Below are 223,048 nucleotides of genomic sequence, written 5' to 3'. Positions count from 1 at the left end.
GACGGTGGGAACAACACGAACTCTGGAGGTACTCGCGAGGCTGGACCTGGTTCCCCAGATCCAGCCTCGCTAGCCTGCGACCGCAGGCGCCGGAGCGAGCACCGAAGGGCGCAGCGAGGACAAGCCAAGCCGGCGGATGCCGGCGCCCGGCGTTTGAGGGAACTACTTACAGACTCGGACGGGTGGCCGCCGCCTTCTCGACCATGGCGATCACGTCGGCGCGGGTCTGGCCTTCCAGGATGTAGCGCGGCGGGCGCACGCGCTCGGAACCACGGCCCATGACTTGCTCGGCCAACTTGATGCTCTGCACCAGGTCGTGGCGGGCGTCCAGGTGCAGCAGCGGCAGGAACCAGCGGTAGATGGCGCGGGCCTTGGCCAGATCGCCGGCGACGACGGCGTCGTACAGCGCCACCGATTCCTTGGGGAAGGCGTTGGTCAGGCCGGAGATCCAGCCCTTGGCGCCCAGCAGCAGGCCTTCCAGGGCGACGTCGTCCAATCCTGCCATCAGCATCATCTTCGTCTCATCGATGGCGTTGGCCAGGTCGGTGAAACGGCGGGTGTCGGGGGCCGATTCCTTCAGCGCCACGATGGTCGGGATCTCCGCCAGGCGCTGCAGCAGCGGGACGCTGATGTCCACGCGGTAGGCCGGCGGGTTGTTGTACAGCATGATGGGCAGGGCCGAGGCGCCGGCGACGGCGGCGAAGTGGCGGAACAGCTCTTCCTCGGTGGGCACGTAGACCATGGCCGGCAGCAGCATCAGGCCGTCGGCGCCGATCTTCTCCGCGTCCTTGGCATAGGCGACGGCGCGCGGCGTCGTCAGTTCCGACACGCCGGTGATCACGGGCACGCGGCCGGCGGTCACTTCCTTGGCGGCGGCCAGCACCTGGCGCTTCTCTTCCGGTTCCAGAGAGTTGTTTTCGCCCACGGTGCCCATGATGATCAGGCCGTGCACGCCGTCGCGGATCAGGCCGTCGATCACCCGCTGGGTTTCCGCCAGGTTGATGCTGAGGTCTTCGTTGAACTGCGTGGTCACCGCGGGGAACACACCGCGCCAGTTGGGCAGGGACATCTCTTAAAACCTTTCACGTTTCCGCCATACGCGCTTGTCGGGAAGCGCCGTGACAGATAGTATAATGGGATATTGTATCCAATCAAGGGACTCTGCACATGCCTGTCGCCGATGTCAGCAACCCACCCATGCCGTTCCGGCCAGGATCCGGCACCATCGCGGTGGTGGGTGCCGGCGTGGTGGGCACCGCCACGGCGCTGGCCTTGGTGCGCGATGGGCATGACGTCATCCTGATCGACCGGGATGAACCGGGGCGTGGATGTTCCTACGGTAACGCCGGCCACATCGCCACGGAACAGTTGTTGCCACTGGCCTCTTTCGCCACCTTGCGGCGCGTGCCGGGCCTGTTGCTGAAGTCTGGGGGCCCCCTGGGCATCCGAAAGGGGGCCCTGCCCATCCTGGCGCGCGGCTGGGCCAGGGATTTCCTGGGCGCCTGCCTGCCCCGGGCGCACGCCCACGGCACGGCGGTGTTGTCCGGCCTGATCGAAACCGTCATCCAGGACTGGCGCACCCTGCTGGTGGGCACCGGCGCGGAAGCGCGCCTGCAGACGCGGGGTCACCATAGCGTCTGGGAAAGTACCGCGCCCGAGGCCGCCATCGCCGCGTCCGTCGCCGCCGCCCGGGGCCTGGGCGTGCCCGTCACCCCCTGGGGTCCCAACCCGGGCGATTGGCCCGACCTGCCCCATGCCCTGCGGCAGCGTGTCACAGGGGGTATGACCTATACCGGCACCGGCCATGTCAACGACCCCTTCGGCCTGACCCAGGACTTGGCCGTCGCCTTCGTCGCGCGCGGCGGGCGCATCGAAAAGGCCGACATCCAGGGGCTGGAGAGCGGCCAGGGCGGGAATGGTGTCAGCTGGCGCCTGCGCCATGCCGGCGGCGTCATCCGCGCCGATGCCGTGCTGGTGGCGCTGGGTGTGGACTCCGGATCGCTGCTGGAACCGCTGGGCTATCGCGTGCCCATGATCGCGGAGCGGGGTTATCACGTGGTGGTACCGGGCGACTCGGGATCCAACACGCCCCTCTTGGACCGGCCGGTGGTGTTCGAGAACCGCACCATCATCGTGACGCCCATGACCATGGGCCTGCGCGCCACCAGCTTCACCGATTTCAGCGGGCCGGATGACGCGCCCGATCCCCGCCGCCCGGCGCTGCTGCGCCACCATCTGCGCGAGGTCGGCCTGATGACCCCGGGGGCGGAAAGTTCGGAGTGGACCGGCTGCCGCCCCAGCCTGCCCGACTACCTGCCCATGCTGGACGCCAGCCGCCGCCATCCCGGCCTCTACGCCGCCTGCGGCCACCAGCATCTGGGCTTGACCCTTGCGGCCGTCAGTGCGCGGCGCATGGCCGACATCGTCGCCGGCCGGGCGCTGCCCGATCCGGCCATGGCGCTGGACCGCTTTTCCTGAAGGCCGTCCCTTTGGCGGGACCTACTTCCGTCCTATGACCGGAGGCGTAGTTCTCTATGATGCAGTATCGTATACAGTATCCCAAAATAGCTTGGCAGTTGGGTCCCTTTGCTCCGCTGGCGTCCTCGCCGGTGATCCGGCGCGTCTGCGTGCGGACCCAAGACATAACAATCAAGAACACAGGGGCTTAAGGTATGGTGCGCGATCTGGGAGACAGTCCCATGGCAACCTTCAGCGCCCCCTCCGGGCAAACGGTGTCCCGGCGCACCATCCTGCGCGGTGCGGCCTCGGCCGCTGCACTGATGGCCGTGCCGGCGGTGGCCGCCCCCTTGGTGCCGGCGCTCGACACCGGCACCGCCGAACCCTTTCCCCTGTCGGCCGTGCGCCTGAAGCCATCGCCCTTCAAGGCGGCGGTGGACGCCAACCTGGCCTATCTGCACAGCCTGGAGGCCGACCGCCTGCTGCATAATTTCCGCAGCGGCACCGGCCTACAGCCCAAGGGCGCTGCCTATGGTGGCTGGGAAGGCGATACCATCGCCGGCCACACCTTGGGCCATTATTTGAGCGCGCTGTCCCTGATGCACGCCCAGACCGGCGATGCCGAGTGCAAGCGGCGGGTGGACTACATCGTGGCCGAGCTGGCGGACTGCCAGAAGGCCCAGGGCGACGGCTATGTCGCCGGCTTCACCCGCAAGCGCGGCGACATCGTCGAGGACGGCAAGGTCGTGTTCGATGAGCTGCGGCGCGGCGAGATCCGCTCCGCCGGCTTCGACCTCAACGGCTGCTGGGTGCCGCTGTACAACTGGCACAAGCTTTACACCGGCCTGTTCGACGCCCAGACCCTGTGCGGCAACACCCAGGCCCTGGATGTGGGCGTCAAGCTGGGTGGCTACATCGATGAGGTGTTCAGCCACCTGAATGACGAGCAGGTCCAGAAGGTGCTGGACTGCGAGCACGGCGGCATCAACGAGAGCTTCGCCGAGCTGTACGCCCGCACGGGCGACCGGCGCTGGCTGCTGCTGGCCGAGCGTCTCTACCATGCCAAGGTGCTGGTGCCCCTGTCGGAAGGCCGGGATGAGCTGGCCAACATCCACGCCAACACCCAGATCCCCAAGCTGATCGGCCTGGCCCGCCTGGCGGAGCTGACGGGGTCCGAGCGCCACGCCAAGGCCTCCGCCTTCTTCTGGCAGACGGTCACCACCAACCATTCCTATGTCATCGGCGGCAACGCGGACCGGGAGTATTTCCAGGCACCGCGCAGCATCTCCCGCCACATCACCGAACAGACCTGCGAGGGCTGCAACAGCTACAACATGCTGAAGCTGACCCGCCTGCTGTACGCCCGCCAGGCCGACGCGCACTACTTCGACTTCTACGAGCGCGCGCACCTGAATCACGTGCTGGCGCAGCAGAACCCGGCCACCGGCATGTTCACCTACATGACGCCACTGATGTCCGGCTCGGCGCGCGAATTCTCCACGCCCACGGAAGATTTCTGGTGCTGCGTCGGCACCGGCATGGAAAGCCACGCCAAGCATGGCGAGAGCGTCTATTGGAAGCGCGGTGCGGAGGATTTGGCCGTCAACCTCTACATCCCTTCCACCCTCACCTGGGCGGAGCGGGGGGCGGTGGTCGACCTCGACACCCGCTATCCGGAAGCTGAGACGGTGCTGCTGACGCTGAAGGCGCTGAAGCGTCCCGCCACCTTCGCGGTCAGCTTCCGCATCCCGGCCTGGTGCACCGGCGCCACCCTGGCGGTGAACGGCAAACCGCAGGACCTGCAGTTGCAGAACGGCTACGCCGTCGTGCGGCGGGAATGGAAGGCGGGCGACGCCGTCGCCCTGCGCCTGCCCATGGCCCTGCGCCTGGAATCCACCAACGACGACGCCGACACCGTGGCCTTCCTGCACGGCCCCCTGGTACTGGCCGCCGACCTGGGCGCCGCGCCCAAGAGCGAGGCGCCCACCGGCTCGCCCCAGCCCACGCCTGTCTCCGACGCCTTCCAGGGCCCGGCGCCGGCCCTGGTCTCGGCTTCCGTCCTGGACGGTTTCCAGCGGGCGACGCCCGACGCGCTGGTGTGGCGCACCACCGGCATCGGTCGCCCGGGCGACATGGAGTTCAAGCCCTTCTACCAGCAGTACACCCGGCGCACGGCCGTTTACTTCAAGCGCTACACCGAGGCGCAGTGGAAGACGGCAGAGGCGGCCCTGGCGCAGGAGGCGGCCCGCCAGCGCGACATCCAGGCGCGTTCCGTCGACGTCATGCACCTGGGTGAGATGCAGCCGGAACGCGATCATGGGCTGGAGGCCAAGATCTCCTACCCCGTGACCTATCGCGGCCGGAACGGACGCGACGCCCGCACCGGCGGCTTCTTCGAGTTCAAGGCCAAGGTCCGCGGCGGCGCCATGGTGCTGCAGGCGACATATTGGGGCGATGAGCGCAAGCGCCTGTTCCACATCCTGGTCGACGGCACCCGCATCGCCACGCAAAAGCTGGACGCGGAGCGGCCGGGTGAGTTCTTTGACGTGGAATACCCCATCCCCGCCAACCTGACGGCGGGCAAGTCCACCGTCGTCGTCCGTTTCGAGCCGGAAACCGGCTACTCCGCGGGGCCCGTCTTCGGGTGCCGCGTCGTCGCAGCATCAGCCTCTCAGGGAGCGCCTATCTGATGTACCGCTTGCCTTCAAGACGTTTGGCCGCCCGCCTGCTGGTCGGCACCGCCCTGTTCGCCGGTGTTCTGACCCTGGGTCAGGCCACCACAACCGCCCCCGTCTTCGGTGTGGCCCATGCCGCAACCGCCCCTGGTGCCGTGACGGGCAAGGCCGACGCCCAGTTCAAGGCGATCTACACCAAGGAATGGAAGTGGCGTCAGGAGGAGTTCAAGGGCGAGGATGACGAGGACAGCACGGACACCGTCGCCGGCCACCTGCCCAAGGTGGACGCCGCCACCCAGGAAAAGCGGCAGAAGGTCTGGGAAGGCGTCCTGAAGGACCTGGCGGCCATCCCCCAGGCCGACCTGTCGCCCGAGGCGCAAGTGGATTTCAGCATCTACCGTGACCAGGTGACGGTGCTGCTGAACAGCCAGAAGTTCAAGGACTATGAAAAGCCGCTGAACGCCGACAGCTCGTTCTGGTCCAACATGGCCGGCGGCGCGCGCAAGCCCTTCCACACGGTGGCGGAATACAAGGCCTTCATCGGCCAGCTGAACGACATGCCACGCTATTTCGGCGAGCAGATCGTGAACATGCGCGCCGGCCTGAAGCGTGGCTTCACCCCGCCCAAGGTGACGCTGACCGGCCGCGACAGCGGCATTGTGAACGTGGTCGAGGCCAAGACGCCGGAAGACAACGTCTACTACACGCCGTTCAAGACGATGCCGGACACCATCCCGGCCGCGACCCAGGCGGAACTGCGCGCCGCCGCCGTGGCCGCCATCACCAGGTCGGTGGTGCCGGCCCACCAGGCCCTGCTGAAGTTCATGCGCGAGGAGTACATCCCCGGCGCCCGCACCGAGCTGGCGGCGGAATCCCTGCCCGACGGCAAGGCCTACTACCAATCCAAGATCAAGGAGTTCGCCACCGTCGACCTGACGGCGGACCAGATCCACAAGATCGGCCTGGAAGAGGTGGCGAAGATCCACGCCCAGATGCTGGACGTGATGAAACAGGCCAACTTCCAGGGTGATTTCCCCGCCTTCCTGAAGTTCCTGCGCACCGATCCCCAGTTCTACGCCAAGACCCCGGAAGAGCTGCTGATGCGGGCGGCCTGGATCGCCAAGAAGTTCGACGGCAAGGCGGACCAGTACTTCGGCTACCTGCCGCGCTCGCGCTTCGCCATCATCCCGGTGCCGGCGGACATAGCACCCTTCTACACCTCCGGCCGGGGCGGCCCGGGCGTGTATCTGGTCAACACCTACGATCTGCCGTCGCGCGGCCTGTACGCCCTGCCGGCCCTGACGCTGCATGAATCGGCCCCGGGCCACGCCTTCCAGATGCCCATCGCGGCGGAACAGAAGGACCAGCCGGAGTTTCGGCAGAAGGTCTACATCTCCGCCTTCGGCGAAGGCTGGGCCCTGTACTGCGAGAAGCTGGGCGAGGAGATGGGCATGTACGAGACGCCCTATGAGCGCTTCGGCATGCTGAGCTATCAGATGTGGCGCGCCGCCCGCCTGGTGGTCGACACCGGCATCCATGCCAAGGGCTGGACGCGCGAGCAGGCGCAGCAGTACCTGCACGACAACACCGCCCTGGCCGATCACGAGATCGAGACCGAGGTCGACCGCTATATCGCGTGGCCTGGTCAGGCCTTGTCCTACTACCTGGGCGAGATGGCCATCCTGAAGGCCCGCGCCAAGGCGGAGAAGGCGCTGGGCCCGAAGTTCGACCTGCGCAACTTCCACGACACGGTGCTGAAACTGGGCGGCGTGCCGTTGCCGGTGCTGGAGGCCCGCATCGACCGCTTCATCGCCGAGGGCGGCAAGAGCCCCTACCCGGCGCAATAGGCAACCGCTGGGGCCTGAGTGACCACGGGCGGGCAGGCGACTGTCCGCCCTTTTCTTTTGTCCTTGTTTTGTTCCTTTTGGGGGCTTTCGTCCTAGGGGCTGTGGGTGTATCAAACCCATACCCCCATCTTCTTGAGCAGGACGCCGTCCCATGTCCCTTGATCTCGCCTCATTGGCCCTTGGTTTCGTCGCGGCGCTGGTCGTGGCCCTGGTCGCCGCCCGCGCGGCCGGGGCTGGCGCCCGCGCGGCGCAGGCCGAGCGGCTGGCGATGCTGGAGGCCGACCTGGCCGACCTGCGCGCAGCCAAGGCCGAGGCCGACCGCCGCCTGGCGGTGGAGGGCGAACGGGCCTCGCGCGTGCCCTTGCTGGAGCGCGACCTGGCCACGGTGCGGGAAGAGGGCGCCCGCCTCAGCCAGGCGCTGGCGGCGTCCAAGGAGGCGCTGGCGCGGGAGCTGCGGCAGGCGGAAGAGAAGATGGCCTTGCTGCTCCAGGCGCGCGAGACCATGGCCAAGGAGTTCAAGGTCCTGGCCGATGAGGTCATGACCCGGCATGGCGAGACCTTTGCCAAGCAGAACCGCGCCCAGCTGGACGGCCTGCTGGCGCCCATGCGCGACCGCATGGTGGAGTTCCAGCAGGGCCTGCAATTGGCCCATACGGAAAGCGCCAAGGACCGTGCGGCGCTGGCGCAGCAGATCCGCCAACTGACCGACACCAGCGCCCGCATGACCAGCGAGACGCACAACCTGACCCAGGCGCTGAAGGGCAAGGCTCAGACCCAGGGCGCCTGGGGCGAAATGATCCTGTCCACCATCCTGGAACGCTCCGGCCTGCGCGAGGGCGAGGAGTATGTGACGCAGGAAAGCCGCACGGACGCCGATGGCAGCCGCCTGCGCCCCGACGTGGTGGTGAACCTGCCGGGCGGCCAGCGGGTGGTGATCGACGCCAAGGTGTCGCTGACCGCGTTCGAGGCGCACGTGAACGCGGAGGACGAGGTGGCGCGCATGGCGGCGCTGGCGCGCCACGTCGTGTCCCTGCGCACCCACATCAAGACCTTGGGGTCCAAGGACTATACCGGCGCCGTGGGCAGCGGCCTGGATTATGTACTGATGTTCGTGCCCATCGAGGGGGCCCTGGCCGTGGCGGTGCAGGAGGATCCGGCGCTGACAGCCTACGCCGCCGACATGAACGTGGCCATCGCCACCCCCACGACCTTGATGGTGGCGCTGCGCACCGTGGCCAACGTCTGGCAGGTGGAACGCCGCAACCGCAACGCCGAGGCCATCGCCGACCGCGCCGGTAAGCTGTACGACAAGTTCGTCGGCTTCCTGGAGGACATGCGCAGCCTGGGCATCCAGCTGGACCGCGTGCAGAAAAGCTACAGCGGCGCCATGACCAAGCTCAGCACCGGCACCGGCAACCTAGTGCGCCAGGTGGAACAGCTGAAGGACATGGGCGCCAAAACCTCCAAGGCCATTCCCGTCGACCTGCGCGAGGATGGGCTGGAGGACAAGGCGGCGGCCTTGGAAGCCGCCGGCGCCCTGTCCCTGACCTGACAAAACCTGTCTCGCCGCTGTGACGCGGTGCCATCCGCAGCGTGCTGCACCAGGCTTGACAGCGTTGTCTCAATTAGTAATTATCAAGCTAATCGACCAGGGGTTGTGGCGTCGCGCCCGCCCCGGCGAAAAAGAAGCAGGGATTGGGATCGCGCCTATGGCATTGGGACGACACCACACGCTCCTATCCGGCCCCTGACAGGGTGGCAGTGTGGTCCCGGGCCCAAGGGAAGGGGGGCTCCCAGAGCCCCCGCAGGCGGCCGCGCTGGCCTTGGGGATTCAGTCTGGGCACCCCATGGCGGCGCGGCCGTCTTTTTTTCAGCGGTGCGTGGTTTTAAAGCGCAAGGTTGCGGCAAGTCGCCCGTATCAGCACTGCCGGAACCTTCTCCGGCATCGCCGGGGACCCGCCCATGACCAGCCTTATCACCAGCCTGAGGCGTCGTCTGAACGACCGGGGCCTTGACTTGGCGGTACTGGTGGTGGTGTCCGCCTTCCTGACCCTGGTGGTGCTGAGCGCGGCACCCGATGCGACGGTGGACGAGGCCCAGGCCGCGCCCGCCGGCCCCGCCCAGCTGGCCGATGGCCAGGCCGGGCACTGATCCCCTCCGCGAGAAAGGTCCGCTTTACCAAGCCGCGGTGGGCTTTTAAAGGTACGTCTTCCCGAAGAAATACAGCGTCATCGCCACGCCGGTGACGATGACGAAGCGGCGGACATGTTCGCCGGGCAGCTGGCGGGCCACGGCGGCACCCAGATAGCCGCCGGCGATGGCGGAGACCATCATGACCAGGGCCGGGGCCCAGACCACGCGGCCGCTGAGGGCGAAGGTCACCGTCGCGATGGCGTTCAGGCTGCCGCTCAGCAGGGTCTTCCACGCGTTCATCGCGTGCATGTCGCGCAGGCCGAACAGGGTCATGGCCGCCATGGACAGGATGCCGACGCCGCCGCCGTAATAGCCGCCATAAATGGCGATGACGAACTGGCAGCACAGCAGGGCCGTGGGCGTCAGGCGCACGCTGTGCTGCAACAGGCCGGCTAGGCGGCGGCCGAAGGCGAAGACCAAGGTGGCCATCAGCAGCAGCCAGGGCACCAGGGCCACGAACACGCTCTCGGGCGTCCACAGCAGCAGCAGGGCGCCGGCGACGCTGCCCACCAGGCTGACCATCACCATGGGCACCATGCCCACCCCCTGGATGGGCTGGAACTCCCGCCGGTAGGCGTAGACGCTGGCGAACGATCCGGGAAACAGGGCCACGGTGTTGGTGGCGTTGGCCGTCACCGGCGGCAGGCCGGCGAACACCAGGGCGGGGAAGCCCAGGAAACTGCCGCCGCCGGCGACGGCATTAAGGACGCCGGCCACGAAGGCGGCGCCGATCAGCAAGGCCCAGGTCCAGGGATCCATCGGATGTCCGGTGCGGTTGGTGGCGGCAACCCCGCGACCGCCGCCCCGTTCCCAGGCGGTCTCGTCAGGGGGCGGGGGCCGGCATCGCGTCGTGCAACACGCGGTAGAGCTGGAACCCCTTGCCCTCATGAACCAGGTCGGCCAGGCCCGTCAACTCCCGATGTCCGGCCTCGGTGTTCAGGACGATGACGTAGTCATAGTCCCGCTGCCAGTCCTGCCAGAAATAGGTGCCGGCGGGCAGGGGATTGGTCACGGCCTTCACCATCTCGCCCGTGCTGGGCGGGTCGCCGTCCTCGCGGTCCACGCGCTCGGTATAGGCGGGCTTCACGGTCAGGATCTGCTTGCCGGCCACGCTGAAGGCGGTGCTGACCAGGCTTTGGCGGTCGATGATGGCCAGGCAGGGCGCATGGCTGAAGGCGGCGTTGAAGTTGACGTCGCCCGTGGGCACCGTCGCCTCCGCCACCAGGATGGTGGACCCGGGCTCCACCGCCGCCATGGACGCGCGCATGTCCTTGTAGACCTGGCTCAGGGGCAGCCAGTCGCCGACCATGACCACGCTGCGGGCCACGATGATGGCCAGGATGGCGGCCAGGGCGGTCATGCGGCCCAGGCGGCTGCGGAAGTCGAACCGCACGAAGCCCAGGCCCAGGAACAGCAGCGCCACCGGCAGCCGCTCGTCGGCATAGGCCGAGCCGAACAGGATGGTGGGCATGGCGACGTAGGTCACGGCGCCGGTGGCCAGCAGCATCCAGCCGGCGGCGTGCAGGTGCATGCGCCGGGTGGCCAGCAGGGCGGCGACCACGCCCAGGCCCGCCAGGCCCAGCGGCACCTCCCAATTCTCATGGAAGGTGGTGACCAGGAAGCGCAGGCCCTCGCCCTTGCCCACCCAGCTCCACACCATCTGGTCGGCCAGGCCCATCGTCGGGCTGGCCGCCAGCAGCGGCAGGACCACCAGGAAGGGCAGGCCCATCAGGCCCAGATGGCGCAGCGCCTGCCGCCACGGCCGGCGCAGCAGGCCCGGCGCCTCCAGGCAGAAGATGGCCATGCCATAGAGGCCGACGGCGAACAGATGGCAGACGAACAGCACCAGCACCGTGGCGGTGGAGGCCGCCAGGCGCTGCAGGTGCGACCGGCGGCGCAGCGACAGCCGGATGGCCGTGCCCCACAGCGCCAGGCCGATGCCGAACAGGAAGTTGGTGAAGCCCAGCAGGAAGATGCCGTTGTACATGAAAGCCATGGCGAGCAGCGCGTTGGCGCCGCCGGGGCCATGCTCCGCCCGGTGCAGGGCGCGGTGCAGGGCCCAGGTGCCGGTGACGATGCTGACGATGATGGCGGCGATGAACAGCTTGCCGGCGATGAACACGCCCACGACCTTGACCATGGGCGGCGTCACCAGGTCCATGGCCAGGTTGGGAATGACCTGCCAGTCGATGGCGTAGAAGCGCTGCAGCAGGGGCTCCTGCCCCAGGTGCGCGATGATGTCCATGCGGGCCAGATGGTTGGCGTAGTCCGTCAGCGGCGGCACCAGCACGAAGAACAGGGGGGCCAGGACCACCGCCAAGGCGAGAAGGCCCAGCACCGTCGCCACGGGCAGGTCCAAGCTACGGTGGCGGGCATCGCTGCGCGCGTCGGCATCCAGGGCAACCATCATCCCCGCCAATTAACAGGGCGCTCTCGCACCGCACAAGACAATCAAAAGGCACACAGCCAGCGAAAGGGGAATATGGGATCCCCCGTTTATGCTGGCGCTACACTTTGCCTCAGTCCGCGCTGTCCTGGAACCGCGGCGGTGTCGCCCGCCATTGTTGGACGGCAAGGGCGGCGCGGGCTTGCCGGAGGGACGCCGGCTCGGGCGGCTCCCGCTTAAATTTTTTGATGCGCTGTCGTTTTGTGATTCCCGGCTTGTGTCGCGGGCGCGATTCCCCTAACGAAGCAGGCTAACAACGGCGCCGGCCCCGGGTGGGGTGCGGCGACCATGATGGACAACAGGTGGGCATATCCGCCGCGACGGCTTTGGGGGCCGACGGCGAAAGGGCAGCGCGGGCGTGAATGGGCAAGGCCGCCGCGTCCCGGTTGCAGGATGTCCGGGCGCACCCGTTCCGCAGGGGGCCGCGGGATAGGCACCAATTTTTCCAAGGATTTGGGCATGCAGGCACAGGTCACGGCACGCGTTCGGCATCCGGTGGGTTTCTGGTTCGTCTTCTGGGGTGAGTTGGCCGAGCGCGCCTGCTACTACGGCATGCGGACATTGCTGGCGCTCTACATCACCTCGCAGCTGGGCTTCTCGGACAGCGACGCGGCCACCGTCATCCAGATTTTCATGGCGTCCTGCTACGCCTTGCCCCTTGTCGGCGGCGTCATCGCCGATCGCTGGCTGGGTCGCTATCCCACCATCATCTTCTTCTCCTTCCCCTACATCTTCGGGCAGGTGGTGCTGGGCTTCGCCAGCAGCCCGTGGATGCTGTACGCCAGCCTGGCGATGCTGGCCATGGGTGCCGGCGCCATCAAACCCAACGTCAGCCCCATGATGGCCCGCATGTACCAGGAGCAGGGCAAGGAAGCCCTGATGGACAAGGCCTTCAGCTACTTCTACGTGGCCATCAACATTGGCGGCTTCGTCACCTCCTACGCGCTGCCCTGGGTGCGCGACAAGGCGGGCTACCAGGTGGCGCTGATGCTGCCGGCGGCCCTGATGACGGTGGCCCTGGTGGTGTTCGCCGCCGGCAAGCGCTTCTACCCGCAGGAAAACGCCGCCGACCGCGCTGCGGCCCGCGCCAAGGCCGGCCAGCCCGCCGGCGGCATGACGCCGGAGGAACGCACGCGCCTGGTGCGCATGCTGCTGGGCTTCCCCATGATCCTGGTGTTCTGGATGGCCTATGACCAGACGGCCACGACCTGGGTGTTCTTCGCCCGCGACTACATCGACCTGAACCTGTGGCCCTTCGGCTTCGACCTGACACCGGACCAGCTGCAGGCGGTCAACCCGCTGATGATCATCCTGCTGACCCCCATCTTCAACGCCTTCTGGGGGTGGGTGGACCGCCGCCGGGGCTCGCTGACCCCGGCGCGCACCAAGGTGTTCGTGGGCTTCGGCATCACCGGCCTGTCCATCGCCATCATGGCGCTGGCCGGGTTGCTGGCCACCAGGGACCACCCGGTCAGCATCTGGTTCATGCTGGTGTCCAACATCGTGCTGGGCTTCGGTGAGCTGTGCATCAGCATGATCGGCCTGCAGTGGGCCTATATGGAGGCGCCGGCCCGGCTGAAGTCGTCCATCACGGCCGTGTTCTATCTTACGGTCTTTGCCGGCGACATGGTGGGTGGGCTGTACGTCCAGCTCTATGACCGCCTGTCGCCCTTCGCCTATTTTGGCGGCCAGGTGGCGCTGCTGGTGCTGGCGGGGGCCGTATTCTACAGCGTCGCGTTGCGGCGCCAGCGGGTGCTGGCGGTGGCGTAAGCCGGGGCCGCAGCGTTCGAAAAGAAAAGGCCGCCGTCCCCTGCCTGGGACAGCGGCCTTTTTCTTGGTCCCGCCGACTGGTCCCGCTTGAAATCGCGCGGGCTTCAGGGGGGCCGGCGATGCGCCCCCGGATAGTTTCCAAGGTCTGATCGGATTCCAGCGGGCGTGTCACCCGTGGTCCGGTACTTCCTTTCAGGCCGCGCCCGCCGTGGGGGTCGCTTCCGTCAGACCATTGTTCAACGCCCAGATGGCGGCCTGGGTGCGGTTGTTGCAGTTGATCTTGCGCAACAGACTCTTCAGGTGGACCTTCACCGTCGCCTCGGTGATGTGCAGGCCGTTGGCGATCACCTTGTTGCTCTCACCCTTGACCAGGGCCCGCAGGATCTGCGTTTCCCGCATCGACAGGCCCTTGTGCGGGCTGCCGGCGCCGACGCTGCCGGTATGGTTCTGCTGGGTCAGCAGCAGGGCCAGGTCTGACGGGAACACCTTCTCGCCCAGCATCACCAAGTGCAGCGACTGGATCAGCGCGTTGGAGGAGCGGTCCTTGGTCAGGTAGCCGTCGATCCCGGCCTCCAGCGCCATGCGCAGGCGGGGGGCGTCGAACCCGTTGGTCAGGTAGACCAGGCGAGCCTCGGGGAACAGACTGTGCAGCTGGCTGGCAGCTGCCCGGAACTCCCCCGCGTCCGTCACGTCGAACAGGACCAGGGCGATGCCACGGCCGGACAGCTTGGCACCGGATATATCATTTGGTGTGGGGGCGGACAGCTCCGCCCGAGCCGCCTCGACGTCGCGTGCTTCGGAAACCACGCGAAAATCCTGCGGCAGCAGTTGTCTTAAGCCCTGACGGAACAGGGTACTCGGGTCTATCACCAGAACATCATGGGTGGCCATGATCCAAACCTCCGACGCAGATGCAACTAGATCGGAGTGTTTAATATTGGCTCTTTCGGACCATTAGACAACCCTCACTTGTGTCCGGTCGCTTTAGCCCTTTCGCGTATCCAACCCGCCTTAGCTAGCCAGGAATAGCCGGAACCCTGCTCAAAAGGGATAGGTGGGTCAGCGGCGGTAGCGCTTTTCCTGCATAATCTCAAGTTGCAGCTGCTGAATCTCGGTGAGCCGCTTCCATTGCCGCTGGATAAGATAATCAATTTTTTCGTGCAGGTGCCGGATTTCCAGCTCCGCCTTGAGGTTGACGCGGTAGTCGTTCTCGGACCGCAGGCGATCCTTGGCCTCCTGCCGCTTCTGGCTCATCATGATGATGGGCGCCTGGATGGCGGCCAGGCAGGAGAGGATGAGGTTAAGCAGGATGAAAGGGTAGGGATCGAAAGACTTATCCCCTTGGAAGCTGCTGATGATCATCCAGATGATCAAGAAGCCGCCGAAGGTGAGGATGAAGGTCCAACTGCCGCCGAAGCTGGCCAGATGGTCCGACATGCGCTCACCCAGGGTACGCTCCTCGGCGTAGCCTTCCTCGATGTTCTCGGCCAGGGTCTCGTGGGTGGCGATGCTTTCGGCGACCTGGCGATCCAGTTCCGTCAGTTCGCCCTTTTCCTGCTGCAGCAGTTCCTCGACATACAGGGAGCGATAGCGGGCGACGACGCCGCGGCTGACCAGGGCGTCGGGCGGCAGGCCGGGATGGTCGCGGCGGATGCGCACGGCCAGGCTGGGGCGCAGGGTGTCCAGGCTGATCAGATCGCGCTTGGGGCGCAGCTTGCCCGTGACGCCGCAGGCCACGCGCTTGCCGCTGGCGGGCGCCATGCCATCCGATGGCGGGGCGCCGTCCAGTCCGGGCTCTTCCTCCGGGCCATCGAGGCCGTCATCGTCGCCTTCGTCGCCGAGGTCGATGTCGGCCAGTTCCTCCGCCTCGGCCGCCAGCTCGGCGGCGATGGCGGCGTCCTGCTGCGCGTCCCGTGCCGGCTGCGCCGCGTTCTCGTCCTGCGGGTTCATGCCGCCACGCCCCTCATCCATTGCACTCGTCCTCTCGATCCGGCATCACGCCTCAGGCCGTTTTGGCCCAGCATCCGCCGGGGCGCAACCTAAACACTGACAGGTGTTTCTATAACCGAACTATGACAATTTTCCGCGATCGCCATAGGGGAAGATGTGTTCCGTCCGCCCGGCCCCCCATGTGCAAGTGTCGCAGGTAAAGAAAAACCCCGCCGGCGAACCGGCGGGGTTTCCCTGGAACGGATGTCTTCCCCGAAGGGAGGATACCCTTAGAACGTGAACTGAACGCGCCCGCCCAGGGACTGCCAGTTGTCGCCCACCTGGGTGTTGTTGGTGGCGGACGAGTACTTCTTCAGGTCGATGAACTGGTAGTCCAGCATGAAGCGGACGTTGGCGGTCATGTACCAGTTCAGGCCCAGGGTCCACACTTCCTGCTGGCCGCCGCGGACGCGGTTGGCGGTGTTGGTGGCCCAGGTATCGGAGTTCAGGTTCAGGAAGCTGTAGCGCGCCACGGCTTCCCAGGTGCCCCACTGACCGGCACCGGGGTTCAGGGGCTTGTCCACCGTCGGGGAACTGAAGGCGCCCTGGTTGGCGACGTAGTTGCGCTTCTGGCCGGTCAGGACCCAGCCGGCTTCGGCGTAGTAGCCGAAGAAGCTCGGGTCGTTGGTGGCCGCGGACAGATCCTTACGGCGCTTCACGTCGATCTGGTAGCCTTCGCCCTGCGCCCAGAAGCTGTCGTAGCGGGCGGCCAGTTCGCCGCCGTAGATGGCGACGCTGTCGGCGTTGATGTTGCCGGTGTTCAGGATGGAGCCCAGGCCGCCGTAGCGGTTTTCCGGACGCTCGGACAGGGCCAACACGTGCGAACCGGCGGCGTTCACACCGTTGGTCTGCGGCGGGGCGTACATGTAGCCGACGTCGCCGGCGATGTGGACGATGGTGTGCTCATCGTTGATGGGCCGGAAGGCGGCGCGGGCGAACGCGGCCTTCTGGTCGTCGGCCACGCCAGTGGCGGCGCTGGAGGTGACGGAGGCGGTCGAACCTGTCGTGCTGGTCAGGACCGTGGTGCTGCCGAACGGGCTGGTATTGACGCTGTTACCGGTCAGGTAGACGTCGGCGAAGTAGTTGTCGCCGAAGGTGCGCACGCCGGCCGACAGGCGGCCTTCGCTGGCGATCAGGCCGGTGACGACGTTGTTGATGCCGGGACGTTCTAGCAGGCCGATGTCGTTGGAGCTGATGCTGTCTTCGAAGGTGAAGGCCGGCTGCATGGCGCCGACATCGATCAGCCAGCCCTTGTAGCCGGTATAGGTCAGCTGCGCGGTCTGCAGGCGGCCGGACTGGTTGAAGCGGCCGGGGAAGTCGGCCGTCACGTTGTAGGTGAAGTCGTTGAAGGCCTTGCCGGCGAAGCCGAGGTAGGCGCGACGGAAGTTGAAGCCGTCGGTGATGTCCTTGTTGGCCCGGTTGTCGGGGTTCTTGGCATCCTGGAAGTTGTAGCCGTAATCCAGGTGGATACGGCCGACGGGCTGGAAGCTGAACGCCTTGTCCGCGGACGTGAAGGTCGGCACGCCGTTGGGGAAGGTGATGCTGGGCAGGTTCGCCGTGGCGGCGGTGGCCGAGGTGGCGGCCTTCTCGGCGGCGGCCTTGGACTCAGCAGCGGCCTTGTTGGCGGCGTCGGTCTGGGCCGAGATCGCCTGCAACTGCGCCTGCAGCGCCTGGATCTGCTTGTTCAGCGCGTCGATCTGCGCCTGGGTGGCCAGCGGGGTGGCGGCGGCGGCGGCAGTGGCGGAGGCGGCGTTCGACTTCTTGGTCTCTGCAGCGGAGGCGCCGGCGGCGGCGAAAGCCACGCCCAGCACCGTGCCAGCGAGCAACACGGTCTTCAGGTTCATTCCTAGATTCTCCCATCATCCGGTCTACGGCATGCCGCCCAATCCCGGGTTTCGGGGCCGACGTCACGCGTTTGGAGCGTTCGGGCTGCGGCCCTAACGAAGCGCTCGGTAGCAATATAGCATGACAGCGAGACTGCTAAAGGTTGACAGATTTATGAAAGGGGCTAGCTGTGGCGCCGCTGCAACAGTTTCGAGTCGGGCGTTTTAGGGGGCTTAAAGTAAGGCGGGGCAACAAATCCGGGACTACAGCAGTAGAGTTCGGACGGGTCCGGCGGGCTGAAAAAAGAGGGTGGGCGGATCGACTGCATCTATAGTGTTGTGAATAGGGCGCACCCCGGGGCCTGCTTACGGCGACCATGGGGATGCCGCTGCGGCGCAGAAAAAACGGCGGCGGGGTTGCGCATCCGCCGACACTTGAAAAGAAATTGAGAATCGGCGTTGACTCAGGGGAACCGCCGGGTTCTGGCTGGTGTTGCCGCGGCACGCCAGCGCTGCCGGCCGGTACGGGGCGTGAACGAGGGGTAGACCTGCGACAAAACGCCCACGGTTTCATAAAACTGTAACAGAGTCGTCACCAAAGGTTCAGGACCCGGAATCTAGGGTCCGCCCGTCGAGACGGGATCAGGAAGCGGTCGCGGGGGTCTACCCCTGGGCGGATCGGCCGGGGCCCCGAGATGGTCGACTAAGACGTTCCAACCCGTGGGGGAATCCCGTGAACTTTCAACCGAAGAACCTGCTGAAGGGCATGGTTGCCGCCGCGGCCGCGGTGGTGATGGTGGGCGCCGCCCAGGCTGCCGACATCAGCGGCGCCGGCGCCACCTTCCCGTACCCCATCTACGCCAAGTGGGCCGAGGCCTATAAGGCCAAGACCGGCGTGGGCCTGAACTACCAGTCCATCGGTTCCGGCGGCGGCATCAAGCAGATCAAGGCGAAGACGGTCACGTTCGGCGCCTCCGACATGCCCCTGAAGGCCGAAGAGCTGAAGGAAGCGGGCCTGCAGCAGTTCCCGATGATCATGGGCGGCGTCGTCCCGGTCGTGAACGTGAAGGGCATCGCCCCCGGCCAGATCCAGCTGGACGGCCCGACCATCGCCAAGATCTACCTGGGCCAGATCGCCTCGTGGGACGACCCGGCCATCAAGGCGCAGAACCCCGGCCTGAACCTGCCCAAGACCTCCATCGTCCCGGTGTACCGTTCCGACGGGTCGGGCACGAACTTCCTGTGGACCACCTACCTGTCCAAGGAAGACAAGGAATTCGCCGAGCGCGTCGGTGCCAACACCTCCGTGCAGTGGGCTGCCGGCCTGGGCGCCAAGGGTAATGAAGGCGTCGCCAACATGGTGAAGCTGACCGACGGCGCCATCGGCTACGTCGAGTACGCCTACGCCAAGCAGAACACCCTGACCTACACCAAGCTGAAGAACCACGACGGCAAGGTCGTCAGCCCGGAGATCAAGGCCTTCCAGGCCGCCGCCGCCGGTGCCGACTGGGCCAACGCCCCGGGCTTCTACCTGGTGCTGGTCGACCAGCCGGGTGCCGACAGCTGGCCGATCACCGGCGCCAGCTTCATCCTGGTCTACAGCCAGCCGCAGGACGGCGCCGCCGTCGCCGAGGCCCTGAAGTTCTTCGACTGGGCCTACAACAACGGCCAGGCAGCCGCCGAGCAGCTGGACTACGTCCCGATGCCGGCCGCCGTGGTCGCCCAGGTCGAGAAGTCCTGGAGCACGGTGAAGGCCGCCGACGGCAAGCCCGTCTGGTCGAAGTAAGAGTCCTCGGGTAAAAGGAAGCGCCCGCGGGGCTTCCGCCCCGGGGGACGAAGGTCGGGAGAGGGGTCGCCTACGGCTCCTCTCCCTCTTTGTCGGCTTCCTTGACAGACATCCGGGTTTTTTAGGTCATCGCGTTTCGAGTTATCGCAGGGCCTACGGCCGGAGGGGTGCTTTGGTGGACATGGCGGTAAAGGCATCGGACATCAGCGCGGAAAGTCCGCGGGCGCGCACGCAGCGCCGCAACGACCTTCTGTTTCGCGGCGCCACCCTATTTTTCGCCCTCCTGGTGCTGACGCTCCTGGGCGGTGTCATCATCTCGCTCATTCATGGCGCGCTGCCGGCCCTGAAGGCCTTCGGCTTCGGCTTCGTCACGACCGAGATCTGGAACCCGGTGACGGAGAAGTTCGGCGCTCTGGCGCCCATCTACGGCACGCTGGTCACCTCCGCCATCGCCATGCTGGTGGGCGTGCCCGTCAGTTTCGGCATCGCCATCTTCCTGACCGAGCTGTGCCCCGCCTGGGCCAAGCGGCCCATCGGCATCGCGGTCGAGTTGCTGGCCGGCATCCCCAGCATCATCTACGGCATCTGGGGCCTGTTCGTGTTCGCGCCCTTCCTGCAGCGGACCGTGCAGCCCTTCCTGATCAACACGCTGGGCACCATCCCGGGCATCGGCGCCTGGTTCAAGGGCCCGCCCTACGGCATCGGCGTGCTGACGGCCGGCCTGATCCTGGCCATCATGATCCTGCCCTTCATCACCTCCATTACCCGCGACGTGTTCGAGACCATGCCCGCCATGCTGCGCGAAAGCGCCTACGGCCTGGGCGCCACGACGTGGGAGGTGGTGCGCGACATCACCATTCCCTACACCCGCGTGGGCCTGGTGGGTGGCGTGATGCTGGGCCTGGGCCGCGCGCTGGGTGAAACCATGGCCGTGACCTTCGTCATCGGCAATTCGCACCGCATCGCCTCCTCGCTGCTGGCGCCGGGCACCACCATCTCGGCCGCCATCGCCAACGAGTTCACCGAGGCGGTAGGCGACACCTACACCTCCTCCCTGATCGCGCTGGGCCTGGTGCTCTTCGTGATCACCTTCATCGTGCTGTCGCTGGCCAAGCTGATGCTGGTGCGCATGAACCGCAAGGCGGGGACCTGATCCATGGCCATCACCGACACTTCCCCTCCCGGCACCAACTTCGCGATGGGCCGCTATAAGCGCCGCAAGGTTGGCAACACCATCACCATGGGCCTGGCCGTGGGCGCCGCCGTCTTCGGCCTGCTGTGGCTGGTCTGGATCCTGGCGGTCCTGCTGATCAACGGCCTCAGTGCCATCAGCCTGGGCCTGTTCACCCAGATGACCCCGCCGCCCGGCAGCGCCGGCGGCCTGCTGAACGCCATCTTCGGCAGCATCGTCATGACGGTGCTGGGCATGGTGATCGGCACGCCCATCGGCATCATGGCCGGCACCTACATGGCCGAATACGGCAAGGGCACGAAGCTGGCCGAGGTGACGCGCTTCATCAACGATATCCTGCTGTCCGCGCCCTCCATCATCGTCGGCCTGTTCATCTACACCATCGTCGTGGTCCCCATGGGCCACTTCTCAGCCTGGGCGGGCTCCATCTCGCTGGCCGTGCTGGTCATCCCGGTGGTGGTGCGCACGACCGAGGACATGCTGAACCTGGTCCCGGGTTCCCTGCGCGAGGCCGCCGCCGCCCTGGGCGCGCCGCGCTGGAAGGTCATCGTGCAGGTGACCTACCGCGCCGCCCGCAGCGGCATCATGACCGGCGTCCTGCTGGCCGTGGCCCGCATCAGCGGCGAGACGGCGCCCCTGCTGTTCACCGCCCTGAACAACCAGTTCTGGAGCGTCAACATGAACGCTCCCATGGCGAACCTGCCGGTCACCATCTTCCAGTTCGCGCTCAGCCCGTATGAGGACTGGCAGCGCCTGGCGTGGGGCGGTTCGCTCCTCATCACGGTCGCCATCCTCGCGCTCAACATCGGCGCGCGCATGCTCGCTTCCATCGGCACCAAGAAAGGCCAGTGATCCCCATGACCGCGCTTTCCATGACGGCGGAACAGTCCCAGGCGGCCCTCGCCACCGACGGCGACATGCGCGAGAAGATCAGCGTCCGCAACCTGAACTTCTATTACGGCGGCTTCCACGCCCTGCGTAACATCAACCTGCCGCTGTTCGACAAGCGGGTGACGGCCTTCATCGGCCCGTCCGGCTGCGGCAAGTCCACGCTGCTGCGCATCCTGAACCGCATCTACGACCTTTACCCCAACCAGCGGGCCGAGGGCGAGGTGCTGCTGGACGGCGAGAACCTGCTGTCGCCCAAGCAGGACCTGAACCTGCTGCGTGCCCGCGTCGGCATGGTGTTCCAGAAGCCGACGCCCTTTCCCATGTCGATCTACGACAACGTTGCCTACGGCATCCGGCTGTATGAGAAGCTGAGTCGCGCCGACATGGACGTGCGTGTGGAAGAGGCGCTGCGCAAGACCGCGCTGTGGACCGAGGTCAAGGACAAGCTGCGCCAGAGCGGCCTGTCGCTGTCCGGCGGCCAGCAGCAGCGCCTGTGCATCGCCCGCGCCGTGGCCGTGCGTCCGGCCGTCCTACTGCTGGACGAGCCGACCTCGGCGCTGGACCCCATCTCCACCTCCAAGATCGAGGAGCTGGTGGATGAGCTGAAGCCCGACTACTGCATCGCCATCGTCACGCACAACATGCAGCAGGCGGCCCGCGTCTCCGACTTCACCGCCTTCATGTACCTGGGCGAGCTGGTGGAATATGGCGCCACCGACACCATCTTCACCGCGCCCAAGGAAGAGAAGACCGAGCAGTACATCACCGGCCGCTTCGGCTGATCCGGCCGGCGGCCGCCGTGTTGCCAGCGGGACGGGATTTTGACTCGTGCCGCCATAGCCCGCGACTGCGGGCGCCGCAGCGAGCACCGCAGGGCGGAGCGTGGATAGCCAAGGCTGCGGATGCAGCCGCCCGGCGCGAGGTGCATTTGAGCGATCACGATCAAATGCCACGCGTGTGAACGTGAAGGGCGGCGTCCTCCGGGACGGCCGCCCTTTTCCATAGAAGCGCCGCTTTTATCGTCCATATCGGGCCGGTCCCCTGCTATCACCCTTGTCCTGACCGGACGCGGCCCCATTTCCCCGATACCATGGATACCTTCCCGCCTTCCCCGCAGACACCGGCCGCGTCCTCCGGCCCGGAGTCCGCGCCAGAGGCGGAGGCGGAGGGAACGGCAGCGGCCGCCATGGGCTCCACCCATGGACCGCAACAGGGTGGACCGCAACAGGGTGGCCCCCGCCGGCGCGCCAGCCGTCGCCTGCCGGTGGTCTGGCGGGCGCTGACCCACGCCCTGACACCCAAGGGCCTGCGCTCCTCCGAACTGTCCCTGGCCTTGCTCAGCGTGCCGGTGGGCATCGGCGTGGGCCTGGCGGTGGCGGGGCTGCACGCCCTGGTGCTGGCGCTGCACAGCCTGGCCTTCAAGGTGCCATTCGGCGACCACATCAGCAGCGCCCTGTTCATCCCGTCCAGCCTGGCGCTGGCAGCACCGGTGGTGGGCGGCGCCTTGCTGGCCGGCCTGGGCCTGCTGTTCCGCCGCGCCCGCGACACCGTCGACCCCATCGAAGCCAACGCCCTGTATGGCGGCCGCATGTCCTTGCGCGACAGCCTGCGCCTGACCCTGTCCATCGTCGTGTCGCATGGCGCCGGCGGCTCGGTGGGAATGGAGGCGGCCTTCACCCAGACGGGTGCGGGCATGGCGTCCAACTTCGGCCGGCGGCTGAACCTGCGGCGCAACGATCTGCGCACCCTGGTGGGATGCGGGGCGGCGGCGGCCATCTCCGCCGCCTTCACCGCCCCTTTGGCGGGCGCCTTCTACGCGTTCGAACTGGTCATCGGCACCTATACCATGGCGACGCTGGCGCCCGTCTGTGTGGCCGCCGTCGTCGCGAACCAGGTGGCGCAGATGGCGCTGAACCGCCCGGCCCTGTTCATCCTGGCCGAGCCGCCGGTCATCCGGGGCGGCGATTTCGCGACCTTCCTGCTGGTCGGCCTTGCCGCCGGGGCCCTGGCCATCCTCACCATGCAGGCCGTCACGCATGCGGAACGGTTGTTCCGCCAGCTGCCCATTCCCCGCGCGCTACACCCCGTCCTGGGCGGGCTGCTGCTGGGGCCCATGGCCCTGGTGCTTCCGGGTGTGCTGGGGGGTGGGCAGGGTGCCCTGCAGTACGGCTTCGACCATGGCTATGGCCTGGGCCTGGCCTTCGTGATGCTGGTGGCCAAGGTCGTGGCGTCCGCCCTGTGTCTGGGCGCCGGCTTCCGCGGCGGCCTGTTCAGCGCCTCGCTGCTGCTGGGCAGCCTGTTCGGCAGCATGGTGTCCGACATCGGGACCCTGCTGCCTTGGGACCTGGTGGCCCAGCGCTCCGCCGTCATGCTGGTGGGCATGGGCTCCTTCGCCGCCGCCGTGGTGGGCGCGCCGGTGACCATGGTGCTGCTGGTGCTGGAGCTGACGGGCGACCTACGCGCTTCGGCCGGTGTGCTCATGGGCGTCATCGCCTCCACCCTGCTGGTGCGCGAGACCTTCGGCTATTCCTTCGCCACCTGGCGCTTCCACCAGCGCGGCGTGCAGATCCGGGGCGGTCACGACATCGGCTGGGTCAAGGACATGACCGTGGGCCGGCTGATGCGCGGCGACCCCAAGACGGTGCCAGCCGACATTACCCTGGGCGCCCTGCGCGGCCACTACCCGCCCGGCAGCGCCAAGACGGTGTTCGCCCTGGATCCCAACGGCGCCTTCGCCGGCCGGGTGGACATGAACGCCGTGCACGACCCCCAGCACGAGCTGCCGGCCGACCAGCGGGCGGCGGAGCTGGCGCGCGACCGCGAGCATTTCCTGCTGCCCGACCAGTCGGTGCGCATGGCCCTGCAGCGCTTCGCCGACTGGGACGCCGACAGCCTGCCGGTGGTGGAGGGGGTCAGCAGCCGCCGCGTCGTCGGCTACCTGACCGAGGCCTACGCCCTGCGCCGCTATTCGCAGGAGCTGGAGCGGCGGCGCGGCGACGAACTGGGCGTGCGCGACCTGTTCGGCGGGGTTTGACGCCGCGAACTCTTCAACTAGCCAGGGCTATAGATCGCCTTAGGCGTTGCGCCCGGTGCGCCGATGTTGCATCACGGGGGCGACCCCATGTTCAGTGCGGCGTCCGCGCCCGGAACCCTCCGGGGTGCCGCCTGCCTTACTTCTCAGGGATAGTCCGCATTGTTCGATGATTTCGGCGTGTTGATCCGGGGTATCGTCCTGGGATTGGCCATCGCGGCGCCGGTCGGCCCCATCGGGCTGCTGTGCATCCGGCGGACGGTGGAGCGGGGCATCATCGCGGGGCTCGCCACCGGCTTCGGCTCCGCCCTGGCCGACGGCTTCTTCGGCGGCGTGGCGGCCTTCGGTGTCAACGCCATCCTTGAGGCCCTGCTGGGCCACGTTAAGGAACTGCGCCTCATCGGCGGCATCTTCCTGCTGGGCGCCGCCATCCATTCGCTGCTCAAGGAACCGCACGAGCGCAAGAACAGGCCGCCCGACGCCGGCAACCTCATCGGCTCCGTCGGCACCGGCCTGTTCCTGACGGTGACCAACCCCATCACCATCATGGGCATCATCACCGTCGTGGTGGGCTTCGGCGGCGCCCTGGACCATGCCAAGGCCGGCACCATGACCCTGGGCGTGTTCCTGGGTTCGCTGAGCTGGTGGTCCATCCTGTGCGGTGGCACCTTCCTCATCCGCCACCACTTCACCCCGCGCCTCGTCCTGTGGATCAACCGGGGCACCGGCGTGGTACTGGGCGTAGTGGGCCTGATGGCCCTGCTCAGCTTCTTCTCCCTGGTGCCGGAGAACCTGCAGGATCTGGTCGGGGCGTTTATCAGTAAATAGTTTTTGCGTTTTCCTCAGACGCCGGCGTGGCCATCCGGCCACTTGGCTATCCTCGTTGCGCCCTTCGGTGCTCACTCCGGCGGACGCGGTCGCGTCCTACGGGCCTGGCGGCCCGGTGGAACCCTCATTCGGGGCGTGTGAGCTCCTTTCTTAATAATCCCACTGGTACTTCAGGCCCACGGTGTCGTCCGTGCTGCCGACGGCGCCGTTCAGGCGCAGGCGGGAGGTCAGGGCGTATTCCAGGGTGACGTTGGTGCCGGTGCCGCCCACCGACTGGCTGACGCCGACATAGGTGCGGCTGTTGATGTAACGGCCGGCGGTGACCGTGCCGAAGGCGCTGGAGCCGACGGCGGCGCTGGAGAATTCCAGCCGGTCGATGCCCAGGTTGCGCTTCACGTTGTCCAGGATGCCCGGGCCGCTGCCCAGCACGCCTGACAGCTGGGCCACGCCCTGCGCCAGCTGCAAGGCCTCCAGCGCGCTGATCTGGCTGATGGGCCGGTCGAACAGCAGGCGGGACAGCACCTCGTCCTGCGGGCGGGGCGGGTCCGAGGTCAGGGCAACGGTGGGTTTGGACAGGCGGCCGGTGATGTTCAGGATGGCCGTGAAGTCCGCCTTGGTGGCGGAGGCGGAGATGTCCAGCAGGGGGTCGCTGTCCCCGGTGAAGGTGATGTCGCTCTTGGTCAGGGTGAAGGTCTGGCCCTGCGCGCTGAAATCACCCTTCACCAGATAGACCCGGCCGGTCAGCTGCGGGTCGGCGCTGGTGCCGCGTGCCTGCATGTCGGCGGCGAACTCCGCCGTCAGGCCCCGGCCCTGGACATAGATGCGGTTGCGCGCCTTGATGTCCACCTTCAGATGGACCAGCAGCCCGCCGCCGGCAGCCGACATCTGGCCCTGGGGCTGACGCGGCCGGCCGTTGACGTAGCGCACGGGCAGGTCGGCCACGTCGGCCGGCGGCTTGTCCGGCAGGCCCACCCAGGTTTCGCGCAGGCGCACGGTGCCGGCCAGGTCCGGCTTGTTCATCAGGCCCTTCAGCGTCAGGTCGCTGTCCACCCAGGCGGTGATGGGGTCGGTGCGCAGCAGGCGGGCGTTGGTGGTGGTGACGTGCAGGTCCAGCACGGGCGCCTTTTCCTGCGCGTTGGGGTCGCCCAGGTTGATGCGGCCGCTCAAATCCACAGCACCGCCATCGGCCGTGTCGCCGTGGAACTTCTCCACCGCCAGGCCGCGCGCGTCGCCCACCAGATGGGCGTTGAGGCCGAAGATCTGGGTGCCGGTGCCGCCGTTCTCATACTTCGCGTCGATCAGGTCGACCGAACCGGTGACCTTCGGATCCGCCACCGTGCCGGCCACCGCCAGGTCGACCGAGACCTTGCCGCCGATGCGCTGGGCCGAGGCCGCCAGGAAGTCGTTGTAGCGCGACAGCTCCGTCCGGCCGTTGATCTTGGCGCTGACCGGCCCCTGGATCACCGGCGACATCGTCTCCGGGTTCAGCGCCAGGGGCGTGTCGGCCTCGGCGTTCAGGTCCACGGCCCCGTCGGCGGTACGGGCCGCCAGGGTGCTGCGCAGCCGCCCGCCGCGCCAGGCAGCCGTCAGGGTGGCGTCGGCGTTCAGCCGTCGGTCGGCGCTGTTCTTGACCTCCAGCGTCTTTTTCTTGGTGGGGGTGGTGTCGGCGCCGGTGGCGTTGGCCGGGTTGTTGGCAACGGTCGCGCTGACGGCCGGCTTGCCGTCGGGCGTGGCCTCGGGTGGGGTGCCCGGCGCCTCCGTCGCCCCGCTGTCCAGGGTCACGGCCAGCTGCTGCATGGACAGGCCGTGGATGCTGACGGTGGCGTCGGCCGTGGGGTTGGCGGCGGTACCGCTGGCTGTGACCTTGGCGTCCAGGGTGCCGGCCAGGGTCAGCGCCGGGTCGGCCAGGGCGGCCAGTGCCAGCGGCAGCGCCGTCGCCTCCACCTGCGCCGTCACTTCCTTGCCGTTCAGCGCCACGTCGGCGCGGATGCGGCCCGTGCCCAGCGCCACGTCCAGGCCCTTCACCGCCACGCTGCCCTTGGCCACGGTGATGGTGGCGGGGGCCGCCAGCTTCAGGGTGGTCTGGTCCAGGCGGCCGTCCAGCTGGTCCAGCCGCGCCACGGTGGGCCCCCGCGCCTCCTTGGGCGACCTGGGCTCCGGCGCCTGGGTCAGGTGGCCGGCGCTCTCCACCTGGAAGGCGCGTCGGCGGCCCACGCTGCCCACGCCGGTGGTGCCGTCCAGGGCCAGGGTGATGTCGCCCTCGCCCAGCGTGCCGCGCCAGGCGGCGGTCACCTTGTTGACCAGCACCTGACCGGCCTCGATGCCATCGGCCGCCAGGGTGACGTTGGGGCGGGGGCTGCCCAGCACGTCATCGACATGGCCGCTCAAGGTGGCCTGGTGGATGCGCTGGTCCTCCACCACCAAATCGTCCAGCACCACCTTTAGGTCCACACCCTGGGTGGCGCCCCTGGCGGGCGCGGGCGACGGCGGGGCTGCCTGGCCTTTCTTCGTCTTGGGTTGCCGGACGGGGCGCGTGGGCGCCGGGGCGGCCGCGGCGGCACCCAGCACGATGTCGGCCTTGGCGCGGCCCGCCAGGCGCACGCCGGCCAGGGCGCCCAGACTGGACAGGTCGGGGAAGGTGGCGGCCAGCTTGCCGGTGGCCAGCTGCCGGTCCAGGTCGGCGTCCAGCCCGCCCTCCAGCCTGTTCGGGCCCAATGCCGCGGCCAGGTCGCGCACGGTCAGGCGGGGGCCCGTCTTGACCACGTGGGCGGCCACGCTGGCCGGGTTGCCCACCACCTGGCCGCTGCCCTTCAGGTCGGCCGTCAGGGTGTTGTCCTTCAGCGTGACGTTGCCCGCCAGGTCGACGGCGCCGGTGCGCACGGTCAGCGGGGTGACCGCCACGTCCTTGCCGTCCAGGGTGGCGCGGACCTTGCCGCTGATCTCCGCCCGGCCGGCCAGCAGCGCGTCCTCCGTCGGCTGGCCGGTGCGCAGGTCGGTCGCCTGCACCGACAGCGTGCCCTCGGCCACGCCGTCGGCCATCGTGCCCTCCACCGTCGCCGCCACGTGGCCGGTGATGATGTCCTCTGGCGCCGGCTTCGCGCTGGGTGGTTCCTTGCCGCCGGTGCCGCCCACATTGGCCAGGGCCATCAGTGTGGCCAGCTCGCCATCGGCCAGCTTCAGGCTGCCCTTGGCCTGGCGGCCCCAGGCCAGGGCGCTGCCGCTGCCGGTCAGATGCCCGATACCGCCCGTGAGGTCCAGCTTGTCCACCTGGATGTTGCCGCTGGCGCGGTCCAGCGCACCGGTCAGGGCCAGGTCGGCATGGTCGGTCAGGGCCGGGGGCAGCCCGGGCGCATCCAGGCCCTGCAGCTTGGACGTCAGGTCCAGCAGCAGGCGGGTGCCATCCTCCTGCAGCTTGGTGGTGGCGGTCAGGTGGCGCACATGGGCATCGTTGTAGCCCAGTTCCTCCACCGTCAGGTCGGCGGTTACGACACGTTGCTTCTTGGCGCCGGCCTTGCCCGCCGCCGGGTCGGTGGTGTGCAGCACGGCGTCCAGCTTGCCCAGCGCCAGGCCGGGCACGGCGGGGGACAGGGCCTCCGGTGCCGCCGGCACCAGCCGCAGGGTCAGGTCGCCGTCCTTGTCCTTCAGGCTGCCCTTGGCCGTGACGCGACCGAAGGCGGCGGCCAAATCCAGGCTTTCCAGGGTGATGGTGCCGTCATCGGCCAGGGTGGCGGCCGTCTGCAGGGTGGCGGCGTCGCCCGCCATCCAGGCCAGATTGTCGGGCAGCAGGCGGCCGGGGGCGGCCTTCAGGTCCAGGGTGACGCGCTTGGCCTTGCCCTTGGGCCGGGCCAGGCCCACGTCGGCCACCAGGGCCACGGTGCGCGGGGTGACGGTGGCGCCATCGGCGGCCTTGGCCGCCTGCGGCGTCTCCTTCAGGTCCAGGTGCGCCTGGAACTGGTCCAGCGGCCCGCTGCCCGTCAGGTCCAGGGTCAGCGGGCCCAGTTCAGGGTGGCCAGCCAGGCGGGCCACCAGGCCGCCCGCCTCCTCCTGCCCCCGCAGCTCCAGGGTCAGGCTGCCGTGGCTGGTCAGGCCGGGCGCGGTGAAGCGGGCGGTCAGCTCGCCATGGGCGGCCCCGCCGTCCAGCTGGGTCAGGGTCAGGCGGCTGTCGCCGTCCAGGTTGGGGCCCAGCCGCACCGTGCCGCTGGTGGACAGCGCCGCCCCCTGGCCGCCGGCCAGGCTGGGCGCCAGCTCGATGCGCGGCAGGTCCAGGCGGGCCACGGTGATGCTGAAGGGCAGGGTCAGGGGATTGGCGTCGTCCTTGACCGTGCCGTCCGGCGGCTCCAGCGACGGGGCCGGCTGGGCCACCCAGATGCGCCGGGCGCTGAGCGCATCCACGGCCAGTTCGCGGTGGGCCAGGGGCAGCAGCCGCCAGTCCAGCGCCGCGTCCTCCACCAGCAGCCAGGGCTTGCCCGTGATCAAATCCACCAGGGTGGCGCGTGCCACCCGGGGGTGGAAGGGCAGGCCCGACAGTCCCTCCACCTTCAGGCCCAGCACATTGGCCTCCGCCTGGCGGGTGGCGAAGGCGCGGCCGGAGCCCGTGTCCATCCACCACAGGCATATGCCCACCGCGGCGGCCAGGCCGGCGACGATGCCCAGGATGGCGAAAGCGGCGACATGGCCGGCCGCCAGCAGGCGCCGTCCCCAGGAACGGTGCGGGGGCGGCGGGGCGGGGGCGGGACCGGGCGGTGAGGGGGTGTTGGACATGCCGGGTTCCGTCAGAAGGACTGGCCGATGCTGACGTACAGCTGCCACATGCTGTCGCCGCTGCGGCGATCCAGCGGCACGCCCACGTCCAGGCGCAAGGGACCGAAAGAGGTGAAATAGCGCACGCCCAGGCCGGCGCCCCAGCGCATGCCCTGGCTCAGGTCCGGATAGGCGGATTCGAAGACGTTGCCGCCGTCGATGAAGGGCACCAGGCCGATGGTATCGGTCAGGCGGATGCGCAGCTCGGCGCTGGTTTCGATCAGCGACCGGCCGCCGGTGGGGTCGTTGTTGACGTCCAGCGGGCCGACCTTCTGGTAGGCGTAGCCGCGAACCGAGCCGCCGCCGCCGGCGAAGAAGCGCTTGTCGGCCGGCACCAGGGCCAGCGAGCCGCCGAAGACGGCGCCCAGGTTCACCCGCGCCGCGAAGACATAGGCCTTGGCGTCGTCCAGCGCCCAATAGCCGCTGCCGCCCGCCTTGCCGATGACGAAGGTGCCGCTGTCGCCGAAGGGGCTGAAATAGGGGATGAGGCCGGTGTTCCAGCGATAACCCTGCGTGGGGTTCAAAAGGTTGTCGGTGTTGTCGAAGTTCAGCGTCACCGGCACGCCCACCAGGGTGTTGTCGGTGGTGGTCAACACGCCGTTGCCCGTCAGGTCCTGCCGGATGGAGGATTGCTCCAGCGTCACGCCGGCGCCGGCCGTCAGATGAGGCGTCAGCGGGTGGGTGACGATGGCGCCCAGCGTCAGGGCGTCGCGCGAGTAGGCTTCCGGATGCTCCGACACCGCCAGAGCCGACAGGTTCAAGGTGGTGTCGGTTTCCAGGAAGTCGGGCTTCTTCAGGGTGGTGCCCAGGCTGTAGTCCAACCCGTCGGAATCGCGGAACTTCTTGCGGGCGATGCCGCCGACGGACCCGGTGACGGTCAGCGCCTCCGCGCCGCCCAAGAAGTTGCGGTCGCCCCAGGTGGCGGTGGCGGCCGCCCCATCGGTGGTGCCGTAGGTCAGGCCGGTGTTGACGAAGTGGCGGTCCCGCTCCTCCATCTGGCCCAGCATGGGAACCTCGCGCGACCCGTCCGGCTGCACCGTGCCCGGCACGTCGTCCAGAACCACCCGCACCTGGGAGAAGACGCCCAGGTCCGTCAGCTTGTTGCGGGCGGTATCGACCTTGGCCGGGTCGTACACGTCGCCCGGCTTCCACGGCAGGCGGCCATAGGCGACCTCGGGGTCCAGGCGGCCCAGCCCGGTGAAGGTGGTGGGGCCGAAGCGCACCAGCGGCCCCGGATCCAGGGTGAAGGCCACGGCCATGGTGTGGGCCTGCACGTCCACCGCCAGGTCGCGCTGTCCCACCTTGGCGCGGGCGTAGCCGCGCGTCGCCATCAGGGGCGTCACGGCCGCCTCCGCGTCGCGGATGGCCGGCCCCCGGGCGGGATCGCCCGGCTTCAGGTGCAGCTTGCCCAGGTCCAGCGGGCCGCCGGGGGGCGGGGAGCCATCGGTCTGGGTCAGGGTGATCTTGGAGATGGTGTAGCGCTGGCGCGGCGTCACCTCGATGACCACAGCCACCGGTTTGGCGTCGGCGTCCACCTTCACCATGACGCTGCCGTCGAAATAACCTTCGGAGCGCAACGCGGCCGCCAGCTTGTCGTAATCGTTGTCGATGCGCTTCTCCAGGCCCAGCAGCGACGACGGCGGGTCGTTCTGCAGGGTGATGAGGGAAGAGGCGCTGCGCAGCACGTCCATCAGGCCGTCATCGGCCTCAACGCCCGGGGCCGGATGGAAATCCACGGTGTAGGTCGCCGGCGGCGGCTCCGCGTCCGGCTGGCCGGCGGGGGCGGCGTCGGGCGCCTGCTCCGCCTTGCGCGCCAGCACGGCGCCGGGTGTGTCCGCATCATCGGACGAGTCCGCGGGCGTATCGGCGGTGGGCGTACCGGCGGTCTGGGTGGCGGCGCCTTTGGGACCGCCATCCTTGGGCGCGTCCTTGCCGGCCGCGTCGTCCGGCTTGGACGACGGCGCGGCGGGGGACGGCGCCGGCTGGGCCTGGGCCGCGGGCGCACCTTGGGCTAAGCCCTGCGCCGACCAGCACACCAGGGGCAGGGCCAGGGTCAGGGAGGGGAGCAGCGCCAAGGCGATCGGGCGGACCGGCGCTCGGTGCTGAAGGCGGGGGGCGGCGAAGGGCGACGCGGGCTCCAACGGCTGCGGGTGGTCGGGCGGGCTTTGGGGCCAGGCGGATGACGGGCCGGGGCGTGGCGCCCGGGCGGGGTTTTGCCTCCTTGTTTTTCGACCCATCCGCTGGCGGGCAGCGTTAAGTCTTTGTGACGGCACGGGGGCCGGCCCGGGTGCTCCCATTGAGGAAAAGGGCCGGCGGACATGAGCTTAACCAACAAGATCGTGGCGAATTTATAGTCTGCCTTGCGGTACTCGTAACCCCCTCTTGCGTCCAACCCCCTTCGGCGGGCCTTTCTCCCGACCCTGCCAATAGCTATATTCCGCTGCGTGAAACCCGGTCCCGGCGCCGATGCGTCAGGGGGCGGGCTTTTGTTTTTGGGCCATCGCCAGGCGCACGTCGCGTTTTTGGACCGGGCCCCAAGCTTCGCGGGATTAGCGTCCAATGGATATGCGTAACATCGCCATCATCGCGCACGTCGACCATGGCAAGACCACCTTGGTTGACGTGCTGCTGCGCCAGTCGGGCGCTTTCCGCGACAACCAGCAGGTCGCCGAGCGCGCCATGGACAGCAACGACCTGGAGCGTGAGCGCGGCATCACCATCCTGGCGAAGTGCACCAGCGTCCTGTGGGAAGGCACCCGCATCAACATCGTCGACACCCCCGGCCACGCCGACTTCGGCGGCGAGGTGGAGCGTATCCTGAGCATGGTCGACGGCGTCATCCTGCTGTGCGACGCCGCCGAGGGCCCGCTGCCGCAGACCAAGTTCGTGCTGGGCAAGTCGCTGAAGCTGGGCCTGAAGCCCATCGTCGTCATCAACAAGGTCGACCGTTCCGACGCCCGTCCGGACGAAGTGCACAGCGAGGTGTTCGACCTGTTCGCGGCGCTGGACGCCAGCGACGAGCAGCTGGACTTCCCGACCCTGTTCGCCTCGGGCCGCAACGGCTGGGCGGCGGAGAGCCTGGACGCCCCGCGTGAGGACATGCGCCCGCTGTTCGAGCTGGTGCTGCGCCACGTGCCGGCGCCCAAGGTGGACGTCGACGCTCCCTTCACCATGCTTGCCACCACGCTGGAAGCCAACCCCTACCTGGGCCGCCTGCTGACGGGCCGCATCCAGACCGGTGTCGCCCGCGCCAACATGGCCATCAAGGCCCTGACCGCTGACGGCAAGCTGATCGAGCAGGGCCGCATCTCCAAGCTGCTGGCTTTCCGCGGGCTGGAGCGCGTGGGCGTGGAAGAGGCGCAGGCGGGTGACATCGTCGCCATCGCCGGCCTGACCAAGACCACCGTGGCCGACACCATCTGCGAGCCGCTGGTGTCCGAGCCGCTGGCCGCCCAGCCCATCGACCCGCCGACCCTGGCCATGACCTTCAGCGTCAATGACAGCCCGCTGGCCGGCCGCGAAGGCGACAAGGTCACCAGCCGCATGATCCGCGACCGCCTGATGCGCGAGGCCGAGGGCAACGTCGCCCTGCGGGTGCGCGAGACCGAGAACGCCGACGCGTTCGAGGTGGCCGGCCGTGGCGAACTGCAGCTGGGCATCCTGATCGAGAACATGCGCCGCGAAGGCTATGAGCTGTCGATCTCCCGTCCCCGCGTGCTGCTGAAGACGGATGAGAACGGCCAGCGCATGGAGCCGATCGAGGAAGTCGTGGTCGATGTGGACGAGGAATTCTCGGGCGTCGTCGTGCAGAAAATCTCCGAGCGCAAGGGCGACATGCTGGAGATGCGTCCGTCCGGCGCCGGCAAGGTCCGCCTGGTGTTCCACGTGCCGTCGCGCGGCCTGATCGGTTACCAGAGCGAGTTCCTGACCGACACCCGCGGCACCGGCCTGATGAACCGCCTGTACCATGGTTACGCCCCGTACAAGGGCCCCATCCAGGGCCGCCGCAACGGCGTGCTGATCTCCAACGGTGAGGGTGAGGCCGTGGCCTACGCCCTGTGGAACCTGGAGGACCGCGGTCCCATGATGATCGAGCCGGGCGCCAAGGTGTACCAGGGCATGATCATCGGCGAGCACAGCCGTGGCAACGACCTGGAAGTGAACGTCTTGAAGGGCAAGCAGCTGACCAACATCCGCGCCGCCGGCAAGGACGAGGCCGTGCGCCTGACCACGCCGATGGACATGTCCCTGGAAAAGGCCCTGGCCTACATCGAGGACGAGGAACTGGTTGAAGTGACGCCGAAGTCCATCCGCCTGCGCAAGCGCCTGCTGGACCCGACTGACCGCAAGCGCGCCCAGAAGCAGGCCGAAGCCGGCTGATCGCTGGCCCTTCCGGTTTGATCAGTTCGAAGCCCCGTCCACCTACCGGTGGGCGGGGTTTTCATTTTGGCCTTCCTCGTTCGCGTCCACCGCGCACGAACGTCCAATACCGGCCGGTGGACGGGCCCGCATGGTGCGGGTCTTGCCAACCCGGAGACCGTCATGCCGCCCAGCCCCATCCGCTTCGCCGAAAAGTTCGCCCTGTTCACCGAGCAATGGCAGCCCAAGGTGGTGGCGGAAATGAACGACTATCAGTTCAAGCTGTCGCGCCTTGAGGGCGACTTCCTCTGGCATGCCCATGCCGACACGGATGAGACCTTCATCGTGCTGGAGGGAACGCTGCGCCTGGACTTTCGCGACGGCGCCATCACCCTGGGCCCTGGTGAGATGGCGGTGGTGCCCAAGGGCGTGGAGCACAAGCCCTCGGCCGAGGCGGAGGTGAAGCTGCTGCTGATCGAACCGCGCGGCGTGGTCAATACTGGCGACGCCGGCACGGGTGAGCGCACGGCGCTGAACGACGTGTGGATTTAAGCGACCACCCTGCGAATATCCGCCGTCTCCAGCACCGCCTGGGGTGCCCCTCGCTCGGCGGCGTTCAGCATGGCCTGGCCGATCTCCACCGTGGTCAGCACCTGATTGGGGAACAGGCGGCGGGCCAGGGGCAGCAGCGGCGCCGTCAGTGTGTAGAACAGGCGATAGACGCTGGTCTTGGACCGGGCGCCATGCAGGGGCGGGATCAGGCCGGGACGGAACAGGTACACCGCCTTGAAGGGCAGGCGCCGCAAATCGTTTTCCGTCCGGCCCTTGACCCTTGCCCACATGGTGCGCCCCCGCTCCGTCCCGTCCGTGCCGGAACCGGAGACGTAGATGAAGGTCATGCCCGGGTTCAGGCGGGCCAGGGTGCGCGCCACCTCCAGCGTCAGGCCGTGGGTGATGCGGGTGTAGGCGTCCTCGGTCATGCCGGATGAGGAGACGCCTAGGCAGAAGAAGCAGGCGTCATAGCCGGCCAGCAGCCCGTCCAGCGTTTCCCAGTCCGTCATACCCGGATCGGCCATGGCGGGAAGGGTCAATTCCGATAGTTTGGGATGGGTGAGGCCGGTGGCGGTGCGGCCCACGGCCAGGACTTGGGTGACCCGGGGGTCGTGCAGGCATTCCCGCATGACCCCCTGGCCCACCATGCCGGTCGCCCCGAACAGGATGACCTTCATGACGTGCGTCCTTACGAGCGGGTGGGCGGCGTGAGCACCGCCTGGGGTGCCGTCTCCGGCAGGGCGGGGACGGGGCGGTCATAGGCCACGTCGGTGGAGCGGCTGACAGCCTCCCACGCCGCCAGCTGGGCCGCGCGCTCGCCGTCGGCCAGGCCGAAATAGTGCAGGGCGTCGCTGCCCAGCAGCAGATGCGGGGGCAGGGTAGGATGGTCGGCGAGGCGCAGGATCAACTGGGCGATTTTGGCCGGGTCGCCGGCCTCATTGCCGATATAGGGTTTGAACATCTCCACCAGCGCGCCGACCGAGGCCTGGTAGTCCGGCATGACGGCCGGCGTGTCGCGCAGCGAGCGGGTGCCCCAGCCCGTGCGCATGCCGCCGGGCTCCAGGGCGCAGATCTGGATGCCCAATGGGTTGACTTCGCCCGCCAGCACCTCTGTCAGGCCCCCCACGGCCCATTTGGCCGCCTGGTAGGCGCTGAGCCCCGGCCGGCCCAGCCGCCCGCCGACGGAGGACACCTGCAGGATGTGGCCGGACCGCTGGGCCCGCATCACCGGCAGGGCAGCATGGGTGACGTTCGCCACGCCCATCAGGTTGGTGTCGATCTGGGCACGGAAGACCTCCAGGTCCATCTGCTCGAACGGGGCGACGTCGGCATAGCCGGCATTGTTCACCACCACGTCCAGGCGGCCGAAGGCCTCCACCGCCAGGGCCACGGCGGCGCGGGCGGCAGCCGCGTCGGTCACGTCCAGCGCCAGGGTGCGCACTTGGTCGCCATACCGGGCGTGCAGGTCGGCCAGCCGCTCCGGCTGGCGGGCGGTAGCCACCAGGCGGTGGCCGGCGGCCAGCACGGCCTCGGCGATATCGCGGCCCAGCCCGGCGGCGCTGCCGGTGACCAGCCAGACTTTGGAAGTGTTGCTCATGATGACGACTCCGTTGAGGGTAATGAATTGAGCGATCAATCACTCATTTATCAGGCGAAAAACGGGCGTAGGCCAGGTGACTGCGCCTCGGCCGTCAGCGGCTGAGGGCGTTCCAGAGGGCGTCGAAACCGGCGGCGCGGTAACGCTCGGCGCTGTCCGGCTGGCGCAGGATGAAATCCATGGTGGTTTCTGCCAGCGAGGTCAGGATGGCGGCCACGAAGTCGGGCGGCTGGTCCCGCATCAGGCCTTGGGCCACGCCCTCCCGCACCACGCCGTCGATGCGGGCGAACCCCTCGCTGCCCAGTGCTCGCGTCTCGGGCGTCAGGCGGTCCGACACGATCAGCTGGGCCATGGCGCGCCGCTTGGCCGGGTCGCGCACGCCCCAGTCGACATAGCGGTCCCAGATGTGGCGCACCCGGTCACGCAACGGGCCGCCGGCGGGATAGGCGGTCATCATGGCGTCGCGCAATTCCGCCTTCAGCGCCAGGTACAACTGGTTCAGCAGCAGATCCTTGGTGGCGAAATAGGTGAACAGCGTGCCCTCCGCCACGCCGGCCAGGCTGGCGATGCGGGCGGTGGGCGCGCCCAAGCCCTGGTCGGCGACAACCCGCACCGCCGCCGCCAGGATGGCGTCGCGCTTCTCTTCGCTTTTGGGCCGGGCCATGGGAACCACCGAGATGAGAATAAAGAGTGAGCGAGCACTCAATATAGCGGCTTCGTCCCGAATGCCGAGTGCGCGACGTCACAGGGGGCAGGACGTGTGCGGCGTTTGATCCGAATCAGGGCGGCGTCCGCAGGCGCAAGTTAAGTTTCGACGTAAGGGCGCAACCTTACGCAAGGGTGTTTCGCGCTTTGGTGGTGCGGCGGCTGGCGAGCATGCTTGCGCCCGGATTGGTAAATGGCCAAGAGTAGGGGCGGGGGATGGCGAAAGGCCGCCCCCACCGGAATTTCCACCGCCTTTCCCGCCGGCCCCGTTAACCTTGACAGGGGCGCCGGTGGGGCGGGCCGCCCTATGATAGACGGGGCATGAAATCGTTCGGGAAGAGAGGAACATCATGGTCGAAGTGGTCATCGCCGGCGCCGCGCGCACGCCCATCGGCAGCTTCAACGGTGCGCTCAGCAGCCTGTCGGCTGTCGCTCTTGGCACCGTGGCCGTCACCGAGGCCCTGCGCCGCGCCCATGTCGACGCCGCCGAGGTGTCCGAGGTCGTGCTGGGCCATGTGCTGAAGGCCGCCACCGGCCAGAACAGCGCCCGCCAAGTGTCCGTCGCCGCCGGCGTGCCGGTGGAGCGCACGGCCTACACCCTGGACCAGGTCTGCGGGTCCGGCCTGCGTGCCGTGGCCCAGGGTTTTCAGGCCATCCGCCTGGGCGAGGCCGAGGTGGTGGTGGCCGGCGGCATGGAAAGCATGAGCCAGGCCCCCCACGCCATCCACCTGCGCAACGGCACCAAGATGGGTGACGCCAGCATGGTGGACACCATGATCAAGGACGGCCTGTGGGACGCCTTCAACAACTACCACATGGGCACGACGGCCGAGAACGTGGCCAAGAAGTGGGAAATCTCCCGCGATGCCCAGGACGCCTTTGCCGCCGGCAGCCAGCAGAAGGCCGAGGCCGCGCAGAAGGCCGGCCGCTTCAAGGATGAGATCGTCCCCGTCACCGTGCCCGGCCGCAAGGGCGACGTGGTGGTCGAGGCTGACGAATACCCCAAGGCCGGCACCACGGCCGAGACGCTGGCCAAGCTGCGCCCAGCCTTCGCCAAGGACGGCACCGTTACCGCCGGCAACGCCTCGGGCATCAACGACGGCGCCGCGGCGCTGGTGCTGATGACGGCCGAAAACGCAGCCAAGCGCGGTTTGAAGCCGCTGGCCCGCATCGTTTCCTGGGCCACCGCCGGCGTCGACCCGTCCATCATGGGCACGGGCCCCATCCCGGCCAGCAAGCTGGCGCTGCAGCGCGCCGGCTGGACCGTGGCCGACCTGGACCTGGTGGAGGCCAACGAGGCCTTCGCCGCGCAGGCCTGCGCCGTGAACAAGGACATGGGCTGGCCCGACGACAAGGTGAACGTCAACGGCGGCGCCATCGCCCTTGGTCACCCCATCGGTGCCTCGGGCGCCCGTGTGCTGGTGACCTTGCTGCATGAGATGCAGAAGCGTGACGCCAAGAAGGGCCTGGTCACGCTCTGCATCGGCGGCGGCATGGGCATCGCCATGTGCGTGGCCCGCGACTGAATGATGTGGTTGCGCGGCCGGAAACGATCTTTCCGGCCGCGCAACCATCTAGGGTTTACCTGGGGTTGGCGTGGAATGATCGCGCCGGTCCGGGGTGGGGGGCCGGGATGCCGGGCGTATGCCGATCCTCCTGAAGCGTGACGCTCCATGGTCGTATTCTGACTCGTGATAAAGGGGAGGATTAGATGACAGCGCGTGTTGCATTGGTGACGGGTGGTACCCGCGGCATCGGTGAAGCCATCTCGGTGGCGCTGAGGGACGCCGGCTACAAGGTTGCGGCCAACTACGGCGGCAACGAGCAGAAGGCGCGCGAGTTCACGGAGCGGACGGGCATTCCCGCCTATCGCTTCGACGTGGCCAGCTTCGAGGATGTGCGGCACGGCATGACCAAGATCGAGCATGAGCTGGGCCCGATCGAGATCATCGTCAACAACGCCGGCATCACCCGCGACGGCGTGCTGCACCGCATGGATTTCGAGCAGTGGAACGAGGTCATCCAGACCAACCTCGCCTCCTGCTTCAACACCTGCCGCGTGGCCATCGACGGCATGCGGGCGCGCGGCTTCGGCCGTATCGTCAACATCGGCTCGATCAACGGCCAGGCCGGCCAGTACGGCCAGGTGAACTACGCCGCCGCCAAGTCCGGCATCCATGGCTTCACCAAGGCCATGGCGCAGGAAGGGGCGGGCAAGGGCGTGACGGTCAACGCCATCGCCCCGGGCTACATCGACACCGACATGGTTCGCGCCGTGCCGCCCAACGTGCTGGAGAAGATCGTCGCCAAGATTCCCGTCGGTCGCCTGGGCAAGGCGGAGGAGATCGCCCGCGGCGTGCTGTTCCTGGTGGCGGACGACGCCGGCTTCATTACTGGCTCCACGCTGTCCATCAACGGCGGACAGCACATGTATTAAGGGTCCTTCAGGCGCCGGGCGGCCACATCCGTGGCCTTTGCTGATCCGCGCGTTTCAGTCGCGGCACCCCCCAAAACGCTCCGGCAGCTGCAGTTGCAGCCTGGGGGGGCGAGTGGTGAGGCATTAGCCTGAGGCGCATGTCTTAAGGTATGACAGGGGCGGGTCCGGTGACGGGCCCGCCTTTTGTCATGGATGCCGCATGTCCGACCAGCCGTCCGCCTCACCGCATCTTTATCCCGACCAGCCCCGCGTGGGCGTTGGCGTGCTGGTGTGGAAGGGGGGCCAGTTGCTGCTGATCCGACGGGCCAAGGCGCCCCTGGCCGGGGAATGGTGCCTGCCGGGCGGCAGCCAGGAATTGGGCGAAACCCTGTTCCAGACGGCGGCGCGCGAGGTGCGGGAGGAAACCGCCATCGCCTGCCGGCCCTACACCGTGCTGACGGCGGTGGACGGCATCACCCGCGATCCGCGTCCCCAGGGTGCCGGGCCGGAGGTGGAGCCCCGCGTGCGCTTCCACTTCACCATCGTGGAAATCATGGCGGAATACGCGGGCGGGGAGCCCCAGGCAGGTGATGACGCGGCGGCGGCGCTGTGGGCCGACCGGGCGGCTTGCGAGCGGCTGGTGACCTGGCCCTCGATCAAGGCGGTGGTGGATCTGGGTTGGGCGGCGCGGGCCGCCGCCGGACCGGGGTAACAGGCATGGACAGCGCGGTTGGGAACGACAAGGCGGCGGTGGGCGGCATGACCGCCCGGCGGGCCACCCTCATCGGTGCCAGCGCCATCCTGCTGTGGTCCACCCTGGCGCTGCTGACCACGCTGACCGGCCCCATCCCGCCGTTCGAGATCGAGGCGGTGGCCTTCGCCGTGGCTGGCCTGGTCGGCATCGTGTGGATGGCGGCGCGCGGCCGGTCACCCTGGTCGGCGTTGCGCCAGCCCCCTGTCGCCTGGCTGCTGGGGGTGGGGGGACTGTTCGGCTATCACTTCCTGTACTTCCTGGCGCTGAAGTCGGCGCCGGCGGCGGAGGCCAACCTCATCAACTATCTGTGGCCCCTGTTGATCGTGCTGTTCGCCGGGCTGCTGCCGGGGGAGCGCCTGGGCCGCCGCCAGGTGCTGGGCGCCCTGGTCGGGCTGGCGGGCACCAGCCTGCTGGTGACCGGCGGCCGGGGCATCGCCATCGACCCCGCCTATCTGCCGGGCTTCCTGGCCGCCGCCGGCGCCGCCGTCACCTGGGGTGCCTATTCCACCCTGTCGCGCCTGCTGGGCGCCGTGCCCACCGACGCCGTGGCCTTCTTCTGCCTGGCCACCGCGGCGCTGTCGGCCCTCTGCCATTGGGGACTGGAGGCGACGGTGGCGCCCGACGCCGGGCAATGGACCTTGCTGACGCTGATGGGTCTGGGCCCCGTTGGGGCGGCCTTCTTCGTATGGGACATCGGCATGAAGAAGGGCGACATCCACACCCTGGGTGCGCTCAGCTACGCCACACCGCTTCTGTCCACCCTGCTGTTGATCCTGGCCGGCCGGGCCCAGCCCAGCGGCGTGGTGGCTGCCTCCTGCCTGCTCATCATCGCCGGCGCCGTCATTGCCAGCTGGAAGCCCCGCCGCGCCTGAAACTTTTCGCACATATAGCGCTTGCGCTGGCCATCCGCTTCCGCTACGTTCCGCGCCGCTTCGCCAGCCGGCCCCTTTCCCGTTCGACAGCAAAACGGGGGCCGGACACGGGAATGGATACGGAGAGGTGCCGGAGCGGTCGAACGGGGCGGTCTCGAAAACCGTTGAACCAGCGATGGTTCCGTGGGTTCGAATCCCACCCTCTCCGCCACCCCCCACGTCGCGCCACGTCGCGGCACACCGAGAAACTCAGGATTTCTGCCAAAAAGGCAGGGGCAGGCGCGCCGCTGCGCATCGCCGTTGACTGTCTCAATTCGGTGTCAGATGGTGGGCTGGTGAAGGTGGGCTGGCCTAGCCCACCTTCACCAGCCCACCACTTTGATGCCTAAGAGCATGAAATCTATGGCCAAACTGTCAGCCCGCACGGTCGCCAGCCTGAACACACCCGGCATGCATCCGGACGGGGACGGGCTGTACCTTCGCATCACCGAGACAGGCACGAAGTCCTGGATCTTTCGGTATCAGCTTCAGGGGCGCCGGCGGGAAATGGGACTGGGGCGCGTCGCGCGGTTGTGGGGCTGGCAGCAGCTCGCGCAAAGGCGGATGCCGCCCGCGAACTGCTAGCGGACAACATCGACCCACTGGACCACCGAGACGCCGAAACCCACACGACGAAATCGGAGCTGCCAGCCATAACGTTTAAACAAGTCGCAGATGACTACATTAGGTCCATGGCCCCGACCTGGAAGAACCCAGTTCACGTTGCGCAATGGCATTCCACCTTGGAGCGGTACGCCTTTCCGGTCATTGGGGAACTGCGACCGGCAGAAGTCACCACGGACCACATCCTGAAGATCCTGCGCCCCATCTGGTACGAGATAACGGAAACCGCCGCCCGACTCAGGGGCCGGCTGGAGCGGACGCTGGACGCGGCCCGCGTCCTGGGTCTTCGAGATGGGGAGAACCCTGCACGCTGGTCAGGTCATCTCGAGATGGTCTTACCGGCGTACAACCAGGTGCGGAAGAGGGGACATCACGCGGCTGTCCACTACGACAGCATGCCAGAATTCTTCCCTCGCTTGCAGGTACACGACGGCCTGGGCGCCCGGGCGCTGGAACTCGCCGTGCTCACCGCGACCCGGACTAGCGAAGTCCTGCACGCCACCTGGTCAGAGATCGACTTGACCGACCGCAGCTGGACAGTGCCGGCCGCACGAATGAAGGCAGGCGCGGAACACCGCGTACCCCTGACGGAGCCGGCGTTGGCGTTGCTACGCAAGCTGGCGAGCTTGCGGACCGGGGAGTTCATTTTTCCGGGACAGAAGGCGGGCCAACCGCTCAGCAACATGGCCATGCGCATGGTGCTGAAGCGAACGGCGGGATATGACGGGGCGACGCCACACGGCTTCAGGGCAACGTTCCGCACATGGGCAGCTGAGAAAACTACCCACGCCTTTGACGTTGCGGAAGCCGCCTTGGCCCATACACAGAAGGACAAGACCGTCGCGGCCTATCAGCGCGGCGATCTATTCGACAAACGACGCGCCCTCATGGAGGATTGGGCATCCTTCTGTCTCAGTCGCCCCGACTCAATTATTGATCAGACCAAATGCGCAGCAGAATGACAACGCCGCTATTGTAATCATGCCACTGGCGCAATGTCCGCGAGCAGGGCAATGTCTACGGCATTGGGTTTCGCAACGCCCTTTCCGGACGTTTACCTGAACATTAAGGCGTGATGTAGCGGGGGAGGGGTAGGTGGATACTGCTCAGTCATCTGACAATGGTGCGTTGCCTAAGAGAATTTTCACATCGTCAAATTTCGTTTTGGTGGCGACCATAGCTAGTGCAGTGTTTACTGGGTTTAGCGCTCTATTTGCGGGTGGCCAAATATATGTGGCACGGGAACAGGCGCGGGAGGCGACGAGGGCATATCTAGGACCTATATCAAAAAGCGGACCAAATGATATTTTTGATATTTATTGTGCTTCTTGCAAGTTTAGAAACTCAAAACCGGATAATTCTGCCGAAAGACAGAATAGGATAGAATTTTATGTCCACAATTACGGCCAGACGTTGGCCTCATCAGTAATTGTTAGCTATAATATACAATCGACTTATCCTGGTAACGTTCTTGATATTCCTGAGGTGGAATCATTCGTTGAATCTCAGGAAAAGCTGAATCAAAAACAGTATGTTGGTGAAATTTTCCAATCACAAGAAGAAATGACTCGCGGATTCATGGTGCCGTTTGAAATGCAGAAACTTGAAATGGCCTATAATTTAACGTCAACGGTGTATATTTATGGATTTATATACTATAAGGACATTTATGGGCAAAATCACCGCAACCATTTTTTATATAGAGTGTACAAGGATGGGGACTTTGTTAAATTTTTAACTATAGGTTCTCTGGAGATGGATAATAAGATGAAGGACTATTAGCGTAATTTTATATCGGACATCGTAAGAATGAAGGTAGGGCGTGGTGCTTACCTCCGGGCGATCACCGCCAAGTGCCCGAGTCGGGTCCATCTCTCTTTTTAGCCCCTGCCTCCCGAAGACTGTGCCCTGGGTTGTATTCCACGTTCGTTCATTCACTGTACCTGATTTGATCAGGCCTCACAGCAGTTCAGAACAGCCTATCCCCATTCAAACGGGGATATACGGGGATGCAATCTCCGGTCCCACCGGGGTCAACACCCCCTCTTGATCCGCCCCGAACATAGTTCCGGCCTAACCTGCCAGGCGCGAACGCGGTCCTGCGGGAACGGACGCACTAAATCGCGGACGGCGCCTTCATCGCTAGGCCCCTCCCCCCAAGCCAGCGCGCCCAATACGGGGAGGTTAGAATTACCGGCATGCGGCCGCAAAGCGACGCCAGTAAGCTGTTCGCCCTCATAGTCATGATGGCCACGGATTAGTCCAGTGTCCGGTGCGGCGGTCCTGCCAATCCTCCCATAGACCCGCTAAGGCCATGGGCTCGCTATCGGAAAGCGCGACCGCGTACGGCGTTGCTGTGCCCCCCAGGGCGCGCCTTCAGCACAGAATGGGCGGTCGCCGGGACCAAGCATCGCCGGCGGCGGATAGCCACACCGAATATTGGAGAACTGAATACGCCCTCATCCCGGGCCAGCGTGGGCTGGGGCGCCCAGTCGACCGACTCGGCACGGACCGGGACGACCCCCGGCGGGGCAAGTCCAGCGACCTCGCCCCACCTGGGCTGAGCCTCACCACCGGTATCATCGCCCCCGGCCTGAGATTGTAGCTTGGTCTACATCATTGAGTGGGAGCTGAAGGAACCCAAAACCTCTTTGCCAGGGCATCAGCCGCCATGCCCACCACATAGCCGAAGCACACATCGGTGGGATCCAACCCCGTGGCGGGCCCGCCATCCTGAGGCGCCCCCCTTTGGGAGCCTCGCCCGACGCGGCCAAATCCCTTGCTTGCCAGCTCATTGGCAACAGCACACGCGATGGCGCTCCCCACTACCCCGCCCTGGTCAATCATTTCCGTTTATAAGGTGATTTCTAATTTTTCTTGCTCCTTTAAAGAGAAAAATATACAACACTTGCCTTCGGCCTGCCATGTATCACGAATAAATTCTGACATATATTGGCCGTTAATTCGCAATATCTAAAAGGGGAAGCGAGATGGAAATTACAGGGTTGATTGTCATCAATAATACTACGAAAAATTCCACAATAACTGTTGATGAAACCGTTGCAGATCACACAAACGCAAGCGTTAGCGGAGATAAGCCTTGGAGTCTGGCGAAGAAAATAACAATACCACCTGTTTCTGGCGTCGGATCTATTCAATTTGAGGTTGATTCTGGCGTATGGACTGATGCGACCAAGGACAGAATAAGTATTCCTGTAACAGTTTCCCAAGATGGAAAGCAAGATGTGAATGGCATAATACTGATCAAAACGATTTGCGAGGATAATCTCCCAAAATTTGTCACCATTGATCTAAATGTCGGATCATTCCAATCAAGCCAAAGCTTAGAGACCGGCTCCGACAAATACATTGGAGGAGATATCGGTGAGGTGTATTTCTCAATATCTGACGAAGGCCTAGACAGCGCAGCGGGCGCGTCGGAAATTCCTTCTATTACTGGTGAAATAGAACAAACTGCCGACCTCTTGAAGTAAGCGCGTCAGAGCAAATACGGCACTTCTTCTGAAGCTGCGATACTCTTTGCAGATCCAAATTGCCTAGCAAGGGCCGGTGGTATTTCATCGGCCCATGCTAGGTATGAAGTGGCAATAGGTCGGCCCGACCCTGACCGAGGAAGCTGGAGTTACAAAGCTTCGGCAATCCTTAGGACGATCGGCTGAACGTGCATAGGAGGGCCCAATTGACGTCAAGGAGGGCGAGCCCCCCCCCTTTTTCGGGTCCACCCAAGGCCGTGGGTGAGTACGGAGGAGTAGTATCAACCCCGGTTCACCGTGGGGATGTTCGGGTTAGCCTGCATCACACCTCGATACCACGAAGCGACACCCAGAATAGGGAGCGCCGTGCCGTTCAGCGCCGACATGGCGCCAATCATCGCCGGGAGCTTGTCCAGAATGTCCGCCTTGCTCGCACCGAACATGACCGCCACGTAGGCGGCGAACACGGTGATTGAGATCAAGGCGAGGTTGCCCGCGAACACCAGGCCGATGGCCGGGCGCCAGGTATAGGTGGGCCAGTGTTCCGCCGCCGCCTCCGTCTGCATCGTCTTGTTGACGTCGCTCGCGTTCTGAACCCGCTGCTGGCCCAGGTCAACCTGGGCCTTGGACAGCTGGATTTTCAGGTCGGCGTCGGCGCGCTGCAAGGCGGCAATGGTGTCACCCGACAGGCCGGCGCTGACCGCAGCCTTGATGTCGTCTTCGGTACCGCCAGGATGGCCCAGGATGGCGGAGGACGTCGCCTCCAGCGCCTTGCCGGCCAAGGCCCCAACAGGACCGCCGACAGTGCCCAGGATAGCGGAGATGGTCGGGGCGATATCGCCCAAGATATCGGACAGTGTAGACATCAGGCGGCAGCCTTCAGCAGGTTGTTGGCGATTCGGTGGGCCCAGCCCCGGCCGAAGCTGGGCCAGGTGCCCAGGTCCGCCAGGTAGTTGAGGCGGTAGGCGTCGAAGCGGGCGACGATGGTGATGGGGGATAGGGCACGAACTGCGGCCAGGGTCACCGGGCCCAACACCCCATCAACCTTGACGCCGGCAGCCTGCTGCAACCACTCCACGGGATGGCCGCCATTGTAACAGGCGTCGAACACCTGGAACGCGATGGTCACGGGCAGTTCGTCCCCGCGCACGCGGTCCCAATACTCCACCTTGGCGATAGCCTTGGCCGTGTCTCGCGGCAGGTCTTTCATGGCGCCGGTGTAGCCATGCGCCCGCGCCACGCGGGCGGTGATGCCCCACATCGTTTCCCCACCAGGGTCGGCGGGGTTAAAGGAATACTTGCCTTCGTTGCCCATCAGGGCCTCGAACGCATCGTCAAACGAGGTCATCGATTATCGCTCCGGATGGTGGGTTTCGGTGGCCATCGTCATCATGTCGGTGGCCAGGCTGAGGAACGTGGCGTGGTCCATCTCCAGCGCCTTGCCGGTGATGGTGTCGGTGATCAGGAACGTGCCGCCCTTGCTCCGTTCCGGCCGCAGGCGGCATCCGGTGACGAGCGCGTACGCGCCGGTATCGACGGCGGTCATGCCGCACCCCGCTCCGCCACCAAGCGGTGGAGGTCATCGATACGTTCGTGGGCGCGGGTCAGGTTGGCACCGTGGCGGTCCAGCTTCCCGCCGACCGCCTCCACCTGGTTGGCCAGGTTGTCCAGCTGGACCCCAACGGCCTTCAGGTCGCCTTGGGTCGCGGCAAACGCCGCGCGCCCCTGTTTATCGTTGGCGATGTCCTGTTCAGCGCGATCCAGACGGGACGAGAGGACAGCGACCCGTTCCGACAGCCCGTCACGGACTTCGCCATCATCGTCTTCCCGCCGCCGGCGACGGCCGCGCGAGAGCGCGCGCACCGCCACACCAAGGGCCGCCGCCAAAATCGCGGCGATACCCAAGGGGGAAACCTCCCCCGAGTTAACTTCCATCAGAACTCCGTTTCGTTCAGGCACAAAAAAGCCCGCCGGATGGCGGGCGGATAAAGTCCAACGTGGTGCTGTTGCCGGTGTCAGGTGACGCGTTGCCCGGCCAGTACTGCCGCGACGCGCTCCGCCGACAGCAGGCCTGCTTGTTCAAACACCGTCAGCGCCGCCGCCGTGGCGGGGTTGTCCAGGTCCACGGAGTTGGCGCCCAAGGCGGCCTGCCGCGTGGCGCGCACCTCAGGGTCGGTGCTGGTGGAGATGGCCAGCCACTCGGCCGGGGTCAGCAGGGTCACGATGGCGTCGCGGGGCGTCATGACGCGAGGCCAGCGGATCAGCATCAGCGCCCGCCAGGTGGCGGCCTCCTCCGCCGTCAGAGGCCGGGCTTCGGACCAGGCGCCCGCAACCAGGTCGACCGTCTGGGTGGTGGGATCGAAGGCCGGGGGCGCCGGCGGCTCCAGCTCGAACGGCGCCTCGGACGGCAGGCCGGTGGCCGGCTCCCTCTCCAGGGCGTCATCCCGGGTACGGATCAGGTGCAGCAGCTCGGCCGGGGCGTTGGCCACCAGCGCGCCGGCGGCAACCCAGGCGGCATGGGCCGGGTTGGGCTGGTCGCCCGCCATGGCGCCGGCGTCATCGAACAGCGGCACGGTGGCGTCCGGCTCCGGCTGGCTGGCCAGCAGGACCGCGTCATCATAGGCGTCGACCTGCGCCTGCAAGGTACGGACAGCCCGGTTGATGGCCAGTTGGCCGGCGATGTCCGCCAGCGGCCCGGTGGCGACGTCCACCGGATGGTCGGCGCAGCGAGGCCGCCCCTGCGCCAGGCACCAACGGCGCACCAGGCCGCCGCCCTTGTAGGCATCGGTCATGTCAGTCGCACGGATCATGGATGGCCCCTCCTTCAGGCGGCATAGCGGGTGGCGCCGCAGCGGTTGACTTGCGCCAGGGTGGACCAGACCAGGCGCTTGGCGGCCACCCCGGTGGCCTGGACACAGACCGTCTGAGAGACGGTGTCGGCCACCACGGTCACGTCACAGGTGGTGGTGGCGCTCTCATAGTCGGTGCCCAGTGCCTGGACGGCCGCCACCGTAACGTTGCCGTTGGGCAGGCGGTAGACACGGGCCCGGCGCTGATATCCCATGCGCTCGGTCGGCGTGGCACCGTACTCAGTGGCCTCGACATCGACGAACAGCTGCAGCTCATCGCCCTCGGCCACCGGCAGGCGGGCGATCACCGTGGGCGTGGCGTCGGTGGTGGCGACGGCGGAGAAGGCCACGCGGTTGGGGTCGATGGGCGCCACCGGCACCCGGTCCGCCAGGATACGGTCGCGGAAGGTGATGGCCGGCTGGCTGGCCACAGCCTGGTTGGCCGTGGCGATGACGTAGCCGCCCTGGCGCGCGGCGACGGCAGTATGGTTGTCGCTGTTGCCGGTGGTGGCCAGGCCAGTCAGGTGTGCCGTGCGGACCAACCCCTGGAACACCGACGTGCCATCGCCCTTGGCGGCATAGAGCGCGCCGGTATCGGGATCATGCACCAGGCCCTGGACGGCGGCGGAGGTGCCGCCCAGCACACACTTGGCACCCGGCTGAAACAGGGGCCGTTCGTCCGCGTACATACGGGCGATCTGTTCAGGCGTGGGCGCCGTGGCGCTGATGCGCAGCAGGGCAACGCTGGCGCCACCCGATGTGTTACTACCGTCCGGGTTTGCCCCCACTGACAGCAGCGCCGAAGTGTTGGTGACTGTCTGGTTATTGACCGCTGTCGCGACCTTGACGCCGTTGACCCAGAGTTCAAGGGTGGCGCCCCGGCGCACTGCGATGACCTGTGTCCACGCAGCGGCCGGAATGGGATTGGACGCTGCTGCTGTCGGCCCCCCCGCGACATTGAAGGTGGGTGCACCGGAAGCGAACCCCACATTCCATCCCCCTGTCGTATACCCGCTGGCCGGCCAGCGGTTCAGCAAAGCGTACGATGGCGCACCGGTGAGTTGGCACCAGAACGCGACCATGAAATCACCGGTGCCGAAATCCAGCGCCGGGTTGTAGGGCTGTATCAGGTAATTGCCCGTGCCGAACCCACCGATGGCCGATAGGTCGGCCGTGGTCGCCACCAGCGCCTTGGTCAGCGTGCCCACCACCCGAAGGCCAATGGCCTTCGCGCTGCGGTCGGGTTCGGCAAGCTGCACGCTACAAACCTTGAACGAGACGGTGTGGCCCGAGACGTTGTCGCAGACCAGGTTGACATAGCTGGTGGTGGTCTTGGCGGTGAATTGCAGCGTAATCCCGGCGGCCAAGGAGGTGGCCACAACTTGCCCCAGGTCGTTGCTGTTGACGGCCGACCCCGCACTGACGATGGCCACGGTCGAGGTTCCCCCGACGCCGTCCACCGTCACCAGGTATGTCTGGCCGGCAACCGTGGCGATGACTTGGTATGCAATTCCATTCGATGCCGCGCCATTGGTGATGGTCAGGGTGTTGTTGGCCGCAGCCAACGTCGCGCCCTGATAGGCGGTCCAACCGGAAGTCGACGCGAAGGTGCCGTTGGTGACCAACTCGCCGCTCGCCACCACGCTGGCGGTGCTGGTCGACGACAGCGCCAGGCGGCAATCACCCACCATCCACCCCGTATTGAACGCGCCGCCGCCGGCGTAGGGGCCGCCGCTGGCGGTGATCATCGCCAGCATGCCAGCCGCTGGATTTACCGGGTCCTCGTGGTACCGCCAGAGCGCACCGAGGTTGCGCAGCCCACCGTCAATGACACCACCTATACCGGTCGTCTCCGGCCGTTGAATGGCTCCGCCGCCGGACGGCGTGCCCGCCGAGTACTGCAGCCAGGCGGACCGGGCGACGTTCGCATAGGGGATGGGACCATAGTCCACGATGGTGCTATTCGCCGCCAGGATGGCCGCCAGGCGCTGTCCGTCGATGATGGCGCAGGCAAGATATCCACTGCCCGCGGTGATATTGGCCACCTGGCCACTGGGGTGGATGACGCTGATGCCGGCCGTGGTGGCCACCACGACTGTAGGTTTCGGGAGGCCATTGGTGCGGTCGATGGGAGCGCCCGGCACCACGGTCACAGCAACGCTGTTGCATTGCGATGCTCCGATGGCGGGGCCGATTTGAGCGGCGGACGTAGCAGCCGAATTGCGGTCAACAATGCGGGGGTTGGACGGACGGAATTTATAGGCGCTATGTACACCCCAACTGTCATCACGGATGAAGTCGAGGGTGTAGACATCGCCATCCGTGCCGGTGTTGTCACTGCGGTAGACGCAGCCGTCCCGCGCGGTGACGCTGGTGACGGCGCCATAGCCGTGAAGATAGATACCGAGGTTGAACACCATCCACATGGCCGGCGTCGCCTGGTCGGCGTCATAGATCGTCATGGTGCTGCCCTGCACGACGATCAGCGCCTGGGCGGGAAAGCCCGCCCGGCTGCCCCGGGTGCTGCTGGCGGCCTCGGTCGCCCAACTCTGCCAGGTGCAGCGCTTGCGCCAGGCGCCGCCGTCGCTGTCACGCGTCGTGTCGTACCAGAACACGGCCTGGGGGGCGCCGGCCTGGATCTGGCCCAGGAAGCCGTTGAGGTTGCTGAGCCCGCTGACCGCCACGGCCGCCGCCTGGGCGGCCTGGGCGGTGGTGGCCGACGACGCGGCGGTGGTCACGGCCGCCTGGGCCGTGGTGGCGCTGGTGCTGGCGGCACTGACGGAGGCGTCCAGCGTGGCCTTGGCCACGTTCACAGCGCTGGTCAGCGCGTTGACCGACGTGGTGAGACCGGCGACTTGGGTGGCGAGATCGGTCATGTGGGCCCCTTACTTGAAGGCGATGGCGGTGACGTAGCGGGTCTGGCTGTCGGCGAAGGCGGTGGCCATGCTCACCAGCAACCCGTCGATGCTGTCGGCGGTGGATTGGGCAGCGGCGGCGCTGCCGGCGGCAGCCGTGGCCTGGGTCGCCGCGACACCGGCCTGAGTGGTCGCCGTGGCGGCGGCGGCCTGAGCCAACTGGACATTGACGTAGGCGTTCACCGCCGTGGCCGTCTGCTTGCCCAGCGCCAGGATGGCGCGGTTCACCACCACGTTGGTGTTGCGCAGGCCGTGCGACAGCAAGGGCGCCCCGGTGGAGGGGTCGAAGTCCCGCACGGCCTCATAGGCCGTGTCAGACTGCTGACAAACCCCGTCGATTTTCGGCGGGGTTTGGTTTTGTGCGGTTTTCAGATGGCAGCAGGGTGGAAGAGGCGGAAGGCGGCCAGGAGTTCGCTGATTAAGCAGTTGAGCGCGTGGATGAAGCGCTTGCGGTTAGGTCCGAGGCCGTCTGTCCCACGCCAGCGGGCCAGGATGGTTGCAATCTTCTTGATGTTCTGGGCAGCGGCGGCAAGCAGGCACTGTTCGGTGACCTTGGCGAGGCCACGCAGGCGGGCGTAGCGGTGGCCATGAAGCTGCTTGGCGTCGGCAAAGCTGCGCTCGACCGTCTCCTTGCGCCTGGCATAGACCTTCTTGCCCCAGGGTGTCTGGCGGTTCTCGTGGATGTGGTCCTTGGCGTCCTGCCAGACATGGCGGGTGACGACCTTGGTATGGTTGGCGCTGCTGGTGCAGGAGGCCAGCAAAGGGCATGTGCGGCAGAGGGCCGGGTCGCTCTTGTACTCGCGGTAGCCTTCCCGGTTGGTGGTGGCGTAGCGCAACTCCTGGCCTTCAGGGCAGCGGTAGACATCAACCTCCCGGTCGTACTTGAAGTCCCGCTTGCGTAGATACCCTTGGCGATGGGTGGGCCGGCTGTAGCCGATCACGCCCTCGATGCCCCTGTCCTCCAGGCCCTTGGCGATGCCGGCGGTGGAGTAACCCGCGTCCAGCCCGACGTACCGCACATCCAGATCGAAGCGTTGCCGCTGCCGGTCCAACCGGGCCAGGTAGGGAATGCTGTCATGCACGTTGCCAGGCGTCACGAAGCTGTCGGTGATGATGGCGTGGCGGCTGTCCACCGTCCGATGGTCCAGGTAGAAGAAGCCCTTGGGTTTGCCGTCCCGCACCATGTAGCCGGCATCCGGATCGGTACGGCTGATCTTGGTCTCCTTGACCTCCGGCTCCCGCTCCTTCGCCTTCAGCGGCCCCTTGCCGTGCGCCGCCCGATCCGCGTCGATCGCCTGGTCCAGCGCGTCCAGATAGTCTGCCCGCGACTTCGCCGCCATCGCCAGGTCGTACTTGTTCTTGTTGGCGTTGGCCTTCAGGTGCGTGCTGTCCGTGTACAGCACCATCCCGTCAACCAGCCCAGCCCGCACCGCCTGAAGCACGATCTCATCGAAGATGTCCTGATAGACCGTGCTGTCCCGGAACCGACGACGCCGGTTCTGGCTCAAGGTCGAGGCGTCCGCCACCTTGTCCGTCAGCCGAAGCCCCAGGAACCAGCGGTACGCAACGTTCACTTCAACTTCCCGCATCAGCTGACGCTCCGAGCGGATGCCGAACAGATAGCCGATGAACAGCGTCTTGAACAAAACCACCGGGTCCAGTGCTGGACGCCCGTTGTCTGGGCAATAAAGGTGCGCCACCCGATCCCGGATGAAGGTGAAGTCCAGCGCTGCGTCGATCTTCCGCAGCAGGTGGTCCGACGGAACCAGCGACGTGATCGTCACCATCTCCAGTTCCGTCTGTGAGGGCGTCGGCGGCTTCAGCATAAAGACATTGAATCAAAAGCCCCCGCCATAGGCGAGGGCTTTGTCAGCAGTCTGGCACGGCCTCATAGGCCGTGTTGGTGTAGGACGCGCCGGGCCAGGGCGTCTCCAGCGTCAGACTGCCGTCCGCCGTCACGGCGACGACGACGCCCACGGGATCGTCCTCGCTTACGGTCAGCAGCGCGCCGGGGGACAGGTTGGCCAGCCAGGCCGTGCCCGTGCCGGTGACCGTGGCGCTGCCGTTGGTGATCGTGATGGTGCCGTTGGTGTATTGGGTCATGGCGGCCTCAGCTAGGCGGCACCGGCCACGCCGGCGCGGTGGGGTCGGTGGTGTTGGCGGGCAGGTCGCGCAGCGCCTGGCGGTAGGCTGTCCAGGCGGCCCGCTGCGCGTCGCTCATGGCGGCCCATCGGTCGGGCAGCACAGCAACGTCACTGAAGCTCAAGCGCCTGAACCGCTCCTCCCGTAAGGTGCGAAAGGTAGTAGCCGCGGCGGCGGCGCGAAGACGGTCGGCATCTATCTCGACCAAGACGCCGTCGCGGACCTCGTGGACGGCCGCGTTGACGGCCACGTCTTGCGCCAAGGAAATAGCCGCCAAGCCGGCGTAAGACGGGTCATCCGGATCGAACAGAGGGTGTTCATCTCCGCCCTGCACCTCCCAACGGATGCGCCCGGTCGCGGCTTCATAAATCAGCAGTCTCTTCATCGATAATGCGGCCATACCGCTAGGCTGAAGTTGGATCCGGAAATCGCGGCGCCACCACCGGTCCAGTAAAGCGAGACGGTATGCGTGCCCGCCCCCAGGGTGGCGACGTACGAATAGGCGGGCGTGTCCAGAGTGACGGAGCCACCGCGGGCGATCAGATCCACGGTATCCAGGCGCAGCCGTGCGCCCCATGTCGTAGAGCCGCTGTAACCTTGCTGCCAATTGGCGGTGATCAGCACCGCAACGGTCGTAAGCAGCGTGAATTGGAACGACACGACCTGATATTCGTTGCCGTCACCGGTTATTGGGTTGGAGCTTATGCTGAAGGCGGCCGGATCGCCCGGCGCGCCGGCGATGATCTTCTGGTTGCCGGCAGCGTCCCACGTCCACAGGCCGTAATCGCCGCCCCGGTATCCGAGCTGCACGCGATCCGACTTGCCGTCGGCACTGATGTTGATGGACGGGCCGCCTAGATCGCCATGGATGTCAATGTAACCGCCATTCCCTTTTCCCCTCCAGACGCGGATGTCCTGGGAAACAATCTCGCCACCAGTGATCTGGTTGGCGCTGATGCTCCCGGCATAGACGATGCCGGCGCCGATGGTGCCGCTGGTCAGGACGTTGGCCGACAGGTTCTGGATGAAGGCGTTGTTGATCACCACCTGGCCGTTGGTGACGAAGAACGGAGACTGCGTCGTCTTGCTGTTGGGCGGCACCAGGGCCAGGGTGTCGGCGCGGATGACGAAAGTGCTGCTGTCGCCGCTGTTGGCCAGCCCGATCCCAGCCACATAGCCGTTGACGTCGGTCTTGAGCACCCATTGGGCACTCAGACCGTTGACACTGGACTGTAGGGTGGAGATTGACGCGGTGTTGCCGTTCACCGTCGTGGACAGGGTGGTGATGGAGGCCGACAGGGCGCTGTCCGCATTCGCCCGGGCCGTTTGCTCCGTCTGGATGGCGGCGGACGTGGCCAGCGCTTGGCCCTCTTGGGTGTAGACCGTGGCGACGGCGCCGCCTTCCACCTTCACCTGCCGGAAGGCGACGGCCGTGCAGTTGCTCAGGCCTTCGGCCACGAACCGGGCCACCATCTGGGTGGTGCCGCCGGGCGCCGTGGCGGTGACGGCATGGGCCGCACGCGTGCCGGGCGCGCCCAGGCCGTGACTGGTGCCGATGGGTTTTTGCGGACCGTCCAGCAGGACGTTACCGGCCGCGTCCTTGAAAACCAGGTCGAAGTAGACCTGCCCAGCCCCGCCCGCGTTCAGGATCATATGGCTGTCGCCGGTGATGGTGTAAGTCGCGCCAGGCGTGCTGGGCATGGGTGGGCTGCTGGCGGCCACCACCCCCGATGGGTTGGCCAAGTAGCCGATCAAGCCGGCAACGGCCTCCGTCACAGCCGCCATGGCGCCCAGCGTCCAACTCCCAATGTCGGGACACAGGTTGGGGTTGGGCCCGACATAGGCCGTCAGGCTGGTGAGCGACGTCGACAGGGCGCTATCGGCGTTGGCCCGGGTGGTCTGTTCGGCGACCAGGTCCGCCCGCGTCTTCGCCAAGCCGGTGCTGCTGTCGTTCACCTGGGCGGCCAGGGCGCTGGTGGCACTGGCGTTGGCGCTGTCGGCGGTGGCGCGGGTGCTGGCCTCGTTGCTGATGGCGGTGAAGGCTGCCGCCAGGCCGGTGGTCGGGCTGTGCACCTCGCTGGCCAGGGTGATTATGGCCGTCGCGTTGGCGCTGTCACCGCTGGCGCGGGCCGTCTGCTCCGCCTGAATGGCCGAGGCGTTACCGTTGATCGCCGCCGTCAGGGTGGTGGTGGTGGTCGCCAGGCTGTTGGAGGTGGTCTGCTGCGCCTGGCTGACGGTGTCGATGTGCGCCTGGAGTTGGTTGGCACTGTCCAGGATGGACTGCGCCCGCGTGGCCGCTTCCAGCTGGATGGCCTGGGCACGGGCCGCCGCCTCGGCCGCCACCTGGGCCGCGACGCTGCCGGCCACGTCGGTGCCGCCGGTGACCAGGCCCAGCGTGTTCACCAGGTCCGTCACCAGCTTGTCCTTGCCGATGGTGTTGGCGGCGATCTGGGCCGACGTCACATAGGGCACCAGGAACTGCAAGGGCGCGCTGATGGGGCAGCCGGCCGTGCCGAAGGTGTCGAAGGTTTGGCACACGGCGTAATAGGTCTGCCCCGCCGTCAGGCCGGCCACCACCAGGGGCGCGGTGCCGCCGCTGGCGGCAGGCTGGCCACTGGTGTCGACGGTCGCGCTGGCCCCTACCCAGACATTGACCCCGGCGAAGTCCAGCGCGTCCGCGCCCGTGGGGGCGATGAAGCCGAACAGGGTGCTGCCGGTGGTGGGGAGTGCCGTCAACTGCACCTGCGCCGGCACGGGGTTGTTGACCGTGAGGGTGGCGGCCTTGCTCTCGCCCCCCAGCTTGTCGCGGATGGTTATGCTGAAGGTCAGGCGGCGATGCGGACCGCCAGCGTCCTTCGCGTTCATCTCGAAGGAGTAATAGTACTCCTCGACGGTCACCAGGTCGGTGCGCAAAACCGCGCCGCTGTCGGGCTCTATGACCGTGACGGCGTAGGCCTGGAAATACGGGTTCACGTAACCGGAGCCGGCACCATAGGGCTGGTTGCCCAGGCTGGCGCTCGTAGCGGGGAAGTTGCCTTGCCACACCAGGTGGATGTCCCGCCCCACGAACTCGGTATCCAGGCCCTGGCCATACAGCTCCAAGTGCGTGATGCTGGCGCCGCCCAGCACACCGCCCACCTCGATGCTGACGGCGGGGCCCCAGGCGGAGCGCACGTCGGTGCCGATGGCACTGGCCGCCTGCACCGTGTAGGTCACCGCCTGCGTCACGGGCATCAGCAGGGTGTCGGTCGACCCGGCCGGTACCTTGACCTGCTGCCAGTCGGTGACCCCGCCGCTGCCCGCCACGCCCCAGCGCAAAACGGTGTCGGTCGCCATGCCAGCGTCGGCTGGTGTCCAGCGGGCGCGGATGCCCAGTTGCACCGTGCCGTCGGCCAGCACGGCGTTCTCCACCGCCAGGGTCAGGCCCGTGGGCGCCGGCAGCGCGCCCACCGCCCCAACCGAGCTGTAGAGGTAGGCCTCCACCTCCGCCAGGCTGCGTTCCGCCGCCTGGAAGATGTTGAAGCTGGTCAGCTTGATGTACAGCGTCTGCCCGATATAGGCGGCGGGCAGGTCGTACTTGAAGACGGCCTCGTCCAACCGCAGGAAGGGCGTGCCCGCCGGATGGTCGACAGCCCCGGTGCCATAAAGGCCACGGTTCAGGTCAGCGAGATGGTATGCGGCGCTGCCCGTCAGCGTGGCCGGGCCGTAGGCCAGCATCTCCGCCCCCACCAGGCTGAGCGTGCGCCCGGCAGCGGCATCGTCGGTACTGCCGCCAGCCAGCTTCAGGCGATTGGTGGCCAGGCTGATATAGGCGTCCGCCGCCCCCGCCGTCAGGGCCTGGCTCAGCGTCCCCAGCCGTGCCGGCGCCGTGATCTGGCCCACCCGTTGATAGGTCAGATCGTCGGCCGACACCCAGACGGAACAGCCACCCCAGTTGGGCGACAGGCCGCAGGCGCCGATCCACACCTGTTGCACGCCGCCGGAGAGGCCGGGTGATGGTTCGAAGATCACGGGGTCGGCCAGGTCACCCGGATCCACGCCGGTGTTCAGTGGCGTGTTGCTGGTTACCGGCGTGGGGTACAGCGTGGCCGTGCCGATGCCGGCCGGCAACTCCTCCGCCGTGAAGGTCAGCAAGCCCTCCTCATCCTCATCGATCTGAATGATGCGGACGGGGAACTTGGCCAGGCCGAGGGCGGCGTCGGTCAGGGTGACGATGTCGCCCGGCTCCAACAGGGCGAAGGTCCAGGCCAGTTTGAACTGGTAGGTGTTGCGGACGTAGAGCTGGCGCTGAAGGATCAGGGTGGCGATGGCCGACGCGGTGGTGGCGTTGCAGATCTCATGCGCCTGCACGGGATCACCGGTGCGCAGGCCGTAGGCGTCGATGGCCGCTAGGTCGCGCACCTCCGCCACGGCAGTTTGATAGGAGTTGTCGCGGTCCTTGAACTCCAGCTTGGCGGTGTTGGTGGCGTCGGCCGGGTCGGAGCGGCTGAGCGTCACCGGGTCATCGCCTGAACCGGCGATGAAGTCGTCATCGGTCAGGTCATAGACGGGCGTCAGGTCGGGCGTGAAGGTCACGCCGTTGCCGGTCAGCGGCTGGTCGCCCAGCGGCAGCGCCCGCACCTGGTCGCCGGACCAATAGATCAGGGTGTTGGTCAGCTGGGCCCAGCGGTTGACGATGTCGCTGGCAGCCTCCTGCTGCGCCAACAGGGGCGACATCAGAAATCCGGCGGCGGCGCAGTAGCTGCGCCACGCGGTGAGGTCACCGATGCTGTCGGCTGGCAGGCCCACGCCATAGCGCTCATTGGTCAGGAAATCGACCAGGATGTCGGCGGGGTTGGCGTCGAAGGCGCTGGGACCGGTGCGGGGCACGGCGTTCGACTGCACCTCGAAATTATGGTTGGGCAGGCTGGCGCTGCTGCCCAGGTCGTAGGACGGCGAGGCGACATAGGCGGTGTGGGGATAGGCCAGTGCCTGATCCGGCTTGGCGGCGTACAGCGCGGTAAAGGGCGTCTGGCCGTCGGCGCCGGTGAACAGGGTCAGGTTGAGCTTGGCCAGGCTGGTGTCGGTCTTGTCCGCCCACACGCGGCCGATGGTGTTGACCACGCCCTCACACAGGCCCATGGCCACGGCGCAGCTGTAGACCTGGGTGGTGGACTGCGCCCCGCCACCCTTGCCACCACCGGTGTCGCTGGCCACGGCCTTGGAGGTGAAGCCATCGTTCCAGAACAGGTTGGGGGCGGCGCGCTGGGTGCCCCACAGCAAGGGAATGGGAAGGCCGGCGGCGCTGGTCTGCACCTGAAGGCCGGTGTAACTGGGCTTGGTGTCGGCATTGGTCTTGCCGCCGCCGAATAGGCCGGACATGGCATCAACCCCACAGGCTGTAGAAGATCAAGGGACGGTCGAGAAAAGGCAGCTGGCGCAGGTCGCCCACCACGCAACGGCCGTCGCGGGCATAGGCGTGGACCAGCTCGAAGCGGCCGGTCATGACGGCGCCATGGCTGAAGCATCGCCCGAAGCGGGCCAGCACCACGTCACCCGCCTGGGGCGCCCGCTCCGCCGGGTCGAAGGGCCGGCCGAAGCGTTGGGTCCAAGCCACATAGCGCTCATCGGAGCGGTGCAAATGCCAGTCGGGCGGATAGGGGCGCGGGTCGAAGGGCGGCAGCACGCCGGTGTCCACGAACACGCGCACCAGCAGCATGGAGCAATCGACGCCGGCCCCCCTCACGTCGGCCAGCTGATGATAGGGCGTGCCCACCCAGGTCAGGGCCTCCGCCGCGACCGAGGCGCGCGCGGCCACCTCCGCAGCGACGCGGCTTGCGTCGTCGGTCATGGTCATCTCCGGGAAATGGGATCAGGCTGCGGTTTCGGCGGCCGGGATGTAGGGGAAGGCGCGGAGGTTGGCCAGGTTGTTGAACCGGGCCTTGCAGGTGGCGGCGGTATGGTCGCAGCCATAGGTGATGGTGAACGGGTCCCCCACGGCCGGCGCATGTGGCAGGGGATAGGCCAGCCCCATGTTGCCGCCGCTGACCACCTTAATAGCCCGCACCACCCCGGCGTTGACGCCGCCGGTGAAGCTGATGGCGCCCTGGACGAAGGCCTGGGGATCGACCGCGGCACCGGCCCCGTCGGGCGCCAGCGATGCCAGCGGCGTCGCCGGCACGATGGTGCCGACAATGGAGCCCGCCGCCACGCTGTTGCTCCAGCTATAGCGGGAGCGCAGCAGGGTGCAGCCGCTGTCGTACAGGGTGTGCAGACAGTTGGCCTGGTAGAGGTTGCGCGGCATCTGCTGATCCAGCAGCACCAGGTCGCCCTTGACCGTCAGCGTGGCCCGGGCCCGGCCGGCCTGGGCGGTGGACACGCGCCCCTCGAACAGCAGGATGGTGCCGAAGGCAGCGGTGCTGGCGCTGGGCATCAACGCCCGTTCCAGCCGGACGCGGGCGCCGTCGAAGCCGCCATTGTTGACGAAGGCGTTGACCGGCACGTCGCCCAGCAGCTCACTGGCGGCGCTGTCAATAGTGACTTCCATCTGCGGCACCTCCAGCTGGGCCTTAGCCGACCAGCTGGTGCGGGCGACGCGGGGGCCGGTGGCCAGCCAGGTGTCACCGCCGTAGCTGATGGGCCGGTCGGTGTTGGTCCAGCGCCAGACTGTGCCGGTGGGCGCGCTGGGGTTGCTGACCTGGGCCGTCAGGGTGACGGTGAACAAGTCCGCTGACCACAGGTTGGGCGTGGTCCGCAGCCATTGGACGAAGGCGGTGTCGGTGGAGCGCATCGCTATCCCCTGACGGTGATGAGGTTCACCTCCCCCACGGACCACATCTGACGGAGAAACCGCTCGGCGGTGATCGCGTCGTCCTTAAACCGGACAAGGAAGGCGTATTGGAAATCGGCGCTGATGACGGCGCCGCTGGCCGGCGGTCTGCTGAAGGTCAGGGCATTGCCGGCGACGCTGTAGCCAGAGGTCTGGCGGGCGCCGTTGACATAGATTGTCAACCCACCCACGACGGCGCCCACCGGCTCAACATAGCCGCCGAAGGTTCGCACCAGGGTGAAGCTGGCGGTGGTACCGTCCCCCACGGCGATGGTTTGGCCGGTGGCTTGGTTGTCGTCGGGGTCTATCAGCAGGAAAGAGCCAAAGGACCCCTGTTGTTGGTTGAAGAAGCCCAGGAGGATCTGGAGTTCGTTTTCCGTGGGCGTATCCCGCAGAACCTCGTATTTCAGCCTGAATTCCCACTTGGGGGCCGACCACATGGCCATCCGGGTTTCGCGCCCCGATGCAGCGGTGAGGATGCGGGTGGACCAAGTCGGCGTCTTCTGCACCTCATAGGCCCGCCCAGGGAGGTTGGGGTAAATCAGGGTCATAACGCTCCGAAATTCCGCCGCTTGTTCTGGACGTGGGCCACGATCTGGTCACCACCACCATTGCGCAGCCACGTTTGGGTGGACCTGCCGTCCAGGGCACTCAGGGACCAGTTGTGGGTTTCGTTGTGGTTCACCACGGTCTGACCGCCGCCCATGGCACTGGCGGCGGCGCTGACGTTGTCGTTGACCGACGTGGCGAACGAAGCCGGAAGGGCGAACCCGCCCCGGCCGGTGACAAGGTCGCGCAAAGGGCTGGCCAGGTAGGCGGGCAGGACCATTTCCCGCTTATGCAGGAAGGTCGGCGCTTCATCATGGGGGACATCACCCCAACCACCCGATGCGGAGAACACCGGCACCGTTGCGGCAAGGGACATGACCGCCCCTTCCGCCGCCGCCGCCGCGCCGGGCGCAAGCTCCGGACCCACGATGGGAATGGCAGCGGTCGCGGCGAATGCACCAGCCGCCGCGACGGGGGCCAGCTGGGCAATCTGGCCAACCGCCGCGATGTAGCCAGTGGTGGACCGGGCCACCTGGTCAGCCTCGTCAATGGTCGCCCGGGTCGCCGTCGCTGCCGTGGTCGCCGACGTCTTGGACGTCTCAATCCCCAGCCACGATGCCACCTGCCCAATCACGCGCCCCAGCCAGGTGCTGTTTTCAGCCGAAGCCGCCGCCGTCCGCGCTGACGTGCCAGCGGCGGTCGCCGCCGTCTTCTGCTGTTCGCCCAGCAACCAGGACAGGCTTCCCTTCTGGATATCCGCCTGCATGCCGCTGGCCATGCGGGTCCAGCCAAGCGCCTGGGCCACCTCGAAGGCCCCCAACTGTGCGGTCATGCGCAGCAGGGAGCCGATGTAGGACGACGCCATCGTGCCCGCTGCCGACAGCGCGCTTTGCCCGATGGTCTGGCCACCCCGGACCGCGTTCTGTACCCAGCTGTCGAGAGCCCGGGACGCCGGCTGGAAGGCGCCTTGCCACGCCTGGGCCGTCTGCTGCGCCGCCCGACGGTCAGCTTCGACGGCCTGGAGCGAGATGCGCTCCATCTCCACCTGCTGTTCCGCCACCAGCACCCGCCGGCGCTGTGTCGCCTCCTCCCACGCCTTCGTTCCCTGCTGGAGAGAGGAGATTTCGGAGTCGAGCCGTTGGAGGGCTGCAATCTGCGCCCCCTCCGTCAGGTCGCGCAGCTGGTCAGCCTTCTGGCCCTCGGAGATTTTCCCGGCCGCGACCTCCGCATCCAGCCGTGACCGTTCCGCCTGGAGGCCCAGGTCGTTGATCTTCTGGTCCGCGTCGGCGCGAATACGGCTGATCTCCTGCGCCTGCCGATCCCGCTCGCGGGCGGCCTCCGACATGCGCTGCATCGCGTCCCGGTACTGCGACGAAAGCTCACCCCAGGCGCCGCGGGCGAAGTCCACTTCCGCCTGGGCCGCCTGGATACGCTCTTGCGACCCCCGCACGGCGGCATTGGTGGCGATCTGCAATCCGCGCAAATGGGCGGAACTCTGTTCATCCGCCGCCCGTTCGGCGTCACGGGCATCCTGGTCAGCCTGCCGAGCGGAGGCATCGGCTTGGTTCTTAAGATACCGCGCCTGGGCGCGTTCCGCCTGATTTAGCCGGTCGTTCAGCAACCCCATCAGGGTGCTGTTTTCCTCCAGCCCGTCGGCCCGTTCGTCGGCAAGCCGCTGCTGCCAGAAGGACACTTCAAGGGCATGGTCCTCCCGAAGCCAATTCTCTTTCAGCAGCAGTTTGCGCTGTAGCTGTTGCTCCAGCTGGGACAGCACCTGTCCGTCATTGGTCGCAGGATCATCGTCGCCGTCGTCGGCGCCACCGGCGGCATCCTCATGGGGCGGTGCCGCTGGCCGGTTGTCCTGGGCCGCAGCGGGTACGGCGGGCTTCTGGATACCAACGAACTGCTGGAATTCCGGCAGCCCCTGCGTGAGCACCGCGAAGTAGTCGCCCAGCCCTTGGCCTACACGGCTGATGGCATCGCCTGTGCTGGTGACGTCGCCGCGCCATTCCCGCCAAGCGGTGGAGATTTCCGCCATCGCGGCCGTTTGCTCAGCCTTGAACTGTTCGCTCCGGGTGGACATCTCGCTGAAACGGTCGACAACCCCGCCGGCCCAATCCCCCAACTGCCCCAGCCAGCTGATGTGGGGCGCCGTGGCGATCTTGTTCTTGCTGGCCTCGATGCTGGCGGCCGTCGCGGCGCTGATGCGGTCCGCATCGGTCATGGCATGCGAGATTTGACCGGCGCCGTCGGCAACACCTTTCAACCAGGCGACGCCGTCGGACCCCAGCACGGCCATCACATCGTGCGTCTTGGCCGTGCCGTCCTGGGTTTCGCGCAGGCGCCGCGCGAACTCATCCAACGCGGCCGACGCTTCTGTGCTGGTGACGCCATAGTCCTTCAAGACCTGGCGGGCAGCTTCCGTGGACTTGTTGGCCGGGTCCAGCACCTCGATCATTCGCCGGATGGCGGCGGTCGCCTGGTCCTGCGTCACCTGGTAGTCCTGGGCGACCTGCTGGACCCGTGTGAAGCTGTCGGCCTCACCACCAAATTCGAGCGCCAAGGCACGGTGCGCCTCCGCCGCCCGCGTTCCCTCCTCCGAGAACAGCCGCGCCACCTCCGCAGCACCCGACATGTTAGACGCCCACTGGGCGATGCCGGACGCGGTGGAGATGACCAAGCGGGCGGCTTCATAGACGCCCACCAATGCCACACCCACGGCTGCGGCAGGGCCTGCAGCCTCCAGCGCGGCGGCGCCGACAGCGGCAACCGCCGACCGCACCGCCACTACGCCGCCGGCGGCAATCGCGGCGTCCTCGCCCATGTGAATGAGGGACTGGCCGGTATCGACCGTCCAGTCGGCCAGGCGCGACATGCTCTCGTCGTAGACTTGGCTGGAAAAGTCGCTGTGGATGACCTGGCCAGCGCTGATGGCCTGGTCGCCCAGGCGCCCGAAGTGAGCGCCCATCGTGTTCACATAGCCGCCGATATTGGCGGAAAGGCGCGAGACATCGCCGTCCATATCGGCGGAGGTGCCCTCGACCAGGCCCGCCGCCTCGTTCAGGTCGGGCCGCAAATCCGAGTAATCGGCCCTAATGTTAACGGTTAACGTGTTCCCCATGGCGCACCCTGGCAAGACACCGCCCCGCCCAGCCCCATGGGGACCGGGGCGAAGCGGTATGATCGGGAGAGTTAGCGGCCCCCAGCGCCCTGCCAGTGCCGCATGAAGGTGGCGAAGCCCGCTTCGTCCGTGACCCATACTTCATCGGGTTCACGCGCCTTGGCTGGGGCTTCCTCCTTAAGGCCGGCCTGTTTTCGCCAGGCGCGGCACAGCGCATCGACCCGCCGAACCGTCAGCCGGCCGACCTGATCCCAGGTCCAGCCAGTCCGAATGCAGATGGTCGCGTACAGGTCATCCCAGTTCAGGTCGCCGCCGTCGCGGCCGGCGGCTCCCCCACGGGCACCATGCCGCTGATGCGGGCCAGCGCCTCCACAGCAGCGCCGACCTCTGAATAGCTGGTCTTGGCGGCCTTGAACTGTTCCTCCGTCATCAGGCCGCCGTCGACCAAGGCGACGTGGAGGATGTCCGTGCTGGCGGCGGCGGCCAGGTCCCGCGCGGACTCCGGGCGGAGGCGCAGGAAGGCGGGACCCAGGGCCTTCAACTGGTCGAGGGTCAGCCCCTCGAACGCGAAGGTCTGGCCGCCGAAGGTGATGGAGTTGGCGGTATCGGGGGTGTCGGACATCGATCTTACCTATCAGCGAAAGGAGGTGCGTCTTATTCGGCGAAGCTCACGACGCCGACATTGCCGGCGGCATCGGCGTAGGCCGACACCCCGAATTCCGGGACCATGTAGTCGTCCTGCTTGGCCGCCATTTTCAGGTCGGGGGAGGAACAGACGTTCAGCTGAATGGTGCAGCGCTTCTGCACGCCCGCCACCACAGACGCGGTGGTGTAGACGCCCATGAACTGGACACCGGTGCCCATGGCCTGGCTGGTGATGGCGGCGGTGCTGCCGCCGGCGGCCACGGTATAGGTGTAGCTGACGACGACACCCGCCGACGCCTGAGCGTCGCCGGCGGCGAAGGTGTACACACCCGCCGCCGACACCGTGTACTGGCCCGCCGTGGGGTTGGCGGCGACACGCTGGAGCGGGATCGCGGTGCTGGCATAGGCCACACCCAAGTCCGTCTTGAAGGTGGTGCCGTTGGCAGCGGTATAGCTGTTCGCGGTCGGCTGGCCGCCTTCGTTCACGGCGGTCAGCAGCTGGCCGGGAGTGCTGGTGGTACCCAGGAACAGGGAATTCACCATGGCACCGGACACCAGGCTGTTCTTCACCTTGACGTCGATGCTGCCCTTGCCGCGCTGGACGGCAATGGGGAACTGATTCTGCCCGTACAGCTTCTTTTCTTCGAACTTGATGTCGATGGAAAAGTCACTCAGGGCGGAGAAGTGCACGGGGGTCGGGTTGGCCTGCCCCAGCGGCACGGCGAAGAAATCGCCAGCACCGAAATGGAATTCCAACGTTAAGCTCCTTCCACAGTCAAAAGGACGTCCTCCACCTGGCGCAGCAAGGCGGAAACGAGGTTGAGGGCGGGGGTGTCACGGGAGAGGGCGGAGTCGCGGCAGTAGCGCTCCCGCCAGGCGCGCAATGTGGCCACGGACTCGGGCGTAAGGTCGGTGGGGCCGGCTTCGGGCGGCGCAGCGCCACCCTCCACCGCGCCCACGTCCACGGCGTCGGCCGCGACATCGGGGTCGGACATGGATGCTCACCTCGTAGAGGGGCGGCTTAGGGCCGAATGGTGATGGGAAACCAGGCGACGCCATGCGCTTTGGTGGCCCCCTCATCCGTCAGGACAGGGCCCGAAAGCAGGCAGGCGGACACGCGGCTGGACAGCGTCTGGACCGCGCCGAAGGGCCCAGGCTTCAGCGCCTCGCCCAGCGCATCAACTACCTGGTCACGCAAGCGTTGGGCACTGCCGTCGGCAGCGTTCGTCTGCGTGTAGACGTACAGCATGAAACCCAGGTGCCAGACGACGGGCTTGCCCCAGTCGGTCTTAGGGGTACTGGTGGTGGCCACGGCGATGATCATGGGCTTCTGATCCGCCGGCACGTTGGTCCATAGCTGCAGCTTGTCGATGATGGATGTTGGCTTCACCAGCGCCAGCACGCCCGCATCTTGACGGAGGTAGCCCAGCAGGGCGTCTAGAGTTTCATTTCTCATCAGGTCAGCCCCTGCATCACGGCGGCGACAGCCGCCAGCATGGTGGCGGCACCATCGTTCGCCAGGGCGTCGACGTCGATGTGCCCGGGCCGCTGGACGGCACGCTGGTAGGCGCTGACATGTTCGATGATGGGCCTGACCGGCCGGCCGAACACTAAGCTTTCCTCACGAACGTAGGCCGCGACGTTGATAACTTCCTCGCCGCCGACGGCCCAAGCCTGGGCCTCACGCCCCGTCAGAAAGACGCCCGCGTGGACGCTGTCGGCAGAGATGTCGACGCGGACTTCCACGGCATCGCGGTAGCGTTCCGGCAAGCTAGCCTGCATGCGGACGGCCGTGACTTCCGCTGCCATGGTCAGGGCGGCGCCCAGCCGGCCGATGGCCAAGCCGGACAGGCCGCGAATTTCGGCGCCAATGACCTCGCCGCCGGTCACAGCCCCGGCCATCAGCCGAAATCCTCCACCAGTTCCGTCCGCCAGAAGCCGGCGATCAGGTCTTTTTCCGCCTGCTGGACGGTGAAGCGACGGGTGCCGACCGTCACCACAGCACCGTTCAGGGGCTGGGCGGGCACCTGGGCGACGGGCAGTTCAATCACCGGCCCCTTGTGCGGGGACCGCAAGTCGTCCAGCTGCCCGCCGGGCGTCTGTTCCGAAAATATACCGTCCACCGGGTCGGCCTGGGCGACACCGTCGGGGGAATAGGTGACGCCCTCGGGCGCCCGGAAGGTCACGGCGCAAGCGCGGTTCAGCAAGTCGAAGCGCATGGTATTTCCCGGGGATACCAGGCCCATAAAAGCCAAAGGCCCCGCGTCGCACGAGCGACCGGGGCCTTTGGCTAGGACCGGATGGTTGGGGGCGGTCAGCCCTTCTTCAGGCGCAGCAAGCTCTTGGGGCGCAGGCACGCCGGAAGGGGATTGGACTGCACTTCGAACACGCGGGCGCGGCTGGTCTGACGCTCCTCGTTCTGGAGCATGTAGACCGGCAGGCCCTCGGTGTTGACGAATTCCAGCGTATCGGCATAGCCGAAATAGCACTGAAACAGCCCCGGAACGCCGTGCATGAACACGCGGGCTTCATCCTGTGGGATGCTGACCTTGCCGTCGTCCGAACCACGGTAGTTGACCCACAGGATACCGCCGTAGTCGTAGGTGGAATACGCGCCCGCCGCTTCGGACAAGGCCGTTGGGGCCTTGGCGTTGCCCACGTTGCCGACTTGGCGGGACTTCACCACTTCCTGGTTGTCGACGGCAGCATCGAAGAAATCATCACCGCAAAGGGCGATGGGGTAGGCGCCGGCAAGGACGAAGCCATTCAGTTCCTTGATGATCTGCCGCTTCAGCTTGCGCATCGCGGTGCTGAACAGACCGCCGTCGCCGGTAAAGGTTCCGAACTGGATGGTCTGCGTGTCGGGCCGGGCGACGTTGTAGAAATCGAAGAAGTCATAGAGGACGGTGGCACCGTCGGCATCGATCACCTGGCCGTCGATGGCGCCCAGATACAGGTGTTCCATCGTGTAGGAAAGCTGGGCGCGCAGGCCCAACGGCCCCTCGACGCGCTTGTAGACGCGCCGTTCCACGGTCTCCAGCTGGTCGGTCGTACCCGGCACAAGGACGCCAGCCAGTTCATCGGCGGTGATCACCGCCTCCCGGGCCAGGCGCACGGTGGGAAGGCTGCGGCGCTTGGCCTTGGAGTTCTGGTCCTGGCTGGGCGGGCTGCCGCGCGGGCTGGCGGGGATCAGGGTCAGCTGGCCGCCTTCTTCATCGAACATGGCGTCGATGGTGTTGATCCCCTCGGCGGGGAATAGGCCCAAGCCGCCGAGGAAGCCGGGAACATAGGGGATATTTTCGTTGACGTGCTTCGTCATGGTCACGCCCTTGAAGGCGTCACCATTGAAGATGTCCATGGAAATGGCGCTCATTAAAGCTCCTACTTAATCTGGACGCGGTCAGCGGGCCTTGATGCCGTGCTGGCGCAGAGAAGAGAACGCGGCGGCCATGCCGGCCGAGGTAACGCCGGGCGCCCAGGCAAGGGCGGCCTTGTTGATCTCGGCATAGTTGGTGTGCGCCGTGGCGCGCACATCGCCGGCGGAGGCGTTGACGCGGGCGAAGTTGATGGCGGCGGCCACAGCGGCATCGCCCTGGGCCGCTTCGTCGTAGGCGACGTAGTGGTCGCTGGCCGCGACATAGGCCAGCACCTGGCCGGCGCTATAGGGGGCGGCGGATTGCGCGAGCGTGATGGTGTCGCGGGAAAGGTTCCCGTTGGCCTCAGACACCAGATACTCCCCGGTGTTCAGGCCCTCGGTGAAGACGGCGCCCATGTGGCTTTTCTCCTATCAGCGCTTGTTGTAGGCGCCGTAGACGGCGCGGGTGTCGATACCGCCCAGCGCGGCGCGCTTCTTCTCCGGCGCAACGCCACGAATGGCGGGCGCCTGGCCGGTGACGATGGCGTTGAACAGGGCGGATTTGGCCTCCGCCACGCTGGCGCCGGCCTCGATCAGGGCATCGGCGACGGTCGCCTTGATGTTCGGGTTGGCGAGCATGGCATCCGCCACCAGCTTCCGGATCGTGGCATGCGACCCCAGGCGCTTCTTGACGGTGGCGAGCGGCACGCCCTTGGAGATGAAGCCGGCGGCCAGCTGCGGCTTGCCAGCGGCGGCGCAGGCCTTGGCGATGGCCGCCGCTTCGCCGCGCGCGGCCTTCACGTCGTCGCCCTCGTTCTCATCTTCTTCGGCGGCGTCTTCATCATCGTCACCATCGCCGCCATCTTCGTCGGTGCCGGCTTCCTGGTCACCGCCTTCGGTTTCGTCCTCGCACTCATCCTTGTCGTCGTCGGCGGAGGCGTGCTGGCGCGTATCGGGCGTCTTGCCCATCGTCACTTCCTTTTGGCTGGTCGCGGCCGGGCCGCGTCGGGTTATGCCGGCGCTGCCGCCGGCGGACAGGCTGGCGGTCAGTGCCGCCAGGGCTTCGTCAAAGCTCTCCACCGCGTCGGCCAGCCCCAGGTTCACAGCCTCGTAATCCTGGAGGAGGGCCGCCTCGGTCTGCATGACGGTGTCGACTGCCAGGCCGCGATAGCCGGCAACCGCCGTGGCGAATTGCAGCCGGCTGGCGTCGAGGCGCGCCTGAAACCTGGCGCGCACATCATCGGGCAGCGGCGCATGCCCCCACCCGTCGATTTTCTGGGCACCCGAATAGAGGGCCGTGTAGCGCAGGCCGCGCTGTTCATCGGCGGCGGACTGGTCAACGTGCAAGCTCACCACACCGACGGAGCCGACGTTGCCCATGCGCGGCAGTGAAAGACGCGTCGGCGCCGTGCCGATGCCGCAGGCGGCGGACGCGGCCAGGGCGTTCGCGTGCGCCCATAGCGGCTTCACCTCAGACGCCGCGCGGATGCGGTCGGCACAGTCCAGCATGCCGGCGGCGATACCGCCCGGGCTGTCGATGTCCAGCATGATGCCGCGCACGCGCGGGTCATCAATGGCCGCACCGATGGTCGCGGTCAGGGCGTCATAGCTGGTCAGGCCGCACCAGGCCGCCAACCAGTCCCACCGCGCCACCAGCGTGCCCAGCACGGGCACGATGGCCACGCCGTCGACGGTGAGCGCGTATTCACCGACCCCTTCACCGACTTCGACGGCTTCGGTGGGGCCGATCATCGCCAGGCGCTGCCGATAGGCGGCCCGGGTCCGCTCCAGGATGGACGGCGACCGGCCTTCGCCATCATCGTGCCGGGCCTCAATACCCAGTCGCAGCCCGATGGCGTTGGCGGCGACGCGCAGGGCTTCGGGCTCCATCGCCAGCACCTGGCCGGAGATGGAGCCGGCCAGGCGCGCGCATAGCGTCGTGTTCACGCTGCCTCCTCTTGCGGCGGATCGACCGGCTGTTTGGCGCCCTTGTCGTCCACCTGTTTGGCGTTTGTGTCGTAGACCAGGCCCAAGCCCGTCGCCCGGTTCTGGTCGCGGGCGTTCTCCTCATCGATGTCTGCGGCGCTATGGCCGCTCTCGCCCGCCACGCGCGACCGGGTGTCGATGCCCGCGCGGATCGCCGCGACCTTGGCTGCCACGTCCTGAACGGGATTGATGTACGGCCACGCCTCCGGCACCCACGGCACCGCCGCAGCGTCGAACTCATCCGGGATCACGGATTTGAGCTTCGCCAGCAGGCTGAACCGCGCCAGGATTGGGCGGCACATCTGGAAAATGACCATGTGGTGCTGGATCTGGCGGATGTTCCGGCGGAACTCGTTAAAGGCCGCCCGATAGAGCCTGTCATTGCCGTTGGCGTAGTCGCCCGTGACCTGCTCGTAGAGCAACCCGACCGCCGCAGCGATGCTGCGGTACTGTTGCTTCATGAATTCGGCGTACTGACCGCCCAGGTCGGCCGGTTCGCTGAATTCCACCTCCTCACCGGGGTCCAGGAACCACATCGTTCCTGGTTCCAACTCACCTTCGGCCCCATCGTCGTCCGTCTTGACGGCCGCCAGCACGCGGGCCAGCTGTTCAGCATCCATCCCCTCGGGATAGGGCCGCTTCACGAAGACGGCATAGAGCGCGGCCACCTTCTTTCGGACCAGTTCCGCGTCTTTGTAGTCGGCCAAGTCCTTCAGCAGGTCCAGGATTGGGGTGATCCACGGAACGCCCCGTATCTGGCCCGGCCGCCTAGCCCGGTAGATGTGCAGGATTTCACCAGCCGGGACGCGGATGGGCGTGTTGTTGTATCCACCAGGCGTCACATCATCCGGGTGGCAGGGATACAGCCAGTAGGCGACACGGCGGCCCTCGGCATCGAATTCGATGCCGTGCCGGATGTAGCCGCCGCCGGCCGTTTCCTCGTTCTTGCTGGTGACCAGATATTCGGCCTCCAGCACCTGGAGGCGGAGCGGCACCGGCGACAGCCCGTCATCAATCACGCGGAACCGGACCAAGGCTTCCCCGGCCTCGACCACCGCCGCCACGGCCAGGGCCTGCGCACCGTACAGGCTCATGGTCCCATCGACCATGCACACCGCCGTCCAGGCGACCCAAACGGCACGCACCACGGGGTCGGCAAGCTCCGGAATGATGCCGACGCCGACTACGTTGGACACCAGGCGGCTTTGCACCACCACGGCGTCCGGGTTCTGCCGCATCAGTTCCCGAGACTGCCGAACTAGGCCCGGCAAGCTGTAGTCCAGCGCCGCGTTGGGGCCATAGCCGCCCGTGCGCCAGTTGCGTGAACGTGGTCCGTTGCCGGTGGTGCGATAGGGCGCGTTGACCGGCCGGCCTGCTGGGGAGACGAAAGGGTCATCGGACGCGGAGGCGAGCGCGCGGCCGACCCGCTGGGCCCATCCGCCGACCCGCCGGCGGACCCAGCCGCCCAGGCCTTCCCGTGTTGCGGCAGCCATTACCACCCCCGGCGGGACAGGACCAGCGCCGTCTTGAACCGGGGCCGGGGGTTAACCTCCGCCTCCATCTCCCGCTGGAGGGCCTTCATTTCGGCATCGGACCGGTAAATGACCTCGCGGCCTTCAAAGCGGACGCGTAGGACGCCCTGGGCACGGGCGGCCTTCAGCGCGTCCAGGTCGGCTTTCGTGAAAGCCATGGACGGTTCACCTTCTCTTGACGAAGGACGAGCGCACCACTCGGCGCTTCCGGGCCAGAAGCTCCGCCGTGACGGCAGCTTCGGGCGCGATGTCCGGGGCCTGGTGATCGTCCTGGGTTGGGGGCGGCGCCGACGGCGTGGTGGCCACCCGCACATTCATGAGCGGGATGGCCGACAACAGGTCGCCCTGCGGCGGGCCGGCGGGCTTTCGGGCGGCGGCTAGGGCCGCCCAGGTCGACTTGTCGGCGCCGGCTTCATTCAGCACATGCGACGCCAGGGCCCGGGCGCCGACGAAGGTGTCCAACCTGTCGTTCACGCCCGTCTTGATCCACTCACGGAAGGGCTTCCCGCCCCGCTCGCCAACCTTCAGGTATTCGGCCGTGACTTCCTTGAAGAAGGTCAGGTCGACGTCGCCGTTGAAGTGCGGCAGGCCGCGCCAGGGATTGCCGTCCGGGTCCATGGCGCTTTCCGAACTGCGTAACAGACGGTTCAGCGCACCGAACACCTCCAGCTTCATAGGCCAGGTGCCGATAGGCCATTTAAGGACGGTGCCTTCGCGCTTGCCCCGCCAGTTCACCAGCACCTTGGTGGGCATGCCGATAGGCGGTAGCGAGGGGCCGGGCATGCCATCGGTGGCGAACACCCGCTCGTAGCCCTGGCGCTTCATGTCGCGGGCGAACTTGTAGACCCTGGGCGAGAGATAGCCGCTGTCCACCCCGAAGGCGTCAATCTGCCACCACTGCCCATGGCAATCTTCGTATCGGCGGCGGACCCGCTCCGCGAGCAAGGCCCACACCCTGTCGTCGGCGGGGTCGCCTTCGATGGTCCACCCATCGATGCGCCAGCACTCCATACCCTCGCCCCAGGCGTAGACATCGCCCTTCAGGCCGTAGCCCTGGACGTCGGTATGGGCGGTGATGAACAGGGCACCGGGCGGCAGCTTCTGGCTGGGGAAGTCTTCCCGCAGGGCCAGCAGCTTTTCCGCCGGCGGGGCGTCGCCCTTTTCTTCCCAGGCTTCGCCCTTCACCTGTTGGCTGAACGCCTTCTCTTTTTCCGGGTTGCCCCGCGCGTCCAGCCATTCCTTGACCGTGGCCTCCCAGCTGACCCACATCGAGTAGGCCTGCCAGATGGCGAAGGATGGTTCCCGCCCGCGAGAGGGGCGGCGCCGGAACCGCTCGATTTGGTCGGGGAGGACGACGGGGCCGGGCGCTTCATCGCCGGTGTCATCGTCTTCGGCCACGGGATACGTCTTCAGCCAGACGCCACCCCACATCATTTCGTCTTTGTCGGCTTGCGTGATGACGCAGCCGTGCCCCGACGCGCACAGGAAGTACGCGCCGAAGGGGGCGGTTTCCTGGTCCCATCGCAAGTTCTCAAACTTTAGCACCTGCCAGGCACCGCAATGCGGGCACGCAACGTAGCGGCGCCGCATGTCGCCGCGTTCGTACTTCACCGTGATGCGGCAGGACCCGAGAACACCGGGCGTGGCGGGCCAATAGCACTTGGCGCCCCGCCGTTCCCGATACGCCTTGGTACGATGGATCGCCTGGTCCTGGGGGTCACCGCGGCCGCCGACGTCCAGCGGCCATTCGGTCACCTCCTCGCCCACGATGATCCGATAGGAGACCATCTGGAGGGCTTTGGAACTGGAGGCGGTCGCCACGAAGACGTAGCCGCCCCGGAACTTCTTCATGGATGAGGTGGAACCATCCTCATCCCGCGACTTCATCGACCGCACCTTGTCCCGAAGGGAGGGGGTCGCCTCAATCATCGGCTGGAGCTTCAGCCGGATGTACTTCTTCTGCTCATCCAGCGACGGCAGCAGGACCAGGATGGGGGACGGATCGTCATCGATCACGGACCCGATCAGATTGAGGCCGGCCTCGCTCTTGGCGATCTGGGCCGATCCCATCATGGTCACTTCGAACGACGGGTGCTGGAGGCTCAGGCACTCCATCACCTCCACCATGTGGGGCGCGTTCTCATGCAGGTACGGCACGTCCTTGCCGTCCGCGTAGGAACTGCCTGACTCCGCCGACACCATGCGTACCTTGGCGGCCCACTCGGGGACCGTCCGGCGGATCGGGGGCTTGGCGCCCAGGCCGAAACCAGCGAGGGCGGCGGCGACGCCGTTTGCCAGGTGAGGGAGGTGACTACGTAGCGGGGTCGTTAGGTGCATCGGGCTCGCCCTCATCGTGGGGCGCAGCCTCTTTCCCGGTGGCCAGGTTCTTGGCCATCTTGGCGGCGCGGCTCGCCAAGGCGGTCAAGAGGGCGTCGTCGGCGCTGCTGATCAGCAGCGCGATTTCTCGGGTGTCATTCTTGCCGGCGACGGCGGCGGCCAGCGTCGACACACGGGCCGCCAGGCTGTCGCGGACCAGAGCCCCCAGGGTGAAGGCCGCGTCGCTGAAGTCCCTGGTCGGCGCAAGACCGTGCTGGCGCTCCATCAGGTCCATTTCAGCCTGGGCCGCCTCCGCCTCCGCCTTGCGGAGCCTGGCCACACCCAACTTGCCTTCCGTGCTGGTCAGCCGTGGCGACGGCAAGAAATCGTCATCGTCATCAGCCGATGCGGCGGTGGGCGGCGGTAGAACCCCGCGTGCGATCAAGGCTGCCCGTTGCTTGTCGGGGTCCAGCAGGTTGGCCCGGGTGTTGATCACCTCGTCCAGGTCCAACAGCGGCTGAGCCGCCGTGCCGTGGTTCGTGAAATGCCGCCGGGCCAATCCCCGGCTTAAGGTGCTGGCCGAAACCGGCTGCCCCATCTCCTTCAGGGCAGCAGCCAGCGCGCGGACGCCCAGAAGGCGCCGCCCACTGCCCTGTTGCATGCTGTTTCACCGTTTCACTCTGTTGCAGGCCGTTGCACCACCACGGAAACGGTCGCACTAGAAAACCAACACGGCTGAATTCACCGTGCTAGAGCGCCTGGCCGCCAGGGTCCCCGGATATCCTGGGGACCTGGGCGGCATCTGTACTTGGCGGCTGACCGGGTGGAGGCCTTACGGATTATCGGGCGCCCGGGCCGGCACGCTGACCCCACACTGGATAGGGCCGGCCAAATGGAAACGGCCCGCACTGCGATTGCAGCGGGGCCGTGATGTCCAGATTTCGAGCGTTCGGGCACCAAAGCAAACGGCCCCCTAAAAGCGCAAGCACATTTTTTTTTGCGCCTCGCTTCTTTGCCACAGAGAGAGCATTTGGCTCGGCCAAACCGCCACGCAGCCTCTTATGGCTCACTTGCCCCGCAACAGCTAACGGCAGCAGGCAGACGGTCACTCCACCCGTGAACGATGCACAACCAATATAATCTATTGGATATAGTGTTGTTGCCAAAAAGTGGAGTCATAGTGCGAAAGAAATACCTTTACGATGGAGGCGGGAATGTGGGGCAAACGGATAGCCGCTGTAATTGTGTGCACCTTTTTGCTAAGCGGCTGCACAGCTTTCAACTTTGCATCATCCCAAGCAAAGCAGGCGACCCTAAGAAATGGCGCGGCAGGAGAACACAAGCCAGATGCTGTGGAGTCGGCTGTAAATGGCATCCTTAATGAGATGAGTGGGCAAAATCCATGGCCAACTACTGTTGCCGATAGGCAAGTAATATTGGTGGGAAGCATGAACCGTCTCGACGCGACGTGCAGAAATTATTTCGGTCTATTGATACGCTTAGACAAAGAACGAAAGGCAATGAAAAAAGAAACCACACTCGCCGGAACAACTGCCGTTGCTATTCTTACGGCCGCAGCCAGGGATGCAGTAAGAACAATAGGATATGTTGGTTTGGCATATGGTGTAATCAATAGTTACTTAGACATAGAAACTGATATTTATCTTTATGAACAAGCTCCGCAGCAGACCGCCCAAATGACATTCGACTTTATGGCAATAGCCCGTTCCGCAATTCAAAGCACTGAAAACCCAGACAATATTGAGCAGGCAAAATATATTCTCGGTCGTTACGCTGTCAACTGCTGGCCTCCGCAGATTGATTTAAACGTGCTCACTTCGATTTCTAAGGCCGGACAAGATGCGACAAAGGTAAACGTCGGGTCTGGTCTAGCAAATGTGAAATAGCATGTGGAACTGAGGCCCACCCGGGCCTCACCTTCCAAGGCACTTCAATACCCACCTCCTAGAGCACGCTCACCCACGGCTCGTCCGGCGCCGCCGGCCCTGTCACCCGGTGGCTGGCCAGCAGCTGGCGGGACACCAGTTCGTCGACCAGCCACGCCAAGGCGGCCCGCCATTCCGCGTAGACCCGGCGGCCCAACTCCAGCGCGGCCGGGGACCTGTCAAGCGTCACTTGACGCACCCGCCCATCGGGGCCGACTTCGTCGCGGACCAGGACCGTTCGCACCTTGGGCCCGACGATGCAGCCGTCATCGTCCACCACGAACACCACCTTGCCCCGGTGCAGGATGGCCTGTTCCTCGACCCGGGCGCCCGGCAGCCAATCCGGCCGCTCCCCCGTCCGTCCCACCTCGATCAGCAAGCCCGTCCACAGCGGACGCGGCGCCCGGCACACGGCGTCGTGGACGGCCTCCGCATCGGGGTGTAGGACGCCCGACGGGGTGCCGCTGTTGTCGACCCGGCAGCCCAGCACCGCGATGCTGCTGCCCGTACCGTCCGCCGTGCGGCGGGTCACCGGGATGCCCGCCGCCTCGCGCTCCAGCTCGTGGAGCCCAACCCCACGGTCAACCACCAGGTCCGCCCGTTGGCGCTGGTAGACCCAGACCAACAGTGCCTCGATATCGATTTCCGGCACTTCGGTCACCATCAGGCCCCCCTGCCAAGCCCAGCAACGGCCACCCCAGGCTGGCGGGGCGGCTTGGCCCATCGGCCCTGGTGGATGCTGGTCCGCTGCTGACCACGGCCACCGACGCACCGCTGCCCCTCCGCCACCCCACACGTCGGGCAGGGCTTCTGGGCGATGGCGTCGTCACGCCTCTGCCGGCGGCGATCCGCGCCGGTCGCGGGCTTCCTGGACTCAGCCATGGCCAGCAGCCCCCCTGCCAAGCCCAACCCCGCCAGCCACGGGCACCAGGGCCGCCGGCAGGTCGAACCCCAGCCGCAGCACCACGTCGGCGCCGACGAAACCAGCCTGGACCATCGCCACGATTTCGCCCGGCGGCCACAGCGCAGCCTGCGACTTTGCCGCCGCACTTCCGCTGGCCAATAGGTCGGCACGGCGCCGCAATTGGGCGATATCTGCCCCGCTAAACCCCTTTTGAATTTTTGGGGAATTAAAGGGGGGGTTATTAAGATCATAGGGGGGGAAATCGGACTTCCCTGCGGTTCCGTCCGCCAAATCGGCACTGTTTTGCCCCATCTTTTCCTTTCCTTCCAACGACTTATCCTCAAAAAACCGGCCACTTTTCTCTGAGATTTCCGGGGACTTTTCCGGGGTGTTTTCTGGTGGGTTTTCCGCCCACTTTTCCGGGACGTTTTCCGGCCTGTTTTCTCCGGCTTTTCCGCCCTGTTTTCCGGGGTGTTTTGGGCGCTGACGGGACGTCCCGCCCCGCCCCGGGGTGATGGCCAGCACACCGCCCGCCACCTCCACCAAGCCCTGTGCGATCAACTCCGCCTTGTGCCGCTTCCATCGGTTGCCCGCCTTGGTCTTCCGCGCTAGGGCGTCGTCGCGGTCCGGCACCTCGCCCCCCGCCGCCAGGCAATGGTGGACCAGGCGCAGGAAGGTCAATTCCAGGGCCGCGTCCATATCCTCGGCCTCCGCCAGCAGCAGGGCCGGACACATACTCACCACCAGCGGCTTCCCAGCCCTAGACATCCCGCACCTCGCCATGCCGCGCCGAAGCGTTCGAACGCTTCAGGCACCCCTTCCAATTCATCTCGCCACCGAAGCGTTCGAACGCTTCGGGCGCTGGGGCGAACACGGGGACGCTCCCCGGGTCGACCGGAAACGTTCGAACGCTTGCCGCCAGCCCCATCCACTCAGCCAAGGTCAGCAGCGCCCGCGTGCCGGACACCTCATGATCATCCGCCATCAGAACAACGCCCCCTGGCCCAGCGGCCCGTGCCCAGGGGCCGGCCCTTTGGCCTTCGCCACCTGGTGATCCCAATAGTCCGCAGGCAGATGCCGGCGGCACCACCAGCGGGCGACGCCGCCGCCGCGCAGGAATACGCCCTGCCCGAACGGACCCCATTCCCAGCAGCCCACCGCGTCACACGGGTGGAGGGTGGGTGGCGGCCTGCCGGTGGCCGCGCCCTTAGCCATCTGGCACCAGCCCCGGAGCGTTCGAACGCTTCGAACCCAGCAACAGACCGCACGTCATTACGCTGGCCAGGTGCCCCATGGTATCCAGGCCGGCGCGCGGCTGGACCGCCAGCACGGCGCACATCTCGGCGTAGGACAGCCCCTCCGCCACCCACACGGCCAGCGTCGAGCGGATGTCTAGGGCCAGGCCCTCCAGGCTCATATCCATCAGCGGCGGAGACATGGCCTGGCCTTCCTACCCGCTAAACTTCTCGAGGGGCGCGCTTGACCGGAGGCGTCAACCGGGGTTGACGTTCCGTCTTGACAATACTGTCCACTACAGTGTACAAGACTTACGTCATCAACTAGATGGGGAAGCCCACCATGGAAGAGGTAGAAGATGAAAACGAGCTGATCATGCATCCGGCCTTTGAAGACTGGCTTCGGACGCTTAAGGATAAGCAAGCTCGTCAACGGATTTCCATCAGGCTCATCCGAGCCCGTCTTGGAAATTTTGGCGACTGCGAACCCGTTGGCGACGGCGTCAGCGAGATGCGCATTATGTCCGGACCCGGCTACCGCGTGTACTATGGGCGGCAAGGAAAACGGACATACATCATTCTCGGTGGGGGCGAAAAATCGACCCAAAGTCGAGACATCACGGTGGCAAGAGCCCGCTTCAACGACATGCGTTGACCAATCTCGGAGGGCGCCCCTGTTCAGGCAAGGGCGCCCACCCCAGATACGGTGAGTAAAGCTTTTTGGATGACCAATGAACAAAGTCGATAGAGTAAAATGATAGTGGATATTAATTAAAGCAGTATGAAAAAAATGGGTATCCCCGCAGAACAAATGAGAGATGGAGTGTCCGTAATGAGCAACAACACGAGCGAATGGAGAAAATTTGACGCTGCTGATTTCCTGGAAACTGACGAAGATGTTGCTGAATTTCTGAATGCCGCAATAGAAGAAGGTGATCCGCAACTGTTTCGTGTCGCACTTCAGGATGTAGCACGCGCAAAAGGCATGACCGAATTGGCACAGATCGCGGATATGCCGCGAGGAACCCTGTACAAGGCGCTGTCGCCAGAGACCAAGACCGGGTTCGATACGATCCTGCGGATATTGCAGGCACTGAACCTGAGCTTCACAATTAGGCACGCCAAAGCATGAGGAAAGGGCGGGACCGGGTAACCGGCCCGCCCTTTTTGCTGTCCAATCCAGGCCGAAGCGTTCGAACGCTTTCTCAGGCCCTTGACCAACGGTTGAGCATGCCAACCAAGCCGCACCTGGGAAAAACCACAGGTAGGCAGCCTTAATGCCTACGTATTTAATCAGGGAGTACCGGACACCATCACGAGGGATCGCCCGCCCATGAGCACCGCGCCCTTTTCCCGCTGGATCAACTGCACCAACTGCCTGACCACATCCCGCTATGGCGTACGTTTCTGCCGAGGCTGCCGCGCCCCCGTCGAATATGGGCAGTCCGATGAGGAAGCGATGACGTGCTTCAAGGTCGGCTGGATAGGGGCTGCGGCCCTGACCTTCCTGCTGCACCAGACGTCCTGCATCAACCTCCACAATGAAATTGCATGCTACGTAGCGGCCGGCTTGGTGGCAGCCAGTGGCTTCGTCGTCGCAACCGCCCACCTCTACCTGACCATCGACCGCGTGCGCTTCATCCCTGTCAAATAGCGCCGCAACCTCGAAGCGTTCGAACGCTTCGGCTTCCCTGTCGCCGGCGGGATGACGTTTTCGTGCACGCGGCTGACGATAATGCGGCTGGCGGGAGGGCCGAACACGGTGCTTTGCTGTCCCCAGCAGCCACACAGCGCATAGGGACCAGCCGCCATGTTTATGGAACCAGCCTACCGGAAGCCGGGCTATGTTCGACCCGACAATATCCTGTGCCCCTGGTGCGGTGGGGTGTCGGCCTATGGCGCATCCGCCTGTGAACACTGCTCGGCCCAGGTCACCTATGGCCAGCCCCAACACGCCGCCATCCTGTTCGGCGTCCTGCCCACCTTGGTATACGCCACCCTTTTTCTGGACATCCCTAACGGGATGGGTATGGCCCTCTTTGCGCCGCTGGTTGGCTGGCTGACGTCGCTCGCGCACCACCACCTGGCTTGGAACCAGATATGGTTTTGGCTTCCTGCAGGCGCGCGGTGCGGCTGACGCGCCCCGGAAGCGTTCGAACACTTCCATGCCAGCGGCTCGGGCCATCACACGCCCGCCAAGTCGTCCGGGGATGAAGCGTTCGAACGCTTCACCGCCGGTGACGCGCCATACAGCTTCACCCCGACATTCACCAGGAACTGGCGCTCGAAGTCGTTCAGGCGCGCGTCATGCACCGAGACGGCCAGGGTGCCGGTTTCGCGCCAGCCGGCGCGCTTCACCTCATCCACGGGCCTGCGGCTGCTGGCGGCGAACGCCAGGTTGGAACGAGGGGGACGGGGACCACGCGACATCAACGCTTCCTCCGCTTGGCGGCCCCGGTGAAGTGCCGCAGCTTGTCTTTTCGGGCCTGGCGCCCGATGTCCCGCCGCCAGACCAGCACTTCCGACAGGGCATCCACCGTCTTGCGCAGGCGGGCGCGGGTTTCCCGCGTGTCGTCCGCCAGCACCGCCCGGGCCGCCGACAGGACGTCGTCCACCAGCGGCCCCAGGCCCTGGGGCACGGCATCAATGGCTTCCTGAAACCGCTGGGGCCGCCCGCCCGCCAGGTGCAGGCACGCGGCGGCGATCAACCGGTCTTCCGGCGCGGGCACCCTCACAGCAGTTTGTCCAGCGGCGGGGCCGGCACATAGCACCGGGCGTGATGGTCGGGGCAGTAGGGGCTATGCCCCTGACGGGGCTGGCCGCAGAACTCGCGGTCGCGCGGCTCGCCCAACAGGTACTGACACCCCAGGCTGGCCGGTAAGCGGGACGCCTCCACCCGGTGGCGCAGGATCGCGCGGCGGATGGAAGGCCGCGCCACAGTGCCGGTGTCCTCCACCCCCTCACCGGGCAGATAAAAGGTGCGGACCTGGCGCCTGTCGACCCAATCGTAATGGATGATCAGGAACCGGGCCTTGCGCAGCCGGCGCAGGGCCTCGGTGACCGTGGTTTCGGCGCAGAAAGCCGCCTGGGCCAACACAAGGTTCCGGGGCGACCGGTCACCGGCCGCGATAGAGGCGACGATAGCATCCAGCACCCGCTTGCGCAGGCCGTCCGGCTGCCGCAGCGCCGCCGGCATCAGGGCGTCCGGCATGGCGCGTCACTCCGCCGCCACGGCGAGCGCGGGAAGCTCATCCACCACCCCGGGCGCAACGCGCAGATAGCGGCGGCGCAGGTCGGCCAAGCTACACGCCAGGATGACGAACTTCGCCCCGTCGCCGTAGGGCCACCGGGGGTCCGTCACGGTCATGTACCCCAGGGCCGTCCGCATCCGGTACACGTCGTACCCCAGCATGACGGTGCGCTTGGGCGCCACGAAGCCAACCACCCAATCCGGGTGCCACCGGCCATACATCTCCGCCGCCAGGACGGTGTAGAGATGATAGGCCAAGTCGCGGTGCCGAACGTCCGGGTGCACGTACATCCCGCCGGGGATGGCCACGAAACCCGCGATCCCGCCCAGCCCATCAGCGTCAAGCATCACTTGACACTCCCGGGGTGGGCTGGCGCCAAACATGAACGTCCCGTCGGCCATGGCCACACCCAGCCCGTTGGGCACATGGCGCAGGCGGGCGGCGATGCAGGCCCGCGTCTCGCCCGTCGCATCCACCGCGCGCACCACCAGGGCGGTGCCCGGGTCCGGCGGATCAAGCTCGGGATCATACAGCGGGATGATGGGGTACCAGGACGGTGGCGCCGCCTTGTTGTAGGCCGCCAGCACGTCGAAGTCGCTGTCGACCACGACAGTCAGATTGGCAGCCGCGACAGCCGCCACGGCCGCACGCTGCACCGCCTGGGCGTCATAGTGATGCATGTTCAATGCTTTCCACGACGGTGATGCCCAGCCGCAGGGCCGAGCCGGGGAAGTCCAAGGCGAGGCGCCTGAAGACGGCGACGTTGCCATCCGCCACCACCCGCATGCGGTGGTGCTGCGGACCGCCCGCTGCATCGGTCAGGGCGTTGTGTGCCGCCGCCAGATAGTCGCGGGGTCCAGGCAGGGCCATCAGGGACTGACCCGCCACACCCTGGCGGCGCGATTGGTCCCAGAAGTCGATGCCGCCGCCGATGCTGACGACGCGGACGGACGGGTCATAGATGCTGGTCAGGCCGTTGACGCCCAGATCGTCCAGCATCCCGAACAGTTCGGGGCTGATGCGCCCGCCGGACTGGCGGTGGGCGTCCAGCACCAGGGCGTGCCGGGGGTCGAGCGCATCGCCCTCCAGCGGCAACGCTTCGTTCAGTTCAAGAGCCCGGCCGGCGGCGTGAGCGATGCTGAAGATGCCTGCCGCGCCCTGTCCGCCGCCGCGCGCATCTGCGCCAGCAGGTCCATGCCCCGCCTGATCTCCGCCGTCATCTGGGCAGACATCCGCGTCAAATTCATCTGGAAGGTATCCGCCTCGCGCTCCAGTTCCTCGGGAGTGCGCAGCGGGGTAGGGACGGTGGGCACGGGACATCTCCGACAATTCAGAAGCAAGCGCCTCCGCCTGGGCGGCAACGGCGTTCAAGGCGAAGTCCATGCCCGCGCGGTCAACACGACCGTCGGGGGCATAGACGAATTCAATGAAGGGCCAACCCCACGCGCTGATGGCGGCGACCAGCATGTCCTTGGACATCCGCCCGGCGATCATGCGGTTGGCGCCGGCCGAGCTAATGCCCAACTCGCGCTGGAGGTGCTTGGCGGTATCCCGGGGCCACAGACCGCGCACATATCGCGCGGCACGGTCACCCGCTTCGGCCAGTGATAGGCCGCCGGGGCTGGCCTGATAGTTCGGGCGCGTATGCATGGCGCACGCCTCTTAGTAGCGTTGGGGTGCGGCCATTCCCTGTTCCGCCAGGGTGCTGGCCGCTTCCGCACCCTGCCTGATGACGACGAACTGATGATTGACCAACTCGCTGACCTGGCGCGGCAGATGCCCGCCGACCCCATGGCCCAGCTGGTGTTGCGCGCGCAGGCGATAGCCGACGCGGCGCGCACGAGGCACGACAGCCACAGGCCGGACAGCGCAAGCGGCACGCCCGCAAATGGCGATCAGACCCGCCTCGACTCCCGCATCGCGCACATCTAGGATGCCGCCGGAAAAAGTGGGGGAAGATGGGGCGACGCCAATTGGCGGGGCGCCAGGGGAAGTCATCGGGGCGCGCATCGATATCGAAGAATGGTCCGACATCGTGCGCGCCCCACCATCGCCGCCGCCCAGGCGCGCACCGTCAGCGACAGTGAGCGTCAGGCGCGCCGTGAAAGCAGCGGAGATTTCAGCCGAGATATTCATGGCTGGAAAATCTCGTTAAATGGAATTTCTATGTCAAGACAATTCTTAAAATCGGAATTCAAGATCGTTGCCGATGGCGTCGACATGCATAAGATGGTCGCCATGACCCAGGACAATCTCGATGCTGCAAAGGCTGAGCCGGCGAGCAGGCTAAAGACCGCGCGCGCTAGGCTGTACAACACCGCGAAGCAATTCGCGCACGTCATTGGCATGCCTTACACAACATATGCGCACTATGAAGCTGGCCGCAGCACCATTGATACTGAGTTGGCGCAGCGATTCGCCCCGAAGTTAAATGTATCGGCAGCCTGGCTGTTACTTGGGGACGGTGAAGATACTGGCCAGGCCCCCGAGGGCGCCACGCAGGCCCATGTATTTGGCATGCCAGTTCTACCCGTCAGCGAAAGCACGGGCCTTCAAGAACTGCACCGGGAAATGGGGAACCTTATCCGCAAGGGCCATTATGCCATGGCGGCGATCTACGCAGATTTGCTTGCCGCCCGATTGCGACTTGCAGATATGGCCAAGGACGCCTGAGCCTTACTGCCCAACACAAGGGCGTAAGGGCACGCTTCCAGGAGGAGCGCCGACAGCACGTAACTGCACCCTCGGTACAAAATCTTAATAGTCCCACTTACAGCAATTGAAGCACCTATAGTACGCACGTCGCCATCAGGGAAAAACAGATGGGAGCATTCGGCTCCAACTATGGTTTCAGTGCAATTTGAGACGACCTGAGCGCAATAGAGCGCTTCGCCGATCTTTACTTGGACGGCGCCCAGAAGATTCGCGGCAATCTGCGTCTTCAACGACAAAACCTCAACGCTCATCACGGCTCCACTGCCCTACGGTCCAGCTACGGCGCATTCGTGGCACCGCGCAGACCGCGAACGGTATATGCCCAATCGGGAGGTCTGCTAGCGAAAAGACACCTCGAAAGGCTAGAAAACTACGTCCGTAGGCAACCGGGCGTATTCGTCAAACCACACTTGACGCGACCACTCGCCACACTGGCAATCCTATTAGGAAGGCTCGCCGTCGTTTAACTGGCGTTAACAGGAAGTTGATCATTGTGCTGCCGCCATGTGCGCAGACTCCGACTCGACGCGCAGCGAAACGGCACCTCGCCCTACTGGTCTGCCCCGGACAGCGCCGCCGCCAATTCGACTTCCAAGCCCTTCACAATTTCCAGAGCGGCGCGCAGTTCGCCATGTTCAAGCACAGTTGCGATGAGACGCGCCTTGTCGGCGTAGGGCCGCGCCACACGCACGGCGGTTGGCTCTTCTTCAGGGATTAGATCACGGGCGGTACAGCCCAGCGCGGCGGCAATCCGCTGCATCCAGATCAGCGTGAGCGGGATGCGACCGGCCTCCAGCTTCTGAATGGTCGAAGGCCCACAGCGCGTCAGGGCGGCCAAGGCCTCCTGCGTCAAGCCGCGCCGTTCCCGTTCGATTTTGATGTTGTTGCGACCATGCTGTGCCATGCGCGCGATGATGGCGACGGCGCCCAACACCGACCACGACCTGATGAGGATGTAACATCCTTATTGGGATTATTTCATTAAAAATCAAGCGACAAGGAGCCCAGCGGGAACCCCAAGGCACCCCGTGGGCACCGCCGCCTACCCGCGCTGGGCGATAAAAATTCCGGAAATTGAGCTTTTTTCGCTTGCGTCATAATTCCAGTTATTGGAATTGTGAGGGGCATCGCACTCGCATTTGGAGATCAGAATGAGCGCGAAGACAACCGATCTCAGCATGAAGCCCACACACCTGAGAGGCAGCTTAGGGACAAAGCGTTCGAACGCTTGGGACCTGGCCAGCGGATGGGCCGTCCTTCAGTCGCTGCTGTGCCTGGTGGTGGCCATCCTCGCCACCCTCACCAACGCCGGCGGCCAGCCATGACCCACCGCCTCCGCCGCCGGCTTCGGCGCCACACTGTCGCGCTGCGCTTCCTGTCCCCGATGGGTTGGGGCGCCATCGTGACGCTGATCGCTCCGGCCGCAATCATCCTGCTGGAGAAACTGCCGTGATCGCCCCAACCGCCCGCCCCGCCTTCGGCGGTGCCGTCAGCATCCTGACGCCCGTGCTTTCGGACGCGCCCGCCACGCTTCGGCACCTCGCCAACGCCCTGTCGCAGGTCAGCCGCCCGCCCTTCAACGGATGGTGCACGGCACAGCGGTCCGTCCTGCTATCGCGGATCGTGCCGCAGCGCTTGCGCCTTCCTGCGATGCTGGCCCATTGCGCAGACGCCTACCTGGGCTACACCCCGCCGGCGACGCGGGCGGCGGTGCTGCAACTGGCCTTCCGGTCGGGCGGAAGCGACCCGTTCGACGCTCTGGCCGCCCCCTTCCTCATCATCGTCAGCCGGCGCTTCGGCCTGGACTGGCCGCTTAGCCTTGATGACCAGCGCATCATGGCCGAAGCGCAGGGCGCCGCCCTGGCAACGGAATTCCGCGACCTGTACCACGGCGAACCGCCGAGCGACCTGGGGCCGCCCTCCACCCTGAAGTTGACGCCGGCTGTTCACCCCGCCGTGGCAGCTGAGGCCTTCGAACTGCGCTTCCGCCAGCTTCAGGAAATCGAAGCGACACGCGCGCGGGAGGCCGCCAGGGCGCGGGGCGCGGCATGACCCAGCGCGGCCACAACCGGGGCCCGGAGGCGCCGCCGGCGGAATGCCTGGAGTGCGGCGGCGATTATACCCGCGTCCGGCATGACCAGAACTTTTGTTCCGACTTCTGCCGCAAGTCGTGGAACGCCCGCCGGAAGGAACGCGGCCTAGCCATCTTCGACGCCGCCTATGACTGGATCGCCAACAGGCGCGGAAGCGCCCTCACGATGCTGTCGCGCCTGCTGCGCCAGATGGCACGCGAGGACAGGGAACGGCGGGCCGCCAACAAGGCCGCCGCCGACCGCGTGAAGGCCGCCAAGCTGGCCGGCGACTGACCCCAACACCACCGTCCGATTTCACCAGGCCGCCGAACACCGTTCGGCGCCAACGCCCCAACTCACCCTTTTTTCAACGTAGAGGACACCGTGACCCGTAAGACGAAACTGGCCAGCCTGGCCCTTGATCAGCACATCGGCAGCCGCATCCGCATCCGCCGGACCCTCATGGGCATGTCCCAGGAAAAGATGGGCGAGGCCATCGGCGTCGCCTTCCAACAGGTGCAGAAATACGAGAAGGGCGCCAACCGCGTTTCCGCGTCGATGCTGTGGCAGTTGTCCCGCGTCCTAGACGTCCCGGTGTCGTTTTTCATGGATGGCTTTGACACGGCGACGCCGCCCTCTGACGGCTTCGACCGGTTCCGCGGATCGCTGGAGATTGCCCGCGTCTACAACCAGCTGCCGCCCAACCTGCAAGACTACATGCTGGACGCCGGCAAGGCCCTGCTGCGTTCCGCCAACGCCGTGACCAGCACCGCCACCGACCTGGCCGCCTGATCCCATGGCCGCCGTCGCCCTTCTTCGCCTGATGGCCCAGCTGCGCGCCCGCCGCGAAGTGCTGGGCTTGTCGCAGGCCGAGGTGGCGCGACGCATCGGCATAACCCGGGCCGCCATGTCGCTAATCGAAGGCGGCCACACCTTCCCGGAACTACCCCGCTTCGTGAAGTGGGCGGAGGCGCTGGACATGGACCTCGTCTTGAAGCCCCGCCCCACCAAGCCCAAAAAGGAACCGCGCCCATGAGCGCCATGCCCCCCGCCGGCGTCGACGTCCGGTGGCTTCCCTCCGACTATCTGGACGAGACGATCCCCGACCCGCTTCGGCAACCGTCCGACTGGATCGTGCAACTGCCGGACGGCCGGTGCGCACTGATCCCCAACGATCTGGACGGCGACCTGGATACGCCCGAAGGCCTGCCCAGCGCCCTTCTGCGCCTGGCCGACGAAGACCCATCCGCCATCACCATCCTGACCGATGGCATGGTGGTGAAGTTCAGTTGGACCCACTCCTTCGGCGCGGACACCCTCCTGGTCGCCGGCGACGGCCGATGGACCCTCGCCAGCCATGGCGAACAGGTGCCGACTGTGCCGGGCGCCGTCACCCTGGTGTGCCTGACGAACGATCCCGACTCCCTCTGCGAGGACCCCACCACCTTGGTGCAGGAGTACCCGGAGGAATTCGAGCTTGCCGCCAACGGTGAGCGCGGTGCGGAGGTGGACCTGTGGTGCTGGTCCAACAAGAGCGTGCCCATGGTCTACAGCCGAGGGGAATTCCACCCCGCCGTCCAGCCCGCCGGGGGTGGGGCATGAAGGCCTTCATCGCGCTCGCCGCCATGGCCCTGCTGAGCGGATGTGAGCCCCAGGCCGCCGCCGACACCCCGGGCCCCGGACGCTGGGCCCGGGTGCTGACCGACGTCGAAACCGGCTGTCAGTACCTGGAAAGGGTCAGCGGCGGCGCCCTGGCGGTGACACCCCGCCTCGACGGCAACGGCCGGCCGATGGGCTGTCACAGCCCACAGCACCAGCACCCCGACGTCCCGGCCACCCCCGACACCCATTGGTGATCCATGAGCACCCACACCATCCTCACCCCCCGGTACATCCACATGCTGGCGCCGCTGCTGGCGGAGACAAACCCCCGGCCCGACTATGACCTGACCGCCTTCTACATCGAGCCGCATCCGGCGAAGGGTGCCCTTATCGTGGCGGGTAACGCGCACAGCATGGGCATGTTCCATGACGCGGACGCCATCTGCGCCGCGCCACTGTCGGTCCGCCTGCCGCGCTACATCATCGACAACTGCGCCACCATGCCCCTGCCGGAACTGTTCGACGAAGGCTCCGTCTACACGCCGTCGGCACCGGCGTGGATGGTTCCGGACAAGCTGATCATCACCGTCCGGGAGGGCAACCAGCCGCCCGCCATCGCCATGGTGACGCATTGCAGCGAGGATGAAGACCACCGGGGCGTCCTGGCGTGCGCCACAGAGGAAGAAGGCGTCGCCATCGTCACGGCGAAGAAGGCGCCCGACTGGCGCAAGCTATTCCCCACCCCGGACGCGGCCACGTCGCCCCAGCCGATCCAGCTGAACCCCGCGAAGCTGGCGGACTTCCGGCGCATCACCGACGCGCCCAACGCCTGGACCTCGGGCTTCGGCCTGATGATCCACCACTACCCCGCCACCACCCGAACGCCGCCGGACGCCAGCATCGCCATCCTGCGCGTGCCCTACTACCCCAACTTCATCGGCGCCCTCATGGGCATGCGCGGCACGCCCGACCAGAACGCCACGCCGGCTATCCCGGACTGGCTACCGGCCCCCGCCACCACGCCGGCGGATGAGGTGGCGGCATGACCGACACCACCATCGACCGTATCCGGCGCGGCCTGGCGACCCACTTCGGCATCGACGCCAGGGAGGTGAGGCCCACCACCGTCATCGCTGATGACCTTCATGCCGACAGCCTCGATGAGATCGAGATCACCATGCTGCTGGAGGACGAATTCAACCTTCCCATCCCGGATGGCGCCATCACCGGGACCAACTTCACCACCGTGCAGGACCTGGCCGACTACATCGCTCGCTGCCTGCCCGCCACGCAAGGAACCGCCGCATGAGCGCGCAACTCGCCCTGCCGGTCAGCGCCACCGCCCTGCCGGCCCTGATCCGCGACATCCACCGCGCGCTGCACGCCCGCACGGCGGAGGCCGCGCCCACGGCGCCCACGCCGCTGGCCGGGCCTGTGCCCGCCATCGCTATCCGCAAGTCAGTGACCCCGGAAGACATTGTGTGCCTGGAGTGCGGGCGCCGCATGCAGATGCTCAAAGGCCACCTGGCCGCCGCCCACGGCCTGACGCCGGATCAGTACCGAACCCGCTGGGGCCTGCCCGACAACTACCCCGTGACCGCCCCGGCCTACTCCGCTACCCGCTCCACCCTGGCCAGGCGCGCGGGCTTGGGCGCGCGCCCGGCGCGGCGGGGGAAATGACCATGACGTTCAGCCCCCAGGGCCAGCCCAACGCCGCGCCGGCGGCGGCATCAGCCGTGAAGACGCTCATCCTGTCGCTGGCCGATGCCAACCTGACCGAAGAAGACGCCGTGCTTCTGTCCCTCATTGCCCAGCTGCACCAGAAGCAAGCGCTGCTGTCCCGGCTGCTCAGTTCCAACGTCGTCGCAACGAACATTCGGCAGGGCAAAGTGGCCATACTCCAGCCCGGCACCACCTATCAGCCGAACCACTTGGCGATGCTGGCGGCGTGGCTGGACGATCTTGTCACCGTCGGCGAAACCCCCGGCGGCCGTCTTACCCACGACGACGCGATGCTGTCGCAAACCGGGCACGACATCAGCCGGTCCGTGGCCGGCGGCCACGGCACCGTCACCCGCGAATTCCGGGTGGCCGCCGCCTTGGTCCGGCACTTCATGAGCGAGTTGGCGAAGGCACCCGGGGGAGCCGCATGAGCCCGACCACATCACTCGCCATCGTGTCCGTGTCCGGCGGTAAGGACAGCACCGCGACCGCGCTGCTGGCCCTCGACCGGTATGGCCATGACCGTTGCCGCTTCGTGTTCGCGGACACGGGCAACGAACACGAACTAACCTTGGAGTACGTGCAGGACTACCTACCGCGCCGGTTGAATATCAGCATCGACACCGTGCGGGCGGACTTTAGCGCGGACATCGCCCGAAAGCGGGTCTACGTGGCGGAGCAATGGCCCAACAAGGGCGTCCCGGCCGAGGTGGTTGAGCGCGCCCTTTCCATTCTCCATCCCACGGGCATCCCCTTCTTGGACCTGTGCCTATGGAAAGGGAGGTTCCCGTCCCGCAAGGCACAGTTCTGCACTCAGGAACTAAAGCGCCGGCCGCTGGACAAGTATTTGCTCGACCTCTTGGCGGCGGGCCTGATCGTGGAAAGCTGGCAGGGCGTCCGCCGCGATGAAAGTGACGCCCGCAGGGACGCGGCAGAGAGGGAGCGCGCCGCCGAAGGCTGGTGGATTGAACGCCCCATCGTGGACTGGTCCGCACAACAGACGGTTGATTTCGTTCTCAGCCGGGGTGTCCAACTGAACCCGCTCTATAGTCAGGGGCATTCTCGGGTCGGCTGCTACCTCTGCATCAATGAGTGCAAGGACGGGATCAACAACGCCTCCCGCCGCCACCCACATCACATCGACAAAATCCGTGAGTGGGAACGGCTGGTTGGCATGGCGAGCAAACGGGGGTTTTCCACCCTGCTGCACCACGCTGACGGGGAAGGGCACGACGCTGAACACGCCTTCCGCCACTGCAACATCGACGCAATGGTGGCGTGGTCCCGCACGGCATTCGGCGGCCGTCAGTTCGACCTGCTGAAGTTCGCTGCGCCGCCGTCGTGCTCCAGCACATATGGGCTGTGCGAATGAGCGGCGCACCGGTCGCCACCGACCTTATCGGGGAGACGATTACCCACCAGCCACCAGGCGGCGGTGCCTGGGGGCGTAGCGCCAGGCGGGAAGTCAGGAACCCCGTTCTGGCGCTCCCCGCCGCCCGACAAATCCTGGACTTGTCCAGGTCAGAGCGCCGCGTACTCGGCGCCCTGTTGCGCGACCTGGCTGTCCAGGCGCGCACGAGGGCGGAAGAGGCCTGGAAGGCCCGAAAAGGAATCATAGCCGCCTACTGGCAGGCTAATGCCGTCTACGCCAAGCACTTGGCCCGCGTCATCGACCCAAGGCAGTAACGCAACGAGGACAATATGAGCACCAAGACCTCCGCCACCCCCACGAAACTGGCCTGGAGCATGCGCGAGTGGCGCGCGGCTGTCGGCCTCGGCGCTACCAAGACCCAGCAGCTCGTGAACGAAAATGCGGTAGCTTCAGTGAAGGTTGGCGCTAAGCGGTTAATCACGACACCGCCAGATACCTTCCTTAAGCGTTTGCACGAGAGCGTTTGAAGTAATTGTGGGTGCAGATACGTTAATGGATCTGCACCCACGCCGCATCATTGAGAGATGAACTAACGACGCGAAGTGCGTGTTAACGAAACAATCAGTCGGTCTACCATCGAGAATGCACCAACGAGTATACTATTCTCGCCTTTTCTCATTAACAGTTTTGATATCTTCCTCGCTTCTAAGCTCATGTCACTAATCGCCACCACAAAGACAGTAATTATTCCAAATATGACTATGCTGTTATGAGAATAAAATGATAAATTCTCAAGAAAGTCTGGTATAATTCTTGGAGTTATTGTTTCTATCATCTGCAATAAGATATTTAACAGCAAAATTACCCGTATAATTTTCATTTCAGCCACCCGCCAGGGCAAGTTCAATCTCAATCTTATAAGAGAGGAAGAGGGCCGCTGCCGCCCCAACCGCTATGATTAAAATCCAAATTGCCCGAACGTCAGAGTTGAGCATCGAAGCAATAACCGGCAGCATCATTATAAATAGCCAAAATTGCATGCCGTGTACCATAGTGATATTTACAGAATTTGGTCGCGATCTGAGGCTGAAATTCACCAACGTATTTCCACATACAGCGACGCATAGTAGTATTATCTGCAAAAACCAAAATGATAAATGGCAATATGCTTGATCTGATTTGGGAAATGAAGCGGGATCGGACCAAATTAGGCCGGCAGTTCCAATTTGAAGTCCAATCGGAATCCCAGCTATTACCACGCCTGAGAGAAATTTTTGGCGCGCCAGCGATAAAACAGTGTTGGATGAAGACTGAGCCATGCTCGACATAAGCCCACTCTGATGATCTGACGCAACCGAATATAGGCGTATGGAGGAGAGGCGTCTAGGTGCGATGCCGCGGATCGCCGCCACCGGACGCCTTCCTTCAGCGCCTACGTGAGAGCCTGTGAAGCGGGAAGGGCCAGCCCCAGGCGTCACACCCCTTTCTGCGCCCCGATCCGTTTAAACGGCACAGGCATCAATCATAAACCACGAAACTTGGCTGGAACAACTGGCCGTGCAATTGGCGCCCGCCTTCGAATAGCTCGCTTGCGGCTACACGGCTAGGGTTGCTCAGAAGTGGGTGTCGGCGACGGGGCCACCGAATTGTCCTGCACATGGCGCAATGGTGACTGCGGTGGATTGATGGTTTCTGTCTGACGCTCATTCGTTGTTGAGAAATGCGTCAATCAAGGCAATTATTATAGCTATTTCTTCTTCAATATATATGTGTTCATAAATAACCGGAGAGCTATTTTCCCATCCATCGACCGTTTCATTTATCAGTGGCGCGATCTCTTCGAGTAGAATGTATGCGCGTACAACATTTTTGGCATCAATTGGGTCCAGCAGCCCGATATTTCCGAGATTTTCTCTATATACGTTAAATTTTACATTAATCGACCTAGGAACCTTGGCTATTACTGCTTGATAGTTTATTACGCTGCTATGTGCCTCAATATAGCGCCGCGCAGTGACCAGTCGTCTTTTGTATTCGGTTAGCTCCGCTCCCAACGCAACCCGGATCGCTTCTCGCTGTGAAGCCTGGCGCGCCACCTCCAAGTCCAGCGCCGCTTTGGCCTGTGCTTCCGCTGCGGCAATGGCAGCGCTAGCTTGCATACGCGCACCCTCTACAGTCTTTTGGAATGTCCTCACCGCGATTGCGGCGGCGATAAGCGCCGCAAGAAACTGGAAGGTCCCCTGGTGGCCATCAATCCAGTTGAAGCCCGCCAAGGAAGCCAGAACCAGCAGCAACAACGCGAGCGCCAAAACCCAGCCGAGAGCTCCTTTCCACCTTTTCCTGATCGCAGGACCAGTCGCGTGCAGCAAATGGCGCGGGACATCAACGATCACCCCCAGCCTCATTACCCAGCCCCCTCAAAACCAACGCCCCAATGAGTCGCACATTGTAACGCGTCACCCCGCATCGCACCAATTCGGCGCGAAGTGATGGGCTGGGCAGAAAATATAGTCTAACCAATTAATCTATAATAAATAAAATAGGACACCCTCTCCGCCATTTCCCCTAAGCGTTTCAATGTCTTAAATGATGCCCTGTGCCCGGACCGGGGGCCTTGTCCCCTCGGCGTCGCCGGGGAGTCTGCCGGGCCGGTTTATTTCCGGCACTCGACGCACAGGCTTTCCATGATGCGCACCGGCTGCTGTGGCTCGATCTCGAAGATGTTCTCCACGTACTCGCTGCTGGCGTAGAGCGTCTTCTTGACGTGAGTGAAGCCCACGTGCTCCAGCACCCATTTCAGGGTGTCGAAGTCATAGCCGCACCTGTGGTCGTGATTGTGCAGCATGCCCATGAAGATGGCGGCGTTGGTCACGTATAGAGCGGGGTCGAGCGCTTCCTTCACGTATTCCTCAAGAAAGAAGCGATCGTTGTTGAGGTAGGCCTTGGCCCACTTCTCCAGGTCGGGGACCAGGATGCGCATCTTTCCGCCGTCGGCCAGCTTCGCATAGCATTCCTTCAGGAAAGTGATGCCGTCGGTATAGCTGATGTGCTCCAGAAAATGGCTGTGGTAAATCAGGTCAAGTGAACCATCGAGGGCAGGTATTCCTTCCCTCAGATCGTGGTTCATCATGAATGTACCATCGGTGTTGTTGAGATTTTGGTACACGCCGCCATTCTGTAAATTGGGCCAGTATCCTATATTAAGGAATCCGCGGTATAGCATGGTGCCGCAGCCAAGATTATATTTCTTGAACGTATTTGACAGCGTCATCCACTGCGGATCCATTATACGACTTCCCTTTGTTTGGCTTGCGGTGCGGAAAACTGAAAGAAGAAATGAGTTTATCGGGCGGCCAAAAGGGGGCTTCAGTCCCGCTATTTTTTAAAATCTATAGAGAGGCTCGTGGTTTAGCAACCGGCTGGTGGGTTATGGCCCGCCCCCGAGGGGACGGGCCATCCGGGCAGGAGTCGATCAGCAGAGGAGCGATTAACCGCCCCGGGCATCACGGCAGCAGCAGCAAGGCCCCCGTCGTGCGGCCGGCCTCCAGCGCAGCGTGGGCCTGTGCCGCCTCGGCCAACGGATAGTTGCCGCCGATGTCGGCGGTCAGGCCGCGCGCCAACTGGGCCAACACCTCGGTGGCAGCCACATGGTAGATGCCGATGTCGGCCAGGCGGGCCAGGATGCTGGGGCGGGTGAAGGTGACGCCACGGTCGCGGGCCAAACCATCCGCCACCTCCACCGGGACCGGGCCGCCGGCCTGGCCGATGCTGGCCACCGTGCCGCCTGCCCGCGTGGCGGCGATGAACCTGGGCAGCGCGTCGCCGCCCACGCCGTCTATGGCGTAATCCACGCCCCGGCCGCCGGTCAGCGACGCGACCTCCGCCGCCACATCGGCGTCGCGGCCGATGATGACGGCATCGGCGCCGTGGTGGCGGGCCAGCGCCGCCTTCTCCGCGGTGCTGGTGGTGCCGATGACCCGGGCGCCCAGTTGCCGGGCCCAGCGCGTGACCATGATGCCCAGGCCGCCGGCGGCGGCGGAGACCAGCAGCACGGTATCGGCCCCCACGGCATGGGTCGCGGTCAGCAGCATCTGCGTCGTCAATCCGCGCAGCAGCGACGCGGCGGCATCCCGGCTGGACACGGCGTCGGGCAGGGGCAGGGCGCGGTCGGCCGGCAGCAGACGGGTGCTGGCATAGCCGCCGGCGGTCCCGGCATAGGCCACGCGCTGGCCCACGGCCAGGCCGGCGACACCTTTGCCCAGCGCCTCAATGACGCCTACGCCCTCCACCCCCGGCACGCCGCCGGCCAGGGGGTAGAGGCCCCGGCGGTGATAGGTGTCGACGAAGTTGACGCCGATGGCCTGGTGGCGCAGGCGCACCTCGCCCGCCCCCGGCGCCTGGGGACCGCGCGGCGTCACGCGCAATTGGTCGATGCCGCCCGGGGCGGCCACGGTGATCACGATATCCCTGGGATCGGTGCCATGCTGGTCTGGAGAATGTGTATGGGGGCGGCTCATGTCTGGCCTCCTTCAAAGCCGGTGTGACGATGACCGCGATTGTCGCGCCCTATTCCTGGTGAGAAAATTCCCGAAGTTTTGCCAATATATGCGCGGAAATTAACGGAAGGTGGCGCCATGGACTGGGCCATGGACTGGGAGGATCTGCGCCATTTCGCGGCCTTGGCCACGGGCGGCACCCTGTCGGCAGCGGCCCGCGCGCTGGGGGTGGAGCATGCCACCGTGGCCCGGCGGGTGGCGGCCTTGGAACAGGCACTGGGCCTCAAGCTGGTGGACCGGCGCGGCCGCCGCCTGGCCCTCACGGCGGAGGGGGAGCGCATCGCCGCCGTGGCGGACCGCATGGCCCGTGATGCCCGGGCGGTGCGCCGCCTGGCCGACGGCGCCCGGTCCGACATCGCGGGCACCATCACCATCAGCGCCCCGCCGGCCCTGGCCGTGCTGGTGCTGGCGCCCGTGCTGGCCACCTTGCGCCGGCGCCACCCAGCTCTGACCCTGACCCTGCTGGGGGAGGTGCGCAGCGCCTCGCTGGAGCGGCGGGAGGCCGACATCGCCGTGCGCATGAGCCGGCCGATGGAGGGTGACCTCACGGCGCGCAAGTTGGCGCCCTTGCCCTTTCACTTTTACGCCACGCCCGCCTACCTGGCGGCCACAGCGCCCGCCGATTGGGTCTTCATCGGCAGCGCCGCGCCCTTGGACCAGTCCCCGCAGCAGCAGGTGCTGGAAGGGTTGGCGGCCGGCCGGCCCACGGTCTTCCACGGCAATACGGTGGAGATTCAGCAGGCGGCGGCCGCCAGCGGCATGGGTGTGGCGTTGCTGCCCGACTTCATGGCGGCGGACGACCCGCGCCTGGCCGTCGTGTCCGGCCCGCCCGTCCTGTCGCGCGACATGTGGCTGGTGGTGCACAGCGATATGACGGCATCCGCCCCGGTGCGCGCCGCGTTGCGCTGCATTGCGCAGGAGATGAGCGTTCCAATGTGAAAATGAGAGAAGGGTTTATATTATCTGACGACCGAACTTGCCTCGTCCCCGATTTCCAACGGTTTAACCGGCAGCCACCACCGTCTCGACCGGCCGCCTTGGCGCATAGGGCAGGGTCGGCCCATAGCCCAGGCGCAGGACCAGGTCGGGGCGCTTGTCCGGTTCGCCGATCAGCGCCGCCAGGAACGGACGCAGGGCGGTGACTTCGACCGGCTGGTTGACGAAGGCGTGCTTCAGGCCACGGGCCGTGGCCGTCAGCATCAGGCGCTGGCAGGCGCGGCCGACCTTCATCCAGTGCGCCCGGTCCGCGGTGTCACCCACGAAGACGGCCACCGCCGGGGTCGAGACCATCTGGCGGGCGTACCGGTCGCGTTCCCCTCTGGCGGTGGTCACGAGGGAGAAAGCCGGCGCGCCCAGGGCGGCCGGCAGGTTGGGGCTGCCGCTGGCGGCCGCGAACAGCCCGTCTCCGTAGCGCATGGCGTCCCGGGGGTTGAACCGGATCCAGTGCTGCAGCTCGGTCATGAAGGCCTGGTCGTCCCATTGCGCATTGTTGCCGGCCAGCACCAGGTCGCGCATCTGGCTGATGCGGTGCCGATCGGTCAGCAGGATCAGGCGCACACCGGGCTCCGCCGCCGCCTGTTCCAGGGCGGTGAGGTCGGCCGGCGGGATGGGGCGGCCGTCATAGACACTGCGGGTCGACTGCCGCCGGGGGATGGCCGCGAACAGGGGATCGGCCGCCGTCGGCCCATCCCCGAACCGGAAGGCGATGGCGTCGCCGTCGTCGATGGCGACTTCACCCGGCTGGCCTATCGCCCGGGCGGCAATGGCCAGGTTTTCCATGGCGCAGCCCAGGCTGACATAGAGGTGATGGTCGTCGGGGTCGACCACGGGCGTGCGCCGGCTTTCGTCAGGATACAGCCGGATCGTCCTTTCTTGCAGGACGAAGCACCAGGGCTGGGTGTTGTGGCCGTTGGCCGCCAGCGTGGCATAACGGATCAGCCCGGGAAGCGAAGGGCTTGTGTCCAACGGCGCGCGCAAGGCCGTTGCGTACCGGTCATAGTCGGCCATCGATCCCGTGGACCGGTGCCAGGCGACCGTGCCGGCACTAGCCAAAGCCAGGGCGCTGCCGCCAATAAGCAGGCCGCGTCTGTCCATGTCCCACTTCTCCTCCGCCAGATCGCTAGCGCGATCTTAGCGGGCAGGGGATGTCGGCGGCTTGATTCCCCTCAATCGGGCTGGCGTGTCCCCCGTTTTAAGGTCGTCGCCACTTTCCGCGCCGCGCTCCCGCCAGGGCGAGGGAAGGGTGATCGGCGGTGACGCCAAGGAGGCCGCAGCCGCCGGTCACCCTTCCCAAGGGCGGAGCGGCCCCATTTCCGCCGCTAGGCCGCTGCCGGATCGCGCCCGCAGTAGCGGCAAACGTTGGCATCGGCCTTGATGATCTCGGCACAATGCCGACATTTCTTCATACCCTCTTCCAATTGCCGTCTTTCGACTTCCGCCATATCGGGCTTGATCAGGAGTACGTGGATCAGCGCCACGATGAAGAGTAATGCGCCGTACAACCACCATGCAAAAAAGGAACGCCCCTTGCTGCGGGCAATGAAGGCTGGAATAAATCCAAGAAGAATCCATAAAATTATAAGACCAAGCATTCGTCACCTGTCGTATTTTTTACCATCGGTGGAAATTCCGTACAGCCATTCGCTGTAGGGCAGCCGGAGATAAATGGTTGAGTTTTTGACGATGGTGCCCAGCACCATGCCCCGGCACAGCAGGTTCACCCCGCCTTGAATCCGGGCGCACATGGCATCGGCACTGTCGACGAAATTCATTTTATTCAGCCTGGATATGACCAGGGTCCTACCCTCCGGAAGGGAGCCGATGGGCTGGACGACAAATATCGATATCCGGGTATATAGAATCGCGATGGCGATCACCACAAGCGCGGCCCCGCCGATGATCACCCCATTCCTTCTACTCATCCCCCGCCCCATTCCAGGTGTGTCCACGTCGATGGGAACATTACCGGAACGGAGAGTCAACTCCCGTATTAAGGGTATCGCTGGGGTCTAGGAGTCGTTTTCGGCGAAACTTACACCGGCTGGTCGAGGGAGGCCGCCAGCGGGGTGAACAGCTTCGGCCCCGTCTCCGTCATGTGCCAGCAATCCTCCAGCCGGATGCCGAATTCGCCGGGGATGTAAAGCCCGGGCTCGTCGGAGAAGCACATGCCGGGCTCCAGCGGGGTGGTGTCGCTCAGCACCAGGTAGGGGGACTCGTGGCCGTCCAGGCCGATGCCGTGGCCGGTGCGGTGCGACAGGCCGGGCAGGCGATAGCCGGGGCCCCAGCCTTCGCCCTCGTAATAGCGGCGCACCGCCTTGTCGATGTCACCCACGGGAATGCCCAGCTTGGCGGTTTCCAGCGCGATCTCCTGCCCGCGCTTCACCGTGTCCCACACCTTGCGCTGGCGGGCGCTGGGGGTGCCGAAGACCCAGGTGCGGGAGATGTCGGACTGATAGCCGTGCACGGCGCAGCCCACGTCCAGCAACACGGTGGAACCGTCCTTCACCACCTCCGGCTGGATCGAGCCGTGGGGGTAGGCGCTGGCCTCGTTCAGCAGCACCAGGGAGAATTCCGGCCGGCCGCCCAGGGCCGCCGTGGCGGTGTCCACCAGGGCGGCAATGTCGGCGGCGCGCATGCCCGGCCGCACATGGGCGTGGGCGTAGCGCAGGGCGGCCAGCGTCACCTCGTTGGCCACCTGCATCAGGGCCAGCTCGGCCGGTGACTTGTGCATGCGGCAGGCCCGCACCAGACCGTCGCCGGACACCAGGTCGTAATCCCTGGTCACCTGGCGGATGCCGTCGATGATGAAGAAGCGGGTGGTGGGTTCCACCGCCACCTTGCCCGCCGGGACGCCCCCCGGGGCCGCGCCGATATCCTTCAGGGCCTGGGACAGGCGCTGGAAGGGGCTTTCGTGCTCATCCCAGGCGCGGACGTCGCCGCCCACCTGCAGGGTCTCGCGCACCGAGGGCTCCTCGAACGCCGGCGTCACCACGATGACCTGGCCCTTGGCGGGAATCAGGGCGGCGGTGGTGCGTTCGGAGCGGTGCCAGCGGATACCGGTGAAATAGTCCAGGCTGCTACCCGATTCCACCAGGAAGGCGCCGATGCCCTGGCGGGCCATCAGGTCCTGCAACTTGGCGATGCGGGCCCGCCGTTCCTCCACCGTGATGGGCTGGGCGCCCATAGTCAGCGATGTCAGGGCGGCGAGGTCGTCGGTGCTGGACGGGGCGGCGGCCCGGGCCGTGAGGGGGGCGGCGGAGAGAGGAAGCGTGGACGCGGCGGCGAGGAAAAGGCGGCGGCTGACCATGGTGAAGCTGTCCCGGATGTTTTTGGCCGGCCACATCAAGGCCGGCGACCCAGCATCCGTCCTACCACAGCGTCACCGCCTTTTCCCCGTCTTTCCCGATGGATGCGATGGTTTGGATACCTTATGCAGTCGCCGCGCGCTGGCTCATGTATTGGCGCAACCCTTCCTCCATCTCATCCCACACCCGGGCCAGGGCCGGACTTTCGCGCAAGGACTGGGCGTAACCCGCGACCGCCGCGTGGCGGTCCAGCAGATGGGTGCGGCCGGAGAAGCGCATCAGGCCCTCCAGCGTATAGCGCACCGGAACCAGCCAGGCGTCGGCGGTGCTGACCCGGCCGCCAAAGGCGAAGGGGCCACGCGCCGCATCCTCGGCCAGCAAGCCGTTCAGCAGGCCGATGCCACTGTCCAGCTTCGCCAGCTGCGCCTGGATGGCGTCCTCGTCCGGCGTCTTGCTGTCGAACAGGGCGAACAGGGGAAAGGTCTCGCGCATCACGTAGTTGTCGGCCACCGCGGTCAGCAGGCGCACGCGGGCATGGTCCACCGGGTCGGCGGGGTGCAGGGGGACAGCGGGGAAGGCGTCCTCCAGATACTCCACGATCACTGCCGATTCCGGGATGGACCGGCCATCGTCCAGCACCAGCACGGGCACCCGCACCATGGGGTTCAATGCCCGGAAGGCGGGGGAGGTGCGCCAGTCCTCGGGCGGGGTTAGGATGTCGACGGCCAGGTCCTTGGCATAGATGGCGGCGCGGACGCGCGCGGCGAAGGGCGACAGGGCCAGGGAATAGAGTTTCATGGCGGCTCTCCACGGGAACGGGGGTCAGGCGGGACGATAGGCTTGGGGGATTTCGTGGGCTTGGAAAAACGCGACCAGGATAGGAAAAGCCCGTGCGCCCGGTGACGGCGGCGCCCAAGGGCGTGCTGGCGCCCGGGGCGGCGGCGCAGCGCTTCCGCCTGGGCCGCTATTTGCCGGCGGAGGATCTGGCGGCGGTGGTGGAGCATTACTGGGTGGTGGCCTGGGACCTGACGGGCCAGCCGCCCTATATCCAGCGCACCTTGCCCTATCCTGCCGTGAACCTGGTGTTCGAGCGGGGGCGCACCGCCATCTACGGCCCCATGCACGGCATCTTCGCCTACGAGCTGCAGGGCGCCGGCCGCGTGCTGGGCATCCGCTTCCGTCCCGCCGGTTTCCGCGCCCTGCTGGGCGCGCCGCTGACCACCCTGGTCGACCGCACCTTGGACCTGGCGGCCGTGTTCGGCACGGCGGCGGAGGGGGCGGAGGCGGCGGTGCTGGCCGCCGAGGATGACGCCGGCATGGTGGCGGTGGCCGAGCCGCTGGTGCGCCAGAGGTTGATGGATGTGCCGGCGACGGTGGTGGAGATCAACCGGCTGGTGGCGCTGGTGGAGGCCGATCGCGACATCCTGCGGGTGGACGACCTGGTCGCCCGCTGCGGCCTGGGCGTGCGCGCGCTGCAGCGGCTGTTCGCCGACCTGGTGGGTATGACGCCCAAATGGGTTATCCGCCGCGCCCGCCTGCATGAGGCGGCGCACCGCCTGGGCCAGGGCGAGGCGGTGGATTTGACCACGTTGGCCCAGGATCTGGGCTATTTCGACCACGCCCACTTCACCCAGGATTTCAAACAGGTCATCGGCCAGTCACCCTCCGCCTATCGCGAGGCCTGCGCCCGAAAGAACGACAGCGGGGATAGTCAAGAATGAGTGTTCAGGATCGATTGCGCTGGCTGGTGCCGTCGGCGCTCGCGTGGTTCGTGGCGGACCAGGCGACCAAGGCCTGGCTGAAGCAGGTGCTCACCCCGGGGGTGGATCTAACGGCGCTGAACGGCGCCATCCTGGTGACGCCGGTCAACAACCCCGGCGCCTTCCTGAGCATCGGCGCCGGGCTGGACGACCATGCCCGGGGCCTGGTCTTCACCGTGGGCGTGGCGCTGGTCCTGGCCGCCCTGCTGGCGTGGAGCCTGCGGGCGAAATCCCTCAGCCGCATGGAACTGCTGGGTGCCGGCAGCTTTCTGGGCGGGGGCCTGGGCAACCTGCTGGACCGGCTGGTCCAGGGCGGCACCGTGTTCGATTTCCTGAATCTCGGCATCGGATCCCTGCGTACCGGCATCTTCAACGTGGCCGATGTGGGCCTGATGGTGGGCGTGGGCCTGTTCGTGGTCGGCGGCCTGCTGGGCGGGCGGCGAATTTAGTTATTGTCAGCAACTTTTCTGGACATCCATCGTTCCCGCGCGCACCTTGTTCCCGACCGATAAGAATAAACGGGAGAGGAACGTGCTGAACCATGACGCGGTGGCCGCCCCGGCGAATGCCTCGATCGCGGCGCCACAGGCCCCGGCGGGCGGCCTGATCAACCGCACCACCCTGCTGTGTCTGCTGGTCGCCGTCCTGGAAGGCGTCGATCTGCAGGCCGCCGGCGTGGCGGCGCCCAAGCTGGCCCCCGCCCTGCACCTGGCGCCGAAGGAGCTGGGCGCCTTCTTCAGCGCCGGCACCATCGGCCTTTTCCTGGGCGCGCTGGTGGGCGGCCGGTTGGCCGACCGCTTCGGGCGCAAGGCGGTGCTGGTGGTCTCGGTCGCGCTGTTCGGCGTGTTCACGGCCGCGACCGCCCTGTCGTCGGACTTCACCACACTCTTCCTCATGCGCCTGGCCACCGGCCTGGGCCTGGGCGGCACCCTGCCCAACCTGGTGGCGCTGGCGGCGGAGAACAGCCCGTCGGGGCGCAGCGGAGGGGCGGTTTCCCTGATGTACGGCGGCATGCCCCTGGGTGGCGCCATCGTCAGCCTGATCGCCGTCTTCGCCGGGATGGGCGGTGGCTTCGACAGTTGGCGCACCATCTTCTATGTCGCCGGCGGCGCGCCGTTGCTGGTTCTGCCCCTGCTGATCCGGGCCCTGCCGGATTCGCAGGCCTTTCGCGCGGCGGCGGCGGACGGGGGTGCCCGGACCGGCATCCTCGCCATCCTGTTCGGTGGCGGCCGCGCGGTGGAGACGGTGCTGCTGTGGCTGGCCTTCTTCGCCACCCTGATGGTGCTGTACCTGCTGCTCAGCTGGCTGCCCATGCTCATGACCGAACGGGGGTTCACCAAGCCGCAGGCGGCGCTGATCCAGGTGATGCTGAACATCTCAGGCGCCATCGCCTGCGCCGTCACCGGGCCGCTGCTGGATGGTCCCCGGCGCTTCGGCTACGCCGTCACGGTTTTCGTCGGCCTGGCGGTCTTCCTGGTGCTGCTGGCCGTAATGCCGGCCAACCTGACGGTGGCCCTGTTGGTGGGCCTGGGCGCCGGCGCCATGGTCCTGACCACCCAGGCCACGCTCTATGCCGCAGCACCCGCCTGCTACCCCACCGCCATCCGGGGTACCGGCGTGGGCGGGGCGGTGGCTGCCGGGCGCCTGGGCTCCGTCGTGGGGCCGCTGCTGGGCGGCGGCCTGGTGCAGGCGGGGCTGTCGGCGCCGGATTTGCTCCTCAGCCTCGTGCCCCTGGTGGCGGTGGGCGGCCTGCTGGCGGTCCTGCTGATCCGGCGGCAGCTTCGACGCCAGCTCTGAAGGCCATCGCCGCACCCGCCGATCCTCTCGCCAGCCGTCCCGCGACGGTGTAACGCTGCGGTCCGGCATGGGATGCGGGGTTGGGAAGGGGATGGGGAAGAAGACGGATATGGTGCTGTCCGTGGCCGACATGGCCGGCACCGTGCTGTTCGCGGTCGAGGGCGCCATGGCCGCACTGCGCGGCGGGCTGGACCTGTTCGGCGTCATGGTCCTGTCCTTTGCCACGGCGTTGGGCGGCGGCGTGCTGCGCGACCTGCTGATCGGGGCGGCCCCGCCCACGGCCCTGCGCGACTGGCGCTATCCTGCCATGGCCTTCGCCGCCGGGGCGGCCACCTTCACCGGTCATGCCCTGGTGGGCCAGGTGCCGGTGGGGCTGATGACCACCCTGGACGCGGCCGGCCTGTCGCTGTTCGCCGTGGCGGGCACGGAAAAGGCGCTGAACCGCGACATCCCGCCCTTCAGCGCCGTGCTGATGGGCACCATCACCGGTGTGGGCGGCGGCACCCTGCGCGACATCATGCTGGCCCAGGTGCCGGCCATCCTGCGGGTGGACGTCTACGCCACGGCGGCACTGCTGGGCGCCGCCGTCATGACGGCCGCCATCCGCCTGGGCGTCGCCCCGCGTTACGCGGCACTGGCCGGCGGCGGGGCGTGCTTCGCCCTGCGCATGGTCAGCGTCTGGCGGCACTGGGCCCTGCCGACGGCGATGGGGCTACCGGGCTGACCCTCAGTCGCGGCCCTGGTCATCGGGCGCGGGTGTGGCCGCGCCCGCCGGGCTGCCAGCCGGGCCGCCAGTTGGGCCGTCGGTCTTCGGCTTGGCCTTCAGGGCATCGGCGGCGGCCTTGTCGATGGGGATCATGCTGTCGATCAGGCAGACGGGCGGCACCGGCATGCCCACCAGGGTCAGCGGGTCGGTGCGGCACAGCTCGTCATTATGGGAAACGTAGGCGAAGCCGTAGAAGCCCAGCCCGCTGCAGCGGCCGGCCAGATTGATGCGGATGAACTTGGTTCGGTCCTGCATCTCCACCAGGATGGTGCTTTCATCGATGACCTGGGTGCGGCGGATGGTACGGACCGGGATGCACATCTGGCCCCGATCCTGCGACTCGGCTTTGGCCGTCTGGGTCCCGGGGGCGCCCTTATCGGTGGCTGGGTCGGTGGCGCAGCCGGCCAGCAGGCCAGCGGCAACGGTTGCGGTGATCAAGGCGGGGGCGAAGCGGAGCATGGCGGGGGCCTCCCAAGGCGTTCACCCTGGAAGGTAAGCGCCGACTCGCCCTGCCACAAGCGGTGGCCGCGTCGCAGGGGGCGGCCTCGCCCCAAATGACAGGGTTCGGGGCGGCGGGTTTTAGGGCTCCAGGCCTAATAGGCGAGTCCGCGCCCGCCGTGCTAGCATCCGGCCGATGTATAACGATGTCGTCGACCTGCGCGAATTCTACGAAAGCAGCCTGGGCCAGGTGGTCCGGCGGCTGGTGCGCCGCCGCCTGCGCGAGCTGTGGCCCGACGTCAGCGGCCAGCGCGTGCTGGGCATAGGCTATGCCACCCCTTTCCTGCGTCCCTTCCTGACGGAGGCGGAGCGGGTGATGGCCGTCATGCCGGCCGCCCAGGGCGTGGTCTTCTGGCCGCCCGAGGGGCCGGGCCTGGTGACCCTGGGCGAGGAATCGGAGCTGCCGTTTCCCAACATGTCGGTCGACCGCGTGCTGCTGGTCCATGGGTTGGAGTTCACGGAGCACCTGAAGCCCATGATGCAGGAGATCTGGCGCGTCCTGGCCGGGGGCGGGCGCCTGATCGCCGTCGTGCCCAACCGGCGCGGCATCTGGGCCCGCACCGACCGCACCCCCTTCGGCCACGGCTCCCCGTTTTCCACGGGCCAGTTGCGCCGCGTGCTGCGCGCCAACCTGTTCGTGCCGGAGCGGGAGACATCGGCCCTGTTCATGCCGCCGGTGAAGTCCCGATTCTTCATGGCGTCGGCCGGGGCGGTGGAAAACCTGGGCGCCCGCTGGTTCAAGGCCTTCGCCGGTGTCCAGATCGTGGAGGCCAGCAAGCAGATCTACGCCACCACCGCCACCCGCGTGGTGGAGCCGCGGCGGCGCCTGGCCCCCTCCGTGGCGCAGCCGGCCTTCTCCGGCCTGGCGGCGGAACGGCGCCTGCTGCCCCGCCTTGCGGCCTCGTCGAGGATGATCGTGGATCCCGAGACGAAGCCCTGAGAATCCCGCAACGGTGCCGGGCGTCGGGATTCCGCGCGGACTCGTATTGGGGGTGCTTGACAGGGCCGAGGTCGCCTGTATAGTGCGCGCTCTCTTAGAAACGGGTCCTGTGCTAGGTCCCGTCGTTCCGTTTTGCGTGGGCGCTGGCCACTCTCGGCTGGGCCCGGCCAGATCAGTGGTGGGCTAGAATGTTCGCAGTCATCCGCACCGGCGGTAAGCAGTACAAGGTCGCGGCCGGCGACGTCATTAAGGTTGAGAAGCTGGCGGGTGACGCTGGCGCCTCCCTGAAGCTGGACGAGGTCCTGCTGGTCAGCGATGCCGGCAACACCACCGTCGGCACCCCGCTGGTGGCTGGCGCCGCCGTGACGGCCACCGTGGTGGCCCAGGCCCATGCGCCGCACATCATCATCTTCAAGAAGAAGCGCCGGCAGAACTACCGCCGCAAGAACGGCCATCGTCAGGACCTGACGATCCTGCGCATCACCGACATCCAGGCCGGCGCCTAATCGGCAGCCGACCTCCTCGATTTAAGGAGTTTTCGAGATGGCACATAAAAAGGCAGGCGGTAGCTCCCGCAACGGTCGTGACAGCGCCGGTCGTCGTCTGGGCGTGAAGGCCTTCGGCGGCGAAGCCGTCGTTTCCGGCAACATCATCGTCCGCCAGCGCGGCACGAAGTTCCACCCCGGCGCCAACGTGGGCCTGGGCAAGGACCACACCATTTTCGCGACCGCCGACGGCGCCGTGAAGTTCCACACCGGCCGTCAGGGCCGCACCTACGTGTCCGTCGAGCTGGCCCAGGAGCCGGTGGCCATCGCCGCCGAGTAACCTGCCGCTTCGGCACCAGGTGTTTTGACTCTGATCGGGGGGACGGGTGACCGTTCCCCCGATTTGCATTTGCCGCGCTCCGCGCGACCGCCATCGCTTTTTCCATAGGACGCGACTGCGTCCGCCGGAGCGAGCACCGAAGGGCGCAGCGAGGAAGCCAAGGCCACGGATGTGGCCGCCCGGCGTTTGAGGGGGCCTTTGATATTTCAAAGGCCATGATATAAGGCCCGCCCATCATGAAGTTCCTGGACCAGTGCAAAATCTACCTGAAGAGCGGTGACGGCGGCCCCGGCTGCGTCGGCTTCCGGCGGGAGAAGTTCATTGAGTTCGGCGGGCCGGACGGCGGCAACGGCGGGCGCGGCGGCGACATCGTGATCGAGGCCGTGGACGGCCTGAACACGCTGATCGACTACCGCTACAAGCAGCACTTCAAGGCCCAGCGCGGCGGCCACGGCATGGGCCGCGACCGCTCGGGTGCCGCCGGCGAGCCCATGGTGCTGAAGGTGCCGGTGGGCACCCAGGTCCTGGACGAGGACCAGGAGACGGTGCTGGCCGACATGATGGAGGTGGGCCAGCGCATCGTGCTGCTGAAGGGCGGCGACGGCGGCTTCGGCAACGCTCATTTCAAGACCTCCACCAACCGCGCGCCCACCAAGGCCGGCCCCGGCTGGCCGGGGGAGGAGCGCTGGGTGTGGCTGCGCCTGAAGCTGATCGCCGACGTCGGCCTGGTGGGCCTGCCCAACGCCGGCAAGTCCACCTTCCTGGCCGCCGTGTCCCGCGCCCGGCCCAAGATCGCCGACTATCCCTTCACCACGCTGGTGCCCAACCTGGGCGTCGTGCGCGCGGGTGAGGAGGAGTTCGTGGTGGCCGACATCCCCGGCCTGATCGAGGGCGCACACGAAGGCCACGGCCTGGGCGACCGCTTCCTGGGCCATGTGGAGCGCACCCGCGTGCTGCTGCACCTGGTGGACGGCACGCAGGAGGATGTGCAGAAGGCCTACCGCACCATCCGCCGCGAGCTGCGCGCCTATGGCGGCGGCCTGGCGGAAAAGCCGGAGATCGTGGCCCTGAACAAGGTCGACGCCCTGACCGAGGAAGAACTGGCGGAAAAGAAGCTGAAGCTGCGCCGCTCCGCCAAGAAGCCGGTCATGGTGCTGTCTGGCGCCACCGGCGAGCATGTGCCCGACGTGCTGTATGCGCTTCTGGAGCAGATCAAGGCTGCGCGCCTGATGGATGGTGAGGAAGCGCGCAGCAAGGCATACAAGGCGCGGTACAATCCCCTGGACGACATCTCCCAGGCCGACAAAGGGACACGTTAGAAAATGAACGACGCCGCCGCCCGCACGGAAATTTCCTCAACCGGTGCGGCGGCGGTGTTTGATGTCCCACCGGTCACACAGGCCAAGCGCCTGATCGTCAAGATCGGCTCCGCCCTGCTGGTGGACGGGGCGACGCACCGCATCCGCCGCGACTGGCTGGACAGCGTGTGCGACGACGTGGCCGCCCTGCGCCGCCGGGGCGTGGACGTGGTCATCGTTTCCTCCGGCGCCGTCGCCGTGGGGCGGGAACATCTGGGCCTGGTGGGCCGCCCGCTGAAGCTTGAGGAAAAGCAGGCCGCCGCCGCCACCGGCCAGATCCGCCTGGCCCACGCCTATCAGGAAACCCTCGCCCGGCACGACATCACCGTGGCCCAGGTGCTGCTGACGCTGGACGATACCGAGGACCGCCGCCGCCACCTGAACGGCCGCGCCACCATCGAGACCCTGTTGAAGCTGGGCGCCGTTCCCGTGATCAACGAGAACGACACCGTGGCCACCGCCGAGATCCGCTTCGGCGACAACGACCGCCTGGCCGCCCGCGTGGCGCAGATGATCAGCGCCGACACTCTGATCCTCATGTCCGACATCGACGGCCTCTACACCGCCGACCCGCGCAAGGACCCCAACGCCCGCCACCTGCCGGTGGTGACCGAGGTGACGCCGGAGATCGAGGCCATGGCGGGGGAACCGCCCGCTGGTTACAGCAGCGGCGGCATGGTGACCAAGATCGCCGCCGCCCGCATCGCCGTGGCCGCCGGCTGCCGCATGGCCATCGTTTCGGGCAAGCGCATGAACCCCCTGGCGGCGCTGGAAACGGCGGCGGAGCAGGGCGGTGCGCTGTGCACCTGGTTCCTGCCATCGGCCGGCCCCGGCACGGCGCGCAAGCGCTGGATCGCCGGCTCCCTGAAGCCGGCCGGTACCCTGGTGGTGGACGAGGGCGCGGCCCAGGCCCTGGCCCGGGGCGGCAGCCTGCTGCCCGCCGGCGTGCGCGGGGTCGAGGGTGATTTCCAGCGCGGCGACCTGGTGGCCGTCCGCACCCAGGCCGGCCGCGTCATCGCCCGCGGCCTGGTGGCCTATTCCGCCGAGGACGCCCGCCGCATCCAGGGCCGCCGCAGCGCCGAGATCGAAGCCAGCCTGGGCTGGCGCGGCCGGGACGAGATGATCCACCGGGACGACCTGGCGCTGGGGTGAGGGGCTTTGTGAGACATGCCCATGGCCAATGAAGAGCAAAGGGTTGATCGAGCCCGGATTGCGGAGGCAACGGGTGAGTTTCGCAGGATGCTGGAAACGCTCCATCTCTTGCGCAGCCCAGTCAATGCCGATCGTCTACGCAAATCCATCGCGGCGGCAGATGCGGGGCGGTTTATGGACTTCCCGCCGTTAGTTGCGCCCTGACTCGAAAATACCTCTTCCCCGAGTCGATTCCTTACCTGGACCCTAACGCGCTCGGCAATTCACGTAAGGATGATAGCTCGATATAGGGGTGGGGAATCGGGCCGGATACCATCTCATGGGCCCAGGTGGTGTGATAGGGCACGTGGAAACCCCGGCCGCCCAGGGCCGCCACGGGCAGGACGTCGGACTTCAGGGAGTTGCCGGCCATGGCGAAGTCGGCGGGTTCCACGCCGTGGCGGTCCAGCAGGCGGCGGTAGGTGGCGTCGTCCTTTTCCGACACGATCTCGATGCGGTGGAACAGGTCAGCCAGGCCGGAGCGGGCGATCTTGCTTTCCTGGTCGAACAGGTCGCCCTTGGTGATCAGCCACACCTCATGGTCCCGCTCCCGCAGGGTTTCGATGACCTCCACAGCACCATCGATCAGCTCCACCGGGTGGGCCAGCATGGCGCGGCCGCGCTGTACCAGCGTCTCGATGGCGATGCCGGGGATGCGCCCTTCCGTCAGTTCCAGGGCGGTCTCGATCATCGACAGGGTGAAGCCCTTGATGCCGTAGCCATAGGTCACCAGGTTGCGCCGCTCCACCAGCAGCAGACGCTCATCGATGGTGGCCTGGTCCAGGTCGCTGTGCCGCAGCAGCAGGTCGCGGAACTCGGCGTATGAGGTCGAGAACATGGCCTCGTTATGCCAGAGCGTGTCGTCGCCATCCAAAGCGATCACCCGGGGAGGAAGGGCAGGCATAGTCGGAACTCCAAGGGAACTCAGGCGGCCTGATCGGGGGCCGCGACGGAAGGGGACGATACCCCCGCCGCCCGCATCAAGGCCAGGCAGAGCAGGGATGCGGCCAGGCCGCAGGCGGCGGCGCTGGTCCAGCCCCAATGGCCGGCGAAGGCGGCGAACAGGGGCGGCCCGATGAGGGAGCCGCTGGCGCCGAACTGGGTCAGCAGGCCGTTGGCGGCGGGCAGGCCCCGGTCGGACCCGGCCACGGCGGGCAGCATGGCGAAGGCCAGGCCGGGATAGACGCCGGACAGGGCGTTGAGCGCGATGACGACGATGGCGGCGGTGGTGAGGTCCGGGGCCGGCCCGAACACCAGGAACAGCATAAGGGCCGGCAGGACGATGCTGAGCGCCATCAGGGCGAAGGAGGGGCCGCGCGCCAGATCCCGCCCGTGGTTGCGGTGGTTCCACCAGCCGGCCACCCCGCTGCCCACCACGGTGGCGAAGGAGGCGACGCCGGTGATGAATCCTGCGGCGTCGGCGCTGGCGCCGGCCTTGTCCACCAGGAAGGTCGGCAGCATCCCCAGCAAGCCGACCTCGAAGGTGGTGTAGCAGCCGAAGCCCACGGCCAGGGCCCAGGCCCGCCGGGTGGGGCCGGTGCCGCCGGCACCTGGCCCGCGCACCCGCGCCCCGACACCCGAGGTCATGGGCAGGGACAGGGCCAGGGCGCCGGCCGCCACCACGCCGCCGCCGAACAGGGCGCCGCGCCAGGACCACAGCTCCGCCGCCCAGCCGGACAGGATGGCGCCCAGGGCCAGGCCCACGGGCACGAAGCTGCTCCACAACGCCAGGGCCACGCCGCGCTGGCGCGGGGTCGCCGTCTCCAGGATCAGCATGGGGGCGGCGATGACGGTGGTCAGGTACCCGGCACTCTCCAGCACCCGCCAGGCGATCAGCGCCGCCGGGCCCTGCGCCAGGCTCTCGCCGATACCGCCCACGGCCAGGAACGCGGTGCCGGCCAGCAGCGCGGGGCGGCGGCCCGCCCGCTGGATCAGCCCGCCGGCGATGCGGCCGAAACCGGCGCCGCCGATTTCCAGCAGCGAGATGACCAGGGCCGCCAGGGTGAGGCTGAGGCCCAGGTCGCGGGAGATGAGGGGGATCAGGGCCGACATCTTGCCCAGCTGGGCGGCGGCGATGACGCCGACGCAATAGAACCAGACGATCTTGACCCAGCGGCTGTCCATGATGCCCTCGAACGCGTGATGCCCGCGGCAGGCGGGGGCGCTATTTTGGGCATGGCCGGCCTTGATGCGCCGTGAATAAGATATGCGTGGACAAGCGGCGGCGTTCTTGCCTGTGCCGCTCCCGCGGTCGGGGACAGAACCATCATGGCCAGCATCACCGCCGCTGTCGGCACCGCCATTGGTACCGCCGTTGACACCGCCGTTGACACTCTGCCGCGCATGGCTGGTCCCCATTTGGGGCAGTCGCTGCGGCTGTGGCGCACCCTGCGCCGGGTGAAGCAGAGCCATGCCGGCGAATTGCTGGGCGTTTCCCAGGCCACGGTCTCCCGCTGGGAATCCGGCACGCTTGTGCCCGATGGTGATGAACAGGCGGCCATCCGCCAACTGATGCAGGCCGGCCTGGACAGTGCCGCCGACCGCGAACTGGCGCGTTTGGTGAACAATTCGGCCGGATCGGTGCACCTGGTCTGTGACCTGACCCATCGCCTGCTGGCTTTGTCGGCGGGGCGGGAGCGGGACTTTGGGCGACCGCGCGCCGACGTGCTGGGCACGTCCCTCTGGCCCTATGCCAGCGACGAGATCCGCACGGCGGAGGCGACGCTCGCGGACCTCGGCTGGTTCGAGCCGTCGCCGCCGGCACTGGAACTGACCACCCGTGCCAACCGCTCATCCGAGGTGAGGATCTTCGCCAGCCGTTTCCGCTGGGTGCGCTTTCAGCTTTCGGACGGCAGCTTCGCCCGGCTGGTGGACACGATTGCTTATGAGAGGCCTGGGCCGGTCGCTTAGGCGCGGCCGCCTCTAGTCCCGCCGCAGCAGGAAGATCCCCTGCTCGCCCGACCAGTTGGCGCGCCAGGTGGTGGCGTCGCTGGTCAGCTGGCGGCCGGCGTGGTCCAGGATGGCGCTGCGTTCCACCGTCACCCCGCCCAGCTGGGCGCAGAGGGCCGTGAAGTCGGCGATGGTGCAGAAGTGGATGTTGGGCGTTTCCCACCACTGGAACCCCAGCCGGTCGGTCACCGGCATGCGCCCCGTCAGCAGCAGGGCCAGGCGCACCCGCCAATAGCCGAAATTGGGGAAGGAGACGATGACGCGGCGGCCGATGCGCAGCATCTGCAGCAGCACGCCGCGCGGGTCGCGCGTGGCCTGCAGCGTCTGCGACAGGATGACGTAGTCGAAGGCGTCGCTGGGATAGTCCTTCAGGTCGGTGTCGGCGTCGCCCTGGATGACGGACAGGCCGCGCGACACGCATTCGCGCACGCCGTCCATGCCCAGTTCCATGCCGCGCCCGTCGACACCCTTTTCCCGGGTCAGGAGATCCAGCAGGGCGCCGTCGCCGCAGCCCACGTCCAGCACGCGGGCCTGCGCGCTGACCATGTCGGCGATGCGGCGCAGGTCGCCGCGGATGTCGGTGCGGGGAGGGATGACCGTGGCGTCCATGGGATCAAGCCCGACGTTTCAGGCCGCGATGATCGGCGCAACCGTTGATGAAGCCGCGCATGACCTGGTGGAACTCCGGCTCATCCAGCAGGAAGGCGTCGTGGCCCTTGTCCGTCTCGATCTCCACGAAGCTGACGTTGGCGGCCACGGCGTTCAGCGCGTGCACCACCGCCCGCGACTCGGACGTGGGGAACAGCCAGTCGCTGGAGAAGCTGGCCAGGCAGAAGCGCACGGGCGTGCCCTTGCCGCCCACGCGGAAGGCCTGGGCCAACTGGCCGCCGTGCTCCGCCGCCAGGTCGAAATAATCCATGGCACGGGTGATATAGAGGTAGCTGTTGGCGTCGAAGCGGTCGACGAAGCTGGCACCCTGGTAACGCAGATAGCTTTCCACCTGGAAATCGGCGTCGAAGCCGAAGGTGATGGCCTGGCGGCTTTGCAGGTTGCGGCCGAACTTGCGGTGCAGGGCCGCTTCCGACAGGTAGGTGATGTGGGCGGCCATGCGGGCCACGGCCAGGCCGCGCGCCGGGTTGGTGCCGGCCTGCTGATAGGCGCCGTCGCGCCATTCCGGGTCGGCCATGATGGCCTGGCGCCCCACCTCGTGAAAGGCGATGTTCTGGGCCGAATGCCGGGCGGCGGTGGCGATAGGCACGGCGGCGAACACCCGCTCGGGGTAGGCCACCGCCCATTGCAGCACCTGCATACCGCCCATGGAGCCGCCGATGACGCAGAACAGCTGGTCGATGCCCAGCGCGTCGATCAGCAGCGCCTGGGCCCGCACCATGTCGCCGATGGTGATGACGGGGAAATCGATGGCATAGGGCTGGCCCGTGGCCGGGTTCACGTCGTGCGGACCGGTGGACCCCATGCAGCCGCCGATGACGTTGCTGCAGATAACGAAGAATCGGTCCGTGTCCACCGGCTTGCCCGGGCCCACCAGCATCTCCCACCAGCCGGGCTTGCCGGTGATGGGGTGGCGGTCGGCCACGTACTGGTCGCCGGTCAGGGCGTGGCAGACCAGCACGGCGTTCGACTTGTCGGCGTTGAGGGTGCCGTAGGTCTGGTAGGCCACGGTGAAGGGGCCCAGCTGCCCGCCGCCGTCCAGGGGCATGGGCCGATCGGCGCCCAGCACCATGCGTTGCCCGGGCAGGCCCCCGAGGGCGGGCGCGGCCGTGGCGCCGGAACTATCCGTGTAGGCAGGCGGGGTGATCATCGTCGGGCGGGCCTTGGAATGCAGCATGCATGACTAGGAAGCGGGGTACCCCAAGTCAACGTTTTCTTTGATTTTGCGGGGGGCAGGCTCTAAGACTCAGTCGTTTCAGGTCCTATAATCCGAACCCGTCCATGCCCCCTGCCAGCCCCTCCGTCGACGCCCTGCGCCGTGAAATCGATGAGATCGATGCGGCCATCCATGACCTCATCATGCGGCGCGCCCGGGTGGTGGAGCGTATCGCCCAGTCCAAGGCGGGCGCCAAGGTCTTCATCCGGCCAGGGCGTGAGGCGGGCATCCTGCGGCGCCTGGTGGCCCGGCACCAGGGCAGCGTGCCCGTGGCCGCCATCGTGCGCATCTGGCGCGAGATGATCGCCGCCATGACCCTGATCCAGGGGCCTTTCGCCGTCGCCGTCTATGCGCCCGACGACGACCGCCGCCTGTGGGACATCGCCCGCGACCATTACGGCACCGTCACCCCCCTCGCGCCCGCCAACACCGCCCAGGCTGTGTTGCGCGCCCTGGCCGAGGGCAGCGCCACCGTGGGCGTGGTGCCCGTGCCGGAGGAGGAGGAGACGGACCCCTGGTGGCGTTTCCTCATCAGCGACGACACCAAGACGCCCAAGATCATCGGCCGCCTGCCGTTCTGCAGCCGTCCCGGCCAGAAGGAGGGCGGCGACGCCCTGATCCTGGGGGCGGTACCGCTGGAGGCCACGGGCCAGGACCACACCCTGCTGGGGGTGGAACTGGCGCAGGACATGAGCCGCGGCCGCCTGAAGGACATGATGGAGGCCGTCAGCCTGCCCGTGGGCTGGTTCCGCATCTTCCACCTGCCGGGCGGCGGCGGGTCCGTCCACCTGATCGAGGTGGAGGATTTCGTGGATGGCGACGACGCCCGCCTGGGCGCCCTGGCGGAAAAACTGGGCGACGCCCTGGTGCGCGTGCTGCCCGTGGGCGCCTATGCCCTGCCCATCACGCTGGAAGCCAGGAAGTCCTGAGACGGGCTACCCCGAGTCGCCTCAGGAAGCCCGCCGAGTCGCGCCCCACCGGCGCAGGGCATGCGCCCCCGATTCGCATAAGGCTTTGATAAGACTCACAGCTATCCTTACCTGCGTGCGGGTTTGACCCCAGACCCGTTTGATGAAGAAGACCGCCACCGCCTGCCAGAAGGTTCCTCAGCATCATGTCCGCTCCCGTTCCCAACCCCGGCATTCTCGATATCCATGCCTATGTCGGGGGCGAGGCGCATGCGCCGGGGGCGTCGCGGCTGATCCGCCTGGCCTCCAACGAGGGGGCGTTGGGGCCCAGCCCCAAGGCGGTCGCCGCCTACGCCGCTGTGGCGGGGCAGATCCATCGCTATCCCGACGGCGGGTCCAAGGCGCTGCGCGCCGGCCTGGGCCGCCGTTTCGGCCTGGATGCCGAGCGCATCGTCTGCGGCAACGGCTCCGACGATGTGCTGCAGCTGCTGACCCGCGCCTACGCAGGCGCCGGTGACGAGGTGCTGCACACCGTCCATGGCTTCGCCATCTATCCCATCAGCGCGCGCTTCGCCGGCGCCACGCCGGTGGCGGCACCCGAGACCAACCTGAAGACCGACGTTGATGCCTTGCTGGCCCGCGTCACGCCCCGCACCCGGGTGGTTTTCATCGCCAACCCCAACAATCCCACCGGCAGCTATCTCAACAGGGACGAGCTGCGGCGCCTGCACGCCGGCCTGCCGGAGAATGTGCTGCTGGTCATCGACGCGGCCTATGCCGAATATGTCGACGCGTCGGACTACACCGACGGGTCCGACTTGGTCGACGAATTCAGCAACGTCGTCATGACCCGCACCTTCTCCAAGATTTTCGCGCTGGGCGGCCTGCGCCTGGGCTGGGCCTATTGCCCGGCCGCCGTGGCCGACGTGCTGAACCGCGTGCGCGGTCCCTTCAACGTGGCGTCCAGCGCCCAGGCCGCCGGCCTGGCGGCGTTGGAGGATGTGGAGTTCCTGGAAAAAAGCCGCCGGCATAACGCCCAGGTGCGCGAATGGTTCGTCGGCCAGGTTCGTGAGCTGGGCCTGGTGGTCCATCCCTCCGTCGCCAATTTCGTCCTGATTTCCTTTGCGGAGCAGAAGGGCGACCGCGCCAATGCCGAGGGTGCCCGGCTGCTGCTGAAGTCGCGCGGCATCCTGGTGCGCCAGGTCGGCTCCTACGGCCTGCCGCACTGCCTGCGCGTCACCATCGGGCTGGAGGATGAGATGCGGGAGGTTGTGGCCGGACTCGCGGATTGGGTGGCCGGCAAATGACCGATACGCCTCTCTACCATCGCGTCTGCATCATCGGCCTGGGCCTTATCGGCTCCTCCCTGCTGCGCTGCCTGATGGCCGACCGTTCCCTGGCGGCCGAGGTGGTGGCCTGCGACCGGTCCGACGCCGTCTGCGCCCGCGTGGCGGAGTTGGGCATCGCCGACCGGGTGGAAAGCGACGCCACCCTGGCCGTGGCCGGTGCCGACCTGGTCATCCTCTGCACGCCGGTGGGCGCCTATGCCGACGTGGCGGCCTTGATCGGCCCACACTTGGCGCCGGGCAGCACGCTCAGCGACGTGGGCTCCGTCAAGCAGGCGGTGGTGCGCGACGTGTCCCCCCACGTGCCGGACGGCGTGCACTTCGTGCCCGGCCATCCTCTGGCCGGGACCGAGCACTCCGGCCCCGACGCCGGCTTCAAGGAGCTGTTCCGCGGCCGCTGGCTGATCCTGACGCCGCCCCCCGGCACGGACACGGCGGCGGTCGACCGGCTGGGCCGGCTGTGGGCGGCCTGCGGCTCGCAGATCGAGGTCATGGACGCCAGCCACCATGACCAGGTGCTGGCCATCACCAGCCACCTGCCGCACCTGATCGCCTACACCATCGTCGGCACGGCCACGGATTTGGAGGAGACGACGAAGTCGGAGGTCATCCGCTTCTCGGCCACCGGTTTCCGCGACTTCACCCGCATCGCGGCGTCGGACCCCGTCATGTGGCGCGATATCTTCCTGAACAACCGCGAGGCGGTGCTGGAGATGATCCAGCGTTTCACCGAGGATCTGACGGCCCTGCAGCGCGCCATCCGCTGGGGGGAAGGGGACAAGCTGTTCGACCTGTTCACCCGCACCCGCGCCATTCGCCGCTCCATCATCGACGCCAAGCAGGCTTGATCGGTTCGTTTGCCTCAAGCGCCGGCGGGGCATCCGCCCCTTGCCTATCCTCGTTGCGCCCTTCGGTGCTCGCTGCGGCGGACGCCGTCGCGTCCTTGTCGCTTCGCTCCGTTTCAACCGGTGGGTAGCCGCGCTCAGGTTTGAAGCCGTTGCCCTTATTCGGCCATCTCAGCGCCAGGCGATGTCGGGGTAGTGGGCCACGGTCAGCGGCCCCACCTGCAGCTTATGGTCCTGCATCGTGATGGGTAGCTTCAGCGTGGGGGCGCCGCCGTTGGCCTTGGGCTTGGCCAGCAGGGCGACGCCCAGGTGCGCCCAGGTTGCGGCGTTGCCGCGCAGGCTGCCGCCATCGTGCAGCGCATCCACCAGGTTGTCCAGGCCCGACAGTTCCGCCGTGCCCGACCCTTGGGGCTGCAGGTTGGCGTCCAGCGCCAGGGTTGCGTTGGCCCCCATGTGCAGGTCGCCCCAATCCAGCTTCAGGCTGTCCACCTCCACCGTGCCGCCATCCTTGGACCAGGGGGTCACCGCGTCCACCGTGGGCGCGGCCGGCACGGGTCCCTGCACCCGTGCCGCCAGGATCAGGCGCTGCACCGTCGTGCCCAGGCTGCGCACCGGCGGCACGGTCATGTTGGTGACGTCCACATGCAGGGCCAGGCCCGTGCCGGTGTGGTCCGTCGGCGGCGTCAGCGGCCGTTCCACCGTGACGGACAAATTCTCGATGGGGTAGCTGCCGGCCGGCACCAGGCTTGCCGGTGGCGCGTCCGCCGGGGCACCCTCCGGCGCGGGCAGGGCGGCGGCGACCAGGGTGGCATGGTTCAGGTTCACCTGCACCGAGCGGGGGGTGCCGGTGGGCAGATCCAGGGTGACGCGGCCGCCGGCGATGGTGGCGGTGGCCTCCAGCGCCGGCCGCCCGCCCTCATGCGGCAGGGTGGCGTGGCCGCCCTTGGCCAGGGTCAGCACCACCTGGTCTAGGCGCCAGATGGGCGCGGAGGCCTTGACCGTCTCGGCCGACCAGCTCAGCCCGTCCGGCTTCGCGACCTTCACGTCGGTGGCGGTGATGGAAATGCCCAGGGGAAAGCCGCCCAGCGTGGGCGGCTGATAGGTGATGCTGGCGCCCGCCGCCCGCGCCAGCTCGGTATTGTGCTCCAGCAGGCCCAGCAGGCGGGTCGCCATGCGGTGCCACCACACGGCATAGCCAGTCACCAGCACCAGCACCAGGAACAAGACGAGGGTCAGGGGGCGGACACGCATGGGAAATTCCGAAAGGCGGCGGCCGGGCATGGACGCCGGGGCGATGAGGCCACGCCCGGATGGGCTTGGCAAGCGCGGTGCCGTCGCGCCGGACTTCAGTCTTAGATCGGGATCAGCCGCCCGGAATGCCAGCGCCAATCGGCTTACCGACGGTTGACGGCGGCGGGGAAGCCGTCCAGGGTCGGGGCATCATGGTCGTTCCCCTGCCTGGCATGCCGCGCTTGTCCCCATCCGCCCCTGAAATCGCCGCCCCCTACCGTGCCATCGGCGTCGCCGCCGGTGACGATGTCTGGGTCTTCGGTTACGGCTCCCTCATGTGGAATCCGGGTTTCCCCTTCGTGGAGCGGCGGCTGGCCACGGTGCGGGGCTGGCACCGGGGGTTCAGCGTCTATTCCTTCCGTCATCGCGGCACCCGCGCCTGTCCGGGCGCCGTCCTGGGACTGGACCGGGGGGGAGCCTGCCGGGGCGTTGCCTACCGCGTGGCGGCGGCCGAGGCGGCGGGGGTGCTGGACTATCTATGGGCGCGGGAGATGCAGAACGCGGTCTATGAGCCGCGCCTGCTGACCGCCACGCTGGACAATGGGATGAAGGTGCCCACCGTGGCTTTCACCGTGCTGCGCGGGCATGAGCAATATTGCGGGCGCCTGCCGCCGGAGGAACTGGCCGGCCTGATCCGCCAGGGCGTGGGGGAAAGCGGGCGCAACGTCGACTATCTGGTCAACACCGTCCAGCACCTGCACGAGCTGGGCATCCGCGACCGCAACCTGGAAGGGCTGGTGGAACGGGTGGCGGCCTCGTGAGGGCGGTTAAGCTCAGCCCCGTTTGAGGAACAGCACGCGCGTGTCGCCATAGCGGCGCTCATCCAAAGTCTCAAAGCCCGGCGGGGCCTCGAAAGGATCGTCGCCGCCGATCTCCACCACGCACAGGGCTTCCAGCGCCAGCCAGCCGCCAACCACCAGGCTTTCCAGCGCGCGCGGCGCCAACCCCTGGCCATAGGGCGGGTCCAGGAAGGCCAGGCCGGCGGCCTGCCTGGCGATTGGTGCCTTGGTCGCGTCGCCCTGGATGAAGTGGCAGCGGCCGGTTTCCTTCAGCGTGGCGGCATTGGTGCGGGCCAGGTCCAGCGAAGCGCGGCTGACGTCCAGGAACAGGGCGGCTTCCGCCCCGCGCGACAGCGCCTCCAGGCCCAGAGCGCCGGTGCCGCAGAAGGCGTCCAGCACCACCCGGCCCTCCAGCGTCGGACCTTCATCGGCGAAGAAATCGCCATGCTCCAGGATGTTGAATAGGGCCTGGCGCGTGCGGTCGCTGGTGGGCCGCACGTCCCGGCCGCCGGGGGCCGCCAGGGTCCGCCCGCGATGCCGTCCGCCGACGATGCGCATCAGGTCTTCTTGCCCTTGGGCGCCGGCTTGCCCGTTGGGCGTGCGGGCTTGGAGCCAGCAGATTTGGGGCTGGCGGATTTGGCGGAAGCCGCTTTAGGCGTTGGCTTACCTGCGCGCGGGGGCGCGGTCTTGGCCTCACCCCGCTTGGGCTCGCCGCGCTTGGCGCCATCCCGCTTCGGGGTCCGGCTGTCGACGCGCTCACCCAGGCTGGGGGCGTTGCGCGCCACCGCCGCCTTGCGCGGGCGGCGGGCGGGGGCATCGTCCTCATCGTCGGGCGTGCCGTCCAGCGCCCGGTCCAGGGCGAGGGCCAGCGCGCGTGCCTTGTCGGCCGCGCTGTCGCCGGTGGAAGGCGGGCGCTTGGCGCGGGTGGCGGCATCGGCCGGTGCTGACGGGCGTTCAGCGGATCGGGATGTGGCTCGGGCCGGTGTGCGGGCGGGGCGGGGGGCCTCCACCCCGTCTTCGCGGCGGGTGCGGGCCGGGGCGGTCTTTGCCGGTGCCGCCTTGGTAGCGGGTGCGGCCTTGGGCGCCTTGTCGAAGCGCAGCGCCGGCGCCTCGGCCGCCATCTTGCCGCGCGCCTCCTTGCGGTCCTGGGCGCTTTCCTTGGGGAAGAACTGGGGCAGCTGGTCGCGCAGCACGCGGCGCGGCACTTCCTCCACCTCCCCCTTTTCCAGCTTGCCCAGCTGGAACGGGCCGTAGGCGACGCGGATGAGCCGGTTCACTGTCAGGCCCAGGTGCTCCAGCACCTTGCGGATCTCACGGTTCTTGCCTTCGCGCAGGGTCATGGTCAGCCAGGCGTTGCTGCCTTGCTCCCGATCCAGCACGGCCTCGATGGGGCCGTACTCGATACCGTCGACGAAGATGCCCTCCGCCAGCTTGGCCAGCTTGGCGGTATCCGGCGTCCCGTGCACGCGCACGCGGTAGCGGCGGGGCCAGGCGGTGGATGGCAGCTCCAGGTGCCGGGCCAGTTCCCCATCGTTGGTCAGCAGCAGCAGGCCCTCGGTGTTCAGGTCCAGCCGGCCAACGGAGATGACGCGGGGCATGCCGTCGGGCAGGCGGTCGAACACCGTCGCGCGGGCCAGTTCGTCACGGGCCGTGGTCACCAGGCCGGCGGGCTTGTGATAGCGCCAGACGCGCGTCGGCTCCTGCTCGGGCAGCATCTGGCCGTCGACGACGATGCGATCGCCGGGCCGCACGTTCACGCCGGGCGAGGTCAGCACCTGGCCGTTCACGGCCACGCGGCCGTCAGCGATCCAGCGCTCGGCATCGCGGCGTGAGCACAGGCCGGCACGCGCCAGCCGCTTGGCGATACGCTCACCGTCTTTGGGGGCGCCGGACTTCTCGGGGGATTTGGTATCGGACATGGGGCGGACTGTATGCGCGCCCAGCCGCCTTGCCAAGCGCCAGACGGCGCCGGCCCAAGCCGATGGGGGCCTCGCCTGGGGCATGGCTGCGCTTGATTCGGAAATGATCGTTCCCTATTATGCCGCCATGACCGCCCCATCCTCTCCCCGCCGTCCTGGCCCCGGCCGCCCGCGCGAATTCGACACCGACCTGGCGTTGGACCGCGCCATCGCGGTGTTCAGTGAGCGCGGCTATCAGGGTGCTGCCATCAGTGACCTGACCCGAGCCTTGGGCCTGACCGCCGGCAGCCTGTACAAAGCCTTCACCGACAAGCGCGGCCTGTTCCTGGCCGCCTTCGACCGCTACGTGGCCTTGCGGACCGATCGGTTGCGCGCCGTGTTGGAGGGCGCTCCCACTGGGCGGGCCAAGATCAAGGCGGTATTGGATTTCTATGCCGGCAGCAGCTATGGGGCGGACGGCCGCCGGGGGTGCCTGGTGGTGGCCGGCGCCGTGGACCTCGCCACCGCCGATCCGGAAATCGCGGCCCGGGTGACCGGGGTGCTGCACCTGAACGAGGGGCGGCTGGCCGACCTTGTCGCCGAAGGACAGGCCGATGGCACCATCGCCCCGCATCTTGATCCCATGGTCACCGCCCGGCTGCTGCTGTGCGTGCTGCAGGGGATGCGCGTCGTCGGCAAGACGGGGCGGGACCGCGCGGAAATGGCACCCCTGGCGGACAACGCTCTGAGACTGCTGGATTGAAGGCGGCCCGCCATCGTTGCCGCATTGACGGCACCAAATTAGGAAACGATCATTCCCGAAAAAGGAAATACCCCCATGCAATCCTTCAACGCCGATCGCTTCTGGCAACGCTTCCGACACGGCCTGGTGACCGCCAACGGTGTGCGCCTGCACTACGTCGAGGGTGGGCCAGAGGGCGAGCAGCAGGGGCCGCCGGTGCTGCTGATCCCGGGTTGGCCGCAAAGCTGGTACGCCTGGCGCCATGTCATGCCCTTGCTGGCCGATGCCGGGCGGCGGGTCATCGCCGTGGATCCCCGTGGCTTTGGCGAATCGGATCGGCCGGCGGGTGGATATGACCTGGGCACGGCGGCGGCCGACATGCACGGCTTGGTCGACGTCCTGGGCCTTCTGAAGGCGGGTCCCCTCGACGTGGTGGGCCATGATGTCGGCACCTGGATCGGCCAAGCCTATGCCGCCGATTGGCCCGGGGATGTGCGGCGCCTGGCGTTGGTGGATGCAGCCCTGCCGGGCATCACGCCCCCGCCACCGCCTGGCATACCGTCGGACGAGGCCAACGCCCGCACCTGGCACTTCGCCTTCAACCGCCTGGACGACCTGCCGGAACTGCTGATTCAGGGGCGGGAGCGCGCCTACCTCGGCCATCTGTTCAACGCCAAGGCCCTGCGGCGCTGGGCCATCGGGCCGGCCGACCTGGACGAGTACGTGCGGGTGCTGTCCCTGCCGGGCGCCCTGCGCTCTACCTTCGCCTATTATCGCGAGGTTTTCCGGCCGGCAGAACTGGCGCGGGCGAAGGCGCGGGCGGGGAAAGGGCTGATGCTGCCCATTCTGGCCGTGGGGGCCCGGACCGGCGTGGGAACCGTGCTGGCCGATACCCTGCGCGGCCACGCCGCCGACGTGCGGGCCCAGGTGCTGGACTGCGGCCATTATGTGCCGGAGGAGGCGCCCGACGAATTGGCGGCCGTGCTGGTCGATTTTCTCGCCGGATGACAGATGCGCCGCCCGCCCGCTTGACGCCGTGCGCGGCGCTGCCCCACGCTGGGGACATGCTGTCGTCCCCGCTTGAGACCGAGCCCGATCCGTCCCCCATGGAGCGCGCCTTCGCCGAGGCCGCGTCCGCCGCCGCGCGGGGGGAGGTGCCGGTGGGCGCCGTCATCGTCGACCCGGTCACCGGTGCCGTCCTGGCCGCCGCCTCCAACCGGACGGAGGAGCTGGCCGACCCCACGGCGCACGCCGAGGTGCTGGCCATCCGCGCCGCCTGCGCCGCCGTGGGCCAGCCGCGCCTGCCGGGCCTGGACCTCTATGTGACGCTGGAACCCTGCGCCCTGTGCGCCGCCGCCATCAGCTTCGCCCGCCTGCGACGGGTCTATTTCGGGGCCTACGATCCCAAGGGTGGGGCCGTGGAGCATGGCCCCCGTTTCTTCAGCCAGCCCACCTGCCACCATGCACCCGATACCTATGGCGGGCTGCAGGAACGGCGGGCGGGTGCGCTGTTGCAGGATTTCTTCAAGGAACGACGCTGACGCCGCCGCCACAGCAAGGAGATGGGAACCGCATGCCGCTCTACCGGGACGACTACGGCGCCTTCTACTGGTCCTTGCGCGGCGATGTGACGGGCGAGGTGGTGCGCGACACGCCTTTCCACAAGGACGCCGGCATGCGGGTGCTGCGGGTCCGCCCGGGGCAGGAGGGGCGCATCCTGTGGACGGTGCGGGGCGCGTTCGCCCTGTTGGGGCTGGAGGCGCTGGGGATCCTGGCGCTGGCCGCCGGTCTGGTCGTCGTCCCCGCCGGCTGGCAGACCGCTCTGGCGGTGAATGCTTTCCTTCCCACCACCATCCTGGCGGTGCTGGCCTTGTCCGTGCTGCTGCCGCTGTCGTGCGAGTGGACGACCGTGCGCCACCCTCTGCGCATCGTATATGGTCAGGCGCCCAGCCTGCTGCTGGCGCCGCTGCTACCCCTCCTGGGGCCGCTGTTTATCGTCCTGGCCACCGCCGTCATATTCTGGCGTCAGCCCGGGGTGTTCAGGGGCCTGCGGACCATCGTGCACGGGGCCGACCTGTGGGTCTGGGGCATCGTGGTGGCCGCCGTGCTGGGGCTGGCCGTGCTGGCCGGCTGGCTGGTCCGCCAGTGCTGGGTGGGCTGGAAAGAGGCCCACCGCCGTCCGCCGCCGCGCGCCCTCGGCCTGAGGGTGGCGGCATCGCGCGAGCGGCGGCGGGACCGGACCGGGTCTTAGAGACTTTCTGACTTAAATTGAATCGCCAGAAAGACTCTAAGCTTTGGTTTTGTCGTGTGATTCACGGTTCAGGTGGTGCCACCTGAACCGATCACACTTTAGGCTTCCGGCTTCTCTTCGGCGGCGGCTTCCTCAGCCTGGGCGGCTTCCCCACCCTTGGCTTCGGCGGCGGCCTTCTCGGCGCGGTAGGTGTCGAAGGCGATCTTCACCGACCGCGCGGCCTCGCTGTCCGGGTAGGCGGCGGCCCACTGGTCGGCGCGGTCGGCGGCGGCGTCGCCATTGCCCATCTGCGCCATCACCGTCAGGGCCCGGGCGTAGAACTGCTGCGGCACCGGATGCGCCGGCGTGGTCTGGATCAGCACCCAGATGATCTGGGCGGCTTCTTCGGCGCGGCCCATGGCGATCAGGGTGTCGGCCAGGGCCAGCCGGGCGTCGCCTTGGGAAGGGTCCAGGGTGGCGCAGGCATGGAACTCGGCGGCGGCCGCGTCCAGCCGGCCGGTGTTGCGCAGGATCAGGCCCAGGTTGAAGTGGGTCTCTGCCCGGTTGGGGTCCAGCTCCAGCGTGCGGCGCCAGGCGTCCTCGGCCCCGGCCAGATCGTTCTTCTGGCCCGAAGCCACGCCCAGGGCGTGCCAGGCCTCGGTGAACTGCGGGTTCAGCTCCACCGCGCGGCGGAAGCTTTCCAGCGCCTCATCCACCTTGCCCTGAGCCAGCAGGGCCATGCCCAGGTTCTGGTGGGGCGGCGGGTGGTTGGGGTTCAGCGACCGCGCCTTCTTCAGCGCCGTCACCGCCTCTTCCAGCTTGCCCAGGCCCTGCAGCACCGCGCCCAGGTTGGACCAGGCGACGCGGATCTCCGGGACGGCGGCGTAGATGCGGATGATGGCGCGGTAGGCGTTCTCCGCCTCCTTCAGCCGGCCCTGGCGATGCAGGTCGGCGGCCACGCGCATGTCGTTGACGAAGGGCGCGCCGGCATTGGCGTCCTTGGAGATTTCCGCGATGCGGCGGCGGCGGTCCTGGCGATTCATGATCTCTTGTCCCTAAAAGCGGCTGGGCCCCGGCTTGGGGCGCCCGCCTCATCCCTGCTTCTGTTCCCGTTAGGCCTTTTCACGCTCGGCCTTTTCGCGTTCAAGGGCGCGCCAGCCGATGTCCCGGCGGCAGAACCCCTCCGGCCAGCGGATGCGGTCCACCGCCTGGTAGGCCAAGGCCTGCGCCTCGGCCACCGTCTTACCCATGGCCGTGACACCCAGCACCCGGCCGCCGTTGGCCAGCACGCGGTCGCCATCAGCCTTCGTACCGGCGTGGAAGACGGTGACCCCATCGACCTTGCCAGCCTCCTCCAGACCCCCGATGGCGGTGTTCTTCACATAATCACCCGGATAGCCCTGGGCCGCCATCACCACGCACAGGGCGGGGTCGTCGTACCAGCGCACATCCACATGGTCCAACTGCCCGTCGCAGGTGGCCAGCAGCAGCGGCACGATGTCGGACTTCAGGCGGCGCATCAGTACCTGGCATTCCGGGTCGCCGAAGCGCGCGTTGAATTCGATCAGGCGTGGCTTCGGTCCTTCCGGGCTCGCAACGATCATCAGCCCGGCGAACAGCACACCGGTGAAGGGCTTGCCCTCCGCCGCCATGCCCTTGACCGTGGGCTCCACGATCTCGCGCATCACCCGATCCTGCAGCTCGGGCGTCAGGACGGGGGCGGGGGAATAGGCCCCCATGCCACCGGTGTTGGGCCCCTGGTCGTTGTCGAACACCCGCTTGTGATCCTGCGCCCCCACCAGGGGCAGGGCGTGGGTGCCGTCGCACAGGGCGAAGAAGCTGGCCTCCTCGCCATCCATGAACTCCTCGACCACAACCTCGGCGCCGGCGCTGCCGAAGCGGCCGTGCAGCATGGCGTCGTCGATGGCGGCGTGCGCCTCCTCCAGGGTCATGGCGATGACGACACCCTTGCCGGCGGCCAGGCCGTCGGCCTTGACCACGATAGGCGCGCCCTGTTCGGTGGCATAGGCCTTGGCGGCGGCGGCATCGGTGAAGCGCCGATAGGCGGCCGTGGGCACGCCGTACTTGGCGCAGATGTCCTTCATGAAGCCCTTGGAGCCTTCCAGGGCGGCTGCGGCCTGGCTGGGGCCGAAGGCCTTGATGCCGGCGGCCGTCAGGCGGTCCACCAGGCCCAGCACCAGCGGCTGCTCCGGCCCCACCACCACCAGGTCCACGGCATTGGACGTGGCGAAGGCCACCAGGCCGTCCACGTCGTCGGCCTTGATGTCCACGCAGCTCGCCACGTCGCGGATGCCGGCGTTGCCGGGCGCGCACCACAGCGTGCCGCACAGGGGGGAGGCTGAGATGGCCCAGCACAGCGCATGCTCCCGCCCGCCGGATCCGACCACCAGGATCTTCATCGCCTCTACCCCCGATCACGATTCCATCTGTTGAGCGGGTGCTTGTATCATGCCCGCGCCATGACTCAAGACTTCCCCGACTCCCCCCCGCCCCCCGCTGCCGATCTCGGCTATGCCGGCGCCACGCCCGTGGCCGGCGGCAACCTGCCCGAGCTCAGCGTTTCCGACCTGTCGCGCGCCCTGAAGCGCACGGTGGAGGAGACGTTCGGCTATGTCCGCGTGCGCGGCGAGGTCAGCCAGCCCAAGCGCGTCTCGTCCGGCCACCTCTACCTGCGCCTGAAGGACGACCAGGCGGTGATCGAGGCCGTGTGCTGGAAGGGCACGGTCATGCGCCTGGCCGTGAAGCCCGAAGACGGGATGGAGGTGGTGTGCACCGGCCGCCTGACGACCTACCCCGGCCGCTCGCAATACCAGCTGATCATCGAGACCATGGAGCTGGCGGGCGAGGGCGCGCTGCTCAAGATGCTGGAGGAGCGCAAGCGCCGGCTGGCGGCGGAGGGCCTGTTCGATGCCCAGCGCAAACGGCCGCTGCCCTTCCTGCCCCGCGTCATCGGCGTGGTGACCTCCCCCACCGGCGCCGTCATTCGCGACATCCTGCACCGCTTGGCCGACCGCTTCCCCCGCCACGTGTTGCTGTGGCCGGTGGCGGTGCAGGGCGAGCAGGCGGCGGCCCAGGTGGCCCGCGCCATCCAGGGCTTCAACGCCATCGCCCCGGGCGGCCCCGTGCCCCGGCCCGACCTGCTGATCGTGGCGCGCGGCGGCGGCAGCCTGGAAGACCTCATGCCCTTCAATGAGGAGGTCGTGGTGCGGGCGGCGGCGGCCAGCCAGATTCCGCTGATCTCCGCCGTGGGGCATGAGACCGATACGACGCTGATCGACTTCGCTTCCGACCGCCGGGCGCCCACGCCCACGGCCGCCGCCGAGATGGCGGTGCCGGTGCGGGCCGAGCTGATGGCCCAGGTCATGGAATGCGGCCGCCGGCTGGAGGGGACCGCCAACCGCCTGCTGGCCGAGCGCCGCAACCGCGTGGAAGGACTGGCGCGCGGCCTGGGCGATCCCCGCGCCCTGTTGGAGGGCTGCGCCCAGCGCCTGGACGACCGGGGGGAGCGTCTGGCCCTGTCCATGACCGGCCTGATCCGCCGCCACCGGACGGAGGTGGCCAAGCTGGGCGCCGGCCTGCGCCATCCGGCCCAGGTGCTGGGCCTGGCCTATGCCCGGCTGGACATCGCCCAGCGGGGGCTGTCCGGCGGCCTGACCCGCCTGCTGGCCGACCGCGCCACCCGCGCCCAGACCCTGGCCCAGCGCCTGACGCCCCAGCCGCTGGTGCGCCGGGCGGAGGAGGGCGGGGCGCGCCTCGACGACCTCGGCCGCCGCCTGGACGCCAGCTTCGGCCGCGCCGTGGCCGATGGCGCCCGCCGGCTGGAAGGCCAGGCCAAGCTGCTGGAGACGCTGTCCTACCGCGGCGTGCTGGCCCGCGGCTTCGCCCTGGTCACCACCGCCGACGGCCACCCCGTGACCAAGGTGGCGGATGCCCCTGCCGGCGGCCGCGTGCGGGTGGAATTCATCGACGGCGCCGTGGGCGCCACCCTGGACGGGGAAGGGGCGCCTGCGCCGGTTCCGACACCGGCCCCGCCCCGCGAGTCGACCCCCGCGCCCAAGCCGCGCGCGGCGGCCCGGCCCAGCGGCCAGGGCAGCCTGTTTTAACGATAAGGCCCCATGCCCGCAGGCGAACTTATTTCGGCCAGCGGCGGTGGGTCCACAGCCATTGGCCGGGGTTTTCCAGCACCCATCGTTCCAGCAGCTGGTTCACCGCCACGGTGATGGCGCGGATGTCGGCCGGGCGGTCGCCCGTGGGCGCCGGCAGGTCCATGGGCGGAAAGACCTCGATGCGGAAGCGGGCGCCCCTGGGCTTGCGCGTCACGCGCATGGGCACGACGACGGCGCCGTGGCGCACCACCACATCTCCGGCGATGGTGCCGGTCATGGCGTCATGGCCCAGGAAGGGCACGGCGATGCCCTCGTTCAGCTTCTGGTCGGCCAGGATGCCCAAGATGCCGCCCGCCCGCATGGCCGCCAGGATGCCCTTGGCGGAGGCGCGACCCTTGGGCACCAGGGTGGTGCCCAGTTCGCCCCGCGCCTCGGCCAGCAGCTTGTCGACGGAGGGGTTGTTGGGGGCGCGGTAGATGGCGGTCATGGTGGCGCCGCACTTGAACACGGTCATGGCCACCAGTTCCCAATTGCCGAAATGGCCGGTCAGGATGACGCCCGGCTTGCCATCGGTCATCAGGCCCCGCACGTGCTCCGCCCCGATCAGCTCCACCCGCTGCTCCCACTCGCGGGAGATGGTCTTCAGGTGCGGATATTCGGCCAGGGTGCGGCACAGGTTGTCCCAGGACTCCCGCGCCACGCGCCGGCGCCCCGCCGCGTCCAGCTGGGGCATGGCCCGTTCCAGGTTGCGCAGCACCTTGGCGTTGCCGCCGATGCGCGGCCCCAGGGTGCGCCCGATCCAGCCGCCGAAGTCCGATGCCATGTCGGCCGGCAGCAGGCCCAGCAGGCGGAACAGGGCGCGGATGCCCGCCGCCTCGATGGCGTAGCGCAGGGAGGAGGGCTGGGTACCGTGCTCGGCCATGGAAACTCCCGTGCCGGTCCCCATGGCGATGGGCCGGCCGTCCTGGAAGGGTTGGGGATAGCACCCTATCCGAACCCAGAAAGACGACCTCCAAGGCGGACAAAAGCGGGGGCCGCCGGGTCCCAACGCCGGTGGCGGCTAAAGCTATCGGGTGCTTTTTGTCACGGGTCAAGCGCGGCGGGCCGGGCGGATCGGTCCGGCCGGCGCTCGGCCCTAGTCGGGCCAGCGGTTGTGGCTCCACATCCATTGGCCGGGATGCGCCCGCACCCACCCCTCCAGCACGGCGTTCACGGCCTCCATGCCGGCGCGGGTGTCGGCGGCGCGGTCGCCGCTGCTCTTAAGGGCCAGGGGCGCCATGGCCTCGACGCGGAAACGCCGGTCCCCTCCCTTGTCCGCAGCCAGCCGCGTGACCCGGATGGGCACGATGGGGGCGCCGTAGCGCAGGGCCAGGTCGGCGGTGAAGGTGCCGGTCATGGCGTCGCGGCCGAAGAAGGGCACGGGGATGCCCTCGTTCAGTTTCTGGTCGGGCAGCACACCGATATGGCCGCCGCCGCGGAGGGCGGCCACCATGCCCCGGGCGGCGTCGCGACCCTTGGGCACCAGCAGGGCGTGCAGCGGGCGGCGCGCCCGCGCCAGCAGGCGGTCGACCCAGCGGTTGTTGGGCGCGCGGTAGACGATGGTGAGGGGCAGACCCAGTTTTTGGCAGGCCAACCCCGCCAGTTCCCAGTTGGCCAGATGCGCGGTGACGCAGATGCCCGGGCGGCCATCATCGCGCAGGGCCCGCAGATGCTCCGCCCCCACCATCTCCACCCGGCGGTCCCAATCGCGGGCGATGGTTTTGATGTGGGGGTATTCCGCCAGGGTGCGGCCCAGGTTCTCCCACGATTGGCGGGCGATGGTCCGGCGCCGCTCCTCCGGCAGTTCCGGCATGGCCCGTTGCAGGCGGCGCAGCACCTTGGCGTGAGTGCGAAGACGGGGCCCCACGATGCGGCCCGCCCAGGCGCCCACGGCGGAGGCTGCGTCCAGCGGCAGCAGGCCCAGGACGGCGTAGATCAGGTAGGCGGCGACCGCCTCCAGCCGGTGCCCCAGGATGCGGTCAAAGGCGCGACGCCGGGGGCTGTGCTTAGCCATGGCGCCCACTGGTGCAAAACAAGCTCATACGCGGATCAGCGGGCGCCAAGGTGCGCGCCCGTCCCTGGGAATCCGGGTCTCTAGGACACCGTTCCCAGAACACGCTCCAGCGCGCCGGGATCGTCGAAAGCCAGCACCACGGGCAGGGCTTTTATGGCGGTTTGGTGCGCGGCGGGTAGTCGCACCCAGTCCTTCTCGGTCGTCAGCGGCACGGCACCCAGGGCGGCGGCGCGCGCCAGCAGGCGGGTGACCTCAGCCTCGGCATAGGGGTGGTGGTCGGGGAAGGGCACCACCTCCGCCATCGCCAGGCCCAGCTCACGGCAGGTGTCGAAGAACTTGCCCGGCCGGCCGATGCCGGCGAAGGCCAGGACCGGCCGGCCGGCCAGCCCGGCGGCCACGGCTGCGTCCGGCACCAGTCGCGCGGTCAGGATGGGCAGGGCGGGGGCGAGTGCTGCCACGCTCGCTCTGGCCCCCGTACGGTCGGCACCCACGATCACTACGGCGTCCGCCCTTGCCAGGCCGTCACCCAGGACCTCGCGCAGGGGGCCGGCCGGGATGACGTGGCCGTTGCCGAAGCCCGCGCCGCCGTCCACCACCAGCAGCGACAGGTCCTTGGCCAGGGCCGGGTTCTGAAAGCCGTCGTCCATCACCACGGCCTCGGCGCCGCCATCGCGCGCGGCCCGGGCGCCGGCCAGGCGGTCCGCCGATATCCAGGCTGGGGCGGTGCGCGACAGCAGCAGCGGCTCATCCCCCACGTCGGCGGCGCCATGCCGGGCCGGATCGACCCGCAGGGGGCCCTTCAGCCGGCCGCCATAGCCGCGCGACAGGTAGTGGGCCTGGAGGCCCCGGGCGCGCAAGTGCCGCATCACCGCCTGTGACAGCGGCGTCTTGCCGGCACCGCCCGCCACCAAATTGCCGATGCAGATGACGGGGATGCCGACGTCCTGCGGCGTGGCTTTGGTTTGGCGCCGGCGGGCGCCGAGGGCGTAGAGGCACGCCAGGGGGCTCAACAGCGCCGCCAGCGGCCCGGCGGGGCGATACCAGAAGCCGGGGGCCTTCACCGGGCATCCCCGGTCAGATGCACGCCCGCTTCGGCCAGCAGGGGCGCCAGGGCCGCCATCACCCGGTCCACGGCGTGGCGGTTGTCGTCGGCCACGGCCTTGGCGGCGGCGGCCTGGGCCTCGCGCGCCTCCGGGTCGGTCAGCAGGGCGTGCACCGCCTCAGCCAGGCCTTCGACATCCGGCACGCGCCGGGCGCCACCGGCCGCCTCCAGCGTCGCGGCGATCTCCGCGAAGTTATGCATGTGCGGGCCGTAGATGACGGCGGCCCCCAACTGCGCGGGCTCGATGGGGTTGTGCCCGCCCACCGGCACGAAGGATCCGCCGATGGCGGCCACCGGCGCCAGGCGAAAGAACAGCCCCAGTTCCCCCAGTGTGTCGGCCACGTGCACGGCGTCGGTGGCGTCCGGCAGGGCGCCGGTGGCGCGGCGGCTGACGGTCAGGCCTTGGGCCTGGAAGGCGGCGGCGATCTCCGGCCCCCGCGCGGGGTGGCGGGGCACCACCAGGGTTAGCAGGCTCGGTATGCGGGGGGCCAGGCGCTGGTGCACCTGGACGGCCAAGTCATCCTCACCCGGGTGGGTACTGGCAAGGACCCAGGCGGGCCGGCCGGCCACGGCGGCCTGGAGGGCGGCCAGGGCCTGGGGCTCCGCCGGCAAGGGACTGGTGGAGTATTTCAGGTTGCCGACGCAGCGCACGTCGGCCAGGCCCAAATCGCGCAGGCGCCCGGCCTCCGTCGCCGTCTGCGCCAGCGCCAGGCGGAAGGTGGACAGCAGGCGATGGGCGGTGCGCGGCGCGCGGCGCCAGTTGCGGTGGCTGCCGGCCGACAGGCGGGCGTTCACCAGGGCGGCGGGTACCTGGGCCTTACGCAGAGCGCGCAGCAGGTTGGGCCAGAATTCCGATTCGATCCACAGCGCCGCGTCGGGCCGCCAGTGGTCCATGAAACGGGCCACGGCCGCTGGCAGGTCCACGGGCACGAACTGGTGGATGGCGCCCGGCGGCAGGCGCTGCGCCATCAGGGTGGCGGAGGTGACGGTGCCGGTGGTGACCAGGACGGTGGGCCGGGGCGACAGGGTCAGCAGCCGGTCGATCAGCGGCAGCACGGCCATGGATTCGCCCACGCTGGCGGCGTGCAGCCAGATCAGCCGGCCAGGGGGGCGGGGCAGGCCGGCATGGCCCAGGCGCTCGGGCAGACGGTGGGGGTCTTCCTTGCCGGCGGCCAGCCGCCGGTCCAGTAGGCGGCGGACGGCGGGGCCGGCCAGGGCGGTCAGCCCGCGATAAAGCGCTTCCAGCATGCCGATCGTGTCAGGGGAACGGATAGGGCGGCGGGGCGGCCCGCCACGGTCGCCGCCACCCTAGCACCGGGTCCGCGCCGTCTTCAATGAACGCGGGAACCCCTACGGTCAGCTGGCCTTCTTGGTCTCGTCGGCCTGCGGGGCCGGGTCCAGGACGGGCACCGGGTCCAGGGCCGGATGGCCGCGGAAGGGGCGCAGGTTGTTCAGGAACTGCGCAGCGGACGCGGACCAGGAGAAGGTCAGGGCGTGGCGGCGGCACTTGTCGCCTGGAATCTCCAGGGCGGCCAGGGCGGCCTTGCGCAAATCCTCGTCCAGCACGGCTACGTCCGACCCCGCCAGCACGTCCAGCGGCCCCGGCACCGGGTACGCCGCCACCGGCACGCCGGAGGCCAGTGCCTCCAGCAGCACCAGGCCGAAGGTGTCGGTGCGCGAGGGGAAGACGAAGACGTCGCCGGCGGCATAGTGCCTGGCCAGCTCTTCCCCATGCTTGGGGCCGACGAACTGGGCGGCCGGGTACTTGGCCTTCAGGTCGTCCAACTGCGGGCCGCCGCCCACCACCACCTTGGTGCCCGGCAGGTCCAGCGACAGGAAGGCCTCGATGTTCTTCTCCACCGCCACCCGGCCCACATACATGAAGATGGGGCGGGGGAAAGGCAGGAAGTCCTTCTCTCGCGGGCGGAACAGGTCGGTGTCGACGCCGCGCGACCAACGCTTGATGTTGCGGAAGCCCCTGTCCACCAGGTCGTTCTCGATGGACGGCGTCGCCACCATGACGGCCGAGGCGGGCGCATGGAAGCGGCGCACCAGGGCGTAGCTGAGGCGCAGCGGGATGGGGAAGCGGTCGCGGACGTATTCCGGGAAGCGCGTGTGGTAGGCGGTGGTGAAGGGGATGCGCCGGCGTAGGCAATAGCGCCGCGCGGCTAGGCCCAGGGGCCCTTCCGTCGCAATGTGGATGGCGTCGGGCGCGATCTCGTCGATCATGCGGCGCAGCCGGGCGCCGGGCTTCAGCGCCAGCCGGATTTCCGGATATGTCGGCATGGGCACGGTGCGGAAGCGGTCCGGGGCGATGACCTCGACCTCATGACCCAGCTGGCGCAATTCATCGCGCGTCGTGGTCAGGGTGCGGACCACGCCGTTCACCTGGGGGTGCCAGGCGTCCGTGACAATCAGGATTTTCACGCTGCAGCCTTCTGCGTCGTCCCGCCCGGCTGCCCAGGCTGGCGTGCCGCCGCGCGCTTGCGCACCTCGTCCGCCCAATGAAGGATCTCCAGCGTGCCGTCGGCGTGCTCGACCAATGCGGTACACGATTCCACCCAGTCCCCGTCGTTGCAGTAGAGGACACCACCCATGTCACGCATCTCGGCGTGGTGGATGTGGCCACAAATGATGCCGTCGACCTGCCGGCGCTTGGCCTCGTCCGCCAGCGCCTGCTCGTAATTGCCGATGAACTCCACCGCTTTCTTGGTGCGGTTCTTCAGGTAGGCGGACAGCGACCAGTACTGGAAGCCGAAGCGGCGGCGGGCGGCGTTCAGCCAGGTGTTCAGGGTCAGCAGCACCGTGTAGGCGCTGTCCCCGACATAGGCCAGCCACTTGGCGTACTTCACCACCGCGTCGAACAGGTCGCCGTGCAGCACCAGGAAGCGGCGGCCGTCGGCGGTGGTGTGGACCGCGTCCTCCAGGATGGTGACGCCGCCGAACTGCAGGCCGATGAAGTCGCGGAAGACTTCGTCATGGTTGCCGGGGATCAGGAAGACCTTGGTGCCCTTGCGCACCCGGCGCAGCACCTTCTGTACCACGTCGTTATGGGCCTGCGGCCAATACCAGCCCTTTTTCAGGCGCCACCCGTCGACGATGTCGCCGACCAGGTACAGGTATTCCGACTCGGTGTGCTTCAGGAAATCCAGCAGCATGTCGGCCTGGCAACCGCGGGTTCCCAGATGCAGATCGGAGAGCCATATGCTGCGGTACCGCCGCGGGGCCTCGTGTTCCGTCTCCATGTCCGTCTCCATGCTACGCCCCCGAGATGACCCACGCAGACAATCAATAGTAATGTTGACAGGGCTATACCGCAGCATGTAGGGCAAGACAAATGGTGATGAAGGAAAGTTCAAGGAATTCACCATATATTCACGGGGCATTCATAAATATGTCTTCCGCCCTTCACTTGGCTGTCACGGAACCTGTGTCCGCGCCCGCGCGCCGACTATTGATCATTCACAATCCTGTGGCGGGCCGTCGCCGGCGGGGCTTGATGGGGCGTGTGGTCGATGCCTTGCGCCAGGGCGGGGCCGACGTGGCGGTGGTGGAAACCACCGGTCCGCGCGACGCCGAGCGCCTAGCCGGCCTGGCCGCCTCCGGCGCGCTGACGGACGGGCGCATCCCCGACGCCATCGTGGCCTCGGGCGGCGACGGCACCATCAACGAGGTGGTGAATGGCCTTTTGGCGGCGGCGACCCGGTCGCCGCCGGGCCCGCGCCTGACCCCCCTGGGCCTGATCCCCCTGGGCACGGCCAATGTGCTGGCGGCGGAGCTGGACCTGCCGTCCGGCGTGGCCGAGCTCGCGCGCACCCTGGCGGGCGCGGTGCCGCGCACCATCCATGCCGGGCGCGCCAACGGCCGCCTGTTCACGATGATGGCCGGCGTGGGCCTGGACGCCCATGTGGTGGAGGGGGTGGATCCCGGGGTGAAGCGCCGGATCGGCAAGGGCGCCTATGTGCTGGAAAGCCTGGCGCAGATCGCGCGCTGGCCCAGCCCGCGCTATCGCGTGATCACGACGGACGCGGCCGGCCATGTCCGCGAGCACGAGGCGGCGTCCTGCATTGTGGCCAAGGGTCATTTCTATGGTGGCCGCTTCGTCTGCGCGCCCGACGCCCGGCTGGACGAAAGTGGCTTCCACGTCTGCCTGTTCGAGGCGGGCGGGCGGCTGGCGGCGCTGGGCTATGGCGCGGCGCTGGTGACGGGCCGGCTGGCCCGCTGGACGGAAGCGAAGGGGGGATCGGGGTACCGCGTGGTGCCGGCGGTGCGGGTGCGGATTGAGGGGCCGGTTGGCGATCCGGTGCAGGGGGATGGCGATACCATCGCCCGGCTGCCGGTGGATATGGAAACGGCGGCGCCTTTCCGTGTGCTGGCGCCGCCGCTCCGCCCCGTGTCCCGTCTGCCCTGAAGGGGGCGCTGGTCTGCCCCCTGGCGTCAAATCAGGCAACGCTACTGAAGCCGGTGTTCAGGCAACTCTGGTTCCAGGCAACGCTAGGCCACTCGACCGGTACGCGACTCCAAGACTTTATAAACCTCAGGCCACCTAAAATTGGGTTCTCATCAGGCAACTCAGGCTCCGATGGGGCCCAAGGCCCCCTCGTTCTTTAGTATAGCGGCGGACGCTCAGCGGCCCGCTTGCGCGCCGGCCTCGGCCGTGGCGCGCGGCACGCGGCCACGCCACACGGACAGGCATTCCTCGGCGCTCTCGCCGGTGCCGATGCAGTACCAGCCGCGGCGGTCGTTGAAGTAAAGGCGATAGGTGCCGCGGCGATCACGCTCGAACCGGAAGACCGGGCGGTCCAGGTTGGGGAAGCGCACGATCAGCTGATCATGGTCCGGCGCGGTGTGGCGGCTGACCGTTTCCCACAGGCCCCGCTCCAGCTTGGGCTGGGCGACGCTGTTCCACTCGGTCAGATCGAAGGGGGTGAAGCGGGCAGAGGAGAAGGGGACGACAGTCATGACTCACCAGCACTCTGCCACCCTGGATCGGAGGCGCCCGGAAGGTTCCGGACTTTTCGTCAGTGCGCCGGGTGGCTTTGGCGCGTTGAGGGGACTATGCGGCCCCAACTGTTAATGGCGCCTTAAAGCGGGCTGCTCACCCGTGGGATAGTATGCTTTGGATGGAGTGATGGAGTTGCGCCCTGCGACATCCTGTGTTAAGTGCACGACGCCCGACGCCGGGGTGGTTTTTGCCCGGTTCGGACCCACATTGCTAAGGCCCTGAAATCCTTCAGGTCTGCGGATTAACCGAGGTTTCCAGGTGGCATCCCAAGGCACAGTCGTATCCGGACTGGCGGCCCGCTACGCGGCGGCGCTGTTCGACCTTGCCGACGAGCAGAAGGCGCTGGACCAAACCGCGCAGGACCTGACGTCGCTCAAGCAGGTTCTCGCCGAAAGCGCAGACCTGCGTCGCGTTGTGCGCAGCCCCGTCCTGTCGCGTGCCGAGCAGGCCCGCGCCATGGAGGCGGTGCTGTCACAGGCGGGCACGTCCGAGCTTGTGCGCAAGTTTATTGGTCTGGTCGCCCAGAACCGCCGGCTTTTCGCCCTCGACGGCATGATCGTCGCCTTCCTTGCCGAGCTGGCCCAGCGCCGCGGCGAAGAGACGGCCACCGTCATCTCGGCCCGCCCGCTGACGGAAGAGCAGCTGTCGGCCGTGACCGACGCGCTCAAGAAGGCCCTGGGCTCCAAAGTCTCCGTCGCCGCCAGCGTCGACCCGACGCTGCTGGGCGGCATGATCGTTAAGGTCGGATCGCGCATGATCGACAGTTCCGTGCGCACCAAACTGACCAAGCTGAAAATCGCCATGAAAGGGGTGGGCTGATGGAAATCCGCGCCGCAGAGATTTCCGCGATCCTGAAACAGCAGATCGCGAATTTCGGCACCGAGGCCGATGTTGCTGAAGTGGGCCAGGTGCTCTCGGTCGGCGACGGTGTTGCCCGCATCCATGGCCTGGACAAGGTCCAGGCCGGTGAGATGGTCGAGTTCCCGGGCGGGATTCAGGGCCTGGCCCTGAACCTGGAAGCCGACAACGTCGGCGCCGTGATCTTCGGCGACGACCGCGCCATCAAGGAAGGCGACACGGTGAAGCGCACGGGCGCCATCGTCGAGGTTCCGGTGGGCCGCGGCCTGCTGGGCCGCGTCGTGGACGGCCTGGGCAACCCCATCGACGGCAAGGGCCCGCTGGTCGACGTCGTGCGCAAGCGCGTCGAGGTGAAGGCCCCCGGCATCATCCCGCGCAAGTCGGTGCACGAGCCCATGCAGACCGGCCTGAAGGCCGTGGACGCCCTGGTGCCCGTCGGCCGTGGCCAGCGTGAGCTGATCATCGGCGACCGTCAGACCGGCAAGACCGCCGTTGCCATCGATGCCTTCATCAACCAGAAGGGCATCAACGCCGGCGGCGATGAATCCAAGAAGCTCTACTGCATCTACGTGGCCGTCGGCCAGAAGCGCTCCACGGTCGCCCAGATCGTGAAGACGCTGGAGGAAGCCGGCGCGATGGAATACTCCATCGTCGTGGCCGCCACCGCGTCCGAGCCGGCGCCGCTGCAGTACCTGGCGCCCTACACCGGCTGCGCCATGGGCGAGTTCTTCCGCGACAACGGCATGCACGCCCTGATCGTGTACGACGACCTGTCCAAGCAGGCCGTCGCCTACCGTCAGATGTCCCTGCTGCTGCGCCGTCCGCCGGGCCGCGAAGCCTACCCCGGCGACGTGTTCTACCTGCACAGCCGCCTGCTGGAACGCGCCTGCAAGATGGCCGATGGCTACGGCGCCGGCTCGCTGACGGCCCTGCCCATCATCGAGACCCAGGCGGGTGACGTGTCGGCCTACATCCCGACGAACGTCATCTCCATCACCGACGGCCAGATCTTCCTGGAAACCGGCCTGTTCTACCGCGGTATCCGCCCGGCCATTAACGTCGGCCTGTCGGTCAGCCGCGTCGGCTCCGCCGCCCAGATCAAGGCGATGAAGCAGGTCGCCGGCACCATTAAGCTGGAACTGGCCCAGTACCGCGAAATGGCCGCCTTCGCCCAGTTCGCCTCGGACCTGGACGCCGCCACCCAGCGCCTGCTGAACCGCGGTGCCCGCCTGACCGAGCTGCTGAAGCAGCCGCAGTACAGCCCGCTGCCGGTGGAAGAGCAGGTGGTCTCCATCTTCGCCGGCGTGAAGGGCTTCCTGGACAAGGTGAAGGTCGAGGACGTGAACCGCTTCGAGGCGCGCTTCCTGGACGAGATCCGCAGCAAGGGCCAGGACATCCTGACCGCGATCCGCACCGACAAGCAGATCAGCAAGGACACCGAGGAAAAGCTGAAGGCCTTCCTGGAGAGCTTCTCCAAGGTCTTCGCCTGATCCCCGCAAACGGCGGGCGGCGCCGTCATGGCCGCCGCCCGCCCAAGTCTCCCTAGGAAGTGAAGGCACGGCATGCCCAGCCTTAAGGACCTCAAGATCCGGATCGACAGCGTCAAGTCGACGCAGAAGATCACCTCGGCCCTGAAGATGGTGGCGGCCAGCAAGCTGCGCCGCGCCCAGGAACAGGCCGAAGCCGGGCGTCCCTATGCCGAGCGCATGGGCCGCATGCTCTCCTCCCTCGCCGCCAACGTGCCGGCGGGCGCGCAGGGCCCGAAGCTGATGGCGGGCACCGGTTCCGACAAGACGCATCTGCTGATCGTCCTGACCGGCGACCGCGGCCTATGCGGCGGCTTCAACGCCACCATCGTCCGCGAGGCCAAGCGCCAGGTCACCCGTCTGACAGGCGAGGGCAAGACCGTGAAGCTGCTGACGGTGGGACGCAAGGGCCGCGACCTGCTGCGTCGCGAGTTCGGCTCGATGATCGTCCACAGCTACGAGAACCTGGGCGGCAAGCGCCTGGGCTTCGCCGACGCGGCCCAGGTCGCGGACAAGGTGCTGGAGCTGTTCGACGCCGGTGAATTCGACGTCGCCTCCATCATCTTCAACAAGTTCAAGTCGGCGATGACGCAGATCGTCACCGTTCAGCAGATCGTCCCGTTCGCCGTGGCGGCCACGACGGAAGAGGCCCCGACCTCCACCGAGCCCAAGGCCATCTACGAGTTCGAGCCGTCGGAGGAGGACATCCTCAACGACCTGCTGCCGCGCAACCTTTCCATCCAGGTGTACACCGCCCTGCTGGAAAGCTCGGCCTCGTTCTTCGGCGCGCAGATGACCGCCATGGACAACGCCACGCGCAACGCCGGCGACACGATCAAGAAGCTGACGCTTAACTACAACCGCACGCGCCAGGCCTTCATCACCAAGGAGCTGATCGAGATCATCTCCGGTGCTGAAGCGGTCTGACGGCGCCACGACAACATTCGCAAGGGTCCGAGGGAGCTTACCCCATGGCTACGACTAACCAGGCGACCAACGCCGTCGGCCGTATCACGCAGGTGCTGGGCGCCGTGGTGGACGTGCAGTTCGAGGCCGAACTGCCCGCCATTCTGAACGCCCTGCACACGCAGAACGAGGGCAAGACCCTTGTGCTCGAAGTCGCCCAGCATCTGGGTGAGAACACCGTCCGTTGCATCGCCATGGACAGCACGGACGGTCTGGTGCGTGGCGGCGCCGTCAGCGACACCGGCAGCCCCATCAACATGCCGGTCGGCCCGGCCACGCTGGGCCGCATCCTGAACGTCATCGGCGAGCCGATCGACGAGCGCGGTGCCGTCGCCTCCGAGAAGACCTACCCCATCCACCGTTCTGCGCCCGAGTTCGCCGAGCAGGCGACCGACGCGCAGATCCTGGTGACGGGCATTAAGGTCATCGACCTGCTGGCCCCGTACCTGAAGGGTGGCAAGATCGGCCTGTTCGGCGGCGCCGGCGTGGGCAAGACCGTCACCATCATGGAGCTGATCAACAACGTCGCCAAGGCGCACGGTGGTGTGTCGGTCTTCGCCGGCGTGGGCGAGCGTACCCGCGAGGGTAACGACCTGTACCATGAGATGATCGAGTCCGGCGTCATCAAGCTCGACGGCCCCGGCTCCAAGGTGGCGCTGGTGTACGGTCAGATGAACGAGCCGCCGGGGGCCCGCGCCCGCGTCGCCCTGTCCGGCCTGACCATCGCGGAATACTTCCGCGACGAGGAAGGCCAGGACGTGCTGCTGTTCATCGACAACATCTTCCGCTTCACCCAGGCGGGTGCCGAGGTGTCGGCGCTGCTGGGCCGCATCCCGTCGGCGGTGGGGTACCAGCCCACGCTGGCCACCGACATGGGCGCCCTGCAGGAACGCATCACCTCCACCAAGAAGGGCTCGATCACCTCGGTGCAGGCCGTGTACGTGCCCGCCGACGATCTGACCGACCCGGCCCCCGCCACCTCGTTCGCCCACCTGGACGCCACGACGGTGCTGAGCCGCGCCATCGCCGAACAGGCCATCTTCCCGGCCGTGGACCCGCTGGACAGCACCTCCCGTGCGCTGGATCCGCGCGTCGTGGGTGAAGAGCACTACCAGACGGCCCGTTCGGTGCAGAAGGTGCTGCAGACCTACAAGTCGTTGCAGGACATCATCGCCATCCTGGGCATGGACGAGCTGTCGGAAGAGGACAAGCTGACGGTCGCCCGCGCCCGCAAGATCCAGCGCTTCCTGTCCCAGCCCTTCCACGTGGCCGAAGTGTTCACCGGCACGCCCGGCGTGCTGGTCAGCCTGGAAGACACCATCCGCGCGTTCAAGGGCATCGTGGCCGGCCAGTACGACCACCTGCCGGAAGCGGCCTTCTACATGGTCGGCACCATCGAGGAAGCCGTCGAGAAGGCCCGCAAGATGGCCGCCGAGGCCGCCTGATCGCCTGAGTAGTACCGGGACGGAAGGGGGAATCCCTTTCCGTCCCTTATCGTAAGACGCTGAACGGAAGCCCCATCATGGCCGATAAGGTTGAATTCGAGCTGGTGTCGCCGGAGAAGCTGCTGGTTTCCCAGCCGGTCGACATGGTGGTCGTCCCGGGCACTGAAGGTTACCTGGGCGCCCTGCCGGGCCACGCCCCCCTGATCACCACGCTGAAGCCGGGCGTCATCGACATCTACCTCGATGGCATCACCACGATCAGCAACCGTATCTTCGTCGCCGGCGGTTTCGCCGAGGTGACCGAGACGCGCTGCACCGTGCTGGCGGAAGAGGCTGTCGAGGTTGCGGCCCTGGACCGCGCGGCGGTGGAACAGCAGGTGAAGGACTTGGCCGAGGACGTGGCCGACGCCGCCAACGACGTCGAGAAGCGCGCCGCGGAGGCCAAGCTGCTGGTCGCCCAGGCCAAGCTGGGAGCCCTCAGCACCGGCCCGGCCGCCCACTAAGGGCTGGCCCTGGGAAGTTGAGAGCGAATCGCAGAGGTCCGAAGGGGGCTAGGTCATCGTGCCTAGCCCCCTTCGCCCTTCGGCAGGGCCTCTAGGACGTAAGCTCAGTCCCTTGATTTAGCACAATAGTTCCCGCCTTTGGCGGGTGGGCATTTTGCCAATCGGCGGCATCGTGCTAGCTTGGCGCTGTGCCGAGCTTGGCGGGTGTTACGAATTTGTGGCATACCGGCCGGTGGGGCATCATGAAAAGCCCGCCGGCTTTCTTGTTTCCGGGCGGACCTTTTCGAATTGGGTGGGGCTCGATCGTCGCAGTGGGGGCACGGCGGCAGCATCGGGCCCGTATAATGGTCATCGGATGCCGGCACCCGGAAGCGAAGGCGCCGGCCCTGGGGCACGAAGAACGGAACGCGCATGGCAGACGTCAACGGCACGGAATCTCGGGCTACGGAAAGCCGCAACGGTCATTGGACGGTTGCCGGCCTGCCTTGGGACAAGCTGGACCGGTCCAAGGTCAACCCCGATATCCTGAAGCTCATCAAGGCCGCCGCCCTGGTGGAATACAACGGCGACAGCTACGCCGACTACCTGTGCAATGTCTTCGCCGACAACACGGAGTTCTGCCGGACGGCCCGCCAGTGGGCCGTTGAGGAAGTGCAGCATGGTGAGGCCCTAGGCGCCTGGGCTGAGCGCGTGGACCCCAGCTGGAACTTCCAGGCGGCGGTGACGCGTTTCCGCGAGGGCTACAAGATCGACATCGACGTCAGCCAGTCGGTGCGCGGTTCCCGCGCCGGTGAACTGGTGGCGCGCTGTATCGTCGAGACCGGCACCAGCAGCTATTACACCGCCCTGGCCGAGGCCACGGACGAGCCCGTGCTGAAGCAGATCTGCCGCCACATCGCGGCCGACGAATTCCGGCACTACAAGCTGTTCTACGATTACCTGGGCGATTACCTGACCCAGGAGCGCCTGGGCAAGTTCGGCCGCCTGCGCATCTCCCTCTCGCGCATCAACGAGACGGAGGATGACGAGCTGTCCTTCGCCTATCACGCCGCCAACGCCGACGAAGGTGCGCCCTATCACCGCGAGACGGCCTTCGCCAATTACGTGCGCCGGGCCTACAGCTATTACCGCCCGCACCACCTGGACCGCATGGTCGCCATGGTGTTCAAGGCCAGCGGCCTGAAGCCCCAAGGCTGGCTGCACGACGTCGCCTCGCGCTACGCTTACAAGCGCATGATGAAGAAGGCCGGCGTGCCCCCGCTGGCCGCCTGACGCCTCTTCCGCGCTGAGAACAAAAACGCCGCCCTGGGTGACCGGGGCGGCGTTTTTGTTTTGGAAGTTTCAGGCCAACGGCATGAGCCTTTCGTTCATGCCGTTGTAGGCTGCGACTGCAGCCGCCGGACCTTTTCGGGGAGCATTAGCGGACTGAAAAGGGAGGAAGCCCAGCGGGCGGACGCCCGCGTCCGGCGCCTGAGGGCAATTCAAATCAAGTGCCTGAAGGCGGCGACCACCTGCGTGTAGATTTCCCGCTTGAAGGGGACGATCAGGTCCACCGTGCGCTCCAGCGGCACCCATTGCCAGGCGTCGAACTCGGGATGGTCGGTTTCCAGGTTGATGTCGCTGTCCTGGCCGGTGTAGCGGCAGGCCAGCCATTTCTGCTTCTGGCCGCGGTACTTGCCCTTCCACGCCACGCCCACCAACTCGGGCGGCAGGTCATAGCGCAGCCACTCGGCCGTTTCCTCCAGGATCGTTGCCTGGTCGGTGCCGATCTCCTCCATCAACTCGCGCAGGCCGGCTTCCGCCGCCGTCTCGCCCTTGTCGATGCCGCCCTGGGGCATCTGCCAGGCGCCGGGGGTGTCGCGCCGCTGGCCGACGAACACCAGGCCTTGGGCGTTCAGCAGGCAGATGCCGACACAGGGGCGGTAGGGCAGGGTGCTGGGGTCGACCGGCTTCGTCATGGGGCGGGCTCTTCAGAAGGGAATCTGGCGGCAGACTACCGGGTGGGGGCGGGCCAGGCCAGCGTGGTGCCCGAGTCGCGGTGTGGAAAAACGGCTGTTCGATGCACTGAGGGGTGGCCAGCAGCAGGGTGCCGGCGGTGTGCGTAAGGATAGAACCCAAATGACGGTCAGCGGGAATGAGTCGGCGCGATTGCTGCAGTGCTTCCGACAGGAAATATGTCAGCATATATGACCTATTTTCGGAAGGATGCATCCCTGCTTAGATGCTGGGGTAAGCCGAGGGAACATCGGCGCCGGACTCTGCGGACCCCCAGGCCGCGAGGCACCGTCCCTTGTAAAGGCCACCGCCCGACCGCATCGGGTGATGGCCCGCAAGGCTAGGCAGGGGACCAGTTTCACCCGAGTGGGAGATGCGTTATGACGCTGGCCGCCGTTACCCTTGATGACAAGTACGTCCTGCGGGACGGCCGGGTCTATATGACCGGGACCCAGGCGCTGGTGCGCCTGCCCATGCTGATGCGCGACCGCGACCGCGCGGCTGGCCTGAACACCGCCGGCTTCATCTCGGGCTATCGCGGCTCCCCCCTGGGTGCCTACGACCAGGCGCTGTGGCAGGCGCGCAAGCACCTGGCCCGCCACAACATCCATTTCCAGCCGGGCGTGAATGAGGAACTGGGCGCCACCGCCGTCTGGGGCAGCCAGCAGGTCAACCTGTTCAAGGGCGCCAAGGTCGATGGCGTGTTCGGCATCTGGTACGGCAAGGGCCCCGGCGTGGACCGCTCGCTGGACGCGCTGAAGCATGCCAACTTCGCCGGCACCAGCCGCCATGGCGGCGTGCTGGCCATCGCCGGCGACGACCACGCCTCCAAATCCTCCACCCTGCCGCACCAGTCGGACCACGCCTTCATCCACGCCTTCATGCCGGTGATGAGCCCGGCCGGCGTGCAGGAGTTCCTGGACTACGGCCTGATCGGCTGGGAGATGTCGCGCTATTCCGGCTGCTGGGTGGGGTTCACCGCCCTGGCTGACACCATCGACACCTCCGCCATCGTGCGGGTGCCGGACATCACCAGCGGCGTGGTCCTGCCCGCCGATTTCGAGATGCCGCCCGGCCGGCTGAACATCCGCCTGCATGACACGCCGCTGATCCAGGAAGACCGCATGATCCAGTGGAAGCTGGACGCGGCGCGCGCCTTCGCCCGGGCCAACCGCCTGGACAAGGTCATCCTGGGCGCCGCCAAGCCGCGCCTGGGCATCGTCACCGTGGGCAAGTCCTATCTGGACGTGCGCCAGGCTTTGGATGAGCTGGGCATCACCGCCGAGATGGCGGCCGACTTGGGCATCGCCATCTTCAAGGTGGCCATGACCTGGCCGCTGGAACCCCACGGCATCCGCGACTTCGCCGAAAGCGCTGAAGAGCTGCTGGTGGTGGAGGAGAAGCGCGCCCTGATCGAGGCGCAGCTGAAGGAGCAGCTGTACAACTGGGACCGCCGCCCCCGCATCCTGGGCAAGACGGATGAGGACGGCCGGCCGCTGTTGTCGGAAAAGGCGGAACTGTCGCCCACCACCATCGCGCTCGCCCTGGCCGGCCGCATGGCCAAGCTGGGCCTGATGGTCGACCGGGTGGCGGAGCGGGTGCGGGCCTTGGAGGCGCAGCTGCGCCCCACCGCCTCGGCCAGCACCGTCGTGCGGGCACCCTTCTACTGCTCCGGCTGCCCGCACAACACCTCCACCCACCTGCCTGAGGGCAGCCGCGGCCTGGCCGGCATCGGCTGCCACTACATGGTGACGTGGATGGGCCGCAACACCGACGTCTTCAGCCAGATGGGCGGCGAGGGCGTGCACTGGATCGGCCAGGCGCCTTTCGCGGGGGAGGAGCATGTCTTCGCCAACCTGGGCGACGGCACCTATTTCCATTCCGGCATCCTGGCGGTGCGCGCCTCCGTCGCCGCCAAGGTCAACATCACTTACAAGATCCTCTACAACGACGCCGTCGCCATGACCGGCGGCCAGAAGGTGGACGGCAGCCTGTCCGTGCACCAGATCGCCCGCCAGCTGGAGGCCGAGGGCGTGGAGCGCATCGTCGTGGTCAGCGACGATCCGGAAAAGTACGGCCTGGGCCAGGGCCTGCCGGCCTTCACCACCATCGAGCACCGCGACGACCTGGACCGGGTGCAGCGCGAGATGCGCGAGATCAAGGGCGTCAGCGTCCTGATCTATGAACAAACCTGCGCCGCCGAGAAGCGCCGCCGCCGCAAGCGCGGCACCTTCCCCGACCCGGCCCGCCGCGTGGTGGTGAACGAGCTGGTGTGTGAGGGCTGCGGCGACTGCTCGGCCAAGTCCTCCTGCCTGTCCGTGGTGCCGGTGGAGACGGAGTTCGGCCGCAAGCGCCAGATCGACCAGTCCAGCTGCAACAAGGACTTCTCCTGCCTCAAGGGCTTCTGCCCCAGCTTCGTGACGGTGGAGGGCGGGTCCTTGCGCAAGCCCAAGCCGGCCGGTAGCAAAGCGGACAGCGTCGAGGCCCTGCCGGAGCCGATGCGGCGTACCCTGGACCGTCCCTGGAACATCCTGGTGACGGGCGTGGGCGGCACGGGCGTGGTCACCATCGGCGCCATCGTCGCCATGGCCGCGCACCTGGAAAGCCGGGGCTGCACCGTGCTGGACATGGCCGGCCTGGCGCAGAAGGGCGGGGCGGTCACCAGCCATTTGCGCATCGCCGAACGGCCGGAGGACATCCACGCCACCCGCATCGCCGCCGGCGGCGCCGACGTGGTACTGGGCTGCGACATCGTGGTGGCGGCCAACGCCGACGCCTTGACCAAGATGGCGAAGGGCCGTACCCACGCCATCCTGAACACCCATGAGGCCATCACCGCCGCCTTCGTCACCAACCCCGACTTCCAGATGAACGGCGGGTCCATGGTGGCGACGGTGGCCAAGGCCTGCGGTGCCGACGCCGTCAACGCCGTGGACGCCACCCGCATCGCCACCGGCCTGCTGGGCGACAGCATCGCCACCAACCTGTTCATGCTGGGCTACGCCTATCAGAAGGGCCTGGTGCCGGTCAGCGCCGAGGCGCTGGAGAAGGCGATCGAGATGAACGGGGCGGCGGTGAAGATGAACACCGACGCCTTCCGCTGGGGCCGCCGCGCCGCCCTGGACCAGGCGGCGGTCGAGAAGATCGCCACGCCCAAGGGTCCGGCGGCCGACCAGCCCCACCGCCGCCTGTCGCAGACGCTGGACGAGGCCATCGAGCGCCGCGCCGCCTTCCTGACCGACTACCAGGACGCGGCGTACGCCGACGCCTACCGCCAGCTGGTGGCCCAGGTGCGGTCGGTGGAGACGGCCAAGGTGACGGGCGCCGATCAGTTGACCGAGGCCGTGGCCCGCACGCTGTTCAAGCTGATGGCCTACAAGGACGAGTATGAGGTGGCGCGCCTCTACACCCAGACCAGCTTCGTGGACCAGGTGCGCCAGCAGTTCCAGGGCGATTACAAGCTGGTCTTCCATCTGGCGCCGCCCACCGCGTCCCACGCCGACCCGGCCACCGGCGAAATGCGCAAGCGCGCCTTCGGTCCCTGGATGCTGACGGCCTTCCGCCTGCTGGCGGCCTGCAAGGGCCTGCGCGGCACCGCGCTGGACATCTTCGGCCGCACTGCCGAGCGCCGCATGGAACGCCAGCTGATCGTCGACTTCCGCGCCACGGTGGCGGAACTGCTGGCCGGCCTGTCCGAGGACAACCATGCGCTGGCGGTGGAGATCGCGGAGCTGCCGCAGAAGATCCGCGGCTATGGCCACGTCAAGGAAAAGGCCTACGCCGAAGTGAAGGCCAAGGAAGAGGCGCTGCTGCGCGACTGGCGCACCGGCACGCCGGGCCAGTCCGCGCCCCTGGCGGCGGAGTAAGGGCGGCGGAGTAAGGATCGAGCGCAGCGACACGAGGCCGGACCCGCGACAATCCCCTGTCGCGGGCCGTTGCTTGAGGTCTATGGTTGGCGCCACTTTCGAGGACGCCTCTTTAAGGACGAACGGGATGGACAGCAACGCCAGCGTGGGCAGCACCGGTACGGACAAGGTCACCCTGGAGGATGTGCGGGCGGCGGCCCTGGCGCTGGGCGGCCAGGTCATCGACACGCCCTGTATCCCGTCGCGCACCCTGTCGCGCATCGCCGGCTGTGAAATCTGGGTGAAGTTCGAAAACCTGCAGTTCACCGCCAGCTTCAAGGAGCGTGGCGCCCTGAACCGCCTGCTCTCCCTGACGGAGGAGGAGCGCCGGCGCGGCGTCATCGCCATGTCGGCCGGCAACCATGCCCAGGGTGTCGCCTACCACGCCGGCCGCCTGGGCATCCCCGCCACCATCGTGATGCCCGAGGGCACCCCCTTCATCAAGGTGGAGCATACGGAGAACTTCGGCGCCAAGGTGGTGCTGAAAGGTGCGGTGCTGGCGGAGGCGGCGGCGGAGGCCGAGCGCCTGCAGAGGGAACATGGCTACGTCTTCGTTCACCCCTATGACGACCCGCTGGTCATCGCCGGCCAGGGCACGGTGGCGCTGGAGATGCTGAACGCCGCCCCCGACCTGGACGTGCTGCTGGTGCCCGTGGGTGGGGGCGGTCTCATCTCCGGCATGGCCATCGCCGCCAAGGCCCGCAAGCCTGACATCGAGGTTATCGGGGTGGAGGTCACGGCCTATCCGCCCATGTACCAGGCCCTGCACAACCTACCGGTCAGCGTGGGCGGCGACACCATCGCCGAAGGCATCGCCGTCAAGAACGTGGGCGCCACCACGCTGGAGATCGTCCGGCAGAAGGTTGACGACATCATCCTGGTGGAGGATTGGGAGGTGGAGCGGGCCGTGGCCCTGTTCCTGAACATCGAGAAGACGGTGTCCGAGGGGGCCGGCGCCGCCGGCCTGGCCGCCGCCCTGAAGCATCCGGAGCGCTTCGCCGGCCGCAAGGTGGGCCTGGTGCTGTCCGGCGGCAACATCGACAGCCGCGTCCTGGCCAGCGTCATCCTGCGCCAGCTGGTGCGCGAGGGCCGCATCGTCACCCTGCGCGTGGTCATCCCCGACCGGCCGGGCGCCCTGGGCCGCATCACCACCCTGATCGGCGAGGCCGGCGGCAACATCATCGAGGCCGTGCACCAGCGCCTGTTCAGCACCGCCAACGTCAAGGCCACCGACATCGACATCACGGTGGAATGCCGCTCCGCCAACCACGCCGGCCGCGTGGTCGAGGCGCTGCGCAGTAATGGTTTCCAAGTCAAAGCTTTGACTGGAGAATCGTGAACTGTAATAAATTCTCCGCGACAAAGTGCCGCACATTGGTACATACATAAGTAGCATATCGGCAAATGTTAACACGTTAACTTATTGCATATTTGCGCGTTCCGATAATACATAGGGCATACCGCAATAGATGGGTATGCGCCTATGTATAAGCCTGGGGGAGTAGTCGCTTCGGTAAACGCCGGGCGGCTTGTTTTTCTTGCGGCATTTGCCGCGTCTCTGGCGGGATGCGCCACCACTCCATCTGCGCCCAAGGCGGTTGCGCCCCCGGTGACGGCCGCGCCCGCGCCGGTCCCGGTGGCGGATGCCAAGGTGCTGAAGCGCAAGGTCGCCATCGGCCGCTTCACCAACGAGACGCGCTATGGCAAGGCGCTGCTGACCGCCGATCAGATCGATCCCTTGGGCCGGCAGACCAGCGATATGCTGAGCGCCCGCTTGGTGGAATCCGGCAAGTTCCTGATATTCGAACGCCCCGACTTGAACCTGCTGCAGAACGAGCAGCAGCTTCAGGGGAGCGTGGGCAACATCGTGGGCGTCGACGCCTTGATCGTGGGCTCCCTTACCGAATTCGGCCGCAGCACCGAGGGGGAGGCCGGCTTCCTCTCCAACACGAAGAAGCAAGTCGCCCACGCCAAGGTGGAAATTCGCTTGGTTGACGTGAAGACGGGCCATGTCTTCTTCTCCGCCTCCGGCACCGGGCAGGCCGATGTGGAAAACGGCACGGTGATGGGCTTCGGCAACCGCGCCGGCTATGACAGCACCTTGAACGACAAGGCCATCGGCGCCGCCATCTCTGATGTGCTGAGCCGCGTTGTGGGCAAGTTGGAGGAACGGCCCTGGCGCAGCGATCTGCTGAAGGTCGAAGGCACCACCGTCTATGTCAGCGGCGGCGCTCGTCAGGGCTTGAAGCCAGGTGATCGGCTGCAGGTGATGAAGGCCGGCGACAAGGTGCGCAGCGCCCAGACCGGCTTCGACATCGAGCTCCCGCCCACGGCCGTGGCCGACGTCGTTATCGACAGCACCTTTGGTGACAATGAAACCAACGAAGGCTCGGTCGCGCACGTTGTCGGTGGCGGCATTCCCGCTGGCAAGACCGCCGGCCTGTTCGTCGCCGCGCCGAAGTGAGCCCGGCTGCCATGGGGAACAACATGAAGCGCTTATTGCCGTTGGCCGGCTTGCTGGCCCTGGCCGCCTGCGCGGCCCCGGTCACCACCGTCAGGACGGTGGACAGCAGCCCGCACCTGGCGGTGCAGAACGCCTCGTCCACCGCCGTGCTGATCGTGGACGGGAAGTCCATGGGGGCGGCCTCTGCCTATGACGGCGCGAAGCAGGTCCTGACCCTGACCACCGGAACCCATCAGGTGGAAGTGCAGGACCAGGGCCAGCGCATCTACGCCGAGACCATCTATCTGGGCGACGCGATCACCAAAACCATAACGGTTCCTGGAACAGGAGGGGGACGATGAAGAAGGGCGGCATTCTCATGCTGGTCGTGGCGGGTGTGGCGCTGAGCGCTTGCGCCTCCGGGCCCAAGTACAATTGGGGTGAGTACTCGTCCGGGCTGCTGGACTATTACCAGGATCCTAAGACCGAGGCGGCCTATGTGAAGGACCTGGACACCATCATCGCGACGCCGGACCCCAAGGGCAAGAAGGTGCCGCCCGGCATCTATGCCGAGGCCGGTTACATGGCCGCGCTGAAGGGCGATACCCAAAAGGCCGTGGACCTGTTCAACCGCGAAAAGGCCGCCTGGCCGGAATCGTCGGCCTTCATGGACAAGGCCATCGCCAACGCCAAGGCTGGTGGCGCGAAGCCCCAGCAGCAACCGGCCCAGCCGCAGCAGCAGGTCTCCGCCGTTCCCGTCAGCTGACCCGACCGTGTCGCTGGAACTCCATTCCGAGGGATGTCCCCCTATGCTTAAAGTCGCTTTGCGCCGGACGGCCGTGGCCGTCCTGCTGGCGCTGACCGCGGCCTGCGCCCACAAGCCGCCGCCCAAGGACTACACCGCCTACCGTTCCGAGGACCCGCACTCCATCCTGGTCATTCCCGTGACCAACAAGAGCACGCAGGTGGATGCGCCGGACAATTTCCTGGCCACCTTGGCCGTGCCCTTGGCGGAGCGCGGCTACTACGTGTTCCCCGTCAACATGGTGAAGCGCACCATGGAGGACGACGGCCTGGGTGATGCCGACATGGTGCGCGCGGCCGATCCCCGCCGCCTGGCCAATCTGTTTGGTGCCGATGCCGTGTTGTACGCGGAAATCGAAAACTGGGACGCCAGCTACATCGTCGTCTCCGCGTCCACCACGGTGCGTGTCCACTACACGCTGAAGAGTGGCAAGACGGGGGAGACGTTATGGGATCAGACCACGACTGCCGCCTACAGCCAGGGCGCTGGTGGCATCGACCCCATCAGTCTGCTGGTGGGCGCGGTCAAGGCGGCCGTTGAGCGGGCACACCCCAGCTACATTCGGGTGGCTAATTTCGCCAATGCCCAGGCGGTCAACACCCCGGATCAGGGCCTGCTGCCCGGACCCTACGACAAGGGCTACAAGAAGAACTGATCCTCCGGGATCGGGCATACGCGAAGGGCGGCCGGAACCCGGCTGCCCTTTTCGTATTGTGTGCCTTGGATGGATGTCACCCCCGCTGCCGCGTGATCTCGATGCCGGCCGAGGCGGCGTCGGGGAAGACGTCCAGCTTTTCCACCCGCACCGTGACGCTGTGAACCCGGCCATCGGCCAGCAGGCGCTGGGCCACCGTCTCGGCGAAGGTTTCCACCAGGTGCAGATGGCCCTGGGCCGCCAGCTCGCGGACGATGGTGACGCCGTCCTCGTACGACACCACGTCGGCGATGTCGTCGCGCCGTAACCCCAACCGGTCCAGCACCATCATGTCCAGGTTCACGCGCAGGCGCTGGGCCTTCTGCTTCTCATGCTCATAGATGCCGATGACGGCCATCACCACCAGGTCGCGCACGAAGATGCGGGCCAGGGAGGAGCTCGCCACCGGCGGGTTGGCAACGGCGGGGGACCGGACCTGGGCGGGCGCGGCCTTCGCGGCCGTGCCCGTCACTTGGGCGAAGAGCTTATTCATAGGGCTCCTCTACCACCCTGGCCGGGTGGCGGGAAGGGCCGCTCAGTGCATCTCGGCGATGACGCGCTGGCGCAGCATGTCGATGGGGGCCAGCTGGCCGCCTTCGACATAGTGCCAGAAGGTCCAGCCGTTGCAGGCCGGCAGGCCCTGCATGGCGGCACCCACCTTGTGGATGGAGCCGTTGTGCTCACCCAGGTGGTTGGCGCCCACCAGGGTGCCGTCGGCCTTGATGCGGGCGCTGTGGCGGCGGCGGGTGTCGTACAGGGTGGTGCCGGGCTGCAGCAGGCCGCGCTCCACCAGCCAGCCGAAGGGTACCCGCGGCTGGGCGCGCTTGGACGGCGGCTCCAACAGCTCGGCCTCGGCCGCGGGCTCCACCGCCGCGATGCGCGACAGGGCGACCTCGGCGTAGGTCTTCTCCCGCTCGATGCCGATCCAGTTGCGGCGCAGGCGCTTGGCCACGGCACCGGTGGTGCCGGTGCCGAAGAACGGATCCAGCACAGTGTCGCCCACGCGGGTGGAGCTGGACAGCACCCGGTACAGCAGGGCCTCCGGCTTCTGGGTGGGGTGGGCCTTGTTGCCGTCGGCGTCGCGCAGCCGCTCCGACCCCGTGCACAGGGGGAACAGCCAGTCGCTGCGCATCTGCAGCTCCTCATTCAGGTTCTTCATCGCCTCATAGGCGAAGAAGTACTTGGCGTCCTGCGACTTGGCCGCCCAGATCATGGTCTCGTGGGCGTTGGTAAAGCGCTTGCCCCGGAAGTTGGGCATGGGGTTGGTCTTGCGCCAGATGATGTCGTTCAGGATCCAGTAGCCCAAATCCTGCAGGATGGCGCCCACGCGGAAGATGTTGTGGTAGCTGCCGATGACCCACAGGGTGCCGTCGTCCTTCAGGGCGTGGCGGGCGGCGGCCAGCCAGTCGCGGGTGAAGCGGTCGTAGGTCGCGAAGTCGGCGAAGCGGTCCCACTCCTCATCCACCCCGTCGACGCGGGTGTGGTTGGGGCGCATCAGGTCGCCCGACAGCTGGAGGTTATAGGGGGGGTCGGCGAACACCATGTCGACCGATCCGGCCGGCAGACCCTGCATCAGGGAAACGCAGTCGCCCACAAGTATCCGGTTGGCGGGCGCTGCCTCCCGCATCTTGGACTTGGTCTTGGAGTCAGTACGGATTTCCGGGGTCTTCAACATGGGGAGTATTCGCCGAATCGGGGGTTGATTTTTGCCGACAATGAGTCGGCCCCGAGTCGCCGTCAATGTAATTTTTTAGGCAAGAGTCAGTAGAGTCAAAGGTTTAGAGCCAACTGTTCTGAGATTGGAGCAAATGTACGGCGGTGAGCGGGCGTGACCCCCAATATCTTGATTGCGTCACGATGTTCGGCCGTGCCGTAACCGGCGTTGCGTTCCCACCCATAACCGGGGTGCGACAGGGCTAGATCCGCCATCAGACGGTCGCGGGTGACCTTGGCGATGATCGACGCGGCGGCGATGGACAGGCTCAGCGCGTCGCCGCTGACCAGGGTGGTGATGCGGGGGCAGGGCAGGCCCGGTGGACGCTGGTTGCCGTCCACCAGGGCCGTCAGGGGGGCGGGGCCGCCATCGGCCACCAGGGCCTCCACCGCCCGCCGCATGGCCAGGAAGGTCGCCTGCAGGATGTTGACGGTGTCGATCTCCTCCACGCTGCTGACGCCCACGCCCACGCGGGCGTTGGCCCGGATGGCGTCGAACAGGGTGTCGCGGGCGGCGGCCGTCAGCTTCTTGCTGTCGTTGATGCCGGCGCACCAGGGCGGGGCTTCCGTGCTGCCGGGGGAACAGATGGGCAGGATGACGGCGGCGGCGACCACCGGGCCGGCCAGGGGGCCGCGCCCCGCCTCGTCCACGCCGCAGACCAGACTGTCATGGGCGTGGCCGGCATCCAGCTCCGGCCGCAGGGTGGGCGGTCCCAACTGTATGATAATTTCGGAGGTGGGCTTGCGGGGGCGGGGCATCGTTCACAGCTTAAGCACGGGCGTGGCCGCCATGATGGCCGACCGCACCCCTCGCGGGCAAGCTTTGGACCTCCGGGAATAGGGAGAGGTTGAGGCAGATCATTTTGCCACCGACGCATCGGGCGCAGCATGCGTCCGTCCCACCATCGTCCCGCCAGGTCCGTCCCCATGCGCCCCGATCTCGTCGCCAAGTACCGCAACCAGCGCGTCCCCCGGTACACTAGCTATCCGCCCTCACCGCAGTTCAGCGCGGCGGTTACGGCCGACGACTACCGCCGCTGGTTGGGGCAGCTGACGGCGGCCGACACCCTGTCGCTCTACCTGCACGTCCCCTTCTGCCGCAGCATGTGCTGGTACTGCGGCTGTCACACCACGGTCGTCAACCACGAGGCGCCCATCCGCCGCTACCAGGCGGCGCTGGAGGCGGAGATCGACGCCGTGGCCGGCGCGCTGGTCCGCGACTCTACGCTGTCTGGGGGGGGCGGCTTGCCCCCCGTCACCCACATCCACTTTGGGGGCGGCACGCCCACCCTGCTGCCCCCCGACGCCTTCCAGTCGCTCATGGACCGGTTGGCCCAGCGCTTCGGCCGGCCGGCGGCCACGGCGGAGATCGCGGTGGAGATCGACCCCCGCACCCTGACCCCCGCCATGGCGGCGGCCCTGGGGCAGGGCGGCGTCACCCGGGCCAGCCTGGGCGTGCAAAGCTTTGACGACCGGGTGCAGCGGGCCATCAACCGCATCCAACCCTACGCCGCCACGGCGGAGGCGGTGGCCCGCCTGCGCCAGGCCGGCATCGGCGGGATCAACCTGGACCTGATCTATGGCCTGCCCCACCAGACGGTGGATAGCTGTGTCCAATCCGTGGCCCAGGCCCTGGAGCTGGCGCCGGACCGGCTGAGCGTCTTCGGCTACGCCCACATGCCGTCACTGAAGGCCCACCAAGGCCGCATCGAGACGGCCGCCCTGCCCGGCGCCACCCAGCGGACCGAGCAGGCGGCCGCCATGGCCGAGACGCTGGAGGCTGCGGGCTATGTCGCCATCGGCCTGGACCACTACGCCCGCAAGGACGACGTGATGGCCACGGCCTACGCTGCCGGCCGGCTGAAACGCAATTTCCAAGGCTATACCGTCGACACGGCCACGGCGCTGCTGGGCTTCGGCGCCTCTGCCATCGGGCGCACGCGCGGGGGATATATCCAGAACAAGGTGGAAGTGCCTGCCTACCTTAAGGCGTGGGAAGCCCATGAGGCGGGTGACGGCACGGGGTGGGCGGTGGCCAAGGGCTTGGCCCTTAGCGATGACGACAGACTGCGCGCCGACATCATCGAACAGTTGATGTGCCGCTTTTCGGTGGACTTAAGCGATACGTGCCGCCGCCACGGTGGTTCTTTGGAAGAGATCCTGACCCCAGCGACCCGCCGCGCCTTGGCCGCGCTTGCCGACGATGATATGATAATCTGTGATAAAACTAGGGTCGAGGTGAGGGAGGAGGCTCGACCCCTGGTCCGCAGCGTCGCGGTTCTGTTCGATGCTTACTTCGATCCGGAATCGGGACGGCACAGCTATGCCGTGTAGATTTTTTTCAGAATTTTTCAAGATGGGGCGGATCGCCGCGTCCGCGAAACCCATGGTGTTCCCGGCCCGCTTTCACAATGTGCCTTAGAAGACTGAAAAGAAACAGTCCCACAGGTTAACGGAGGAGAGTCCCCAAGCCCCTGCTGCAATGCAGCAAAATGGCGATCGTGCCCCGCGAAAGTTGCATGAAATTACGAAGCCCGGGTGGTTTAAGACAGGCAGTGACCGAGAGAGTCATTTCCTGCATACCTGCCGCTTGCGTGCGTCTTAGAAATCGGGCATACGAAAACGCAACAAGGCTCGACTGTGAAGGTCGACAACGATCGCAAGCGGTGTTCAGGTCCGTGAAAAGCGGGCCGTGGTGCTTGGGGCTGGTGTTTATCAGGTTATGAAATAACCGGATGTGCGCCACGGGTGCCGGATACTGCTTCGCAAATGAATTGGAGGCAGATGTGGGAAGGTCGGTGTTGGTCGACCCCAGGATTGCGTTTCGATGTCCAGGCGGACCCCAGGTCCCGGGCATCGTGGATTCTCCCCGTTCTGCCTCCCGTGAATCACTTCCGCTCGGATACGCCGCGGCGTTTTCCGATGCGGTGTCTTCCTTCGTGATGTGACCGCAGGAAAATGCCTTACACCGCAAAACAATCGTCAAGCAGCCGGTTGATCGGGCTGGTCGCCACAGTCCTCATCCAGGCCGGCATCGTCTACGCTCTCGTCACCGGCCTTGCGAGCAAGGTCGTCGAGGTGGTCAAGGGTCCTGTGGAGACCAAGATCATCGAAGAGATCAAGGACGAGACCCCGCCGCCGCCGCCGCCGCCGCCGCCGCCGCCGCAGACCGTCCAGCCGCCGCCGTTCGTGCCGCCGGTCGAGGTCAACATCGAGACCCCGCCGCCGCCGGTGGTGGCCTCGGTCTCGACGAACAAGCCGCCGGTGGTCGTGCCGCCGACGGCTCCGGTCGCGCCCACCGCCCCGCCTGCTCCGGCCTCGGTGCCGGTCAAGGTCGATCCGAACAGCTTCAGCCGCTACCAGCCGGAATACCCGTCCGCGTCCTCGCGTCTGGGTGAAGAAGGCCGTGTCGTGTTCGTTGTCTATTGCGACAGCAGCGGCAAGGTCACCGACGCCAAGATCGTGGAGTCCAGCACGCATGACCGCCTGGACGAGGCGGTGATCAAGCAGGCCCAGCGCGGTGTGTGGAAGTGCACGGCTGAGCAGCAGGAAGGCAAGGCCGTGGGAACCTGGTCCTCGACCAAGATCGCCTACCGCTTCCAGCTCAAGGACGCGCGTTAACAGTTCAAGAAAACCGGGGCCTCTTAGACGCGGATGCGCAAGGGTTCCTCATCCCCTCAACCCAAATGTGTTGGAATTGTCATGAGCATTAGGGAGCGTTTCAAGCTGACCGCCGGTTCCATGGTGCGTTTCGCCATGGTGGCCCTGGTCGTCGGTACCTTCACCTCGGTCGCGGTCGCCCAGACCACGACCCCGTCCACCGACAGCTCGGCCCCGGCCGCCGCCACTCCGGCTCCGGCTGCTGATCAGGCCGCTCCGGCCGCCGCGCCCGCCGCCGACACCGGTGCCAGCGACGTCGCCGCCCCGCCGGCCGCCACCACGACCGTCGAGAACCCCTACGGCCTCAACGCCCTGTGGAACGGTGGTGACTTCGTTTCCCGCGGCGTGCTGATGATCATGGTCATCATGATGACCGGCACCTGGTACATCATCGTCACCAAGCTGATCGAGCAGACCCTGCTGCTGCGCTCCGCCGCCCAGGCCGACAAGTCCTTCTGGACCGCCCCGTCCCTGGCGGATGGCGCTGCCAAGCTGAGCAAGAACAGCGTGTTCCGCATGCTGGTCGAAGACGGCCTGCGCGCCACCGAGCACCACGAAGGCACGCTGGTCGACCAGATCGACCTGCACACCTGGGTGACCATGCAGCTGCAGCGTTCGGTCGACAGCATCAGCAACCGCATGAAGGGCGGCCTGGCCTTCCTCGCCACCGTCGGCTCGACCGGTCCGTTCGTCGGTCTGTTCGGTACGGTGTGGGGCATCTATCACGCCCTGACCAACATCGGCATCGCCGGTCAGGCCTCGATCGACAAGGTCGCCGGCCCCGTCGGTGAAGCCCTGATCATGACCGCCATCGGTCTGGCCGTCGCCGTGCCCGCCGTGCTGGGTTACAACTGGCTGCTGAGCCGCAACAAGACCGCCATGGACCGCGTCCGCAACTTCTCCGCCGACCTGCACGCCCTGCTGGTCAGCGGTGGCCGCCTCGGCGCCGGCAAGTCCGCTCGGAGCGCGTAAACATGGGGATGAACGTCGGTTCTGCCGGCGATGGTGATGATGATGGCGAGGTCGTATCGGCGATCAATACGACCCCCCTCGTCGACATCATGCTGGTGTTGCTGATCATCTTCCTGATCACGGTTCCCGTCGTCACCCACACGGTGCCGGTGGATCTGCCGAAGGAACGTAATCAGCCTACCAAGACGAAGCCGGAAAACATCGTCATCGCGGTAAACCGGGACGGCGACATCTTCTGGAACGAAACCAAGATTCCGGACTACACGACCCTGCTTGACAAGCTCAAGGTGCGCGCCGTGGAACAGCCCCAGCCGGAAGTTCACATCCGTGGCGACAAGAACGCGCGCTACGAATATGTGGGCCGGGTGGTGGTTGCGGCCCAGCGGGCCGGCATCGTGAAGATCGGTTTCATCACCGAGCCGCCGGCGGGCGCGATCCCGGTCGCGCACTGACGGTTCCGCCGAAGGAGTTTAAGCCATGGGTATGAACGTTGGCGGAGGTGGTGAAGACGAAGCCATGATGGACATCAACACCACGCCGCTTATCGACGTGATGTTGGTGCTGATCATCATGCTGATCATCACCATTCCGATCCAAACCCATGCGGTGAAGTTGGACATGCCGTCGGCGACCCCGCCGCAGACCAACACAACGCCGCCTGAGGTGATCAACATCATGGTGGATTTCGACAACACGATTCAGTGGAACGGAACCACCGTTGATCGCCAGAACCTTGAGCTGCGTCTGAAGGACGCCGCGCTCAAGAACCCGCAGCCCGAGGTTCATCTTTGGCCGAACAAGCTGGCCAAATATAACACCGTGGCGATGGTCATGGCCTCGGCCCAGCGCCTGGGCGTGACCAAGCTGGGTCTGGTGGGTGCGGAACAGTTCATGGACTAAGTCCGTGTATGCGGCGGCCTCGTTACCCGAGCTGGTCTTGGGATGCGGGGCCGCCGTAACCGTTTTCGGGGGCTCGTGATCTTTTGGGGGCGCGGGCCCTTTTCGGGATGCTTGTCCCTATTTCACCCCAATTGCCGATTTAGATTTCCCGATATGAGGGGCCGCTCGTCGGTCCAGCCCTTCAACAAAGCAGGTAGAGTCCTCGGAATGATCGCCACGCACTTCCTTCGTGCCGCACTGCTCGCCTCGGCGCTCACCATGGGCGGCGCCGTTGTCATCAGCGCCCCCACGCCGGCCCACGCCGCCGACGCCGCCAAGAAGTTCAGCCCGGAAGTCGGCAAGCCGCTGCAGGCCGCCCAAGAGGCGCTGAAGGCGAAGAAGTACAAGGAAGCGCTGGATAAGCTCGAGGAAGCCGACAAGGCCAGCAAGAAGTCGGCGTACGAGACCTACACGATCGAGACCTTGCGCGCCTCCGCCTACAGCGGCGCTGGCGACATGGCGAACTTCGCCAAGTCCCTGGAAGCGACGCTGGCCACTGGCCAGGTGCCGGACGCCGACAAGGTCAATCGTGACAAGCTGATCGCCGAAGCCTACTTCAGCGTGAAGAACTACGCCAAGTTCTCCGCCGCCTCCGACCGCTACTACAAGGACGGCGGTACTGATAACCGCCTGAAGGAACTGGCCATCCAGATTTACCTGGACCAGAAGGACTACGCCAACGCCTCCAAGGCCGCGCGCGCCATGATCCAGGCCCAGGGCGGCAAGCCGTCCAAGACGCTGCTGCAGACCGTCGCCAGCGCTGAATACAATATGGACCACAAGGCCGCCTTCCTCGACGCGATGGAGCGGATCCTGGTGAACTACCCGGATCAGGAAAGCTGGGAGAGCGTGATCCGCGGCGTGCAGAAGCTGCCCGGCTTCAACTCCAACCGCCTGCAGATCGACGTGCTGCGCCTGCAGATCGGCGCCGGCCTGGTGAAGGATCCGGGCCCGTACCTGGAATTCGCCCAGCTGGCCATGAGCGACGGCCTGGGCACCGAGGCCAAGGCCGTCATGGACAAGGGCTTCAAGGCCGGCATTTTGGGCAAGGCCCAGGGCGACCGCGAGAAGCGCCTGGCCGACATGGCCGGCAAGCAGGTGGATGACGATCAGCGCAAGTTGCCGGACGACGAGAAGGAAGCGGCCGCCCAGCCGGACGGCAAGCAGCTGGTCAAGGTCGGCACGCAGTATCTGGCCCTGGGCAACGCCGCCAAGGCCATCGAGGTCATCCAGGCTGGTATCAAGAAGGACCAGCTGAAGTATCCGGAAGAGGCGAAGCTGCGTCTGGTCCAGGCCTACCTGGCCGCCGGCCAGAAGCCCAAGGCCGTGGAGACCACGAAGAGCATCAAGGGCACCGACGGCACCGCCGACATCGCCCGCCTGTACCTGATCCAGGCTGGCATCAGCCCGTTCTGATCCTCCTGAACCCGGCGCGTGGCGCCGGGTCCTGGAAATGCGAAGGCCGGTCCCTGGCGGGGCCGGCCTTTGTCATTTGCGCCCTCAGAACAGCGCCAGCTGGTCCCCCGCTTGGGGCGGGGGCTGGAACAGGTCGCACCGCATGCTCCAGCGCCGCTGGTCCAGGCCCAGGCGCTTGACCGCCAGCTTGTAGCGAGCGGTCAGCAACTGGGCGTAGACGCCGGTACCCCGCATGCGGGTGCCGAATTCGGCGTGGTTGCGGCCGCCGTCCCGGCACTGGCGGATCAGGCTCAGCACATGGTCGGCCCGGTCGGGCACATGCAGGCGCAGCCATTCCTCCATCAGGTCGCCCAGTTCCCGCGGCAGGCGCAGCAGGATGTAATGGCCCTGGGTGGCCCCCGCCTCCTTCGCGGCGGCCAGGATGCCCTCCAGCTCCGCGTCGTTCAGGGCCGGAATCATGGGGGAGGCCAGGACGCTGACGGGCACGCCCGCCTGCGACAGCTGGCGCACGGCATCCAGGCGCCGCTGCGGCGTGCCGGCCCGCGGCTCCAGCTTGCGGGCCAGGTCACGGTCCAGGGTGGTGATGGAGATGGAGACACGCGCCAGCCCATCGGCCGCCATGGGCGCCAGGATGTCCAGGTCGCGCAGCACCAGGGGCGACTTGGTGATGATGCCCACCGGATGGCGGAAATCGCGCAGCACCTCCAGCACACCACGGGTGATGCGCTCCGTCCGCTCGATGGGCTGGTAGGCGTCGGTGTTGGCGCCCAGGGCGATAGGCTGGGGGGTGTAGCCCTTGGCCCGCAGCTCCTTGGCCAGCAGCGCCGGAGCGTCGCGCTTGGCGTAGAGGATGGTCTCGAAGTCCAGGCCCGGCGAATGGCCCAGATAGGCGTGGCTGGGCCGGGCGAAGCAATAGACGCAGCCATGCTCACACCCCCGGTAGGGGTTGATGGAGCGGTCGAAATTCACGTCCGGGCTGTCGTTGTAGCTGATGACGCTGCGCGAGGTGTCCAAGCGCACTTGCGTGGCGGCGGCCACCTCAAGGTCCGCCTCCTCGTCCCAACCGTCATGGCCCGCCCGGGCCCAGCCGTCGTCGGTGCGCATGCGGGCATGGGCCTCGAACCGGCCCACGCGATTGGAGACGGTGCCCCGGCCCTTCAGCGGGCGGTCATCCAGGATGTCGACCATGGCGTCCTCCGTTACCCGGAGGGCAGCCTACGCTCGGAAAAATAAGAACACAACATGAACATTTGGGTTGCCAACCCTCCTACCATCCCTTCTGGCAGTCAGCAAAAAGGCCGCCCCGGGAACCCCACAGGGCGGCCTCGTTGCGAAGCGATGGCGGCTCAGGCGGCGGCGGTGGCCAGGCGGGCGCAGACGGCCTCGATCAGCAGTTGGCGGGCCCGGTCGACGATGTCGTCCATGGAGGAGGTGCGCACGAACATGGCGGCGGCCCGCTCCTTAAGCTCTTCCCGCGTGGGCAAGGTGGGCATGCTCGGCATGTGCAGTTCCGGCAGGCTGGGCATGGCGGGCATATGAAGCTCGGGCATGTGCAGCGAGGCCAGCATAGCCTCTGCTTGGGCCCGCGCGTTCTGCAGCTTGTGCTGCAACTCGGCCTTCACGTCGGCCAGCGAGGGGGTATCGGCCAGGGTGGCCTGCAGGCGGGCGGCGATCTGCTCCACATGGAAGGTGGCGGCCAACTGGCCGGCGGCTTTCTCGATGATGGCCTTACCCAGACGCTGCTCACCCCGTACCACCGCGGCCGGCGGGCGGTGCAGGTCCCAGGTGACGCCCACCCAGGAAAGCGCCTTCAGGATGTAATAGGTGGTGTCCACCTCCCACCAGCGGAAACCCTGGCAGGCGGCACTCTGATAGGCGTGGTGGTTGTTGTGCCAGCCCTCGCCCATGGTCAGCAGGGCGAACCACCAGTTGTTGCGGCTGTCGTCGCCGGTCAGGTAGCGGCGGCGGCCGTACACGTGGGCCAGGGAGTTGATGCAGAAGGTGCCGTGGTAGGTGGCGATGGTGCTCCAGAAGAAGCCCACCACCAGGCCCGACCAGCCGGCCGCGAACCACACGGCGACGGCCAGGATGAAGGCGGGCAGGTAATGGAACCGGTCCAGGAAGCGCAGCTCGGGGAACTTGGCCAGGTCCGGCACGGCGGCCAGATCGGTCTTGTCGTGGCGCGCGGTGAAGATCCAGCCCATGTGCGCGTACCAGAAGCCGCGCTGGGCCGGGGAATGCACATCCGCCGGGGTGTCGGAATAACGGTGGTGATGGCGGTGCTTGGCCGCCCACCACAGGATGCCGCGCTGGGCCGACGTCTGGGCGATGAAGGCCAGGATGAACTGGAACCAGCGGCTGGTCTTGTAAGCCCGGTGCGAGAAATAGCGATGGTAGCCGCCGGTGATGCCGAACATGCGCAGGCCGTAGAGGCCCACGGCCAAGGCCACGTCCTGCCAATAGACCCCCGTCCAGATGGCGCCCAGGCAGGCCAGATGCACCAGGATGAAGGGAACGGCGCCGGTGGCCTGGATATCGTCCAGGTAGTGATCAGCCGGGCTTTCGGCCCCGGGAAGGGTCTCGCGGGCAGGGGTGGTCACAGGCGTGTGCACTCCGTCAGGGGCCGGCGGCGAAGGGGCCGGGCGGGGATGATGTCTATATCGTCTGGATAGCAGAATTCGGCCTTAAAGCCGACTCCGCGTTTGGGGCGTTGTTCCTCTGACCCCAGGGTAAAGGGGCAACCCTAAAGGGGAGCTTAACACCGGTGGCGGTCCTGGCGATTTGTGCTGGGTCAAAAGTCCGGCGAGAGATCGTCCGGCATCAGCGGTTGGGCGGGGATGACAGCGTTGCTGGCCGCCCCCTCCATCCACCAGCCGGAGTCGGCCAGCTTGCCTTCATACAGCTCCATTACCGGCTTCTGCAGGCGGTCGACCAGCACCATGTCGTGCGTCGCCACCAGGCAGGTGGTGCCCAGCTTGTTCAGCTCGATGAACAGCCGCATGATGCGCAGGCTCATCTCACGGTCGATGTTGCCCGTGGGCTCGTCGGCGATGATCAGCTTGGGCCGGGTGACGACGGCGCGGGCGATGGCCACCAGCTGCTTCTGACCGCCCGACAGGCGCAGGGGCCGCTCGTCCAGCTTGGCCTTCAGCCCCACCCAGGACAGCAGCTCCGTCACGCTTTCCTGCACATGGGCCTCGTCCTGGCCGGCCAGGCGCAGGGGCAGGGCCACGTTGTCGAACACCGTCAGGTGGTTCATCAGGCGGAAGTCCTGGAACACCACGCCGATTTCCCGTCGGATGGCCGGCAGGGCCTTGCGCGGGGTCTTGGACAGGGGATGGCCCAGCAGGGTGATCAGGCCGCGCGACGGCCGCTCCGCCAGGTACAGCAGCTTCAGCAGGCTGGACTTGCCGGCACCGGTGGGGCCGGTCAGGAAATGGAAGGACCCGGGCGCCAGTTCGAAGCTGATGTCGCGCAGCACCTCGGGCCCGGTGCCATAGCGCAGGCCGACGTTCTCGAAACGGACCAAGGGCGAGGTATCCTTAGAAATGGAAAGGGCCCGGCCCGCCCGCTAAGGGGCGGGGCCGGGCCCGATCCAGGAAAGGGAGGGGCGCTTACTCGGCCGAGGCCGCTTCGGCGTCCGCGCGCTCGGTGGCTGGGAACAGGCCGGCCTTCTCGAACGCGGTCAGCGTCTCCTGCGCCCAGGCGCGCAGGTCGGTCAGGCCGCTGTGGCCCGTCCACACGTCGATGCCGTAGCGCTTTTCCAGGTCGGCGTCGGTCATCTTCAGCGCATCGCGGACGGAGATGAATTCCTTCTCCAGCAGCTTCCAGATATCGCTTTCGCAGCGCTTGATGGTGATGAGGCCGACGCCCTGGCTTTGGAAGCTCTTCAGGCGGCGGAAGGACTGGTCGTTCTCGTACGGGCCGAAGCCGCCGGCGACCTCGTTCAGCACCACGAAGCGGCGGCCGAAAGGCAGCCATTCGTTCTTGTCGAACGAGTACTGGATCAGGGCGCGGGCGTCCTCGATGGCCTGGGCCTCGGCCTTCGTGGTGACGATCAGGTCGATGGGGTTGCTGTTGCGGCGGCGCAGCAGGGCGCCGGCGTTGCGCGCCTCGGCCCAGGCGAACAGGTCGGCGGCCACGTTGGCGCCCACATCCACCACATAACCGCCCTCCAGCAGGGTGCGGCCGAACTCATCCCAATATTTGATGGCCAGGTTGGGATCGGTCGAGGTCTTGATGTTGGTCAGCTGCTCGCCGATGCCCAGTTCCTTCACGCCGGCGAACAGGCGGCCGAACTTCGACCGCTGGTTCAGCGTGTCGCTGTCGGCGGCGGCCAGCTTCACGGGCGCGCCCTTCTGCTCGTGCTGCAGGACCAGCATCTGGGCCACCAGCGTCTTGCCCTGGCCGCCGGTCTTGGCCATCGAGATATAGGTGCGCGTCATGGGGTCGTTCTCCTGGTCCCGCATTCTTGGTGCCGGCATCCCTGGCCGCCCACGTTCCTGTCGCCCGTAGGCGATATCCCCTGGGAAAGGATCCCCGGAACGCGTCTGGCCTCGGGCTGGACGGCATGGAAAAGGCGCGTCCGGCCGGGCCTTGAATCGATACAGGTTTTCACCCCGCGCTTCAACTGCGGGGGGCCGCCCTTAACCGAAATCGCAGGCGAATGCGGCCTTAGGCCCCGTCTTCAGGGGTGATGCTCCTGAAGGCGGGGCATGATTTCCACCAGGTTGCAGGGGCGGAAACGGTTGTCCAGCTGGTACTGCAGGATCAGGTCCCAGCCGTCGCGGCAGGCGCTGGGGCTGCCCGGCAGGGCGAACAGGTAGGTGCCGCCGGCCACGCCACCCGTGGCCCGGCTTTGCAGGGAGGAGGTGCCGATCTTGGCGTAGGACAGGGTGCGGAACATCTCGCCGAAGCCGTCGATTCGCTTCTCATAGACGCCTTCGAATGCCTCCGGCGTCACGTCGCGGCCGGTCAGGCCGGTGCCGCCGGTGGAGATGACCACGTCCACCGCCGGGTCCGAAATCCAGGCCCGCAGCTGGTCCGTGATGGCCGCCTGGTCGTCCTTCACGATGGCGCGGGCGACCAGCACGTGGCCGGCGCCGGTCAGCCGCTCCACCAGGGTGTCGCCGGACTTGTCGGTCGCCGGGTCGCGGGTGTCGGACACCGTCATCACGGCGATCTGCACCGGCAGGAAAGGGCGGGTTTCATCGATGCGGGACAAGGGGAAGGCTCCTGTTCGGGTCGTCCCTTAAGTGAGGGGGCGGGCGGCCGCCGTCAACCCGTGGGACTGTCAGACCTCGACCACTTCTAGCAATTCGCCATCGGGGCCGAAGCAGCCGCAGGCCAGCGTGCCGCTGAAGCCGCAGCCGCCGTCCAGGGTCACAGTGGCGGGCGTGGCCGCCAGCCCGCCATGGCCGGGATCATAGCCGCGCACCACCCGGCCGAAGCCGGCGTAGGGGCCCTCGATGCGGGACCAGGCGCCGCCGCCCCACCAGAAGCTGTCGCCCTGGGCGGCCAGCGGGCGCGAGGTGTCGATGCCGGCGTTCACGAACAGCAGTTCGGGCAGCCGTCCCTGCCGCCGCTCGGTATAGGCGGCGCGGCGCAGGGCGGCGAACAGGGCGTCGTGGCCAGGGGCGGCGCGCTGGGCGGTGCGCAGCTGTCCGGTCCAGCGGGCCAGCGAGACGGCGCCGTCTCGGGCGGCGGCCACCCCCTGGTAGGCGCTGCCGCCATAGGCCGCCAGCGTGGCGTCCACGCCCTGGGTCATCATCCACTGCAGCACTTCGGTGGGATTGGGGGCGAACTGCAGTTGCAGCAGCTTCTGCCACATCTCCTCCTGCCCGCCGCGCAGATAGACCAGGTCGCTGACGATAACGCCGCGCACAGACAGGACGGCGCGGCGGAAGGACAAAAGCTCGTCCATCGTGTCCCGCACGCGGGGGCCGCGGCCGATCAGGTTGCCCAGGTAGATCAGCCGGTCACCCGGCTGGAAACGGGCGCCGATATCGTCGTGCAGGGCGGCCAGCCGGTCGACGTCGCCATGGATCGCCCCCACGGCCCAGATGCGCCGTGGACGGCCCAGCACGACAAAGCGCTCTTGTTCGTTCATGCGTTGGGTCAGACCGGCAGAGGAAGTTGCCGACCAGTGTATGCGCCGCCGCCCCATGAAAAAAGGGGCGATCGAGCCCGATCACCCCTTTTTCCACTAAGTATAGTGATGCCGGCGAACCGTACCCCCAATGGGCGGATACCGGCGGACCTCGCGGCGAATGGCTTAGGCCGCCTTCGCCAGCACGGCTTCCAGCCGCTCGGTCGCCTTGCGCTCATCGATCTTCTCGACGGCGGCCAGCTCGCGGGCCAGACGCTCCAGCGCGGCGTGGTAAATCTGCCGCTCGCTGTAGGACTGGTCGGACTGGTCGGTGCCGCGGTGCAGGTCGCGCACCACCTCGGCGATGGACACGGGGTCGCCGGAGTTGATCTTGGCCTCATACTCCTGGGCGCGGCGGCTCCACATGATGCGCTTGATCTTGGACGGGCCCTGCAGGGTCTCCATCGCGTCCTTGATCCGATCCTTGCTGGACAGGCGGCGCAGGCCGGCGTTCTTGGCCTTCATCACCGGCACCTTCAGCGTCATCCGCTCCTTCTCGAAGGTGATGGCGTACAGCACCACCTCCATGTCGGCGATGGCGTGCTTTTCGATGGCCACGATGCGTCCCACCCCGTGGGCAGGGTAAACGACGTAATCACCAGTGACGAAATCGAGCTTATCGGTCATTTGGATCGGCTCTCACAATTCGGCTTTTAAAGTCCCGCCTCGGGGAAGACGGGCCTGGGCGCCGGGAACGGCATGCAAAGGTCGCTGTCGGCCCGGCAGGGGGCCGCGACAAGGGACGAACAGCACGAAGGCGCTGGGGGAACGTGGCACGCACTTAAGCGTTCGCGAACGGCGTGCCGATCCTCGCGTCCAGGACTATACTCGATATGACGGTGGGATGACAGGTCGACAAGACCGTGTTCGACTTAAGTTCCCGGCATAGGCCAGGATGTCGGACATGCGAATCGCGCATGTCTTGGGCAGGGGCCGCCGAAGATTTAGGCAGGCCGGCCGAAAGAGTAAGAAAAAGCGCCGCGCGTCCCGGGGACGGCGGCGCTTCATGCCAATCTCAGTTGCCGCTGCCCGGCTTGTCGCTGAAATAGGTCTTGAACTTGTCCGGCACGCCCTTGAAGGCGTCGGCGTCGGCGGGCGCCGCCTTCTTACGGTTCAGGTTCGGCCAGGCGGCGGCGTACTGGCGGTTCATCTCCAGCCACTCCTCGGCGCGGCCGTCGGTGTCCGGCAGGATGGCCTCGGCCGGGCATTCCGGCTCGCAGACGCCGCAGTCGATGCATTCGTCGGGGTGGATGACCAGCATGTTGTCACCCTCGTAGAAGCAGTCCACGGGGCAGACTTCCACGCAGTCGGTGTACTTGCACTTGATGCACTGCTCGGTCACGACATACGGCATTGCTCGCACTCTCCTTGAAAACCCGATTCCCCCAGGCGCCCGGGTCGGGGCAGCCTCCAGCGGGGCGGCACGGGGGCACGTATAGCCTGATATCGCCCAGGGGTATAGCACCCGTGAACGTCGGCGAAACCTACGTCATCCGGATAGCGGCCGGACGACAGCGCGAGAGGTAGAACATGCGTGGGGCGGGCGCAACAGGGTTCAGTGTGCGTCGTCCTGGCCCCGGCGTCGCGTCTGGTGCAGGCTATCCCATGCAAGCCCGTGCCGCACCTTTCGGCTGATGCACGTAAAAAGAGTAAGTCTGATTGCATTTGCGCATTCGAAACCGATAGTCTGACCCCGTACCCGGGAAACAGCGGGAGGCATCAGGGACGGCATGACAGCGCACGGCGACACTGACCCGTCCGAGGCCCCGCGGGCCCAGGGCCCGGCGACACCCGAACCGTCGCCGGCCATGGCGGCCCAGCTCTACGCCGTGCTGCAGCGCTTTTCCCAAGCCATCGTCGTCTTCGGGCCCGACGACCGCGTGGTGTTCGCCAACGACCGTTACCATGAAATGTTCCCCCGCTCGCCGGCGGCGGGCGTCATCCTGGGGTGGCGGTTCGAGGATCTGCTGCGCCATTCCATCGCCGCCGGCCAAGTGCCCCAGGCGGAAGCGGACCCGGAAGCCTACGTCGCCCGCCGCCTGTCCCAGCGCGGTATCGCCCGCGAGGGGCTGATCGGCGACCGCTGGTATCGCGCGGTGGAGGAACGCATCCCCGGCGGCGGCATCGTGCTGAGCTACAGCGACATCACCGACCGCCGCCTGGTGGAGGAGGAGCTGCGGCGCAAGTCCGCCATCCTCAGTGCCGCCATGGAGGCGGTGCCGGGCGGCTTCATGGTGATGGACGAGCGCTTCAATTTCGTGGTGTGGAGTCGCAACTGGCCGGCCATCGGCGGCGCCACGGATGAGATCATCCGCGCCTATCCCAACATGCCGGACCTTGCCCGCTGGCAGTCCCGCCGGGGTGATTACGACGCCATCCGGCTGGACCCTGCCCAGTTCGATGCCCAGGCGGTCGCCGCCGTGCCGTGGCTGGGCCGGCTGCTGGCCCTGCAGGCCGCCCGCCCGCCGCAGCTGACCCCCAGTGAGGAGGAGCGGGAGCTGTTGGTGCAGTGGCAGCTACTGCGCTATCGGGCCGAGGGCCGGCCGGATGGAGAGCGGGCGGAGGGCAGCGGCACCATCCACATCGGCGGCGAGGATGGGCGCATCGTCGAGTTCCGCCGCAACCGCATGCCGGGACTAGGCTGGGTGTCCATCTACAACGACGTCACCGAACGCTACCGCCATGAGGAGGAAACGGCGCGGGCCCATGCCGAAACCGCGCGGGCGCTGCAGGAATTGCGCGACACGCAGGAGAGCCTGGTGCAGGCGGAAAAGCTGGCCTCGCTGGGCGAACTGGTGGCCGGGGTGGCGCACGAGCTGAACACGCCGGTGGGCATCAGCTATACCGCCGCCACCTTCCTGGCCGACCGCCTGCGGGAATTCCGCGATGATCTCGCCAATGGTCCGCCGCGCCGGACGGCGCTGATGGATTTCCTGGATCTGGTGGAAGAGACGGCCAACCTGATGACCGTCAACGCGGGGCGCGCCTCCCGCCTGGTGCAGAGCTTCAAGAACATCGCCGTCGACCAGACCAGCGACGAACGCCGGGTGCTGTCGCTGAAGCCTTACCTGGAGGAAATCGCCATCAGCCTGGGCCCGCAGTGGAAGCGGCCAGGCCATGTGCTGACCATAGACTGCCCGGCCGGCCTGGTGCTGGACACCTATCCCGGGGCGCTCAGCCAGGTTCTGACCAACCTGATCGTCAACGCCACGCTGCATGCCTACGCTCCGGGGCAGGCGGGACGCCTGACCATCACCGTCTCCCCCCTGCCGTCGCCGCCGCCGGCCGCCGGCCGGCTGGCGGTGGAGCATGTGGAGATTCTGTTCGCCGATGACGGCAAGGGCATCCCGGCCGATGCCCTGCCCCGCATCTTCGATCCCTTCTTCACCACCCGGCGTGGGGCTGGCAGCACGGGGCTGGGCCTCAACATCGTGTTCAACCTGGTGACCCGCACCCTGGGCGGCCGCATCGAGGTGGACAGCGCGCCCGGCCGGGGCACGCGCTTTTTCCTGCGCCTGCCCAAGGTGGCGCCCCAGCCGCCCGCCGCGGCCCCGCCGACGGCGCCCATCGGCCCGGCGTCCGCCGGTCGCTGACGGCAGCTGGCGCTTGCCCCGGCGGGGGCGCGCCACTACCGTGATGGGCCCCGGTCCGGACGGACTGGGGCTGGGGCTTTGGGGGGCCGTGCATATGGGGGGATCGTTGTATTGCCGGGCCGGGCGCCGCCGCGTCTGGGCGTCCCGCTTGACGCTGTTGGCCGGCTTCGCCGCGCTGAACGGTCCCTTGTGGCACGCGGCGGCCCAAGCGGCCCCATCCGGCGCGGCCCCATCCGGCGCGGTGGCGGCCAAGACGCTGGTGCGCTCCATCGGCGGCGCGACGGTGACGTTGGACCCGCAGCGCGCCGATCTTTCCTCCGAAAGCCTGGTGATCGACGACCTGCTGGAGGGGTTGCTGGCTCCCGACGGACGGGGCGGCGCCCGGCCGGCCCTGGCGGAAAGCTGGACCGTTTCCCCCGACGGGCGCATCTACACCTTCAAGCTGCGGGCGGACGCCAAATGGTCGGACGGCACGCCGGTCACGGCGGACGATTTCGTCTTCTCCTGGCGCCGCCTGGCGGACCCGCGCACGGCGGCGCCCTACGCCTATTACATGTGGATCGTGGTGAATGGCGAGGCCATCACCAAGGGGACGATCAAGGACGTCAGCCGCCTGGGCGTGACGGCGTTGGACGCCACCACCTTCCAGGTGGAACTGGTGCGGCCCACGGCCTATTTCCTGGCCATGCTGCAGCACCAGGCCCTATTCGCCGTGCAGAAGGCCAGCGTGCAGGCCCATGGCGACGCCTTTACGGAGCCCGGCCACTACGTTTCCAGCGGCGCCTACGTACTGGCGGAAAACGTGCCGCGCGACCACCTGACCCTGGTGCGCAATCCCGCCTATTACGACCAGGCCAAGGTTCCCATCGCCGTGGTACGGGATCTGCCGCTGGAGGACCGCGCGGCGGAGATGCGGCTGTTCCGCGACGGGCAGGTGCAGACCACCTACGAACTGCCCATAGATCAGGTGGCGTGGGCCCGGTCGGCGCTTAAGGAGGCTTTCGTAAGCGGCGACACTTACGACACCTATTTCCTCAGTTTCAACCTGCGCAATGAGCCGTGGAAGTCCTCCCCGGCCTTGCGCGAGGCCCTGACTCTGGCGGTCGACCGTGAGGCGCTGGCCAACCGCGTGCTGGGCGGGGAGCAGCCGGCCTACAGCTATGTGCCGCGCCTGGCGCCCGGCCCGGGCATTACTGGCTATGAACCGGGCTGGCCCGCCTGGCGTGACCAGCCGCAGGCCGAGCGCGAGCGGCATGCGCGGGCCTTGCTGGTGGAGGCCGGTTATGGTCCCGGTGCCGGTTCCAAGGGCGGTCCTGGGGGCAGGGCGCTGCCACCCATTTCCCTCCTGTTCCCCACGGGCGCCAACTGGCAGGCCGTGGCCGTGGCGGTGGCCCGGCAATGGCATGACGTGCTGGGGGTGGAGGTGCGCCTGGATGCCCAGGACTTCCGCATCGTGGCGGCTCAGTCGAATGCGAAAACCTTCAAGGACGTGGTCTTCGCCTCCTGGATCGGCGATTACGCCGACGCCAACAGCTTCCTGGCGCTGATGCGGGGCGATGCCGGGCAGGAGAACTATGCCAGCTACCGCAATCCGCTGTTCGACGCGCTGATGGAGGAGGCGAACGGCGAGCCCGACCCCGGCCGCCGCGCCGGCCTGCTGCGCCGGGCGGAGCGGCTGATGATGGACGACACGCCCGTCATCCCCTTGTTCCACAAGACCATGCGGCGCCTGGTGTCACCTCGCGTCACCGGCTGGGTCCCCAACCCGCTGGATCTGTCGCCCACCCGCTTCCTGGATCTCATGCCGTGAGGCGTTCACGGCCCCCCTTCCACCTTGGGAAGGGGGGCGCCAGGCGCCGTGGGCGGCCGGTCGGGCTCCGGCGGCATGTCCCAGCCATGGGCCAGCGTGCTGTCGGACAGCGGAAGGAAACTCTGCCCCAAATCCACGGGCAGCTGGAACCCGGGCTTGCCCGGATCGGGGCAGGAGGCGGACTTGGCCCGCAAGGCCCAGCCCCCAGGCAGCGGCCGGTCCCACACGAACACCGTGCAGGGGCCCGAGAGGGGAGGGCGGGGCATATAGGTTTCGTCCATCTGGAAGCCGGGGTAATTGCCCCGCGCGCTCCCCGCCTCGCCGGCGAAGGTCTGTGCCGTGAGGGGTGGTGGTGCCGGCGGGATCAGCCCCGGTTCCGGCGTCGCACACGCCGACAGCCCCAGCAATACTCCGCCCACGCACCACCATCGCTTTGCCATGGCGCCCCCTTCCGCATCTTATGCGCGTCCCATCCGTGCCGAGGGATGCGCGCGGACGGCGGCGGCGTTGGGGCGGAAGCAAGGCGTTTTGAGGGCGGGGGACCATTGGGGCTTACCCTTTCTCAACCGCCAGGATGATCTTCCCGAAGCCGCCACCACGTTCCATCCTTTGATGCGCCTCGGCCGCTTGCTCAAGCGGCAGCACGCGGTCGATCACCGCATGGATCTCGCCGCTCGCCAGGCGGGGCAGGGCACCCGCCGCGAAGCGGGCGACCATGGCGCGCTTCTCCTCCGGCGTCCGTGATTTCATCACCGTTCCAATGAGGCGTAGGTGGTGGTGCAGCACCAGGTCGAGCGGGATTGGGGTGTCCGCGTCGCCACTGAGGACACCGACCTGCACCAGGGTACCGCCGGGCGTCAGGCTCCTGAGGTTGCGCGCCAGATAGTCGCCGCCGATGAAGTCGATCACCGCGTGCACCCCCGCCGCCTCCGTGAGGCGGGAAACCTCCGTCTCGAAATCGGTGGCGCGATAATCGATCACAGCTGCGGCGCCCAGGCCGCGCACGTCCGCCGCCCGCTGGGCCGAGGCCGTCGCGTAGACGGTGGCGCCCAGGGCGCGGGCGACCTGCACGGCGGCCGAACCGATGCCGCCAGCCGCCGCATGGATCAGCACCCGCTGCCCGGGCTGGACCCGGGCCAGATGCGCCACCGCCTCCCAGGCGGTGACGAAGGCCTCCATGACCCCGGCCGCTTCCCTCAGCGGCAGCCCGTCCGGCACCCTCACGGCCATGCCGCGATCGACCCGCGCGACCTCGGCATAGGCTCCGCCGCCGACGATGGCCATCACCCGGTCCCCGACCCGCATGTCCGTGACGCCGGGGCCGACCTCGATGACCTCGCCGGCCAGTTCAAGACCCAGCAGGGGACTGTCGCCGAAGGTCTGGCCGCCGTAGAAGCCGGCGCGCTGCATCAGGTCGGCCCGGTTGACTCCCGCGGCCGCAACCCGAACCAACAGGTCATGCGGGCGTACCTGTGGCGCGGGCATTTCGACCAGCTGAAGCACGTCCGGCGGGCCGAAGCGATCATAGGCGATACCCTTCACGATGCCACCCCATTGGCGCGGGTCAACGCACGGCGGGCGATGCTCTCGGCGAACAAGGGGGTCTCGCGGCGATTGTGGTCGCCGCCCGCTGCTTGGCGCGCCGCGGCGGCGTCCTCATAGGCGACGCCATGCTGCGCCAGGAAATCCATGAAGGCATCGGTCGGGTGGGCGGTCACGCGGTTGGTGTACCGGGTGCGGTTGCCGTCGATCGCTTCGGCCATCAGTTCCCAGACGACGTTCACCTGGGTGCGGCCGTTGGCGGTGAAGACGTCCGAGATCGAATTCATGCGGCAGTAGGTTTTGCCCGCTTTCTCGGCCACGTAGTGCTGCACCACCAGGCCCGTTCCGATCATCTCGACATTGATGGACATGCGCCGTCCGTCGTCGGTGGTCGTCACCCCGGCAGCGATGTGATCGGGCGCGCAACACCGCAGGTATTCCGCCTCAGGCAGGGTGAACAGCCAGTCGGCAATGTCGATTTTTTCAATCGGAACATCGACTTCATGGCTGTACGCGGATTGGGATAGGATGCGATCGAGGACGATGGCCATGGTGGCGTCTCCAGCTTGGGTTGGATCGGCGGGCGGGGCGCCACGTCCGATGAGCCCAACCATGCGACCAGGAGCGTCGCCTGATAACGCGGCCATTCCTCGAAATGGCTTTGCCTGCGGAGCAAAGATGAAGGACCCGAGGTTCGCCGAGTTCGTGGCCGTTTTCGTCGACGTCGTGCGGGCGGGAAGCTTCTCGGGCGCCGCGCGCCGGCGGGGGGTGACGCCGTCGGCCATCGTCCGGCAAATCGACGCCTTGGAGCATGGCCTGGGCGTGCGGGTGCTGGTGCGCTCCACCCGCGCGCTGGCGATGACGGATGCGGGGGAGAGGCTGTTTGAACGCGGCCAGCGCCTGATCGACGATCTTGTCGATGTCCATGCCGAAATCGCCGCCTTCGATGGGGCGATTGCCGGCGTCCTGCGCATCGCCTGCTTTCCCACCTTCGGCAAGCGGTACGTTCTACCGGTGGCGGGCACCCTGATGCGGGACCATCCCGGCCTGTCGGTGGAACTGGATTTGACGGAGCGCTTGGCCGATCCGGCGCGCGATCGCCTCGACGCCGTCATCCGCATCGGGCACCTCGCCGATAGCGCCTTGATCGCCACCAAGCTCGCCGATCAATCCCGGCTGGCGGTCGCCGCTCCCGGTTATCTGGACCGGCACGGCACGCCGGACGGTATCGACGATTTGCGCGGCCATCGGCTACTCGACAAGCTGCACGGCGCCGACCTCCTGGGCTGGGCCGACATGCTGGGCGATGCCGGGGGCCAGCCAGGCTGTGGTGCGGTCGTCTTTCGTTCTGACGATTTCGAGGCGTTGCGGCTTGCCGCCCTTGAGGGCATGGGCGTGGCTTTCCTGCCCAGTTGGGTGGTCGGACCCGATGTTCGCGCCGGGCACCTCAAGCGGCTCGCGCTGGACGGGGAACCCTGGGCAAGGGACCCGCAGGGCATCTTCCTGCTCCGGGCCTTGCAGGAGCCATCGGCCAAGTTGCGCGCCTTCATCGATGGTTTACGGTCGGCGATCGGAACCCCGCCTGTCTGGGAGCCCTGATCTGGGAGCCCTGATCTGGGAGCCCTGATCTGGGAGCCCTGATCTGGGAACCCTGACCGCCGCATGGGATAGCCCAATTTCGAAGAGGCCGATCCCACAATGAAAACACCCGCCGAACGCTGTCCGGCGGGTGTCTGGTACTCTATCGACTTGAAACCGACGGCGGCGCCCGCTGGCGGCCGCCTGGGCTCACAACCGGGCGCCTCAGGCGTCCTTGTTGTTCATGCCGCGGCCGGTGGTGCGCTCGGAGATGCGGGCCGACTTGCCGCGGCGATCGCGCAGGTAGTACAGCTTGGCGCGGCGCACGTCACCCTTGCGGATGACTTCGATGCTGTCCAGGCGCGGGCTGTACAGCGGGAACACACGCTCCACGCCTTCGCCGTAGCTGATCTTGCGGACGGTGAAGCTGGAGCTCACGCCGGCGTTGCGGCGGGCGATGACGACGCCTTCGTAGGCCTGCACGCGCTCACGCGAGCCTTCGACGACCTTCACGTTCACCTTCACGGTGTCGCCCGGGGAGAATTCCGGAACCGCACGGGTGGCGGTCAGCTTTTCAATCTGCTCTTGCTCGAGCTTCTGGATGATGTTCATGGCACTCAACTCCACATGATGACAATGGCCAGCCTCACGGCGGTCAATCCAGGTTTGGCACAGGCGCCGTTTCCGCGGTGGGATCCACCAGGGAAACGCCATCCTCTAGGGTCGAACCGCTTCGCGGCTTACGCCGGCGGCGGCTCTTGGTTTCGGCCTTGGGCCGGCTCTCCTCGTAGCGCTGCCACAGGTCCGGTCGCCGGTCCCTGGTGATGCGCTCCGCCTCGGCCAACCGCCAGGCTTTCACCTTCTCATGATGCCCGGAGAGTAGAACCTCGGGCACCGCGCGGTCTTGCCAGACGGCTGGCCGCGTATAGTGGGGATACTCCAGCAATCCCCGCTCGAAACTCTCTTCGCCCGCCGTCTCGACGTTGCCCATGACGCCCGGCAACAGCCGGACACAGGCGTCGATCAGGCACAGCGCCGCAGGCTCACCCCCGGAAAGCACGAAATCCCCGAGGCTCACTTCCTCGAGGCCCTGCGCTTCCAGGACCCGCTCATCCACCCCCTCGTACCGCCCACACAACACTGTGAGACTGGGTACCGATACGAGTTCCCGTACCAGCGCCTGATCCAACACACGTCCACGCGGCGAGAGGTAGATCGCCCGGCCCCGTTCCCTCTGGTCCTGGCTCAGCCGCGACCGGCTGGCGGTCAGGGCTGCATCCAGGACGTCGGGCCGCATGACCATACCTGGTCCGCCGCCGAACGGGGTGTCGTCCACGGAGCGGTGTTTATCACTCGCGAACGACCGGATGTCCACTGATTCCAGCGACCAGGTGCCATTTTCAAGCGCTTTCCCCGCAAGGCTCATGCCCAGCGGTCCCGGAAACATTTCCGGGAACAAGGTCAGCACCGTCACATGCCAGCCGGCCGTCATGGACTCAGGCCCCGGCGCCTTCGTCACCCTCGGCCTCTGCGGCCTCGGGCACGTCCTCTTCCGAGGCGACCGCCTCGTCAGCGGCGGGGCCGCCTTCCATCTCGGCCAGTTCCTCCGGCGTGGGCTTGACCTTCTCGAACAGGCCGGCCGGCGGTTCCACCGTGACGATCCCGGCCTTCACGTCCACCACCGGCACGGCGGCGCGGGTGAAGGGGATGGTGACCATCTTGCCGGAGGCCGCGTGCGCGATCTCCAGCATGTCGCCGCCACCGAAATCGTAGATGGCCTTGATCTCGCCGAAGGGTTCGCCATCGGCCGTGGTCGCCACCAGGCCGATCAGGTCGGCGTGGTAGAATTCATCCTCATCGTCTGTCGCCGGCAACTGGTCGCGGTTGATGTACAGCCGCGTGCCCTTCAGGGCGTCGGCGGCGTCACGGTCGCGCACGCCCTGCAATTCCGCCAGGAAGTGATCCTTGCCCATGCCGGTCATGGTCAGGGCGAAGGCGCGGGCGCCCGACTCGTCGGTCAGCTGGCCATAGGCGAACAGCGACTCCGGTACGGCCGTGTAGCTCTTCACCTTGACGCGGCCGCGCACCCCGTGGCTGCCCACGAACTGCCCGACGCAGATGCGCGTGGCGGTTTCCATAACGATACTCTCTGGAAGACTGTAAACGGCGGAAAAGCTGAACGGGGGCGGTCACCCGCCCCCGTCGCAACTCGTCAACCTCGATGCCGGCCCGCCCGCCCTTGTTTCCATAGGCAGGGGGGGCGGTCGGCCTCAGGCCAATCAGCCCTCGCTGCCGGCGGCAGCGGCGGCCAGCTTGGCGCGCTCCTGGGCCTTCGCCTTGGGGGCGGACTTCTTCGGGGTCTCGCGGACCTTCGGCAGCTCGATGATGTTGGCGCGGCCCAGGAACAGGGCGACGCGGTCGGTCGGCTGGGCGCCCACGGACAGCCAGTGGCGGGCGCGCTCTTCCTTCAGGGTGATGCGCTCGGCATGGTCACGCGGCAGCATCGGGTTGTAGGTGCCGATCTTCTCGATGAAGTTGCCGTCGCGGGGCGAACGGCTATCGGACACGACGATGCTGTAGAACGGACGCTTCTTGGCGCCACCGCGGGCCAGACGAATCTTGAGGGACATTTCTTACTTCCTGACTCTGATGTTGAACTAACGATGATGGTGAAACGCGAATACTAAATTTGGCTGGCGGATCAGCGACCCTTGGGCATCAGGGCCGACAGGCCCTGGCGCATCAGGCCCTTTTTCCCCAGTTTCTTGAACTTGCGCATCATATCGGCCATGTCCTGGTACTGCTTCAGCAGCCGGTTGACGTCGGCCACCGTGGTCCCGGACCCCAGCGCGATGCGGCGCCGGCGCGATGCGTTCAGTATCTTGATGTCGCGGCGCTCTTTCTGGGTCATGGAGGTGATGATCGCCTCCTGACGCTTCAGCATGCGCTCGTCGATGTTGGCCTTGGACAGCTGGTCCTTGATCTTGCCCACGCCGGGCAGCATGGACAGCATGCCGCCCATCCCCCCCATCTTCCGGATCTGGCGCAGCTGGGACAGCATGTCGTCCAGGTCGAAGTTGCCCTTCTCCATCTTCGCGGCAAGCTTCTCGGCTTCCTCGCGGTCGATGGTCTCGGCGGCCTTCTCCACCAGGCTGAGCACGTCGCCCATGCCCAGGATGCGGCCGGCGATGCGGTCGGGGTGGAAGGCTTCCAGCGCGTCGATCTTTTCGCCGGTGCCCAGCAGCTTGATGGGGCGCCCGGTGATCTGGCGCATCGACAGGGCGGCGCCGCCCCGGGCGTCGCCATCGATGCGGGTCATGACGATGCCGGTGACGCCGACCTTGTCATTGAAGTTGGTGGCGACGGTGACGGCGTCCTGGCCGGTCATGGCGTCGACCACCAGCAGGCTTTCCACCGGCTTGGTCACGTCGCGGATGCGCACGACCTCGTCCATCAACTCCTCGTCGATGGCAAGGCGGCCGGCGGTGTCCAGCATGACGACGTCATAGCCTTCCAGCCGGCCGACGCGCATGGCGCGCTGGGCGATGGTCACCGGGTCTTCGCCGGGGACGATGGGCAGGGTGGCCACGTCCACCTGCTCACCCAACACCCGCAGCTGTTCCTGGGCGGCCGGGCGTCGCGTGTCCAGCGACGCCATCAGCACCTTTTTCTTCTCGCGGGTCTTCAGCAGGCGGGCGATCTTGGCGGTGCTGGTGGTCTTGCCCGAGCCCTGCAGGCCCAGCATCAGCACCGGCACCGGCGCCTCGGCGTTGAGGTTGATGCCCTCGTTCTGCTCGCCCAGCATCTCGACCAGATGGTCGTGGACGATCTTGATGACCATCTGGCCGGGGGTGATGGAGCGCAGCACCTCCTGCCCGACGGCCTTTTCCTTCACCCCGTTGATGAAGGACTTGACCACGGGCAGCGCCACGTCGGCTTCGAGCAGGGCCACGCGCACTTCGCGCAGCGCAGCACCAACGTCCTCTTCGGTGAGGGCGCCGCGCCGACGCAGCCGGTCGAAGATATCGCCGAGCCGTCCTGTCAAGCCGTCAAACATAACCCGTCCTGGCCATTGCCGTTCCGATCTTCATCCCGCCCCTAGTCCAAGTGTCCATTCAGGCCCATTTGCCCAAACGAAAAGCGCCAGTGCACGAAACTCGTGGACTGGCGTCGCGCCGTGGCGCGGGATGCGGTCTCAGTCCCGGATCTGACGGATCCAGGGCCGAGGTGGGGCTATCTAGACCTGTGGAGGGCGTCTGTCAATGCTTCTGGAGTCAAGGACGCCCCACGGGACGCCCCGCGGCAAGGCGGTGATGGTAACGGCGATGTCGCGCCTGGATCAGGGACGGCGGCGGCGGGTCCTTAACCAAAACGGGCGATTGTCAACGGCCTGTACACCTGTAATAGACGGGGTGACAGGCCCGCTATTTCGCCTAGAGGCTCATTTTGGGTGCGCGCCCCCTCTTCCAGCGCGCCTTTAAGATAAGGTATGAACGGGTTATCGGGGTAGTCTTTGGTAGTGCGCCATTCCGTGGCGGATTCGAATTGCGGGGGGGACCGGCCCCGCGGAGGCTTGTATGTCAATGTCGTCCGGCAGAAATGCCGAACCCGAACGGTCCAGGATGAGCCAGACGGAGTTGCTGGCGATTGTTGGCAAGCATCGGGCGTTTCTGACGAAGCAGCCTGGGGGCGTGCGTGCCAGCTTCAAGCTGCGTGACCTTTCGCATATGGATCTGTCCGGTCTGAACCTGGCCGAGGCCGATTTCTCGGGCGCCAAGCTGTTCGGCGCCCGCATGGTGGATTGCGTCCTGACGGGGGCGTCGCTGTACGCCGCGGATCTGCGCCTGGCCAACCTGGAACGCTCCGACCTGCGCCGGGCCGACCTGCGCGGCGCCTGCATGCGCGGCGCCGTGCTGAACCAGGCCTCCATGGCCGAGGCCGACCTGCGCGAAGGCACCATCATGCACGTCCGCAAGGACGGCAGCATCACCCCGCACGAATTCGACGCCGTGCCCGTGCAGACGGAATTGTCGTGCGCCACCGTGGTGGGCGCCGACCTCAGCCGGGCCAAGCTGTCCAACACCTTCCTGGTGCAGTCGGATCTGACGGACTGCATCATGCGCGGCGCCAAGATGGCGCGCGCCAACCTGACCAACACCAACCTGACCGGCTGCGACCTGAAGGGCGCCGATCTGACGGGCGCCAATCTGACGGGTGCCAAGCTGCACGGCGCCGACCTGACGGGGGCGGAGCTGGGCCTGGCCCGATTCGCCGGCGCCCTGATGATGGGCACCATCCTGGACGACAACGCGCGCCGCGCCGAAGAGGTGCTGGAGGGCATTCACGCCCCCACGCCCGAGGATGCCGGCCTGGACCTGTCCGCCATGCTGGTCCTGCATTCCGAATGGGTGGAGACGGGCGGGCGCGAGGGCGCCCGGGCCGACCTGTCCAGCCTGGACCTCAGCGGCGTTGACCTCGCGGGCGCCAACCTGTCGGCCGCCCTGCTGCACTGCGCCTGCCTGCGCAAGGCCAATCTGGTGGGCACTTCAATGCCCATGGCCGACCTGTCGCTGGCTGACCTGCGCGACGCCAACCTCAGCCGCGCCGACCTGCGCGGCGCCTCGCTGGAGCGCGCCACCCTCAACGGCGCGCAGCTGGTGCGGGCCGATCTGGGGCCTGTGTTGATTCAAAGCTCCACGGGGCGGTTGTGGAGCGCCAACCTGCACCGCGCCCGCCTGGACGGCGCCAATTTGACGGGCGCCATGCTGAAGCGGGCGGTCCTGTCCCAATCCTCGCTGGTGGGGGCGGTGCTGAAGGATGCGGAGCTGTCGGACGCCAAGATGGCGGGGGCCGACCTGCGCGATGTCGACCTGGCCAACACCGACCTGGACGGGGCGGACATGGCCGACGTGGTCGGCATGGTGCACTGACCGGCTGTCACCGACCTAGTTTCGCCCTAGTTTCCTGACAATTCTGTAGCCTAATCCGCCCGCCAATTCCTGCCTGCCGGACGCCCATGCTGCTGCCCACACAAGACCGTTCCGCCCGCCGCCTGGCGCTCAGCCTGCTGCTGGCGGGCCCCTTCCTGTTCGGCCTGTGGGCCGTGCTGCTGGGCCAGGACGGCAATTGGGATTTGCGCAACTATCATTGGTACAACGCCTACGCCTTCCTGACCGGGCGCTGGGGCATGGATGTGGCGCCGGCCCAGGTGGCCAGCTTCTACAACCCCACGCTGGACCTGCCCTTCTTCATGGCCGCCCAGGTGCTGCCCGCCCGGGTGGTGGAATTCCTATTGGGCAGCATTCAGGGCGCCAACCTGGTGCTGCTGTACGGCCTGGCCTGGACGGTGCAGCGTTCAGCGACGCCGGAACGCCGCCGCGCCCTGGTGGCCCTGGCCGTCGCTGTCTGCGGCATGGTCGGGGGCGGCCAGGTCGGCTTGCTGGGCACCACCTTCTACGACAACGTCATCAGCCTGTTCGTCCTGGGCGGCATCCTGGTGGCCATTGGCGGGGAAGGGGCGGCTTGGAGCGCGCCCCATGGCCCGGCTTTCCGCCGCGCGGCGCTGGCGGGCCTGCTGGTAGGCAGCGGGGTGGGGCTGAAACAGCCCACCATCGTCTTCGCCGTGGGCACCTGCGCCGCCTTCCTGGCGGCCGGCGGCACGCCCTGGCGCCGCCTGCTCCTGGCCTTCTTCTTCGGGGTGGGCGTGCTGGCCGGCATGGCGATCTTCTCCGGCCACTGGATGTGGTTCCTGTGGAGCCACTTCCAGAACCCGCTGTTCCCCTACTTCAACAACGTCTTCCACTCCCCCTGGGGCACGCCCGACCCCTACCGCGATGACAAGTTCATCCCCAAGGGCCCCGTGGCCGCCGCCCTGTTCCCCTTCGCCTGGGCCCTGGATCCCAAGCTGGTGGGCGAGATCATCTTCCGCGATTACCGCGTGCTGGCCGCCTATGTCGCGCTGCTGCTGACCGGCCTGATGGCGCTGGTCCGCTGGCTGCGCGGGCAGTTCGCGGCCGAGGGGCCCTTGGTGGACACCTCAGGACCCGCCCGCGCCCGGCGCTACCTTCTGCTGGCCGGCAGCTTGAGCTACCTGGTGTGGCTGAAGCTGTTCGCCATCTACCGCTACCTGATCCCGCTGGAGATGCTGGCCCCCGTGCTGGTCCTGGCGGCCGTGGCCCTGTGGCCGGCGCCGGCCCGGGCGCGGGGCGCGGTCACTGCCGCCCTGCTGCTGCTGCTGACCGCCACCGGCCAGTCGGGCACCTGGGCCCGCGTGCCCTGGGGTGACCGGCCCTTCAGCGCCAAGGTGTCCGAGGTGCAGGCGCCCGTCCTTCCCCGGCCGGACCACACCGTCATCCTGATGACCGGCTACGCCCCCACCAGCTTCCTCATCCCCGGCTTCCCGCCGCAGATCCCCTTCCTGCGGCTGCAGAGCTATTTCATTCATCCGGACCAGGGCGACATCCTGCTGAACCGCCAGATGCGCCAGCGCATCGATCAGGGCATCGCCAACGGCGATGACTTCTACCTGCTGCTGGCGCATTGGGAGACGTGGACGATGGACCAGATTTTGCCACGCTATGGCCTCAAGGGCGCCGGGGAGCCCTGCCAGCCTGTCACCTCGACATTGGACGAGCCGATGATGTTGTGCCGCATCATACCGCTGCAACCTGCGGCCGGCCATGATATGAACCCCGTGAACTAACGCCTATTTCCAAGGATTACGCGCGATGGTCGACACCACCGCCTCTCTGCCCGGCCGCAAACCCACCGTGGCCGTGCTGGTGCCCTGCTATAACGAGGAAGCCGCCATCGCCAAGGTGGTCGCCGATTTCAAGGCGGCCCTGCCGGACGCGACCGTCTACGTCTACGACAACAATTCCAAGGACCGCACCGTGGAGGTGGCCCGCGCCGCCGGTGCCGTCGTGCGGACCGAGCCGCTGCAGGGCAAGGGCAACGTGGTCCGCCGCATGTTCGCCGACATCGAGGCGGACGTGTATGTCATGGTCGACGGCGACGACACCTACCACGCCGCCAGCGCCCCGGCCCTGGTCGACCGGTTGGTGACCGAGCAGCTGGACATGGTGAACGGCGCCCGCGTGACGGAGATCGAGGCCGCCTACCGCCCGGGCCACCGCTTCGGCAACATGCTGCTGACCGGACTGGTGACCTTCATTTTCGGCAAGCGCACCAACGACATGCTGTCGGGCTACCGCGTCTTTTCCCGCCGTTTCGTGAAGTCTTTCCCGGCGCTGGCCGGCGGCTTCGAGACGGAGACGGAGCTGACGGTGCACGCGCTGGAACTGCGCATGCCCATCGCGGAGGTGGAGACCCCCTACAAGGACCGCCCGCCCGGGTCGGTCAGCAAGCTGTCCACCTACAAGGACGGCATGCGCATCCTGTGGATGATCACCAAGCTGGTGAAGGAGGAACGGCCCATGCTGTTCTTCGGCGTCGCCGCCATCCTGCTGGCGCTACTGTCGATCATCCTGAGCATTCCCATCTTCATCACCTTCGTGGAGACGGGCTTGGTGCCGCGCCTGCCCACGGCGGTGCTGGCCACCGGCCTCATGACCCTGGCCTTCCTGTCGCTGACCTGCGGCCTGATCCTGGACACGGTCACCCGCGGCCGGCGTGAAATGAAGCGCCTGCGCTACCTGGAGATTCCGGCGGCGGATTTTGCCCCGCTGGGCCGGGGCTGAGCGGCGTGACCGATCTGCCAAAGGGCGATCTGCCAGAGGGCAAGCCGAAACACGTGAAGGCGGAGGTCATGTCCTTCGCCCTTATCGGCGTGGCCGGCCTGTTCGTGGACATGGGGGCGCTGTGGGTGGCCCTGAACCCCTTAGGCCTGGACAAGCACAGCGCTGGCTTCTTCTCGTACTTCGTGGCCGCCACCTTCACCTGGTGGATGAACCGGCAGTTCACCTTCACTGGCGCCAGCCGGCGGGGGGCAATACGCCAGTGGGCCAAGTTCCTGGCGGCCAACGCCGTTGGCGGCGTAGTCAACCTCGCGACCTACAACCTCATCGTCTGGCTGGACGCGCCCGCCTTCGCGGTGACCCTGCTGCCGTGGCTGCCCGCGCTGTGGCCTTATGGCGCCAAGGGCGCCGGCTCCCTGGCCGGCATGGGCTTCAACTTCGTCCTGTCCAAGATGCTGGTGTTCGGCCACAAGGCGCCCGGGGCCTGAAGCGAAACGACCAAGCGGCATGAGCGTGCTCATGCCGTAGGCCGCGACCGCGGCCGCCGGAGGTTTCCGGGGAACGAAGTGGACTGGAAACCGAGGACAGCCAAGGGGCGCATGCCCCGCCGGCGCTTGAGGCGCATGAACGAGGCACCCGAAACACACAGAACCGCCCTGCCGGGCACACCCATGGACAGGGGGCGGATCGTCGCCATATAACCGGGCATCATGGCGCGCCGGTTTCTCAAGATGCACGGGCTGGGCAACGACTTCGTCGTTCTGGACGCCCGCCACACCCCCCTGTCCTTGACGGGCGCGCAGGCGCGCGTCCTGGCTGACCGCCGCTTCGGCGTCGGCTGCGACCAGATCATCATTTTGGAACCGCCGCAATCGGCCGGCGCCGATGTCTTCATGCGCGTCCTGAACCCGGACGGCAGCGAGTCCGGCGCCTGCGGCAACGCCACGCGGTGCGTCGCCTCGCTGGTGGCGGCCGAGGGGGCCGGCCGGGACCGATTGACGGTGGAAACCATCAGTGGCCTGCTGCCCGCCGTCCGCCATGCCGATGGCACGGTGACGGTCGACATGGGCCCCGCCCGCCTGGATTGGCGGCAGATCCCGCTGGCCGAGCCGGCCGACACCCTGTCGCTGGACGTGGCCGCCGGGCCGCTGTCCAACCCCTGCGCGGTCAACATGGGCAACCCTCACGCCGTCTTCTTCGTGGACGATGCGGAGGCGGTGGATCTGCCCCAATGGGGGCCGCAGCTGGAACACCACACCGCCTTCCCCGAGCGCGCCAATATCGAGGTCGCCACCGTCGTGGCTCCCGGCCGCGTCCGCATGCGGGTGTGGGAACGCGGGGCCGGCATCACCTTGGCCTGCGGCTCCGGCGCCTGCGCCACCCTGGTGGCCGCCGCCCGGCGGGGCCTGACCGGGCGCAAGGCCGACATCGTCATGGATGGCGGCACCCTGACCATCGAGTGGCGCGAGGATGGCCATGTGCTGATGACCGGGCCGGTGGCCACGGCGTTCAGCGGCGAGTTGGATGACGCCTTGCTGGCAGGCGCCGGACGATGAGTGCCGAGCACGCTGACACTGATCATGGGCACGAGCACCGCCAGGAAGGCTCCGGCCCGGAGATTTCCGGCGAGGCCGGCGGGCCGCAGGTCGTCACCTTCGGCTGCCGCCTGAACGCCTATGAATCCGAGGTGATGCGCGACCACGCGCGCGCCGCCGGCCTGGGCCCGGTGCTGATCTTCAACACCTGCGCCGTCACTTCGGAAGCCGAGCGCCAGGCGCGCCAGGCCATCCGCAAGGCCCGGCGCGAGAATCCGGACACCCGCATCGTCGTCACCGGCTGCGCCGCCCAGGTCAACCCCGGCACCTTCGCCGCCATGCCCGAGGTGGACCAAGTGCTGGGCAACGATCTGAAGCTGAAGGCCGACAGCTGGACCAGCTTCGGCGCCGGCCAGGCGGAGCGGGTGATCGTCAACGACATTATGTCGGTGCGCGAGACCGCCAGCCACCTGATCCAGGGCATGGAGGGCCGCGCCCGCGCCTTCATCCAGGTGCAGAACGGCTGCGACCACCGCTGCACCTTCTGCATCATCCCCTATGGCCGGGGCAATTCCCGCTCCGTCCCCATGGGGGAGATCGTGACCCAGGTGCGCACCCTGGTGGATCAGGGCTACCGCGAGGTGGTGCTGACCGGCGTGGACGTCACCAGCTACGGCCCCGACCTGCCGGGCGCGCCCACCCTGGGCCAGATGATCCGCCGGCTGCTGGCCCTGGTGCCGGAGCTTCCGCGCCTGCGCCTATCCTCGCTGGACCCGGTGGAAATCGACGACGACCTGTGGCGCCTGATCGCCGAGGAGCCGCGCCTGATGCCCCACCTGCATGTCAGCCTGCAGGCCGGCGACGACATGGTGCTGAAGCGCATGAAGCGGCGCCACAGCCGCGCCGACGCCGTGGCCTTCTGCCAGCGCGCGCGCGACCTGCGGCCCGACATGGTGTTCGGCGCCGACCTCATCGCCGGTTTCCCCACGGAAACCGACGCGATGTTCCAGAACACCCTGGACGCCGTGGCCGACTGCGGCCTGACCTGGCTGCACGTCTTCCCCTACAGTCCGCGCCCCGGCACGCCGGCTGCCCGTATGCCCCAGGTGGACAAGGCGGTGCGCAAGGAACGGGCGGCCCTGCTGCGCGCGGCGGGCGAGGTGGCGGTGCGCCGGCACCTGGCCAGCCAGCAGGGGCGCATCGTCACGGTGCTGGTGGAGAAGGGCCGCGTCGGCCGTACCGAACAATTCGCCGAGGTGCGGCTGGATCGCGATTTCGCGCCGGGCACGCTCGTGGACGCCCGCATTGCCGGGCTGGATGGCGACATGCTGATGGGTTGCTGCTAATGTTCGATTGGATCAAGCGTAAGAAGCCCGCCGCCGAAGCCCCGGCCGTCGTTCCCCCCACGCCTGAAATTCCAGTCGCCGTCGAGCTTGTTTCGCCACCGGAACAATCTCCGGCGCCACCTGAGATGGCTGAGGAGCCGGTGGTGGCGCCCATCACGGCGCCCAAGTCCGCCCTGGTCCTGGACGCCGTCCCGACGGCGCCGGTGGAGGAAGCTCCGCAGGGCAACTGGCTGTCGCGCCTGCGCCGGGGCCTGTCCAAGTCCACCACCCGGCTGACCGACGGCATCGGCGGCATCTTCACCAAGCGCAAGCTGGATGATGAGACGCTGGAGGAGCTGGAGGAGCTGCTGATCCAGGCGGACCTGGGGCCCGCCATGGCCGCCCGGGTCACCGGCGACCTGGCCAAGAGCCGCTTCGGCAAAGAGGTTTCGCCCGACGAGGTGAAGCGCTTCCTGGCGGATGAAATCGGCAAGGTGCTGGCCCCTGTCGCCCGGCCCCTGGTGCTGGACGGCAACCACAAGCCCCACGTGGTGCTGGTGGTGGGGGTGAACGGCACCGGCAAGACCACCACCATCGGCAAGTACGCGCGGGAACTGCGCGCCGCCGGCAAGACCGTGTGGCTGGCCGCTGGCGACACCTTCCGCGCCGCTGCCGTCAGCCAGCTGCAGATTTGGGGTGAGCGCACCGGTGCCCCCGTGGTGGCCAAGGAGACGGGGGCGGACGCCGCCGGCCTGGCCTATGAGGCGCTGGAGAAGGCACGAGCCGCCGGCGCCGACGTGCTGCTGATCGACACCGCCGGCCGCCTGCAGAACAAGCAGGGCCTGATGGATGAGCTGCGCAAGATCGTGCGCGTCATCAAGAAGGTGGACCCCACCGCTCCCCACACCACCCTGCTGACCCTGGACGCCACCACCGGCCAGAACGCCCATTCGCAGGTGGAGGTGTTCAAGGAAATGGTGTCGGTCAACGGTCTGATCCTGACCAAGCTGGATGGCTCCGCCCGCGGCGGTGTGCTGGTCTCGCTGGCGCAGAAGTTCGGCCTGCCGGTCCACGCCATCGGCGTGGGCGAGGGCATCGACGATCTGCGCCCCTTCGACGCCCAGTCCTTCGCGGCTTCCTTGGTGGGGCTGGACGACGGGCGATGAGGTGAGCGTCTGAACGGCCGCAACGACGGCATGGGGGAGGGGGTAAGGATGCGGCGTTTGACGCGGTGTGCTGCGCTGGCTGGCCTGATGGCCGCCATCTCTTCCCCGGCCATGGCCCAGCCCGTCGATCCCCAGGCGACCTTGGATGCTTTGGACCAGGCCTTCGGTGGCCATCAGCCAGGTGCCCGCGCCGTTCATGCCAAGGGCCTGGTGGTGGAGGGAACCTTCGTCCCGTCCCCGGACGCCGCCGGCGTCAGCCGGGCGCCGCACTTCCAGGCGGGTCCGACGCCTGTCACCATCCGCTTCTCCAACTTCACCGGCGTCCCCACCCAGGCGGATGGCGACGCCATGGCCAGCCCTCGTGGAATGGCGCTGAAGTTCCATCTGGCCGACGGCACCGACACCGACATCGTCGCCCATTCTGTGGACGGCTTCCCGGTAGCGACAACGGCTGATTTCCTGGCCATGGTCCAGGCGGCGGCCGCGCGCACCCTTCCCGCCTTCCTGGCCAGCCACCCGGCGGCCCGCGCCTTCGAGGCGTTGCCCAAGCCCATCCCCGCCAGCTACGCCACCCTGGGTTATTTCGCCGTCAACGCCCTCCGCTTCACCAACGCCCAGGGCCAGGTGACGACCGGTCGCTACCGTCTGGTGCCGGAGGCGGGGCAGGCGCTGCTAACCCCCGCCGAGGCGGCGGGCCGGCCGGCCGACTATCTGGCGGCGGAGATGGCGCGGCGGCTGGCCCAGGGCCCGGCGCGCTTCCGCCTGATGCTGCAGGTGGCGGAGACCGGCGACAGGGTCGATGACGCCACCGTCGCCTGGCCGGAGGCGCGGTGGCAGGTCGACCTGGGCACGCTGACCCTGACCGGTATCGCGTCCGACCAGGACTTCCAGCAGCGCACCCTGTTGTTCCTGCCCGGACGCCTGCCCGCCGGCATCGAACCCGCCGACCCCATGGTCGACGCCCGCACCCCCATCTACGGCGCCTCTTTCCGCCGGCGCCTGGGGGAGGATGGCTGAGTGTTCCGCCGCGCAACCGTCATCAGGGTGCGCTTGACAGAGGCCCGGTCCTTGACCAACTATGAAGGATGAAGCCGCACACGGGGAAAGCCCGGTGCGGCTTTTCTATTTTTTAAAAGACTTTGCTGACGAAGGGGTCCGCCGACGGCAATCCGGCCGCAGGCGGGAAGGACCCCAGAATAAAAGAGGAGTTTTCCGATTGAACGCACCGGTTTCCCTGCAGGCTGACAAGGTCGTTACCTTCACCGACGCGGATGCCGCCTTCACCCATGTGCTGGCGCTGTACAACGACGCGGTCGGGCATTTGCGGGCCCGCTTCCAGGATTACGCCAGGGGCGAGAGTTTCACCGGCCGGGTGCGGCGTTTCTACCCGTTCGTGCAGGTGACGGTGGACCATGAGCCCCGGGTGGACAGCCGCCTGGCCTATGGCTTCGTTTCCGGTCCCGGCACCTACCGCACCACGCTGACGCGGCCCGACCTCTACGCCCATTACTACCGCCACCAGTTCCAGCAGCTGCTGCGCAACCACACCACCAGCATCGAGGTGGGGGTGAGCGACATGCCCATCCCCATCCAGTTCGCCTTCCCGGAAGGCATGCACGTGGAAGGGGACCTGCCGCCGGAACATTTGCGCAAGCTGCGCGAGGTCTTCGACCTGCCTGATCTGGCGGTCATGGACGACAGCATCGTCAATGGCACCTACGAATGCCCGCCGGGCTCGCCTGAACCGCTGGCTCTGTTCACCGGCCCGCGGGTCGACTACAGCCTGCACCGGCTGAAGCACTATTCCGCCACGGCGCCGGACCATTTCCAGAACTACGTGCTGTTCACCAACTACCAATTCTACATCGACGAGTTCGTGCGCCGGGGGCTGGAGACCATGCAGCCGTCGGACGATCCCGAGGTGCAGGCCTACCGTTCACAATACGTGGCCTTCGTCGAGCCCGGTGACCACGTGACCTTCAACCAGGCGCTGGAGCCTGGCCGGGCCAATGAGGGAGAGCGCGTCAAGCGCCTGCCCCAGATGCCCGCCTATCACCTGAAGCGGGCGGACGGGAACGGCATCACCATCGTCAACATCGGCGTGGGCCCCAGCAACGCCAAGACCATCACCGACCACATCGCCGTGCTGCGGCCCCACGTCTGGCTGATGCTGGGCCACTGCGCCGGCCTGCGTGAGACGCAGCGCCTGGGCGACTACGTTCTCGCCCACGGCTATGTGCGCGAGGACAAGGTGCTGGACGCCGACCTGCCCACCTGGATCCCCGTGCCGCCCCTGGCCGAGGTGCAGGTGGCCCTGGAAAAGGCAGTGGGCCACGTGACCGGGCTGGAAGGCTGGGAGCTGAAGAGCCTCATGCGCACCGGCACGGTCGCCACCATCGACAACCGCAACTGGGAACTGCGCGACTACCGCGAGCCGGTGCAGCGCTTCAGCCAGAGCCGCGCCATCGCGCTGGACATGGAATCGGCCACCATCGCCGCCAACGGCTTCCGCTTCCGCGTGCCCTACGGCACCTTGCTGTGCGTGTCGGACAAGCCGCTGCATGGCGAGCTGAAGCTGCCGGGCATGGCCAACCACTTCTACCGCGCCCGGGTGGACCAGCACCTGGCCATCGGCATGCTGGCCATGGAGCTGATGCGGGAGAACGGGCTGGAACGCCTGCACAGCCGCAAGCTGCGCAGCTTCGTCGAGGCGGCGTTCCAGTAATGTCGCAGCTGATCCGTCTGCTCCTGGAATGGGGCCCGTTGGTCGTCTTCTTTGTGGCCAACGCCAACGGTGGGATCATGGTCGCCACCGCCGCCTTCATGGTGGCGGCGGTGGTGGCCCTGCCCATCTATCGCAAGCTGGATGGCAAGTGGCCGCTGATGCCGCTCGTCACCTGCGGCTTCGTGCTGGTGTTCGGCGGCCTGACCCTGTGGCTGAACGATGAGACGTTCATCAAGGTGAAGGCCACCATCATCTACCTGCTGTTCGCTCTGGCCCTGGCCGTGGGCGTGGCCCTGCGCCGCAACCTGCTGGCCCAGGTGCTGGTGGGTGTGGATCTGGACCAGGACGGCTGGCGCCGCCTGACCGTGCGCTGGATGGCCTTCTTCCTGGTGCTGGCCGGCGCCAACGAGGTGGCGTGGCGCTTCCTGACCACCGACCAGTGGGTGGCCTACAAATCCTTCGTCGTCATCCCGCTGTTCGTGCTGTTCAGCATGGCGCAGGTGCCCCTCATCCTGAAGCATCAGGTGCCGGAAGCCGGGGGCGAGGCGGGCGACAAGGGCGGCGGAGCGTAAGGATGCGGAAGCGGCGGAGCGGTCTGGCGGTGGCGCTGATGCTGGGCCTGGCGGCCTGCGCCAGCAACAATGCCCAGGAACACGGCACCGCCCTGCATCATCTGGGCGGCCCCGCCGATGGGGTGGTGCTGCCGCCGGTGGAGGGCCCCCGCCAGGCCGGTGCCGACGGGGCCGATCCCCAAATCGCGCCGGACGCCACGCCGGTCCCTGGCGCCCCATCCGCCGCGACGACGGGCAAGCGGCCGGCCGCCGCCCAATCCCGGTCCACCCAGTCCCACTCCACACAGTCCCACTCCGCCCAATCTGCGCCGGCCACGGCGGCTGGGCCCTTCGCGCCGCCCCCGGACACCGGCATCCAGGAGGTGGTGGTGACGCCCTTGGACGTCAGCGGCTATTGGAAGATCACCGCCCGCTCCACCTTCGGGCTGGGCGATTCAGCCTTCTACAAGCGCTATGAGAACGACACCCACATCTGCCGGTTCGAGCAGACGCGCGACCGCCTGCGGGCCTATTGCCCCCTGCTGGACTCGGTGGGGGAGGGGGAGCTGGAAGAACGCCACCTCAGCCTGTCATGGAGCCTGGCGGGCGGCATCGCCTTCCATGTCGATGCCGAGGTCGAGGGAGCAGCGGGGCAGCAACTATCCTTCACCGGTCAGGCCAACGGCCGGCTGGCGGGCTTCCTGCCGGTGACGGCGCAGGTGCCGGCGCGCGGCGTGCACTTCGAACCGCCGGCGGACGCGGCCCCGCCCAGCCTGGCGGCTCTGCGCCAGGCCCTGGCCGACTGGGACAGCGGCCAGCTGACCCCCGGCCTCTACACCCCCAACCTGCTGCCCCGCCTGAGTAAGCTGCTGGCCCGCCCGAACCGCGCGGCGGGGCGGGGCGCCTTGCAGGGGCTGCGCTATATCGGCAGCATCGAGCGCGCGCTGAACAAGAAGGACGCGCCCGACGCCCGCGTCAGCCATGATGTCTATGAGGCGCGATACGCCAGCGGTACCTGGCTGTGCGTGGTCCATCTGGAGGGTGATGGCAAGATCAGCGATTTCGCCTGCTAGCTGCCAGGGCGGGACGCCTTCTCCCGCCCCCTCCATGTCCGCCATCCCAGGGCCGTCAGCAACAAGCCGGCGGCGAAGGCAGCGTATCCCAGCGGCATGAAGGGCGGGTGGAAGTGGAACTTCACCACCGATCGGCCCGCGGGCAGGGCGACCCGCTGGAACAGTTCTCCCTGTCGCATGACGGGGCTGTCCTGGCCGTTGAGGGTGGCTGTCCATCCCGGCAGGTAGAGTTCCCGCCGCGTCAGCGTTGCCGGCGCGGGGCAGTCCACGGTCGCCTGTACGCGCACGGTGGCATCGACCACGCACCCGTCAGCCTGGAAATAGGGCGCCGGGGGCTGGCGCATCTCATAAATGTCCATGACGGCATCGGAATAGACAGGCGCATCCACGAAGGCCGGAACGGGGGCTCCCATGCCGATCACGGCTTCCCATCCCGGCTTGGGCGCGCCGTCCAGGGCCAGGGCGCGGGGCCGGTCGGCATGGCCTTGGATGGCCCAGATGACCACCGGCACCGTGCCGCCGGACTTGCGCCATTCCAGGGTGACCGGCGCGCTGCCGGGCGGCAGGGGGTGGTCCAAGGAGATGCGGGCATAGCGGCCATCACGGGCGGCGGCCAAATCGGTGCGCCCGGTGGCGCAGACTTCGCCCCGGCACGCCATCACCAGCAAAACCCCGTCGCTCTTGTCGCCGTAGGTCCCCAGCATGACGCTGACGTCATGCACTTCATTCCCCGCCGGGTAATCCGGCACCGCCAGCGTCACCCGCGTGCCGTCGTCCAGGCGCAGGGGCTGGTGGCCAGGGTCGTTCTGGTCCTGGCCGGCATCCCATCCGAAGGGCGAAATCCCGGGCGGGGCGACCACGTATTTGACGCCCACCTCGCGGAAGGCGTCCAGGTTGCGCATCAGGTTTTGCGCTTGGCTGCCCCGGCTGGGGTCCAGGTGCCCGTAGGGGCCGAAGGTCACGCCGGTGGTGTTGTCGTCCAGATGGTCGTGGACGTAGCGCGTCCAGTCGGCAGGCAGGGGCAGGTCGTCGTGGTTCAGGCTGGCGACCCCGTAAAAGGACCCGTAGTTGGGCTGTATGGGGCCCAGGGTGTAAAAGCGCTGCAATCCCAAATTCTGCCGCAGGAAGTGGATGCCCCCCAGCTGCAGCGTGCCGGCCTTGACCGTCCACACCGCCGGTACCAGGAACAGGGCGATGGCCTCCACGACGGTGAAGGCCGCCAGGCCCAGGGCCTGGCGCCGGCCATCCAGACGCGGGAATGCCAGGACGCAGACACCAAGCGCCAAGGCCGCGGTGCAGCCAATCGATAGCCGGTACCAGGACAGGACAGCGGTATCGTTGAAGCGGCCCCATGACAGGACGGCGGCGGCCAGCAACAGCAGCGCCAGGGCGGCGGCCCCATTCCGGAAAAGCGGGCGGGCCCACAATCGCCTCATGTCGCCAGCCTGGGCCAGGTCGTGACAGGCCAGACCGGCCAGGATGGCCAGGGCGAATTCGAAAGAGGGCGGCAGATAGCGCGTGAAGATGCTGTTGGTGACCATGGGCACGGCGGTGACCAGATGGGTCAGGCCGGGCACGCCGTAGAGGGTGGCGATGGTGAAGAGCGACCAGGCGCCCAAGGCCAGGCGCAGGCCGCGCCACCGCCGCGCCCACAGGCCCATCACCGCCATGGCCGGCATCATCACGCCGATATAACCCCCGGCCCGCCCCCAGAAGACCCCGGCGTCCGGGGTGGTGGCGTCCGTCAGCCGCCCGTGAAGGTAGGGCATCAGCAGGGTGATGAGGCGTTCCTGACCCAGGCGGACATAACGATAGCCTTCGCCGCCATGGGCGCCCACGAAGGCGTGCGGCAGATATCCCAGGAAGGCGATCAGGATGGGGGCGGCCAGCAGGACGCCAGCCCCGACGCCCAGCGCCAGGCGCGCCAGGTACGACGCGGCTTGGCGGCGTTCCAGGCCGGGCAGGCGGGCTACGGTCCAGGCGGCGGCCAGCAGCCCGTCCAGATAGGCCATTTCCGGAAAGCCGGCGTACAGGGACAGCGCCACCCCCAGCCCGATCCAGCCCCATCCCCCCCGGCGTTCCCCCTCGCGGCCGGCGACCACAGTCAGACGGACATCCTCAACCCCCAGCAGGATCATGGGCAGGAAGCAGATGGGGTTGATGACAGCATTGGCCAGCCAGGCGTAGGTTCCGTTGAATTCGAACAGCAGGGCGGCGGTGCCGGCGGCCAGGGCGCCCGTGCCCAAGCGGCGCATCAGCAGCACGGTGAAGACGCCGGCGATGATCTGCATCGTGATGTGCATGTAAAGCTGGCCGTCCGGCAGGGCCAGCAGCGGCGTCAGGGGGAACAGCGCCGCCGACTGCATCTCCCCCGCCAGCGGCATGCCCACGCCTTCATACGGGTTCCACCAGGGCAGGTGGCCGGACAGCAGGTCCAGGGCCGCGCGATGCCCCAGCGTCTGGCTGGTGAAGCCGACGTTGGGGTCCAGGGACGACACCCCGTCTGCGTTCAGTCCGGTGACCAGGTCGCTGTTCATCAGGGCCGGGTTGGCCAGGCGCAGATGCAGGATTTGGTGCAGCTTGGCCAGTACAGGCATCAGCACCGCCAGGATGAACGCCGTGCGGAAACCGTTGCGGCTGTTCCGGTCAGGGGGTGTGCCTGCGGCTGCGGGCATCTGGGGCATTGGCGGTCCTGCGGCTGGAGGTCTGGGGACTGGATCCCTCAATGGTCCGTGGATTTCAAGTCCCGCAAGGCTTTACCGCCCTGGATTGAATCCCTTGCGTTTGAATCTCTTGCGTTACGGTGGGATGGCCCCGCGTTACCGCCCGGTAAATTCGGGTAACCTCCTGGTTTCGCCGCCTTGTCCTTCCCCACCGTCCTTGTAGAGAGGGCGGGCGCGCCCTCGCGCGCCATCGCCATATAAGGGGAGAATAGGGCCATGCGTAACCAAGTGATTTTGGGCGCCGCCATCGGCTGCCTGTCCTTGAGCGGCTGCGTCATCAACGCCGACGACAGCGGCCACCACTACGACATGCCGCGCACGGCCACGACCGTCTGCCGGCGCGAGGTCGACCATGTGTACGACGACTATTACAAGATCGTCTTCGACCTGCCGGTCCTGGCCACCGAGGCGGATGGTCGCCAGACTGTGGTCCAGCCCTTCACCCTGATGCCCCGCCGCGACATCACCGCCGCCGCCGGCCGCCATGTCATGCGCTGCGTCGTCAAGGACACGGCCCTGATCTCGGTCAGCGAGGATCGTTGAGGTTTCGTCGCCGGCCTTGGCCCATGCCCAGCACGAACATGGCCAAGCCGGCGGCGAGGGCGCCGTAGCCCCAACCCATGTACGGCGGGGTATAGCGAAAGACGACCTCCGACCGGCCGGCGGGCAGGTCGACCTTCTGGAACAGCGGGCCGTCGGCCGCCACGGTCTGTTCCCGGCCGTTCACGGTGGCCTTCCAGCCCGGCATAAACAGCTCCAGCCGGGTCAGCGTGGCCGGGGCGGCGCAATCGGCCGCCAGCCGTTCCCGGCTGACGGGCGCCAAATGGCAGCCATCGGCGCCGAAGTACGGCCGGGGGGCGGGCAGCGCGTCGATCTGCATCACGTCGTCGCGGAAGACGGGGCCGGCGCCTTCAACGGTTGGTCCGGCATCGGCTGGTTCGGCCGCGACCAGGGCGAAGGCGACATGGGGCTCCACGCCTGTGATCGGTCCACCGTTCAGGGTGAGGGTTCGCCCCGTATCCGTTCCCGCCGTCCACATGGCCAGGCCGAAACGCTTGCGTCCGCCCACCCGGCTGACCGCCAGCGTCAGGGGCGCGTCGCCCGCCAGCGGAACGGCTTCGGACAGCGGAACCAGAATGTAGCTGCCACCGACGACGTCCGATAATGCGTACCCGCCGTCGGCGCACATCGTGCCGACGCATAGGCGCAGTGTCAGGCGGCCGTCGGCGGCGCCGTTTTTCAGGGAACTGACATGCAGGCCCACGGCGGCCACATGGCCGCGCCTGGCATCGAAGGGCATCCTGCCGGCGCCCGCCGGCAGGGTGAGGATCGCCGTATCCCCGTCGGCCAGGGCGAGCGGACGTTGGACCTGGTCGACCATCCCGGGGGGAGCCCAGTCGAAGGGACCTTTGCCTGGTATGGAAACGACGTAGCGGACGCCCATGTCGCGATAGGCGTCCGGGTCGCGCCGCAGATTGTCGATCGCGCTGGGCCCCGTGGCGGAGAGGCGGTCCCGGCCGTCGAAGGCGATGGGATACGTGTTATCGTCCAGCTGCTGAACAACATGATCCACCCAGGCGGCCGGCAGGGGCAGGTTGTTATGGTTGAGGCCGGCAATGCCGTAGTAGGCGCTGTAGTTGGGTTGGATGGGACCCACGGTGTAAAAGCGCTGCAGGCCCAGATGGCTTCGCAGGAAGCCGATGCCTTCTTCCCGAAGGACACCGGCGCTCGGGTAGAACAGGGTGGGTATCAGCAACAGCAGCACCGCCTCGGCCACCGCAAGGCCACCCAGCCAGCGGGCGCGGCGGTGGCTTTCCAGAGTGGGCCGGCGCAGGATGGCGGCCATGCCGGCCAGGACCATCGCAGTCACCGCCAGCGAGCCCCACAGCCAGGGCGTACGGTAGGGCTTCAGCGCCAACAGGGGAACGGCCAAGCCCAGGGCAAGGGCCGTGAAGGCCATCACCGCCGCGAAACCAAGCCATTGCCGGCGTGTTGGCTTCGACGCCTCCGCCAGATCCTGGCAGGCCAATCCCGCGAGGATGGCCAGCGCGAAGGACACAGAGGGGGCGAAGTAGCGAAAGAACACGGCCCAGCCGACGCCTGGGATGGCGGTCACGACAGCGTTGACCACGGGCAGGCCATAAATGGCGCCTGTGACGATGGCGACCCAGCCGGCCAGGGCCAGGCGCAGGGAACGCAGATGGCCTCCAACCGCGCCGATCATGCCCAAGCCAAGCAGGCCGACACCGGTATAACCACCCACCGCCCCCCAGAAGCCGAAGCTTTCCGCCGTACCGGGGTCGCTTAGCCGGCCCAGGCCGTAGGGCAGTACCAGCGTGATCAGGCGGGCGGCGGACAAATGCACATGCCGGAAGCCGCCGTCGCTGTGAGCGCCCAGGTCGGCGTCCGGTAAATAGCCCAGGAAAGCGACCAGGATGGGACCCGCGACCAGCAGGCCGCCGACGGCGCCCAGCGCCACTCGGGCGAGGTAAACCGCACGCTGCCGCCCGGCAAGGCCCGCCAGCCGCGCCAGCGTCCAGACGGTGATCAGCAGGCCGTTGAAATAGGCGACCTCGGGAAAACCGGCATAGAGGGACAAGGCCAGCCCCAGAATGATCCAAGGCCAGCCGCCTCGCGCGCCCGCCTGGACGCGGCTCCGCACGGTTTCCACGCCCAGAAGGGTCATGGGCAGAAAGCAGATCGGGTTGATGACGGCGTTGGCCAGCCAGGCGTAGGTCCCGTTGAACTCGAACAGCAAGGCCGCCACGGCGCATGCCATCGGCGCCAGGCCCAGCCGCCGCAGCAGCAACCAGGTGAACAGGCCGGCCAGGACCTGCAGGCTTATGTGCATGTAGAGCTGCCCATTGGGCAGGGCCAGCAGCAACGTTGGCGGAAACAGGGCGGCGGACTGCATGTCGCCGGCCAACGGCATGCCGATGCCGGAATAGGGATTCCACCAGGGAATGGTGCCCGACAGCCAGTCCAGCGCCGCGCGGTGGCCCAGGGCTTGGCTGGTATAGGCGATGTTGGGGTCAAGCGTGGACAAGCTGCGCCGCAGCACCCGGGCGGCGATGCCGCTTTCCAGGAAGCGGGCATCGGCCAGCCGCCAGCCCAGAATCAGGTGCAGCTTGGCCAGGATGGGGGCGATGAGGACAAGGAACAGCGGCCTGCGGCTGTTGGCGGTATCTGATGTCATCGTTGTCGTCAGGGTATCGCGACGGAACGTCGGTTACGGGCGAAGGGCAGGGCGCTGGCTGCCGCCAAACCAAGCCCGACAAGGAAGGCGGCATAGCCCCAGGCCATATGGGGTGGCTGATAGTGGAAACGCACGTCCGACCGGCCGGCGGGCAGGTCGACCCTCTGGAACAGCGGGCCGTCCTGGCCGACTGTCCGCTGTGCCCCGTTCACGGTTGCCGTCCAGCCTGGCATGAACAGTTCCAGGCGCGTCAGTGTGGCCGGGGCGGGGCAGTCGGCGGTCACCATCTCACGGCTGGCGGCCGTCAGCCGGCATCCCTCGGCCGTGAAATAGGGGCGGGCGCCGGGCAGCTCGACGATGTCCATGACCTCATCGCCGGCCACGGGGGAGGCGAATCGCAAGGTCACCTGCGGATCCCGTGCCGGTGCCGGCGTGGTCCACAGCCCCACGGGGAAGTCGCCCCCGACCTTGCGGAAGGTGATGGTCATGGGGCCCGCCCAAGGCACCGGCGTGTCCAAGGGGATGGACAGGTACTGGTTGTCGGCCGCCGTGGCCAGGTCCCGGCGTCCTTCCGCGCAGCGGTCGGCGGCGCAGAAGCGCACGACCAGCGTGCCCTTGCTTTGCCCCACATATGTGGCCACCAGGACGCCGACCGACCGCACCTCGCGTTCGGCTGCCATGGACGGGTCAGGCGGCAAGACCAGGCTGGCGCTGCCGCCGTCGTCCAAGCGCAAGACCTCGGTCATGCTGACGGCCACGCCCGGCGGTTTCCAGTCGAAGGGGCTTTGGCCGGTGGGCGCCACCAGGTATTTCACGCCCATGGCCCGATAGGCGTCCAGATTGGCACGCAGGTTCTCCAGGGCGGTGGGCCCCCCCGCCACCTTGCGGTCATGGCCATCGAAGGCCGATTCGATGGTGTTGTTGTCCAGATGGGTGAAAACGTGGTCCACCCAGGCCGCGGGCAGCGGCAGGGCGTTGTGGTTGATGCCCGCGATACCGTAATAGGCGCTGTAGTTGGGCTGGATGGGCCCCAGGGTGTAGAAGCGCTGCAGGCCCAGGTTTTTCTGCAGGAATTCCACGCCGGCCGTCTGTAGCCGGCCGCTTTTGGGATAATTGCGCAGGGGCAGCACGAACAGCACCACCGCTTCGGCAACAGCCGCGACGCCCAGTATCAAAGCCCGCGTGCGGTTGCTGAAGGCGCCGCCCCCCAGTTCGCGGACGGCCAGCAGTGCCACCACGGCGTAAATCAGGGACCGGGCCAGGATGGGCACGAAGGGGGCGTTCATGTACAGCCGATGGGACAGCCAAAGCGGCGCCACCAAGCACGCCACGCCCGCGGCCAAGCCGCCCCAGTAGGCAAGCCCGGACCGTCTTTCCGCGGGCTGATCCGCCAGGTCATGGCAGGCCAGGCCGGCCAGCACGGCCAGTGCGAACGAGATCGACGGGTTGAAGTACCGGAAGAACATCGCGTCGCCGACCGCCGGGATGGCGGTGAGCAAGGCCACCATCGCATGCTGGCCATAGACCGCGCCGGTCACCACCACGCACCAACCGGCCAGCGTCAGCCGCAACCCGCGCAGCCAGGGATGCCAGACCGCCATCGCGGCCACCACCACCAGGACCAGGCCGGTATAACCGCCGACGGCGCCCCAGAATATGAAGGCCTGCGCGTCCGGCGTATGGCCCAGCTCGCCCAGGGCATAGGGTAGGAACAGGGTCAGCAGGCGCTGGATGTCGAGATGCGAATGACGGAAGCCGCCGGCGGCATGGTTGCCCAGATAGCTGTGGCCCAGATACTCCACGAAGGCGATGAGGATGGGGGCGGCCAGCAGCAGTCCAGCCACCGTTCCGGTGGCGACACGCGCCATATACGCCATAGAGCGATCCCCCAGGCCTGCGAGCCGTGCCAGGGTCCAGAGGGCGATCAGCAGACCGTTGAAGTAGGCGACTTCGGGAAAGCCGGCGTAAAGCGACAGAGCCAGACCGCCGGCGATCCACCCCCACCCACCCAACTGGCCGGCCAGCGCGCGGGCCCGCGCCTCTTCCACCCCAAGCAACACCATGGGAAGGAAGGGGATGGGGTTGACGACGGCATTGGCCAGCCAGGCGAAGGTGCCGTTGAATTCGAACAGCAGGCTGGCCACGATGGCGCCCAGCGCCGCGACCCCCAGGCGCCGCATGAGCAGCCAGGTGAAGACGCCCGATGCAATCTGCAGGCTGATGTGCAGGTACAATTGGCCATTGGGCAGGGCCAGCAACAAGGTGGGTGGAAAAAGGGCGGCGGATTGCATGTCGCCGGCCAGCGGCATGCCGATGCCGGAATAGGGGTTCCACCAGGGAATGTGGCCGGACAGCCAGTCCAGCGCCGCGCGATGCCCCAGGGCATGGCTGGTGTAGGCGATGTTGGGGTCCAGCGTGGACAGCCCGTCGCGCGTGACGCCGCTGGCCAGCCAGCCTTCGACGAAACGCGGGTCCGCCAGGCGCCAGCCCAGGATCAGGCCAAGCTTGGCCAAAATGGGGGCGAGGATGAGCAGGGCGATGGCCCGGAAGCCGCTGGAGCGCCACAGAGGCGCCTGGATTTCCGCGCCGGTGGGCTGTGGCGGCAGGCGTTGCATCAAGCTGCTGGGCAAGGCGTCCATCTCGGTGGTGGAGAGGCGGATTGATCCTTCCTCATCGGCCATGGCGGACACTTTTGCAACCGGCCTGTTCCGATGACGCCCGCCATTCTCGCCCTCCAAAACGGCGCCCCAGGGAAACACCGCGACCGTCAGCGAGGACCGCTGTTGCCGGTCTCCAGCGGAAAGGAGGGGCGTCCAGCGGGATGCAGCGACCACAGCAATACCCCTATCCCCAGCAGGAACAAGGCGTATCCCGCCGGCATATAGGGCGGGCTGTAATTGAAGCGGACTTCCGAGCGCCCCGCTGGCAGGGAGATCCGCTGAAAGAGGGGTCCATCCGGCTGAACCTCCTGCCGCGGCATGCCGCCCACGTCGACGGTCCAACCGGGCAGGAACAATTCCTGGCGTTTCAGGATACTGGCCGCCGCGCAGTCGGCGACCAGCCTGTCCCGCGCTTCCGCCTGCAATTGGCAGCCCTCGGCGGAGAAATAGGGCGCCGGATCGGGCAATTCGAAAATGGTCATGGCCCGGTCGGTATAGACTCGCGACGGGCCGCGATCGTCGGTCGCCAGATCGACGTTGATTCGCACCTCATGGGGCGGACCGGTGTAGCCATCCACGGTCAAGGTCATGCGGCTGTCGGATGAGGACGGGAACGACCAGAGCGCCACGGGGTAGGCGCCCGTCTTGCGCAGGGTGACCGTCAGGCGGTTCTTGGGCGGGGGGAGAGGATGATCCAGCTTGATGGGCAGGAACTGGTTGTCGGTCGCCTGGGTCAGGTCAAGGACTTGGTCGGCGCACATGTCATCGGCGCAGATGGATGCCCGCAGCACACCGTCGGATTTGCCGCCATAGGTGCCGATCAGGACACCAACGCCGTCGATGGGCTGTGGCAGGTCCGGTCGATTCCATCCGATGACCGCCGTTCCGCCATCGGAGAGCGGGATGGGCAGGCCGCCCGGGCGGTCCACTCGAAACTCCCGAGGGGTCCATCTGAAGGGATTGCCGGCCGCCGCAGTCACCACATAGCGCACGCCGACTTTCTCATACTCCGCGAGGTTGGCGCGCAAGTTCTCCTCGACGGAGGGTCCATCGGCCGAGTTCCGTTGTTTGCCGTCGAATGCAATGTGGTGGACGTTGGCGTCCAGGTGTGCCGCCACGTAATCGACCCAGGACCGGGGCAGCGGCAGGTCGTCATGATTGATGCCGGCGATACCATAATAGGCGCCGTAATTGGGGGCGACGGGGCCCATGGAGAAGAAGCGCTGCAGACCCAGGTGCGCTTGCAGGAAGCGCACGCCGTCCTCGATCAGGATGCCTTTTGGCGGATTGGACGTCGTGGGGACCACGAACATGAGGACGGCCTCGACCGCGACGACGGCACCGACCGCCACGGCGCGCCGCCGGCCAGGCAGGCGTGCGACGCTGAGCAAGAAAAGGAGAAGGACGGTCAGAACCGCCACGCACAGCGCGTTCCGGAACCAGTGCGAGGGGTGGGGCATCTCGACATAATAGTGGGCGGCGATGAGGAGACCCGCGGCCGCCGTCGCGCTTGCCAGCAGGACGCCGGCCAGCAGGGCCCGGGCCGGGCGACGCCCCATAGCCTGCGCGCCGGACTGGATCATGTCCTGGCACGCCAGCCCCGCCAGGATCGCGACAGAGAATTCCGCCGACGGTGGCAGATAGCGGAAAAAGGCGGCGTTGCCGACGGCCGGGATGCTGGTGATGAGCCGGCCGATGACCGGAAGGCCATAAATCGCGGCCAAGGCCGCCACGGTCCAGGCAGCCAAGGTCCAGCGCAAGCCGCGCAACGGGCGTCCGAAGCAGCCGGCGATGGCCAGGGCGGTGAGACCGATGGGCATGTAGCCGCCGACGCTGCCCCAGAACCAGCCACCCTCCCCCCCGGGCAAGTCAGCCAGCCGGCCGAACAGGTACGGAATGGTCAGGTTGACGAAATGCTGCGCATCGACATGGGCGTCGCGAAAGCCGTTACCCTCGTGTCCGCCGACGAACGCGTACGGCAAATAGCCCAGGAAGGCGATGAGGATGGGGGCGGCCAGCGCCAGGCCACCGACGACACCCAACCCGACCCTGGCCGCGTAGGCGGTCAATACGGCCTTGGTGTGAAGCGGCAGCCTCGCCAGGGTCCAGGCCCCGACCAGCAGGCCGTCGAGATAGGCGACCTCGGGGAAACCGGCATAGAGCGACAGCGCAAGCCCGGCCACGATCCAGGCCCATCCTCCGCGCAGGCCGGCCACCACCCGGTGCCGGACCTCCTCCACGCCCAATACCACCATGGGCAGGAAGGGGATGGGGTTGACGACGGCGTTCGCCAACCATGCGAACGTGCCGTTGAATTCGAACAGCAGCCCAGCCACGCCCGCAGCCAGGGCCGAGGTGCCCAGGCGCCGCATCAGCAACACCGTGAACAGGCCCGCCACCAGCTGCAGTGACAGGTGCATGTAGAGCTGCCCGTCGGGCAGGGCCAGCAGCAGGTTCAGCGGGAACAGGGCCGCGGACTGCATCTCCCCGGCCATGGGGCCGCCCACGCCCTCATAAGGGTTCCACCAGGGAATATGACCAGCCAACAGATCCAAGGCAGCCCGGTGTCCCAGCGCCTGGCTGGTGATGGCGACATTAGGGTCCAGCGTGGCCAACCCTCTGGGCATCACGACATCGACGCCCAGGCCCGAATGCAGCAGGCGCGGGTCGGCGAGGCGGAACCCCAGGATGAGATGCAGCTTCGCCAACAGGGGCGCTACCAGCACCGCGATCACCGCCCATACGTGGTGCCTGCGCGCCGGGACGGTGCGCGGGCTGGGCGATGGCGGCGGCGGTGCATCGTCGTTCGCCATGGTCGACGGGGCGGCGGTGTTCAGGGCCATCAACTGTTCCGGGAATGGTGCTGTCCGCCACCCCAGTGGCATACCGGGTCGGAGGTGACATCTTTGCAAGACTGTGCTTGCTATCGCATACCCCTTTGCAAATTTACACGTCTATCGTGCGTCCCGGTCCACCACCGACCTTGGTCACCCGGTGATGGCGCATATGAGAAAAGCCGCGACGGCGAACCGGCGCGGCTTTTCTTTTTTGGGGCGCGGGCGCTCCGAGGGCCGTCCTCAAGGGGACGTCAGGCGGCGCGGGCCACCATCAGCTTCTTGATCTCGGCGATGGCCTTCGCCGGATTCAGGCCCTTGGGGCAGGTCTGGGTGCAGTTCATGATGGTGTGGCAGCGGTACAGCCGGAAGGGGTCCTCCAGGTTGTCCAGGCGCTCACCGGTCATTTCATCGCGGCTGTCCGCGATCCAGCGGTAGGCCTGCAGCAGGATGGCCGGGCCCAGGTACTTGTCGCCGTTCCACCAATAGCTGGGGCAGCTGGTGGAGCAGCAGAAGCACAGGATGCACTCATAGAGGCCGTCCAGCTTCTCACGCTCCTCCGGGCTCTGCAGCCGCTCGCGCGACGGCGCCGGGCTCTGGCTCTGCAGCCAGGGTTTGATGGAGGTGTACTGGGCGTAGATGGTGTTCAGGTCCGGCACCAGATCCTTCACCACCGGCATGTGCGGCAGCGGGTAGATCTTGACGTCGCCCTTCACGTCGTCGATGGCCTTCAGGCAGGCCAGCGTGTTGCGCCCGTCGATGTTCATGGCGCAAGAGCCGCAGATGCCCTCGCGGCACGACCGGCGGAAGGTCAGCGTGCTGTCGATGTCGTTCTTAATGTGGATCAGGGCGTCCAGCACCATGGGGCCGCACTTGTCGAGATCGATCTCGTAGCGGTCCTCGGTGGGGTTGCTGCCCTTGTCCGGGTCATAGCGATAGATGCGGAAGGTCTTGGCCCGCTTGGTGGCGGACGTCTTCACCGACGTGGTCTTGCCGGTGTGAACCTTGGAATTGGCGGGAAGGGAGAACTCGGCCATGGCATCGGGTCCGTTCGGCTAAGGCGTCAGTAGACGCGCTTCTTGGGCGGGATGACGTCAATGTCACCGGTCAGGGTGTACATGTGGACGGGACGGTCACCGAGGGTGACGGCGCCCTTCTCATCCACCCAGGACGTGGTGTGTTTCATCCACTCGTGGTCGTCGCGCTCGGGGAAGTCCTCGCGGGCGTGCGCCCCGCGGCTTTCCTTGCGGTTGGCCGCCGAATTGATGGTGACCACGGCCTGGCGCATCAGGTTGTCCAGCTCCAGCGCTTCCACCAGGTCGGAGTTCCAGATCAGCGAGCGGTCGCTGACGGCGATGTCGTCACGCTTGGACCACACGCCCTTCATCAGCTCCACGCCTTCCTCCAGCACCTCGCCGGTGCGGAAGACGGCGCAGTTGTTCTGCATGATCTTCTGCATTTCCAGGCGCAGGTGGGCGACGCGGGTGCCGCCCTTGGCGTTGCGCACCTTGTCCAGGTGGGCCAGCGCCTTGTCCGTCACGTCCTGGGACAGGGTCTTGTGCGCGGCACCCTTCTTCACCGTCTCGGCGGCGCGGTTGGCGGCGGCGCGGCCGAACACCACCAGGTCCAGCAGCGAGTTGGAGCCCAGGCGGTTGGCGCCGTGCACCGACACGCAGGCCGCCTCGCCGATGGCCATCAGGCCCGGGACCACCTGGTCCGGGTTCTCGGCCGTCGGGTTGATGACCTCGCCATGGTAGTTGGTCGGGATGCCGCCCATGTTGTAGTGCACGGTCGGCAGCACGGGGATGGGCTCCCGCGTCACGTCCACGTTGGCGAAGACCTTGGCGGTCTCGGCAATGCCGGGCAGGCGTTCGTGGATGATGGCCGGGTCCAGATGCTCCAGGTGCAGGTGGATGTGGTCCTTGTGCTCACCCACGCCGCGGCCTTCGCGGATTTCCACGGTCATGGAGCGGCTGACCACGTCGCGGCTGGCCAGGTCCTTGGCCGATGGGGCGTACCGCTCCATGAAGCGCTCGCCCGAGCTGTTGGTCAGGTAACCGCCCTCACCGCGCACACCCTCGGTGATCAGGCAGCCGGAGCCGTAGATGCCTGTGGGGTGGAACTGCACGAACTCCATATCCTGCAGGGGCAATCCTGCGCGCAGCACCATGCCGCCGCCGTCGCCGGTGGAGGTGTGGGCCGAGGTGCAGCTGAAGTAGGCGCGGCCGTAGCCGCCGGTGGCCAGCACCGTCTGGTGGCCGCGGAAGCGGTGGATGGTGCCGTCGTCGAGGTTCCAGGCCAGGACGCCCTTGCACTCGCCGTCTTCCATCAGCAGGTCCAGGGCGAAGTATTCCACGAAGAATTCGGCTTCGTGCTTCAGGCTCTGCTGGTACAGGGTGTGCAAGATGGCGTGGCCGGTGCGGTCGGCGGCGGCGCAGGTGCGCCGGGCCTGGCCCTCGCCGTAGCGGGTGGTCATGCCGCCGAAGGCGCGCTGGTAGATCTTGCCTTCCGGGGTGCGCGAGAAGGGCACGCCGTAGTGCTCCAGCTCGATGATGGCCGGGACGGCCTCACGCACCATGTACTCGATGGCGTCCTGGTCGCCCAGCCAGTCCGACCCCTTCACGGTGTCGTACATGTGGTAGCGCCAGTCGTCCTCGCCCATGTTGCCCAGCGCGGCGGAGATGCCGCCCTGGGCCGCCACGGTGTGGCTGCGGGTGGGGAACACCTTGGTGATGCAGGCCGTCTTCAGGCCCTTTTCGGCCATGCCGAAGGTCGCGCGCAGGCCGGCGCCGCCGGCGCCCACGACGACGACGTCGTACTGATGGTCGATGATGGGGTAGGCGTTAGCCATGACAGTCCTTCCTCACGCCCCGAAGGCGATCTTGAGCACGGCGAAGACGCTCGCGGCGGCCAGCAGGATGGCGGCGCCGTTGGTCAGCCCGATGGCGATCAGGCGCGCCAGCTTGCCGTGAATGTAATCTTCGTAGACTTCCCGCATGCCGGCGGCGGCATGGTGGAAGGTGGCGATCAGGGTGATCAGCAGCAGGACCGCGTTCACCGGCTGGTGCAGCCAGGCGATGGCGTCGGCATGCTCCGCCTTGGCCAGGCGGACGATGGAGTAGAGGAACCAGACGGTCAGCGGGACCAGCAGGACCGCGACCATGCGGTAGGCGAGCCAATGGGCGCCGCCGCTCTTGGCGGAGCCGAGGCCGCGCACGCGGCCGAGGCGCGTGCGGAAGCCGTTGTCGGACGTAGAAGCCATGGAATGCGCGCTCCCGTCAGAGGGCGAAAGCGGCGATCCAGACGATCGCCGTCAGAACGAAGGAACCGCCGAACACCAGGGCGGAGCTGCGCTGCGCGCTGGCATTGGTGATGCCGGTGCCGGTGTCCCAGATCAGGTGCTGGATGCCCTTCAGCAGGTGGTAGCCGAAGGCCCAGGTCCAGCCCAGCAGGCAGAGCAGGCCGATGGGGCTGCCCAGCACGTGCTGCGCCGTGTCGAAGTCGTCGGGGCCGCTGGCGGCCGCCACCAGCCACCAGGTCAACACCAGGGTGCCGACGGTCAGGGCGATGCCGGTGAAGCGGTGCGTGATCGACGACACGGCGGGCAGGGGTAGGCGATAGACCTGGAGGTGGGGCGACAGCGGCCGTGCCTTTTTGGCCACGCTGGTCTCGCTCATGATTCGCGCGTCCTCGTCCTTTTGGATTATCAGGTGCCGGTGCCGCACCGGCCATGTGGCGCCCGCGACATGCGGGTCGGGACGCCGGCCGAATTGTTGCACCGCCGGGGGCGGATAGGATGTGAAGTCAATTACGCCCCCGCCCCTTGTCCGTCAACGCCCTGTCTGGGGCCGACTTTTGCGAATACAAGGGGTGGGGCGCATGGGTGCGTGAGTCTTTCGACATGGCTGGCGACATAGCTGGCGACCTGCCCTGGGAAACCTCGTTGCCCGGCCGGCTTTCGCCGTCGGCCGGGCCGATTGCCGCGCGTCGGGGCGACCGGTACAGTGCTGGCGTCAACCTCGTCGCCCCACGAAAGTTTCCGTCTTGTCCGCCAACGACTTGTGCCGCCTGCTGGAAGAGTTGTGCCTGACGGCTTGGCCTGCCCTGAAGACCATCCACGATGACGGTTGGCTGCTGCGGTTCTCACAGGGGCATTCGGGCCGCTCCAACTCCGTGACCTGCCTGTCGGCCGGCGTGCTGCCGGTGGCGGAAAAGGTGGACCGGGCGGAGGCGGCCTACATCCGCGAAGGCCTGCCCCCCCGTTTCCGCATCACCCCCCTGGCGCCCGCCGGGCTGGTGGCCGAACTGGACCGGCGCGGTTATCTGCGGCAGGAGGAGAATCTTGTGCAGTCGGCCGCCATCCCGTCCGGCCTGGCGCCAACGGCGGATGGCCTGGACTGGCGGTTGGAAACGGCGCCGGCCGTCGACCTGCTGGCCAGCTACGCGGCGGCCCTGCCGCTGCCGGCGCGGGAGGCGGACCCGATGCGCCGCCTGCTGGACGCCATTGCCGTGCCCACCCTGTACCTGAGCGCCTGGGATGGCGATCGCTATGCCGGCAGCGCGCTTGGAGTCGCCGATCGCGGCTGGCTGGGGGTTTACAAGGTGCTGGTGGCGCCGGAGCAGCGCGGCCGGGGCCTGTCGCGGCGCCTGATGACTCGTCTGCTGGCGGCGGGGGAGGCCGCGGGTGCAGCCCGCGCCTACCTGCAGGTGGGCGGCGCCAACCAGCCGGCGCTGGCGACGTACGCCCGGTTGGGGTTCCAGACCGTTTATCGCTATCAATATCGCCAGCTAATTTAGTTGCATAGTTGATGCGGGTCACGTCCGGAAGTAGATTGCCCCTATGGCAACCTACCGGGTGTTGGCATGGTGACGATCAGGGGCGCCGGAGTGGGCGCCGTCGTGAGCTTGGGCTTGGTCTTGCTGGGACCAGTCCTGGCGCAGGCGGAAGAGCCGACTATGGAATCGTTGACCAGCATCGTTCAGATCCAGCTTTTTTCCGATGATCCGGCGGGGCGCGGCGGGCTGGTGGAAGTGCATGACGGCTACAAGTTCGTCCAATGTCGGCATATGCCGCATCAGACGGCCATCATCTGCGAAGCGGCGGGAACCCGCGGGCAATCCTGGATGCGCCATGTCCTGACCAAGGAACGCAGGGCGGCCTTGAAGGAGCTGGGCTTCGCCGCCGACCGGCAGACGGGGAACTTCATCCGGCGATGGGACCCGCCGCCCGAGCCCAAGCTGTTGATGGCCTTCATGGTTCATGCCCTGGATGTCGGCTATGGCAGCAGTGGCCAGGACACTGAAATGCAATATGGCTGGTTCACCGCGGCCGAGTGCCCGGCGCGGGTTGCTGCCGGAAACCCGTATGGCGGGGCTGTCGTGCTCCTCGGCACCAAGGTCAAGAACGTGGCGCAGGGGTGCCGCCTGGAGCCGCAGGATGAAGGGGATCAGAAGCCCTTGCCGCGACCGCCGGCCATGCCGGACGACGCGCCGGATATCAGATCCCGGCAATACAAGGCCATCGCCGAGGCGGTGGACTGGGTGGCCGAGGGCACCGGGCCGGAGCATCACATCGCCATCTTTTCCTGGGGCGACTTTTACATTCAGTGCCTGAAGGCGGAGGATCCCTCGATGCAGTGCGAGGTGGTGTCCGCCGACATCAATCCCCGGCTCAAGCCCGTGCTGACACCGGCTGTCGGACGGCGGCTGAAGAAATTGGGGTTCCTCGAGCCCGGCTACTCCCTGAACTACGCCCAGGTCTTTCCCCTCAAGGCAGGCGCCGCCGGTGACGGCACCAAGGCCATCGCGGAGACGCTGGCCCAGGCGGCGCAGCAGGGCTTCGGCACCTATGCCTTCCTGCCGCTGCAGGTGGAGCGCCTCACCTCTAAACCCGCTCGTTAATGGCCCGCTCGTTAATGGTCAGACCGATCAAAGGGGATTTCAATGAAGGGCGTGATGATCGTCGTCGCAGGCCTGATGATAGCTTTCGGACTCACGTCAGGAGTTCGGGCGAAGGAAGCGCCTGAGCAGACATTGGCCAAGGCGGTCGCCGTCCTGGCGCATGCCGACCAGATGGATGGGCGCGGCGCTGCGGTGGAAGCGCACGACGGCGACCAGTTCGTGCAGTGCCGGCGGGCGCCCCATGAGATACCGTCACGTTGATCAAGGGTTTTTGTCAGCCAGCGAGCTTTGGCACGAAGGGCTTTCGGGCCTTAGCGACGGCGTAGACGGCGACGAGAAGCTTTCGCATGGCGGCGAGAAGGGCAAGCTTGGGGGGCTTTCCCTGGGCGCGCAGGCGGTCATAGAAGGCTTTGAGCCACGGGTTTCGTCGGACTGCGGTGAGTGTTGGCATCCACAAGGCGGTGCGCAGGCGGGCGTTTCCGATGGCAGTGATAGCGGCCCTGTTTGGCCGGCGCTTTCCGGAGTGTCGCAGGGCCGGGACCACCCCGACATAGGCGGCGAGGGCGGCGGCGCTGTCGAAGCGTGCGGGGTCGCCGAGTTCGGCGATGAGGCGAGCGGCGGTTCCGGGTCCGATGCCGTCGATGGAGGTGAGCAGCGAGCCGACCTCATGGTCATCGAGCAGCCGGGCAATGTCGCCGTCGCGCTCGGCGAGGCGGCGGCGCCACAGGTCGAGGTCCTGGCAGACGTCGCGGACCTGGACGCGGTAGGCGGTGCCGTGGTGCTGGCCGACCGAGCGTTTGGCGGCGGCGATGAGTTGGTCGGCCAGTTCGGCACCGACGGCGTGGCGGCCATCGTAGCGCAGCTTTGCGAGGCGACGGGGTGTGGCCTTGGCGACGGCCTCGGCGGTTGGATATTCGGCCAGGATTGCGGTGGCCAACATGCTGTCGAGGGTGCGGACGTAGCGGCGGAATTCCGGGAAGCCGAGATCGACCAGCCGGTGGAGTTGGCGGACACGGTCGTCGAAGTCCTGGCGCAGCCGGTCGCGGTGGCGGACCAGTTCGCGCAGGTCCTCGCTGGCCTGGCTGCCGAGCCGGGTGGCGGCCGGCCGCTTCTCACGGCCGAAGCGGGCAAGGCCGATGGCGTCGATGGCGTCGGTCTTGGTGCGCTCCAGGCTCTCGCCTTGGAAGCGGTGGGTGCGCAGCGGGTTGATCAGAGCGACCCCGTAGCCCTTGGCGGCCAGCACGGCGAACAGGTTCTTCCAGTAATGCCCGGTCGCCTCCATGACCACCAGCGCCTCACCCGGCGGCGCCAGAGCCGCCAGCAAGGTGCTGTGCCCGGTGGCGTCTTCGGCGATCGGCTTGGGTTTGACCAGGACTGTGCCGTCCGCGTCGATGACGGCGAAGACGTGGGTTTCCGACGCGATGTCGATGCCGACGAACTGCATGGCGCCTCCCGTACGGATGGGCCGGAAGCCTCGGAGCCGGTGCTCGTGCCCCCGCTTGTCCATGCGCGGATGACCGCCCCGATCGGGGCGGTCATCCGCCCCCTCGCCACGACACCGCCGGATACCGTCCGGGCAAAAAGCACCGGGCGAGGGCGCCAATCTCATGCACGAAGACATAACTTCGAGCGACCTGCGGCGACCCTCTCCCGGCTATCAGGTCAACCATCCTACCAGGAGGCGGCCCGATGAGTGGAGTTCATACAAGACGGTCATCACTTGCGAGGCGGCCGGGCCGCGGGGACAGCCCTGGATGCGGCATGCCTTGACCAAGAAGCGGCGGGCGAACCTGAAGGATCTGGGCTACGCCTCCGACCGCAAGACCGGCAATTTCGTCGCGCGTCTGGACCCGTCGGAATGGCCGAACGCTAAGCTGGCCGGTTTCATGGTCGCCACGCTGGTCGGTGGTTACGACGTCGCCTTGGCCGATATCATGACGGAAGCCGGTTCCTATCCGGCCGTGGCCTGCCCACCGCGCAATCCCGCCGGCCGCGACTTCGGCGGGGAGATCGCGTTCAACGATCGCTCCCAGAAGGACCTGGAGGAAAACTGCGAGGTCGCGGGCATGGATGACGAGGATGAGTCACGCCTGCCCAAGCCCTTGAAATCCATACCTATGGATGCCGAAAAGGCCGAGGTCCTGGTCAAGCAAAACGTCAAGGAGATCGGTGACGCCTACACCTGGCTGCTGGGGGTGAGCGGGCTTGGTCGCCGGGGCGTCGTTCTCAGTTGGGGTGAGTTTCACATCCAGTGCAGCAAGACGGCTGAGCCCGTCATCCCGTGCGAGATCGAGTCCGCGGAGGCCAACCCAACCTTGCGCCGCGTGATCACGGCGGCGGTGGGCCGCAAGCTGAACAAAATGGGGTTCCGGGAGCCTGGCTATTCCAAGAACTATATCGGGTGGTTCAGGTTGAACGACGGCAAGCCCGAGGACTGGGCCTGGTCGACGATGCGGGCGGCGCTGGCCGCTTTCGGCGGCTACGCCATCCAGCCGGTGACTGTGGAGCGCCGCGCCACGAAAGGGGAAACCTGAGCGGCCTGACTTAAGGGGCGGGCAGATCCGTGCCGCTGACCGCTTCTGCCCCAATCGCCTTCGCCAGCGCCACCAGGCGGTGGGCCTCCGCCACATGCAGGGCCTCCACCAGGCGGCCGTCCACCAGCACCACGGCCTTGCCCCGGGCCATGGCCTCGGCATGGGCGGCGATGATGCGGCGGGCGCGGTCCAGGGAGGCAGCGTCGGGGGCGAAGGCCGCGTTGGCGGCGGCCAGCTGCTTGGGATGGATCAGGGTCTTGCCGTCGAAGCCCAGTTCCACCCCCTGGCGGCAACTGGCCTCCAGGCCGGCCTCGTCGTCCAGGTCCAGGTGCACGCCGTCCAGGATAGCGAGGCCATGGGCGCGGGCCGCCAGCAGGCACAGGCCCAAGGCCGTGATCATGGGCAGGCGCAGGGGTGTGTGGTGGGCGTGCAGTTCCTTGGCCAGGTCCGAGGTGCCCAGCACCAGGCCGGCCAGCCGGGGGGAGGCAGCAGCGATCTCCTTGGCGTTCAGCATGCCCAGCGCCGTTTCCATCATGACCCACAGGGCAAGCTCCCGAGGCGCGCCATGGGCGGCCAGCAGCCGGTCAGCCTGTCGCACCGCCTCATCCGACTCCACCTTGGGGATCAGCACCCCATGGGCTCCCGACCGGGCGGCTGCCGCCAGGTCGGCATGGCCCCAGGGCGTATCCAGGCCGTTGGTGCGGATCAGCACCTCGCGCCGGCCGAAGCCACCGGCGGCGACGGCGGCCAGCACCTGCGCGCGGGCCTGCTCCTTGGCGTCCGGCGCCACCGCGTCCTCCAGGTCCAGGATCAGCACGTCGGCGTCCAGCTCCCTGGCCTTTTCCAGCGCGCGGGCGTTGGATCCGGGCATGTATAGGGCGGAGCGGCGGGGGCGGACGGATGCGGGCATGGTGGAGGCTCACAAAAAAGAACGGGTGGGGCTATAGTGTGACGGCGGCGACGGCTGGTCGCCATCCCCGCGTGGTAACAGGGTTTGCGTCCCTATGTCCCGTGTCTTGCGGCTTGCCGACAGGCCGCCGCGGGGCTACCCCTAGGACAGGCCGCCGCCCCTTTCCGCAAGGGCGCGGTCCATTGCCACGAGGAGCCGTTCCCCGATGCCGTCGCGCACCCGCCGTCCTTCCCCTTTTTCACCCCTCTACGCGGCGGCCCTGCTTTGCCTGACCGCCGGTGTCGCCGTGGCCCAGGTGGCCCCGCCGCCCCAAGGGACCGGGCAGCCCGATGGCGCGCCCGGCGCCGGTGAATCGGTGACCGCCAACCAGCCCCTGCTGCGGGATCCCCGCCTGGTGGGCAACGCCAAGGCGCCGCCGCGCGACGTGGAATGCGTGGTGGGGACCGGCAGCCCCTGCGCCGGCCGGATGGATTTCAACGATGGCCGCAGTTTCGGCTTCAAGATCAGCGGTCCGGGCGAGGCGTTGTTCCACAACATCGGCAACCGTCGCTGCACCCTGGAATACATCCTGACCGACAGCACCGTGGCCACGGCCGGCCGCACCATGGACTTGGCCGCCGGCGCCGCCACCACGCTGAAGGTGCGCGACGCCCAGGGTATGCATGTCCGCCTGTCTGCGCGCGGCATGGCCTCCCCTGTCTGCGAATTGGAAGTGACGGCCAAGCAGTCGTGAGGGGTGTTCGCCCACCCCATGAAAAAAGGCGCCGGCCTCAATGAGGCGGCGCCCTTTTGCCGGCCCGGGACTTCCAGGCCTTATTTCTTCAAATGGTCCTTCACCAGCCGTTCGGCGATCTGCACGGCGTTCAGCGCGGCGCCCTTGCGCAGATTGTCGGAGACGACCCACAGGTTCAGGCCGTTTTCCACGGTGTAGTCCTCGCGCACGCGGCTGACGAACACCAGGTCGTCGCCGGCGGCCTCGACGGGGGTGACATAGCCCTCGTCGGCCTGATGGTCGATCAGCGACACGCCCTTGGCCCGGCGCAGGGCGGCGCGGGCCTCATCGGCGCTGATGGGGTTCTCGAACTCCACATTGATCGCCTCGGAATGGGCGATGAACACCGGCACGCGTACGCAGGTGGCCGTCACCTTGATGGACGGGTCCAGGATCTTCTTGGTCTCCACCGTCATCTTCCACTCTTCCTTGGTGGTGCCGTCTTCCATGAAGACATCGATGTGGGGGATGACGTTGAAGGCGATCTGCTTGGTGAACTGCTTCTTCTCGATGGGGTCGTTCACATAGATGGCGCGGGTCTGGGTGAACAGTTCATCCATCGCTTCCTTGCCCGCGCCCGACACGGACTGGTAGGTCGACACCACCACGCGGCGGATGCGGGCCAGGTCGTGCAGGGGCTTCAGCGCCACCACCATCTGGATGGTGGAGCAGTTGGGGTTGGCGATGATGCCCTTCTTCTTGTAGCCGGCGATGGCCTCGGGGTTCACCTCCGGCACCACCAGGGGCACGTCCGGATCCATGCGGAAGTGGCTGGTGTTGTCGATCACCACGGCGCCGGCCGCGGCGGCCTTGGGCGCGAACTGGGCGGACACCTTGGCGCCGGCCGAGGACAGCACGATATCGGTGCCGGTGAAGTCGAACTTGGCCAGGTCCTGGACGCGCAGGTCGTCGTCGCCGAAGCTGATTTCCGACCCGATGGAGCGTTCGGACGCCAACGCCACCACCTCGCTCACCGGGAATTCCCGTTCCGCCAGAATCTGCAGCATCTCGCGCCCGACATTGCCCGTGGCGCCCACGACGGCGACTTTATAGCCCATGGTCATGCTCCTCATATCTCTGGCGGGGACCAGGGGGCAGGGCCGCTTGCGGGGGCGGGGGCCGCTCTGGTCTAATTCGGCGGAGACTTAAGGCCGGCCGGCGGGCTTTGCAAGCGCGCAGGTGTCAGTGCCGCCCCGCGAACGGGCCGGCGGCGTCTAGACTGGGAGGGAAGACCATGACGGCACACGAACCGCGCATCGCCACCTATGACGCGTTCTGGCCCTTCTATCTGGGCGAACACGCCCTTCCGGCCACGCGGGCCTGGCACTTCGTGGGCACCGGCCTTGTGCTGCTGGCGCTGGCCGCCGGCTTGGTCACGGGGAATTGGCGCTACTTCGCCGCCGCCCCGGTATGCGGCTACCTCTTCGCCTGGATCAGCCACTTCTTCGTGGAACACAACCGGCCCGCAACCTTCACCTATCCGCTGTGGTCGCTGATCAGCGACTTCCGCATGTTCTTCCTGTTCGTGGCCGGCCGGCTGAGGGCCGAGTTGCGCCGCCACGGCGTCAGCCGCTGATGGACCATTGCCGTTTAAAGCCTGCCACCAAAGGATAAGCCGCCTTGGCTCAGATCGTCGACACCATCGCCCAAGCCATCAAGCGCGCGGACAAAACCTTCTTTAACGAAAATTATACCAAGCAGGCCCAAGCTGTAGTCGACGGCCTGCGCAAGGCGGGTTTTGAGATCGTCCCGGTCAAGCCCCCGGAAGTACTGGTGGAGTACGCGGTTGAAAACATCCCCTTTGGCCGACTGCGCCCGTCAGAGTTGATCCGTGCCCTGTACGGTACAATGGTTGAGAATTGCCGTAAGTTTGTATCCTAGGAACGATAGTTTGTTTCCCAGAATGCCGGGTGAATCCGCTTCTAAAATGCGCGGCCCCGGTGCAACAATGTAGTCAGCGCCCCTGATTTCAGGGCGATGGTGGTAAGTCGGGTGGCTAGGCTGCATGCATCCTGAACGTCAGTACCAGGACGGGTTCGAATTTCGGCGGGTGACCTCGGCCGAGGTCATCGAGGCGGCCCGCAAGCATGAACGGCTGATTGAGGGCCGCATCGGTGGCGCCCGTTTCGCCTTCATCCTGCACGACCTGCGGGGCGCCGTCCTGTCCACCCTGAACCTGACCGACGCGGACCTGACGGGCAGCCGCCTGGACCAGGCCCAGCTGGTGGGCACGCGGCTGCGCAACGCGTCCCTTTTCGCCTGCGATTTCCGCCTGGCCTGCCTGCGTCAGGCCGACCTGTCGAAATCCGACCTGCGCGGCGTCAGCATGCGCGGCGCCGACCTGACCAAGGCCCGCATGCGGGAGGCGGACGTGCGCGAGGCGGTGCTGGCCGTCTACCGCGGCGGAAAGCCCCTGCCGGAAACCTTCGACGGCCGCATCCCCGATCTGACCTCCGCCATCGCCGTTGGCGCCGACATGGGTGAAAGCCGCATGAGTGGCGCCTGGACCCTGAACGCCGACTTCACCGATGCCAACCTGGCGGGGGTGGATTTTCGGGGCGCCGACCTGCGCGGCGCCGTGTTCAAGGGGGCCAACATGCAGGGCGCCAACCTGTCGGAAACCAGGCTGCACGGCACTTCCTTTGCCGGGGCGCTCTTGACCGACGCCATCTTCAACGACGCCATCCTCGAAGACGCCAACTTCCGTGGCGCCATCATGGAATCCAGCCTTATCGGCCGGCTGCGCGGCAAGGGTGCCGTCCTGCCGGGTGAAGGCGGGGAAAGCGCCCGGCCCGTGATGGAACTGGTCGAAGACCATGCCGTCTGGGTGGCCGCCGCCGGCCGCTCCGGTGCCCGTGCCGACCTGTCGGGCCGCGACCTGAGCGGCCTCACCCTCTCGGGCCGTAACCTGACGGCGGCTAAGATGGCCTATGCCGTGGCCCGCCGCCTGGTGCTGACGGGGTCGTCCCTGGTCATGGCCGATCTGGAGTGCGTGGACTTGCAGGACGCGGTGCTGGTGGGTGTGGACGCCCGGGGCGCCAATTTCGAGCGCGCCCACCTGAACGGCGCCGACCTGCAGAACGCCAACCTGGGCCTGCTGGAAAGCGCCGAGCAGCCGGACCGCAAATGGCCGGCCCGTCTCACCCGCGCCCGCCTGCGCAGCGCCAACCTGCGGGGGGCGAACCTGCGCGGCGCCGTGCTGCGCGAGGCCGACCTGAGCGGCGCCGACATGCGCGACGCCCAGGTGGACGGCATCGTCCTGGACGGCGCGAACACCACGCAGGTGAGGTCGCGGTAACTTCTCCATCTGCCAGGTGCCGTGATCCTATAGCCCCCATCTTGGTAAGCGAGGGCCCGGCGGACGGAACAGAACCTGACATGTAAAAGGCCCGGGCATCGCTGCTCCGGGCCTTTTTTGGTTTCAAGCGGGCTTAGCCCACCAGTTTGTCCAGCTCGCGCAGGATGCTGTCGCCCATCACGGAGGTGGAGCAGCGGGCCATCCCCGGGGACATGATGTCGGCGGTGCGCATGCCACCCTTCAGGACGTTCTGCACCGCCCGGTCCAGCAGATCGGCTTCCTCACCCCGGTCGAAGGAGTAGCGCAGCGCCATGCCGAAGCTCAGCAGCGAGGCGATGGGGTTGGCGATGTCGCGGCCGGCGATGTCGGGGGCGGAGCCGTGCACCGGCTCATACAGCGCCTTGCGGCGGCCGCTGGCGTCAGCGGCGCCCAATGAGGCCGAGGGCAGCATGCCGATGGAACCGGTCAGCATGGCGGCCTCGTCCGACAGGATGTCGCCGAACAGGTTGTCGGTGACGATGACGTCGAACTGCTTGGGGTTGCGCACCAGCTGCATGGCGGCGGCGTCAGCCAGCATGTGGCTCAGCTCCACGTCCTTGTATTCCGCGGCGTGCAGGGCGGTGACGTCCTGGTTCCACAGCAGGCCGGACTCCATGACGTTGCGCTTCTCGCAGGAGCAGACCTTGTTGCCGCGCTTGCGCGCCAGCTCAAAGGCGACGCGGGCCACGCGCTGGATCTCCGGCGTGGTGTAGACCTGGGTGTTCACGCCCCGGCGGACGCCGTTGCCCAGATCCTCGATGCCGCGCGGCTCACCGAAATAGACGCCGCCCGTCAGCTCGCGGACGATCATGATGTCCAGGCCGCGCACCACCTCGGGCTTCAGCGTCGAGGCATCGACCAGGGCGTCGAACACCACGGCCGGGCGCAGGTTGGCGAACAGCTCCATCTCCTTGCGCAGGCGCAGCAGGCCGGCCTCGGGCCGCTTGTCGAAGCTGACGCCGTCCCACTTCGGGCCGCCCACGGCGCCCAACAGCACGGCGTCGGCGGCCAGCGCCTGGGCCATGGTCTCATCGGACAGGGGCACGCCGTAGGCATCGATGGCGCAGCCGCCGACCAGGCCTTCCGACACGGTGAACTCCAGGTCGCGGCGACGGCCCATCCAGTCGATGACGCGGCGAACCTGGCGCATGACTTCCGGCCCGATACCGTCGCCCGGCAGCATGAGAAGAGAGTAAGCGGCCATGGATGAACCCTTTTTGTCGGATGGTGTGGCGTCGCCGCGGCCGCCGGCTTCCCTGTTCGGAATTGATGTGCGGCCGGCCGGGCGTGCGGCCTTTAGATATTGGTTAGCGAAAATACGGGTGGGCCGGCATCCTGCCAACCCCCTGTTTCGGCCGGCAACCGCGCCAGGGAGCAGGTCACCGGGCCGTCACAGGATGGTCACGGGGGCGGGTGGTCAGCGCGCCCAGCGCCACGGCTGCCCGGTCTGCTGCTGCGCCTCGAACGCGTCGATGGCGCTGACCTGCTGCAGGGTCAGGCCGATGTCGTCCAGGCCGTTCAGCAGGCAGTGGCGGCGGAAGGGCTCCACATCGAAGCCGACGCTCTCGCCATCCGGGGTGGTGATGGTCTGCTTCTCCAGATCCACGGTGAAGGTGGCGTTGGCGCCCTTGGCCGCCTCATCCATCAGCCGGTCCACCACGTCCTGGGGCAGGGCGATGGGCAGGATGCCGTTCTTGAAGCAGTTGTTGAAGAAGATGTCGGCGAAGCTGGGGGCGATGACGCAGCGGATGCCGTAGTCCAGCAGGGCCCAGGGCGCATGCTCGCGTGACGAGCCGCAGCCGAAATTGTCGCCCGCCACCAGGATGCTGGCCTTGCGGTAGGCCGGCTGGTTCAGGATGAAGTCCGCCCGGTCGCTGCCGTCCTCGTTGAAGCGGAGGGAGGAGAAAAGCCCGCTGCCCAGACCGGTGCGCTTGATGGTCTTCAGATACCGCGCCGGAATGATCATGTCCGTGTCGATGTTCTGGATCGGCAGGGGGGCGGCGACGCCGGTCAGGATGGTGAACTTGTCCATGGGCTCTCGTCCGGTGACTACAATACGGGTGACGCTGTCCCTTTCTGCCACAAGGCGGACGAGGCCAACAACCATCCGCGATGATGCGCCAACGCGCGACAGCCCCCACCGAAACGCAAGGGAAGTACGGGGATGGGTCGCTTTGCGAACTTATATTGCGTCGCCAGACCTATGGGGCCAGGTAACCGACCACCAGGGCGGCACGGTGCAAGGGTGCGTTGATGCCCCACGGGTTGCTGGAAACGGGCCGTTTCGATATGAGGAACCGCCCCTTGTCCCAGCAATCCGGTGGTCCGTATGACTGAAGGCCCATTGTCCGTCTACCGCGCCCGGCGCGGCACCGGCACGCTGAAGGACGACCCTGCCCAGGAATTGGCGGCGGAGAAGCTGCAGAGCCTGTACCAGGCGTTGCGGGATTACCGCCCGGCGCAGGGCCAGTCTGGCTGGCGCGCCCGTTTCGGCCTGGCGCGGCGGCCGGATCCGGCGCCGCAGGGCCTGTACATCTACGGCGACGTGGGCCGGGGCAAGTCCATGCTGATGGATCTGTTCTTTGAGACGGCGCCGGTGCTGCGCCGCCGCCGCGTCCACTTCCACGCCTTCATGCAGGAGGTTCACCAGTCCCTGCATAGCCTGCGGCAGCGCCCTGATCTGCGCCGGAACGGGGCGGACGAGTCGCTGCCGGAACTGGCGCGCACCATCGCCGACCAAGCCTGGCTGCTGTGCTTCGACGAATTCCATGTCACCGACATCGCCGACGCCATGATCCTGGGCCGGTTGTTCACCCACCTGTTCGAGCTGGGCGTGGTGGTGGTGGCGACCAGCAACTGGGCGCCCGACGACCTATACAAGGACGGCCTGCAGCGCGACCTGTTCCTGCCCTTCATCGCCCTGCTGAAGGAAAAGCTGGACGTCCTGCACCTGGAAGGGGCCCGTGACTACCGCTTGGCCCGCATCCGCGGCCGCCAGGTCTATTTCGATCCGCTGGGTGCTGCCGCCACGGCGGCGCTGGAAAAGACCTTCGGCGAGCTGACGGACGCCCAGCCCACCGCCACCCACCTGATGGTGCAGGGGCGCACCCTGCCGGTGCCGCGCCAGGCCAAGGGTGTCGCCTGGTTCACCTTTGACGAGTTGTGCCGCCAGCCCCTGGGCCCCGGCGATTACCTGGCCATCGCCACGCACTATCACACGGTGCTGCTGGACGGCGTGCCCATGCTGGACCCGTCCTTACGCAATGAGGCCAAGCGCCTGATGACCTTCATCGACGCCCTTTATGAGCACAAGGTGCACCTGATCATGGCGGCCGAGGCCGCCCCCGGGCAGCTCTACCCCGAGGGTCAGCACGCCTTCGAATTCCAGCGCACCGTCAGCCGCCTCATGGAAATGCAGTCGGAGGATTATCTGGCGGCGGGGCATCTTACTTAAGGTCTGGCCTCTGGAACTGACGGTTCGCCCGCCGACATGGTAAGGTGGGAATGTTAGCCCGTGATCCAGCCGGAGGCAGCTTGTGTCGCCGTCCCAGCCGTCCATCGACTATGAGACCGCCAAGACGGTGGCTGCCAGGGGCGACGTGGCGGCGCGGATCGAGTTGGCGAACAGTCCCGACACCCGGCCCGAACTGCTCTATTACCTGGCCGACGACGATGATGAGCGGGTGCGCGGCGCCGTCGTGACCAACGCCATGACGCCGGTGCGCGCCTTCGGCCGCCTGGCGCGCGACCCCAGCGAGCGGGTGCGGACCCTGCTGGCGGACAAGCTGACCCGTCTTCTGCCCGACCTGTCCCGTCCCGAGGTGGGGGCCATGCGCGACGTTGCCTTCGCGGCCCTGGAACTGCTGGCCGCCGACCAGGTCATCCGCGTGCGCACAGCGCTGTCCAGCGCCCTGGCCGATGTGGAATGCGCCCCGCCCAAGCTGGCGGTGACCCTGGCCCGCGACGTGGCCAGCGACGTGGCGGGCCCGGTGCTGCGCTGGTGCATGGCCCTGTCGGATGAGGAACTGCTGGACATCCTGTCCCGCCGGCCCGAGCCCTGGGTGGTGGAGGCGGTGGCCGGCCGGCGCACCGTGTCCCGGCCGGTGGGCGACGCCGTGGTGGCGATGGGCGACCACGGCTCCTGGGCCACCCTGGCCGGCAACCCCGGCGCCGACCTGTCGCCCAAGGCCCGTCGCCTGCTGGCGGAGCGGGGCCACATGCCCATTGGTGGCGTGCCCCCCGAAGAGGTACCTGATCCAAATGCGCCCCCACCCCCGCCCGCCGGTCCGGCGGAGGTGTCGCAGCGCCTGGCCAGCGCGGTGGAGGATGCCCTGCGCGACGGCTTGGCGGGGCAGGGGCTGGACAAGGCGGGGGTGGAGGCGGTGGTGGCCGCCGCTTCCCGCCGGCTGGACTGGGCGGCCGGCTACGGCAAGCCGGAGGGCGCGGCGGATAAGGCGGCGCGCTTGGCGGCCTCCGGCGGCCTGAACGAGGATGTGGTGTGCGACGCCCTCAGCTGGGGCGACCGGGACTTCGCCCAGGCGGCGGTGGCGCTGATGGCGCGGGTGCCGGTGGACGCCGTGCGCCGCATCCTGGCGACGCAAAGCCCCAAGGCGGTGACGGCGCTGGCCTGGCGGGCGGGCTTTTCCATGCGCGGCGCCCGCACCCTGCAGGCCCGGGGCGCTGGAATCGCCCCGCGCAAGCTGCTGAACGCGCGGCTGGGGACGGACTACCCCATGACCGACGTCGAGATGCACTGGCATCTGGAGCTGTTCGATATCGCGCCGAAGTGATTGCCGCAGGCCGCCCGCCGCGACGGGGCCCGGCGGTGCACCGCAGCAAGCTGCACCTGGGGTTGGCGATCGTGCGCCCGGCCCTTGGTTCTGAACCATACCTTTTGCAGGGAGCCTGCCATGGGCGACGCGCGCGCCTGATCGTGTACGGGGCGCCTTGCCCGGCAGGCGGATTCAGGCTAATCAGCCCGCCTGCGGGTTCCCTCGTTCCTCGGGCCCCGAAGGCCGGGCGCCCAGGCGCCTGGGACCCCCGCACGGCGAATTTCCGGGACTTCCGCCCGACGCCTTTAGCCTTGGGCGGCGCGGTCCCCTGTTTCGTTAGCGCCTTATTGTTGAACCCAAATTCGCAACCCAAAGTTCGAGGAACCCAACCATGGCACGCAAGAAGATCGCGCTGGTCGGCGCCGGCCAGATCGGCGGCACCCTGGCCCTGTTGGCCGGCCTGAAGGAGCTTGGCGACATCGTCCTGTTCGACATCCCTGATTTCGAGGGTGTCGCCAAGGGCAAGGCGCTGGACATCGCCGAAGCCGCCCCCGTGGAAGGGTTCGACAGCACCCTGACCGGTGCCTCCGACTATGCCGGCATCGCCGGCGCCGACGTGGTGATCGTCACCGCCGGCGTGCCGCGCAAGCCGGGCATGAGCCGCGACGACCTGGTGGGCATCAACGCCAAGGTGATCAAAAGCGTCGGCGCGGGCATCAAGGAGCATGCTCCGGACGCCTTCGTCATCGTCATCACCAACCCGCTGGACGCCATGGTCGGCCTGATGCAGCAGGTCACCGGCTTCGACCCCGCCAAGGTGGTCGGCATGGCCGGCGTGCTGGACAGCGCCCGCTTCCGCCACTTCCTGGCGGACGAGTTCAAGGTCTCGGTCGAGGACGTCACCGCCTTCGTGCTGGGCGGCCACGGCGACACCATGGTCCCCTCCGTCCGCTACTCCACCGTCGCCGGCATTCCGCTGCCCGACCTGGTGAAGATGGGCTGGACCACGCAGGAGAAGCTGGACCAGATCGTGCAGCGCACCCGTGACGGCGGTGCGGAGATCGTCGGCTTGCTGAAGACCGGTTCCGCCTTCTACGCCCCGGCCGCCTCCGCCATCGCCATGGCCGAAAGCTTCCTGAAGGACAAGAAGCGCGTGCTGCCCTGCGCCGCCAAGCTGACCGGCCAGTATGGCGTGGACGGCCTGTACATCGGCGTGCCGGTGATCATCGGCGCCGGCGGCGTCGAGAAGATCATCGAGATCGAGCTGAACGCCGAGGAAAAGGCCAATTTCGAGAAGTCCGTTGCCGCCGTGCAGCAGCTGGTCGAAGTTACCGCCAAGGTCGCCGGCTGATCGTTCGGGTTCCGGTATGACGTTCTGAATGGCCCCGCTCGCTTCGCGCCGGCGGGGCCATTTGGCAAAGAGATACCGGAATAGCGTTCAAAGCCACCCTTCCGTCACTTACGCGGTTGATCGCCCCGGCATTGCTCTCTACAGTGCCCGCGGCGCGGGGTTGGCCCCGCGATCGGCCGCAAACTTTGCGAGGCCGTTTCCCAACCGGAAGCGGGCGATCCCCGAATGAATATTCATGAATACCAGGCCAAGGGCCTGCTGAAGAAATACGGTGTCGCGGTTCCCCGCGGCGGCGTTGCCTATACCCCCGAAGAGGCCAAGACCGTGGCCACGGACCTGGGCGGCCCGGTTTGGGTCGTGAAGTCCCAGATCCACGCCGGCGGCCGTGGCGCCGGGCGGTTCAAGGAGAACCCCGAGGGCAAGGGCGGCGTCCGCGTCGTGAAGTCGATCGACGACGTCGTGTCCAACGCCAAGGAAATGCTGGGCCACACGCTGGTGACCAAGCAGACCGGTCCGGAAGGCAAGGAGGTCAAGCGCCTCTATGTCGAGGAAGGCTGCGACATCAAGCGCGAGCTGTACCTGTCCCTGCTGCTGGACCGCGCCACCTCCCGCGTCACCGTGATCGCCTCGACCGAGGGCGGCATGGAGATCGAGGAAGTGGCCCACAGCCACCCCGAGAAGATCGTCAAGGTCGCCATCGACCCGGTCGGCGGCCTGCAGGGCTACCACGCCCGCCAGATCGCCTTCGGCCTGAAGCTGGAAGGCAAGCAGGTCGGCGCCGCCGTGAAGTTCCTGTCTGCCATGTACAAGGCGTTCGTGGAACTGGACGCCTCGCAGGTCGAGATCAACCCGCTGGTCGTGACCGGCGCCGGTGAGGTCATCGCCCTCGACGCCAAGATGAACTTCGACGACAACGCCCTCTACCGTCACAAGGACATCGAAGAGCTCCGTGACGAGAGCGAGGAAGAGGCGTCGGAGACCGAGGCCACGAAGCACGGCCTGAACTATGTGAAGCTGGATGGCAACATCGGCTGCATGGTCAACGGTGCCGGCCTGGCCATGGCCACCATGGACATCATCAAGTTGTACGGCGGCGAGCCGGCCAACTTCCTGGATGTGGGCGGCGGCGCCACCCGCGAGCGCGT

220 protein-coding genes and 1 tRNA gene (1 of these 221 running past the window's edge) are annotated in these 223,048 nt (G+C 67.3%); 110 read left to right on the top strand and 111 right to left on the bottom strand.

The annotated features are described in order from the left end of the window. Positions 1-166: 166 nt before the first annotated feature. Positions 167-1,069 (bottom strand): dihydrodipicolinate synthase family protein, encoded by a 903-nt coding sequence (locus Y958_RS11895; RefSeq protein ID WP_088872151.1) that lies wholly within the window; start codon positions 1,067-1,069, stop codon positions 167-169. 98 nt (positions 1,070-1,167) lie between these two features. Between Y958_RS11895 and Y958_RS11890 the strand changes: the two genes are divergently transcribed. From Y958_RS11890 to Y958_RS11870, 5 genes are all read left to right on the top strand, one after another. Then, entirely contained in the window at positions 1,168-2,478 is a 1,311-nt protein-coding gene (locus Y958_RS11890) for an NAD(P)/FAD-dependent oxidoreductase (protein ID WP_088872150.1), read from the top strand. A 221-nt stretch (positions 2,479-2,699) separates the two neighbouring features. Then, complete coding sequence (locus Y958_RS11885; RefSeq protein WP_244909279.1) at positions 2,700-5,147, top strand: glycoside hydrolase family 127 protein; 2,448 nt, start codon at positions 2,700-2,702, stop codon at positions 5,145-5,147. After that, on the top strand, positions 5,147-6,979 hold the full coding sequence (locus Y958_RS11880) for a DUF885 domain-containing protein (protein WP_244909278.1): 1,833 nt from the start codon (positions 5,147-5,149) through the stop codon (positions 6,977-6,979). The genes Y958_RS11885 and Y958_RS11880 overlap by 1 nt, the downstream gene beginning before the upstream one ends. Before the next feature lie 151 nt (positions 6,980-7,130). Continuing rightward, positions 7,131-8,531: a DNA recombination protein RmuC gene (locus Y958_RS11875; protein ID WP_088872149.1), complete on the top strand. Its 1,401-nt coding sequence runs from the start codon at positions 7,131-7,133 to the stop codon at positions 8,529-8,531. Positions 8,532-8,941: 410 nt separating this feature from the next. Next, positions 8,942-9,130 carry a hypothetical protein gene (locus Y958_RS11870; protein ID WP_145727951.1) on the top strand — a complete coding sequence of 63 codons (189 nt, stop codon included), beginning with the start codon at positions 8,942-8,944 and terminating at the stop codon, positions 9,128-9,130. 45 nt (positions 9,131-9,175) lie between these two features. On the opposite strand, the gene Y958_RS11865 is transcribed toward Y958_RS11870, so the two are convergent. Then, the gene (locus Y958_RS11865; protein WP_088872147.1) at positions 9,176-9,931 is read right to left on the bottom strand and encodes a sulfite exporter TauE/SafE family protein; all 756 of its coding nucleotides are present in this window, start codon (positions 9,929-9,931) and stop codon (positions 9,176-9,178) included. A 64-nt stretch (positions 9,932-9,995) separates the two neighbouring features. After that, a complete protein-coding gene (locus Y958_RS11860) occupies positions 9,996-11,582 on the bottom strand; it encodes a hypothetical protein (RefSeq protein WP_088872146.1) in 1,587 nt (528 codons plus the stop codon). A 495-nt stretch (positions 11,583-12,077) separates the two neighbouring features. Here Y958_RS11860 and Y958_RS11855 point away from each other — a divergent pair, with 495 nt between their 5' ends. Next, positions 12,078-13,388, top strand: a complete 1,311-nt coding sequence (locus Y958_RS11855) for a peptide MFS transporter (RefSeq protein ID WP_186291169.1) — start codon at positions 12,078-12,080, stop codon at positions 13,386-13,388. Between the two features lie 192 nt (positions 13,389-13,580). Here Y958_RS11855 and Y958_RS11850 read toward each other — a convergent pair whose 3' ends face one another. From Y958_RS11850 to Y958_RS11840, 3 genes are all read right to left on the bottom strand, one after another. Beyond that, complete coding sequence (locus Y958_RS11850; RefSeq protein WP_088872144.1) at positions 13,581-14,279, bottom strand: LuxR C-terminal-related transcriptional regulator; 699 nt, start codon at positions 14,277-14,279, stop codon at positions 13,581-13,583. A 168-nt stretch (positions 14,280-14,447) separates the two neighbouring features. After that, the gene (locus Y958_RS11845; protein WP_244909277.1) at positions 14,448-15,359 is read right to left on the bottom strand and encodes a DUF1003 domain-containing protein; all 912 of its coding nucleotides are present in this window, start codon (positions 15,357-15,359) and stop codon (positions 14,448-14,450) included. A gap of 248 nt (positions 15,360-15,607) precedes the next feature. After that, entirely contained in the window at positions 15,608-17,221 is a 1,614-nt protein-coding gene (locus tag Y958_RS11840; RefSeq protein ID WP_040843849.1) for an OprO/OprP family phosphate-selective porin, read from the bottom strand. Positions 17,222-17,933: 712 nt separating this feature from the next. Here Y958_RS11840 and pstS point away from each other — a divergent pair. From pstS to Y958_RS11810, 6 genes are all read left to right on the top strand, one after another. Then, a complete protein-coding gene (gene pstS, locus Y958_RS11835) occupies positions 17,934-18,986 on the top strand; it encodes a phosphate ABC transporter substrate-binding protein PstS (protein WP_244909276.1) in 1,053 nt (350 codons plus the stop codon). A gap of 181 nt (positions 18,987-19,167) precedes the next feature. Further along, positions 19,168-20,139 carry a phosphate ABC transporter permease subunit PstC gene (pstC, locus tag Y958_RS11830; RefSeq protein WP_088872617.1) on the top strand — a complete coding sequence of 324 codons (972 nt, stop codon included), beginning with the start codon at positions 19,168-19,170 and terminating at the stop codon, positions 20,137-20,139. Positions 20,140-20,142: 3 nt separating this feature from the next. After that, on the top strand, positions 20,143-21,030 hold the full coding sequence (gene pstA / locus Y958_RS11825) for a phosphate ABC transporter permease PstA (protein WP_088872143.1): 888 nt from the start codon (positions 20,143-20,145) through the stop codon (positions 21,028-21,030). Positions 21,031-21,035: 5 nt separating this feature from the next. Further along, on the top strand, positions 21,036-21,851 hold the full coding sequence (gene pstB / locus Y958_RS11820; protein ID WP_040843855.1) for a phosphate ABC transporter ATP-binding protein PstB: 816 nt from the start codon (positions 21,036-21,038) through the stop codon (positions 21,849-21,851). A gap of 308 nt (positions 21,852-22,159) precedes the next feature. Next, positions 22,160-24,103: a chloride channel protein gene (locus Y958_RS11815; protein WP_088872142.1), complete on the top strand. Its 1,944-nt coding sequence runs from the start codon at positions 22,160-22,162 to the stop codon at positions 24,101-24,103. 159 nt (positions 24,104-24,262) lie between these two features. Then, complete coding sequence (locus Y958_RS11810; protein WP_088872141.1) at positions 24,263-24,928, top strand: LysE/ArgO family amino acid transporter; 666 nt, start codon at positions 24,263-24,265, stop codon at positions 24,926-24,928. A 150-nt stretch (positions 24,929-25,078) separates the two neighbouring features. Here the strand turns inward: Y958_RS11810 and Y958_RS32795 are convergent, their stop codons facing one another. Both Y958_RS32795 and Y958_RS11800 read right to left on the bottom strand, forming a co-directional pair. Continuing rightward, complete coding sequence (locus Y958_RS32795) at positions 25,079-29,689, bottom strand: translocation/assembly module TamB domain-containing protein (protein WP_088872140.1); 4,611 nt, start codon at positions 29,687-29,689, stop codon at positions 25,079-25,081. An 11-nt stretch (positions 29,690-29,700) separates the two neighbouring features. Further along, positions 29,701-31,803: a BamA/TamA family outer membrane protein gene (locus Y958_RS11800; RefSeq protein ID WP_186291168.1), complete on the bottom strand. Its 2,103-nt coding sequence runs from the start codon at positions 31,801-31,803 to the stop codon at positions 29,701-29,703. A 484-nt stretch (positions 31,804-32,287) separates the two neighbouring features. Here Y958_RS11800 and typA point away from each other — a divergent pair, with 484 nt between their 5' ends. Further along, positions 32,288-34,108, top strand: a complete 1,821-nt coding sequence (gene typA / locus Y958_RS11795) for a translational GTPase TypA (protein ID WP_088872138.1) — start codon at positions 32,288-32,290, stop codon at positions 34,106-34,108. A gap of 162 nt (positions 34,109-34,270) precedes the next feature. After that, positions 34,271-34,639, top strand: a complete 369-nt coding sequence (locus Y958_RS11790; protein ID WP_088872137.1) for a cupin domain-containing protein — start codon at positions 34,271-34,273, stop codon at positions 34,637-34,639. Here Y958_RS11790 and Y958_RS11785 read toward each other — a convergent pair. The 3 genes from Y958_RS11785 to Y958_RS11775 all read right to left on the bottom strand — a co-directional run bounded on the left by Y958_RS11785 (position 34,636) and on the right by Y958_RS11775 (position 36,900). Next, positions 34,636-35,316, bottom strand: coding sequence for an NAD-dependent epimerase/dehydratase family protein (locus tag Y958_RS11785; RefSeq protein ID WP_088872136.1), 681 nt, complete (start codon positions 35,314-35,316; stop codon positions 34,636-34,638). The genes Y958_RS11790 and Y958_RS11785 overlap by 4 nt on opposite strands. A gap of 11 nt (positions 35,317-35,327) precedes the next feature. Next, positions 35,328-36,236, bottom strand: a complete 909-nt coding sequence (locus Y958_RS11780) for an SDR family NAD(P)-dependent oxidoreductase (protein WP_088872135.1) — start codon at positions 36,234-36,236, stop codon at positions 35,328-35,330. A 94-nt stretch (positions 36,237-36,330) separates the two neighbouring features. Next, a complete protein-coding gene (locus Y958_RS11775; RefSeq protein ID WP_186291167.1) occupies positions 36,331-36,900 on the bottom strand; it encodes a TetR/AcrR family transcriptional regulator in 570 nt (189 codons plus the stop codon). A 391-nt stretch (positions 36,901-37,291) separates the two neighbouring features. Between Y958_RS11775 and Y958_RS11770 the strand changes: the two genes are divergently transcribed. The 8 genes from Y958_RS11770 (at position 37,292) to Y958_RS31385 (ending at position 43,428) form a co-directional block, all read left to right on the top strand. Next, positions 37,292-38,467, top strand: coding sequence for an acetyl-CoA C-acetyltransferase (locus Y958_RS11770; RefSeq protein ID WP_088872133.1), 1,176 nt, complete (start codon positions 37,292-37,294; stop codon positions 38,465-38,467). Positions 38,468-38,652: 185 nt separating this feature from the next. Further along, on the top strand, positions 38,653-39,378 hold the full coding sequence (gene phbB / locus Y958_RS11765; protein WP_088872132.1) for an acetoacetyl-CoA reductase: 726 nt from the start codon (positions 38,653-38,655) through the stop codon (positions 39,376-39,378). A 199-nt stretch (positions 39,379-39,577) separates the two neighbouring features. Further along, positions 39,578-40,069: an NUDIX hydrolase gene (locus Y958_RS11760; protein WP_088872131.1), complete on the top strand. Its 492-nt coding sequence runs from the start codon at positions 39,578-39,580 to the stop codon at positions 40,067-40,069. 5 nt (positions 40,070-40,074) lie between these two features. Beyond that, a complete protein-coding gene (gene yddG, locus Y958_RS11755; RefSeq protein WP_244909275.1) occupies positions 40,075-40,983 on the top strand; it encodes an aromatic amino acid exporter YddG in 909 nt (302 codons plus the stop codon). A 121-nt stretch (positions 40,984-41,104) separates the two neighbouring features. Then, positions 41,105-41,194 (top strand) — tRNA-Ser (locus tag Y958_RS11750). A 170-nt stretch (positions 41,195-41,364) separates the two neighbouring features. Further along, positions 41,365-41,607, top strand: coding sequence for an Arm DNA-binding domain-containing protein (locus tag Y958_RS33020; RefSeq protein WP_369410318.1), 243 nt, complete (start codon positions 41,365-41,367; stop codon positions 41,605-41,607). 107 nt (positions 41,608-41,714) lie between these two features. Beyond that, positions 41,715-42,608 carry a tyrosine-type recombinase/integrase gene (locus Y958_RS11745; RefSeq protein ID WP_211098489.1) on the top strand — a complete coding sequence of 298 codons (894 nt, stop codon included), beginning with the start codon at positions 41,715-41,717 and terminating at the stop codon, positions 42,606-42,608. A 133-nt stretch (positions 42,609-42,741) separates the two neighbouring features. Further along, a complete protein-coding gene (locus Y958_RS31385) occupies positions 42,742-43,428 on the top strand; it encodes a hypothetical protein (RefSeq protein ID WP_145727949.1) in 687 nt (228 codons plus the stop codon). A 334-nt stretch (positions 43,429-43,762) separates the two neighbouring features. On the opposite strand, the gene Y958_RS33015 is transcribed toward Y958_RS31385, so the two are convergent. Continuing rightward, positions 43,763-43,885, bottom strand: a complete 123-nt coding sequence (locus Y958_RS33015) for a hypothetical protein (RefSeq protein WP_425600677.1) — start codon at positions 43,883-43,885, stop codon at positions 43,763-43,765. Positions 43,886-44,636: 751 nt separating this feature from the next. Here Y958_RS33015 and Y958_RS31380 point away from each other — a divergent pair. Continuing rightward, positions 44,637-45,140, top strand: coding sequence for a hypothetical protein (locus tag Y958_RS31380; protein WP_145727948.1), 504 nt, complete (start codon positions 44,637-44,639; stop codon positions 45,138-45,140). Positions 45,141-45,421: 281 nt separating this feature from the next. Here Y958_RS31380 and Y958_RS11735 read toward each other — a convergent pair whose 3' ends face one another. The 28 genes from Y958_RS11735 to Y958_RS11600 form a co-directional block, all read right to left on the bottom strand. Beyond that, the gene (locus Y958_RS11735; RefSeq protein ID WP_088872129.1) at positions 45,422-46,006 is read right to left on the bottom strand and encodes a hypothetical protein; all 585 of its coding nucleotides are present in this window, start codon (positions 46,004-46,006) and stop codon (positions 45,422-45,424) included. Further along, positions 46,006-46,488, bottom strand: coding sequence for a glycoside hydrolase family 108 protein (locus tag Y958_RS11730; protein ID WP_088872128.1), 483 nt, complete (start codon positions 46,486-46,488; stop codon positions 46,006-46,008). The genes Y958_RS11735 and Y958_RS11730 overlap by 1 nt, the downstream gene beginning before the upstream one ends. Positions 46,489-46,491: 3 nt before the next feature. Next, the gene (locus Y958_RS11725) at positions 46,492-46,686 is read right to left on the bottom strand and encodes a hypothetical protein (RefSeq protein ID WP_088872127.1); all 195 of its coding nucleotides are present in this window, start codon (positions 46,684-46,686) and stop codon (positions 46,492-46,494) included. After that, positions 46,683-47,075, bottom strand: coding sequence for a hypothetical protein (locus tag Y958_RS11720; protein ID WP_088872126.1), 393 nt, complete (start codon positions 47,073-47,075; stop codon positions 46,683-46,685). The genes Y958_RS11725 and Y958_RS11720 overlap by 4 nt, the downstream gene beginning before the upstream one ends. 80 nt (positions 47,076-47,155) lie before the next feature. Continuing rightward, on the bottom strand, positions 47,156-47,950 hold the full coding sequence (locus Y958_RS11715; protein ID WP_145727946.1) for a hypothetical protein: 795 nt from the start codon (positions 47,948-47,950) through the stop codon (positions 47,156-47,158). 14 nt (positions 47,951-47,964) lie between these two features. Continuing rightward, on the bottom strand, positions 47,965-50,865 hold the full coding sequence (locus tag Y958_RS11710) for a LamG domain-containing protein (RefSeq protein WP_088872124.1): 2,901 nt from the start codon (positions 50,863-50,865) through the stop codon (positions 47,965-47,967). 9 nt (positions 50,866-50,874) lie between these two features. Continuing rightward, a complete protein-coding gene (locus tag Y958_RS11705; protein WP_088872123.1) occupies positions 50,875-51,201 on the bottom strand; it encodes a hypothetical protein in 327 nt (108 codons plus the stop codon). A gap of 71 nt (positions 51,202-51,272) precedes the next feature. Next, positions 51,273-52,730, bottom strand: coding sequence for an IS1182 family transposase (locus Y958_RS11700; RefSeq protein ID WP_088872122.1), 1,458 nt, complete (start codon positions 52,728-52,730; stop codon positions 51,273-51,275). Between the two features lie 43 nt (positions 52,731-52,773). Further along, positions 52,774-53,007, bottom strand: coding sequence for a hypothetical protein (locus Y958_RS11695; RefSeq protein ID WP_088872121.1), 234 nt, complete (start codon positions 53,005-53,007; stop codon positions 52,774-52,776). A 7-nt stretch (positions 53,008-53,014) separates the two neighbouring features. After that, on the bottom strand, positions 53,015-53,431 hold the full coding sequence (locus Y958_RS11690; RefSeq protein ID WP_186291166.1) for a phage tail assembly chaperone: 417 nt from the start codon (positions 53,429-53,431) through the stop codon (positions 53,015-53,017). Continuing rightward, positions 53,428-58,407, bottom strand: coding sequence for a phage tail protein (locus Y958_RS11685; protein ID WP_088872120.1), 4,980 nt, complete (start codon positions 58,405-58,407; stop codon positions 53,428-53,430). The genes Y958_RS11690 and Y958_RS11685 overlap by 4 nt, the downstream gene beginning before the upstream one ends. 4 nt (positions 58,408-58,411) lie before the next feature. Then, complete coding sequence (locus tag Y958_RS11680) at positions 58,412-58,876, bottom strand: C40 family peptidase (protein ID WP_088872614.1); 465 nt, start codon at positions 58,874-58,876, stop codon at positions 58,412-58,414. Positions 58,877-58,897: 21 nt separating this feature from the next. Beyond that, positions 58,898-59,815 carry a DUF2163 domain-containing protein gene (locus tag Y958_RS11675; protein ID WP_088872119.1) on the bottom strand — a complete coding sequence of 306 codons (918 nt, stop codon included), beginning with the start codon at positions 59,813-59,815 and terminating at the stop codon, positions 58,898-58,900. A 2-nt stretch (positions 59,816-59,817) separates the two neighbouring features. Further along, complete coding sequence (locus Y958_RS11670; RefSeq protein WP_186291165.1) at positions 59,818-60,363, bottom strand: DUF2460 domain-containing protein; 546 nt, start codon at positions 60,361-60,363, stop codon at positions 59,818-59,820. 38 nt (positions 60,364-60,401) lie between these two features. After that, positions 60,402-63,524 carry a hypothetical protein gene (locus tag Y958_RS11665; protein ID WP_145727876.1) on the bottom strand — a complete coding sequence of 1,041 codons (3,123 nt, stop codon included), beginning with the start codon at positions 63,522-63,524 and terminating at the stop codon, positions 60,402-60,404. Between the two features lie 301 nt (positions 63,525-63,825). Continuing rightward, positions 63,826-64,146, bottom strand: a complete 321-nt coding sequence (locus Y958_RS11660; protein ID WP_088872116.1) for a hypothetical protein — start codon at positions 64,144-64,146, stop codon at positions 63,826-63,828. Between the two features lie 32 nt (positions 64,147-64,178). Continuing rightward, a complete protein-coding gene (locus tag Y958_RS11655) occupies positions 64,179-64,925 on the bottom strand; it encodes a hypothetical protein (protein WP_088872115.1) in 747 nt (248 codons plus the stop codon). Between the two features lie 2 nt (positions 64,926-64,927). Next, positions 64,928-65,164: a hypothetical protein gene (locus Y958_RS11650; protein WP_088872114.1), complete on the bottom strand. Its 237-nt coding sequence runs from the start codon at positions 65,162-65,164 to the stop codon at positions 64,928-64,930. 26 nt (positions 65,165-65,190) lie between these two features. Continuing rightward, positions 65,191-65,625, bottom strand: coding sequence for a DUF3168 domain-containing protein (locus tag Y958_RS11645; RefSeq protein WP_088872113.1), 435 nt, complete (start codon positions 65,623-65,625; stop codon positions 65,191-65,193). Then, positions 65,625-66,071, bottom strand: coding sequence for a hypothetical protein (locus tag Y958_RS11640; RefSeq protein WP_088872112.1), 447 nt, complete (start codon positions 66,069-66,071; stop codon positions 65,625-65,627). Before Y958_RS11640 ends, Y958_RS11645 begins: the two co-directional genes overlap by 1 nt. Further along, positions 66,071-66,388 (bottom strand): head-tail joining protein, encoded by a 318-nt coding sequence (locus tag Y958_RS11635; protein WP_088872111.1) that lies wholly within the window; start codon positions 66,386-66,388, stop codon positions 66,071-66,073. Before Y958_RS11635 ends, Y958_RS11640 begins: the two co-directional genes overlap by 1 nt. A 95-nt stretch (positions 66,389-66,483) precedes the next feature. Further along, positions 66,484-67,542 (bottom strand): major capsid protein, encoded by a 1,059-nt coding sequence (locus tag Y958_RS11630; protein WP_088872110.1) that lies wholly within the window; start codon positions 67,540-67,542, stop codon positions 66,484-66,486. A 27-nt stretch (positions 67,543-67,569) separates the two neighbouring features. Next, complete coding sequence (locus Y958_RS11625; protein WP_088872109.1) at positions 67,570-67,941, bottom strand: head decoration protein; 372 nt, start codon at positions 67,939-67,941, stop codon at positions 67,570-67,572. A gap of 15 nt (positions 67,942-67,956) precedes the next feature. Further along, the gene (locus Y958_RS11620) at positions 67,957-69,471 is read right to left on the bottom strand and encodes a S49 family peptidase (protein WP_088872108.1); all 1,515 of its coding nucleotides are present in this window, start codon (positions 69,469-69,471) and stop codon (positions 67,957-67,959) included. Next, a complete protein-coding gene (locus tag Y958_RS11615; protein ID WP_088872107.1) occupies positions 69,468-71,003 on the bottom strand; it encodes a phage portal protein in 1,536 nt (511 codons plus the stop codon). The genes Y958_RS11620 and Y958_RS11615 overlap by 4 nt, the downstream gene beginning before the upstream one ends. Further along, entirely contained in the window at positions 71,003-71,200 is a 198-nt protein-coding gene (locus Y958_RS11610) for a phage head-tail joining protein (RefSeq protein WP_088872106.1), read from the bottom strand. The genes Y958_RS11615 and Y958_RS11610 overlap by 1 nt, the downstream gene beginning before the upstream one ends. 7 nt (positions 71,201-71,207) lie before the next feature. Beyond that, positions 71,208-73,379 (bottom strand): phage terminase large subunit family protein, encoded by a 2,172-nt coding sequence (locus Y958_RS11605; RefSeq protein ID WP_186291164.1) that lies wholly within the window; start codon positions 73,377-73,379, stop codon positions 71,208-71,210. Beyond that, positions 73,354-74,019, bottom strand: coding sequence for a hypothetical protein (locus tag Y958_RS11600; protein ID WP_088872104.1), 666 nt, complete (start codon positions 74,017-74,019; stop codon positions 73,354-73,356). The genes Y958_RS11605 and Y958_RS11600 overlap by 26 nt, the downstream gene beginning before the upstream one ends. A 553-nt stretch (positions 74,020-74,572) precedes the next feature. Between Y958_RS11600 and Y958_RS31375 the strand changes: the two genes are divergently transcribed. Then, a complete protein-coding gene (locus Y958_RS31375) occupies positions 74,573-75,265 on the top strand; it encodes a hypothetical protein (protein WP_145727875.1) in 693 nt (230 codons plus the stop codon). A 58-nt stretch (positions 75,266-75,323) separates the two neighbouring features. On the opposite strand, the gene Y958_RS11595 is transcribed toward Y958_RS31375, so the two are convergent. The 5 genes from Y958_RS11595 to Y958_RS11575 all read right to left on the bottom strand — a co-directional run bounded on the left by Y958_RS11595 (position 75,324) and on the right by Y958_RS11575 (position 77,646). Further along, positions 75,324-75,968, bottom strand: coding sequence for a hypothetical protein (locus tag Y958_RS11595; protein ID WP_088872103.1), 645 nt, complete (start codon positions 75,966-75,968; stop codon positions 75,324-75,326). After that, positions 75,968-76,186 carry a zinc finger domain-containing protein gene (locus Y958_RS33010; RefSeq protein ID WP_088872102.1) on the bottom strand — a complete coding sequence of 73 codons (219 nt, stop codon included), beginning with the start codon at positions 76,184-76,186 and terminating at the stop codon, positions 75,968-75,970. Before Y958_RS33010 ends, Y958_RS11595 begins: the two co-directional genes overlap by 1 nt. Beyond that, positions 76,179-76,907, bottom strand: coding sequence for a hypothetical protein (locus Y958_RS11585; protein ID WP_145727874.1), 729 nt, complete (start codon positions 76,905-76,907; stop codon positions 76,179-76,181). The genes Y958_RS33010 and Y958_RS11585 overlap by 8 nt, the downstream gene beginning before the upstream one ends. A 61-nt stretch (positions 76,908-76,968) precedes the next feature. Beyond that, on the bottom strand, positions 76,969-77,193 hold the full coding sequence (locus Y958_RS11580) for a hypothetical protein (protein ID WP_088872100.1): 225 nt from the start codon (positions 77,191-77,193) through the stop codon (positions 76,969-76,971). A 222-nt stretch (positions 77,194-77,415) separates the two neighbouring features. Then, positions 77,416-77,646: a hypothetical protein gene (locus tag Y958_RS11575; RefSeq protein ID WP_088872099.1), complete on the bottom strand. Its 231-nt coding sequence runs from the start codon at positions 77,644-77,646 to the stop codon at positions 77,416-77,418. Between the two features lie 140 nt (positions 77,647-77,786). Between Y958_RS11575 and Y958_RS11570 the strand changes: the two genes are divergently transcribed. The 4 genes from Y958_RS11570 to Y958_RS11555 all read left to right on the top strand — a co-directional run bounded on the left by Y958_RS11570 (position 77,787) and on the right by Y958_RS11555 (position 79,580). Further along, complete coding sequence (locus tag Y958_RS11570) at positions 77,787-78,098, top strand: type II toxin-antitoxin system RelE/ParE family toxin (protein WP_244909274.1); 312 nt, start codon at positions 77,787-77,789, stop codon at positions 78,096-78,098. A 177-nt stretch (positions 78,099-78,275) separates the two neighbouring features. Continuing rightward, positions 78,276-78,575, top strand: a complete 300-nt coding sequence (locus Y958_RS11565; RefSeq protein ID WP_088872098.1) for an addiction module antidote protein — start codon at positions 78,276-78,278, stop codon at positions 78,573-78,575. Between the two features lie 201 nt (positions 78,576-78,776). Next, positions 78,777-79,097 (top strand): hypothetical protein, encoded by a 321-nt coding sequence (locus Y958_RS11560; RefSeq protein ID WP_088872097.1) that lies wholly within the window; start codon positions 78,777-78,779, stop codon positions 79,095-79,097. 156 nt (positions 79,098-79,253) lie between these two features. Beyond that, positions 79,254-79,580: a hypothetical protein gene (locus tag Y958_RS11555; RefSeq protein WP_088872096.1), complete on the top strand. Its 327-nt coding sequence runs from the start codon at positions 79,254-79,256 to the stop codon at positions 79,578-79,580. A 47-nt stretch (positions 79,581-79,627) separates the two neighbouring features. Here the strand turns inward: Y958_RS11555 and Y958_RS11550 are convergent, their stop codons facing one another. Genes Y958_RS11550 through Y958_RS31365 form a run of 6 tightly spaced genes read right to left on the bottom strand, consistent with a single transcriptional unit; the run spans position 79,628 to position 82,542 of the window. Next, positions 79,628-79,873, bottom strand: a complete 246-nt coding sequence (locus Y958_RS11550) for a hypothetical protein (RefSeq protein ID WP_088872095.1) — start codon at positions 79,871-79,873, stop codon at positions 79,628-79,630. Next, positions 79,873-80,178: a hypothetical protein gene (locus tag Y958_RS11545; RefSeq protein ID WP_145727873.1), complete on the bottom strand. Its 306-nt coding sequence runs from the start codon at positions 80,176-80,178 to the stop codon at positions 79,873-79,875. The genes Y958_RS11550 and Y958_RS11545 overlap by 1 nt, the downstream gene beginning before the upstream one ends. Beyond that, positions 80,175-80,654 (bottom strand): hypothetical protein, encoded by a 480-nt coding sequence (locus Y958_RS11540; RefSeq protein ID WP_088872093.1) that lies wholly within the window; start codon positions 80,652-80,654, stop codon positions 80,175-80,177. The genes Y958_RS11545 and Y958_RS11540 overlap by 4 nt, the downstream gene beginning before the upstream one ends. 6 nt (positions 80,655-80,660) lie before the next feature. Then, the gene (locus Y958_RS11535; protein ID WP_088872092.1) at positions 80,661-81,374 is read right to left on the bottom strand and encodes a hypothetical protein; all 714 of its coding nucleotides are present in this window, start codon (positions 81,372-81,374) and stop codon (positions 80,661-80,663) included. Next, positions 81,361-82,344 (bottom strand): hypothetical protein, encoded by a 984-nt coding sequence (locus tag Y958_RS31370; RefSeq protein ID WP_145727872.1) that lies wholly within the window; start codon positions 82,342-82,344, stop codon positions 81,361-81,363. Before Y958_RS31370 ends, Y958_RS11535 begins: the two co-directional genes overlap by 14 nt. Before the next feature lie 12 nt (positions 82,345-82,356). Further along, positions 82,357-82,542: a hypothetical protein gene (locus Y958_RS31365; RefSeq protein WP_145727871.1), complete on the bottom strand. Its 186-nt coding sequence runs from the start codon at positions 82,540-82,542 to the stop codon at positions 82,357-82,359. Between the two features lie 174 nt (positions 82,543-82,716). Here Y958_RS31365 and Y958_RS11515 point away from each other — a divergent pair, with 174 nt between their 5' ends. After that, positions 82,717-83,367 carry a helix-turn-helix domain-containing protein gene (locus tag Y958_RS11515; protein ID WP_088872088.1) on the top strand — a complete coding sequence of 217 codons (651 nt, stop codon included), beginning with the start codon at positions 82,717-82,719 and terminating at the stop codon, positions 83,365-83,367. A 592-nt stretch (positions 83,368-83,959) separates the two neighbouring features. Here Y958_RS11515 and Y958_RS11510 read toward each other — a convergent pair. Then, positions 83,960-84,340, bottom strand: coding sequence for a helix-turn-helix transcriptional regulator (locus Y958_RS11510; protein ID WP_088872087.1), 381 nt, complete (start codon positions 84,338-84,340; stop codon positions 83,960-83,962). A gap of 220 nt (positions 84,341-84,560) precedes the next feature. Here Y958_RS11510 and Y958_RS31955 point away from each other — a divergent pair, with 220 nt between their 5' ends. The 14 genes from Y958_RS31955 to Y958_RS11445 all read left to right on the top strand — a co-directional run bounded on the left by Y958_RS31955 (position 84,561) and on the right by Y958_RS11445 (position 90,704). Continuing rightward, positions 84,561-84,734 (top strand): hypothetical protein, encoded by a 174-nt coding sequence (locus Y958_RS31955; RefSeq protein WP_186291163.1) that lies wholly within the window; start codon positions 84,561-84,563, stop codon positions 84,732-84,734. Next, a complete protein-coding gene (locus Y958_RS32790; RefSeq protein WP_276328576.1) occupies positions 84,731-84,862 on the top strand; it encodes a hypothetical protein in 132 nt (43 codons plus the stop codon). Before Y958_RS31955 ends, Y958_RS32790 begins: the two co-directional genes overlap by 4 nt. Continuing rightward, positions 84,859-85,461 carry a hypothetical protein gene (locus tag Y958_RS11505; RefSeq protein WP_088872086.1) on the top strand — a complete coding sequence of 201 codons (603 nt, stop codon included), beginning with the start codon at positions 84,859-84,861 and terminating at the stop codon, positions 85,459-85,461. Before Y958_RS32790 ends, Y958_RS11505 begins: the two co-directional genes overlap by 4 nt. Next, positions 85,458-85,775, top strand: coding sequence for a hypothetical protein (locus tag Y958_RS11500; RefSeq protein ID WP_088872085.1), 318 nt, complete (start codon positions 85,458-85,460; stop codon positions 85,773-85,775). The genes Y958_RS11505 and Y958_RS11500 overlap by 4 nt, the downstream gene beginning before the upstream one ends. 90 nt (positions 85,776-85,865) lie before the next feature. Next, positions 85,866-86,273, top strand: a complete 408-nt coding sequence (locus tag Y958_RS11495) for a helix-turn-helix domain-containing protein (RefSeq protein WP_244909273.1) — start codon at positions 85,866-85,868, stop codon at positions 86,271-86,273. 4 nt (positions 86,274-86,277) lie between these two features. Further along, entirely contained in the window at positions 86,278-86,517 is a 240-nt protein-coding gene (locus Y958_RS11490; protein WP_088872084.1) for a helix-turn-helix domain-containing protein, read from the top strand. Continuing rightward, a complete protein-coding gene (locus Y958_RS11485; protein ID WP_088872083.1) occupies positions 86,514-87,083 on the top strand; it encodes a hypothetical protein in 570 nt (189 codons plus the stop codon). Before Y958_RS11490 ends, Y958_RS11485 begins: the two co-directional genes overlap by 4 nt. Then, complete coding sequence (locus tag Y958_RS11480) at positions 87,080-87,337, top strand: DUF6440 family protein (RefSeq protein ID WP_088872082.1); 258 nt, start codon at positions 87,080-87,082, stop codon at positions 87,335-87,337. The genes Y958_RS11485 and Y958_RS11480 overlap by 4 nt, the downstream gene beginning before the upstream one ends. Positions 87,338-87,340: 3 nt before the next feature. Further along, positions 87,341-88,129, top strand: a complete 789-nt coding sequence (locus tag Y958_RS11475) for a hypothetical protein (protein WP_088872081.1) — start codon at positions 87,341-87,343, stop codon at positions 88,127-88,129. Then, entirely contained in the window at positions 88,126-88,392 is a 267-nt protein-coding gene (locus tag Y958_RS11470) for an acyl carrier protein (RefSeq protein WP_088872080.1), read from the top strand. The genes Y958_RS11475 and Y958_RS11470 overlap by 4 nt, the downstream gene beginning before the upstream one ends. Next, complete coding sequence (locus Y958_RS11465) at positions 88,389-88,763, top strand: Ros/MucR family transcriptional regulator (protein ID WP_088872079.1); 375 nt, start codon at positions 88,389-88,391, stop codon at positions 88,761-88,763. The genes Y958_RS11470 and Y958_RS11465 overlap by 4 nt, the downstream gene beginning before the upstream one ends. Positions 88,764-88,765: 2 nt before the next feature. Further along, positions 88,766-89,236 (top strand): hypothetical protein, encoded by a 471-nt coding sequence (locus tag Y958_RS11460; protein WP_145727870.1) that lies wholly within the window; start codon positions 88,766-88,768, stop codon positions 89,234-89,236. Continuing rightward, the gene (locus Y958_RS11455) at positions 89,233-90,177 is read left to right on the top strand and encodes a phosphoadenosine phosphosulfate reductase domain-containing protein (RefSeq protein WP_088872077.1); all 945 of its coding nucleotides are present in this window, start codon (positions 89,233-89,235) and stop codon (positions 90,175-90,177) included. Before Y958_RS11460 ends, Y958_RS11455 begins: the two co-directional genes overlap by 4 nt. Before the next feature lie 329 nt (positions 90,178-90,506). Further along, positions 90,507-90,704, top strand: a complete 198-nt coding sequence (locus Y958_RS11445; RefSeq protein WP_088872076.1) for a hypothetical protein — start codon at positions 90,507-90,509, stop codon at positions 90,702-90,704. A gap of 354 nt (positions 90,705-91,058) precedes the next feature. Here Y958_RS11445 and Y958_RS31360 read toward each other — a convergent pair whose 3' ends face one another. From Y958_RS31360 to Y958_RS11430, 4 genes are all read right to left on the bottom strand, one after another. Beyond that, complete coding sequence (locus tag Y958_RS31360; RefSeq protein ID WP_145727869.1) at positions 91,059-91,496, bottom strand: hypothetical protein; 438 nt, start codon at positions 91,494-91,496, stop codon at positions 91,059-91,061. Between the two features lie 384 nt (positions 91,497-91,880). Next, positions 91,881-92,570: a hypothetical protein gene (locus tag Y958_RS11440; RefSeq protein ID WP_145727868.1), complete on the bottom strand. Its 690-nt coding sequence runs from the start codon at positions 92,568-92,570 to the stop codon at positions 91,881-91,883. A gap of 260 nt (positions 92,571-92,830) precedes the next feature. Continuing rightward, positions 92,831-93,463: a class I SAM-dependent methyltransferase gene (locus tag Y958_RS11435; protein ID WP_088872074.1), complete on the bottom strand. Its 633-nt coding sequence runs from the start codon at positions 93,461-93,463 to the stop codon at positions 92,831-92,833. Between the two features lie 217 nt (positions 93,464-93,680). Next, on the bottom strand, positions 93,681-94,694 hold the full coding sequence (locus Y958_RS11430; RefSeq protein ID WP_088872073.1) for a zinc-binding dehydrogenase: 1,014 nt from the start codon (positions 94,692-94,694) through the stop codon (positions 93,681-93,683). A 117-nt stretch (positions 94,695-94,811) separates the two neighbouring features. On the opposite strand from Y958_RS11430, the gene Y958_RS11425 reads away from it, so the two are divergent. Further along, positions 94,812-95,672: a LysR family transcriptional regulator gene (locus Y958_RS11425; RefSeq protein WP_211098488.1), complete on the top strand. Its 861-nt coding sequence runs from the start codon at positions 94,812-94,814 to the stop codon at positions 95,670-95,672. Positions 95,673-95,735: 63 nt separating this feature from the next. On the opposite strand, the gene Y958_RS11420 is transcribed toward Y958_RS11425, so the two are convergent. The 5 genes from Y958_RS11420 to Y958_RS11400 form a co-directional block, all read right to left on the bottom strand. Continuing rightward, entirely contained in the window at positions 95,736-96,827 is a 1,092-nt protein-coding gene (locus Y958_RS11420) for an Acg family FMN-binding oxidoreductase (RefSeq protein WP_088872072.1), read from the bottom strand. Positions 96,828-97,051: 224 nt separating this feature from the next. Continuing rightward, the gene (locus Y958_RS11415; protein ID WP_040848349.1) at positions 97,052-97,324 is read right to left on the bottom strand and encodes a zinc ribbon domain-containing protein; all 273 of its coding nucleotides are present in this window, start codon (positions 97,322-97,324) and stop codon (positions 97,052-97,054) included. Positions 97,325-97,327: 3 nt separating this feature from the next. Beyond that, entirely contained in the window at positions 97,328-97,636 is a 309-nt protein-coding gene (locus Y958_RS11410) for a hypothetical protein (RefSeq protein WP_211098487.1), read from the bottom strand. A 128-nt stretch (positions 97,637-97,764) separates the two neighbouring features. After that, positions 97,765-99,075: a M24 family metallopeptidase gene (locus Y958_RS11405; RefSeq protein ID WP_244909272.1), complete on the bottom strand. Its 1,311-nt coding sequence runs from the start codon at positions 99,073-99,075 to the stop codon at positions 97,765-97,767. Between the two features lie 85 nt (positions 99,076-99,160). Continuing rightward, positions 99,161-99,835 (bottom strand): glutathione S-transferase family protein, encoded by a 675-nt coding sequence (locus Y958_RS11400; protein WP_088872070.1) that lies wholly within the window; start codon positions 99,833-99,835, stop codon positions 99,161-99,163. Positions 99,836-99,927: 92 nt separating this feature from the next. Here Y958_RS11400 and Y958_RS32785 point away from each other — a divergent pair, with 92 nt between their 5' ends. The 4 genes from Y958_RS32785 (at position 99,928) to Y958_RS11380 (ending at position 103,318) form a co-directional block, all read left to right on the top strand. After that, the gene (locus Y958_RS32785) at positions 99,928-100,758 is read left to right on the top strand and encodes a helix-turn-helix transcriptional regulator (protein ID WP_088872069.1); all 831 of its coding nucleotides are present in this window, start codon (positions 99,928-99,930) and stop codon (positions 100,756-100,758) included. Beyond that, the gene (gene lspA, locus Y958_RS11390) at positions 100,755-101,246 is read left to right on the top strand and encodes a signal peptidase II (RefSeq protein WP_145619902.1); all 492 of its coding nucleotides are present in this window, start codon (positions 100,755-100,757) and stop codon (positions 101,244-101,246) included. The genes Y958_RS32785 and lspA overlap by 4 nt, the downstream gene beginning before the upstream one ends. A gap of 82 nt (positions 101,247-101,328) precedes the next feature. After that, a complete protein-coding gene (mhpT, locus tag Y958_RS11385) occupies positions 101,329-102,594 on the top strand; it encodes a 3-(3-hydroxy-phenyl)propionate transporter MhpT (RefSeq protein ID WP_244909271.1) in 1,266 nt (421 codons plus the stop codon). 91 nt (positions 102,595-102,685) lie between these two features. Then, positions 102,686-103,318 carry a trimeric intracellular cation channel family protein gene (locus tag Y958_RS11380; RefSeq protein ID WP_088872068.1) on the top strand — a complete coding sequence of 211 codons (633 nt, stop codon included), beginning with the start codon at positions 102,686-102,688 and terminating at the stop codon, positions 103,316-103,318. A 3-nt stretch (positions 103,319-103,321) separates the two neighbouring features. On the opposite strand, the gene Y958_RS11375 is transcribed toward Y958_RS11380, so the two are convergent. Beyond that, entirely contained in the window at positions 103,322-103,819 is a 498-nt protein-coding gene (locus Y958_RS11375) for a DUF6491 family protein (protein ID WP_088872067.1), read from the bottom strand. Positions 103,820-103,994: 175 nt separating this feature from the next. Here Y958_RS11375 and Y958_RS11370 point away from each other — a divergent pair, with 175 nt between their 5' ends. The 6 genes from Y958_RS11370 to Y958_RS31355 all read left to right on the top strand — a co-directional run bounded on the left by Y958_RS11370 (position 103,995) and on the right by Y958_RS31355 (position 108,337). Next, the gene (locus Y958_RS11370; RefSeq protein WP_088872066.1) at positions 103,995-104,798 is read left to right on the top strand and encodes a class I SAM-dependent methyltransferase; all 804 of its coding nucleotides are present in this window, start codon (positions 103,995-103,997) and stop codon (positions 104,796-104,798) included. Positions 104,799-104,986: 188 nt separating this feature from the next. Then, positions 104,987-105,304: a 50S ribosomal protein L21 gene (gene rplU, locus Y958_RS11365; RefSeq protein WP_004272539.1), complete on the top strand. Its 318-nt coding sequence runs from the start codon at positions 104,987-104,989 to the stop codon at positions 105,302-105,304. A 37-nt stretch (positions 105,305-105,341) separates the two neighbouring features. Then, positions 105,342-105,623 (top strand): 50S ribosomal protein L27, encoded by a 282-nt coding sequence (gene rpmA / locus Y958_RS11360; protein ID WP_088872065.1) that lies wholly within the window; start codon positions 105,342-105,344, stop codon positions 105,621-105,623. Positions 105,624-105,859: 236 nt separating this feature from the next. After that, positions 105,860-106,942, top strand: a complete 1,083-nt coding sequence (obgE, locus tag Y958_RS11355; RefSeq protein ID WP_088872064.1) for a GTPase ObgE — start codon at positions 105,860-105,862, stop codon at positions 106,940-106,942. 3 nt (positions 106,943-106,945) lie between these two features. After that, the gene (proB, locus tag Y958_RS11350; protein ID WP_088872063.1) at positions 106,946-108,133 is read left to right on the top strand and encodes a glutamate 5-kinase; all 1,188 of its coding nucleotides are present in this window, start codon (positions 106,946-106,948) and stop codon (positions 108,131-108,133) included. A gap of 21 nt (positions 108,134-108,154) precedes the next feature. Beyond that, a complete protein-coding gene (locus Y958_RS31355; protein WP_145727867.1) occupies positions 108,155-108,337 on the top strand; it encodes a type II toxin-antitoxin system Phd/YefM family antitoxin in 183 nt (60 codons plus the stop codon). Between the two features lie 31 nt (positions 108,338-108,368). Here Y958_RS31355 and Y958_RS11345 read toward each other — a convergent pair whose 3' ends face one another. Then, positions 108,369-109,076, bottom strand: a complete 708-nt coding sequence (locus tag Y958_RS11345; RefSeq protein WP_088872062.1) for an HAD family hydrolase — start codon at positions 109,074-109,076, stop codon at positions 108,369-108,371. A gap of 20 nt (positions 109,077-109,096) precedes the next feature. After that, positions 109,097-110,296 (bottom strand): MFS transporter, encoded by a 1,200-nt coding sequence (locus tag Y958_RS11340; RefSeq protein WP_186291162.1) that lies wholly within the window; start codon positions 110,294-110,296, stop codon positions 109,097-109,099. Positions 110,297-110,440: 144 nt separating this feature from the next. On the opposite strand from Y958_RS11340, the gene Y958_RS11335 reads away from it, so the two are divergent. Next, the gene (locus Y958_RS11335) at positions 110,441-111,082 is read left to right on the top strand and encodes a helix-turn-helix domain-containing protein (protein ID WP_211098486.1); all 642 of its coding nucleotides are present in this window, start codon (positions 110,441-110,443) and stop codon (positions 111,080-111,082) included. Positions 111,083-111,094: 12 nt separating this feature from the next. Here Y958_RS11335 and metW read toward each other — a convergent pair whose 3' ends face one another. Together metW and metX are read right to left on the bottom strand one after the other, a co-directional pair. Continuing rightward, positions 111,095-111,730, bottom strand: coding sequence for a methionine biosynthesis protein MetW (gene metW, locus Y958_RS11330; protein WP_088872060.1), 636 nt, complete (start codon positions 111,728-111,730; stop codon positions 111,095-111,097). Between the two features lie 4 nt (positions 111,731-111,734). After that, positions 111,735-112,862 carry a homoserine O-acetyltransferase MetX gene (gene metX, locus Y958_RS11325; RefSeq protein ID WP_244909434.1) on the bottom strand — a complete coding sequence of 376 codons (1,128 nt, stop codon included), beginning with the start codon at positions 112,860-112,862 and terminating at the stop codon, positions 111,735-111,737. 209 nt (positions 112,863-113,071) lie between these two features. On the opposite strand from metX, the gene Y958_RS11320 reads away from it, so the two are divergent. From Y958_RS11320 to Y958_RS11310, 3 genes are all read left to right on the top strand, one after another. Then, on the top strand, positions 113,072-113,935 hold the full coding sequence (locus tag Y958_RS11320; protein ID WP_088872059.1) for a chorismate mutase: 864 nt from the start codon (positions 113,072-113,074) through the stop codon (positions 113,933-113,935). A 185-nt stretch (positions 113,936-114,120) separates the two neighbouring features. Next, positions 114,121-115,221 (top strand): histidinol-phosphate transaminase, encoded by a 1,101-nt coding sequence (gene hisC, locus Y958_RS11315; protein WP_088872058.1) that lies wholly within the window; start codon positions 114,121-114,123, stop codon positions 115,219-115,221. Next, positions 115,218-116,108 (top strand): prephenate/arogenate dehydrogenase family protein, encoded by an 891-nt coding sequence (locus Y958_RS11310; RefSeq protein ID WP_088872057.1) that lies wholly within the window; start codon positions 115,218-115,220, stop codon positions 116,106-116,108. Before hisC ends, Y958_RS11310 begins: the two co-directional genes overlap by 4 nt. A 168-nt stretch (positions 116,109-116,276) precedes the next feature. Here Y958_RS11310 and Y958_RS11305 read toward each other — a convergent pair whose 3' ends face one another. Next, a complete protein-coding gene (locus Y958_RS11305) occupies positions 116,277-117,356 on the bottom strand; it encodes a DUF2125 domain-containing protein (RefSeq protein ID WP_186291161.1) in 1,080 nt (359 codons plus the stop codon). A 191-nt stretch (positions 117,357-117,547) separates the two neighbouring features. On the opposite strand from Y958_RS11305, the gene Y958_RS11300 reads away from it, so the two are divergent. Then, entirely contained in the window at positions 117,548-118,156 is a 609-nt protein-coding gene (locus Y958_RS11300; RefSeq protein WP_244909270.1) for a gamma-glutamylcyclotransferase, read from the top strand. Between the two features lie 12 nt (positions 118,157-118,168). On the opposite strand, the gene rsmD is transcribed toward Y958_RS11300, so the two are convergent. Both rsmD and Y958_RS11290 read right to left on the bottom strand, forming a co-directional pair. Further along, positions 118,169-118,732 (bottom strand): 16S rRNA (guanine(966)-N(2))-methyltransferase RsmD, encoded by a 564-nt coding sequence (rsmD, locus tag Y958_RS11295; protein ID WP_088872055.1) that lies wholly within the window; start codon positions 118,730-118,732, stop codon positions 118,169-118,171. Then, entirely contained in the window at positions 118,732-120,093 is a 1,362-nt protein-coding gene (locus tag Y958_RS11290) for a pseudouridine synthase (RefSeq protein WP_088872054.1), read from the bottom strand. Before Y958_RS11290 ends, rsmD begins: the two co-directional genes overlap by 1 nt. A 103-nt stretch (positions 120,094-120,196) precedes the next feature. Between Y958_RS11290 and Y958_RS11285 the strand changes: the two genes are divergently transcribed. From Y958_RS11285 to Y958_RS11270, 4 genes are all read left to right on the top strand, one after another. After that, positions 120,197-120,835: a TetR/AcrR family transcriptional regulator gene (locus Y958_RS11285; RefSeq protein WP_088872603.1), complete on the top strand. Its 639-nt coding sequence runs from the start codon at positions 120,197-120,199 to the stop codon at positions 120,833-120,835. A gap of 75 nt (positions 120,836-120,910) precedes the next feature. Further along, positions 120,911-121,822 carry an alpha/beta fold hydrolase gene (locus Y958_RS11280; RefSeq protein ID WP_088872053.1) on the top strand — a complete coding sequence of 304 codons (912 nt, stop codon included), beginning with the start codon at positions 120,911-120,913 and terminating at the stop codon, positions 121,820-121,822. Between the two features lie 98 nt (positions 121,823-121,920). Next, entirely contained in the window at positions 121,921-122,355 is a 435-nt protein-coding gene (locus Y958_RS11275) for a nucleoside deaminase (RefSeq protein ID WP_186291322.1), read from the top strand. Positions 122,356-122,387: 32 nt separating this feature from the next. Further along, positions 122,388-123,065: a hypothetical protein gene (locus Y958_RS11270; RefSeq protein WP_088872051.1), complete on the top strand. Its 678-nt coding sequence runs from the start codon at positions 122,388-122,390 to the stop codon at positions 123,063-123,065. Between the two features lie 98 nt (positions 123,066-123,163). On the opposite strand, the gene Y958_RS11265 is transcribed toward Y958_RS11270, so the two are convergent. Together Y958_RS11265 and purD are read right to left on the bottom strand one after the other, a co-directional pair. Continuing rightward, positions 123,164-124,087, bottom strand: a complete 924-nt coding sequence (locus Y958_RS11265; protein WP_088872050.1) for a tetratricopeptide repeat protein — start codon at positions 124,085-124,087, stop codon at positions 123,164-123,166. Positions 124,088-124,156: 69 nt separating this feature from the next. Beyond that, positions 124,157-125,464 carry a phosphoribosylamine--glycine ligase gene (gene purD, locus Y958_RS11260; protein WP_088872049.1) on the bottom strand — a complete coding sequence of 436 codons (1,308 nt, stop codon included), beginning with the start codon at positions 125,462-125,464 and terminating at the stop codon, positions 124,157-124,159. A gap of 60 nt (positions 125,465-125,524) precedes the next feature. Here purD and xseA point away from each other — a divergent pair, with 60 nt between their 5' ends. Continuing rightward, the gene (gene xseA, locus Y958_RS11255) at positions 125,525-127,168 is read left to right on the top strand and encodes an exodeoxyribonuclease VII large subunit (RefSeq protein ID WP_088872602.1); all 1,644 of its coding nucleotides are present in this window, start codon (positions 125,525-125,527) and stop codon (positions 127,166-127,168) included. A gap of 28 nt (positions 127,169-127,196) precedes the next feature. Here the strand turns inward: xseA and Y958_RS11250 are convergent, their stop codons facing one another. From Y958_RS11250 to Y958_RS11225, 6 genes are all read right to left on the bottom strand, one after another. Further along, positions 127,197-128,093 (bottom strand): lysophospholipid acyltransferase family protein, encoded by an 897-nt coding sequence (locus Y958_RS11250; RefSeq protein WP_186291160.1) that lies wholly within the window; start codon positions 128,091-128,093, stop codon positions 127,197-127,199. 213 nt (positions 128,094-128,306) lie between these two features. Beyond that, complete coding sequence (locus Y958_RS11245; RefSeq protein WP_145727864.1) at positions 128,307-129,224, bottom strand: lysophospholipid acyltransferase family protein; 918 nt, start codon at positions 129,222-129,224, stop codon at positions 128,307-128,309. 80 nt (positions 129,225-129,304) lie between these two features. Then, the gene (gene lpxK / locus Y958_RS11240; RefSeq protein WP_088872046.1) at positions 129,305-130,285 is read right to left on the bottom strand and encodes a tetraacyldisaccharide 4'-kinase; all 981 of its coding nucleotides are present in this window, start codon (positions 130,283-130,285) and stop codon (positions 129,305-129,307) included. Then, positions 130,282-131,574: a 3-deoxy-D-manno-octulosonic acid transferase gene (locus tag Y958_RS11235; RefSeq protein WP_088872045.1), complete on the bottom strand. Its 1,293-nt coding sequence runs from the start codon at positions 131,572-131,574 to the stop codon at positions 130,282-130,284. The genes lpxK and Y958_RS11235 overlap by 4 nt, the downstream gene beginning before the upstream one ends. Before the next feature lie 108 nt (positions 131,575-131,682). Further along, the gene (locus tag Y958_RS11230) at positions 131,683-132,753 is read right to left on the bottom strand and encodes a glycosyltransferase family 4 protein (RefSeq protein WP_088872044.1); all 1,071 of its coding nucleotides are present in this window, start codon (positions 132,751-132,753) and stop codon (positions 131,683-131,685) included. Then, positions 132,750-133,583, bottom strand: coding sequence for a UDP-2,3-diacylglucosamine diphosphatase (locus Y958_RS11225; RefSeq protein ID WP_244909269.1), 834 nt, complete (start codon positions 133,581-133,583; stop codon positions 132,750-132,752). Before Y958_RS11225 ends, Y958_RS11230 begins: the two co-directional genes overlap by 4 nt. A 242-nt stretch (positions 133,584-133,825) precedes the next feature. On the opposite strand from Y958_RS11225, the gene Y958_RS11220 reads away from it, so the two are divergent. Beyond that, positions 133,826-134,737, top strand: coding sequence for a diacylglycerol/lipid kinase family protein (locus Y958_RS11220; protein ID WP_244909268.1), 912 nt, complete (start codon positions 133,826-133,828; stop codon positions 134,735-134,737). Positions 134,738-134,952: 215 nt separating this feature from the next. Here Y958_RS11220 and Y958_RS11215 read toward each other — a convergent pair whose 3' ends face one another. Continuing rightward, a complete protein-coding gene (locus Y958_RS11215) occupies positions 134,953-135,288 on the bottom strand; it encodes a hypothetical protein (protein WP_088872042.1) in 336 nt (111 codons plus the stop codon). 301 nt (positions 135,289-135,589) lie between these two features. Here Y958_RS11215 and Y958_RS11210 point away from each other — a divergent pair, with 301 nt between their 5' ends. The 6 genes from Y958_RS11210 (at position 135,590) to Y958_RS11185 (ending at position 141,901) form a co-directional block, all read left to right on the top strand. Further along, a complete protein-coding gene (locus Y958_RS11210) occupies positions 135,590-136,150 on the top strand; it encodes a F0F1 ATP synthase subunit delta (protein ID WP_088872041.1) in 561 nt (186 codons plus the stop codon). Beyond that, positions 136,150-137,679 carry a F0F1 ATP synthase subunit alpha gene (atpA, locus tag Y958_RS11205; RefSeq protein WP_088872040.1) on the top strand — a complete coding sequence of 510 codons (1,530 nt, stop codon included), beginning with the start codon at positions 136,150-136,152 and terminating at the stop codon, positions 137,677-137,679. Before Y958_RS11210 ends, atpA begins: the two co-directional genes overlap by 1 nt. A gap of 72 nt (positions 137,680-137,751) precedes the next feature. Further along, positions 137,752-138,642: a F0F1 ATP synthase subunit gamma gene (locus Y958_RS11200; protein WP_088872039.1), complete on the top strand. Its 891-nt coding sequence runs from the start codon at positions 137,752-137,754 to the stop codon at positions 138,640-138,642. A 44-nt stretch (positions 138,643-138,686) separates the two neighbouring features. Next, positions 138,687-140,126, top strand: coding sequence for a F0F1 ATP synthase subunit beta (gene atpD, locus Y958_RS11195; protein ID WP_088872038.1), 1,440 nt, complete (start codon positions 138,687-138,689; stop codon positions 140,124-140,126). A gap of 77 nt (positions 140,127-140,203) precedes the next feature. Next, entirely contained in the window at positions 140,204-140,629 is a 426-nt protein-coding gene (locus tag Y958_RS11190) for a F0F1 ATP synthase subunit epsilon (RefSeq protein WP_088872037.1), read from the top strand. Between the two features lie 411 nt (positions 140,630-141,040). After that, on the top strand, positions 141,041-141,901 hold the full coding sequence (locus Y958_RS11185; RefSeq protein ID WP_244909267.1) for an acyl-ACP desaturase: 861 nt from the start codon (positions 141,041-141,043) through the stop codon (positions 141,899-141,901). A gap of 209 nt (positions 141,902-142,110) precedes the next feature. Here Y958_RS11185 and Y958_RS11180 read toward each other — a convergent pair whose 3' ends face one another. Then, positions 142,111-142,587 (bottom strand): RNA pyrophosphohydrolase, encoded by a 477-nt coding sequence (locus tag Y958_RS11180; protein WP_088872036.1) that lies wholly within the window; start codon positions 142,585-142,587, stop codon positions 142,111-142,113. A 417-nt stretch (positions 142,588-143,004) separates the two neighbouring features. Between Y958_RS11180 and Y958_RS11175 the strand changes: the two genes are divergently transcribed. From Y958_RS11175 to Y958_RS11150, 6 genes are all read left to right on the top strand, one after another. Next, on the top strand, positions 143,005-146,490 hold the full coding sequence (locus tag Y958_RS11175; protein ID WP_088872035.1) for an indolepyruvate ferredoxin oxidoreductase family protein: 3,486 nt from the start codon (positions 143,005-143,007) through the stop codon (positions 146,488-146,490). A 127-nt stretch (positions 146,491-146,617) separates the two neighbouring features. Next, a complete protein-coding gene (locus Y958_RS11170) occupies positions 146,618-147,868 on the top strand; it encodes a threonine ammonia-lyase (RefSeq protein ID WP_004271504.1) in 1,251 nt (416 codons plus the stop codon). A 270-nt stretch (positions 147,869-148,138) separates the two neighbouring features. After that, complete coding sequence (locus Y958_RS11165; protein WP_088872034.1) at positions 148,139-148,993, top strand: CsgG/HfaB family protein; 855 nt, start codon at positions 148,139-148,141, stop codon at positions 148,991-148,993. Positions 148,994-149,016: 23 nt separating this feature from the next. Then, the gene (locus tag Y958_RS11160; protein ID WP_040842830.1) at positions 149,017-149,334 is read left to right on the top strand and encodes a hypothetical protein; all 318 of its coding nucleotides are present in this window, start codon (positions 149,017-149,019) and stop codon (positions 149,332-149,334) included. Then, positions 149,331-149,738 (top strand): DUF4810 domain-containing protein, encoded by a 408-nt coding sequence (locus Y958_RS11155; protein WP_040842817.1) that lies wholly within the window; start codon positions 149,331-149,333, stop codon positions 149,736-149,738. The genes Y958_RS11160 and Y958_RS11155 overlap by 4 nt, the downstream gene beginning before the upstream one ends. Before the next feature lie 43 nt (positions 149,739-149,781). After that, entirely contained in the window at positions 149,782-150,432 is a 651-nt protein-coding gene (locus Y958_RS11150; protein WP_088872033.1) for a DUF799 domain-containing protein, read from the top strand. Between the two features lie 76 nt (positions 150,433-150,508). Here Y958_RS11150 and folB read toward each other — a convergent pair whose 3' ends face one another. The 3 genes from folB to Y958_RS11135 form a co-directional block, all read right to left on the bottom strand. Next, a complete protein-coding gene (gene folB / locus Y958_RS11145; RefSeq protein WP_088872032.1) occupies positions 150,509-150,964 on the bottom strand; it encodes a dihydroneopterin aldolase in 456 nt (151 codons plus the stop codon). A 42-nt stretch (positions 150,965-151,006) separates the two neighbouring features. Further along, entirely contained in the window at positions 151,007-152,098 is a 1,092-nt protein-coding gene (locus Y958_RS11140) for a site-specific DNA-methyltransferase (RefSeq protein WP_088872600.1), read from the bottom strand. Between the two features lie 143 nt (positions 152,099-152,241). Beyond that, a complete protein-coding gene (locus tag Y958_RS11135; protein ID WP_425600676.1) occupies positions 152,242-152,907 on the bottom strand; it encodes a ribonuclease HII in 666 nt (221 codons plus the stop codon). Positions 152,908-153,111: 204 nt separating this feature from the next. On the opposite strand from Y958_RS11135, the gene hemN reads away from it, so the two are divergent. The 6 genes from hemN to Y958_RS11105 all read left to right on the top strand — a co-directional run bounded on the left by hemN (position 153,112) and on the right by Y958_RS11105 (position 159,171). Next, positions 153,112-154,518 carry an oxygen-independent coproporphyrinogen III oxidase gene (gene hemN, locus Y958_RS11130; protein ID WP_088872030.1) on the top strand — a complete coding sequence of 469 codons (1,407 nt, stop codon included), beginning with the start codon at positions 153,112-153,114 and terminating at the stop codon, positions 154,516-154,518. A gap of 624 nt (positions 154,519-155,142) precedes the next feature. Beyond that, a complete protein-coding gene (locus Y958_RS11125; protein WP_145727863.1) occupies positions 155,143-155,805 on the top strand; it encodes an energy transducer TonB in 663 nt (220 codons plus the stop codon). Between the two features lie 81 nt (positions 155,806-155,886). Beyond that, positions 155,887-156,816, top strand: a complete 930-nt coding sequence (locus Y958_RS11120; RefSeq protein WP_244909266.1) for a MotA/TolQ/ExbB proton channel family protein — start codon at positions 155,887-155,889, stop codon at positions 156,814-156,816. A 2-nt stretch (positions 156,817-156,818) separates the two neighbouring features. Further along, positions 156,819-157,268, top strand: a complete 450-nt coding sequence (locus Y958_RS11115; protein WP_088872028.1) for an ExbD/TolR family protein — start codon at positions 156,819-156,821, stop codon at positions 157,266-157,268. A gap of 25 nt (positions 157,269-157,293) precedes the next feature. After that, on the top strand, positions 157,294-157,716 hold the full coding sequence (locus tag Y958_RS11110) for an ExbD/TolR family protein (protein WP_088872027.1): 423 nt from the start codon (positions 157,294-157,296) through the stop codon (positions 157,714-157,716). Positions 157,717-157,923: 207 nt separating this feature from the next. Next, on the top strand, positions 157,924-159,171 hold the full coding sequence (locus Y958_RS11105; protein WP_088872026.1) for a hypothetical protein: 1,248 nt from the start codon (positions 157,924-157,926) through the stop codon (positions 159,169-159,171). Between the two features lie 84 nt (positions 159,172-159,255). Here the strand turns inward: Y958_RS11105 and Y958_RS11100 are convergent, their stop codons facing one another. The 8 genes from Y958_RS11100 to fdxA all read right to left on the bottom strand — a co-directional run bounded on the left by Y958_RS11100 (position 159,256) and on the right by fdxA (position 166,673). Beyond that, positions 159,256-160,359: a PA0069 family radical SAM protein gene (locus Y958_RS11100; RefSeq protein WP_088872025.1), complete on the bottom strand. Its 1,104-nt coding sequence runs from the start codon at positions 160,357-160,359 to the stop codon at positions 159,256-159,258. 158 nt (positions 160,360-160,517) lie between these two features. After that, positions 160,518-161,771, bottom strand: a complete 1,254-nt coding sequence (locus tag Y958_RS11095; protein WP_244909265.1) for an acyl-CoA desaturase — start codon at positions 161,769-161,771, stop codon at positions 160,518-160,520. Positions 161,772-161,962: 191 nt separating this feature from the next. Further along, a complete protein-coding gene (gene ftsE / locus Y958_RS11090) occupies positions 161,963-162,700 on the bottom strand; it encodes a cell division ATP-binding protein FtsE (protein ID WP_088872023.1) in 738 nt (245 codons plus the stop codon). Between the two features lie 85 nt (positions 162,701-162,785). Further along, positions 162,786-163,616 (bottom strand): hypothetical protein, encoded by an 831-nt coding sequence (locus Y958_RS11085; protein WP_100085373.1) that lies wholly within the window; start codon positions 163,614-163,616, stop codon positions 162,786-162,788. Positions 163,617-163,858: 242 nt separating this feature from the next. After that, entirely contained in the window at positions 163,859-164,395 is a 537-nt protein-coding gene (gene moaB, locus Y958_RS11080; protein WP_088872022.1) for a molybdenum cofactor biosynthesis protein B, read from the bottom strand. A 69-nt stretch (positions 164,396-164,464) separates the two neighbouring features. After that, positions 164,465-165,280, bottom strand: a complete 816-nt coding sequence (locus Y958_RS11075) for a metallophosphoesterase family protein (protein ID WP_088872021.1) — start codon at positions 165,278-165,280, stop codon at positions 164,465-164,467. A gap of 165 nt (positions 165,281-165,445) precedes the next feature. Further along, positions 165,446-165,946 (bottom strand): CarD family transcriptional regulator, encoded by a 501-nt coding sequence (locus Y958_RS11070; protein ID WP_040845774.1) that lies wholly within the window; start codon positions 165,944-165,946, stop codon positions 165,446-165,448. A 388-nt stretch (positions 165,947-166,334) separates the two neighbouring features. Further along, a complete protein-coding gene (gene fdxA / locus Y958_RS11065) occupies positions 166,335-166,673 on the bottom strand; it encodes a ferredoxin FdxA (protein ID WP_004272685.1) in 339 nt (112 codons plus the stop codon). Between the two features lie 376 nt (positions 166,674-167,049). Here fdxA and Y958_RS11060 point away from each other — a divergent pair, with 376 nt between their 5' ends. Continuing rightward, positions 167,050-168,912, top strand: a complete 1,863-nt coding sequence (locus Y958_RS11060) for a sensor histidine kinase (RefSeq protein ID WP_088872020.1) — start codon at positions 167,050-167,052, stop codon at positions 168,910-168,912. A 94-nt stretch (positions 168,913-169,006) separates the two neighbouring features. Then, positions 169,007-170,722, top strand: a complete 1,716-nt coding sequence (locus Y958_RS11055; RefSeq protein ID WP_186291159.1) for a peptide ABC transporter substrate-binding protein — start codon at positions 169,007-169,009, stop codon at positions 170,720-170,722. A 5-nt stretch (positions 170,723-170,727) separates the two neighbouring features. On the opposite strand, the gene Y958_RS11050 is transcribed toward Y958_RS11055, so the two are convergent. From Y958_RS11050 to Y958_RS11040, 3 genes are all read right to left on the bottom strand, one after another. After that, entirely contained in the window at positions 170,728-171,162 is a 435-nt protein-coding gene (locus Y958_RS11050; protein WP_145727861.1) for a hypothetical protein, read from the bottom strand. 112 nt (positions 171,163-171,274) lie between these two features. Continuing rightward, positions 171,275-172,264: an NAD(P)H-quinone oxidoreductase gene (locus Y958_RS11045; protein WP_088872017.1), complete on the bottom strand. Its 990-nt coding sequence runs from the start codon at positions 172,262-172,264 to the stop codon at positions 171,275-171,277. Continuing rightward, positions 172,261-172,815 carry a hypothetical protein gene (locus Y958_RS11040; RefSeq protein WP_088872016.1) on the bottom strand — a complete coding sequence of 185 codons (555 nt, stop codon included), beginning with the start codon at positions 172,813-172,815 and terminating at the stop codon, positions 172,261-172,263. The genes Y958_RS11045 and Y958_RS11040 overlap by 4 nt, the downstream gene beginning before the upstream one ends. A 127-nt stretch (positions 172,816-172,942) precedes the next feature. Between Y958_RS11040 and Y958_RS11035 the strand changes: the two genes are divergently transcribed. Then, positions 172,943-173,863 carry a LysR family transcriptional regulator gene (locus Y958_RS11035; RefSeq protein ID WP_088872015.1) on the top strand — a complete coding sequence of 307 codons (921 nt, stop codon included), beginning with the start codon at positions 172,943-172,945 and terminating at the stop codon, positions 173,861-173,863. Positions 173,864-174,067: 204 nt separating this feature from the next. Here the strand turns inward: Y958_RS11035 and rplS are convergent, their stop codons facing one another. From rplS to ffh, 5 genes are all read right to left on the bottom strand, one after another. Then, complete coding sequence (gene rplS / locus Y958_RS11030) at positions 174,068-174,454, bottom strand: 50S ribosomal protein L19 (protein ID WP_040848023.1); 387 nt, start codon at positions 174,452-174,454, stop codon at positions 174,068-174,070. Positions 174,455-174,497: 43 nt separating this feature from the next. Beyond that, the gene (gene trmD, locus Y958_RS11025; protein ID WP_088872598.1) at positions 174,498-175,334 is read right to left on the bottom strand and encodes a tRNA (guanosine(37)-N1)-methyltransferase TrmD; all 837 of its coding nucleotides are present in this window, start codon (positions 175,332-175,334) and stop codon (positions 174,498-174,500) included. 4 nt (positions 175,335-175,338) lie between these two features. Then, positions 175,339-175,980, bottom strand: coding sequence for a ribosome maturation factor RimM (rimM, locus tag Y958_RS11020; protein WP_088872014.1), 642 nt, complete (start codon positions 175,978-175,980; stop codon positions 175,339-175,341). A 141-nt stretch (positions 175,981-176,121) separates the two neighbouring features. Beyond that, on the bottom strand, positions 176,122-176,472 hold the full coding sequence (gene rpsP / locus Y958_RS11015; protein ID WP_040848024.1) for a 30S ribosomal protein S16: 351 nt from the start codon (positions 176,470-176,472) through the stop codon (positions 176,122-176,124). A gap of 71 nt (positions 176,473-176,543) precedes the next feature. Continuing rightward, positions 176,544-177,899, bottom strand: coding sequence for a signal recognition particle protein (ffh, locus tag Y958_RS11010; protein ID WP_088872013.1), 1,356 nt, complete (start codon positions 177,897-177,899; stop codon positions 176,544-176,546). Between the two features lie 565 nt (positions 177,900-178,464). Between ffh and Y958_RS11005 the strand changes: the two genes are divergently transcribed. The 11 genes from Y958_RS11005 (at position 178,465) to Y958_RS10955 (ending at position 190,913) form a co-directional block, all read left to right on the top strand. Beyond that, positions 178,465-179,772 carry a pentapeptide repeat-containing protein gene (locus Y958_RS11005; protein WP_244909264.1) on the top strand — a complete coding sequence of 436 codons (1,308 nt, stop codon included), beginning with the start codon at positions 178,465-178,467 and terminating at the stop codon, positions 179,770-179,772. 86 nt (positions 179,773-179,858) lie between these two features. Then, a complete protein-coding gene (locus Y958_RS11000) occupies positions 179,859-181,544 on the top strand; it encodes a hypothetical protein (RefSeq protein WP_244909263.1) in 1,686 nt (561 codons plus the stop codon). Between the two features lie 25 nt (positions 181,545-181,569). Further along, positions 181,570-182,541, top strand: coding sequence for a glycosyltransferase family 2 protein (locus Y958_RS10995; RefSeq protein WP_088872010.1), 972 nt, complete (start codon positions 181,570-181,572; stop codon positions 182,539-182,541). Between the two features lie 5 nt (positions 182,542-182,546). Further along, complete coding sequence (locus Y958_RS10990; RefSeq protein WP_088872009.1) at positions 182,547-183,026, top strand: GtrA family protein; 480 nt, start codon at positions 182,547-182,549, stop codon at positions 183,024-183,026. A 222-nt stretch (positions 183,027-183,248) separates the two neighbouring features. After that, entirely contained in the window at positions 183,249-184,094 is an 846-nt protein-coding gene (gene dapF, locus Y958_RS10985; protein ID WP_088872008.1) for a diaminopimelate epimerase, read from the top strand. Then, a complete protein-coding gene (gene mtaB, locus Y958_RS10980) occupies positions 184,091-185,419 on the top strand; it encodes a tRNA (N(6)-L-threonylcarbamoyladenosine(37)-C(2))-methylthiotransferase MtaB (RefSeq protein ID WP_244909262.1) in 1,329 nt (442 codons plus the stop codon). The genes dapF and mtaB overlap by 4 nt, the downstream gene beginning before the upstream one ends. Before the next feature lie 125 nt (positions 185,420-185,544). After that, positions 185,545-186,564, top strand: coding sequence for a signal recognition particle-docking protein FtsY (gene ftsY / locus Y958_RS10975; protein WP_326487095.1), 1,020 nt, complete (start codon positions 185,545-185,547; stop codon positions 186,562-186,564). Positions 186,565-186,612: 48 nt separating this feature from the next. Further along, a complete protein-coding gene (locus Y958_RS10970) occupies positions 186,613-187,581 on the top strand; it encodes a catalase family peroxidase (protein WP_211098485.1) in 969 nt (322 codons plus the stop codon). Between the two features lie 199 nt (positions 187,582-187,780). Beyond that, the gene (locus tag Y958_RS10965; protein WP_088872006.1) at positions 187,781-189,289 is read left to right on the top strand and encodes an AMP nucleosidase; all 1,509 of its coding nucleotides are present in this window, start codon (positions 187,781-187,783) and stop codon (positions 189,287-189,289) included. Further along, complete coding sequence (locus tag Y958_RS10960; protein ID WP_088872005.1) at positions 189,289-189,861, top strand: septation protein A; 573 nt, start codon at positions 189,289-189,291, stop codon at positions 189,859-189,861. Before Y958_RS10965 ends, Y958_RS10960 begins: the two co-directional genes overlap by 1 nt. A 2-nt stretch (positions 189,862-189,863) precedes the next feature. Continuing rightward, positions 189,864-190,913, top strand: coding sequence for a hypothetical protein (locus Y958_RS10955; protein WP_088872004.1), 1,050 nt, complete (start codon positions 189,864-189,866; stop codon positions 190,911-190,913). Here Y958_RS10955 and Y958_RS31950 read toward each other — a convergent pair. After that, entirely contained in the window at positions 190,910-193,597 is a 2,688-nt protein-coding gene (locus tag Y958_RS31950) for a glycosyltransferase family protein (RefSeq protein WP_088872003.1), read from the bottom strand. The two genes, Y958_RS10955 and Y958_RS31950, sit on opposite strands and share 4 nt — an antisense overlap. Before the next feature lie 255 nt (positions 193,598-193,852). Here Y958_RS31950 and Y958_RS10945 point away from each other — a divergent pair, with 255 nt between their 5' ends. Continuing rightward, positions 193,853-194,179 carry a hypothetical protein gene (locus tag Y958_RS10945; RefSeq protein WP_088872002.1) on the top strand — a complete coding sequence of 109 codons (327 nt, stop codon included), beginning with the start codon at positions 193,853-193,855 and terminating at the stop codon, positions 194,177-194,179. Here Y958_RS10945 and Y958_RS10940 read toward each other — a convergent pair. From Y958_RS10940 to sdhC, 7 genes are all read right to left on the bottom strand, one after another. Beyond that, positions 194,163-196,832, bottom strand: coding sequence for a UbiA family prenyltransferase (locus tag Y958_RS10940; RefSeq protein ID WP_088872001.1), 2,670 nt, complete (start codon positions 196,830-196,832; stop codon positions 194,163-194,165). The two genes, Y958_RS10945 and Y958_RS10940, sit on opposite strands and share 17 nt — an antisense overlap. A gap of 8 nt (positions 196,833-196,840) precedes the next feature. Beyond that, complete coding sequence (locus tag Y958_RS10935) at positions 196,841-199,513, bottom strand: hypothetical protein (RefSeq protein WP_088872000.1); 2,673 nt, start codon at positions 199,511-199,513, stop codon at positions 196,841-196,843. Positions 199,514-199,599: 86 nt separating this feature from the next. Next, positions 199,600-202,335 (bottom strand): hypothetical protein, encoded by a 2,736-nt coding sequence (locus tag Y958_RS10930; protein ID WP_088871999.1) that lies wholly within the window; start codon positions 202,333-202,335, stop codon positions 199,600-199,602. Positions 202,336-202,580: 245 nt separating this feature from the next. After that, positions 202,581-203,363, bottom strand: coding sequence for a succinate dehydrogenase iron-sulfur subunit (locus Y958_RS10925; protein ID WP_040844278.1), 783 nt, complete (start codon positions 203,361-203,363; stop codon positions 202,581-202,583). Between the two features lie 26 nt (positions 203,364-203,389). After that, entirely contained in the window at positions 203,390-205,177 is a 1,788-nt protein-coding gene (sdhA, locus tag Y958_RS10920) for a succinate dehydrogenase flavoprotein subunit (RefSeq protein ID WP_004272160.1), read from the bottom strand. A 12-nt stretch (positions 205,178-205,189) separates the two neighbouring features. Further along, on the bottom strand, positions 205,190-205,588 hold the full coding sequence (gene sdhD, locus Y958_RS10915) for a succinate dehydrogenase, hydrophobic membrane anchor protein (protein ID WP_088871998.1): 399 nt from the start codon (positions 205,586-205,588) through the stop codon (positions 205,190-205,192). Between the two features lie 16 nt (positions 205,589-205,604). After that, positions 205,605-206,003 (bottom strand): succinate dehydrogenase, cytochrome b556 subunit, encoded by a 399-nt coding sequence (gene sdhC / locus Y958_RS10910; protein WP_198924759.1) that lies wholly within the window; start codon positions 206,001-206,003, stop codon positions 205,605-205,607. Between the two features lie 367 nt (positions 206,004-206,370). On the opposite strand from sdhC, the gene Y958_RS10905 reads away from it, so the two are divergent. From Y958_RS10905 to Y958_RS10895, 3 genes are all read left to right on the top strand, one after another. Then, positions 206,371-207,123 carry a GNAT family N-acetyltransferase gene (locus tag Y958_RS10905; protein ID WP_088871997.1) on the top strand — a complete coding sequence of 251 codons (753 nt, stop codon included), beginning with the start codon at positions 206,371-206,373 and terminating at the stop codon, positions 207,121-207,123. Between the two features lie 159 nt (positions 207,124-207,282). Beyond that, the gene (locus tag Y958_RS10900) at positions 207,283-208,227 is read left to right on the top strand and encodes a hypothetical protein (RefSeq protein ID WP_088871996.1); all 945 of its coding nucleotides are present in this window, start codon (positions 207,283-207,285) and stop codon (positions 208,225-208,227) included. 42 nt (positions 208,228-208,269) lie between these two features. Next, positions 208,270-208,488 carry a hypothetical protein gene (locus tag Y958_RS10895; protein WP_088871995.1) on the top strand — a complete coding sequence of 73 codons (219 nt, stop codon included), beginning with the start codon at positions 208,270-208,272 and terminating at the stop codon, positions 208,486-208,488. A gap of 13 nt (positions 208,489-208,501) precedes the next feature. Here Y958_RS10895 and Y958_RS10890 read toward each other — a convergent pair whose 3' ends face one another. Then, positions 208,502-209,671 (bottom strand): IS110 family RNA-guided transposase, encoded by a 1,170-nt coding sequence (locus tag Y958_RS10890; RefSeq protein ID WP_186291158.1) that lies wholly within the window; start codon positions 209,669-209,671, stop codon positions 208,502-208,504. A gap of 310 nt (positions 209,672-209,981) precedes the next feature. On the opposite strand from Y958_RS10890, the gene Y958_RS10885 reads away from it, so the two are divergent. After that, positions 209,982-210,761, top strand: coding sequence for a hypothetical protein (locus tag Y958_RS10885; protein ID WP_088871993.1), 780 nt, complete (start codon positions 209,982-209,984; stop codon positions 210,759-210,761). Positions 210,762-210,771: 10 nt separating this feature from the next. On the opposite strand, the gene Y958_RS10880 is transcribed toward Y958_RS10885, so the two are convergent. Continuing rightward, a complete protein-coding gene (locus Y958_RS10880; protein ID WP_088871992.1) occupies positions 210,772-211,671 on the bottom strand; it encodes an HpcH/HpaI aldolase/citrate lyase family protein in 900 nt (299 codons plus the stop codon). A gap of 205 nt (positions 211,672-211,876) precedes the next feature. Here Y958_RS10880 and Y958_RS10875 point away from each other — a divergent pair, with 205 nt between their 5' ends. After that, on the top strand, positions 211,877-212,404 hold the full coding sequence (locus Y958_RS10875; protein WP_088871991.1) for a hypothetical protein: 528 nt from the start codon (positions 211,877-211,879) through the stop codon (positions 212,402-212,404). 80 nt (positions 212,405-212,484) lie between these two features. On the opposite strand, the gene Y958_RS10870 is transcribed toward Y958_RS10875, so the two are convergent. Continuing rightward, the gene (locus Y958_RS10870) at positions 212,485-213,501 is read right to left on the bottom strand and encodes an aspartate-semialdehyde dehydrogenase (RefSeq protein ID WP_088872595.1); all 1,017 of its coding nucleotides are present in this window, start codon (positions 213,499-213,501) and stop codon (positions 212,485-212,487) included. Positions 213,502-213,677: 176 nt separating this feature from the next. Here Y958_RS10870 and Y958_RS10865 point away from each other — a divergent pair, with 176 nt between their 5' ends. The 3 genes from Y958_RS10865 to Y958_RS10855 all read left to right on the top strand — a co-directional run bounded on the left by Y958_RS10865 (position 213,678) and on the right by Y958_RS10855 (position 215,741). Beyond that, complete coding sequence (locus Y958_RS10865; RefSeq protein ID WP_088871990.1) at positions 213,678-214,019, top strand: Mpo1-like protein; 342 nt, start codon at positions 213,678-213,680, stop codon at positions 214,017-214,019. A 44-nt stretch (positions 214,020-214,063) separates the two neighbouring features. Continuing rightward, positions 214,064-214,324, top strand: coding sequence for a hypothetical protein (locus Y958_RS10860; protein WP_040844662.1), 261 nt, complete (start codon positions 214,064-214,066; stop codon positions 214,322-214,324). Between the two features lie 124 nt (positions 214,325-214,448). Continuing rightward, positions 214,449-215,741: a pentapeptide repeat-containing protein gene (locus Y958_RS10855; RefSeq protein ID WP_088871989.1), complete on the top strand. Its 1,293-nt coding sequence runs from the start codon at positions 214,449-214,451 to the stop codon at positions 215,739-215,741. A gap of 133 nt (positions 215,742-215,874) precedes the next feature. Here Y958_RS10855 and leuB read toward each other — a convergent pair whose 3' ends face one another. Beyond that, a complete protein-coding gene (gene leuB / locus Y958_RS10850; protein WP_088871988.1) occupies positions 215,875-216,984 on the bottom strand; it encodes a 3-isopropylmalate dehydrogenase in 1,110 nt (369 codons plus the stop codon). Between the two features lie 213 nt (positions 216,985-217,197). After that, the gene (gene leuD / locus Y958_RS10845) at positions 217,198-217,812 is read right to left on the bottom strand and encodes a 3-isopropylmalate dehydratase small subunit (protein WP_040849669.1); all 615 of its coding nucleotides are present in this window, start codon (positions 217,810-217,812) and stop codon (positions 217,198-217,200) included. Positions 217,813-218,109: 297 nt separating this feature from the next. Here leuD and zapE point away from each other — a divergent pair, with 297 nt between their 5' ends. The 4 genes from zapE to sucC all read left to right on the top strand — a co-directional run. Continuing rightward, on the top strand, positions 218,110-219,234 hold the full coding sequence (gene zapE, locus Y958_RS10840; protein ID WP_088871987.1) for a cell division protein ZapE: 1,125 nt from the start codon (positions 218,110-218,112) through the stop codon (positions 219,232-219,234). Positions 219,235-219,316: 82 nt separating this feature from the next. Then, positions 219,317-220,570 (top strand): DUF2336 domain-containing protein, encoded by a 1,254-nt coding sequence (locus Y958_RS10835; RefSeq protein ID WP_088871986.1) that lies wholly within the window; start codon positions 219,317-219,319, stop codon positions 220,568-220,570. Between the two features lie 373 nt (positions 220,571-220,943). After that, positions 220,944-221,903 (top strand): malate dehydrogenase, encoded by a 960-nt coding sequence (gene mdh, locus Y958_RS10830; protein ID WP_088871985.1) that lies wholly within the window; start codon positions 220,944-220,946, stop codon positions 221,901-221,903. Between the two features lie 225 nt (positions 221,904-222,128). Further along, positions 222,129-223,048: the 5' portion of an ADP-forming succinate--CoA ligase subunit beta gene (gene sucC / locus Y958_RS10825; RefSeq protein WP_004274387.1), read on the top strand. The gene runs 277 nt beyond the window's last position; 920 of the gene's 1,197 nt are visible here — the first part of the coding sequence; the start codon lies at positions 222,129-222,131; the stop codon falls past the right edge of the window.

The sequence above is a fragment of the Nitrospirillum viridazoti CBAmc genome (assembly GCF_000730165.1).
GTDB lineage: Bacteria > Pseudomonadota > Alphaproteobacteria > Azospirillales > Azospirillaceae > Nitrospirillum > Nitrospirillum viridazoti.
The sequence above is the reverse complement of the archived record's forward strand: the minus strand, read 5'-3'. Positions and strand labels throughout refer to the sequence as shown.

Excerpts from the sequence above, each read along its gene's own strand:
- Y958_RS11895 (WP_088872151.1), bottom strand. The coding sequence starts at position 1,069 with ATGTCCCTGCCCAACTGGCGCGGTGTGTTCCCCGCGGTGACCACGCAG.
- Y958_RS11890 (WP_088872150.1), top strand. The coding sequence starts at position 1,168 with ATGCCTGTCGCCGATGTCAGCAACCCACCCATGCCGTTCCGGCCAGGA.
- Y958_RS11885 (WP_244909279.1), top strand. The coding sequence starts at position 2,700 with ATGGCAACCTTCAGCGCCCCCTCCGGGCAAACGGTGTCCCGGCGCACC.
- Y958_RS11880 (WP_244909278.1), top strand. The coding sequence starts at position 5,147 with ATGTACCGCTTGCCTTCAAGACGTTTGGCCGCCCGCCTGCTGGTCGGC.
- Y958_RS11875 (WP_088872149.1), top strand. The coding sequence starts at position 7,131 with ATGTCCCTTGATCTCGCCTCATTGGCCCTTGGTTTCGTCGCGGCGCTG.
- Y958_RS11870 (WP_145727951.1), top strand. The coding sequence starts at position 8,942 with ATGACCAGCCTTATCACCAGCCTGAGGCGTCGTCTGAACGACCGGGGC.
- Y958_RS11865 (WP_088872147.1), bottom strand. The coding sequence starts at position 9,931 with ATGGATCCCTGGACCTGGGCCTTGCTGATCGGCGCCGCCTTCGTGGCC.
- Y958_RS11860 (WP_088872146.1), bottom strand. The coding sequence starts at position 11,582 with ATGATGGTTGCCCTGGATGCCGACGCGCGCAGCGATGCCCGCCACCGT.
- Y958_RS11855 (WP_186291169.1), top strand. The coding sequence starts at position 12,078 with ATGCAGGCACAGGTCACGGCACGCGTTCGGCATCCGGTGGGTTTCTGG.
- Y958_RS11850 (WP_088872144.1), bottom strand. The coding sequence starts at position 14,279 with ATGGCCACCCATGATGTTCTGGTGATAGACCCGAGTACCCTGTTCCGT.
- Y958_RS11845 (WP_244909277.1), bottom strand. The coding sequence starts at position 15,359 with ATGGATGAGGGGCGTGGCGGCATGAACCCGCAGGACGAGAACGCGGCG.
- Y958_RS11840 (WP_040843849.1), bottom strand. The coding sequence starts at position 17,221 with ATGAACCTGAAGACCGTGTTGCTCGCTGGCACGGTGCTGGGCGTGGCT.
- pstC (WP_088872617.1), top strand. The coding sequence starts at position 19,168 with ATGGCGGTAAAGGCATCGGACATCAGCGCGGAAAGTCCGCGGGCGCGC.
- pstA (WP_088872143.1), top strand. The coding sequence starts at position 20,143 with ATGGCCATCACCGACACTTCCCCTCCCGGCACCAACTTCGCGATGGGC.
- pstB (WP_040843855.1), top strand. The coding sequence starts at position 21,036 with ATGACCGCGCTTTCCATGACGGCGGAACAGTCCCAGGCGGCCCTCGCC.
- Y958_RS11815 (WP_088872142.1), top strand. The coding sequence starts at position 22,160 with ATGGATACCTTCCCGCCTTCCCCGCAGACACCGGCCGCGTCCTCCGGC.
- Y958_RS32795 (WP_088872140.1), bottom strand. The coding sequence starts at position 29,689 with ATGTCCAACACCCCCTCACCGCCCGGTCCCGCCCCCGCCCCGCCGCCC.
- typA (WP_088872138.1), top strand. The coding sequence starts at position 32,288 with ATGGATATGCGTAACATCGCCATCATCGCGCACGTCGACCATGGCAAG.
- Y958_RS11790 (WP_088872137.1), top strand. The coding sequence starts at position 34,271 with ATGCCGCCCAGCCCCATCCGCTTCGCCGAAAAGTTCGCCCTGTTCACC.
- Y958_RS11785 (WP_088872136.1), bottom strand. The coding sequence starts at position 35,316 with ATGAAGGTCATCCTGTTCGGGGCGACCGGCATGGTGGGCCAGGGGGTC.
- Y958_RS11780 (WP_088872135.1), bottom strand. The coding sequence starts at position 36,236 with ATGAGCAACACTTCCAAAGTCTGGCTGGTCACCGGCAGCGCCGCCGGG.
- Y958_RS11775 (WP_186291167.1), bottom strand. The coding sequence starts at position 36,900 with ATGGCCCGGCCCAAAAGCGAAGAGAAGCGCGACGCCATCCTGGCGGCG.
- Y958_RS11770 (WP_088872133.1), top strand. The coding sequence starts at position 37,292 with ATGGTCGAAGTGGTCATCGCCGGCGCCGCGCGCACGCCCATCGGCAGC.
- phbB (WP_088872132.1), top strand. The coding sequence starts at position 38,653 with ATGACAGCGCGTGTTGCATTGGTGACGGGTGGTACCCGCGGCATCGGT.
- Y958_RS11760 (WP_088872131.1), top strand. The coding sequence starts at position 39,578 with ATGTCCGACCAGCCGTCCGCCTCACCGCATCTTTATCCCGACCAGCCC.
- yddG (WP_244909275.1), top strand. The coding sequence starts at position 40,075 with ATGGACAGCGCGGTTGGGAACGACAAGGCGGCGGTGGGCGGCATGACC.
- Y958_RS33020 (WP_369410318.1), top strand. The coding sequence starts at position 41,365 with ATGCCTAAGAGCATGAAATCTATGGCCAAACTGTCAGCCCGCACGGTC.
- Y958_RS11745 (WP_211098489.1), top strand. The coding sequence starts at position 41,715 with ATGGCCCCGACCTGGAAGAACCCAGTTCACGTTGCGCAATGGCATTCC.
- Y958_RS33015 (WP_425600677.1), bottom strand. The coding sequence starts at position 43,885 with ATGAGGGCGAACAGCTTACTGGCGTCGCTTTGCGGCCGCATGCCGGTA.
- Y958_RS31380 (WP_145727948.1), top strand. The coding sequence starts at position 44,637 with ATGGAAATTACAGGGTTGATTGTCATCAATAATACTACGAAAAATTCC.
- Y958_RS11735 (WP_088872129.1), bottom strand. The coding sequence starts at position 46,006 with ATGTCTACACTGTCCGATATCTTGGGCGATATCGCCCCGACCATCTCC.
- Y958_RS11730 (WP_088872128.1), bottom strand. The coding sequence starts at position 46,488 with ATGACCTCGTTTGACGATGCGTTCGAGGCCCTGATGGGCAACGAAGGC.
- Y958_RS11725 (WP_088872127.1), bottom strand. The coding sequence starts at position 46,686 with ATGACCGCCGTCGATACCGGCGCGTACGCGCTCGTCACCGGATGCCGC.
- Y958_RS11720 (WP_088872126.1), bottom strand. The coding sequence starts at position 47,075 with ATGGAAGTTAACTCGGGGGAGGTTTCCCCCTTGGGTATCGCCGCGATT.
- Y958_RS11715 (WP_145727946.1), bottom strand. The coding sequence starts at position 47,950 with ATGATCCGTGCGACTGACATGACCGATGCCTACAAGGGCGGCGGCCTG.
- Y958_RS11710 (WP_088872124.1), bottom strand. The coding sequence starts at position 50,865 with ATGACCGATCTCGCCACCCAAGTCGCCGGTCTCACCACGTCGGTCAAC.
- Y958_RS11700 (WP_088872122.1), bottom strand. The coding sequence starts at position 52,730 with ATGCTGAAGCCGCCGACGCCCTCACAGACGGAACTGGAGATGGTGACG.
- Y958_RS11695 (WP_088872121.1), bottom strand. The coding sequence starts at position 53,007 with ATGACCCAATACACCAACGGCACCATCACGATCACCAACGGCAGCGCC.
- Y958_RS11690 (WP_186291166.1), bottom strand. The coding sequence starts at position 53,431 with ATGAAGAGACTGCTGATTTATGAAGCCGCGACCGGGCGCATCCGTTGG.
- Y958_RS11685 (WP_088872120.1), bottom strand. The coding sequence starts at position 58,407 with ATGTCCGGCCTATTCGGCGGCGGCAAGACCAATGCCGACACCAAGCCC.
- Y958_RS11680 (WP_088872614.1), bottom strand. The coding sequence starts at position 58,876 with ATGACCGACGACGCAAGCCGCGTCGCTGCGGAGGTGGCCGCGCGCGCC.
- Y958_RS11675 (WP_088872119.1), bottom strand. The coding sequence starts at position 59,815 with ATGCGCTCCACCGACACCGCCTTCGTCCAATGGCTGCGGACCACGCCC.
- Y958_RS11665 (WP_145727876.1), bottom strand. The coding sequence starts at position 63,524 with ATGGGGAACACGTTAACCGTTAACATTAGGGCCGATTACTCGGATTTG.
- Y958_RS11660 (WP_088872116.1), bottom strand. The coding sequence starts at position 64,146 with ATGTCCGACACCCCCGATACCGCCAACTCCATCACCTTCGGCGGCCAG.
- Y958_RS11650 (WP_088872114.1), bottom strand. The coding sequence starts at position 65,164 with ATGTCCGACCCCGATGTCGCGGCCGACGCCGTGGACGTGGGCGCGGTG.
- Y958_RS11645 (WP_088872113.1), bottom strand. The coding sequence starts at position 65,625 with ATGAGAAATGAAACTCTAGACGCCCTGCTGGGCTACCTCCGTCAAGAT.
- Y958_RS11640 (WP_088872112.1), bottom strand. The coding sequence starts at position 66,071 with ATGGCCGGGGCTGTGACCGGCGGCGAGGTCATTGGCGCCGAAATTCGC.
- Y958_RS11635 (WP_088872111.1), bottom strand. The coding sequence starts at position 66,388 with ATGCGCTTCGACTTGCTGAACCGCGCTTGCGCCGTGACCTTCCGGGCG.
- Y958_RS11630 (WP_088872110.1), bottom strand. The coding sequence starts at position 67,542 with ATGAGCGCCATTTCCATGGACATCTTCAATGGTGACGCCTTCAAGGGC.
- Y958_RS11625 (WP_088872109.1), bottom strand. The coding sequence starts at position 67,941 with ATGGGCGCCGTCTTCACCGAGGGCCTGAACACCGGGGAGTATCTGGTG.
- Y958_RS11615 (WP_088872107.1), bottom strand. The coding sequence starts at position 71,003 with ATGGCTGCCGCAACACGGGAAGGCCTGGGCGGCTGGGTCCGCCGGCGG.
- Y958_RS11610 (WP_088872106.1), bottom strand. The coding sequence starts at position 71,200 with ATGGCTTTCACGAAAGCCGACCTGGACGCGCTGAAGGCCGCCCGTGCC.
- Y958_RS11605 (WP_186291164.1), bottom strand. The coding sequence starts at position 73,379 with ATGCACCTAACGACCCCGCTACGTAGTCACCTCCCTCACCTGGCAAAC.
- Y958_RS11600 (WP_088872104.1), bottom strand. The coding sequence starts at position 74,019 with ATGCAACAGGGCAGTGGGCGGCGCCTTCTGGGCGTCCGCGCGCTGGCT.
- Y958_RS31375 (WP_145727875.1), top strand. The coding sequence starts at position 74,573 with ATGTGGGGCAAACGGATAGCCGCTGTAATTGTGTGCACCTTTTTGCTA.
- Y958_RS11595 (WP_088872103.1), bottom strand. The coding sequence starts at position 75,968 with ATGGTGACCGAAGTGCCGGAAATCGATATCGAGGCACTGTTGGTCTGG.
- Y958_RS33010 (WP_088872102.1), bottom strand. The coding sequence starts at position 76,186 with ATGGCTGAGTCCAGGAAGCCCGCGACCGGCGCGGATCGCCGCCGGCAG.
- Y958_RS11585 (WP_145727874.1), bottom strand. The coding sequence starts at position 76,907 with ATGGACGCGGCCCTGGAATTGACCTTCCTGCGCCTGGTCCACCATTGC.
- Y958_RS11580 (WP_088872100.1), bottom strand. The coding sequence starts at position 77,193 with ATGGCGGATGATCATGAGGTGTCCGGCACGCGGGCGCTGCTGACCTTG.
- Y958_RS11575 (WP_088872099.1), bottom strand. The coding sequence starts at position 77,646 with ATGTCTCCGCCGCTGATGGATATGAGCCTGGAGGGCCTGGCCCTAGAC.
- Y958_RS11570 (WP_244909274.1), top strand. The coding sequence starts at position 77,787 with ATGGAAGAGGTAGAAGATGAAAACGAGCTGATCATGCATCCGGCCTTT.
- Y958_RS11565 (WP_088872098.1), top strand. The coding sequence starts at position 78,276 with ATGAGCAACAACACGAGCGAATGGAGAAAATTTGACGCTGCTGATTTC.
- Y958_RS11560 (WP_088872097.1), top strand. The coding sequence starts at position 78,777 with ATGAGCACCGCGCCCTTTTCCCGCTGGATCAACTGCACCAACTGCCTG.
- Y958_RS11555 (WP_088872096.1), top strand. The coding sequence starts at position 79,254 with ATGTTTATGGAACCAGCCTACCGGAAGCCGGGCTATGTTCGACCCGAC.
- Y958_RS11550 (WP_088872095.1), bottom strand. The coding sequence starts at position 79,873 with ATGTCGCGTGGTCCCCGTCCCCCTCGTTCCAACCTGGCGTTCGCCGCC.
- Y958_RS11540 (WP_088872093.1), bottom strand. The coding sequence starts at position 80,654 with ATGCCGGACGCCCTGATGCCGGCGGCGCTGCGGCAGCCGGACGGCCTG.
- Y958_RS11535 (WP_088872092.1), bottom strand. The coding sequence starts at position 81,374 with ATGCATCACTATGACGCCCAGGCGGTGCAGCGTGCGGCCGTGGCGGCT.
- Y958_RS31370 (WP_145727872.1), bottom strand. The coding sequence starts at position 82,344 with ATGCATACGCGCCCGAACTATCAGGCCAGCCCCGGCGGCCTATCACTG.
- Y958_RS11515 (WP_088872088.1), top strand. The coding sequence starts at position 82,717 with ATGGTCCGACATCGTGCGCGCCCCACCATCGCCGCCGCCCAGGCGCGC.
- Y958_RS31955 (WP_186291163.1), top strand. The coding sequence starts at position 84,561 with ATGAGCGCGAAGACAACCGATCTCAGCATGAAGCCCACACACCTGAGA.
- Y958_RS32790 (WP_276328576.1), top strand. The coding sequence starts at position 84,731 with ATGACCCACCGCCTCCGCCGCCGGCTTCGGCGCCACACTGTCGCGCTG.
- Y958_RS11500 (WP_088872085.1), top strand. The coding sequence starts at position 85,458 with ATGACCCAGCGCGGCCACAACCGGGGCCCGGAGGCGCCGCCGGCGGAA.
- Y958_RS11490 (WP_088872084.1), top strand. The coding sequence starts at position 86,278 with ATGGCCGCCGTCGCCCTTCTTCGCCTGATGGCCCAGCTGCGCGCCCGC.
- Y958_RS11485 (WP_088872083.1), top strand. The coding sequence starts at position 86,514 with ATGAGCGCCATGCCCCCCGCCGGCGTCGACGTCCGGTGGCTTCCCTCC.
- Y958_RS11480 (WP_088872082.1), top strand. The coding sequence starts at position 87,080 with ATGAAGGCCTTCATCGCGCTCGCCGCCATGGCCCTGCTGAGCGGATGT.
- Y958_RS11475 (WP_088872081.1), top strand. The coding sequence starts at position 87,341 with ATGAGCACCCACACCATCCTCACCCCCCGGTACATCCACATGCTGGCG.
- Y958_RS11470 (WP_088872080.1), top strand. The coding sequence starts at position 88,126 with ATGACCGACACCACCATCGACCGTATCCGGCGCGGCCTGGCGACCCAC.
- Y958_RS11465 (WP_088872079.1), top strand. The coding sequence starts at position 88,389 with ATGAGCGCGCAACTCGCCCTGCCGGTCAGCGCCACCGCCCTGCCGGCC.
- Y958_RS11460 (WP_145727870.1), top strand. The coding sequence starts at position 88,766 with ATGACGTTCAGCCCCCAGGGCCAGCCCAACGCCGCGCCGGCGGCGGCA.
- Y958_RS11455 (WP_088872077.1), top strand. The coding sequence starts at position 89,233 with ATGAGCCCGACCACATCACTCGCCATCGTGTCCGTGTCCGGCGGTAAG.
- Y958_RS11445 (WP_088872076.1), top strand. The coding sequence starts at position 90,507 with ATGAGCACCAAGACCTCCGCCACCCCCACGAAACTGGCCTGGAGCATG.
- Y958_RS31360 (WP_145727869.1), bottom strand. The coding sequence starts at position 91,496 with ATGGCTCAGTCTTCATCCAACACTGTTTTATCGCTGGCGCGCCAAAAA.
- Y958_RS11435 (WP_088872074.1), bottom strand. The coding sequence starts at position 93,463 with ATGGATCCGCAGTGGATGACGCTGTCAAATACGTTCAAGAAATATAAT.
- Y958_RS11430 (WP_088872073.1), bottom strand. The coding sequence starts at position 94,694 with ATGAGCCGCCCCCATACACATTCTCCAGACCAGCATGGCACCGATCCC.
- Y958_RS11425 (WP_211098488.1), top strand. The coding sequence starts at position 94,812 with ATGGACTGGGCCATGGACTGGGAGGATCTGCGCCATTTCGCGGCCTTG.
- Y958_RS11420 (WP_088872072.1), bottom strand. The coding sequence starts at position 96,827 with ATGGACAGACGCGGCCTGCTTATTGGCGGCAGCGCCCTGGCTTTGGCT.
- Y958_RS11415 (WP_040848349.1), bottom strand. The coding sequence starts at position 97,324 with ATGCTTGGTCTTATAATTTTATGGATTCTTCTTGGATTTATTCCAGCC.
- Y958_RS11405 (WP_244909272.1), bottom strand. The coding sequence starts at position 99,075 with ATGTGGCCGGCCAAAAACATCCGGGACAGCTTCACCATGGTCAGCCGC.
- Y958_RS11400 (WP_088872070.1), bottom strand. The coding sequence starts at position 99,835 with ATGAAACTCTATTCCCTGGCCCTGTCGCCCTTCGCCGCGCGCGTCCGC.
- lspA (WP_145619902.1), top strand. The coding sequence starts at position 100,755 with ATGAGTGTTCAGGATCGATTGCGCTGGCTGGTGCCGTCGGCGCTCGCG.
- Y958_RS11380 (WP_088872068.1), top strand. The coding sequence starts at position 102,686 with ATGGGGAAGAAGACGGATATGGTGCTGTCCGTGGCCGACATGGCCGGC.
- Y958_RS11375 (WP_088872067.1), bottom strand. The coding sequence starts at position 103,819 with ATGCTCCGCTTCGCCCCCGCCTTGATCACCGCAACCGTTGCCGCTGGC.
- Y958_RS11370 (WP_088872066.1), top strand. The coding sequence starts at position 103,995 with ATGTATAACGATGTCGTCGACCTGCGCGAATTCTACGAAAGCAGCCTG.
- rplU (WP_004272539.1), top strand. The coding sequence starts at position 104,987 with ATGTTCGCAGTCATCCGCACCGGCGGTAAGCAGTACAAGGTCGCGGCC.
- rpmA (WP_088872065.1), top strand. The coding sequence starts at position 105,342 with ATGGCACATAAAAAGGCAGGCGGTAGCTCCCGCAACGGTCGTGACAGC.
- obgE (WP_088872064.1), top strand. The coding sequence starts at position 105,860 with ATGAAGTTCCTGGACCAGTGCAAAATCTACCTGAAGAGCGGTGACGGC.
- proB (WP_088872063.1), top strand. The coding sequence starts at position 106,946 with ATGAACGACGCCGCCGCCCGCACGGAAATTTCCTCAACCGGTGCGGCG.
- Y958_RS31355 (WP_145727867.1), top strand. The coding sequence starts at position 108,155 with ATGGCCAATGAAGAGCAAAGGGTTGATCGAGCCCGGATTGCGGAGGCA.
- Y958_RS11345 (WP_088872062.1), bottom strand. The coding sequence starts at position 109,076 with ATGCCTGCCCTTCCTCCCCGGGTGATCGCTTTGGATGGCGACGACACG.
- Y958_RS11340 (WP_186291162.1), bottom strand. The coding sequence starts at position 110,296 with ATGGACAGCCGCTGGGTCAAGATCGTCTGGTTCTATTGCGTCGGCGTC.
- Y958_RS11335 (WP_211098486.1), top strand. The coding sequence starts at position 110,441 with ATGGCCAGCATCACCGCCGCTGTCGGCACCGCCATTGGTACCGCCGTT.
- metW (WP_088872060.1), bottom strand. The coding sequence starts at position 111,730 with ATGGACGCCACGGTCATCCCTCCCCGCACCGACATCCGCGGCGACCTG.
- metX (WP_244909434.1), bottom strand. The coding sequence starts at position 112,862 with ATGGTGCTGGGCGCCGATCGGCCCATGCCCCTGGACGGCGGCGGGCAG.
- Y958_RS11320 (WP_088872059.1), top strand. The coding sequence starts at position 113,072 with ATGCCCCCTGCCAGCCCCTCCGTCGACGCCCTGCGCCGTGAAATCGAT.
- hisC (WP_088872058.1), top strand. The coding sequence starts at position 114,121 with ATGTCCGCTCCCGTTCCCAACCCCGGCATTCTCGATATCCATGCCTAT.
- Y958_RS11310 (WP_088872057.1), top strand. The coding sequence starts at position 115,218 with ATGACCGATACGCCTCTCTACCATCGCGTCTGCATCATCGGCCTGGGC.
- Y958_RS11305 (WP_186291161.1), bottom strand. The coding sequence starts at position 117,356 with ATGCGTGTCCGCCCCCTGACCCTCGTCTTGTTCCTGGTGCTGGTGCTG.
- Y958_RS11300 (WP_244909270.1), top strand. The coding sequence starts at position 117,548 with ATGGTCGTTCCCCTGCCTGGCATGCCGCGCTTGTCCCCATCCGCCCCT.
- rsmD (WP_088872055.1), bottom strand. The coding sequence starts at position 118,732 with ATGCGCATCGTCGGCGGACGGCATCGCGGGCGGACCCTGGCGGCCCCC.
- Y958_RS11290 (WP_088872054.1), bottom strand. The coding sequence starts at position 120,093 with ATGTCCGATACCAAATCCCCCGAGAAGTCCGGCGCCCCCAAAGACGGT.
- Y958_RS11285 (WP_088872603.1), top strand. The coding sequence starts at position 120,197 with ATGATCGTTCCCTATTATGCCGCCATGACCGCCCCATCCTCTCCCCGC.
- Y958_RS11280 (WP_088872053.1), top strand. The coding sequence starts at position 120,911 with ATGCAATCCTTCAACGCCGATCGCTTCTGGCAACGCTTCCGACACGGC.
- Y958_RS11275 (WP_186291322.1), top strand. The coding sequence starts at position 121,921 with ATGGAGCGCGCCTTCGCCGAGGCCGCGTCCGCCGCCGCGCGGGGGGAG.
- Y958_RS11270 (WP_088872051.1), top strand. The coding sequence starts at position 122,388 with ATGCCGCTCTACCGGGACGACTACGGCGCCTTCTACTGGTCCTTGCGC.
- Y958_RS11265 (WP_088872050.1), bottom strand. The coding sequence starts at position 124,087 with ATGAATCGCCAGGACCGCCGCCGCCGCATCGCGGAAATCTCCAAGGAC.
- purD (WP_088872049.1), bottom strand. The coding sequence starts at position 125,464 with ATGAAGATCCTGGTGGTCGGATCCGGCGGGCGGGAGCATGCGCTGTGC.
- xseA (WP_088872602.1), top strand. The coding sequence starts at position 125,525 with ATGACTCAAGACTTCCCCGACTCCCCCCCGCCCCCCGCTGCCGATCTC.
- Y958_RS11250 (WP_186291160.1), bottom strand. The coding sequence starts at position 128,093 with ATGGCCGAGCACGGTACCCAGCCCTCCTCCCTGCGCTACGCCATCGAG.
- Y958_RS11245 (WP_145727864.1), bottom strand. The coding sequence starts at position 129,224 with ATGGCTAAGCACAGCCCCCGGCGTCGCGCCTTTGACCGCATCCTGGGG.
- Y958_RS11235 (WP_088872045.1), bottom strand. The coding sequence starts at position 131,574 with ATGCTGGAAGCGCTTTATCGCGGGCTGACCGCCCTGGCCGGCCCCGCC.
- Y958_RS11225 (WP_244909269.1), bottom strand. The coding sequence starts at position 133,583 with ATGGAGACGGACATGGAGACGGAACACGAGGCCCCGCGGCGGTACCGC.
- Y958_RS11220 (WP_244909268.1), top strand. The coding sequence starts at position 133,826 with ATGGGGCGTGTGGTCGATGCCTTGCGCCAGGGCGGGGCCGACGTGGCG.
- Y958_RS11215 (WP_088872042.1), bottom strand. The coding sequence starts at position 135,288 with ATGACTGTCGTCCCCTTCTCCTCTGCCCGCTTCACCCCCTTCGATCTG.
- atpA (WP_088872040.1), top strand. The coding sequence starts at position 136,150 with ATGGAAATCCGCGCCGCAGAGATTTCCGCGATCCTGAAACAGCAGATC.
- Y958_RS11200 (WP_088872039.1), top strand. The coding sequence starts at position 137,752 with ATGCCCAGCCTTAAGGACCTCAAGATCCGGATCGACAGCGTCAAGTCG.
- atpD (WP_088872038.1), top strand. The coding sequence starts at position 138,687 with ATGGCTACGACTAACCAGGCGACCAACGCCGTCGGCCGTATCACGCAG.
- Y958_RS11190 (WP_088872037.1), top strand. The coding sequence starts at position 140,204 with ATGGCCGATAAGGTTGAATTCGAGCTGGTGTCGCCGGAGAAGCTGCTG.
- Y958_RS11185 (WP_244909267.1), top strand. The coding sequence starts at position 141,041 with ATGGCAGACGTCAACGGCACGGAATCTCGGGCTACGGAAAGCCGCAAC.
- Y958_RS11180 (WP_088872036.1), bottom strand. The coding sequence starts at position 142,587 with ATGACGAAGCCGGTCGACCCCAGCACCCTGCCCTACCGCCCCTGTGTC.
- Y958_RS11175 (WP_088872035.1), top strand. The coding sequence starts at position 143,005 with ATGACGCTGGCCGCCGTTACCCTTGATGACAAGTACGTCCTGCGGGAC.
- Y958_RS11170 (WP_004271504.1), top strand. The coding sequence starts at position 146,618 with ATGGACAGCAACGCCAGCGTGGGCAGCACCGGTACGGACAAGGTCACC.
- Y958_RS11160 (WP_040842830.1), top strand. The coding sequence starts at position 149,017 with ATGAAGCGCTTATTGCCGTTGGCCGGCTTGCTGGCCCTGGCCGCCTGC.
- Y958_RS11155 (WP_040842817.1), top strand. The coding sequence starts at position 149,331 with ATGAAGAAGGGCGGCATTCTCATGCTGGTCGTGGCGGGTGTGGCGCTG.
- Y958_RS11150 (WP_088872033.1), top strand. The coding sequence starts at position 149,782 with ATGCTTAAAGTCGCTTTGCGCCGGACGGCCGTGGCCGTCCTGCTGGCG.
- folB (WP_088872032.1), bottom strand. The coding sequence starts at position 150,964 with ATGAATAAGCTCTTCGCCCAAGTGACGGGCACGGCCGCGAAGGCCGCG.
- Y958_RS11140 (WP_088872600.1), bottom strand. The coding sequence starts at position 152,098 with ATGCGGGAGGCAGCGCCCGCCAACCGGATACTTGTGGGCGACTGCGTT.
- hemN (WP_088872030.1), top strand. The coding sequence starts at position 153,112 with ATGCGCCCCGATCTCGTCGCCAAGTACCGCAACCAGCGCGTCCCCCGG.
- Y958_RS11125 (WP_145727863.1), top strand. The coding sequence starts at position 155,143 with ATGCCTTACACCGCAAAACAATCGTCAAGCAGCCGGTTGATCGGGCTG.
- Y958_RS11120 (WP_244909266.1), top strand. The coding sequence starts at position 155,887 with ATGAGCATTAGGGAGCGTTTCAAGCTGACCGCCGGTTCCATGGTGCGT.
- Y958_RS11115 (WP_088872028.1), top strand. The coding sequence starts at position 156,819 with ATGGGGATGAACGTCGGTTCTGCCGGCGATGGTGATGATGATGGCGAG.
- Y958_RS11110 (WP_088872027.1), top strand. The coding sequence starts at position 157,294 with ATGGGTATGAACGTTGGCGGAGGTGGTGAAGACGAAGCCATGATGGAC.
- Y958_RS11105 (WP_088872026.1), top strand. The coding sequence starts at position 157,924 with ATGATCGCCACGCACTTCCTTCGTGCCGCACTGCTCGCCTCGGCGCTC.
- Y958_RS11100 (WP_088872025.1), bottom strand. The coding sequence starts at position 160,359 with ATGGTCGACATCCTGGATGACCGCCCGCTGAAGGGCCGGGGCACCGTC.
- Y958_RS11085 (WP_100085373.1), bottom strand. The coding sequence starts at position 163,616 with ATGACGCGCACCTATATCTCGATGGCCAAGACCGGCGGCCAGGGCAAG.
- Y958_RS11075 (WP_088872021.1), bottom strand. The coding sequence starts at position 165,280 with ATGAACGAACAAGAGCGCTTTGTCGTGCTGGGCCGTCCACGGCGCATC.
- Y958_RS11070 (WP_040845774.1), bottom strand. The coding sequence starts at position 165,946 with ATGACCGATAAGCTCGATTTCGTCACTGGTGATTACGTCGTTTACCCT.
- fdxA (WP_004272685.1), bottom strand. The coding sequence starts at position 166,673 with ATGCCGTATGTCGTGACCGAGCAGTGCATCAAGTGCAAGTACACCGAC.
- Y958_RS11060 (WP_088872020.1), top strand. The coding sequence starts at position 167,050 with ATGACAGCGCACGGCGACACTGACCCGTCCGAGGCCCCGCGGGCCCAG.
- Y958_RS11055 (WP_186291159.1), top strand. The coding sequence starts at position 169,007 with ATGGGGGGATCGTTGTATTGCCGGGCCGGGCGCCGCCGCGTCTGGGCG.
- Y958_RS11050 (WP_145727861.1), bottom strand. The coding sequence starts at position 171,162 with ATGGCAAAGCGATGGTGGTGCGTGGGCGGAGTATTGCTGGGGCTGTCG.
- Y958_RS11040 (WP_088872016.1), bottom strand. The coding sequence starts at position 172,815 with ATGGCCATCGTCCTCGATCGCATCCTATCCCAATCCGCGTACAGCCAT.
- Y958_RS11035 (WP_088872015.1), top strand. The coding sequence starts at position 172,943 with ATGAAGGACCCGAGGTTCGCCGAGTTCGTGGCCGTTTTCGTCGACGTC.
- rplS (WP_040848023.1), bottom strand. The coding sequence starts at position 174,454 with ATGAACATCATCCAGAAGCTCGAGCAAGAGCAGATTGAAAAGCTGACC.
- trmD (WP_088872598.1), bottom strand. The coding sequence starts at position 175,334 with ATGACGGCCGGCTGGCATGTGACGGTGCTGACCTTGTTCCCGGAAATG.
- rimM (WP_088872014.1), bottom strand. The coding sequence starts at position 175,980 with ATGGAAACCGCCACGCGCATCTGCGTCGGGCAGTTCGTGGGCAGCCAC.
- rpsP (WP_040848024.1), bottom strand. The coding sequence starts at position 176,472 with ATGTCCCTCAAGATTCGTCTGGCCCGCGGTGGCGCCAAGAAGCGTCCG.
- ffh (WP_088872013.1), bottom strand. The coding sequence starts at position 177,899 with ATGTTTGACGGCTTGACAGGACGGCTCGGCGATATCTTCGACCGGCTG.
- Y958_RS11005 (WP_244909264.1), top strand. The coding sequence starts at position 178,465 with ATGAGCCAGACGGAGTTGCTGGCGATTGTTGGCAAGCATCGGGCGTTT.
- Y958_RS11000 (WP_244909263.1), top strand. The coding sequence starts at position 179,859 with ATGCTGCTGCCCACACAAGACCGTTCCGCCCGCCGCCTGGCGCTCAGC.
- Y958_RS10995 (WP_088872010.1), top strand. The coding sequence starts at position 181,570 with ATGGTCGACACCACCGCCTCTCTGCCCGGCCGCAAACCCACCGTGGCC.
- dapF (WP_088872008.1), top strand. The coding sequence starts at position 183,249 with ATGGCGCGCCGGTTTCTCAAGATGCACGGGCTGGGCAACGACTTCGTC.
- mtaB (WP_244909262.1), top strand. The coding sequence starts at position 184,091 with ATGAGTGCCGAGCACGCTGACACTGATCATGGGCACGAGCACCGCCAG.
- ftsY (WP_326487095.1), top strand. The coding sequence starts at position 185,545 with ATGGCTGAGGAGCCGGTGGTGGCGCCCATCACGGCGCCCAAGTCCGCC.
- Y958_RS10970 (WP_211098485.1), top strand. The coding sequence starts at position 186,613 with ATGCGGCGTTTGACGCGGTGTGCTGCGCTGGCTGGCCTGATGGCCGCC.
- Y958_RS10960 (WP_088872005.1), top strand. The coding sequence starts at position 189,289 with ATGTCGCAGCTGATCCGTCTGCTCCTGGAATGGGGCCCGTTGGTCGTC.
- Y958_RS10955 (WP_088872004.1), top strand. The coding sequence starts at position 189,864 with ATGCGGAAGCGGCGGAGCGGTCTGGCGGTGGCGCTGATGCTGGGCCTG.
- Y958_RS31950 (WP_088872003.1), bottom strand. The coding sequence starts at position 193,597 with ATGCCCCAGATGCCCGCAGCCGCAGGCACACCCCCTGACCGGAACAGC.
- Y958_RS10945 (WP_088872002.1), top strand. The coding sequence starts at position 193,853 with ATGCGTAACCAAGTGATTTTGGGCGCCGCCATCGGCTGCCTGTCCTTG.
- Y958_RS10940 (WP_088872001.1), bottom strand. The coding sequence starts at position 196,832 with ATGACATCAGATACCGCCAACAGCCGCAGGCCGCTGTTCCTTGTCCTC.
- Y958_RS10935 (WP_088872000.1), bottom strand. The coding sequence starts at position 199,513 with ATGGCCGATGAGGAAGGATCAATCCGCCTCTCCACCACCGAGATGGAC.
- Y958_RS10930 (WP_088871999.1), bottom strand. The coding sequence starts at position 202,335 with ATGGCCCTGAACACCGCCGCCCCGTCGACCATGGCGAACGACGATGCA.
- Y958_RS10925 (WP_040844278.1), bottom strand. The coding sequence starts at position 203,363 with ATGGCCGAGTTCTCCCTTCCCGCCAATTCCAAGGTTCACACCGGCAAG.
- sdhA (WP_004272160.1), bottom strand. The coding sequence starts at position 205,177 with ATGGCTAACGCCTACCCCATCATCGACCATCAGTACGACGTCGTCGTC.
- sdhD (WP_088871998.1), bottom strand. The coding sequence starts at position 205,588 with ATGGCTTCTACGTCCGACAACGGCTTCCGCACGCGCCTCGGCCGCGTG.
- sdhC (WP_198924759.1), bottom strand. The coding sequence starts at position 206,003 with ATGAGCGAGACCAGCGTGGCCAAAAAGGCACGGCCGCTGTCGCCCCAC.
- Y958_RS10900 (WP_088871996.1), top strand. The coding sequence starts at position 207,283 with ATGGAATCGTTGACCAGCATCGTTCAGATCCAGCTTTTTTCCGATGAT.
- Y958_RS10895 (WP_088871995.1), top strand. The coding sequence starts at position 208,270 with ATGAAGGGCGTGATGATCGTCGTCGCAGGCCTGATGATAGCTTTCGGA.
- Y958_RS10890 (WP_186291158.1), bottom strand. The coding sequence starts at position 209,671 with ATGCAGTTCGTCGGCATCGACATCGCGTCGGAAACCCACGTCTTCGCC.
- Y958_RS10885 (WP_088871993.1), top strand. The coding sequence starts at position 209,982 with ATGCGGCATGCCTTGACCAAGAAGCGGCGGGCGAACCTGAAGGATCTG.
- Y958_RS10880 (WP_088871992.1), bottom strand. The coding sequence starts at position 211,671 with ATGCCCGCATCCGTCCGCCCCCGCCGCTCCGCCCTATACATGCCCGGA.
- Y958_RS10875 (WP_088871991.1), top strand. The coding sequence starts at position 211,877 with ATGCCGTCGCGCACCCGCCGTCCTTCCCCTTTTTCACCCCTCTACGCG.
- Y958_RS10870 (WP_088872595.1), bottom strand. The coding sequence starts at position 213,501 with ATGGGCTATAAAGTCGCCGTCGTGGGCGCCACGGGCAATGTCGGGCGC.
- Y958_RS10865 (WP_088871990.1), top strand. The coding sequence starts at position 213,678 with ATGACGGCACACGAACCGCGCATCGCCACCTATGACGCGTTCTGGCCC.
- Y958_RS10855 (WP_088871989.1), top strand. The coding sequence starts at position 214,449 with ATGCATCCTGAACGTCAGTACCAGGACGGGTTCGAATTTCGGCGGGTG.
- leuB (WP_088871988.1), bottom strand. The coding sequence starts at position 216,984 with ATGGCCGCTTACTCTCTTCTCATGCTGCCGGGCGACGGTATCGGGCCG.
- leuD (WP_040849669.1), bottom strand. The coding sequence starts at position 217,812 with ATGGACAAGTTCACCATCCTGACCGGCGTCGCCGCCCCCCTGCCGATC.
- zapE (WP_088871987.1), top strand. The coding sequence starts at position 218,110 with ATGACTGAAGGCCCATTGTCCGTCTACCGCGCCCGGCGCGGCACCGGC.
- mdh (WP_088871985.1), top strand. The coding sequence starts at position 220,944 with ATGGCACGCAAGAAGATCGCGCTGGTCGGCGCCGGCCAGATCGGCGGC.